A 224,314-nucleotide genomic window follows, 5' to 3' on the forward strand; every position below is an offset into this window, starting at 1 on the left:
AGGTTCACATGGTGCTTCCACGGGTTCGCGCTCGCCGACGAACATCCCTGAACGGGGGGATGCGCGATCGGCAAGCAAGTATTGACGCAACCATAAGTGGCGACCACATCAGCGTGAGCGGCACACGGGAGTCTAGCTCTAGCGTCTTGCCAGCGGCTGGCCAGTCATAGCAGACGCACGTCGGGCCGACCGGATATCGGTCGCGCACGGCGGCCTAGCCGCTACGTGGTCGGGGATCTCTCGAAAAACGCGGAATTCGTCGTGGGAACTTACGCTTCGTCGAGGTGTTCGATACCCTGCTTCGAGACGTTTGCCTCGGTGATCTCCTCGGGCATCCAGTCCGGGCTATTGTCCGGTGCCTCTTCCTCCCACGACCAGCCTTCGTACTTGTGGACCTTGTCCGTCCCCTTTTCACGGAGACGAAGCGTTTCACGAGGAGCTTCCTCCTCGGAAGACGCAGCCTCGAGTCGTCGGGCCGCCTTCAGCGCGGCCTGTCGCGGCGTGCTCCCGGAGAACACGCTGGGCTCCGATCCATCCTCCTCGCGAAGTGCGAAGTTCCGTTTACCATCTTCACGTACCATGGTTTTGACCTCCATGGCAACCCAGCACACAATGTGTTATAAATATATCGGGGAAATGAGCACTGTGTAACCTGTCTTTTATATACGACAACGGCGCTCGCCGGCGATTTTCGGCGGATGTCGACGGAAAACACACCGAATTCGGCTCGGAATCAGGGGGTTACGGCTCGCGCGCGCAACTATCAGCGTGCTAAGCCGTAAACAACACTTATGTACCTCCTCGGGCCAAGTTCGACGCAGACAACCGCGATGGTTCGCAAGAAGAAGCTCAGCCCGAGTGGCGCCAAAGACGAGCACGGCGAGTACCACAACGTCCACGTGAACCTCCACGAGGACGAGCTCGCCGTTGCCGGCATGGAGATCGGCGACGAAGTGTTCGTTCGCGTCCGTGACGGGAAGATCATCATCCAGAAGGCGGATTCCGACCCCGAGGAACTGGAACACGACTTCTGACTCCCTCTCCTTTCGACGACACGAGCCACGCAGAGCGACGGCGACGGCGCCGCCGAGGGTGGCGCCGCCGACAAGGGTCGCGCCCGACGGCGATCCCACAACAACGTGCTCGGCCATGCCGGCGGAAGGCCGGCGGATTCTTGCCGGTTGCCGCCCACTATCTCCCAATGAGCGTCTACGACCTGCTGAAACCGGCGTTGTTCACGCTCCCGCCGGAGACAGCGCACAACGCGACACACCGGCTACTCCGGACCGCACAGGATACACCCATCGAGGACGCGCTCCGTGAGCGGTACACCGTCTCGAACCCGCGGCTGATGACCGAGGCGTTCGATTGTACGTTCCCGAACCCGGTCGGGGTCGCCGCGGGCTTCGACAAGAACGCGGAGGTGCCACGGGCGCTCGGCGCGCTCGGGTTCGGACACGTCGAGGTCGGCGGTGTCACTGCCGAGCGCCAGCCGGGGAACTCGCGCCCGCGAATGTTCCGGCTCCGTGAAGACCGCGCGCTGATCAACCGGATGGGGTTCAACAACGAGGGTGCCGACGCCGTCGGCGACCGCCTCGACCGCGAGCCGCACCCGGACGTGCCGCTCGGGATCAACATCGGGAAGTCGAAGTCGACCCCCTTAGAGGAGGCGGCCGACGACTACCTCTACACGTACGAGCGCGTCGCGAACGCGGGCGACTACTTCGTCGTCAACGTCTCCAGTCCCAACACGCCCGGGCTCCGTGAGCTTCAGAACCGGGAAGCGTTAGAGGAGATTCTCGGAACGCTCGCGGACGCGGGCGCGTCTCCCCTCTTGGTGAAGCTCTCGCCCGACCTCCCCAAGCCGGCCGTCGAGGACGCGCTAGCAGTCGTCGACGACCTCAACCTCGACGGCGTCGTCGCCACCAACACGACGACCGAACGCTCCTCCTCGCTTCGGAGCCCCGAGCGCGTCGAGCGCGGCGGACTCTCCGGGAAGCCGATCGAGTCGACGGCGACCGACCTCGTTCGGTTCGTCGCGGAGCGCACGGACGTGCCCGTGGTCGGGGTGGGAGGCGTCTCGGACGCGAAGGGCGCCTACGAGAAGATCCGTGCGGGCGCGTCAGTCGTCCAGCTGTACACCGGTCTCGTCTACGAGGGGCCGAGCGTCGCCCGCGAGATCAACGAAGGACTGATCGACCTGCTGGAGCGGGACGGATTCGGCTCCGTAGAAGAGGCGGTCGGCGCCGACCTGTAACGGACGATTGTAAAACGGGAGCGAGTCGGTTGGGATTACGCCTCGTTGCGAACGATGACGACCACGTCGTCGGCCTCGAGGAACTCGCCGTCGCCCTCGTACCGCCGCTCACGTTCGATCTCAAACTCCTCGCCCGAGAGCGTGACGCCTGCGACGTGGAGTTCGTCGCCGTCGATCTCGTAGTCCTCCTGCGCGAGCGCACCCTCGATCTCGCCCACCTGGTCGCCGAACTTCGGGCCGACCAGCGAGTAGTCGAGGTCGATACCGCTCACGACCGTCTCGACGGGCGCCTCCACGTCGGGATGGACGGTGAGGTCCGAGACGTGCATCACGCCGGTTACGTCCTCCTCGAAGCCGCGCACGTCGGCGTACACCTCGACCTCGTCGAGGTCGGCGTTGAGCGGGAGCTGGTGGTTGCTCTTGTACCGGCGGAGCGCGCCGACGACGGCGATGGCGGCGGCGCCGCCCTCGTGGTCCGCCTCGACGCCGAGCGGCTCGGGCCACTCCGCGAGGTGGACGGAGTCGGTCGCGTCGCCGGTCGCCTCGTCGGCGTACATGTCGTGCCACAGCTCCTCGGAGACGTGCGCGAGGAACGGGGCGAACAGCTTCACGAACCGGCGGTGAACGACCGCGAGCGTGTACGCCGCGGATGCGTCGTTGCGCTCCTTGGCGATCTCCAGGTAGTCGTCACAGAAGGTGCCCCAGAAGAACGACCGGAGGCCGTCCCGCGCCTTCGAGAACTCGCGGCGCTCAAGCTGGCCGGTGAGCGTCTCGATCTCGCGGTCGAGCTCGGCGAGCATCCAGCGGTCGAGCTCGCGGAGTTTGTCGGGACGCTCGGGATACGGCTCGTCGGTCAGCGACTCGACGAGCTTCGAGGCGTTCCAGAGCTTGCGGATCAGCTTCTCGCCCGCGCGAAGGCCCTTCTCCTGGTACGGGAGGTCGTCGCCGACCGCGGATCCGGCGGCCCAGTAGCGCGCGGCGTCGACCGGGTACTCCTCGAGCACCTCGTCGGGGGCGACGATGTTCCCTTTCGATTTGGACATCTTCTCGCGGTTCTCGTCGAGCACCATCCCGTTGATCATCGTGGAGTCGAACGGCACCTCACCGGTGTGTTCGTAACACTTGATGACGGTGTGGAACAGCCAGAAGGAGATGATGTCGTGGCCCTGCGGGCGCACGTCCATCGGGTAGATCTCCGGGCGCTCCATGGTGAACTCGCCGGCGTCCGCGTCCCAGTCCCAACCCGCGTTGATGAGCGGGGTGAGCGAGGAGGTTGCCCACGTGTCGAACACGTCGTCCTCGGGGACGAACTCGGTGTGCCCACACTCGGGACAGGCGTCAATGGGCGGGTCGTCGGAGAGGGGGTCGACCGGGAGATCCGCCTTCTCGGCCATCACCTCGGCGTCGCACTCCTCGCAGTACCAGACGGGGAACGGGATGCCCGAGGAGCGCTGGCGGGAGATGAGCCAGTCCCACTGGAGCCCCTCGACCCAGTGCTCGTACCGGGTGAACATCTTGTCGGGGAACCACTCCATCTCCCGGCCGGCCTGCAGGTACTCCTCGCGTTTGTCCAGCACCTCGACGTACCACTGCTCGGTGACGAGGAACTCCACGCTCGTGCCACACCGCTCGTGGACGTTCACCGCGTGGGAGATCTCCCAGCGGTCCAGCAGCGCGCCGGCGTCGTCGAGGTCGGCGACGATCGCCTCGCGCGCGTCGCCCGCGTGCATACCTTCGTACTTGTCGGCCACGTCGGTCATGTGTGCGGACTCGTCGATGGCGACCCGAAGGTCGAGGTCGTGGATCTGGTACCACTCGATGTCGTTCTGGTCACCGAACGTACAGCACATCACGATCCCCGAGCCCGTCTCCATGTCGACGCGCTCGTCCGCGATGATGGGGACCTCGTGGCCGAACAGCGGCACCTCGGCGCGCTCCCCAACGAGCGCCGCGTTCTCCTCGTCGTCCGGGTGGACGAAGACGGCGACGCAGGCGGGGAGGAGTTCGGGGCGCGTCGTCGAGATGATGAAGGCGTCCGGCGCGTCGCCGGCGTCGGAGACGTCGTCGTCCGCCGCCTCGTCGGCGGAGTCCGCGACGCCGAACTCGATGTCGTGGAAGTGCGAGTCGCGCTCGTCGTCCTCCGTCTCCACCTGCGAGATGGCGGTCTCACACTCGGGACACCAGATCGCCGGCGCCTCCTCGCGGTACTCGCGACCCTGCTCGTAGAGGTCGATGAAGGAGAGCTGGGAGACGCGCTGGACCTCGGGCGAGATGGTGCGGTAGGTGTTGTTCCAGTCGATGGAGAGCCCGACGCCCTGCATCTTCTCGGTGAACTCGGCCTCGTACTCCTGACAGATTTCCCGGCACTTCTGCTGGAACTCGCGGCGGTCGAAGTCCTGATGGCGGATGTCGAGTTCGCGCTCGGCGAGGCGCTCGGAGGCGATCCCGTTGTCGTCGTAGCCGAACGGGTAGAACACCTCGCCGCCGTTCATCCGCTCGAAGCGCGCGACGACGTCCTGCAGAATGGAACCGTACACGTGGCCCCAGTGGAGGCTCCCCGACACCGTCGGCGGCGGGGTGTCGATGGAGAAGGCGGTGTTCGGGTCGACCGGTTCCTCCGGATAGGCGTACGTCTCCTCGTCGACCCACGTCCGCTGCCAGTGCGGCTCCGCGACGTCCGGGTCGTACTCTCCGCTGGGCATTGTTGCCCGACCGTTCCGGCGGTTGCCCCTTAACCGCCTCGGTTGTGCGGGAACGCCTAGCACCAATCCCCGCCAATGGCGGTGGCGTCGCCGGCGCCTTGCGCCGGCGGGCCGCGGCGGCGAAGCCGACGCGAGGCGCCCGGCAAGCGCCTATAAGGCGCGAGCCGGAGTGCGAGGGAGGCAGGCGCCCGCCGGCGCTGCGGTGCGGTCCGCCGGCGGGCGCTCCGCCGAGGCTGGGGAGGTGTGAGGTGCGGTCGCGGTGCTGTTCGAGGTGGGACTCAAAGGGGTAGTCGGCTCCGGGAAGACGGGCGACGTAAGCACTCAAACGGCCGAGCTGTGCGGAGAGGCCTTTTGAGCGCGTGGTTCGAGAGAGCTGCGCTCTCTCGTCATCACGAAAATTTCCGATTTTCGGACGACAGCGAGCGTCCCGCGAGCGGGGCGAGGGCGACCGGAGGGAGCCCTCGATAGCGAACGGCGAAGCCGTGAGCACTGCGAGCGGGACGACGGACGTCGCAGCCCGCGAGCGTCGTGAGGTGTGACCGGAGGGAGCACCGCAATTCGCGAGCGGCGAAGCCGCGAGCAGCGAGCCGGACCATCTTCCGGAACCCTCGACCGGAGCCGGCTAGGGCTTTGGCGGTCCCGTTCTCCGCGCTTGCCGTCGCACTACCCTCACCAACCGCTTAGAAGCCGTACGTCACACCAACCGGCTCACCAACCGCTTAAAAGCGCTCGACGACCGAGTCGTTCACACCACCTGTTCGCCGTCGTCGTCGTACACCTCGATGGCGTCGACGGGGCAGACCCGCGCGGAGAACTTCGCCTCGAACTCCTCGTCATCGGGCACCTCGACCTCGAACACGTCCTCCGCAACCTCCTCGGCGTCGAGGAGGTCCGCCTTACCGTCGTGTTCGTCCTTCTCGAAGCCGTCCCACTCGGCGACGCACTGGAACATTCCGATGCAGGTGTCGCGGTCGAATCGCACGTACATGCCACGGCGTTCGGCGAGCGGGTACAAAGCCGTGGCGACCCCGACGCGATTCGCGAGCCCGTCTCGGCCGTCAGGCGCCGGCATCCGCCGCCGGACGCCGCCGCCTCCGGTCGGCGCAAACTCCGCTCTCCAAACCGCGACCGCGTCACCGCTCCCGCCGTTACGGCACCACGCCGACCGTCAGCAGCGTCCCCCACGTGCGGTAGCGGTCGACCATCGCCTCGCGGGTCTCCCAGCTGTCGGTGGGGAAGGCGTCGGCCGGCGGGATCTCGATGTCGCGGTCCGGGATCGTGTCCTGTGCGGCGACGTGGAGCCCGGCGTCACGGAACGCCTCCCGATACTGCTCGCGGTTCCACAGCGTCATCTCGACGGCGATGTTCGCCTGCCACCCGTGGGTGTGCTCACTCTCCTCGAAGTAGTTGACCGCACAGTAGAACGTGCCGCCGGGTTTCAGCACCCGTCGCACCTCCTCAAGGGTGTTGTGCGGGTCGGACGCGTAGTAGAACGCCTCCATCGTCACCACGTGGTCCAGCGAGTCGTCCGCGAACGGGAGCGCGTCGAAGTCCCCGACGAGGAAGCCCACGTCCGCGTCGTCGGTGTAGCTGCGCGCGTTGCGCGCCATCTCGGGTGCGCCGTCGAGCCCGTAACCGCGGGCGATCCCGCGCTCGCGGAGCGCGCGCAGCGCGTAGCCCGACCCCGTCCCGAGGTCGAGGACGGCGTCGCCCGCCTCGACCGGCATCCGGGCGAGCACGTGTTTCGCGGTGTGCCAGTGGCGGTCCTCCATCCCGCGGTCCTTCCCCGAGGTGGCCCACGCGTCGAACTCCTCTCTGACGCTCATGGGCGGACCACGGGCGGCCGGGTGAAAACCGGTTCGGAGCGCGGAAACCGGTTCGGAGCGCGGAAACCGGTTCGGAGCGCGAAAGCCGGGTCGGACCACGGAAACCGGGTCGGAGCCTGGGGCCCGTACAGCCCCACCCCACACCCGCGTGTGAAAATCCCCCGCACCGTTAAGTCGGTCCGGCGGCTTCCGTCGGTATGGACTACGCGCTCGCCGTCGAGAACGGACCGGAGACGATTCCCGGGGGCACCGGGCTGCTGCTCGTCCACCCGAGTATCGGCGAGACGGACCGCATCGACACCGACTTTCTGAAGACGGACACGGACGCGTTCCTGGTCGTTTCCACGCGAACCACCGCCCGCGAAGTCGAGCAGAAGCTGGAATACTACGACGTGGACGAGGAGAAGGCGTCCATCCTCGACACCATCTCCGTCGAGCGGGGCTACTCCCGGCGCTCCAGCGAGAAGGTGTACTACGTCTCGGCGCCCGACGACCTCGACGGCGTCGTCGACCGCGTCGAGCGCTTCCTCGCGGAGAACGACGGCAAGCGCCGCGTCTCGGTGGACTCGCTCACGGAGATGGCGTACTACGCCGACGACGACGCAGTGTACGAGGCCGCCGCCGACATCCTCGACCTCCTTGAGAAACACGACGCCGTCGGCATCTTCCACCTCTCCGAGGAGGTCCACGAGGTGGCGACGCTCGACCGCTTCCGTGACCTGTTCGGCGGCGTCATCGAACTCGACGGGGACGGCAACGTGGACGTGTCGGTTGAAAACTCGTAATCGAGGCCGTCCTCACTCGTCCGCCGCCCTCACTCGTCCGCCGCCATCGCCGCAAACGTCTTTTCCGCCCACTTCACCGCGTAGGGAGCGCCGCGCTCGCGGTACGCCGCGGTGTCGAGGGCGTCGAACGGCGCCGGCAGGTCGAGTCCGTGCCGGACCGCCGAGCAGGCGTACTCCGTCGCGGTTGGGAAGTCCGTCTCGCCGCGCGCCACTTCGCCCGTCAGCCCGTCGAGCCGCCCGGTGAGGCGCTCGCCGGCGTCGACCCACGTCTCGTACAGCCGCGGGTGATCGCCCTCCCACTCTGCACACACCTCGCGGGTGTGGAGGCCGACCCAAGCGTCGAACAGGGCGTTCGCCACCTGGAAGGCGTCGTTCGGGCCGTATCCCGTGTCGAGGGTGGCCGCAACGTCGGCACTCTCGTCGTCCGTGGCGGTGTCTGGCGCCGGCGGCGACCGAACCGCCCGGTCGAGGTCGGGATACAGCTCGCCGAAGAAGGGGAGGAACGTCTCGGGGAGCCGGTCCGCAGTGTTCGTGCTCGGCTCCGCGCCGATCTGCACCAGCCCGTCCGCGATCAGGAGCGCGAGGAAGTCGTCCGGCGTCGTCTCCGCACGCTTTTTCACCAGCAGCGTCGGGGGTTCGGTCTGGGTGGTGCGCACGACGGTCCCGCCGCCGGCCAGCCCGATGGTAAAGTCGGGGCCGGCGTACCGGCGGAGGAGCTCCGGCGCGTCATCCGGCAGCCACGAGTCGGGATAGCTCGCCGGCGCGAGCGCGTCGACGAACAGCCCCAGGTCCTCGGCTGCCGCTGGCGGCAGCGTCTCGAAGTCCGCGTCGACGTCGAGCACGGGAGAGTCCGGCGCGTGCCGGTCCCGTACCGCCTCAACGTCGGCGGGAAGCTCTCGGGGCGAGAACATCACCCGAAGACGTACGAGAGGATGATGAGGACGGAGAGGACAGTCGACACGCCGACCGTACCGAGAACGACCTTGGTGGCCTTGCTCATACGTGGGCGTGTGCGCGCCGTTCGCTTAAAACCATCCAGTTCCGGCGAGCAGGCGACGGCCCGACTGCCGCATCGAGGTGCCGACTCCTCCAACCGCGCTCTCCCGACCACGAGTTTAAGTCGTCGGCCGCGGAAAGCGGTCCTATGCGGATCCGTGACGCACTCGAATCGGACGCCGAGGCGCTCGCCCGCCTCGCCGACCGACCGACGGAGGTGATGGCCGATCTCGTCCACGAGCGATCGGTGCGCGTTGCAGTGGCGGAGTCGGCAGCCGGGAGCGGCGAAACCGACGGCGCCGGCGCGGACAGCGATGTCGGTGGGAAGGGTGACGCCAGCGGTGCGGACGGCGCAACCGGCTTTCTCGCCTTCGACGTGCACGCGGACGCCGTCCACGTCACCGACTTCGCCGGCTCGCGGGCGGCGACCGACCGACTGTTCGAGGAGCCACGCCGGTTCGCCGCCCGGGAGGGGATGGTCGTCGAGGCGGTCGTCGCCGACGGCGACGATGAGGGGAGCGCCGCCGTCGAGGCTGCCGGGTTCGAACACGTCGGACCGGGTCCCCGATTCGAAGGCCGGCCAACGTCGCGGTACCGGCTGGATCCTGACGGGAAATCTGACGGCGTCGACGATCACGACTGAACGACGTCGACAAGCGATTGAACGGTGGCCGCAATCGCGACTGAACGGTGGCCTCGACCACCCGCCCCCGAAGTTTATCGGGTATCCGACTTTTAAGCCCTCTGAGACCAAGGTTTCGGTATGGAGATCAACCGCGCGGACGTCGACCGGCGGCTCCGTCGGCTCCGGGACGCCTATCCCGACGCCCACGTGGTGGATGCGCAGCGGACCGTGCCGGGAGATCGGTTCGCCGAGCTCCGCGAGCGAGCGCGGGCGGGGTACGTCGGCACCGCCTCCGTCCGCGTTCGCGACGACCGAGGGAAGACTCCGCGCGTGCTGGTCGTGATGGAGCGCGACGAGCACCGCTGGACGCTGCCAGGCGCTGAGCGCGAATCCTCGGGCACCTTCGAATCGGCCGCAACGCGAGCAACACGCGAGCTGACGGGCGTCGTCCCCGACATCGACGGGTGTTTGCGCGTCGACCGGGTCGTCGTCGATTCCGCAGCCACGACGAATGGGGGCGACGGCCGGAGAGACGACGACCGGATCCACCTCGTGTACGCGGTGTTCGACGCGGTTCGTGACGCCGGCTCGATCGTCATCGACAACGAGCAGCTGGCGGGCGCGGCGTGGGTCGCCGAGCGCCCGGCGCGCACGACGGCGCTGCTGTCGGAGCATGACGCCTGGTTCCCCGCCGGAACCGGTGCGTGACGAAAAAGGAAGGCCCAGTCAGTCGAGCTGCTGTTGGACGATTTCGAGCGCGGCCTCGCGGTCCTCCCAATCGACGAACACGGCGACGCTCGTCGCGCTCGTGATCAGGTCGATGATGTTGATCCCCGCCTCGCCCAGCGGGCCGATCACCTTCTGGATCACGCCCGGCTGGTTGGGGAGCTCGCCGCCGGTGACGCGAATGACCGCGATCGGGTCGTCGACCGTCACCGACGAGAGCGCGTCGTCCGCGACGACCGCGTCGTGAAGCAGCGCCTCAGTCGTTTCCGCGAGGTCGACGTCGACGTAGAACGTCACGGAGTCCATCCCGGAGGCGACCGCGTCCACGTTGATCCCCTCCTCGCGAAGCGGGTTGGAGAGCTCCGAGAGGATTCCCGGCCGGTTGCGGATCGCGCGCCCGGCGACGGTGAGACACGCCAGCGGCTCCTCGCGCATGTCGATCAGGCTCTCGAACTGGCCCTCGATCCGGGTTCCCCCACGGAGTAGGTCGCCGTGCTGGTAGTGGACGACCCGAACGTCGAGGGTACCGTCCTTGTACGACAGCGCCGAGGGAGCGACCACTTCGGCGCCGCGGAACGAGAGGTTTCGGAGCTCGTCGACGGTGATCCGCCCGACGTTTCGCGCCCCCTCGACCACGCGGGGGTCGCCGGTCATCACGCCCTCCACGTCGGTGACGATGACGACCTCGTCGGCGTCCATGTAGTTGCCCAGCATCACGGCAGTGGTGTCGGAGCCGCCGCGACCGAGCGTCGTCACGTTCCCCTCGTGGTCCTCCGCGAGGAACCCGGTGATGACGGGGACCACGCCGTCGAGGTCGGCGGCGACCGCCTTCGCGCGCTTGCGCGTCTCCTCGACGTCGACCTCGCCGCGCTCGTTGGTGATCACCGGCCAGTCGGGGTGGCCGGGTTCGAGAAAGACGGCGTCGATCCCGCGAGCGGCGAGGGCGGCTTTCAGCATCCGGACGCTGGTCCGTTCGCCCATCGAGACGATCTCCGAGCGGTCAGCCTCGTCCGTCTCGAAGGTGATGTCCTCGAGCAGGTCGTCGGTCGTCGACCCCATCGCGCTGGCGACGACGGCGATCTCGTGGCCCGCTTCGACGGCGTTCGCGACCGAGTCGGCCGCACGGTTGATCCGGTCACCGCTGCCGAGGCTCGTCCCGCCGAACTTTGCGACTACGCGCATCCGTGCCCTCCGCGTCGTGCGACGCCGGCCGGTCGAGAGACGTGAGATGATTCGTCCACAAACATGCGACTCCGTAGCGGAGGGAGCCGCATAACTGTGTCCTCTCCGTCAAGGGTCGCCCAGGTACGTGGTGGACCCGGTATATGGGATCCCCCGGGTCCACACATGGAGAGCATTCGGGTGGAGAGCCTTCGGGTGGAGAGCATTCGGGTGTTGTCCCACGGATCGGCAGCATGTGGCGCCAGAAGGAGATCTCCACCGGAAGTGAAGGGGATTCGGATGGCTGGGGAAAGGAGGCGAAGGCGGACTGGCGGCTATTCGTCGTCGGAAGCGCCCCAAGCGTCGGGCATCTCGATGACGTAGCGACCGTCCTCCTGCAACGAGATGATGTACTCCTGTCTGTCGTACAGCTCCATCAGGTTGAGCTCGTACTTTCCGGGACTGACGATCCGAATGCTCTCGAACTGGTCGTTGAGCTCCTCACGGAGATCACCGATGTTGGGCCGATGCTCCTCGCCGTCGGCGTCATCCGACGCCGACTCGCCGGCGGGCTCACGGGCCGCACGGTCGAGTTCGTCGGGACTGACGACATCGGAACGAGCGCTCGCCTGCGCGGTGTCCTCGCCGTCAGCCGCCTCCGCGGATTCCGCCGCACCGCGGCGCCGGTCCGTCGACGGCGCGTCGACGGGCTCGGTGGTTCCCTCGCGAGAGTCCGCCCCCGCCGATTCGGTTCGCCCGTCGTCGGCGTCGGACCCCCCGTTGTTTCGAGTGGATGCGCTCGACGTCGCCGAGCGCTCCGCCGGAGATGGGGCGTCGTCGTGTGGAGTGGGAGCGTCCGGGCTGGAGGAAGCGTCGGGAGGGGAGGAAGCGTCCGGGCTGGAGGGTTCGTCGCCCGTCGCCGGCGCGTCGCTGGTTGCTCCTTTCGGCTGGAACTGGAACTTGTTGCCGCCACAGTCGGGACAGCCTGAGAGCATCTCCTTGGAACCGTCGGCAAACGTCCGGCCACAGGAGGTACACTGATGCGGCATTTACTTGCGGGAGACGAGCGTGCTGATCAAGTTCTCGTCTTTGTGGAGCGTCTCGATCTGGTTAGCGGGTCCGATGACGGTGAGCTTTTTCGTCGACTCCCGGCCCATCAGCTTGTCGAGGAAGCTCTGGTCGGTCGCCTCCGCCTTCGGATACGTCTCGATCTCGATGCCGGTGAAGTCGTCCGGGCTGATCTCCGTCATCGTCACCTCGATGAGCTTTGACTCCTCGTCCGGAGAGAGTCCCTCCTCAAGGATGACAATGTTCCCCTCGCGGACGCCGTCGAGGATGAGCCGGATCTTCTCCATGCTCGTGAGCCCCTCCATCCGGGCGCCGCTTATCATGTCGATGCGAACGCCGTCGTCGCCGTTCTCCTCGTCCACGTCGGGTTTTGCACCCGGCATTATCCGAAGTACTCCGCGATCTTCGAGTACACTTCGTCCATGTTCTCACCCTCCAGCGCCGAGAGCGGAATCGTCTCATGCTGGGGGAAGGCGTTGGCGATACGCTGGACGTTCGACTCGGGTAGGTCCGTCTTGTTCGCGAGGATGAGCACGGGCAGATCCTGTGACTCGATGATCCCGATGAGCATCGTGTTCACCTGCGTGAACGGGTCCGTCGACGAGTCGAGGACGTAGATGACGCCGTCGACGTCCTCGCGGAGCCAGTGCATGGCCTCGGCGACGCCCTCGGTCGCCTCGCGGGAGCGGCGAACGGCATCGTCCTTCTCCATGTCGTGGTCAAGGAACTCCTTGTAGTCGACCTTCGTGGTGACTCCTGGCGTGTCGACGATGTCGATCGTCACCTGTCGGCCGTCGCGCTCGATGACGACGTTCTCCTTGCGCCGGGCGCGGCGCGTTTCGTGTGGAATGTGGCTCTCCGGCCCGACGGCGTCACCCGTCCAGTCGCGTGCAATACGGTTCGCGAGGGTCGTCTTTCCGGCGTTCGGCGGCCCGTAGATGCCGATCCGCTTGGGCTCGTCGTCGGCGAACAGCCCGTCCGTGACCCGTGAAATGCTGTCTTTGAGATTCGTGAGCAGTCCCATCCTAACCTCCGAATGCTGTTGGTTCTCCCGCGTGCGTGCGGGGAATATAGTCGGTTTCTGCGCCCCTCTCACTTAACAACTGCGTCAGACACCCCAAAATACGGAAAGACGCCGGTTTCGGAGGAAACACGTTCGGACGCGAGAAGTCGTCAGGTAAGGTCGTCGAGCTCCGGCGGCCGAAGTGGAACGCCTCGAATTCGGTAGCATCACGGTCGACGAACGACCCACCAAGGGCTCGAAGCAACGGAAGAATGGAGGAACGGAGGAACGAGCGAGGTGGACGGAACCAGACCACGGACTTGAAGCAGGGGTGGGCAAGACCGCCGGCGATCGCCGGCGGTCAGTGAGTGCCCCAGTCGAACCCCATACCAGACTTCGAAGCAACTCGTTGACGGATGATGAGGGACACGTCGGGGGCCTCCCCCACCCCTTCGTTTCGGGTGGAGACGGTTGGTGGTGGGGTGGGGTGGTGGTCGTTCAGCGGGTTCGTGCCGTCCTTTCCACTTCGAACCAGACCACACTAACCCTAAATCTTCTTTCCAATTGGTTTGCGGATACTGTTATTCAGTATGTGTGGTAAAACCACCGGTTCTAACGCCGTCCGTCTGCCCCTCCCCCACCCACCATTTCCGCGTTCCACCCGAAACGAAGGGGTGGGGGGGGTCTATTGGAATCCGTCATATCCCCGTTGGCAGTTGACGTGTCGGTTTGTCTGTTTGAGAAACGATCACAAACCGGTGAAGTCGTTCGTTCCGGAATCCGAGCTCGAACCGTCCTTCCCGTTCCGGTCTAGCCTTTGCGTACCCCCCACCGTTTCGAGTCCCGGAGACCTCGAACGAAGGTTCGTTGACCGTCTCTCACACCCTTCCTTCGTGTGCGCGCATGCGCTTAATCACTATTTGACCCCTTGTTTCACTTCGAACGTCTCCCCATCTCCAACCGGACCGCTCCCCACCCCCAACCGAACGGCTCCCTGCCCCTAGGTCTACGGTGGCTCTCGGTTACGTCACGGATTTTGTGCCAACGACTTTCAGCCCAATTTCCCATGATGTCCCGCGATCTCCCGGTCCGTACAGCCGGCTTGAGTGGCGGCACCTACTCGAACCCTAATTTCGGATCCGCTGCATCCGATGTGGAGAGGAACACTTTTGTGCCACCTGTTCATCTGGTTCGAGTGCATCAATTGGACGCGACTCGGGACTTCTTTGCCGTAGGATGGCCGTGACACGGCCGCAACGGCGACGTATCCGGGTCACGGGTTCGCGTCTCCACTCGAAACAGAGGGGTTCACCATGGACGAAAAAGACACCGATCCACACGAAAGCGACGAGGACAGGGGGGACCGAGCGACGGATTCGACCGGAAATAGGGGGGATGATCCGTCGCCCGGAGAATCGGTCGATGACCCGTCCGCTGGAGACGCCTCTCCATCCGAGGAGCCCGCCGCGCGCACGACTGCCGACGAGGAGCCGATCGAGAGAAGCTTGGCAGACACCGACTCAACCGAATCGGCCGACCCGACCACCGCAACCGACCCGACCACCGCAACCGACCCGACCACCGCAACCGACCCGACCACCGCAACCGACTCGACCCCCTCGACCGAGTCGCCGGCGAGTACTCCGTCGACCGTCGACGTTTCCGGGGGCGGCCGCGACCGCTCCTCGACGGACGTCGACCTCGGCGGCGTCGTGCTCGACGACGAAGACGACAACCAGGGGTTGTTCGACGACCTCCTCTCCGGCGAGCCGATCTTCGAGAACAAGGAGGTGCTGCGCCCCTCCTACACGCCCCACGAGCTCCCCCACCGGAACGACCAGATCAACCAGATGGCGACGATTCTGGTTTCCGCACTCCGGGGCGAGACGCCCTCGAACATCCTGATCTACGGGAAAACGGGTACCGGCAAAACAGCCTCAGCGAAGTTCGTCTCCCAGGAGCTCGAATCCACCTCCCAGAAGTACGACGTGCCGTGTGAAGTCGAGTACATCAACTGCGAGGTGACGGACACGCAGTATCGCGTCCTCGCCCAACTCGCGAACAAGTTCATCGAGAAGAACCAGAACCTCATTTCCGACCAGCTCGAGCGCTGCCGGGAGCTCCGGTCGGAGGCGGTCGACGCCGCGGGCTCGGGCGGCGCCAGCGAGGTCCTTTCCGACACGAAGTTCGCGGATCTGGACGCGCTCGACGAGCGCATCGCCGAGCTCGAGGAGGACGCGGAGGAAATGGAGGAGGTGCCGATGACGGGGTGGCCGACCGACCGGGTGTACTCGACGTTCTTCGACGCCGTCGACTACCACGAGCGGGTCGTCGTCATCATGCTCGACGAGATCGACAAGCTCGTCGAGAAATCGGGCGACGACACGCTGTACAATCTCTCGCGGATGAACTCCGAGCTCGAAAACTCGCGGATCTCGATCATGGGGATCTCCAACGACCTGAAATTCACCGACTTTCTCGACCCTCGCGTCAAATCCTCGCTCGGCGAGGAGGAGATCGTCTTCCCGCCGTACGACGCCAATCAGCTCCGTGACATCCTCCAACATCGTGCGGACATCGCGTTCAAACCCGACGCGCTCACCGACGACGTGATCCCGCTATGTGCGGCGTTCGCGGCCCAGGAACACGGTGACGCCCGGCGGGCGCTCGACCTCCTGCGGACCGCCGGCGAGCTCGCCGAGCGCTCGCAGGCGGAACTGGTCGGTGAGGAACACGTCCGACAGGCCCAGGACAAGATCGAACTCGACCGTGTCGTCGAGGTCGTCCGCACGCTTCCCACTCAGTCCAAGATCGTCCTCTTTGCCGTCATCCTCCTCGAAAAGAACGGCGTCCACAACATCAACACCGGCGAGGTGTTCAACATCTACAAGCGGCTCTGTGAGGAGATCGACGCCGACGTGCTCACTCAACGGCGCGTCACCGACCTGATCAGCGAGCTCGACATGCTCGGCATCGTCAACGCGGTAGTCGTCTCGAAGGGTCGGTACGGCCGGACGAAGGAGATGGGCCTCTCGGTCCCCATCGACGAAACGGAAGCCGTCCTGCTCTCGGATTCGCGGCTCGGCGATATCGAGAACGCCCAACCGTTCGTGCAGGCCCGGTTCGACAACTGACCGTCGGTGCAACGTGGGTCGCCGATTAACCGTCGCTGCCCCGTCGCTGTCCCGTCGCTGTCCTGCCGATTGAGCTGCTCTCCCGGACGGTTTCGTGCGGTCAGCCGGCGACGACTCCGGTGGTTCCAGTCGAAATGCGGGGGTCGAGGAGACCGACGTCGACGAGTCCGGGGTCGCCGACTTCAGCCCCGACATCGACGAGCCCGGTGTCGATCGGGAGAACTGTCGGCAGGATGTCACCGACGCTGGCCTGCCCGGTGACAAGCAGGCGGATGTAGCCGAGGTACGGCACACGGAGGCGTGCGACGCCGGTCACCCACTCCTCTTGGACTGGCTCTGCGAGGCCGTTCACCTGGTCGTACTGGCCGTTGTTGTCGCCGAGCGTGATGAACCCGTCGTGGGGTGCGGGACAGTTCCGCAGGTTCTCACAGTCGTCGGCGTTGTGGTAGCGCTCGTCGGCGCGCTCGTACCAGTCCTCCCCCTCCTCGACGTGGAACATCGCCCGGTGGATGATCGGCGACCCGCGTCTGTCCGGTGGTTGGAAGATGATCACCGAGCCGTAGGAGCTGAACGAGCGGTAGTCCGTCTCCGCACCACGCTCGTGGGTGACCACGCCGATGTCGTTGTCGGCGGCGTCGGGCGCGAACCGGCCGGGTTCGGTGACGAACACGAGGTCGCCGGTGTTCATGTTCGGCTCCATGCTGGCCGACTCGACGGCGACCATCGGCGGCCAGACGCCGCTGAACGCGAAGATCACCAGCCCGATCACGAGCACGATGGCGGCCGACGACAGCATCTCGCGCAGCCACATCAACGGCCCGTCCTGGTCGTGACGGAACCGGTAGAGGAGGCCGCGGTCCTCGTGAATGCCCGGCGTGCCCTGGTCGCCGGCGCCGGCGTCGTCGGGCGCGTCGGCGAGCGAGCCCTCGGACGGTTTCGAGTCCGCGGCCGGCTCACCTTCGGACGACTCACCTTTGGACGACTTACCTTCGGACGACTCACCTTCAGGCGGTTCTCCAGCCGGCGCGGCTTCGGCGGGGGCCGATGTTCCTGACCCCTCGCTGGGTTCGTCCTTGGCCGAATCCTCCGCCGGCGCCCGGTCCGCCGCCCCCGTTTCGTCGGTCGACCCTGGCGCGGTTTGGTCCGCGCCGTCGGGTCGGTCGTCATCTCGGGCCGCGTCGTCGGGCTCGTCCGACGGCGGCCGCTCCCCGGAGTCCATCACCTCGGCGTTCGCGTCATCCACCCATAAGTCCGGGGGTTGGCTCCGGAACCGTTTAGGCGTGGAGTCCCCTCTCCGTTCCTGTGCCGCTGGAGTCGAACGCCCGTCTCGTGAGCGAGCTCGCAAGCCGCGGGTACAACGCCGAGCGCGAGGCAGTCACCCTTCTTGCGGGGGCGCCGGATTCTGCACTCGCGCTGGAGGCCGCCGTCGAGCACGCGCCCGACGACGCGCTTCGGATCACCACGGAGCACGTCCGAGCGGTCCTCGATGTCGACGGGGCGCCGGACGCGCCCACGGATCCGCCCGCGGACGCGGCGACCGCTACATCGAGCAATACATCCGCATCCACGTCAACGACTAACGTTTCGACTCCAGAAGATACTGAGACAAACCACACGAAGGAACGCTCGGACCCAGTCGAAACGAAGGGGTCTACCGGGAGTGAGAGAGACGACAATTCCGCAGGTGACCCCGCTGACGGCGACCCTGCTGGAGACCCCGCCGGCGGCGACAACGCCGTCGACGCCCTCGACCCGGGGGCGGGTTCCGAAGCGGCGGACCACGTGCGCGACCCCGAGCGCCGCGAGCTGGAGATCGGCAACGACATGACCGGCTACAGCACGGGGACCGGCGAGTACGACGACTTCGTGCAGACGTTCCGCGACCGCTACGAGCGGCTCTCAAAAGTGCTTCGCGGTCGAGTGAACCACCGACCGGCCAACTCGCTGGAGTCGATGCCGGGTGGGAGCGACGCCGCGATGATCGGGCTGGTCAACGACGTGCGCTCGACGAAGTCCGGCCACTGGCTCATCGAGCTGGAGGACACCACGGGCACCTTCCCCGCGCTCGTGATGAAGGACAAGGGGCTCGCCGACGTGGTCGACGAGATCCTGATGGACGAGTGTGTCGCCATCGACGGCACGCTTGCGGACGACTCGGGGATCCTGTTTGCGGACTCGCTGCACTTCCCGGATATTCCGCGGACGCACAAGCCGGGGACGGCCGACCGACACGTCCAGGCGGCGCTGATCTCGGACGTTCACGTGGGCAGCGACGAGTTCATGGCCGACGCCTGGTCCCGGTTTACCGACTGGCTCCACACGCCGCAGGCGGCGCCGGTCGAGTACCTGCTGCTTGCCGGCGACATGGTGGAGGGCGTCGGCGTCTATCCGAATCAGGACGACGAGCTCGACATCATCGACATCTACGAGCAGTACGAGGTGTTCGCGGAGTACCTCAAGGAGGTGCCCGCCGACATGGAGATCGTGATGATCCCGGGGAACCACGACGCCGTCCGCCTCGCGGAGCCACAGCCCGGCTTCGACGACGAGCTCCGCGACATCATGGACGTTCACGACGCGCGGATCGTCTCGAACCCCGCGACGGTCAGCGTGGAGGGCGTCGACGTGCTGATGTACCACGGGGTCTCGCTTGACGAGGTGATCGCCGAGCTTCCCGAGGAGAAGGCGAGCTACGACGAGCCACACAAGGCGATGTACCAGCTCCTCAAAAAGCGCCACGTCGCGCCCCAGTTCGGCGGACACACCCGCGTCGCGCCCGAGGAGCGCGACTACCTCGTCATCGACGACGTGCCTGACGTGTTCCACACGGGACACGTCCACAAGCTCGGCTGGGGGAAGTACCACAACGTGCTCGCCGTCAACTCCGGCTGCTGGCAGGCCCAGACCGACTTCCAGAAGTCCGTCAACATCCAGCCCGACGCGGGCTACGCCCCCATTCTCGACCTCGACACGCTGGAGATGACGGTTCGGAAGTTCGCCTGAGCCTTCTCTCGTCGCCGGCCATGCGATTCCTCAGTCCTAGTCTCAGTCCTAGTCTCAGTTCCGGTCTCAGTCCCGGACTCAGTTTCCGTTGTCGAACGCCAGCGTCACGCCGTCATCGTCCACGGTCGCGCCGGCCGCACAGACCGGATGTTCGAGGTCGGCCTCCAGCACTTCGGTCGCCGCGCTCGCGGCGTCCGTCGCGGCGAGTGCGTACGGCTCCGGCGAGTCGTTCTCGTAGGTGGCAACGAGCGTGGGCTCGCTAACTGCCTCCACGATCAGGGCGTCGCGGCGAACGACGCCGATCGTCGCGGCCTCCGCCCCCACAACACCGGCGATCCGGGGGGTGTCGTAGTCGTCCTTCTCGAAGTCGAGCGCGAGCAGCGGCGTCGCCAGCGCGTCGCGGGCGGGGTAGCCCAACTCCAGCTTCTCCGCGATCGGGTCGACGTGCGAGCCGTTGCCGACGACCGCTAGCGACTCGCCGGCGGGCGTTTCGACGGCGCGCGCGCAGTTGTAGGAGATGTAGGGATTGTCCGTCTCGGGTGCGTCCGGCGTCGGTCCGACGGTCAGTGCGCCGTCCCGGTCGACCACCTGCCGGTTCGGGAACGAGCGCGAGGAGACACGGTAGGCACCGATGCCGGGGCCGACGACGACGAAGCGTCCAACGTACATACACGAAGGTGGGGATACACGCAGCTAATAAGTGACGATATACGCACGTTCGGCGCATTCCCGGACGAGGATCCGCCGACGGCGGCCCGCCGGAATCGGGCCGTCGGCACTGCACGCGCTCGGCGACGACCACCGCCGAGCGCGGGGGCCTGCGACGCCGTGACACTCCGGCCCCAACGCGCAACGCTTACAAACACCCACGGAGTACGATGGAATGCGCACAGTCCATTGGGGTAGTGGCCAATCCTGTTGCCTTCTGGGGGCAACGACCCTGGTTCGAATCCAGGATGGACTATTCTTCGATCTTCTCGTCGACGGTGGCACTCACTCTCCGTTGATGCTCTCTGCTGTTCATTCGTCACTGGAATTTCGTTTCATCTGGAAATAAATCGGCGCGTTGTCATGCGATTTCCAGCAGAAGAAAGGGGGTCTTTCGAGGAACACTGGCCGCTCGATGGGATCCATCGACGCGCCCAGCCTTTTGAGGGAACCGCCGTATCCGGTGGTAGGATGCTGTTCAGCACTGACGTGCTCGACGCGGAGGATCCCCGATGAGCGGAGGCGAAGCGGAGGGGGAGAAAGGGATCGAGGAAGCGGCGGAAGAGGCGAAAGAGGCGGAGAAACCGAAGTTTTGTGACGATCTCCGTGACCATTTGAAGGGGCGCTCGACTCGGCCAGCGATGCGGACGGGCGGTTCCACATCCGGCAGGCGCTCCGGTTGGTCGACGCATCCGAACGGACTCGTGAGCAGTAACCGCCGGGACGGGTCTTCGGCGACGGCGGGACGGTCCGACTGAACGCCCGCTACTTCTCCACGTTGAGGAGCGCGACGCGCTCACACACGATGTCTGCGAGGTTGCCGTCGGTCGCCGCGAGCTCCCGGTCGGTCACGTCGAAGAACTCGCGCACGCGCGACTCGTCGTACTGCCCGAGCGTGTCGGCCGGTCGAAGCCGGTTCCGAACCTGTTCGACGGCGGCGTCGAGGTCGGCCCCTTCCAGCGGGTCCCCGTCGCGGGTGGCGTTGGGCACCTCGCCGAAGTCGGTGACCACGACGACCACGGGCGTCGTCCCCTCGTCGACGCCCATCGTCAGCGCGCGGTCGATCTGCCGCCGGCCAGCGGCGTACAACAGCACTTCCACCGCCGGATCGCGAGCCACCGCGTCGCCTCGCGCGACCGCCCGTGCGGCGAGCTCCGTCGCGCGGGTGAGGTGGGTGTCGGAGACGACGATCTCGGCGTCGAACGCCTGCACGACGGCGCCCGTCACCTCGGTGATCGCGCGGATCTCGGCGAGGAACGCGTCGAGATCGTCGATCTCCGCGACGCCTTCGACGAGCCGCAGATCCGGTTCCGGTGTGGTCGGCCGCGTTTCCTCCGAGGCGGCCGCCGTCTCGGCCGGGTCGCTCACGAGAAATCACCCAGATTCGACTGGCCCTGTCCATCGTCGCTGCTCGCGGAGCCTGCGGTCGCTCGCGCGGAGGCGGCGCTGTCGGACCGCACACCCTCCATCGAGGGGTCCTCGCGGCCGGCGTTCTCCAGCACACGCTCGGCGGTTTTCTCCCGGCCGCGGAGCGCGCCGAGGACGACCGACTTGTCGGCCTCCCGCAGGTCCGCGCGGGTCTCGATGCCCGCCTCGAACAGCCGGCGGGCGCGCTTGCGCCCGACGCTTCGGACGCCGGCCAGGTCGAGAAGTTCCTCGCGGACGCCGTACTCCACGCGCTTGCGGGCGGCGCGCACGTCGACGACGGCATCCCCGTCGACCTCCTCTACGTCGCGTGCGAGCGTCTCGGCCGCGCGAAGGAGCCACTCGGCGGTGTCCACCTTGCCGCGGATGTCGCCGGGGCCCACGTCGTAGCGCTCGGCCATCCGGTCCTCGTCGGTCTCGGTGGCCCAGTCCTCCAGCAGGCGGGCGGTTTTGAGCGCGGAGAGCCAGTCCTCGAAGCGCACGTCCTCGTACTCGGAGGGCGTGTCGCCGAGCAGCTCCTCCTCGCGCTCGTAGCAGATCTCCGTGTACGTCTCGCGGTCGCCGGACTTGAGGTAGAGCTGGTACATGTCCGGCGTCCGGCAGACGAGGTGGTAGAGCCCGAGCGGGGAGATGTCGGGGGAATCGGTGGGGCCGGTGGGGGTGTCCGGTTCGTCGGCGTCGCCATCGTCGCCGGCAGTCGCCTCGGCGTCCACCTCTTCGGCGGTTTCCGGGCCGTCGTCCGCCTCATCGTCGTTGCGCTTGCTGAACGTGCCGAATCCGGTGCCCGCCGTTTCAGCCTCGGAAGCATCCGCGCTGGCGTCTGCCGCACCGTCCTCACCGGCGGAGAAGGCGTACTGGCTCGCGGCGGCGTCGTCGTCCGTTTTGTCGTCGGTCGCACACGCCTCGCGGAGGCCGTCGATCATCTCCGCGGCGCTCATCGGGTCGAGGTAGAGTCGGGAGACGGTGTGGCCGATGCCGGTCGCCTGGAGGCTCTCGGTGCCGTTCGTGTACTCGCGCTCGAGGAAGTCGTTGACCGCGAGGTAGTCGAGGACGGTGTCGGTGACGTCGGAGAGCCGCCCCTCGTCGTCGGTCTGGGTGGCGTAGAGGGTGTTGTCCAGGAACTCCAGGAGTCCCTCGCGGGTCGAGGCGAAGCCGGAGGCGACCGTCGCGAGGACGTGCGTGCGGAGCGCGGGCTCGGCGGCGAGCTTCGAGCGGACGGGCTCGGCCTCGGCCCAGATGTAGCGCTCGAACAGCTCGTCCATCGTGTCGGCGTCCTTCGCGAGGAGCACGGCCTCGCCGTAGGGGTCCAGTCCAGGTCGTCCCGCGCGGCCACACATCTGGTGGACCTCCAGCACGTCGAGCGGCTTCATGCCGCCGAACTCCCCGTCGTACCGCCGCCAGTCGCGGACGATCACCCGGCGAGCGGGGGTGTTGACCCCCGCGGCGAGCGTCGGGGTGGCGGAGATGCACTTGATCAGCCGGTCGCGGAACGCGTCTTCGACGAGGCTCCGGTGTTCGGCGGCGAGCCCGGCGTGGTGGAACGCGGAGCCCTCCGCGACCGCGTCCGCGAGGTCCTCGGAGGTGTCGGTGTCGGAGACGTCGCGGATATCGGCGGCGAGCTCCCGGAGTTCGTCGCGCTCGTCGGGGGTCAGTCGGGGGCCAGTCACGTCCGCGAGCTTGCGAGCGGCGGATTCGGCGTTGCGCCGGGAGTTGACGAAAACGAGCGAGGAGCCGCCCTGGCCGTCCTCTTCGGTGTCGAGCGCGTCGGCGACGAGCGCGGCGGTCTGGTCCTCGCCGCTGTCGACGGGAACCTCCCGCTGTGACCCGTCGTCGAAGTTGATCGCGCTGCCGAAGTGGACCCCCATCCGGAGGTCGATGGGCCGCCAGTCGGACTCGACGAGCTCGGCGTCGAGCCAGTCGGCGATGACATTCGCGTTGCCGACGGTCGCCGACAGCGCCACCGTCTGGAGGTTCGGGTTGACGCGCCGGAGCTTTGCGAGGGTGACTTCCAGCGTGGGGCCACGCCCGGCGTCGTCGACGAGGTGCACCTCGTCGCTCACGACACAGGAGAGGTCGTCGATCCACGGGGCGCCGTTGCGAACGAGCGAGTCGACCTTTTCGGAGGTGGCGACGATGATGTCCCGGGAGGCGAGCCACTCGCCGTCGGACTCGTAGTTGCCCGTGGAGACGCCGACGGTGACGCCGAACTCCTCGAACCGCTCGAACTCCGCCTTCTTCTCGCTGGCGAGCGCTCGGAGGGGGACGATGTACAGCGCCTTCCCGCCGCGCTCGACGGCCGAGAGCATGGCGAGCTCCGCGATCAGCGTCTTCCCGGAGGCGGTGGGAACGGCGGCGACGAGGCTCTCGCCGTCGGCCACCCCCGCCTCGACGGCGGCCTCCTGTGGCGGGTAGAACTCGGCGACGCCCTCCGCTTCGAGCGCCTCGCCGACGCCCGCGGGGAGCCCGGAGAGCGAACTCGGTTGCATTGGCGGCTCTTGTCGCCCGACCCGGTTTAAAACGTCGGTCCTTGTGGGGACGTTGCGGTTTAAACGGTGTCGTCGGGCTCGTGTTCCTCGGCCATCCGAGTTGCTTCGGCGGCGAACCGCTCGACTTCGTCGGGGTCGGTCTCCCCGAGTGCGCTGTCGTCCACGTCGCGCGCGGCGGTGATCCCCGGCCCCGTGACGAGCCGCTGCTCGGCGAGCTCCTTCGTGTGGACGCGCTCGCCGTCCGTCGTGGCGTACGTCAGCCGGACGAGCCCCTTCGAGTCGAACTGTCTGTCGACGAGCCAGACCTGCGTCATACGTGGTACGTGGCGTAGGGGGCGCTTAAAAAGGACGGGTGGCGTTCGCCGGCGAGTCCGGACGGTTGTCGGTCCGTGGGAGGTCGCCGCGTCGGGATTTCCGGGAACATCGGCGCGCTTCTTATACGGGTCCCGTGAAGTGGGGGCGACGGTGAACTCCGCAAAGCCCCAGGCGGCGACGACCACCGGAAGACGTTCCTGCTCGCTTCGCTCGCGGGACTCGCGCGGCTTGCTGTGCTCCGCACTCGCTTCGCTCGTTGTGGTGCTTGCTACGCCGGGCTTCGTCCTCGCCGCCTGCCCCTTTGAGTTCCCGCCCCGCACCGCTCCGCACCGCTCCGCATCGCTCCGCACCGCTCCGCATCGCTCCGCATCGCTCCGCATCGCTCCGCACCGCTCCGCACCGCTCCGCACCGCTCCGCACCGCTCCGCACCCGCAGCCTCACGCCTCCCCAGCCTCGGCGGAGAGCGCGCCGGCGGACCGCAACGCAGCGCCGGCGCACTCCCGCCTCCCTCGCGCTCCGTCTCGCGCCCGATGGGCGCTCGCGGGCGCGCCACGTGGTGTGGTTCGGTGAGGTGTTGCGTTGTGTTTCTCGTCTCTCTCCTGCTTCGCTTATAAGCGCTCGGCGAGGTCCTCGGCGAAGTAGGTAAGGATCAGGTCGGCGCCGGCGCGTTTCAGGGAGAGCAGCGACTCGTGGGCGGTTGCTTCGAGGTCGAGCCACCCCTTATCGGCGGCGGCGTGGAGCATCGCGTACTCGCCGGAGACGTTGTAGGCCGCGATCGGGTGGTCGAACTCCTCGCGGAGGTCGCGCACGATGTCGAGGTACGGCAGCCCGGGTTTCACCATCAGCACGTCGGCGCCCTCTTCGGCGTCGATTCGGGCTTCCCGAAGCGCCTCGCGGCGATTCGCGGGGTCCATCTGGTAGTGGCGGCGGTCGCCGAACGCCGGCGCGCCGTCGGCAGCATCGCGGAACGGGCCATAAAAGGCGGACTCGTACTTGACGGCGTAGCTCATCAGCGCGACGTGCTCGAAGCCGGCGTCGTCGAGCGCCTCGCGGATCGCCCGCACCTGCCCGTCGGTCATCGCGGAGGGCGCAACCATGTCGGCGCCGGCCTCGGCCTGCGAGACGGCGGTGCGCGCGAGCAGGTCGAGCGTCTCGTCGTTCTTGACGGTCAGCGTGGGGTCCTCGCGTGCGGTCTCCTCGATGATCCCGCAGTGACCGTGGTCGGTGTACTCGCAGAGGCACACGTCGCCGACGACGTAGGCGTCGGTCTCGGCGGCGATATCGCGGATCGCCCGCTGGACCACGCCATTCTCGGCGTACGCGCGGCTCCCTTCGGGGTCTTTGCTCTCGGGGATGCCGAACACCATGACGGCTTCGACGCCGGTCGAGAGGATCTCCTCGACGCGCGCGACGGCGTCGCTCACGGGCACGCGCTCGTGGCCGGGCATCGTCTCGATCGAGACGCGCTCGTCGGCGGTCGCGTCGACGAAAACGGGCGCGATCAGGTCCGACGCCGAGAGGTCCGTCTCGCTGACCAGCGGTCGAACGCCGTCGGTTCGGAGGCGACGCGGCCGGTCGGTGGGGTGCATGGAGGGCGTTGACGCCGGGCGGCCTTTTAGGGTTCGCTCCGGGCGGGCGGCGACGCCGGACGGGGGTGGCCGAGTCCGGATCGGCGCTCGCGCTACTCCGCGGTGTCCACGTCGATCTGCTCGCGAAGCGCGGCGAGGTCGTCGGACGCAGCGAGGGCGTCCACCTGCTCGCGGAAGTGCTCCTCACAGAGGCCGACCTTGACGCCCGACTTCTCGGCGGCGTACGCGGCCTCGTCGTCACAGTAGTGACACTGCATACTCGAATATGGGGCGTCCCGGCGTTTAACCTTGTTCGTCGCGGGGGGATCAGCGGTCGTGGGTGGCGGGCACCGGCTCGGGCAGTCGCTCGCGGACCGGCGCAAACGCCTCGCGAGTCAGTCCCGTGACCCCAAGGGTCCGCTCGTGGGCGTCCGTGCCGCCGGTCCGAAGCAGGTCCGCCTCCGTGGCGACTTGGTCGACCAACTCGGCATCCGTCTCGACGCCCTCACCGTAGGGGTACCAGCGCTCGACGGCGTCGAGCTCGCGCGCCAGCTCCAGTGCCGCCTCGGGGTCATCGTAGCGGAACGGGTGGGCGAGCCCGACGACCGCACACGCCTCCCGGAGCACCTCGACGCCGCGCTCGACGGTGGTCACCTCGCGGGCGACGAAGCAGGGTCCGTCGTCCCCGATCAGCTCGTCAAAGGCCCCCTCGTAGTCGTACGGTGCATCCGATGCCTCGATCGCCCGCGCGATGTGCGGGCGTCCGAGTCCGGGGCGCGACTCCACGTCGAGCTCGACGCCCAACTCCGCCTCGACACGTTCGAGAATCCGCGCGCCGCGCTGCTGGCGGTCCGTCTGCAGGCGGTCGATCTCCGCGTCGAGCGCGTCGGTGTGCTCGACGCCGTAGCCGAGCAGGTCGACGCGCTCGAAGCCGGCGTCCACCCGAAGCTCGATCCCGCGCACGATCCGGATCCCGTCGCGCTCGACGACGGGGGCGTCAAGCTCCGGATGCACGCGGTCGTGGTCGGTGAGCGCGACCCAGTCGACGTCCGCCACATGGGCAGCGTTGGGCACCTCCGCGAGCGTCAGCGTGCCGTCCGAGACGGTCGTGTGCGCGTGGAGGTCAGCGACGATTGGGGAGGAGGCGTCCGCGTCCATACTCGTCGCTCGCGGCCGTCACACTAAGCGCCGGCGGTCGCGGTCGACGGGTGCAGGTCGGTGATCGCGACGCGGCGACCGACGATCCTGCCGCCGTATGGCGGCGACCGGGAGTCCATCCGTGCGCCCAATTCACACTAAAGGATCATTAAGGACCACCCTCTCCTCCAAGGTCGTACATGGACAATCATTAAGAACTTCCTTCCCATCCCAGTAGGTGATGCGCTTGAACGGCATCGACGACCGACTCGAACGGCACCAGTTCCCCGCCACCTCGGAGGAGATAATCGCGGCTCACGGGAACGCGACTGTAGAGCTCGCCGACGGGTCCGAGCGGCTCGGGGATGTCCTCGAACGGTTCGGCGACCAGACGTTCGACCGACCGGACGAGGTGTTCGCCACCCTTCGAGCCGGCGTCTGCCACCGCGGTGTCGGCCGACGGTTCTACTCGGACCGCGACCCGACCACCGACGCAGAGAAAGGGCCCGATCAGGTCTCCTTCTAACCCGCTGTCGCGACCGCCACACCACCCGTCACCCTTCTCGCGGTCGCGGTTTTCACTCGCCGGCGAGCGACGACTCCGACGACGTACTCGGGCGACGCGCTCCCGCCGTCGCTCCGGAGTCAGTCCACGAACGACATCGCGTCCGTGAGTTCCAGCGGCACCGATCCCTTTCGGTACCCCTCGATCCGGCCGCTCGGCCGGGCGCGGAAGACGACGGCGGGTTTGTGACGCACGTCGGGGCGCTCGTCGCGCACCGCCGCCCAGTCGTCGTCCGGGAACGACGAGCAGTCGACGAACAGCGTGACGCCGCCGGCGTGCGCCTCCAGCTGGCCGCTGGTTTTCGTCTGTGCGGTGTCGCGCACGGCGGCGACCGGATCGCTTGCGGCCCGCCCCGAGACGGGCTGGGGACGAGTTACCTCCACCAGGTTCGCCTCTCCCGTTGCCGGGTTCTCGGCGCGGTAGTCCAGCGAGTGGCCGGTGGTCACTTCGATCTCCGGCGTGATATCGTAGCCGGCGTCAGTGAGGATCTTCGCCGCGGTGAACTCCGCGATCGTCGCGCTCATCCGAACTACGTCCATCGACGCGGAGGTGCCGAGCTTGCCGGCCATCGTCTCCCGATAGTCGTCGAGGATGCCGGGATGGAGGAGCTCCTCGACGTAGCCGGTGCCCGCCTCGCGACTCGCATCGGGGAAGCCGGCGGCGTGGTCGCGGAAGAACGCCCGCGTCGTCTCCGAGCCGTCCTTCGAGCAGAACACGGGAAGGAAGTACCACGAGACGTGCGGGTACTCCGCCAGCCACGGCTCGTCGTCGTGGAGCCCGGCGAGCAGCTCGCGCTGTGCCCACCGGGAGACGGAGTAGGGGACCTCGTCGAAGCCGTACTTGTCCGTTCGCCAGAGGGAGCTCGGCGTCTCCGTGTTGCCGAGCCAGTAGCCGGTGGGGCCGGCGCTGATGCCCTCCGGCGGGTCGTCGTCGTGGTCCGTCCAGCAGAACAACGCCATCGAGCCGTCGTCCATGTCGAAGCGCCGGGCGTCGTAGCCGGGCGGCGGCCGGAACCACGGGTCGCTCGCGGTCGCGCCGAGGTTGTCGTCGAGCGGCTGCTCGATGCGCGAGCGCACCCGCGAGTCGTTCCACTCGCCGGTCGCGCGCCTGAATCGCAGCGGTTGTGCCACGGTCGAGCTAACCTCCCCGCACGGCTAAGGGTTTCCGGTGGCGGCGACTCGCCGCCGACCCGGCAGCGGCCCGATAGCGGCTCACAAACCGGCACTGGTCGCCGTCGAGTACGACGACGGCCGACAGGTTCTACACGATCGTTCGTGTATCCAACCGACATCTATATATCGAATAATTTCCAAGTGTGGGTGTACCATGTCAATGGGTGCCTATGACGAGGACGAGCACGAGCGTCGTGAACAGAAGACGGGCGTCGTCGACGCCGATTTCGATGCGGAACGCGCCGACTACTCCGGCTCGCTCACGTACGATTCCGGAGATTCGGCGGAGGCACTCCTCGACAAGTTCCAGGAGTTGAACGAGAAGTAGCCGGTCCGCGATCGACCGAGCCGAGTTGCGGCGGCGCCGGGACACGCCACCGCGCTCCCCGTAGTATCGTCGTTCAGTTATAAACGCTCCGCGGACCGCTGATTCCGACCGTTTTTGAGCTACTCAGTCTCTCGACCCACTGCGCCGTCGACCGAACCCTAAAAGGCGGAGCAGCCTGTCGGTGACGACCATGGAAGCCGGCGACACCGAACTCGTTCACGGCGCATCCGACCTGTACGTCCACGACACCGGCATGTTCGACACCGACGAGTACGGGTCGGTGTACATCTACGACACGCCGAACCCGGCGCTCATCGACACGGGAACCGGCGCCAATCACGAGCGGATCGCCGACGCCATCGCGTCGATCGGCATCAACCGGGAGGAGCTGGCGTGGATCGTTCCCACACACGCCCACCTTGACCACGCCGGGGGTGCGGGCCACCTCGCCGAGCGCTACCCGAACGCGACCGTGCTCGTCCCCGAGCCCGGCCCTCGCTATCTGGTCGATCCCAGTCGGCTCGTTGCCGGCACGAAAAGCGCCGTCGAGGACCAGTGGCGGCACTACGCGGAGCCGAAACCCGTTCCCGAGGACCGGATCGAGGGGCTGACCGACGGCGACCGGATCGACCTCGGCGACCGCGAGCTCGTCGTCCACGAGGCACCCGGTCACGCCCCCCACCACGCGGTGTACCACGAGCCGAAGGAGAGCGTGGTGTTCACCGCGGACGCCGCCGGTATCTACGTTCCAGAGCAGGATTCCGTCCGACAGACCACGCCCCCGCCGCAGTTCGACCTCGACCAGTGTCTCGCCGACATGCGCACCATCGAAGATCTCGAGCCCGAACTGCTCTGTTTCGCACACTTCGGCCCGCGCTCGTACGACCCGGAACTCCTGGAAGCGGCCAAACGTGCCTACGTCGAGTGGGTGGAAGCGGTCCGCACGAAACGCGCCGAACTCGCCGACGACCAGGCGGTCGTCGAGCACTTCGAGGAGACCAGCCAGGAGAAGGAGTTTTGGAACCCGGAACGCGCCCGCGCCGACGCCAGCCTCAACACGCGCGGCGTGCTCACCTTCCTGGACCGTCGGGCGGACGCCGACGAGGAGTAGCGCCGAGAGTCTCCCCTCGACTCCCGTCCGGCCTCCGTCCGGCGCCCGTACTTCCGACACGTCCTAAACCCCGCGGCGTCTACTCCCATCCAACAGATGGGACTCTTCGACACGATCCGGGCCGTACTCGGCACGAGCGCCGAGACGGACGCCACCCGGGACGCCGACCCCGAGGACCTGTTCGGGATGTCGACGGCGTACATGACGATGCAGGCCGACCTCGGCTACGACCACTGCGGGGAGGCGGCGCTCTGCTTCTCCGGCGTCGACAGTACCCGCTTCGACGACGCCGTGAGCGAGGTGGAGGCGATCCTCGAAGCCGGCGAGATCGAGACGGGGACGGGATTCCACCGGTACCAGGACGACCACGGCTACCGGTGGTTCGTGCTCGAGGACGACGACCCCGAGGACCTCGTCACCAGCATCCACTTCGCGGCCGACCAGTTCGTCGAGGAGGGATTCGGCTCCCGGCTGCTCGCCGCCGTCTTCGGCTTCGAGAAGCCCGAGCACGACGCCTACTGGGTGTACTCCTTCCGGCGGGGCGCCTACTACCCGTTCGTCCCCGACGGCGACCACGAGCGCGACCAGCGCGCGGAGTTCAAACTCCAGTCGGTGCTCGACGGCGAGCTCGGACTCGAAGACGACGAGTCCTACTGGTACCCGCTGTGGCCCGACGCGCCGGGGAACCGGCCGTGGGAGTAGCGGATGGCTGATACCCCTTCCGTCGACGCGGCGGAGTCGACTGGCTCGCCGCCAGCCCCCGACGAGTTCCCGGACCGCGACACGCCGCGGAAGCGCATCCTTCGGGCGGTCGCCGCACAGGCGGCGGTGTTGAGCGCGGCGGTCCACCTGCTGTGGGCGTGGCCGCAGCTCTCCGCGACGGATCCGCGCCCGTACGTGTTCGTGCTGGCCGCGCTGTTCACGGGGCTCATCGCGGCCGCCACGCTGCGGGCCGACGAGTATCGCCGGCTGTACGCGCTCGGCGCCGGCACCCTTGGCGCGTTCCTGGTCGGCTACGTGGGCTGGTACGGAACGTCGCTCCCCATCGCGATCGCTGCGGATCCGCTGGCGGTGGTCGGGAAGATCGCCGAGACGATCGGCGTGGTCGCCTTCGTCGCGCTCTATCGGCTCGCGCCGCCGACGAGCGTCGTGCTGGAGCGCCGGCGATCCGAGGGGAAGGGGGCGCCGCTGTCGGTGCTCGACTCCGACCGGCTGGAGGTCGCGGGCGCTCCCGATTCCGACGACGAGGAGCAGGACGACCGGTGACGGTGTGGTCGCTGTGCACCTCCAGGGCGGCCGAGCGCGCGCCGCGGACGCCGCAGCCTGACCGACACGCCTTATTAGCCGACGGCCGGATCCTCCGACAGTGAGCGACACCTACCTGACGGTCGACGAGCGGGCGACCGCGACGTTCGAGGTGCAGGGGTCGGAGTTCCTGGGCCATGTCGCGCCCGCCGACACCGTCGACGAGGCGGAGGCGTTCATCGAGGAGGTGCGGATGGAGTACGCCGACGCCACACACAACGTCCCCGCCTACCGCGTTCCCGCGGGCGAGGCCTCCGAGCGGACGCCGGGCTCCGACGTGATGCTCCGGGAGTACTCGGACGACGACGGCGAGCCCACCGGATCCGCGGGCAAGCCGGCGCTCAACGTGCTCCAGCAGCGCGACGTGCGCAACGTCGTCGCGGTCGTCACGCGCTATTACGGCGGGACGAACCTCGGCGTCGGCGGGCTGGCGCGGGCGTACTCCCGAGCGGTAAAGGAGGGGATCGACGAGGCGGGCGTCGTCGAGGAGCGACCACACCGGCGGCTGGTCGTCCACACCGAGTACGACGACTCGGGCACGGTCCGGGGCGTGATCGAGTCGTCGGGCGTCGAGTTCGACGCCGACTACGGCGAGACGGTCACCTTCGAGCTGCGGGTGCCCGTCGCTGAGGTGGAGGCGCTCGTCGAGCGACTTAACAGCGCGACGAGCGGACGGGTCGCGGTCGAGTAGGCCGCCGCCTCGCGAAGGCTTTTGTCCTCGGCGGCCACCTCCCGGCGCATGGACGACTACGAGGCCGTCGTGGTGGGTGGCGGGATCGTCGGGTCGTCGGTCGCGTACCACCTCGCACGTGCAGGCGTCGAGACGGTGGTCGTCGACCGCGACGACGAGGGGCGGGCGACCAACGCGGGTGCCGGGATCGTCGCCCCGGCGACCAGCAGCCGAACCGAGTCGACGCGGTGGTTCGAGTTCGCGGTCGACGCAGCCGACTACTATCCGGATCTCGCCGCGGAGCTCGCGGACGCCGGGTACGACCACGGCTACTCGGAGACGGAGCTGGTCGCGATCGCCGTCGACGACTCGGACCGGGCTGCGCTCGATGCCGCCGAGGAGCGGTCAGCCGACCGGACGAAGCGCTACGGGTTCCCCGAACCGGATTCCGTGTCGGTCGTCGCTGGCGAGGAGCTCCGCGAGCTGTTCCCGCCGGTGGTCGACGGTGCCTGCGGGCTCCGATTCGAGAACGCCGGGCGAGTCGACGGCGCCCGATTCGCGTCGGCGCTGCTCGCGGCGGGAACGGACGCGGGACTCACGATTCGGGATGGCGATGTCACCGAAATCCGGACGGGCGGCGGCGCGGTCGCGGGCGTCGACCTTGCCGATGGGACGCGGATCGACGCCCCGAACGTGGTGGTGGCCGGCGGCGCGTGGTCCGGGTCGTTCGGCGCCGCTCTCGGCGTCAAGGTGCCGGTCGAACCCCACCGTGGACAGATCGCGCACCTGGACACGGACCCGATCGGTGGCGTGACCACCGCGGACTGGCCGGTGGTGAAGGGGTTCCGTGGCCACTACATGGTTCCCTGGCCGGACGGCCGGATCGCGGTCGGCGCGACCCGGGAATCGGACGCGGGCTTCGCGCCACACGCGACGCTCGGCGGGATCGCCGAGGTGGCGAACGAAGCGTTACGCGTCGCTCCCGGACTGTCCGAGGCGCGCCACGTGGAGACCAGAGTCGGCCTGCGGCCGGTTTCGGCCGACCGGAATCCCGTGCTCGGTCCCGTGCCGGGCGTCGAGGGGACACACCTCGCCACCGGACACGGCGCGACAGGACTCCAGCTTGGGCCCTACAGCGGGAAGCTCGTCGCGGAAGCGGTTCGCGGCGCGGAGCCTGCTGACCTCGCGGAGTTTGGCGTCGGACGCTTTTGAGTGAGTGTCGCTGTGGCTGGGGATGGTGGCTGGTGTGGTGAAGGTGGTTGGCGAACAGGCGACGGGGGTGGCGTCGGTCGTCCGCGGCGGGGCGTCGCGCTCCCGTCCAGTGCGCCGCGGTCGGCTCGTCAGATCACGGAGGGTCTGGCCGCGGCTTCGCTTATAAGGTGTGGCACGGCGCGGTCGCCGGCGCCTCAGTCTCGCCGACTTCCGGCTCCCGACGCCTTTTGAGGGAGGCGACTGAGGGTGGCGTATGCAGCCCGTCGAAGCGGCCGACTATCACGAGATCGCGAAGCCGGCGGACCCGCGACTGTCCCCGGACGCCTCACGCATCGCCTTCCTCCGACGCGAACCGACCGACGACGAGACCACCGAGTCGACGGTGTACGCCGTTCCGAGGGACGGCTCGGCGGAGCCGCGCCGGCTCACCCTCGCGGAGGGGTCGGACGCGGAGCCGCGCTGGAGCCCCTCCGGCGACCGGCTCGCGTTCACCTCGACGCGCGGTGCGGACGACGACCGTCAACAGCTCTGGGTGTTGCCCACGGACGGCGGCGAGGCCCGGCAGGTGACGGACGTGGTCGGTGGCGTCTCGTCGATCGCCTGGTCGCCCGACGGCGACCGCATCGCCTTCGTCCAGTCGGTGACGCCGGAGGACCGCGAGGAGGAGCGGGATCTGTCGGTGCCCGAGGAGTACGAGCCCGAGGACCACCCTGACCCGCGCGTGATCGACCGAACGGTGTACCGCTCGGGACAGCAGTTTTTCGACGGCCGGCGCTCGGGCGTGTACGTGGTGGACCCGGATGCGACCGTCGACGGTGCCGACGCGGACGAGGCGTCGGGCGTCGAGCGCGTCACCGATGATGACGAGGCGGACTTCGCGGGGCCCGAGTGGGGCGACGCGGAGACGCTGTACTTCACGGAGCAGGTCGGCGAGGACCCCGACGACTCCTACGAGATCGCCATCCACGCACACGACTTCGGTGCGGACGAGACGGAGCGGGTGCACACTACCACCGGTTGGGGGACGGCGCTCGCGGCGACCTCGGACGGGAAAATCGCGTTCGCGTACACGGAGCCGGACCAGGCGTCGATCCAGCAGACGGAGCTTCGTGCGCTCGACCGCGACTCGGGAGAGGTTGCGGACCTCACCGCCGGGATCGACCGCGGGCTCGGCTACGGGGCGGCCCCGCAGTGGGGTCCCGACGAGGAGACGGTGTACTTCACGACGCCCGACGAGGGCCAGACCGCGCTGTGGCACGTTCCCGGTGACGGCTCCGCGACGGCCGAGCGGCTCGTCCGGGAGGGCACCGTTTCGGGTGGAGATGTCGGCGGTGCGTCCGGCGCGGGCCCGGACGAGGTCGTCGTCGCGCTCGCGATGAGCCAGTGGGACCACCCGGGCGACGTGTTCGCGTTTACGGCGGACGACGGCGAGACGACGCGGCTCACCGAACTGAACGCCGACTACCTGTCCGAGCGCCAGGTGCGCGAACCGGAGGAGCTGTGGTTCGAGTCCGAGCAGGGCGAGGTACACGGCTGGGTGCTGACGCCGCCGGAATTGGACGCTGACGACGCCGGCGATCAGGAGTTCCCGCTCGCGGTGGAGATCCACGGCGGCCCGCACGCGATGTGGTCCACGTCGGGGACGATGTGGCACGAGTTCCAGACGCTTGCCGCGCGCGGCTACGTCGTCTTCTGGTCGAACCCCCGGGGGTCGTCGGGCTACGGCGAGGAGTATCTGCAGGCGATCGAGCGCGACTGGGGTGCGGTGACCCTGACGGACGTGATGGCCGGCGTCGAGGAGGTCGCCGCGCGCGACTCCGTCGACGAGTCGAACGCCTTCGTCACCGGCGGCTCCTTCGGCGGGTTCATGACGGCGTGGACGGTCGGGCAGACGGACTACTTCGCGGGCGCCGTCGCCCAGCGGGGCGTCTACGACCTCACCGGCTTCTACGGCTCGACGGACGGCGCGTACAAGCTGCTGGAGGGCGACTTCGACACCGTCCCGTGGGAGGAGCCGGAGTGGCTGTTCGAGCAGTCCCCCGTCGGCCACGCCGACAACGTCTCGACGCCGACGCTGATCCTTCACTCGGAAGACGACACCCGGACGCCGATCTGCACCGCGGAGCTGTACCACCGGTTCCTCCGCAAACACGGCGTCGACACCCGGTTCGTCCGCTATCCGCGTGAGGGCCACGAGCTGTCGCGCTCGGGCGAGCCCGGACACGTCGTCGACCGGATCGAGCGGATCGTCCGCTGGTTCGACGGCTACTCCGACCACCACGACGTGCCGCGCGCACTCGACCGGCCGGACGACGAGGGACTCTCGGCGGGTGAGGAGGACGAAGCGGACGATAAAGGCGGGTCGGAACCCGCCGGCGGCGCGGAGTAAGCCTCGCCCCGCAGCCGCTTATAAGTGTGAGCGGGGAGTGGCGTCGCCTATGGCCAACCCGTACTATGCGCTTCGGCGGATCCGGCGCGCGCGGGCGTCGTTGCCGGCGCCGCCACCGCCGCGATTCGACACGCATCGGTCCGAGTACGAGGCGATCCTCACCGCGGTTCACGACCTCGCGGGCGAGAACGCCGTCGACGACGTCAGTGGCTGGATCATCGTCCAGACCGCCTCCGACGGCGCGCTCCCGCCGCCCGAGGAGGTGCGCCGTCAGGCAGCCGCGTTACTCGAGGTGTACGACATCGAAATTCCGGACGACTCGGTGCTCGCGGTGGCGTAGGACGGAGGAAAAAAGAGGACGCTCTTCCGTAGGAGATTGTTGATACTACCTCCCGTTGTAGACTCCGCTCAGTAGCTGACCGTCAAAACCGCTGCGGCGCAAGTTCTCGATCCGTCTAGCTCTCAATAGAATTGCAGGAGGGCCCTCTATCAACAAGTACTAACAAGAGCGTCTAGAGGAAGCGTTCGACAGATCCGTTTTGTTTCACGAACATGGAGTTTGGCCACAATTTATTTTTGTAGACTGAACGTTCAGTCAGGCGGGACCTGACCCATGACCGACCTCAAAGAAGTTGTCCGCGACCTCCACGAACTTGATGAGAGTACAATCGAGGAAGTACACGCACTTCCCGAGCGTTCTATCGATGAGATCCAACGGCTAGACGAGAGCACTATCGAAGACTTCCACGAACTCGACGCAGAAACGGCCGATTCCGTCCACAGGCTTCGCGTTGAAACCGTTAAGGAAATCCTCTCGCTCGACGAGCACACGATGGAGGATCTCCAGTCGCTCACCGTGGAGGATATTGAGCAGATCCACCGCATGGACGAGTCTACTATCGAGAACCTCCACGAAGTCTCCGAGGAGACTGTCGATCAGCTCCACCGGCTCGACGAGAATACAGTCGATTACCTCCACGAACTCGACCGAGAAACAATAGACGAACTCCATGAACTCGACATCGATACCATCGAAGACCTCCACGAACTAGACGAACAGGTGCTCGAAGACATCGTTTCGACCTAATCGCTCGCAACTTCTTACGAACAATCCAGCGATCCAAGGCTGGGAACCCAATTTTTCTCGCGTGATCATCTTCAAAAGTGAATGTACAGTAGCATCGCAAGAGGGCACTCGATCAACAATGTCCTACACAAGAGCGAAAGAGGAAGAGACCGCCGGCTACTCGACGAGCCGTTCGATCTCGGTGACGAGAATGCCGCTGGCACCCACCTGTTTCAGATCGGAGATGGTGGCGAACACGTCGCGCTCATCGACGACGGCGTGGACGGCGACCATCCCGTTGCCGTTCTCGTCGGCCTCCACGTTCATCACGGTCGGGCCGCCGAGTCCGGGGATCACGTCTTTTACGTCATCGAGTCGCTCTTTCGGCGCGTTCATCATCAGGTAGCGCTGGCCGTCGGCGGCGAGGACGGACTCCAGGGCGGTCCGCACCTGTTCGACTTTCGGGTCGTCGACCACGTCCGGACGGGCGAACAGGCGGACGGAGGAGGCGAGCACGTCGTCGATCACCGCGAGCCGGTTCACTTTCAGGGTTGTTCCCGTCGAGGTGATGTCGACGATCGCGTCGGCCATGTCGACGTGCGGGGTGAGCTCGGTGGCGCCGGTGACGGTGACGATCTCGGCGTCGACGCCGACGCGCGCGAAGTAGTCGCGCGTGACGTTCGGAAACTCCGTGGCGACGGTCTTCCCGGCGAGGTCCTCGACCGACTCGATGTCGCCGTCCTCCGGCGCGGCGAGCACGAGGTCACAGGAGCCGTACTCCAGGTCGAGCAGGTCGACGAGGTCGTCCTCGTCGGCTTCGGCCGCGCTCGCGGCGACGCCGCCGGATTCGCTGGCTTGGTCGAGACCCGTGATCCCGAGGTCGGCGGCGCCGTCGCGGACGTACTCCGGGATGTCGGCGGCGCGCGCGAACAACACGGAGACGTCGGGATCGACGGTGTCGGCGTACAGCTGGCGGTCGGCGGTCTCCTCGACGTGGAGGCCGGCCCGTTCGAGAAGCGACAGCGTCGGCTCGTGGAGACGACCCTTGTTGGGGACGGCGATGTGCATACGACACCGTCGCGCGCCCGGGGTGAAACGCTTTCGACGCGGAACCCTCACGAAGAACCGGGAGACAGCGGGGTTTTTGACCCTCGCCGCCGACGAGCCGGTATGGCCGACCTCGAGATCGACCTCGTCCTCGTTCCCGTCGACGGGAGCGAGGAGTCCCACGAGGCCGTCGACTACGCGATCGCGGTCGCGAGCGAGTACGACGCCGCCGTCCACGCGCTGTACGTGCTCGGCGAGGACCGCGTCCGCGCCATCGAGACCGGCGCGGTCGAAAAGGAGGACGTCGCCGCCGACACCGAGTCGTTCACCGACAGCGTCGCCGAGCGCGCGGACGCCGCCGGCGTCCCCCACAGCAACTCCATCGCGTACGGCTTCTCGACGAAGGTGAAGACCGTCCATCCCGGCAGCGTCGTGCTCGACACCGCCGAGGAGCTCGACGCCGACTTCATCGTCGTCCCCCGCGAACCCGTCTCCGGCGACCCCGGCGAGGTGCTGGAGAAAGCCGCCGAGTACGTGCTTCTGTACGCGAGCCAGCCCGTGTTGTCGGTGTAGCCGGCGTCGCGTTCCCTTCCGTTGTTGATCCCCCGCAAAGACGCTGCTACTCCTCGCTCTCGCCCGCCTCGTGCAGCCGCAACGTCATCTCCAGCTCGAAGCTCTCCGCGTCGGAGGTTTCGAACCCGATCTTCTTGTACAGCGCGACGGCGGCGCGGTTCCAGCGCTCGACGGTGAGCCACACCGTCTCGACGCCGTTCGCTTGGCCGTGGCCAAGCAGCGCGCGAATCAGCCGGGTGCCGATCCCTGCCTCCTGGTAGTCCTGGTGGACGAAGATCGCCAGCTCGAACGTGTCGGTGTCGTCGGGGACGAGCGTCGCGTGGCCCGCGGCGTCCTCGCCGTCCCACGCGATCACGTTCAGACAGTCGCCGGCGAGGATGGTGTCGAGCCACTCGCGGATCCGGTCTTCGCCGCCCGGGGGGATCCCCTGCGCGCGGTCGGCGGGATCGAACGTGTCGTACATCTCGACGAGCGCGTCGCGCTCGGCATCGTCGCCGTCGAACGCGCGGATCTCGATCTCGCGTCCCTCCTTGTCCTCGAACGCGACCGGCGGCGCCTCGAAGTCGTCGGCCGGCTCGTCCGGGAATCGTCGCTCGCTCATCTGACCAGCGTGACCGAGGTGTTGGCGTTCAGCAGGACGAACTCCGCGATCGACCCGATCGTGATCTTCCCCATCGGGCTGGTCTTCCCGCCGCCGAGGACGATCTCCTCGAACCCCTCGCGCTCGGCGATGTCGACCAGCCGGCTGCCGGCGTCGCCCTCCAGACGGCGGATCTCCGCGTCGATGCCGGCGTCCGCGACCGCCTCCTCGGCGTGCTCGACAAGCTCCTCGGGCGACCGTGGCGAATCCGGATTGTCCACGACCGCGATCGTGAGGTCGTCGCCGGCCGCCGCGGCGCGGGCGACCGTTCGCTCCAGCGCGCGCAGCGAGTCGTCGCTACCCCCGATCCCGCAAAGCACCTTCATGGTCCACACGACCACCGCGGGGGTGATAAATGGTCGTTCGACGGCGGCGTCCGATGGCGCCGTCCGCCGGCGTCCGTCGAGGGTCCCACCGGCAACCCTTTTGCCCGGCCGTCGGCATACTTCGTGCATGACCGACCAGTCCGGGCGCGAGTCCGACCCCGAGCCAGCGGACGCCGGCGCGACGGAGGCCACGGATGCGGGCGCCGACGGGGACGCCGGCCCCCCCGAAACGGAGGGCGCCGCAGCCGACGCCGCCGACGCCGCCGACGCCGCCGACGCCGAGAACCAACCGGAGCCCTCCGACGGGACTCCCGATCCCGACGTGCCGGCCGACGTGCGCAAGTACGAGCGGTTCACGAAGATGGACGGCGCCAGCTACGAGCGCGTCAACGAGTTCCTGCGCGACCGCACCTACGTCACCGCCCGCGAGTGGGCGATCGCGCGGCTGTGTGCGGACTTCCGCACCGAGACGGGCGTCGAGATGACGAAGATCGGCGAGAACCTCCCCGAGCTCGTCCCCTTCATGACCGACACGTACACGCCGCAGGCGGTCAATCAGGCGCGCTACTCCTTCGAGGAAAAGGTGACCAAGTCGGGCGCGACGTTCCTCTACGGGGCGATGTCCGGCTTCTTCACGGCCGAGGACCTCGACGAGATGATGTACGAGGTGACGGAGATCGCGAAGTTCCTCCTCGAAGTGGAGGGTGTCGACCTCGCGGTCGCCGACGAGCTGGAGGCCGAAGACCGCATCTCGGAGGTGATGCGCGAGGTGCGAGAGTCCTCGGCCGACCTCCGCGGCGAGGAGGTGCGCTGTCCCGAGTGCGGCCACGTCCACTCCGGCAGCGAGGAGTAACCGGATGGAGTCGTACCACGACATCCTGGAGGCCTCGCCGGACGCCGTCGTGGTGGCTGACACCGACGGGCGGATCCGGTTTGCCAACACGAAGGTCGAGCCCGTGCTCGGCTACGCCCCCGAGGAGCTGGAGGGAGAACCGGTCGAGACCCTCCTCCACGACCCCGACCGTGAGGCGCACGCCGCCGAGCGCGAGGAGTACTACGTCGACCCGTATCCCCGTCCGATGGGCGAGGAGCGCGACCTCTACGCTCGACGGAAGGACGGCACGGAGATCCCGGTCGAGATCAGCCTCGGCCCGTTCACCCACGACGGAGAGACGCTCGTCGTCGCGACGATCGTCGACGTCTCCGAGAAACACGACCGCGAGGCGGCGCTCCGTAACCGGACCGACACGCTGGAGACGCTCCACGAGGCGACACGAACGCTGCTGAAGACGACGGACCGTGAAGCAGCCGCGGAGCTCGCCGTCGAGAGCATCCAGGAGGTACTGGGATTCCCCATCGCCGCGATCTGGCTGTACGACGACGAGGAAGACCGGCTAGAGCCGGCTGCCTGGACCGACCAGTCCGCGGAACTCGTCGACGAGCACCCGACGTACGGTCCCGACGACCCGAGCATCTCGTGGGAGGCGTTCGAACGTGGCCGCGCGGAGTACGTCATGAACACACATGCTGATCCCGACCGATTTAATCCCGATACGCCGATCCGCAGCGAGTTTGTCCTCCCACTGGGCCGGTACGGCGTGTTGAACGTCGGTGCGACGGAGCCAGCCGCGTTCGACTCGACCGATCTGGCGATTTCCCGTCTCTGGGCGTCGACCGTGACGATGGTGTTCGTCCGGATCGAGCGGGAGCGTCAGCTCCGCGGTCGGGAGGACGACATCGCCCGCGAGCGCGACCGGCTGGAGGAGTTCGCGAGCATCGTGAGCCACGACCTGCGGAACCCGCTCACCGTCGCGGCCGGGCACGTCGAACTCGCGCGCGAAGCGCTGGCGTCGGTCGACGCTGACGACGGTTCGGACGACGAACTGGCGGCCGCGATCGAGTCCCTCGAAGCGGTCGAGCGCGCGCTCTCGCGCATGGAGGCGCTCGTCGCCGACCTGCTCCAGTTGGCCCGACAGGACGCGGACGCAACCGAGACGGAGCCGGTGTCGCTCGCCGACCTCGCCACGGAATCCTGGGAGAGCGTCGACACCGCGGACGCCGAACTCGTCGTCAGCGAGGATGCCGTCATCCGCGCCGACCGGAGCCGGCTGGGACAGGCCTTCGAGAACCTGTTCCGGAACGCGGTCGAACACGCTGGCAGCGCGGTTCGCGTCACGGTCGGCGCGCTTGCGGACGGCTTTTTCGTCGCCGACGACGGCCCCGGAATACCCGAAGACCGGCGCGAGGAGGTGTTCGAGCCGGGCGTGACGACGAACCCCGAGGGGACCGGCTTCGGGCTGAACATCGTCGCCGAAATGGCCGAGGCGCACGGCTGGACGGTCGAGCTGACCGAGAGTGAGACGGGCGGCGCGCGCTTCGAGCTTCACGGCGTGACGTTCACCGAAAAGTAGCCGGCGCGCCGGACTGCCCTTTTCAGAGCAGCGCCGCGCCCGATAGCCCGCGTGCCACCGTTCCGTCGTCGGTCACCGCCACCTCGACGTTCGGTCCGCGCTCGACGTCCGGGAGCGTCACCGAGATCCGGGCATTGCCGGTTATCCCGCCGAGCTCGACGGCGGCGACGACGCGGTAGTCGCCGGCAACGGCCGCAAGGCCGGTTATCACGACGGCCTCGCCGGGGTCAAGCTCCCGTGTCGAATCGGAAACCGGCTCGCCGTCGTGCTCGACGTGGAGGTCGATCGCCGCCGTCGCCTCCGCGAAGTTGACCAGCCGAAGGCCGAGCGGCGCCTCCACGGCTTCGTCGTTCGCCGCTTCGTCGCCGTTCTCCACTCCGTCGCCGTTCTCCACTCCGTCGCCGTTCTCCACTCCGTCTCCGTTCTCGTCGGGATCCGGCGTTAGCGGATCCTCGGCGGACTCCCGGGTGACGCTCGCTCGCCGTGTTTCCTCGGCAGTGACGCGATAGGGGACGCGGTCGGAGTACACCTCGCCGACGCTCTCGTTCCCGTCACGCCGACTGTACACGCTGCCGGCGTGGCGTGCCGAGAGGTGGTAGCCGCCGACGGCCTCGTACTCCAGCGCGGCGTCCGCCGAGAGGTTCAGCTCCGTCACGTCTTCCCCGCGAAGGGTGTTGTGGGCCCGCACGGCCTCGTACTCGGCCACGTAGTCGACGACCGACTCCGGGTCGAGCGGGGACGGTCGCTCCGGGGCTTCCCGTTCGGGGACCGTCTCGCTTCCGAACGGTATCCGGGCGGTGCAGCCGGCGAGAACGCCGGCCGCTCCGATCACGCTCGCGAGGAGGCGGCGTCTGTGCATGTGCGTGTGTCCGGTGAAATCCCCCTAAAGGCCGCCGGAGGCACAAACTGTGCTTTGTGTCTCGGTCGCTCGATGGCGGTGGGCGGTCGGCGGTGGTCGACGGCGGTCGGCGGCGGTGGGTGGTCGGCGGCGGTGGGTGGTCGGCGACGGTCGATGGCGGTCGGCGACGGTCGATGGCGGTCGACGGCGGCCGGCGGCGCTCAGTCGTCGGCGACCGCGGGCACGTCGCCCGCCTCGTAGCCGGGGACGGTGCCGTCGTCGTTCCAGCCGCGGAGCTCGTAGTACTCGGAGAGGCCGGCCTCGAAGCCCGGGATCTGGTCCTCGTAGGGGAGCGTGTCGTCGCCGCGGTCGAAGCCGCGGGCGTTGTTGAACGCGCGCTCCAGCTCGACGATCCGCCCGCCGATCGCCAGCAGGTCGTCGTAGTCGGCGTCGAGCAGGGTTGCGAGGTGGTCGTCGGTGACGGTTCCCCGCGAGAACTTGCAGACGACGGCGGAGTCGAGCACCGCGTTGCGGTTCTCCTTTGTCACCAGCAGCGGGGGCTTGCCGTCGAGGCCCGCGGGGTCGAGCGCCTGGTCTTTGTCCACGAGCGGGTACTCGTAGGGGTAGAACTCGCCGTACATGTGGTCGGCGCCGCGGTTCGCCGTGGCGAACCCGAGCCCCTGTCCGTTGAGTTTCCGGCCGTCGTGGCCCGAGAACGGCATTCCCTTGACGGTCCAGTCCTCGGCGCCGAACTCCTCGCTGGCGCGGTGGACACCCTCCGCGAGCTTGTCGCCGACGCCCTCGCGGTAGGCGATCTGCTCGACGACCGAGTGGACGAGGTCGGCGTTGCCGAACTCGTCTTCGCTTTCTAAGAACATCGACACCACGTCGCCACAGGAGATGGTGTCCATCCCGAGCTCGTCACACAGCTCGTTTGCCTGCATCACGTCGACGATGTCGTCGACGCCGGCGTTCGAGCCGAACGCCATCACCGTCTCGAACTCCGGCCCCTCCGTCTCGATCCCGCGCTCCTCGTCGCGGGTCGGGAGCTTGCAGGCGAACGCACACTGCGAGCAGGTGCCCTTCTTGTACTTCTTCTCCTCGACGCGGTCGCCGGAGATCCCCTCGGCGCCCTCGAAGGACTGCTCCGAGAAGTAGTAGGAGGGGAGCGCTCCGACCTCGTTGGCGAGCTCCGTCACGCTCGCCGTGCCCTGGCGTTTCATGATGTCGTCGGCGGTGGCGGCCTCGCGGTGGATCTCGCCGGCGTCGTCGGGCCACTCGATGTCCACGTCGGCGTCCGCGTCGCCGTCGAACGAGAGCGCCTTCACGCCTTTGGCGCCGAGCACGGCGCCGAGCCCGCCACGCCCGAACGCGCGCGTGTCGGAGGTCATGATCGACGCGAACCGCACGCCGTTCTCGCCGGCCGGCCCGATGCAGGCGAGGTTCTCGGCGTCGAGGTCGTGGCTCTCCGCGAATCTGTCGGAGACGGCCGACACCTCCGCCTCAGCGAGGTCGGGCACTTCCTCGAACTCGACGTTCGGCGTGCCGTCCGCGTCCGGCTCGCGGACGTGGACCGCCAGCAGTTCGTCGCTCGCGCCGACGAGCTCGACGACCGCGTACCCCGCGCCGGTGAAGTTCCGCGAGAGGAACCCGCCGGCGTTCGACGACAGCAGGCCGTCCGTCAGCGGCGACACGCCCGTCGCCGACATTCGACCGGTGTACGACGTGGTCGAGTACTGCATCGGCCCCGTCGAGAAGTAGAGGCGGTTCTCCGGCCCGAGCGGGTCGGCGTCGAACGGGATCCGGTCGTACGCCAGCCGGGTGTTGAGCCCGCGCCCGCCAACGAACTCCTCGGCAACCTCGGCGACCGGCTCCGTCGTGGCGGTGCGCTCCGTCAGGTCGACCCGCAACAGCTCCCCTTTCGCGTGTCTCATACGCCACCGATCCGGCGGAAACACGATAAAGGTCCACCCTGATTCGTGTCGGGTTTATAAGTGAGATTTCGGCTAGCAATGCAGCTACGCCCCTTTTGAGTGGCTGTGGCGCGCCCGGCGAGCGCCCGCTGGGCGCTCGGCGGCGCGCGAGGGAGTCGTCGCCGCAGGCGACGACGAGGCTGGGGAGGTGTGAGGTGCGGTGCTGTGCGGAGCGGGGTGGGACTCGAAGGGGCAGCCGGCTCCGGGAAGACGGGCGACGCAAGCACTCAAAAGGCCGGGTGGTGCGGAGAGGCCTTTTGAGCGCGCAGCGAGACCCTCGACCGGAGCAGGCTGGGGCTTCGGAGGTGTTCGACGTCGTTCTCACTCCGTAAACCGCTCAACTCGCTTATAAGGAGTCGACTGGGGCTCTGGCGGCGTCCGCCGTCGTACTCCCCGCACCAACCACGGAAAAAGAGCCGACTGAATCGCCTTCGTCGTTCAGTCGTCGACGTCGCTCCCGTCGGGCGACTCGTAGATCATCTCGATCTCGTCGGCAAACCGCTCCAGGATGTTGCGGCGCTTCTTTTTCATCGTCGGGGTGAGCAGGTCGTTCTCCTCGGAGAACTCCTCGGGAACGAGCCGGAACTGCTTGATCTGCTCGTACGTCTCGAACTCCTCGTTGACGCGGTCGACTTCCTCCTGGAACCGGTCACGGACGCGCTCGTCGCGGCAGATTGCCTGTTCGTCGTCCGGAAGATCGAAGCCGCGCCCCTCGGCCCACTCGGCCACACGGGCGAAGTTCGGGACGATGAGTGCGGAGACGAACTTTCGGGAGTCGCCGAGCACGATGCACTGCTCGACGAACTCGTTGGCCGCGAACCGGTCCTCGATCGGGCCGGGCGCGACGTTCTTGCCGGTCGAGAGCACGAGCAGCTGTTTGGCGCGCTCGCGGAACGCGATGTAGCCGTCCGGCCGAAGCTGGACGATGTCGCCGGTGTGGAACCACGGCTCGTCCGGGTCGCCGCCGCGCTCGGCGGGCGGGGTGCCGGCGGTGACGACGGAGTCCGGAAGCTCGTCGGGCGCGGTGAACGCCTCCTCGGTGGCATCCGGCTTGTTCCAGTAGCCGTCGGTCACCTGCGGGCCGCGCACGAGGAGCTCGCCCACGTCGCCCTCGAGGTCGGCGACCTCCTCGCCGACGACCGCGTCGTCGATCGCGATCTCCGTGTCGACGACCGGCGGGCCGATGGTGCCCACCTGCGGCGCCTCCGGCGGGTTGACGGCGATGACTGGCGAGGTCTCGGTGAGCCCGTACCCCTCCAGAATCGGGAGGTCCATCGCGTGGTAGAGCGCGCACAGCTCGGCGGACAGCGAGCCGCCACCGGAGATGAAAAAGTCGATGTTGCCGCCGATCGCCTCGCGGACGTTCGAGAAGACGAGCTTGTCCGCCAGCGCACGCTTCTTGTCGAGGATGAAGCCCGGATTCTCCGCCTCGTGGTGCTCTTTTCCCACCTCGACTGCCCAGTTGAAGATCGCCTCCGTCACCGGCGACTCGCCGGCCTGCTCACGGATCGCGTCGTACAGCTTCTCGTAGACGCGGGGGACGCTCGTCGTCGTCGTCGGGTTCACCAGTCCGAAGTCCTCCCGGAGCGTGTCCGGGTTCTCGGCGTACGCGACGGTGGCGCCGGCGGCGAACATCATGTAGTGGCCCGCCATGCGCTCGAAGACGTGTGCGAGCGGGAGGAAGGAGAGCGTGGTGGACTCCGCGGAGATGCCCGGTACGTCGGGGTCGCGGTCCGGCCGGTCCGCGAATCGCCGGTAACACTGGGTGACGTTCTCGCGGAAGTTGGAGTGAGTGAGCCGGACCCCCTTCGGCCGCCCGGTCGTCCCCGAGGTGTAGATGAGGCTCGCGAGGTCGTCGACGTCGGTCGCCTCCACCCACGACTCGTAGGCGTCGGCGTCGAACGCCTCGGCGCCGAGTTCGTGGACCTCCCCGAGCGTGTACACGTCGTCGGGGTACTCGCCGGCGGGCAGGTCGTCGATCGAGACGACGGCGTCGAGCTCGTGGTCGAGCTCGTCGCGCACCGCCAGCACCTCGTCGACCAGCTCGCGATGCTCCGCAACGACGACGGTCGCCTCGGGGTCTTCGAGCAGGTACGCCAGCTGCGACCGCGAGGAGGAGGGGTACACCGTCGTGACGACGGCGCCCGCAGCCAGCGCCGCGAAGTCCGTCTGCGCCCACTCCATCCGGGTGTGCGCGTAGATGGCGAGGCGGGTGTCCGCCTCGATGCCGAGCTCGCGCAGCCCCGCCGCGAGGTTCCGGACGATATCGCCCATCTCGGCGTAGGTCGCGTCGGCGTAGTCGCCCGCCGGCGCGGGATCGAGCACGCCGGCCGACACCAGCGACCGGTCGTGGATGCCGCCCTTATACCGCTGGGCGATCCGGTCGGCGTTGCGCTCGACGGTGTGCTCGAACGTTTGCGGGAGCGTCTCCCGCGCCACTGCGGCGTCCTCGAACTCCCGTTCCGCCTCCTGCCAGTCCATGCTCGGTAGTGCCGCCGCACTCCCATAAACGATCGGGCGGTTGTTCGTTTCTTCGCGGTCCTTTTTCAAGCCCCGAACAATGAAGAGTTAGCGACTGGCTGATAGAGCGGCTACAGACGCCCGTATGAGCTTCACCTCCCACACCACCGGTGACGTGAATGACGAGGAGTTCGGACGGGACCTGAAGGTGATCGGCCCGCTCTGGATCGCCCTGTTTTTCGTCTGGACGGGCGCCCTGCTGGCGTACGGCGACAGGATCGCCGCGCTCCTCTTTTGAGGGGCGGGCGGCGCCGGCGGGCGCCGTAGGTGCGGTCACCGCGCACAGCGCGGACTCGCGGCTACGCCGCTCACGGCTTCGCCGTTCGCTTTTCGAGGGCTCCTTCCGGTCGCCCTCGCCACGCTCGTCTTGACGTGGCCTCCCTCCGGTCGGCCACGCACACCGCGGACTCGCGGTTTCACCGCTCGTCTTACCGTGAGCTCCCTTCAGTCGCTCACGCACTCCGAGCCCTTTAGGCCAATAGCGCACCAGGCACGGATGTGGACCCCGACCGGATCCCCGCGGAGTTCCCCGCCCCCGAACACCGCGGCGCTCAGGAACAGGCGCTTGCGGACATTCGCGACGCCTTCGCGGCCGGCAACGACGTCGTGCTCGTGCGCGCACCCACCGGCAGCGGCAAGTCCCTGCTCGCGCGCGCCGTGATGGGCGCCGCCCACCGGGTCGAGGACGCCGCCCCCAGCGAGGCGATCGACGCCTACTACACGACGCCGCAGGTCTCCCAGCTCGACGACGTGGCGACCGACGACCTGCTGGAGGACCTCAACGTGATCCGGGGGAAATCGAACTACGACTGCATCCTCCCCGGCGAACACGACACGCCGGTGAACCGCGCGCCCTGCGTCCGCCAGCGCGGCTTCGACTGCACCGTCAAACACCGCTGCCCGTACTTCTCGGACCGCGCCATCGCCTCCGCGAACCGCTTTGCGGCGATGACGCTGGCGTACTTCATGCAGACCGCCGGCTCGGAGGTGTTCCGCAAGCGGGACGTGGTCGTGATCGACGAGGCACACGGGCTTGCGGAGTGGGCCGAAATGTACGCGACCGTCGAGCTCTCGCCCGAACGCGTCCCCGTCTGGGACGACGTGGGCGTCCCCGACGTACACGCCGACGCCGGCGCCGAGGAGGACCCGATCGACCGCACCGCCCGGTTCGTCGAGACGCTGCAGGGCGTCGCCAAACGGGCGAAAGACGAGCTCGTCGGCCGTCCCGAGCTCGAACCCGAGGAGGTGGCTCGCCGCGACCGGCTGCAGGAGCTGATCTCCGAGCTGAGCTGGTTTCTGGAGGACTACCGCGACCTCGACTCCCCGACCACGTGGGTCGTCGACCAGCCCGGCGGCGAGGGGACTGCGATCACGATCAAGCCGCTCGACCCCGCGCGCTACCTCAAACACACCGTCTGGGACCGTGGCAACAAGTTCGCGCTGCTGTCGGCGACCATCCTCTCGAAGGAGGCGTTCTGTCGCGGCGTCGGGCTCCGCCCGGAGAACGTCGCGCTCGTCGACGTCGAACACACGTTCCCGCTCGAACACCGCCCCCTCTACGACGTGACCCAGGGGTCGATGACGTACGAGCACCGCGACGAGACGGTGCCGAAGATCGCCCGGCTGATCGTCCGGCTGATGGCCGAACACCCCGACGAGAAGGGGCTGATACACGCCCACTCGTACGCGATCGCTGACCGCCTCGTCGAGAAACTGGGCGAGTTCGGCGTCGCCGCCCGCGTCCGCCGGCACACGAAGGAGAGCCGCGACGCGGAGCTGGAGACGTGGAAGGCCACCGACGACCCCGAGGTGTTCGTCTCGGTGAAGATGGAGGAGGCGCTCGACCTGAACGGCGATCTCTGCCGCTGGCAGGTCGTCTGCAAGGCGCCGTACCTCAACACCAACGACTCGCGGGTTGCCCGTCGGCTGGAGGAGGGTCAGTGGCCGTGGTACCACCGCGCCGCGCTCCGCACCGTCATCCAGGCGTGTGGCCGGGTCGTGCGTGCGCCCGACGACTACGGCGCCACCTACCTCGCCGACGACTCCCTGCTCGACCTGTTCGAGCGCGCCAAAGCCGACACCCCGCCGTGGTTCCGTGACCAGATCGAGGCGATGTCGTCGCCCTCGCTTCCCGACTTCGACCCGTCCGCCGCGCTCGCCGGCATCGACGCCGACTCGTCCGGCCCGGGGCGCGCCGGTCGCGCCCGCGGCGCCACAGGGGGATCGTCCTCGCTTGGCTCGTCGGGTGGCGGAAGCGATTCGGGCGGTTCCGGCGCTCACGGTACCTCTTCAAGCGCCGGCGGTTCGGACGGCTCCGGCACCTCCGGCGGCTCGACCCGCACCCGATCGGAGGCTGACGCCGACCGCCGCAAGGACCACCCGCTCTCGGACGTGTGGGGCGACGGCTGACGACATCGCCCCGAACGAGCGCCCACGCTCGGTAGCGCTCCCGCTACGAAGCGCGAGTTTTCCGAGGCGTAACCACGCTTACAGCGCGGTGACGCCCCACGCGACCATGGAACTGACCATGAGGAACGCGAAGAACAGCGCGAAGAACTTCTGTCGGTCCATAATCCATCTGAGCCATCGAACGGTATAATTCCTGCGGGGTGGCATCGTCGGTGGTTCACATACCGAGAAAAATCAGTCTCACCCCCTTGCCTTAATTGGACGTACGCCCAAGGCGTGCTACTTAATAGCATATAAGGTGTATCAGGGCCCTCTAAGAATTGGCAACCTTCATTATCTTCCACGTCGGACGGGTGAGTATGGCAACGAACGGGCTGTCGAGTGCGCTGACGCTGTACGGTGCGCGAACGCTGACGCTGTCCCAGGCCGCGAAACAGGCGGGGCTCAGCGAGGAGGAGTTCATCGAGCAGCTGGAGAAGCGCGGCATCGAGGTCACCGAGTCCGAGCGCGCCGCCGCGCTCGGCGGCGGCCAGCCCGCCCGCGCGGACTGACGGCGCCGGCACCGACACGGACCCGACTCCGACCACACGACCACCGTCCGCCCGTTTTCCGTTCGCTTCTCCCGCCGAGCGGCGCCCTCGTCGGCGAGCGCCTCTCTCTCGCGTCTTCGCCAGTTGCGTCCCGAAATCTCCCGCCGTTAGGCGGCGAGCTCCGCGTCGCCCGCCGGCATCACGTACACGTCGCCGCGGTGTTTGAACGCGAGCACGGTGTCGGCGCCGTCCTCAAAGTAGTCCGGTTTCGGCACCGTCTTGGCCTCGTACGTCTCCGGGTCGAGGATCTGGACCGCGTTCTCGTCCTCCACGGTGACGACCGTCGTCTCGACGGCGTCGTCGCGCGTGCCGAGCCGGTCGGCGTCCGGCGCGTCGCCCTCCTCGAACTCCGAGGTGTACGGCTCGCCGGTCGCCAGCCGGACGCCCTGTAACCGGCCGGAGACGCTCGTGACGAGCACCGGCCCGTCGCCGTCGTTCGGGTCGATCACCTCGTCCGTGGCGTATCGGGGAAGGCGGACCGCGAACGTCACCCGGTACACCTCGTTGCCGTCGCTGTCCTCCGTGGCCAGCGTCGGGTACGACTCGAAGCTCCCGCCGAGCTGTTCGGTGATCCGGGTCGCCACGTTCTGGGCCAGCTTGTTCGAGGAAAGCTTCACGTTCGGGCCGTCGTCGGTCTCCTTGATCTCCGTGATGAACGCCTCACGGTCGCCTTTCCCCTCCTGTTTCGCCACGTACGACTCCGTGATCTCGATTGCCTCCGCGCGCTCCTCGGCGGTGATCGTCCGGTCGTCCGCCCGAACCTGGACGGTCCCGGCGTAGTACCCGCCGGCGATGCGCCCGCATCGGTCGCAGGTGCCGCGTGCCACGCTTACAGGCACCATTACCTCCTGTGACCGGAGGGTGCCGCGCACGACGCCCGAGAATCGGCAGTGCATCCGGATCGAGTTCTCGTCGATCTGCTCGGGCTCGACGCCCCACTCCACGTCGTCGGCGTCGACGTGGACGCCGAGCGTCTCCGCCACCTCGTCGACCGCCACGTCGGTGTAGTCGCGGGCGCCCACGTCGCGCCAGGATTCGCCGCGATGGACGGCGCCACAGCCCGAACACACCAACACCTCGATGCGGTCGGGCGCGTCGACCAGCTCGAAATCCGCAAAGTAGCAGTCGTCACACAACAGCGCGTCCCGCCCCCGGGGCTCGCCCGGCAGCGGCTCGCGCCGCTCGGGGACGGCGTCGCCACAGCGGGGACAGAACTCTCGCGAGTCGCTCATTACGTCACCGATAGACGGTTCGGCGGTTTAAACGGCGCGGAGGAAGGGGCGGACGCCGGCCTGGACGGCTGCGCCGGCGACCCTGAGGTCGCCGGCGACCTACCGCCAGTGCCAGAAGTGGTTGCCGTCGTCCTCGTACGGCTCCGTTTCGGCTTTCAGTGCTTCCACGTCCTCCGCGGTCGGCTCGTGGTCGCCGGGCAGGTTCTCCATGCAGTCGAAACAGAGAAAGAACTCGGAGCCGTCGGCCAGTTCGAGCGTCATCCCCTGCGTCGACTCGAACGCGAAGTTCCAGAGGTCGCCGATACCGCCGGCGATCCGCACCTTCTTTCCACAGACGTGGCAGATCTCCGAGGCCATGGCTCACCCTAGCGGGGCCGGCGTTGTAAGCCGTTCGTGTGGCTCCGTTGAACTGCCCTTTTTGAGAGACACTATTGGTGACCCACGTGATTGACCGAGACTGCTTCGTGATCGAGATCGGGAGTGGGTGTTGTACGTGAGTGGATGAGGCGCTTATAAGCGAGACGTGGATGTTTCCGTCTTCCGTTTATAAAGAGCGTTTGTTGGTGAGTTACTGGTTCTGCGCACGTGAGGACCGCCTGCAAATCCCCAGCCGGCTCCGGTCGAGGGGCTCGCTGCGCGCTCAAAAGGCCTCTCAGCACCGCCCGGCCTTTTGAGTGCTTACGTCGCCCGTCTTCCCGGAGCCGGCTGCCCCTTTGAGTCCCACCCCGCACAGCACGGCAACCGCACCTCACGCCTCCCCAGCCTCGGTCGACGGCGGCCGCGGGACCGCACCGCCGCGGCCGCCGCCGACCTCCCTCGCGCTCCGGCTCACGCCCGCGGGGCACTCGCCGGGCGCGCCACCGCACCGCGCCCCCGTTTATAAAAGAGGCGTCACCGCCACTCTCGACGGTTTATATACCCTACCGCCGGCGACGGATTGCAATACTCACTCCCGATCTCACTCATCGAGGGTCCCGTATAGGCCGGGGCTGGACCAGAACCTGTCTCCGATGGGGTTCAAAAGGGCCGTTCCCGTCGAGAGCGGAGGCCAGTAGTATCGCCGTTAGTCCAGCTGAAGCTGCACGATCTCAATGCGGCCGCTTCTGACGTATATCTCCACGTTCAGGTCGTCCTCTCCCGTCCGCACCGTGTGCGTGTCGCCGTGGCCGTCGTCGGCCTCCGCGGTCAGCTCCCACTCGGCGTCTCGGTTGACCGTTACCTCGTCGCTTGGGGTCGCATCCGGGCCGAATTTGTGTTTCCGCTCGTGTGCGACCTCGTCGTCGGCCGACGCGATCCGGACCGTAACCGTCTCCGACTCCTCGGTCCGGTTGTCGATGACGTACGACAGGTCGTACGTGGGGTCGGGCGTTGGCGTGTCCGGGGTGGGGGTTTCGCCGTCGTTCCCATTGTCGGTCTCCTCTCCGTCCGCTCCGTTCTCGGTCCGGTCGCCACAGCCGGCGACGGCGCCGAGCGTTCCGACGCCGAGGAGGCCGATCAGCGTGCGGCGCTCCATGGACCCTGCTCGACCGCCTCCGGACAAGTGCTTTCTCCCGACTACGCCACCGCGACGACGTGCGCGTCGGCGGGGTCGAAGCGGACGACGACCTCGCCGGCGAGGGGGTCGAGCGTGCGCACCACCAGTTCGCGGCCGCCCCAGTCGAGGTGAACCCGGGTGGTCTCCCCGAGGAACTCCGCGCTCTCGACGGTCGCGGTGAGGGTGTTGGCGGCCGCATTCGCCTGCTCACCCGTTTCACCACCGACAAGGAGATTCTCCGGTCGGACACAGAACGTCAGTTGATCACCGGCGGCGACCTCCCGGTCCGCATCGACGCCCACGTTGAGCGACGCGCCACCGACATCGACGGTCGCAACGACGCCGGGGTCCCCGTCCCCGTGTGACCCGCCACCAACCCCCTTCGTTTCTACTGGAGATCCGCCCCCGCCGGCCTCGTCGGATGCGGCTTCTTCCGACTCACCGGCCCGTGTCGAAACCGAGGTGACGGTGCCCGAGAGCACGTTGTTGTCGCCGACGAACTCGGCCACGAACCGGGAGGCCGGTCGGCGGTACACCTCCCGCGGCGGGGCGACCTGTTCGGGGGCGCCCTGGCGCATCACGGCGACGCGGTCGGAGACGGCGAGCGCCTCCTCCTGGTCGTGGGTGACGTAGATGGTGGTGATCCCCAGCTCCGTTTGAATGGCCTTCACCTGCATCCGGAGGCGCTCGCGGAGCTGGGCGTCGAGCGCGCTCATCGGCTCGTCGAGCAGGAGCACGTCCGGGCCGGGCGCCAGCGCGCGCGCCATCGCCACCCGCTGTTGCTGTCCGCCCGAGAGACTCTCCGGGTCGCGGTCGGCCATCCCGCCGAGGTCGACCAGCTCCAGCAGCTCCGTCACGCGCTCCTCGTCGGTGACGCCGCCGGGCGGGTCCGCGAAGTTGAGCCCGTACCCCACGTTCTCGCCCACGGTCATGTGCGGGAACAGCGCGTAGTTCTGGAAGACGACGCCGACGTTGCGGTCCTCGGGCGGGACGCCCGTCGCGTCCGCGCCGGCGATCCGCACCGTGCCGGCATCCGGTTGCTCGAATCCCGCGACCAGCCGGAGCGTCGTCGTCTTCCCGCAGCCGGAGGGGCCGACGAGCGTGAAGAACTCGCCCTCGCGCACCTGCAGGCTCACGTCGTCGACCGCGGTTGTCCCCCCGTACACCCGGCTCACGCCGTCGAGCTCGACGGCAACCGGCGCGTCCGGGCCGGGGGCGTCGGGACGACCGGTGGTGGGGCGGCCGGCGGAGGGGTCTGGATGGTCGTCGGGAGCATCCGAGCGACCGTCGCCACCCGCGGGCTCCTCAGAGTCCATAGCTCTCTCCTCCGAGGCGGTCGATCACCACGAAACTGACGCTTGTGACGACGAGCAACACCACGCCCATCGCGGTCGCCGGGCCGAGCCGCCGGCCGATGTACCGCTCGATGGCGATCGGCATCGTGTACGCGTCCGCGCCGGTGGCGAGCACGATGGTCGCGGAGAACTCGCCCATCGAGATGGCGACGACGAAGGCGGCGCCGGCGACCACCCCGGGCCAGACGAGCGGGAGCTCCACGTCGGTCAGGACGCGCGCCCGGGAGGCGCCGAGCGCCCGCGCGGACTCCACCAGCGACCGGTCGAGTCCCTCCAGCCCGGGCGCGACGGTGCGGACGACGAACGGGTACGCCGCCACCGCGTGTGCGGCGACGATGGCGAGCGCGCCCGACACCGTGATCCGCCAGCCGGCGATCTCGACGCCGAACACGAGCCCGCGGAGCAGCCCGAGGCCGACGATGATCCCCGACACCGCCAGCGGGGCCATCGCGACCACGTCGACGAGCTTCCGGCCGCGGTAGCGCCGGGTCGTCAACACCGCCACCACGACGCCCATCGGCAGTGCGACCAGCAAGGCGCCGGCGGCAAAGACGAGCGAGTTGCGGACGGCATTCCACGGCTGCACCTGAAACGCGGCGGCCTCCCGCTGTCTGTCGAGGAGGAACCGGTAGTTGTCCAGCGTGAACCCGCCGTCCCCGCCGGTGACGCTGTAGAGGACGAGCGAGACGACGGGGACGACGAAGACGAACAGCGCGACGACGCCGTACGCGGCCAGCCCGACCCGCTCGGCCACCGCCTTCGGTGAGGGAGTCGCGGGAATCAGTCGCTTTCGGGGAAGCGGTCGGACGCCCCGCGAGCGCACGGCGTGACGGGCCTCGTAGCGCAGGTAGCCAAGGAGCACGCCGAGCGTGATCACCAGCTCGATGATGGCGAGTGCGGCCGCCTCCGCGTAGTCGAGGTTGCGGATCAGCCGGTAAACGAACACCTCAACGGTCGCCAGCTGGAACCCGCCGAGTGCGAGCACGATTGGAAAGGTGCCGAACGTGAACACGAAGGTGAGCGCGGCACCCATCAACACCGCCGGGTACACCTGCGGGGCGACCACGTCGCGGAACGCCCGGAACGGGCCGGCGCCGAGGCTCCGGGCGGTCTCGACGGCGCCTGCGTCCACCGACTCCCAGGCCGCCGTCGTCACCCGGGCCACGAGCGGCGCGTTGTAGAAGGCGTGAGCGATGATCACGGCTTCGAGGGTGAACAGCAGCTCCACCGGCCCCAATCCGAACGGCGACAGGACGGCGTTCAGCGTCCCGTTCCGGCCGAAGGTGGCGACGAACCCCACCGCAACCATGATGGAGGGAAGGACAAAGGGGAGGATCGTGAGCGACCGGAGCGTCCGGCGTCCGCGAAACTCGAAACGCGCCAGCAGGTACGCCAGCGGCACGCCGAGCGCGACGCTTGCGAGGGTCGAGAGCGCCGCCTGATACGCCGTGAAGCCGACGATCCCCAGCCTGCGGTCGGCTGAGAGCAGGTCGAGCCCCACGGCGATCGGCGATTCTCCCCGGAACAGCCGGGCAAATTCGCCGAAGTAGAAGGGGTCGCGCAGGATATCCGTGAAGATGGCGAGCGTGAGCACGCCCTCGACGACCACCGACTCGACGAGCACGGTGGCGACCGGGTAGTAGAAGACGACCAGCAGGACGGCGACCGTCGCCGCCGCGAGGATGGGCAGCGCGCGGCGCTCGATGCCCGCACGGAGCGTGCGCGACGTTCGGGCGCTCCGGTCGGACTGGTCGTCGGTGGTCACGAGTTGGTGAACGGTGGTTCAGGAGGGATTTAGCAGTTGGCCACGCGGAGTCGGTGCGCGTCGGTGCGCGTCGGTTTCGAGTCGCCGGGTGGTATGAGCGAGCCGCCGCCGGGTTAGTTGCCGGCGAACTGCCGTTCCCAGTCCTCCACCCACTCGTCGAGGTTCGCCTCCAGCTCCTCGTAGGAGAACGTCACCGCCTCCTCGGGCTCGTGGGCCAGCTCGGCGTAGTCGTCGGGGAGGTCCGCCGTCTCCGTCGCGGGGAACTGGACGTTCAGCTCCGCGATCCGGCCCTGTGCCTCCGGCGTGAGCAGGAACTCGACGAACTCGCGGGCGAGTTCCGGCTCGTCGGCGTCGGCGAACAGCGCCGCTCCCTCGGGGTTGGCGTACGCCTGGCCGTTCACGAAGCGGATCTGGTGCTCCTCGAGGTCGGCACCCTCCATGTTCGCGAACACCTGGTCGGTGGAGTAGGAGACGACCATCGGTGCCTCGCCGCCCTCCCAGGCGGCGTAGGCGTCGTCCCACGAGCCGAGGACGCGCACGTCGTTGTCCTGCAGGTCGGCCCAGTAGTCGAGGTAGTCGTCGTCGCCGTCGTCGCCGAAGGCGTCGATCGTGTGGAGCAGGAACGCCCGGCCGGTGGTGGAGTCGCCGGGGTTCTGGGTGATCAGGTCGCCGGCGTGCTCCTCGTCGAGGAGGCCCTCGAACGTCTCGGGGGCGTCGGTCTCCGTCCCGTCGTACACGAGGCTGATGTAGTTGGTCGCGGTCGGCACCACGCGGTCGTGGGGGTCGAAGTGGAGTCCCTCACGAACGTCCTCGGCGCCCGCAACGTCTGCGAGTCCGCCCGCCTCGAATAGCGGGTCGTCCGTCTCGCCGGCGATCCGCGCGAGGTCGTCGGGGTAGAGGCCGACGTACACGTCCGCGTCGATGTCGACGCCGGCGTTCGCCTGTTCGACGTAGTGGTTGACGCCGTTGTCGGGGGCGGCGAACTCGATTTCGGCGTCGTGCGTCTCCTCGAACGCCTCCTTCAGCCACGGTCCCGGCGGGGAGTCGCCGTCGACGAACGTGCTGTAGGTGGCGACGGTGAGCGTCGGCGTCTCCGGCTCCTCGGTGTCGGCGTCGGCGCCGTTTTCGTCGTCTTCGTCCCCGTCGTCGGGCGCCTCGGTCGGCGTCTCCTCGTCGTCGGTCTGCTCCGCGGTACAGCCGGCGAGCCCGACGGCACCTACGGCTCCGGTTGCCGCGAGGAACCGGCGTCGCGTGCTGTCTTTACCGGGTTCGTCCGTCAAATCGTCCATTACTGGGTTGTTGCACCGAGTTGTTGTTAAGCCCTCCGTATCGGGTGTCGACACCTGCCGGGACCGCCGACACCGATATACCGCGCCGTGGCGTTCGTGGCCACATGCAAGACGAGTCGACCGACGCCGGACCCGTCACGACACGACGCCGCCTGCTGGCGACGAGCGCGGCGGCCGGCACCGTCGCGACCGCCGGCTGTCTCGGCACGCGGGACGGCGCGGTGCCGGGGCCCTCGGTCGTCGACCAGCGGATCGACGACGGCTGGCGGCTGCTGGAGGAGTCCGACGGCGTGGTGTTCGAGGAGTCGTTCGGACCGGTGACGATCCGGGCGCTGGAGCGGACCGACCTCTACGAGTACGTCGACGTGGCCGAGGCGCTCGCCGACGCGTTCGGCGTGGAGGGGTCACCCGTCCTCTTTTTCGCCTCCCGGATCGACATGCGGCCGGCGATCGACCAGCTGCCCGGCGGGATCGGGCGCGGGCGGCTGATGGAGGAGGTCCAGCCGGCCGCGGAGGCCGCGTTCCGCGACCAGCTCCGCGAGAGCGGGCTGGAGAGCGTCGAACTCGAGGAGACCGAGGAGGTGACGGTCGCCAGCGGCCACGAGGCGACCGCCTTCCGCTTCACCGCCCGGTTCCCGCTGGACGGCGAGATGGAGCTGCCGGTCGGGGGCACGGAATCGGTCGAGGGCGTCATCGACCTCGAAGCCCGCCTCGCGGTCTGGCACGACGGCACCGACGTGCTGCTCTCGGGCGGCGCCTACCCGACCGAGCCGATTAGCGACGCCATCGACCGGTCGCTCTCCGACGCCCTCGACGCCGACGACGTGATCGAGGAGACGCTCGACGAGGAGACTGCCGACGTGCTCGCGACGGACCCGGAGACGTTCGCCGAGGCGGTCGACGCGCTGCTCGTCTCGGTCGAGTAGCATCCTGCGGCGGGGAACGCTGCACCCTTTTTAACCTCTCCACGTGGCGCGCCCGGCGAGCGCCAGCGGGCGCTCGCCGGCGCGCGAGGGAGGCAGCGGTCGCCGGCGCGCGAGGGAGGCAGCGGTCGCCGGCGCGCGAGGGAGGCAGCGGTCGCCGGCGGAGCGGTTTCCCGCCGGCGGCCGTCTGCCGAGGCTGGGGAGGTACGAGGTGCGGTGCTGGGCGGTGCGGGGTGGGACTCGCCGGCTGGGGCTTTGGAGGCGTTCGCCGTCGTGCTCACCGTATAAACCGCTCAACTCGCTTATACGGAGCCGGCTGGGGCGTTGGAGGAGTTCGCCGTCGCGCTCCCCGCACCAACTCTTCTACAGAACCGCCCGATCCTTCGGGCCACCCCTTTTAAGCCGTCAGCGCATCCGAACCACAACATGACGAGCAGACGCACCGTAATTGGCGGTCTCACCGTACTGGCGGCGGTTCTCACTGCCGTCCTGCTGTGGGAAGTCGTCGCGACGGTCTTCTTCGCGATGACCGTCGCGTACGTGCTCGGGCCGGTTCGACGGCAGCTCCGCCGCCGAGGACTCTCGGCGCGTGTCGCCGCCGGCGTCACGACGTTCGCGGCGTTCCTCGGGCTCGTCGCCGCGCTGACGCCACTTCTCGTCGTGTTGGTGTTGCGCGTCGACGACGCGTTGGCGTTTCTGGAGACGATCCCGGAGTCGGTGACCGTGCTGGTCGGCCCGTTCGAATACACGCTCGTTACCGCCGAGGTCGCCGAGCTCGCGGGAAGCCTGCTGCTCTCCGCCGGCGGGAGCATCGCCGGCGCCGCGCCGGTGCTCCTCGTGAAGCTCGCGCTGTTCGCGTTCGTCGTCTACGCGGTGCTGTACTACGAGCAGCGGACTCGTCAGGCCGCGCTCGCACTCGTGCCGCCGAGCTACCGCACGCTCGGAGAGACGCTTCATGACCGCGCGCGCCGCACGCTGTACGGGATCTACGTCGTGCAGGCAGCCACCGGGTTCGCGACGTTCCTCATCGCGCTCCCCGTGTTCGTCGCGTTCGGCTACCCCTCGCCGGTCGTCCTGGCGACGCTGGCGGGGATCCTGCAGTTCATCCCCGTCGTCGGGCCGAGCGTGTTGGTGCTCGCGCTCGCCGGCTATCACGTGGTGCTCGGGGACACCGCGGCCGCCGTCGCCATCCTCGTGGTTGGGTGGGCGCTGATCGCCGCCACCCCCGACTTCCTGCTTCGGCCGCGTCTCGCGGCCGAGACGGCGGAGATCCCGGCGACGCTCTACTTCATCGGATTCTTCGGCGGCGTGCTCACCATCGGTCCCATCGGGATCATCGCCGGCCCGCTCGCTGTCGCGGTCGTCGCCGAACTCGCCGCACACCTCTCGACCGAGATGAACGCCGTCAGGGTGCGCGAGGAGCCGTTGGGGGAGTCCGTGGGTCCCACGGATCCGGACGGCGATGTCACGGTCACGGATGCTGAGGCCGTCGAGGATGCCGATACCGTTGAGGACACTGAAATCCACGACGCCGAGGGCGCGACGAAAGACGGCGAGGCGTCCGACGGCGCCGGCGACTAACCCTCCGGGGACGACTATCGACCGGCGTCGCCTGCGCCGAGACTACTCCGTCCGGCCGATCGCTTCGCCATCCACATCATCGGGCGTAGCAGTAGACCCGCCCGCGACACCCGTGGGAGCGTAGTCGACGCGGACGCGCCGAATGCGGGTTGCGGTGGCGTCCGTGACGGTCAACGTCGTCTCGCCGATCTCGACGCGGTCGCCCTCGCCGGCGAGTTGGCCGGTGTGGTGGTGAATGAGGCCGGCGACGGTCTCGAACTCGCCGTCGACCGGGAGGTCGACCCCGAGCGTTTCGTTGAGGTGTGCAACGGTGGTCCAGCCGCGGACGAGGGCGGTATCCTCGTCGACCGGCCGAACGTGTTCGGTTTCATCATGCCCGACGATCTCCCCGACCACCTCCTCGATGGCGTCCTCCAGTGTTGCGAGCCCGACGACCGCGCCGAACTCGTCGACGACGAGCACCATGCGGTGACCGTCCCGCTGCATCTCGTCGAGGAGCTCGTCGACGGGCTTGGTCTCGGGGACGAAGACGGCCTCCCGGAGCACGCTCGCGAGGTCGTCGCCGCGCTCGTCGGCGCGGATCGCGTCGCGTACGTCGACGACGCCCACCACGTCGTCCCGGTTCTCGCCGTAGACGGGGAGGCGCGTCACGTTCTCGGCGGCGGCCAGTGAGACGACCTCGCCGGGCGTGGCGTCCGCCGGAACGGCCACCATGTCGGTTCGGGGGACCATCACCGCGGTGACGCGGGTGGCCTCCAGATCGAGCACGCCGCGGATCATCGCGCCTTCGCCGGTGTCGATGGCGCCGGACTCCTCGCCCGACAAGACGAGCGTCTCGATCTCCTCGCGCGTGAGGTACGACTCGATCTCCCCTTCGCCGCCGGTGAAGCGGTTGACGGCGCCGGAAAGCGCCTCGAACACGTAGAGGACCGGCCGGAGCACGCGCTGGATGACGACCACGGGCCGGGCCACCCGGAGCGCGTGCTTCTCGGCGTGGGCGACGGCGTACGCCTTCGGCGCGATCTCCCCGAACGTGATCACGAACAGGGACGTGATGACCGTCGAGCCCGTGGCGGCCTGGCTCCCCGTGAATCCGGCCTGGACGAGCACGGCGGTGGCGACGGACGCCGCCGCGATGTTGGCGATGTTGTTGCTCACGAGCGCGGTGACGAGGAAGCTGTGCGGATCGTCCCGGAGCGCGGCGAGCGACTCGCTACCGGGGACGCCCTCCGTCGCAAGCGAATCGACGCGATGACGGGCGACCGAGAAGACGGCGAGCTCCGAACTGGAGAAGAAGCCGCTCACGGCCGTCAACACGACGATGGCGGCGGCACCGAGAAGCACGATGGTGAGGTCCATACGTGCGCCACGACCGCCCCCTCAAAGGGTCTGTCCCCCGCGGTGCGTCGTGCTGTCCTCCGCGGTGTGTCGTGCGGTGCGACGCGTGCTGACCGACCGCCGAGTCGCGTCGGAAACGGGATGGCCCACCTCGTCCACCGATCCCGACGAATACCCACGGATAGACAGTTTCCAGTCGAAACGAAGGGGTAGTGTATGCACAATTACGGATCGAGTTGGGTGGCAAATCCACGGGATGAAGAAAGCGTTAACCCCTCGCCGGCGGTGTAAACGGGCATGAAGGTACTCGTGACGGACCCGATCGCGGACGCCGGTCTCGACCGGCTTCGTGAGGAGGGCTACGAGGTGGAGACCGACTACGACGCCGAGGGCGACGAGCTGCTCGATGCCGTCAGTGACGCCAACGCGCTCATCGTTCGCTCGGGGACCGAGGTTTCCCGTGAGGTGTTCGAGGCGGCACCCGACCTCGTCATCGTCGGGCGCGCTGGCATCGGCGTGGACAACATCGACATCGACGCCGCCACCGACCACGGCGTCGTCGTCGCCAACGCCCCCGAGGGGAACGTCCGCGCGGCCGCCGAGCACACCGTCGCGATGACGTTCGCCGTCGCGCGCTCGATCCCGCAGGCGCACGCCCGACTCACCGACGGCGAGTGGGCGAAGGGCGCGTTCCTCGGCACCGAAGTGAACAACAAGACGCTCACCATCGTCGGACTCGGCCGCGTCGGTCAGGAAGTCGCGAAGCGGCTCGACTCGCTCGGGATGGACCTGGTCGTCTACGACCCGTACATCTCCGAGGAGCGCGCCGACCGGCTCGGCGCCGAGCTCGTGGACGACCTCCACGAGGCGCTCGGCCGCGGGGACTTCGCGACGGTCCACACCCCGCTGCTCCCTGAGACCGAGGGAATGATCGGCGAGGAGGAGCTGGCCCAGCTCGAGGGCGGCTACCTCATCAACTGTGCGCGCGGCGGCATCGTCGACGAACCCGCACTCGCCGAGGCGGTCGACGAGGGCGTGCTCGCGGGCGCCGCACTCGACTCCTTCGCTGAGGAGCCGCTCGACCCCGACTCGCCGCTGCTCGATGTCGAGGATATCGTCGTCACCCCGCATCTCGGCGCCTCCACGGAGGCCGCCCAGGACGCGGTCGCCGTCGACACGGCCGAGGCCGTGATTGCCGCGTTCCGTGAGGAGCCGGTGCTCAACGCGCTCAACGCACCGTCCGTCGACGAGACCGCCTTCCCGCGGATCAAGCCGTACCTCGCCGTCGCCGAGACGGCGGGGAAGGTCGCCGCACAGCTGCTCGACGGTCGCGTCTCGGAGATCGAGGTGACCTACGAGGGCGACATCGCCGAGGAGGACGTCGAGCTCGTCACCGCGAGCGCGCTGAAAGGCGTGTTCGAGCCGCTGGAGTGGCAGGTGAACTCCGTCAACGCGCCACAGCTCGCGGAGGACCGCGGCATCGAGGTGACGGAGTCGAAGACGCGGCAGACCGAGGACTTCCAGAGTCTCGTCCGCGTCACCGTCCGCAACGGCGACACGGAGCTCGCCGTCGAGGGGACGCTCTTTGCCGGCGAGGACCCGCGGATCGTCCGGATCGACGGGTTCCGCGTCGATGCCGTCCCGTACGGTCACATGCTCGTCGCGCGCAACTACGACAAGCCCGGCGTCATCGGCCTCATCGGCACCGTGCTCGGTGACCACGACGTCAACATCGCAGGGATGTTCAACGCCCGCGAGACCCACGGCGGCGAGGCGCTCACCGTGTACAACCTCGACCAGGACGTGCCCGACGCCGCCGTCGAAGACCTGCTTGCCGACGACCGCATCGTCTCCGTGACGGAGATCACGCTGGACGCCGCTGACGAGCGCTCGACGGAGTAGCGGAGCCAATAGACGGACGAAGAAGTGAAGCGACGAAGCGACGAAGGGGCGAACCGACGCCTCAGTAGTCGGCAACCGGCACGTCGAACCGCTCGAAATCGTCGACGTTCCGCGTGACGACGGTCGCTCCCTCGACGGACGCGACGGCCGCGATCAGCAGGTCCGCCGCGGCGGCGTCGACCCCTCGTCTCGTCACGTCCTCGTCACGGTGGAGCGCCGCCTCGAACCGGCTCGCCTCGACCGCGTGGTCGATGGTGAACGGCACGACCTCCAGCCAGTCGAACGTCCTCGCGAACGCCGCACGGTCGAACGTGTCGGTGAGCCGGTGGCCCACTGCCACCTCCTTGACGTTCAGCGATGTCGTGTAGAGCGGCTCCTCTTCCGTCGCCTCCAGGTACTCCCGGACGCCGTCGTCGCCGCCGAGATAGTCGATGAGGAACGTCGTATCGAACAGGTGTGTCGTCACGCGTCGGGCTCCTCGTCGCGACGTGCCGCGAGTCGGTCGGCGGCCTCGCTGCCGCGGGCGGCGGCATCCTCCCCGAGGCGGTCGCGGGACGCGAGCGCCGCCTCGCGAACCGCGTTCGTCTCCTCGGGAGACAAGGAGCCGAACCCCTCCCGCCAGTCGCCGCCCGACTCGTCGATCAGCCGGTCGATCACGTCCGTGAAGCTCTCGCCGTCGCGCTTGCGCGCCCGGAGGCGCTCGTACACCTCCTCGCGGATCCCGATCGTCTTCGTTCCCATGTGTTGTGCTTGTGTATGTGTGCACAAAAGACTGCTGACGGCGAGTATTCTCGTCACTACCCGTCGAACCGTGGGAGCGCCCCACAACGACGTGTGACTGCGAAAAAACGTCGGCCGGCGCGACTGGACGAGAGAGCGGAGCCGCAAGCGCAGGTACAGGCGGGTACGGTCGAATTAGTCCTGCAGGAGTTCGACGATCGCCTCCACGTCGTTCGCGACGGGCTCCGGCTTGCGACCCGCCTCGTAGGCGGCGTCAGGGTCCTTCAACAGGTGACCAGTCGTTAGGCAGACGACCTGTTCGTCGTCGTCGACGACGCCCTGATCGCGGAGCTTGCGGAGTCCGGCGACGCTCGCGGCGGAAGCGGGCTCGACGCCGACGCCCTCCTCGGCAAGGTCGCGCTGGGCCTCGGTGATCGCCTCGTCCTCGACGGCGACCGCGGTGCCGCCCGTGTTGCGGATTCCGGGGAGCGCCTTCGGCGCGTTGACCGGATTGCCGATGCGGATCGCGGTCGCGCGCGTTTCGACCTCCTCCCAACGCCGGACCTCGTCGGCCCCGTTTTCGATCGCCTCGACCATCGGCGCGGCGCCGGCGGCCTGCACGCCGGTGATCTTGGGGACCTCCGCGGGGTCCATCGCGCCCGACTGCACCAGCTCGCGGAACGCCTTGTAGATCGCCGAGGTGTTGCCCGCGTTCCCCACCGGTAGCACGATCCGGTCGGGATAGGTGCCGTAGTCGGCCTCGAACGCCTCCAGAATCTCGAAGCCGATCGTCTTCTGCCCTTCCAGGCGGAACGGGTTCAGCGAGTTGAGCAGGTACGCCTCGCCGCGTGCGGCGAGCTCCTGGACGATGTCGAGGCAGGCGTCGAAGTTGCCGTCGACCTCCAGGATCCGCGCGCCGTGGAGGCTCGCCTGGGCGATCTTCCCCGCGGCGACCTTCCCCTCCGGAAGCAGGACGAGCGTCTCCATCCCGCCGCGGCCGCCGTACGCCGCGAGCGCGGCGGAGGTGTTCCCCGTCGAGGCGCAGGCGAGCGCGCCGACGCCGAGCTCCTCGGCGACGCGCACGCCGACGGTCATTCCGCGGTCCTTGAACGACCCCGTCGGGTTCATCCCCTCGTGTTTGATCCGGAGCGTCTCGACGCCCACCGACTCCTCCAGTCGGGGGACCTCGTGCAGCGGGGTGTCGCCCTCCGGGAGCGTCACGCCGAGCTCGAACGGGAGCGCCTCGCGGTAGCGCCAGACGCCACGATCCGGCCCCTCGGTGGACGCGCCGGCGCCGAAGTCGTCGAACGTCGGCGGGTCGTCGTAGCGCACCTCCAGCAGGCCGTCACACTCGTCGCAGGTGTAGCGCACCGCCGAAAACGGGGCGAACGTCTCGTCACATTCGATGCAGGCGAGCCACGTCCCGTCGTCGGCGCAGTCGGGCGCCTCGGGGGCCGGGGTGTCGAGCTCGAGGGTCATGCCCCGACCTCCGTCCGCGCGCCTCTTAAGGCGGGCGGTGGGGACGGAGCTTGCCACGCACGCGAATATCCGAATATTCCACCATCCAGTGCTGTGGCGCGCCCGGCGAGCGCCCAACGGGTGCGAGCCGGAGCGCGAGGGAGGCGGGAGCGCGCCGGCGGGTGGTGCGGTGCCGCCGGCGCGCTCTCCGCCGAGGCTGGGGAGGTGTGAGGTGCGGTCGCGGTGCTGTGCGGGGTGGGACTCAAAGGGGCAGCCGGCTCCGGAAAGATGGGCGACGTAAGCACCGCAGCGGGCGGTGCTGAGAGCGAGGAGCGCAGCGAGCCCCTCGACCGGAGCCGGCTGGGGCTTTGGAGGTGTTTGCCGTCGTGCTCACCGCACAACTCGCTTATAAGGGGTCGGCTGGGGCTTTGGAGGTGGTCGCCGTCGCACTCACCGCGTAAACCGCACAACTCGCTTATAAGCAGCTAGCAGGGTTTCGAGAAGCGTACGTCAAGTACACCACTCACTCGACGTTGTCAGGGTCGAACGCGTCGATGGCGTCGTGAACGCCCTCCACCCACTCGTCGAGCGCGGCGTGGAGCATCGCCTTCGCCTCGGGGACGGGGACGGCGTCGTACTGGTAGACGTAGCCGCCGGAGTCGAGCAGCCGGCGGTGACGCTCGGCGAGGCCCTTCTCGCGGAGCGTGGAAAGCGACCGGTTGATGTTCGAGCGGTCGCGGTCGAGCACGTCGGCGAGCTCGGCGACGGTGCTGCCTGGGTGGTCGAGCAGCGTGAGATAGGTGCGGGACTCGTGGTCCTGGATGCCGAACACGCAGGCGAGGACGTGCTCGAACGAGGGGGACACGTCGCCGACGAGGTCCTCGATGTCGGGATCGCTCGCGTCTGTGTGGCTCATACAGCGTGACACGGTGGCCGTCAAGGAAAAGGCTCCGTCGGCGGCACAGGTTGGTGCACCCCTGCCGTGGCTGCTGACCCTACGTCGTCGTCGACTCGGACCCCCCCTTCTCCTCGGGCGGTTCGACGCCCTCGGCGGCGGCGACGTTGGCGGTCTCCTTTTCGGCTTCGACGTGCCAGCGGTCGACGTGCTCCTCGTACTCGCCGAGGATCCGGCTTACCTCCGTTTTGAGCTCGTCGTCGTTGATGTTCACCTCCAGGACGAACGTCTCGCCGGGCTCGCCGCGGCCGACCTCCTGAATGTTGGCGCTTATCAGGTCGTTGTCGAAGTAGTAGGGCGCGATCTGCGTCATCACCTTCTGATACACCGTATCCTCCACCTTCCGGATCGCCTTCCGGCCGGCGGAGTCGGCGGCGCGCGCGACGTGCTCGATCGACTCGCCCCAGCGCTCCATGGCGCCCTCGGTGTCGTCGTCCTCTACCTTCTCGTACGACTCGGTGAGCTTCTCGCCGGCGGTTTGGAGGTCCTCGCCCGGACTCTTCCCCTCCTTCTCGCCGGCGCCCTCGTTCACCGACGCCTGTTCGGCCGTCTTCTCGGAGACGTCCTCGTCGATGCGCTCGTGGGCCTTGGGCCGCCACTCGTCCCACTCGTAGTAGGCGTCGCCGTCGGCGCCCGCCTCGCGTAACGCCTGGGTGATCCGCTCGCCGTGCTCGACGACGTCTCCCCAGTCTCCGCGCTCTTTGAACCCGGAGATGCTCTCTTCCATCGGATTGCCCGCCGGTACGTGTCGAACGCGTATAAGCTTCCCCGAACCGTCCGCACTCGCCGGCGGTCGTCGGCGGTCGTGGGATTCACCCGCCGACTCTTCGCAACCAGCCCGCCTACCGGCCGTAGGCGATCCGGCGCGCGAGCGCGTCGAGCTCGGCTTTGCGGTCGGCGAGCCACCCTGCGGGCGAAACGCGTCGAACCTCGTCCTCGTCCACCTCGATGCGCGCATCGCCGAACGGGTCGTGGTCGGCGCGCTCGTCGGCGTCGCGGTCGCCGTTCACCGCGTCGACGACCGTCGACATCGAACACCGGCCGCAGGCTTCCGTCCGTCCGCCGCTATTCTCGTCGGACATGGTCTCTGTGTCATGGTACGTCATCTCACGGCTTAAACCCTGTCGCCGCCGTGCGCGGGCCACGGGCGACTGCGAGCGCGGACGACTGCGAGCGCGGACGACTGCGAGCGCGGGCGATGCTGGAGGCACATGGAGTGGCGACGCCCTTATTAGCGCCGTGTGGAATGAGGTGACATGGGATACCGCCTCGTCGAGACGGATGCGGTCGAGCCGGAGTCGGACCGGCCGTGCGACTGCCGGAAGCTGACCGACCCCGCCGACCTCGACAACGTGGCCATCAACCGGTTCCGGGCGGAGCCGGGCGAGCAGGTGCCGCTGGCGTACCACCACCACGAGACGCAGGAGGAGGCCTTTTACGTGCTCTCCGGAACGCTCCGCGTCGAGACCCCCGAGAAGACCTTCGAGGTGCCGGCCGACGGCCTGTTCGCCGTCGACCCCGGAAGCCCGCACCGCGCGTACAACCCGGCGGACGCCGAGGAGGCCGTCGACCTGCTGGCGCTCGGCGCGCCGCCGGTCGCGGGCGACGCCGTCCCCTACGAGACGGACGCGACCGCGCGGAACCCCTCCGAGAATGAGTGACGGCGAGCGCGCGGGGTCGGCGGAAGGGTCGGAACCGGCGGCGTCCGGTACGGAGTCCGGCACCGCACCGAGGCACGATCCCGAGGAGCTGCCGCCGGAGATCCGCGAGAACGTCCCGGACTACGACGACGAGTACCTCGACCGCGTCTCCGACCGGCTGCTGTTCAGCTACGACCTCGACGCCGATCACCGGATCGCCGGCGAGCGCTTCGACCTGTACGGCGAGCTCCGGGTCCGCAACCAGAAGCAGTTCCTCCACCCCGCCCTGAGCTACGCGAACCACGACCAGCAGGAGTTCCTCTTCGCCCGCCGCCAGTCGGCGACCACCGTCGGGGAGCTCGAACGGCTCGTGGCGCTGGCCCACGACCTCGCCGACGAGCGCGTCGAGGCCGACGAGCAGCACTACGAGACGGAGTTCACCGTCGTCCTCGTCGTCGACGACCTCACCGACGCGGTCGCGGAGTTCGTCGACGGCTTCCGCGACCGAACCCTCCTCACGTTCGGCTACCACGGCCACTACGAGGTGAACCTCGTCGTCGTCGCCCCGGACGACGAGCGGCTCGTCGCCAGCGAGGTCGCCGACGTGGCCGAGGCGTTCCGGCTCTGGGACCCCGTCGAGCCGCCGGCGGAGGGGGTCTTCTCGCGATTCGCCAAGCGCTTCTGGCGGTGAGTGGGCGAGCCGCTCCGCTCGGCGAGTCAAAAAACCGGAGGGCAGGGCCGCACGCAGGGAGTGGCTTCAGTCGTCGCCCGTCTCGGCCGCGGGGTGGTCGCCGTTCTTCACCGCGCGCAGATTGGTGATGCCGATGTTCACCAGCGAGAGCGCGAGCCCGATCAGGACGAGCGCGAGCACCATCTGGGCGGTTGCCGACGCCATCGTTCCGAACGTCTCCGCTCCGCCCATCAGCAGGTTGAGATAGAGGTTCTCGTAGATGGCGAGGAACAGCAGTCCCAACACGGTGATCGTCACCATGATCGCCATGGGGACGCCGGTCGAGAGCAGCTGCTTGGAGTCGTCCCAGTTGGCGAGCCAGATCGTTCCCGTCAGCAGCGCGAGCGCGGCGAGGAGCTGGTTCGCGCCGCCGAACAGCCCCCACAGCGTCTCCCACTCGCCGGAGATGACCAGAATGTACGCGGGAATCACCTGTACGACGGGGTTGGTGTAGCGCCCGCGGGCGAGCGAGTCGACGCCGCCCGAGAGCCCCGTTTCGGTCGTTCCGCTCGGAGTGCCGATGATCTCCTCCATCATGTACCGACCGAGGCGCACGGCCGTGTCCATGGAGGTGAGCAGGAAGCTCACGAGCACGAGCGCCATGAAGACGGCGCCGACCGCCTCGGGAATGCCCAGGCTCGTGAGGATGATCCCGCCGCCGGCCGCGAAGTTCGGGAGCGCGCCGCCGACTCCGCCGGCCGCCGCGTCCGCGGCGAAGCCGGCGACCGCGAGCGTCGAGAGCGCGAGCGCGGCGAGCAGTCCCTCGCCGAGCATCCCGCCGTAGCCGATCAGGCGGGCGTCGCTCTCCTTGTTGAGCTGTTTCGAGGTCGTGCCCGAGGAGACCAGCGAGTGGAATCCGCTGATCGTCCCGCAGGCGATGGTGATGAACAGCATGGGGAACAGCGGGAACAGTCCCACCGCCTCGATTCCCCAGAAGCCCTCGAACGCGCCGATCGACGGGTCGACGACGAGCGGCTGCGAGGACGTGGCGAAGATCGTGCCGACGATGATCGCCAGGATCCCGCCACCCACGCCGGTGTACAGCAGGAACGAGGAGAGGTAGTCACGCGGCTGGAGCAGCACCCACACCGGGAGCGCGCTGGCGACGGCGCCGTACACCAGCACCACCGGGAGCCATGCCGCGGTGTTGGCACCGAGCTGTCCGGAGCCGGGCACCCAGTCGCCGGCGCCGAGCCCGAGCGCGTCCGAGAGGACGAACGCGTCGCGGCCGGCCTCGAACAGCGCGAACGGGTACTGGATGCCGACCCAGACGCCGGCGAACACGCCGGCGACGAACAGGACGGTCCCCGGAATGAAGGGGCCGTCGAGCTGGTAGAGGTACACCCCGAAGCCGAACGCGAGCAGGATGTAGACGAAGCTTGCGGTCGTCACCTCGGGGTACGCGTCGAACACGATGGAGACGACCAGCGCGAACACCGCGACGACCAGCAGGATGGTGAGGAACGCGAACCACAACAGGAGGTTCTTCCCCTTCTCACCCACGTACTGGCCGACGATGTAGCCGATCGACTTCCCCTCGTGGCGGATCGAACTCGACAGCGAGATGAAGTCGTGGACCGCGCCCATCAGCGGGTTGCCGATGGCGACCCACAGCAGCGCCGGCACCCAGCCCCAGATGGCGCCGGCCGTGATCGGGCCGACGATCGGTGCCCCGCCCGCGATACTCGAGAAGTGATGCCCCAGTAGCACCGGCTTCTTCGCCGGTACGTACTCCTGTCCGTCCTCGTACTTGTGTGCCGGCGTCTCGCGCTCGTCGTCGAGTTCGACGAACCGCGAGAGATATCGGGAGTACCCCATGTACCCCACGGTGAACGTCGCCAGCACGGCAACTACGATCCAGATTACGCTTGTCATTGATACCCTGCCTCACGGTAGCTATTTACAAAACAATACTTAAACGTTCGCTTCGATCGTGATAATTCCACGAACGGAACAGACGGCGTGGAGACGCGGCGACGATTTCACCATTCATTACAGGTCATATTGGCCAAAAACTGTATCCTCTCGAAACCGAGTTGCCCGCGCGACACCCACGCCGGCGACCGCGCCCATCCGACCGCGTCAGTCGCCCGTCTCGTCGCCGGCGTGCTCCTCCCGGACGCCGGTCGCCACGTCGAGTTCCCCGGCTACGTCCCCGAGGAGGTCGCCGCGCACCTCCTTCGTGCGCGACTCGATGGTGGCGACGAGCGGCGGGTCGAACTGCTCGCGAACCTGCCGGAGCCGGTCGCGCTCGGTGGCGACGCGCTCGCGGAGGAAGGTGCCGCCCCGCCCGGTCTCGTCGTCGTCGGGCTCGGGCGTGAGCTTGTTCGCGACGAGCCCGCGGACCGCGAGGTCCTTCTCGGCGAGCCCCTCGATCGCCCGCTCCGTCTCGTTGACCGACAGCTGGTCCGGGTTCAACACGAGGAAGAAGGCGGCGTCCTCCCGGAGCGCGCCGCCCGCGTACTCGAAGAACTCCTTGCGGCGCTGGAGCCGGTCGAGCACGGGGTCACCCTCCATCACCCGTCGCGGCTCCATGTCGCCGATGGCGGCCTTCTCGAACAGGTCGATCGACTGCCGGCGCTTGTACATCAGCCGGTCGATCCACCCCTCCAGAAACTCCGGAAGCCCGAGCAGCCGCAGCGTCGAGCCCGTCGGCGCCGTGTCGAAGACGATGCGGTCGTAGCGCTCGCCCTCCTCGCGCATCACCTCGACGAACGCGTCGAACAGCGCGGACTCGTAGGCGCCCGGCGTGCCGTGGGCCATCTCCAGCTGGCGGTTGATCTCCGACACCATCGCCGACGACACCTGCTCGGAGAGTCCCTCGCGGATCTCCTGGAGGTGTGCCTGCACCTCCTCCTCGGGGTCGATCTCCATCGCGGAGAGCCCCTCGATCCCCTCGACGGGCTCGGGGTCGTCGCTGAACGACTGGTCGAACACGTCCGAGACGGAGTGGGCCGGGTCGGTGGAGACGACCAGCGTGCGCACGCCGGCGTCCGCACACTTGCGGGCGTACGCACACGAGATGGTGGTCTTGCCGACGCCGCCCTTCCCGCCGAAGAAGACGAACGGCTCGATGGCGTCGTGGTCACCGGTGGGCGTGCTATTGCCGGCGGAGACGTCGTTCCCCGCCATTCAAAAGTGGTACTGCTGGCCCTTCCGCTCGATCAGGCTCTCGCGGTCCCAGAGCCGGCGCTCCCACGCCTCGAATTCGTCTTCGAGGTACGGCAGGAGCTCGGCGGTGTAGTACGAGACGGGCGAGGGGATGCCGAACGCGTCGGGAAAGCAGGCGAGCATGAACGCGTCCTCGAGGTCCTCCGCCTCCTTCTCGATCTTCTCGTAGGCCGGATGGGTGATCATCCCGTGGTACAGCCCGCGGAGCCACTCGTCGAGCACCTCGCGGAACTCGGCGATGCGGTCGGCCAGTGTCATACCTCCACACGACGGGAGGATGCCTAAAAGGTGTCGCGGACGGCGGCAGGATCCGCGGGAACTGTGGTGGAAGCGCGCCGGCCTACGCCGACTCGTCGGCGACTTCGGGTGCGTCCGGCTCGCCGGCGTCGAGCGCCGGCTGGTGGGTGGGGTCGTCCATCGAGATCCACACCATGTACAGCATCCCGACGACCATCAGGACCGTTGCGACCGTTCCGACCACGGCAACCGGGTACACGAGACTCTGCATGTTCGACCACTCCGTGAGGACCACAAATCAACGTGTCGGCTTTCTCCGGCGACCAACGTGCTGGCTTCTTCCGGCGGCCAACTATCGCATTTCCCCGGACGCCGGGTTCAAGGTGTGAGCCGACACAGGTTGGCTCATGAGCGACCGGATCCCGGTGACGATCCTCTCGGGGAGTCTCGGAGCGGGCAAGACCACCCTGTTGAACCACCTGCTTCGGAACGCCGGCGACCGCGACCTCGCGGTCCTCGTCAACGACATGGGCGACGTGAACGTCGACGCCGACCTGATCGCGGAGGGGTCGGAGCTGGATGTCGACGACGGCGTCGCGGAGCTGTCGAACGGCTGCATCTGCTGTGAGCTGCAGGAAGACCTCGAAACCGCCGTCGTCCGGCTCGCACGGGAGCGCGACTTCGACAACCTCGTCGTGGAGTCGTCGGGGATCTCCGAGCCCGCGCCCGTCGCCCGGCTGTTCACCACGGAGTCGCGCGCCGCCGCCCGCTATCGGGTGGACGCGCTCGTCACCGTGCTCGACACGAGGCTGTTCCTCGACTGGTTCGCCGGCGAGGGGACGCCCGAGCGGAAGACTGCCGGCGACGAGGACGAGCGCCCCCTCTCCGACCTGCTGGTCGAGCAGGTGGAGGTGTCGAATCTCGTTCTCCTCAACAAGGCGGACCTCTGCTCGGAGGACGAACTCGCGGAGGCGGAGGAGTTGGTCCGCGCGCTCCAGCCGGACGCCGAGACGGTTCGTGCGGAGTTCTCCGCGGTGGAGCCAGACCGGATCTTCGACCGAAACTTGTTCGACGAGGCCGAGGTCTCGCACCTGCCCGGTTGGAAGCGAGCGCTTGAGGACGGCCACGACCACGACGACCACCACGGCCACCGCCACCCCGACGAGGTGTACGGCGTCACCTCCTTCACCTACCGCGCGCGCCGGCCGTTCCACCCGGAGCGGATCGCCGCCGTGCTCCGGGACCTCCCGGACGGCGTCGTCCGGTCGAAGGGGACGCTGTGGGTGGCCGGCAACGACCGCCGGCAGCAGGTAGGGCAGGCAGGCCCGTCGGTCCGGATCGAGACGCCCGGCCCGTGGATCGCGAGCCTCCCGGAGATCGAACGCGACATGCTCCGCTCGAACCGTCCGGATCTCGACTGGCACGAGGAGCACGGCGACCGCCGGACGGAGTTCGTCGTCATCGGCACCGACATGGACGAGGCCGCGCTCCGATCGCGGCTCGACGACGCGCTCGTGACGGACGCCGAGTGGGACGTGGTTCGGGACGGGGAGGAACTCGACGGTGAGAACCCGTTTCCGACGGCGGACGGCGACGAAACCGTCCTCCGGGAGCCCGGTCTCGCCGCGGGCAAGAACTAAGTCGCCGTCACGCCGGGTACGGGTATGAGCGAACAGCGCGGCGCAGACGGAGAGCGCGCCGGCGAGCGCGAGGGCGACGAGGAACGTGACTCCGCCGGACACGACGCCGACCGGGACGCGGTCACGACGGACGACGAGCCGGATCCGAAGGGAATCCGTGAGGGACTCGCCGACTCCGAGGGCGACCCGAGACTCGTGTTCCTGCTCGGCGTGGCGCTGTCGGCATGGTTCGGCTGGGTCGTCGTCTGGGGGTTCGACCTGTTGGGGCTCGTCGAGTACACGCTGGTGAACGTCCTGACGGCGGCGATACTGGTGTTCGCGGTCACCTACGTGCTCGTGCTGCAGTAGGGGCGCCGGCGGTCACGCGCGGCTTTTGCGGGGCGCCGAACCGACATCGAGGGCTCCCTGCTCGCGGCATCGCCGTTCGAATTCCGAGGCCTGCTTCCGACCTTCTCCCCCGCGAGTAGTACCGGCCTTTTAAGAAGCGTGCGGTCCCCCTTCCCGATAATGACGATCGAAGACCGCGACGACGCGTACCTGATCACCCACGCGCTGGCCAAGGACACCCTCTCGCGGCTCCGCGACGTGGAGACGGAGCAGGTCGCGTTCCGCAAGGGGCTCGTCAAACTGGGTCGCATCTGCGGCTACGAGATCATCGACGGCGCGATGGAGACGGAGTACGTCCCCGTCGAGACGCCCCTAGAGGAGACCACCGGCGAGCGCGTCAAGGGGCTCGACGACGTGGTGATCATCAACGTCCTCCGTGCCGCAACCCCGTTCGTGGAGGGCCTTTTGAAGGCGTTCCCGCGGGCCAAACAGGGCGTCATCTCCGCCGGCCGCGACGAGGAGGCCGGGATGAACGACGACGGCGAGTTCCCGATCACCATCGACTACGTGAAGCTGCCCGAGATCCGCGAGGACGACACCGTCATCGTCGCGGACCCGATGCTTGCAACCGGCTCGACGATGTGTGCCGTCCTCGACCACATCCTCGCGGAGGCCGACGACTACGAGAACCTCTTCGTGCTGTCGGCAGTGTCGGCGCCCGCCGGCCTCGTGCGCGTGGGCGAGGCGTTCGACGACGCCGACCTCCTCACCGTCGCCATCGACGACCGCCTCAACGAGGAGGGGTTCATCGTCCCCGGTCTCGGGGACGCCGGCGACCGCGCGTTCCGAACGACGTAGGGGACGCCGGCGACCGCATCCACCTCCCCGCCACGAGCGCTCGACGCGCCGCGTGCCGCGCGCCACGCCCCGCCAGCGTACTTTTAAGAGCCACCCACGCGAGACACGAGTATGAGCGACGCGGCGACGACCGACCCCTGTGACGCCTGCGGGGAGCCGACGACCGACGCGCTCGCCCGGACGGTCCGGCTCAGCGTCGACCGGGCGAACATCGACACCCAGCGGCTCTGCCCCGAGTGTTTCGCCGACTGGATCCAGCGCTATCAGCAGCGGATGGGCGGCGGCACCGACGACTCGGAAAGCGGCGACTCCGAGATCATCGTCGACTGAGCGCCGGCGCCGAGCGCCGAAAAAACGGGGACACGGGGGTCTCGGGGGTTCCCGGCGAAAACGTTATGTTGGATTCTTCCATCGCCCGACGTGCGGGGTGAGCGCATCCACCGCTGTCTTCACCCCCACTTTCCACGAGTTTCGCCCACCAGCGGCGCCGCCGAGCGTTGCGGTGTCTCGCGCTCGCCGAGCGCGCTCGCCCGCAGTTTCACTTTCGCCGAGCCACCCGACTCCTTTTATCCGGTGGGGGCCAATCCGTCGGTGTGTCAGAGTCGGCGTATCTGGAGTACTTCCCGTACGAGGAGCCCTACCCGAACCAGCGGGAGGCAATGGACCGCGTCTCCAACGCGCTCGCCCGCGGTCAGGACGTGCTGTTCGAGGGGGCGCCCGGAACGGGAAAGACGCTGTCGGCACTCGTCCCGGCGTTGGAGCACGCCCGCGAGCACGACCGGACGGTCGTCATCACGACGAACGTCCACCAGCAGATGCGCCAGTTCGTCGAGGACGCCCGCGCGATCACCCGCACGAAGCCGATCCGCGCGGTCGTGTTCAAGGGAAAGTCCTCGATGTGCCACATCGACGTGGACTATCAGGAGTGTCAGACCCTCCGGGACACCACTCGCTCGATGGTGGAGACGCAGGCGGACAAACGCGAGTTGGAGACCCGCCAGCGCGAGCTGCTCGCGGAGAGCCGCGACGGCGACGCCGGCGCTGCCGAGGCGCGCGAGGCCGTCATGGACGAACTCGACTCGCTGGAGGACGAACTCGACGACTTTGAGTCCACGAACGTCTGTGACCACTATCACAACAACCTCACGCAGGATACTGACGAGTTCTTCGACTGGCTGTTCGACGACGTGCGCACGCCGGACGACGTGTACGAGTACGCCGACGAGCGCGGCCTCTGCGGCTACGAGCTGCTGAAGGAGGGGATGGAGGGCGTCGATCTGGTCGTCTGCAACTACCACCACCTGCTCGACCCCGGGATACGGGAACAGTTCTTCCGGTGGATCGATCGCGACCCCTCGGAGATCATCACCGTCTTCGACGAGGCGCACAACGTCGAGGACGCCGCGCGCGACCACGCCACCCGCACGCTCACGGAGAACACGCTGGACGCGGCGTTGGAGGAGGCGGCGGAGGCCGACGACACCCGCGCCGAAGCGACCGAGAACGTGCTCGGCGCCTTCCGCGACGCGCTCGTGGAGACGTACGACGAGGCGCTCGGCTTCGGCGCCCGCGAGGGCGTCGGCGAGAACTGGGAGGACCTCTCCATCGCCAACGACGACCGTCGGGACGACCTCACGCTGAGCTTCCTCCAGCGGTATGAAGGGCGCGGGATCGACACGGAGGCGGAGCTCGCCGTCCAGCTCGGGCAGGCGCTCGACGAGGAGTACGAGCGCCAGTACAAGGAGGGCGAGACGACGAGCCGCAAGGAGTCGTCTATCCTTGCGGCGGCCCGGTTCGTCGCGACGTGGATGGAGGAGGGCGCCGAGCTCGGCCAGTACCCCGTCGTCTCCGTCCGGCGCGACGGCGGCACCGACGAGGTGTACGGCCGCGCGGAGCTGTACACCTGCATCCCCCGCACGGTCACCGAGCAGCTGTTCGACGAGGTGGCCGCCTCGGTTCTAATGAGCGCGACGCTTCGCCCGTTCGACGTCACCAAGGAGGTGCTCGGACTGGAGAACGTGGCGGCGCTGGCGTACGGGATGGCGTATCCCGCGGCGAACCGCCGAACGTTCGCCGTCGACACGCCGCCGCTGTTCGCCTCCGAGCGGGAGGACCCGGAGACGCAGGAGACGGTCGCGGAGCTGCTCCGGGACGCGATCCGCTTTACGCCCGGCAACACGCTCGCCTTCTTCCCCTCCTACGGGGAGGCTGAGCGCTACTACGAGAAGCTCGGCGGTGGAGACGGGTTGGCGGGCGCCGACCTCGGAACGCTCTACCTCGACGGTCCGGGGGAAGACGAGGAGCGGCTCCGTCAGGAGTTCGTCGACGGCGACAACGGTGCGCTGTTCACCTCGCTGTGGGGCACCCTCGCGGAGGGCGTGAGCTTCGACGGCGACGACGCCCGGACGGTCGTCGTCGTTGGCGTCCCCTATCCGCACCTCTCGGACCGGATGGAGGCGGTCCAAGAGGCCTACAACCGCGCCTTCTCCGACCGTGACCGCTCGCGCGACCCCGGGTGGGCGTACGCCGTCGAGATCCCGACGATCCGCAAGACGCGGCAGGCGATCGGCCGCGTCGTGCGCGGCCCGGAGGACTTCGGCGTCCGCATCCTCGCCGACCGCCGCTACACGAGTGCGGACATGGGGAAGTACTCCGTCCGCGACGCGTTCCCGCCCGAGGAACGCGAGGAGCTACTGGACCTCTCGCCGGAGAAGGCCAAGTTCGCGATGCTCAACTTCTACGCCGACCACGACGCCTACCACGGTCCTCCGCCGGAGCCGTAGGGGATTATGACTCGCCGGCGGTCGCTTCGTCAATGCCGTCCCCATCGTCCACTAGCTCCGGCGTCGTGATGGCGGGGTGGACCCACTCGTCTGCGCCCCGAAGCCGACACCACCCGACGACCGCGAGCGTGCCGGCGACTACCGCCAACAGCCCGAGATAGCCCCCCTCGGGGCCGAACGCCCCGCCGGTCCACGCCGCGGGACCGGTCGATTCGACGGCGAGGACGCTCGTTTCGACGCCGAGTCCGCTCACTCCGTGGCCGAAGACGGCTCCCTGCGCGAGGTTCCAGGTGACGTGGAGTCCGATCGGGATCGCCAGCTCCCCAGTCAGCAGGTAGCCGGCCGCGAGCATGACGCCCGCGAGCGTGATGACGGCGAGCGAGAAGGGGGTGATGCCGGGATTGGCCGCGTGGAGCAGCCCGAACAGGACGGAGGAGGCAACCAGCGCCCCCACAACGGCGGCGCGCTCGCCGGCGAACCGGAGTCCCTCGGCGACGTTCGTGAGCAGCCAGCCGCGGGCGAGCGCCTCCTCGTAGACGCCGACCACAAGAAACAGGGCGAGGAGTCCCGCGAACCCGAGGAGGAAGGAGCCGCCCGCGACGAACGTGTCCGTCACGGTGTACCAACCGGCGGCCCAGCCGACGAGGAAGATGGCGGCCTGAAGGGCGACGCCCAGCGCGAGGCCGAACCCGCAGTCGACCCACCAGTCGCGGTCGAGCCGGAACCCGTAGTCCGCGGGTCGCCGGCGGTCGACGTAGCGGGCGACGGGCACGAGCGCGACCGTCAACACGAGTCCCGAGGCGACGGTCGCGGTTCCCAACACCACTGCGGAGTCGGGGTCCGCGCTGCCGCCGAGCGCGAGCAGGACGAGGAGCTGGGCGCCGACGAGGAGAACGGCGAACGCGATGGCGCCGGCGGTCAGCCGAAGCGGTGCTCGGAGCCGGCGCTCGGCGGGATGAACCGCGGCGTTCCGGAGGGTATCGAGGAGTGACACGGGCAGTGGTTGCGGCCGGACCCACCTAAAAGGGGTCCGTCGATTACGGAGAATCAAGGAGAAAGCCTCGCGCTTTAGCGCGGGGATGAATCCGACAACTCCTCCACAGTCCATCGCTCGAAGGCATCGCTGGATATTCTACGCCCTGTGAATGACCACTGCTAAGTAGGATTGCTGTCATAGGTTACATATGGTAAAACAGGTCGTCACGCGCACCTATACTGCTTCCATTCGGAATCAGCCACGGGTGTCGGACGACCTTGATGCCCTTGGGTTCGCAGCCTCGAAACTCTGGAACGTTGGACGGTGGACATGCAGCCGGATCTGGGACGAAATTGGTCACATCCCAACCCACACCGAACTCACCGCGTACCTCAAGAACCACGAACGCTATGATGACCTGCATTCGCAGTCAAGTCAGCGAGTCCTTCAAGAACTCGCTGAGGCGTTCAGTGGGTGGTACGGGAAACGACGCAACGGAGACGTGAGAGCGAACCCGCCCGGCTACCGCAAACACGGTGACGAACACCCGCGCTCAACGGTCACGTTCAAAGCCGCTGGCTTCAAACTCGACACCCAGTACAACCGCGTCCGACTCTCTCAAGGGTCGAACCTCAAGGAGTATTGGTCGGACTTCATCCTCTGTGAGTTCCAAACTCGTCCCGACGTTGATCTCTCCGCCGTGGAGACCGTCCAACAAGTGAAGGCGGTTTGGACAGGCGATGAGTGGGAACTACACTTCGTGTGTAAGGTTGAGATAGAGGTATCTGAGTCGCCCGGCGAACAGACAGTTGGCATCGACCTCGGTATCAACAACTTCGCCGCACTCGCCTACGAAGAGGGCTACAGTGAGTTGTACCCGCTGAACTGTCTGAAGCAGGACGACTACTACTTCAGCAAGCGGCTCGCTCGGTGCGACGACTCGAACTCTGAACAAGCCACGCGGCTGAACCAGACAAAATCGAGTCGGCGCACGCACTACTTCCACACCCTCTCGAAACACATCGTCCAGCGGTGTGTTGAGGAAGATGTCGGCACGATAGTGATCGGCGACCTCTCTGACATCCGCAAGGACGACGAGACCGGTGAGGCGAAGAACTGGGGCAAGCATGGCAATCTCGACTTGCACTCGTGGGCGTTCGGCCGCTTCACGGAGTTGCTCACCTACAAAGCCGAGATGGAAGGGATCATTGTCGAAGAGGTGTCTGAGCGCGATACGTCGAAGTCGTGTTCATGTTGTGGTCGCAAGCGGGATGCAAATCGTGTCGAGCGCGGACTGTATGTGTGCGACGAGTGCGGGACAACGGCGAACGCAGACGTGAACGGAGCCGAGAACATCCGACAAAAAGTATCTCCGAGTTCACCGAGTTTGTCGGTGGATAGGAGTAACGGCTGGTTGGCACAGCCATCGACGTTCCTGTTTGACAAGGAAGCTGGCGCATTCGCGCCTCAAGAACGGGTAACGTCGTAAACCACAATATCCCAACCCAGCGGCGCGGTGCCGTGGGAATCCTCGCGCTTCAGCGCGGGGAGGATGTCAAGGTCGAGCGACAGTGATCACTCTGGTCGGCTGGCGAGCAGGATCGCGATCCCGCCGAGCACGACGCCGAGCAGGATCGTGACGATGACGTGAACGACCGTCATCGCGGCGACGAGCCGGCGCTCGGCGTCGTAGCTCCACGCGAACATGGCGGCGTCGAGCGCGAGCGCGAGCGGAACGAGCAGCAGCGGGGTGATCTCGAAGGCGCCGCCGACGACGGCGACCACCGCGGGGAGGGGGCCGACGTACAGCGCACGCCGCGGGTCGACGTCGCCGAGGACGTTGCGGGCGGCCAGATGGGCGGTGAGCGAGAGGAACAGCGCCAGAAGCACCGTCGTCCCGAGCACGCTGACGGGCGTGACCGTCTGCAGGAGCATACCGGACGTAGGAGAGCAGCCCTCAAAGGCGTCGTGGAACGTGACGGGACGCCCGGTTCACCCGAGGAGGCCGAGCTCGTCGAGGCGACCGACGATGGCGTCGACGGCCTCCTTGGCGTCGTCGGGCGATTTTCCGCCGGTGACGACGAGCTTGCCGGAGCCGAACAGCAGCGCGACCACGTCGGGCTCGTCCAGCCGGTAGACGAGGCCGGGGAACTGCTCGGGCTCGTACTCGATGTGCTCGAGTCCGAGCCCGATGGCGATGGCGTTGAGGTTGAGGCTCTCGCCGAGGTCCGCGGAGGTGACGATGTTCTGGACGGTGACCTCGGGCTCGTCGTCGACCGGAATCCGGAGCTCACGGAGCTCCTCGAAGACGATGGCGAGGCTCTCGTGGACGGCGTCGACGGATTTGGCTCCGGTACAGACGATCTTGCCGGAACGGAAGATGAGCGCGGCCGATTTCGGGTCCGTCGTCCGGTAGACGAGGCCGGGGAACTGCTCGGGGTCGTAGTCGGCACCTTCCAGGTCCATCGCGACGCTCTGGAGGTCGAGTTCCTGCCCGATCCCGGTGGAAGCGACGACGTTCTCGATCGTTATCGTGTCCTTTGGATCGGCCATTCGTACGTCCCACGTCGTTTTTAAGATTTAAAAAGGTTGGTAGGATGCCGGCCCCGGGGCTCGTGCTGTCGCAGCCCGCTCCCGTCGGGCTCCCGGAACCGCTACCCTCTTTTCGGCGGACCGCGGAGGCCGACGCGTGTACTGGCTCGAACTCGCGGGCGAGGAGGACGCCTTCGCCGCCTACGAGGCGGGATCTGCCGCCACGTCCGTCGAACTGCTCGCGCCCGGCATCGCCAGCGCCGGGAGCGTGAGCGAGACCGCCGACCGGCTGGCATACACCCGCGCCGTCCACGAGGCGGTCGGGCGCACCGACGCCGACGTGGACGCGGCCGCCGCGCTCCTCCGGGCCGCCTCGCTGGACCGCGAGGGGAGCGTTGCCGTCCGGGCGCGCAGCCTCCGCGGCAGCGCCGGCGTCTCCACCGAGCGCGCCGAGCGCGAGCTTGGCTCTGTCCTCGTCGACCGCGGGTTCTCCGTCGACCTCGACGATCCGGACCACGTGCTTCGCGCGCTGTTCGCGACCGGCGAGCGCTCGATCCACGACGCCGTCGCCGGCGCGGACGGTGAGGACGCCGCCGTCTGCGCGCTCGGCTGGACCGTCGTCGAAGGACGCCGCGACTTCTCGCCGAACCCGACCGACCGCCCGTTCTTCCAGCCGGGGAGCATGGCGCCGGCGGACGCCCGGGCGTACGCCACCCTCGCGGGCGCCGGCCCCGGTCGCACCCTCCTCGACCCGATGTGCGGGACCGGCGGGATTCCCCTCGAAGCGGGGCTCGTCGGCAGCGACGTGCTCGCGTGTGACGCCCAGTGGAAGATGGTCCGTGGCACGCAGCAAAACCTGCGCGAGTACGTCGGTGAGGGCGATGGCGGCACGGACGCTGACGGCGGCGACAGCCCCGAATGGCACGTTGCCCGCGCGGACGCGACGGACCTCCCGCTCCCGGACGATGCCGTCGACGGCGTCGCCTTCGACGCCCCCTACGGCCGCCAGTCGAAGATCGCCCGCCACGAGTTGGCCGACCTCGTCGGCGGCGCGCTTGCTGAGGCGGCCCGCGTTGCCCCCCGCGCCGTGCTCGTCGCTGACCGCGACTGGCGCGGCCCGGCCCACGACGCCGGCTGGGAGGTGGCGGCCGCCTTCGAGCGCCCCGTCCATCGGTCGCTCACCCGGCACGTGCTGGTGTTGGAGCGAGCGGAGTAGCGTTCGAGCACACGACGCGGCGAGCCGGCAGTCGCCGCCCGCCGCGTGTTCCGTCGTCGATATTCCCCCTCGAATGGAGCGACGTGATAGTGAAATCCAACGACTCTTTGAGGCCTTCCTTGGCCGTCCTCCCAACCAGTTTCACTTTCACCCGGGATCCGGGGAACCGTTAAGTGGTCGGCCCGAGGTTGTCTCCGTATGAACGGGGACGCCGACGGCGACATGCTCTCGTGGGACGAGTCGGTCTTCCGGGACGAGTCGGTGTTCGAGATCGACTACGTGCCGGAGACGTTCCGCCACCGCGAGAGCCAGCTGGAGAGCCTCAAGTACGCGCTCCGGCCCGCCGTCAGAGGATCCCGCCCGCTGAACACGATGATGCGCGGCCCGCCGGGGACCGGCAAGACGACGGCGGTCCAGAAGCTCTTCGGCGAGCTCCGCGCGCGCACCGACGTGCGCACCGTCCGGGTGAACTGCCAGGTCGACTCCACCCGCTACGCCGTCTTCTCGCGGCTGTTCGAGGGGATCTTCGAGTACGAGCCACCCTCCTCGGGGATCTCCTTCAAGAAGCTGTTCGGGCAGATCACCGACCGGCTGGTCGAGGAGGACGAGGTGCTCGTCGTCGCGCTCGACGACGTCAACTACCTCTTTTACGAGAACGAGGCGTCGGACACGCTCTACTCGCTGCTACGCGCCCACGAGGCGCACTCCGGCGCGAAGATCGGCGTCATCGTCGTCTCCTCGGACCTCTCGCTCGACGCGATCGACGAGCTCGACACCCGCGTCCAGTCGGTGTTCCGGCCCGAGGAGGTGTACTTCCCGGTGTACGACGCCGATGAAATCTACGACATTCTCCACGAGCGCGCCAAACGCGGCTTCCACGAGGGCGTCGTTGAGGACGCGGAGCTGGAACTCGTCGCCGAGAAGACCGCGGAGACCGGCGACCTCCGCGTGGGGATCGACCTTCTCCGCCGGGCCGGGCTCAACGCCGAGATGCGCGCCTCCCGGACCATCGCGGCCGAGGACGTGGAGTCGGCCTACGACAAGTCGAAGTACGTCCACCTCTCGCGGTCGCTCCGCGGACTCTCCGACTCCGAGCGCGCACTCGTCCGCGTCCTCGCGGAGCACGACGGCGAGCGCGCCGGCGACGTGTACGAGGCGTTCCACGAGGACACGGAGCTCGGCTACACCCGCTACTCCGAGATCATCAACAAGCTCGACCAGCTCGGCATCATCGATGCGGAGTACGCGGAGGTCGAAGGACGCGGCCGCTCCCGGGAGCTGACGCTGGCGTACGATGCCGACGCCGTGCTCGATCGACTCGACTGAGGCGGTGCTCGACCGATCCGGCCGAGGTGGCGGACGGGTCACCGTCGCTTTCCGGAGTCACCCGTCGACGGCCGTCGGTCCGTCGTCGGTCAGCCGCCCGACGACGCCCACCAGCAGGACGTCCATGGTCGCCGTCGCGAGTCCGACGACTGCCCCGACCGTCAGCGCGATTACCGTCCCGACGGAGAGCACGAGCGCGAGCAGCGTCCCCACCTCGTACAGGACGGTCGGGTCGGTGACGCCGGTGAGCGAGCTCGGGTCGCCCGCGATCGTGGCGACGACGGTACCGCCGACGAGCGTGACGAAGAAGCCGGCGCCAGTGACCGCCCCCGCCGCGCCGCCGACGGCGACGTAGCGGGGTGCGGAGCGCTCGCCGGTGAGCGTGGCGTCGGCGGCGAGCCCGCCCGCGGCGACGGACCACGGCGGCGTCAGACGGAAGCCCCAGTGGTGGGTCGCCAGCGTGATCGCCCACAGCGCGAGGAACAGCGCGACGCCGACGGTCGTCGACAGCGGTTCGAGGGCGCCGCCGAGCGCCCCCTGCCAGTGGAGCAGGAGGACGGCGAGGACGCCGAGCCCGCCGACGTGCGCGGTGGCGAACGCGAGCGTCGTGAGCCGGTCAGCCACGGGCCATCACCACCGCGAGCGCCGCGAGCAGCGCGACCCAGCCGGCGGTGACGGCGTACCAGCCGCGGACGGACCCCGCCTCGGGCGTGCGGTCGCGGACGACCCCCGTGCGGACGAGGGAGAAGGCGACCAGCAGGAGGACGCCGACGAGCTTCAGGCCGAACAGCTGCCCCCACCGCGTCTCCGGGCCGGGGACCGCGGGCGCCATCGCGCCGGCGTTGCCGACGCCGGTCACGACCACCGCCCCGAGCGCCAGCCAGAAGCCGAGTTCGTAGCGGGCGAGGAGTTCGGGTGGCGTGCGATCCGTCACCGCGAGGAGGGCGGCGCCGCCGAGCATCACCCCGAGCGCGACGAGGTGGACCCAGCGCACCGCGAGCGTGGAGGGGACCATGCGCGTGCGGTTCGGCAACGACCCTCAAAGGTGTTTGGCCGCGCTGGGTCGACCCCACGCGGCTTTTTGAGGGGGGCCGTCCACGGCTCATCCATGAAGACGAGCGGCGGAACGGACGCACAGAAGCGGCGTGCGGGCGAGGCGGCCGCCGAGGAGGTCGCCGACGGCGACGTGGTCGGGCTCGGAACGGGGTCGACCGCGGCCCACGCCACCCGCGCCATCGGCCGGGCCGTCGACGACGGGCTGGACGTGCGCGGCGTGCCCACGTCGTTCGCGTCGCGCGAACTCGCCCGCGAGTGTGGGATCCCGCTGGCGGACCTCGACGAGGTCGTCGGGCCGGACGCGCCGGGGATCGACCTCGCGATCGACGGCGCGGACCAGGTGGCCGACGGCGACCTGATAAAGGGGGGCGGGGCCGCACACGCCCGCGAGAAGCTGGTCGACGCGGCGGCCGAGCGGTTCGTCGTCGTCGCGGACCCCTCGAAGACGGCCGCGACGCTCGACCGGTCGGTTCCCGTCGAGGTGCTGCCGGCGGCGCGGACGGTCGTCGCCGAGGCGGTCCGGTCGACGGGCGGCGAGCCCGAACTCCGCCGGGCCGAGCGCAAGGACGGTCCCGTCGTCACCGACAACGGGAACCTCGTGCTCGACTGCGCGTTCGGCGAGATCCCGGAGCCCGGCGACCTCTCGGCGACGCTCGCGGACACGCCGGGCGTCGTCGAACACGGGCTGTTCGTCGGGCTCGCCGACGAGATTCACGTGGGCACGGCCGACGGCGTCAGCGTGTGGGAGCGGTAAGCGTCGACGCTGCCGGGTTTGGATGAAGCCGCCGCTCGCGGGCGGCAAAATAAAGGAGAACTGAAGATGCGGCCTGGTTACAGGTCGCGAGGCTGGACCGTCTTCCGGTCGTTGGCCTCGGCGCGGCGGGCAGCGTCTTCGAGCAGCTCGTCCACTTCGTCGTCCAGCGCGTCGTAGAAGTCCGAAGCGACGTTCTTGTCGTCCAGCGCTTCCTTGACTGCCGCTTTGACAATGAGGTCTGCCATGCAGTTCCCGGTATCCATCCACACTTAATAAGAGTTCCTGAATTCGACCGCGAGGGACGCCGTGCGGGCGGTTCGCGAGGGTCGCCGACGACCGGCGACAATAAAAGTTGCGGGGTCGTTCGGGGCGGACCGACAGCTTCGAGCGCCTTCGCGGACTTGGCCCCACCATGCGAGACACGCTTGAGGCGCTGGCCGCGGGCGAGATCGGCCCCGAGGAGGCCGAGGCGCGGCTCTCGGGCTACGCCACGACGACGGCCGGCCGGTTCGACGCCGACCGCGAGCGCCGGCGGGGGATTCCGGAGGCGGTGTTGGCGGAGGGAAAGACGCCGGCGGAGACGGCCGCGCTCGCCGTCACCGCGCTGGAGACGACCGGCCGTGCGCTGATCACCCGCACCGACGACGAGACGGCGGCGGGGATCCGCGAGGCCGTCGCGGACGCCGCCCCCGACGCGACGGTGACCCACGACGACCGAACCCGGACGGTGACGGTTCACGCTGCGGATTTCGACCCCCCAGACATCGACGCCGCGGTGGCCGTGGTGACGGCGGGCACCTCGGACGCGCCGGTCGCGGGGGAAGCGGCGCTGGTCGCCCGCGAGATCGGCGCGGACGTGGACCTGATCGAGGACGTGGGCGTCGCCAACATCGACCGCGCGCTCGACCAGGTGGACCGGATCCGGGAGGCGGACGTGGTCGTGGTCGCCGCCGGCCGCGAGGGGGCGCTTCCGACGGTGGTCGCCGGGCTCGTGAACGCGCCCGTCATCGGCCTTCCCGTCTCGACCGGCTACGGCGTCGGCGGCGAGGGCAAAGCGGCGCTGTACGGCACGCTCCAGTCGTGTACCGTGCTCTCGACGGTGAACGTCGACGCCGGGTTCGTCGCCGGCGCGCAGGCGGGGCTCGTCGCCCGCGCGGTCGACGCCGCCCGCGGGGAGTGACGGACTGCGCGGGACGGTGCAGGCCGGTGCGGGAAGCGCCGATATCCCCCGTGGATCCGGGGTTTCGGAAGGGTATTTGTCGCTTGGTCACATACTACGTCCACCGGCAGCGGTGGATGCCGGTCCAACATGCCAAGTTGCGACCACTGCGGGTCACACGTCTCGGACCGCTTCGCTCGCGTGTTCGCCGACGAGCTCGGACACCTCAACGCGTGTCCCGCTTGCGCCGCGAACGCCGGGATCGCTGAAGTGTCACGGGACCGCACCCGCACGCAGGAGTAGCCGGAACCGCACGGGGATCGACCTGCATGCGGCCCCGCACGCGCTCCCCGAAGCCGTCGGGCGACCGGCGGCGGCCGCCGTCGCGCGGTTCGCGAACAGGGCTTCTTTGTCCGTCGCCGTCGTAGCGCCGCCCGTGTCCGACCACCACGTCTACGTGATCGAGTGTGCCGACGGCAGCCTCTACACCGGCTACACCACCGACGTGGAGCGGCGCGTCGCCGAACACGATGCCGGCGCGGGCGCGAAGTACACTCGCGGCCGAACCCCCGTCACGCTGGTCCACGTCGAGTCGTTCGACTCGAAATCGTCGGCGATGTCCCGCGAGTACGCCATCAAGCAGCTCTCGCGGACGGAAAAGGAGCAGCTGGTCGGCATGGACGCGAGGTAGACGGTGTCGTTCGGTGCTCAGTCCCGCAGGCGCTCGGCGTGCTCGGTCACGACGCGGCCGAGCTTCTCGGTTCGCTGCTGGAGCGTCTCGTCCGTCAGGGTTCCGTCGTCGTCGAACGCTCGGGAAGCGCCTTCGATGCCGACCTCGTGGGGGACCGTCCAGCCGTGGACGTTGCGGATGGTGGCGCGCATGTGCTCTAACGTGCCGCCGTAGGAGCCGCCGCCGGCGGTCGCCAACAGCCCGACGGCGGTGGTCTCGTACTCGTCGAAGCCGCAGTAGTCGTGGAAGTTCTTGAACGTCGAGGAGAGCGTGCCGTGATAGACGGGGGTGCCGACCAGCACGCCGTCGGCCTCCCGCACCAGTCGGCAGAGGCGCTCGCTGTCGCCCTGGTCGTCCTTCTCGGGGTCGTACAGCGGGAGGTCGACCCCTGCTAGGTCGATCAGGTGTGTGTCGGCGCCGGCGTCCGCCGCGCCGTCGAGCGCGACCCGGAGTGCGCGTTTGGTGGTGCTGTTCGTGCTTCTACTGCCGGAGATGGCGACGATGCGGGGCATTGCCGGACGTGGGAGAGACAGCAGCAAAAGCGCCACGAGTTCGCCGTCGTGGATGCGAGTCCGCCGTCGCGTTTCTCGCCTGTCGTCGCCGTTATGGTGACGGCGGTCGACACGACGCGTATGGACGCCATCTCCTTCGGGACGGACGGCTGGCGCGCGACGCTCGACACCTTCACCGACGAGCGCCTGCGCTGTGTGGGGCAGGCGGTCGCCGACCACCTGCTGGCGAAGGGGCGTACCGCGCCCGTCGCCGTGGGGTACGACGCCCGCGAGACCAGCGAGGGGTTCGCCGAGAGCCTCGCGGAAGTGCTGGCCGGCAACGGCTTCGACGTACTCCTCCCGGAGCGCGACGTGCCGACGCCGGTCGTCGCCCACGCCATCGTCGACCACGGGCTCGCCGGCGCCTGCATGGTGACGGCCTCGCACAATCCGCCGGAGTACAACGGCGTGAAGTTCATCCCGAGCGACGGCGCCCCCGCGCTCCCCGCGGTGACCGAGGACATCGAGGAGCGGCTCGCCGAACCCGCACCACTCCCGGAGTCGGAGTGGGGCGAGATCCGCCGCGTCGACCTCGTGGCTGCACACGCCGACGCCGTCCGCGACCGGCTCGACGCCGATGCCGACACGCTCGACGGGTTGACGGTCGCGTACGACGCGATGCACGGCAGCGGCCGCGGCGTCACCGACGCTCTGCTGGAGGCCGCCGGCGCCGAGGTGACCCGGCTGCGGTGTGACCGCGACCCGACGTTCGGCGGCACTCCGCCCGAGCCGAGCGCGGAGCACCTCGACGCGCTCGCGGAGCGCGTCACCGCCGGCGAGGCCGACCTCGGGATCGCCAACGACGGCGACGCCGACCGGATCGCCGTCGTCACGCCCGCACGCGGCGTGCTCGACGCCAACCTCTTTTATGCCGCCTGCTACGACCGGCTGTTAGAGGACGACTCGGGGCCGGCGGTCCGCACCGTCTCGACCACCTTCCTCGTCGACCGCATCGCGGAGGCGCACGGCGAGGCGGCGATCGAGGTGCCGGTCGGCTTCAAGTGGGTCGCCGAGGCGATGGCGAACCACGACGCGCTGTTCGGCGGCGAGGAGTCGGGCGGCTTCTCCATCCGCGGCCACGTCCGCGAGAAGGACGGCGTCCTCATGGCGCTGCTCGCGGCCGCCGCCGAGGTCGACGAGCCGTTCGACGACCGCGTCGACCGTCTGCTCGACGAGCACGGCGCGATCGCCGCCGGCAAAACCTCGCTGGACTGCGCGGACGCACGGAAGGCGGCCGTTCTCGAGGAACTGGAGGACCACATTCCCGACGACGTGCTCGGCCACGAGGTCGCGAAGGTGGTGACGCTCGACGGGTTCAAACTGCTGCTCGACGACGGCTCGTGGCTGCTCGTCCGTCCCTCGGGGACGGAGCCGAAGCTCCGGGTGTACGCCGAAGCCGAGACCGACGCCGGCGTCGAGGGGCTGCTGGAGGTGGGGCGGGAACTCGTCGAACCGCTCATATAGGTGGGTGGTGGGGTGAGCGCGCCGGCGACCACCTCCAAAGCCCCAGCCGGCTCCTTATAAGCGAGTTGAGTCGCAAGAACGCCGGCGAACACCTGCAAAGCCCCAGCAGGCTCCGGTCGAGGGTTCCGGAAGACGGTCCGTCTCGCGCTTTTTAAGCGCTCGCCGGCTGCGACTTCCGTCGTCCCGCTCGCAGGCTCGCGGGACCCTTGCTGCGCTCCTCGCTCTCCGCACCACCCGCTGCGGTGCTTGCTACGGCCGTCTTCCCGGAGCCCGCTGCCCTTTTGAGTCCCCACCCGACCGCACAGCACCGCACCTCACGCCTCCCCAGCCTCGGCGGAGAGCACGCCGGCGGACCGCACCACCCGCCGGCGCGCTCCCGCCTCCCTCGCGCGCCGCTCGCGCCCTTATAAGGGCGCTCGCGGGCGCGCCGGCGTGGACTGGCCGGTGTGGGTGGGCCGCGTCCGTTGGCGGGTAGCTGGGTGTACACGGGGATGCACGGGTCATTCTCGCAACGCGTGCGCACGCGCTATTCGGATTGAGTGGCTTTTTAGGGGATACCGACGTAGCCCGCAGTATATGTTCAAGGCCATCGTGGACGCGTCGACGTTTCAGGACGCGCTCGACTCGGTGAGCGTGCTCGTCGACGAGTGTAAGATCCGCCTTCACGAGGAGGAACTCTCCATCACCGCCGTCGATCCCGCCAACGTGGGCATGGTCGACCTCACGCTGGAGGCCGCCGCCTTCGAGTCCTACGAGGCCGACGGCGGCGTCATCGGCGTCAACCTCGCACGGCTGGAGGACATCGCCGGCATGGCGAACGCCGGCGACCTCATCCACCTCGAACTCGACGAGGAGACCCGCAAGCTCCACATCGAGATCGACGGACTCAGCTACACCCTCGCGCTCATCGACCCCGACTCGATCCGCCAGGAGCCGGACATCCCGGACCTCGATCTCCCCGCCGAGATCGTCGTCGAGGGCGCCCAGCTCGACCGCGGCGTGAAAGCCGCCGACATGGTCTCCGACCACATCCGCCTGCGCGTCGACGAGGCCGCCGAGTCGTTCTTCATCGAGGCCGAGGGCGACACCGACGACGTCGACCTCGAGCTCAGCCGCGAGGACCTGATCGCGTTCACCGCCGGCCCCGCGGACTCGCTGTTCAGCCTCGACTACCTCAAGGACATGAACAAGGCGATCCCGTCGGACGCCGAGGTCACCGTCGAGCTCGGCGAGGAGTTCCCCGTCAAGCTCCACTACGGCTTCGGCGAGGGGCTCGGCCACGTGACGTTCATGCTCGCGCCGCGCATCCAGAGCGACTGAGCGACGGCGGACGCGCTCGCACTCCCATCCGCACCCACGCCGACGACCCGCGAACCAGTCGGTGACCACCCTTTTCCCTCCCGGAGCTGAACCGTCAGCCATGCCACCACTCACGCCGGCGGTCGCGACCGCGTTCGGCCCCGCACAGGTGCTCGGCGACGGGCTGCTCGGCTGGGCGATCACCTTCTTCATCCTCGCCGTGATCGCCGGCGTCGCCGGGTTCCGCGGCGTCGCCGGGCTCACGATGGAGATCGCGAAGATCCTCGTCGTGGTGTTTCTGGTGCTGGCCGTGGTCAGTCTGTTGTTGTAGCGGTCTCGACCGGCAGCCGAACGGTAACCGTCGTCCCACGAGGAGTCCGGTCGGCGTACTCGACCGTCGCGCCGAGCGCGTCGGCCGCCCACGCCACCACCCACATTCCGAGCCCGGAGCCGTGCTCTAAGGCCGTTTCCTGCCCCGACTCGACCGCCTCGATCTCGTGGTCGGGAACGCCGGGGCCGTCATCGCTCACGCTGAGCGTCGCCGTACGTCCTTCCGCAGTCTCGTCGACGCCCACCCGAATCCGGACCCACGGCCCGCCGTCCTCCCGTTCGACGCCCTTGCCGTCGTGGTGTTCCAGCGCGTTCTCCACGAGATTCTCGACCATCGCCAGCACCGCGGCTTCACGGAACGAGGCGGTCACGTCCGACTCGGCGTCGACGCGCACGTCCGCGTCCGGATACGCCTCCGCAACGTCGTCGACCGCCCGCTGGACGAGCCCCGCCAGCGACGCGGTCGTCGGCTTCGCCTCGCCGAGCAGATCGTCGACGGTGGCGGCCTTCTCTCCGAGCGACCGGAGTGCGCGCGACCGTCGCTCGACGGCGTCGACCATTGGAGCTAGTTCCGGGTCGTCGACCTGCTCGACGAGCAGTTCGGCGTAGCCGTGGACGACGCCGGCGTCGTTCCGCAGGTTGTGTCGGAGAATGCGGTTGAACACCTCCAGCTGCTGACGGCGGCGCTCCCGTTCGGTCACGTCCGTGAGGACGACCGTGTAGCCGACGTGCGTGTCGTTAGGGTCGGTGAGTCGGGCGGTGGAGACGGCGTACGTCCGGCGTCCCGCGGCCGAGTTCACCGTGAGCTGTGCGTCGACATCCGGCTCGACCGTCACCTCGAGGAACTCGTCGATGGGACGGTCGCGCGCCGTTTGGGCGTCGACGCCGAGCAGGGACTCGGCCGCCGGGTTCAGCCGGACGATCCGCCGGTCGAGCGCCAGCGCGAGCACGGGGTCGGTGAGGTCGTCGATGGCGGTGCGCTCGGCGGCACGGCTGGTCGTCGGATTGCGCTCGAACATCTCCGCACGGCCGAACGCGTACCCGTCGAGCAGCACGTGCGGGACGAACATAAGCGGCGCCAGCTGGAGAGGCGTCGCCGGCCCGACGCCGAGCGCCCACGCGACGAGCGCTAATCCGGGCGGGAGCGGGGAGAGTGCGACGGCGGCGCTCTCGGCGCGATAGAGCGGTCCGTAGCTGAGCAGCGTGTCCACCAGCAGGAACACCGCGCTGGCGACGAGAACGAGCAGGACGGCGATGACGAGATACGCCCATGGGCCGAACGCGTAGCTTCCGACGGGGAGCCCGAAGGCGGACTCGACCGAGAACCCGGTCCAGAACGCGCCGTGAAACGAGTTGGTGAGGAGCACCGCCGTCGAGAGCACGCCGAAGCCGAGCACGGCGTGAAACGTCGTCCCGTGGGCGACATCAGCGCGGCCGGAGTACTCCAGCGCGAACCCGAGGAAGGCGACGCCGGTCCAGATGATGCCGACCCAGACCAGCGTCTCCAGCGCCTCGCTGACGGCAGGGTCGCTGACGAGCAAGCCGACCGCGTACGCCAGACACCACAACGCCTGTGCGCCGAAGACGGCGAAAAACCAATCCACGCCGGGCTTACCTCGATGCTCGCGGAGGAACCACGCGAGCGCGAGCGCACCGATCCCGCCCGCCGCGGACGCGACGACGAACCACGTCGGGAGGGCGTCGGCGATCATTGGGGGAAAATAGGGCGACCGCGCCCTAAAGTTGTCGTGGGCTCAGCGGTGTTGTTCGATCACTCGCTTTGCGGCCTGCCCCTTCTCTTTCCACCCATATCCCTCGTCGTACACGTGGCGCTTCTTCTCGACGAGCTCCTCGGGCGAGGACTCCTCGAAGCCGCCGCGGTCCCACGCGCCCGAGACACGGAGCCACTCGACGACGTTCTCCTTCGTCTCCGCCCACGAGAGGCCCACCATCTCGTACCAGGCGACCATCGCGAAGACAGCGTTGTCGTGACAGCCGGGAACGGAGCCGTGCTCGTACACCGTGCGCATCGGCTCCCGAGTCGGCTCCGAGACGAGCTCCTTGAACTCCGCGGCGGTAAGCAGGCGGACGGCGCCGTCGTCGCGGGTCACGCGCTGGTCGCGTTCGAGCGCGTCGAGCGCGGCCTTGTGGAGGCCACCCCACTCGCCGTGAACCGCCTCGCGGAGCATCGGCTCGGGCATGCCGTCGGGCTCCGCCGAGAGCACCGCCAGCAGGTCCGTGTACGCCTTCTCGATGGCGGGCCAGTTCACGCCCTCGAACTGGCAATCGACGTCGTGGAGGCTGTTGGTCGTGCGGCAGCCCGGACACGGGTAGTGGAACGTCGGCACTACCGACCAGTGTGCGTCCCCCGGAGTTAGGGGTTTCGTCAACGCTCGGCCCAGAGCACGCCGGCGCACGCCCACCACCACTGAACCCAACATAGTTCGACATTCGACGAAACCACACACCGACGAATGAGGGTCTCTACTCCGTATTCCGAAACGTTTACTCGGGATCCGATCCCCGGTTTACGTGGTATGACGAAAGTTAGCGTGGTCGGCGCCGCGGGCACGGTGGGTGCCGCGGCCGGCTACAACCTCGCACTGCGTGACGTAGTTGACGAGCTCGTATTCGTGGACATTCCCGACCAGCGGGAGACGACCATCGGCCAGGCCGCCGACACGAACCACGGCGTCGCCTACGACTCGAACACGACCGTCCGGCAGGGCGAGTACGAGGACACCGCCGGCTCGGACGTGGTCGTCATTACGGCCGGCATCCCGCGCCAGCCCGGTCAGACCCGCATCGACCTCGCCGGCGACAACGCCCCGATTATGGAGGATATCGGCAGCCAACTCGCCGAGCACAACGACGACTTCGTCACGGTCACCACCTCCAACCCGGTCGACCTGCTCAACCGCCACCTCTACGAGGCCGGCGACCGCGACCGGCACAAGGTGGTCGGCTTCGGCGGCCGGCTCGACTCCGCGCGCTTCCGGTACGTCCTCTCGGAGCGCTTCGACGCGCCCGTCAAGAACGTCGAGGCGACGATCCTCGGCGAGCACGGCGACGCGCAGGCGCCCGTCTTCTCGAAGGTCCGCGTGAACGGTCGCGACCCCGCCTTCGACGCCGACGAGCGCGAGGAGATCCTCGGCGACCTCCAAGAATCCGCGATGGACGTCATCGAGCGCAAGGGAGCCACCCAGTGGGGGCCCGCCACCGGCGTCGCCCACACCGTCGAGGCGATCCTCAACGACACCGGCGAGGTGCTCCCCTGCTCCGTCGTGCTTGACGGCGAGTTCGGCTACGACGACACCGCGCTCGGCGTCCCTGCCAAGCTCGGATCGAACGGCGTCGAGGAGATCGTCGAGTGGGACCTCGACGACTACGAGACGGAGCTGCTCGACGAGGCCGCCGAGAAGCTCTCCGAGCAGTACGAGAAGATCGCGTAAGCGCCCGCGCCGCGTTTCACCCGTTCTTTTAAATACGAAGCCGCGGCCAACCCGGAACGTGACGTAGTGTCCACCCCGGAACGGGTGGCGGGTGCGCGGCGGTCGTTCCGGGTCGCGCGGCGCCGCCTGTTAGCACTCAGCTTCCGCTCCTTCTCGGAGCGACGGCTACAGTCGCTCCTGTAGCGTCTCCGCCGTCCGGTCACCGACTCCCTCCACGTCGGTGAGGTCGGACGCCGACGCCGCCCGCACGTTCTCGACGGAGCCGAATCGTCGGAGCAGTCGCTTGCGGGTCTCCGGGCCGACGCCGGGCACGTCGTCGAGCACCGTGCGGACCTCGTCGCGCACCGTCTGGTGGTACTGGACCGCAAAGCGGTGCGCCTCGTCGCGAACCCGCTGGAGGAGGTGGAGCGCCGCGGAATCGTCCGGGAAGCGACGCGTCCCGTCGGGTGTCACGACCAGCTCCTCGGCTTTCGCGAGCCCGACGGCGGGTACGTCCCAGCCCACCGCGTCGAGCGTCTCGCGTGCGGCCGCCAGCTGCCCCTCGCCGCCGTCGATCAGCAGCAGGTCCGGATCGGGCCGGTCGTCTCGTCCGGCGACGGCGCGCTCCGCGCGCCACTGGACCAGCTCCCGCATGTTGGCGTAGTCGTCGTTGCGCTCGGTGAGCTTCTTGCGCCGGTAGTCGCTCGTCTCGGCGCCCCCGCCGACGAAGCAGACGTTGGAGCCGACGACGGCGGTTCCTTGCGCGTGGCTCACGTCGAACCCCTCGATCCGCTCCGGGCGTTCGATCCCGAGGCGGTCGGACAGTTCGCCGCCCGGGTTCTCTCGACCGCCACGCTTGCGGGCGTTCTTCAACGCGAGCTCGACGAGCTTTGCCTCCCGACCGGCGCCGGGCACCCGGACGGCGACGCCCTCGGCCTCCAGCCACTCGACCACGTCCGAGTCCGCCGGACGCTCAGCGAGCAGCACCGCGTCCGGGAACTCCCGCTCGGCGTAGTACTGGGTGAGGAACGCGGACAGCACCGCGGCCGGGGTGAGGTCCTCCGTGCTCGCGGAACCGCCCTCGCTATCGCCCGCTGCCGCCACCTCGGGGGCGTCCAGCCGGTGGCGACTCCGGTCGACGAGCTGTCCACGCTCGCTGTGAAGCCGGGCGACCCGCGCCTCGTCGCCGGCGACGGCGGCCGCGAGCACGTCGACCGTCCGGTCGTCGGAACGGCCAGCAACCGCCTCGCCACCCTCGCCGTGGAACGCCTCGACGGCTTCCAGTCTGTCCCGGAGGTTCGCGGCTCGCTCGAACTCCGCGCGCTCGGCGGCAGCCTCCATCCGCCGGCGGAGCGGGTCCGCGAGAACGCCGGTTTCTCCCTCGAAGAAACGCTTTGCGGCGGCCACGTCCTCGGCGTAGGCGTCCGGGTCGATCTCGCCCGTACACGGTGCCGAGCAGATCCCCATCTCGTAGTCGAGGCAGGGACGCTCTCGGTTGTCGTACTTGTGGTCCGAGCAGCCACGCAGCCGGTACTCGTCGCGAACCGCCTTGATGACGGCCTCGACGCGCCCCTTGCTCGTGTAGGGGCCGTATGCCGTCGCTCCCTCATCGGGGTCACGCGTCACCTCGATCCGCGGGACTAGGTGGTCCGTGAACTGGACCAGCGGGTAGGACTTGTCGTCCTTCAGCCGGACGTTGTACCGGGGCTGGAGCCGCTTGATGAGGTTCGCCTCCAGTAACAACGCCTGCGTCTCGGTGTCGGTGACCGCGAACTCCAGGTCGTCGGCGCGGGCGACCATTCCCCGAATGCGGCCGGATCGAGGATCGGCGTACGATCGCACGCGGTCGCGGAGGTCGACGGCCTTCCCGACGTACAGCGTGATATCGTCGGCACGGAACTGGTAGACGCCCGGCTCCGTGGGGAGGTCGGCGGCGCGCTCACGAACGTCGGCGGCGTCCATCGACCGGAAGTAGCCGCCGAGCGCGTTTGAACGCTGCGACGGCGGATCCAGCGAACACGCTGACCGGAGTGTGCTATCGCTCCACCGTTCATTTCTCCCTCTGGTTATCGATCCTGAATATTGGCCCCTCATCTTTACCCCGAGGCTCGGTCGAGGTTTCGGCAACCATGAGTTCACTTCGCGACCGCGTTCGACGACTGCTCGGCTCGTCCCGTTTCGAGCGATCGGTCACGGACGGCGGGGTGGCCGTCGAGGGCGAGGCGACGCCCGCCGGAGGACCGTCCGGTACGGAGGCCGACGATCACGACGACTCGGACGACGAGGAGTACACCATCACCGACGAGGATGGCGTGAATCGGGCGGAGACGCTCCTGCGTGCCGGCTTCGAGCAGACGTTCAATGCCACGGGTGTTCCGACGTTCGTTCTGGACGCGGACGGAAACGTCGCGGAGTGGAACGAGTCGATCGCTCGGCTTACGGGCGTCGATCGGGAGGATGCCGTCGGCCACGGCCACGTCTCCGAGCTGTTCTACCCCGACGGGCGGCGCGCGGACACGCTCGCTGATAAGGTGCTCACCGCACCCGAGACCGCCGACGAGGAGTTCGGCATCGAGCGACCGGATGCCGTCGTCGACCGCTACCGCGACACGAGCACGATGATCGACAGACACGACGAGGAGAAGCATATCGAGTTCACCGCGACGCCGCTGTGCGACGGGGACGAACTCGTCGGTGTCGTGGAGGTCGTCATCGACCGAACCGAGAACGTTCGCGAGCGCGACGCGACACAGGCGCTGGTCCGTGAAATCGCCGACACCGCCGCCGCGATCGGGGAGGGCGACCTCGACGCTCGCGCGGAGCGGCCGGCGGACCACCGTGCTGACCTGGACGACGATCTCGTCGGTGTCGTGGACGCCGTCAACGGGATGGCCGATGGGCTAGAGGAGCTGACCGCCCGGGTGAACCAGCAGGCGGCCGAGTTGGAGTCGGCCGTCGACGACGCGGGTGCGGCGGCCGACGACATCGCGACCAACGTCCGCGAGCAGAACGAGCTGTTGGAGGAGGGCGTCTCCGAGATGCAGACGTTCTCCGCCGGCATGGAGGAGGTCGCCGCTACGGCCGACCAGGTTGACGCCGCCGCGTCCGCCGCCAGCGAGGCCGCCGAGGAGGGGCTCGACGCCAGCGAGGACGCCCGCGAGGCCACCGAGGACGTCGTCGAGATCGGCGACGAGCTCGTCGACAGCGTCGGCCGGCTCTCCGACCGGATGGACGACATCGAGGAGGTGATCGAGGTCATCTCCGACGTGGCCGAACAGACCAACCTGCTCGCGCTCAACGCCAACATCGAGGCCGCTCGTGCGGGCGACGGGGGCGACGGCTTCGCCGTCGTCGCCGAGGAAGTGAAGAAGCTCGCCGACGAGACCCGCGGCCACACCGAGGACATCACGGAGAGCCTCGCGGAGCTGCAAGCGCAGTCGTCCGAAACCTCGACGGCGGTCGAGCGCTCACACGAGCGGATCGACGACGCAGGCGAGGAGATCGAGACCGTGCTGGGCTCGTTGGAGGAGATCGCCGAGGCGGTCGACGAAGCCGCGGACGGCGTCGCGGAGGTGTCCCGGGCCACGGACGACCAGGCCGCAACCGTCGAGGAGCTCACCGCGACGCTGGAGACGGTCCGCGAGCGGTCGAACCGGACCGAGGACGCCACCGAGCGCATCGTCGACGCGACGGACCGGCAGTCGGTCGCCGTCGACGAGCTGATCGAGCGCGTCAAGCAGCTGGACGGCTCCGCGTAGCGGTCTCCGGGTTCTCTCGTTCGTCGGCAGGCTACAACGGCGACGACTCCGGCGTCGCCGACGGCTACAACTCGATCGTGGCGGCCGTTTCTCGGAAGTCCGGGTCGTACACGTCCAGCGCGTGGACGCGCCACTCAACCGGCTCGATCTTCGTCTCCAGCAGACGCTCGACGGCCTCCGGATCGCCGCCACGCGCGAGCGTGACGTGGGGGACGTAGTCGTCGCCCTCGATCCCCTCGACGGGGTCGAACGTGCCACAGAGCCGTCGGTGAACTCGTTTGAGGGTGCCGCTCTCGACGGCGAGGTAGACGACCGGACCGGGACCCTGTTCGGGCGCCTCGAACGCGTCGATCCCCGTCACTCGCACGTCGAAGGGGTCGGTGCCGGCCAGCAGCGGGCGCAGCTCCTCGCGGAGCGTCGCCAGCGCGACCGGCTTTTCAGGTGTCCCACCGCGGCCGCCGGGCGCACCACCGGCACGGCCGCCACCCGTCACGTCGCCGACGCCGAAGCGCTTGCAGACGAGCGTGTGGCGGTTGCGGAGCCGGTCGAACCCCGCCAGTTTCGGGTGGAGCTCGTCGGCGAGCTGCTCGACTGCCGGCGGGAGCGGGACGTTCAGACTGAACATTAGAGGTTGTCCGTGAGGTAGAGGACGATCAGGACGACGATGGCGATCGCGATGATCGCCGGCAACGCGTTGAACACGGTGGCAGTAATGCTCAACAGCGTGCCGAGGATCTCGAGGAGCAGCCACAGCACGACGAGCGCAAGGACGATCTTCAGCAGATCCTCGACGTCGATGTTGGCACGGGTCATGCACGAGCATGCGGCCGGGAGTTGAAAAAGGGCTGTGGCCCGTCGGCGACCGAGGATGGGTTCGTTCCGGGTCAGAGCCGCTTTTCGAGCGTCGGCACGTCGTAGTCGTGGTCGTCGAGCTCGTACACGGCGACCACCTCGTAGCCGCGCTTCGCGTACATGTCGAGCAGGTACGGGTGGTCGGTGTAGCTCCGCATGCGCACGCGGTCGAACCCCTGCTCGCGGAACCACGCCTCGCCGTGAGAGAGGAGCGCGCTGCCGATCCCCTCCCCTTTGTGCGCCTCGTGGACCGCCAGCCGGCAGAGCTCGGGCACGTCCCACCGCTCCTTCTCGCGGATCCGACAGGCGCCGACGATCTCGCCGGCGTCGTGGTCGGTCAGTCCGCGTTGGCCGGTGATCCCGTCGTTCCCGCAGTCGGGCGCCTGCACCGCGACGGGGAACGCCAGCGACTCGTCGATCCACTCGCGGAGGTCGCCGGCGTCCACGTCGCTGGCGCCCGAGCGGTAGCCCAGCTCGACGATCTCGGCGTACGCGGAGACGTACACCTCGGCGAGCCGCTCCGCGTCGGCGGGCGTTGCCTCGCGGAAGCGGATGCCGTCGGGCGCGTCGGGGATGGTGTGGAGAACCTCGGCGGCGTCAGCGTCGCCGAAACCGTGGGTGGAGGCGTCGGTCATACCTCGGATTCGCCGGCGGACGCCAAAAGCCGCGCGGAGACGGCCGGTCGTTCCGCAATTACCATTGGTGACCGCCCACCCGGCCTTTTAAGCGCCCGCCGCGACGACCGACTACAAGCGATGTTCGACGAGATTCTGGAGAAGTTCGAGGGGTCACCCAGCCAGCAGGCGGTGATCCGGCTCCTCCTGGAGCGCGGATTCTCCGTCAACGAGGAAGGTCGGGTCGTCTCCGGCGGGATCGAGATCCCGTACACGGGAATCGCCCGCGAGCTCGACGTGGACCGGCGGGTCGTCGACTCGACGACCGACGCGATCCTGGCCGACCCGGAGCTGCGCCGGATCTTCGCCAACATCTCCTCCATCCCGAGCCTGATGGACCTCGCGCCCGTCCTCGACCTCACCGTCCTCACCATCGAGGTCGCGTCCGCCGGCGAGTCCGGCATCGTCGCGGAGGTAACCGGCATCCTCGCCGACCACGGCGTCTCGATCCGTCAGGTGATCAGCGAGGACCCCGAGTTCACCGACGACCCCAAGCTGTACGTGATCACCGACGCCGACCTCGACGGCGACCTCCTCGTGGAGATCCGCGACCTCTCCTACGTGCGCCGCGTCGGGTTCTGAGCGGCCGCACGTTTCTCCGTCGCTCCCGTCTCGCCGACCAGTTTCACCCTGGCGTCTACGGCCTCACCGCCCCGAGCCTCTTGTGCGATAGCGCGCCATGTCCGCACGGCCGACCCCGCCGCCATTCCACTTTCACATTGCTGTTAACGAGGGTTTATACCCGAAGCCGAACAAGCCGTTGGTACATGCCCGAAGACGAACTCGAGGACCTTCCCGGAGTCGGCCCGGCAACCGCCGACAAACTCGTCGATTCAGGATTCGAAAGCTACCAGTCGATCGCCGTCGCCAGCCCCGGCGAGCTGTCGAACACGGCGGACATCGGCGAATCGTCCGCGAGCGACATCATCAACGCGGCCCGCGAAGCGGCCGACGTCGGCGGCTTCGAGACGGGCGCCACCGTGCTCGAACGACGCGAGGAGATCGGCAAGCTCTCCTGGCAGATCGACGAGGTCGACGACCTGCTCGGCGGCGGAATGGAGACCCAGTCGATCACCGAGGTGTACGGCGAGTTCGGCGCCGGCAAGTCGCAGGTGACCCACCAGATGGCGGTCAACGTTCAGCTCGAACAGGAGAACGGCGGGCTGGACGGGGGCTGCATCTTCGTCGACTCCGAGGACACGTTCCGCCCCGAGCGGATCGACGACATGGTTCGCGGGCTCGACGACGACATCCTCGCCGACGAGATGGAGCGCCGCGAGATCGAGGGGACGCCCGCCGACGAGGAGGCGATGGAGGAGCTGGTCGCCGCGTTCCTCGACCAGATCCACGTCGCGAAGGCGTTCAACTCCAACCACCAGATCCTCCTGGCCGAGAAGGCCAAGGAGCTCGCCGGCGAGCACGAGGAGACCGACTGGCCCATCCGGATCGTCTGTGTCGACTCGCTGACCGCCCACTTCCGTGCGGAGTACGTTGGCCGTGGCGAGCTCGCCGAGCGCCAGCAGAAGCTCAACAAACACCTCCACGACCTCATGCGGCTCGGTGACCTGTTCAACACCGCCATCCTCGTCACCAATCAGGTTGCCTCCAACCCCGACTCCTACTTCGGCGACCCGACGCAGGCGATCGGCGGCAACATCCTCGGCCACGCCTCCACCTTCCGGATCTACCTCCGCAAGTCGAAAGGCGACAAGCGGATCGTCCGGCTCATCGACGCGCCGAACCTCGCCGACGGTGAGGCCGTGATGCGCGTTCAGGGCGCCGGCCTCAAACCCGAGTAGCGCCGTCTCACGGCGTCGATCGGCCGACGCCACGCTCTCGACGGTTCCCCCTTCCTCGCTTTCCTCCCCCCGCCTCGCTTTTTCCTCCCACGTTCCCCCGTTTTTCCGTCGACTATCGTCCATGAGCGCCGCCGCGGGAATCGTCGCTGGCGGGAGCGCAGCGTCGTGTCCGCATTCCGGTGGACGAACGTCCGCTTTCTTTCTTGCGGACGCGAATCTCCCGTGTGGTCCGAGTTAGCGGGCTGTATCCTCGATTCTCTTCCTTGGAGCCCGCAAACACACCTGGCAAAAGCCGCCGCAACATCCGCGCGCGCCGTCGAACTGCCATGCGCTGACAATTCTTGCGAGTCTTTCAATTAACCAACACTACGCCTGTCCACAACTGTCGCAAATATTGCAACGTCTCTGTCAGGAATACGTCCTTATATTCCTCGAATCGCCTCCAAGGTTGGACGATCATCGTATCTTTCCACGAATTTTGTTTGAATCCGTACTGGTGGGTTTATGTATGGTGTTTCTCGGAAAGCTAGACGTGATTCACGCTACGAACGCAGCGACTACCGGTGAAATGGCACACGAACGTTCATCAGTACTCCCGACTTCGGGGGGTGATGCCCAGTGATGGGACTGTTACTGGAGCTGACGGCGAGCGACGTGGAGGCACTCGTGACGGGGGTCAACCTGACCTGGTGGCTTACGGTCACCTTCCTCATCTTCTTCATGCATGCCGGCTTCGCCATGTTGGAGGCGGGCCAGGTGCGCTCGAAGAACGTCGCCAACCAGCTGACGAAGAACATGCTGACGTGGGCAGTCGGTATCGGCGTCTTCTTCGTGGTCGGTATGGGGATCTCGAACAACGTCGGCTCGCTTCTCGCCGGCGGTGACGCCTCCGCGCTCACGATGTTCGGCGAGAGCGCGGACACGGGGTGGACGCTCTGGCTGTTCAGCGCCGTCTTCGCGATGACGGCCGCGACCATCGTGAGTGGAGCGGTCGCCGGCCGCGCGAAGCTCCGCGCGTACGTCGCGTACACCTTCCTGCTGGCCGCGGTTATCTACCCCGTCGTTGCCGGCATGGTGTGGTACGCGCCCGGCGCCGATGCGCCGATCCTCGCGAGTCTCGGCTTCGCTGACTTCGCGGGTGGGATGGTCGTTCACGGCGTCGGCGGCGTCGCCGGCCTCACCGCCGCGTACGTCCTCGGCGCCCGCATGGACAAGTACGCCGACGACGGCTCCACGAACGTCATTCCCGGTCACTCGATGACGTTTGCCGTGCTCGGCACGCTGATCCTCTGTTTCGGCTGGTTCGGCTTCAACGTCGGCACCGCCGCCGACCCGCTGGGAATGACTGATGCTGGCGGAATCGAACTCGCCGACTTCGCGTACGTCGGCAGCGTCGCGATGGTCACCGCACTCGGCATGGGGCTCGGCGCGATCGGCGCGGCGAGCGTCTCGCTGTACCTCAACGGAAAGGTCGACACCCTGTACGTCGCGAACGGCATGCTCGCCGGGCTCGTCGGCGTCACCGGGCCGACCGACCTGATCACGCCGATGGGCGCCATCGCGATCGGCTTCCTCGCCGGCGCACAGCTCCCGCTCGTCTTCCGCTTCGTCGAGAAGACGCTGAAGATCGACGACGTCTGTGCCGTCTTCCCCGTCCACGGCAGCGCGGGGATGCTCGGGCTGATCCTCTACCCGCTCTGGTCGATCGAGGGGAGCGCGGTCGGCGGCGGGCTGATCGCCGGCGGCATCCTCTCCATCGAGGCTGGCGCGTTCGTCCCGCAGATCGTCGGCGTCGCCGTCATCACGGTGTGGACCGTGCTCGCGACCGCCGCCGTCTGGGGCGCGCTGAAGGCGATGGGCCAGGCCCGCGTCACGCCCGAACACGAGCGTGACGGTCTGGACATCGCCGAACACGGCGTCGACACCTATCCCGAGTTCGGCAAGCCCAACGTGGCAGCCGACGGCGGTATCGTCGACACGACGGACGACTCGCCCCGTGCGGACGGCGGCGAGGACCCCGGCACGGAGATCAAGATGGTCACCGCGGTCATCCGCCCGGACAAACTCGGTGACGTGAAGACTGCGCTCGCGGAGATCGGCGCGCCGTCGCTCACCGTGACGAACGTCTCCGGGCGCGGCTCCCAGCCCGCCAAAACCGGTCAGTGGCGCGGCGAGGAGTTCGTCGTCGACCTCCACCAGAAGGTGAAAGTGGAGATCGTCGTCGCCGACATTCCCGCCGACGAGGTGGCCGAGGCGATCAAGGAGGGCGCAAAAACCGGGGAGCCCGGCGACGGCAAGGTGTTCATCATGCCCGTCGAGGACGCGCTGCAGGTCCGCACCGGCACGACCGGACCGGAGGCCGTCTGAAACGGCGGTTTCAGAGACGACCCGGCGACGCGAACCGACTCGGTAACACCTTTCCTCCGGGCGCACGAAGCCCGGTCCATGAACCACGAGCGCTCGCGCGAACTGTACGACCGCGCGCTGTCCGTCATGCCGGGCGGCGTCAACTCCTCGGTGCGTGCGAACATGCCGCACCCTTTCTTCATCGAGCGCGGCGACGGCGGCCACGTGATCGACGCCGACGGCAACCGCTACATCGACTGGGTGATGGGGTACGGTCCCCTGCTGTACGGCCACGACATGCCCGAACCCGTCGAGGCGGCGGTGCAGTCGCACGCCTCCGCGGGGCCGATGTACGGCGCCCCCACGGGGATCGAGGTGGAGCACGCGGAGTTCGTCGCCCGCCACGTGCCGAGCGTCGAGTCGATCCGGTTCGTCAATAGCGGGACGGAGGCGACGGTGTCGGCGGTCCGGCTCGCCCGCGGCTACACCGGCCGCGACAAGGTCGTCGTGATGCAGGGCGGCTATCACGGCGCCCAGGAGTCGACGCTCGTCGAGGGCGAACCCGGCGATGCCCACCCCTCGACGGCGGGAATCCCGGAGTCGTTCGCCGAGCACACCCTCCCGATCCCGTTCAACGACCCGGAGGCCGCCGCCGAGGTGTTCGAGGAGCACGGCGACGACATCGCCGCCGTGCTCGTCGAGCCGATCCTCGCCAACATGGGGATCGTGATGCCCGTCGACGGCTACCACGAGACGCTGCGGGACCTCTGTGACGACCACGGCTCGCTGCTGATCTTCGACGAGGTGATCACCGGCTTCCGCGTCGGCGGACTCGGCTGTGCCCAGTCGAAGTTCGGCGTCACCCCCGACGTGACGACGTTCGGGAAGATCATCGGCGGCGGCTTCCCCGTCGGCGCGATCGGCGGGCAAGCGGAGATCATCGAGCACTTCACCCCTGCCGGCGACGTGTTCCAGTCCGGCACGTTCTCGGGGCATCCCGTCACGATGGCCGCCGGCCACGAGTACCTGAAGTACGCCGCGGAAAACGACGTGTACGAGCACGTCAACCGGCTCGGCCGCAAGCTCCGGGAGGGGATCACGGAGATCTGCGCCGAGCGCGCGCCGGAGTACACCGTCGTCGGCACCGACTCGATGTTCAAGACGATTTTCACTCGCGACGCGCCTGACGACCCGAGCGAGTGCTGTCCGGCCGGCTGCCGGCAGGATCCTGACTGCGGGCGCTTCGAGACGTGTCCGAAGACGGGTGCCGATGTTGCCGCCGCCGAGACCGACCGCTGGGAGCGCGTGTTCTGGCAGGAGATGACGGACCGCGGCGTCTTCCTCACGGCCAACCAGTTCGAGTGCCAGTTCACCTCCTACGCGCACACCGAGGAGGACGTGGAGCGGACGCTGGAGGCGTATCGGGAGGCCTTATAAGACGACGAGAACTGCGACGGCGACGACGGCGGCTGCTCCGTCCGACTTCCCTCCTGCTACTTCTCGTTTGGAAGCGTGCCGGGGTCGAGGTCCTGTTCACCCTCGTTGGCGACCTCGCGCTCGAAGCCGTAGAGGACGATCCCCGTGTTCGCGGTGACGAGAATGCCCGTCATCGGGACGGGCGCGTAGAGGTACATCCCCGACCCGATCCCGACGGGAACGGCGGCGATGACCGCCCACAGGAGGGGGCGACCGACGTTCGCGCGGTCGGCGTCCCAGCGCACGACGACGAAGGTGACGGCAACCAAGAGGAGCCCGATTGCGGGACCGAGAAGCAGCTCGACGACCATACGCGAGGTCGGGCGGGCGCGGGCAAAAGGGTTCCGTGGCGATCCTGGCCGGGGGTCGACGGTCTACAGCTCGAACCGCTCCACCGTCTCGTACTCCGGTCCTTCGGACGTGAGCGTCGACTCCTTCAGCTGGACCGCCTCGACCTCGAACGTCCCCACCTCCGGGTTGCGGTCGCGGATCACGTCCTGGACCAGCTCCTTCCCGCGGGCGTCGTTCATTCGCCCGAGGGTGACGTGGGGCGTGAACTCGTGTTCCTCCGGGGCGTAGCCGAGGTCCGTCGTCTCCGCCTCCAGCGTCTCGTGGAGTCTCGAGAGCTGGACCGCGCCGCCGTCGACGCCGGTCCACACCACCGTGATGTAGTCGGTCGAGGGGAACACGCCCAGCCCGCCCACCGTACAGTCGAACGGCTCGACGTCGGCGCGCTCGACGGCTCTGCTGCCGGCTTCGAGCACCTCCTCGACCTCGTCTTCGGGCACCTTTCCGAGGAACTTCAGCGTGACGTGCGCCTGCGCGGGATCCGTGAACTCGAGCCCGTCGGCGCCGGAAAGCTCCTCCTGGATCCCGTCGAGCGGTTCCACAAAGTCGTCGGGCAGGTCGACCGCGAAGAACGCGCGCATGGACGACGATACCCGCTCATCGGAGGTAAAAGGGACGGCCGTCAGGCGTCCCGCGGCTCCCGGCCGGACGTCCACAGCGCGGCGGCGCCGCCCGCCACGACCGCAACGAGGACGCCCGGCGGTCCGAACAGGAACGCGCTCCCCGCCACGCCGACGGCAACCGCGAGGAGGCCGCCGTACTTGCGGACGCGAACCGCGGACTCGTCCGCGCCGCCCTGTCTGGCGGCCGTTCCGTCGAGATGCATCGAGTAGCGGGGCGCGGCCGCACAGACGACGCCGTAGGCGGTCACGAGCGCGAACAGCAGTGCGAGGATCGTCGTCTCCACGCTTCCCTTTCGCGCGAGGGGGAATTAACTGGTGCGACAACTGGTGTGACAACTGGTGGGACGCGAGGGTGGCATCCGGCCACACGTAACCCTTACCCCTCGTGACCGCCAAACTCGGTCATATGACTGACGAGCGGGACGAACGCTCCCACGAGTTCTCCTCCGGGCAGGGTGTCGACGCCGACTACGAGGAGTTCACCCTCGACCCGCCGGAGCTGAAGGTCGACCCGACGAAGGTCGACCCCGTCGACTCGCGGGTGCTGACGGACGAGTTGGACCAACGCAACATCGGGACCGACGAGGTCGACGTCGACCAGCTGCTCGACGTTGGGCTCTCCTACATGCAGATCAACCGGTTCGAGGAGGCCACGGAGACGTTCGAGCGCGCCGCGAGCTTCGCGGAGGACGGCACGCTCGAACAGCAGGAAGCGTGGACGAACAAGGGCGTCGCCCACGCGGAGTTGGAGGAGTACGACGAGGCGATCGGCGCCTACAAGGAGGCGCTGCGACACAACGAGGAGTCCGAACACGCCGCGACCGCGGAGACGAACCTGGCGTACGCGCTCCACGAGTTCGGTCGCGAGGAGCAGGCGCTCGAACACGCCGAGCGCGCCGTCGAGATCGACCCCCGATTTGCCCAGGCGTGGTACAATCGCGGCTTCTTCCTGATCGAGCGCGGGCTCGCCGAGGACGCGGTCAACTGCTTCGACAACGCGATCCGCCTCGGCTTCCGCAACGCGGACGTGTTAGAGGAGAAGGCCCGCGCGCTGGAGAAGGCTGGCGACCACGAGCAGGCCGAGGAAGTCGCCGAGCAGGCCGAGGAGATCCGCAAGGAGGCCGAACAGCAGATGGTCGACGAGCAGGCGGGCGGCGCCGGCGGTGGCGCGGGCGCCGGCGGCATGGGCGGCGGTGGAGGCGGCATGGGCGGCGGTGCGGGCGGTGCCGGCGGCGGTCGCCAGCCCCCGGAACGCGAACTGCAGGGCGAGGGTCCCGAGGGCTTCTAAATGCTGCTGCGCGAGCGTGACACGAAGGAGGGGCTGCTCGTCTCCGTCTGTGACCCCGACTGTCTCGGGGAGACGTACGACAACGGTCGCGCCACCATCACCGTCGAGGAGTCCTTTTATGGCGGGCCCGAGGCCGTCGAGGCCACTCACGAGGAGGTCGTCGCCGGCCTCCAGCGCGCGCAGGTCGCGAACATCGTCGGCACGGAGGCGGTCGGCGTCGCGGTCGACGCCGGCCTCGTCGACGAGGAGGCGGTCCTCGAGTTCGAGGGGACCCGTCACGCCCAGCTGCTCTGGCTGTAGGGCGGTGCGACGTTCGGATTTTGCAGGTCGACCAGTCGGGGACAGTGCTGCTCGACGCCGAACCCTCATCGGGAGACCTCGGGAGTACGTGTTTCACGTGGTTGTGTGAGGCGTTTATAAACGAGATGTTGGTGAGGTTGATCTCCATTTATAAGCAGAGTTTGGTCGGGGAGTTGCGAGTGCTGCGCCGGTGAGGACCGCCTGCAAAAGCCCCAGCCGGCTCCGGTCGAGGGGCTCGCTGCGCGCTCAAAAGGGCTCGCGCTGCTCGCCCTTTTGAGTGCTTGCGTCGCCCGTCGTCCCGGAGCCGGCTGCCCCTTTGAGTCCCGCCCCGCACAGCGCCGCAACCGCACCTCAGACCTCCCCAGCCTCGCCGCTCGCTCCGCTCGCGGCGTCCCTCGCGCGCCGCCGAGCGCCCGCTGGGCGCTCGCCGGGCGCGCCACCGCACCGCAACTCCGTTTATAAGTGTAGACGTCACAGCCTCTCGCGGCCATTTATATACCACATCGCCGGCGACGAATTGCAATACTCACTCCCGGGATAGATCACCAAGCGATTCGCATCGACCGGCTGTCCCATACGGGAATGTGTCCGGGTGTGGAGTTTCAACAAAAGGCGGCGAGTCGACGGCTCCGGGGCCGCTCGCGGGGCGGTATCCGGGCTGGTACCGCACCCGCACGGCCTCCGGCCCCCCGACCCCACACCCGTATCTCGCCGAGCCGCTGCCCTGAGGAGGCCGCCGGCGCCCACCGATCATGATCCACGGCACCAGATACCACACTTAAGGGGGTGGAGCACGAATATCCTGCCGTATGTCCACCGAGGAACCGGTATTCGCGGATGTGAGCATCGGCCAGTCGGTGTACGACGCCGACGGAAACGAGCTGGGGTCGGTTCGGGGAGTCGACGACGACGGGTTCTACGTGCGGGCGCCGGCGGGCTCCGACGCGGTGAACCTCACCGAGGCGCGCGACGTGTTCGGGACGGCGTACGTGATGTGGCGGTGCTGGGAGTGCGGCGAGATGGGCGAGATCGGCACGGAGCTTCCCGAGAGCTGCCCGAACTGCGAGGCACCCCGCGAGGAGCTGTACTACTGGGCGGAGGACTGAACGGGACGGCGGTGCAGCGCCGTTCCCCGTCCTCCCGATCACCCACCCACCTTTTCAGGGACGCGGTCGACGGACCACCATGAGGATTCTCGTCTACGGCGCCGGCGCGCTCGGGAGCCTCGTGGGCGGGCTCTGCGCGCGCGAACACGAGGTGACGCTCGTCGGGCGCAACCCGCACATGCGCCGGATCCGGGAGGACGGCCTCCGGATCAGCGGGGCGGTCGAGGCCCACGTCCACCCGGAAGCGGTCACCGACGGCCGCCACCGGTCGGCGGACCTCGCGCTGGTGACGACGAAGGCGTACGACACGGACGCGGCCGCGCGGGCGCTCGCGACCGGGGAGTACCAGGCGGTCTGCTCGCTGGGGAACGGGCTGACGGAAGAGCGGCTCGTCGCGGCGCTCGACGCCCTCGTGCTCGCGGGGACGGCGAGCTACGGCGCTCGACTCGTGGAGCCGGGCCACGTGGAGTGCACCGGCGTCGGCGAGATCGTGGTCGGCGCGCTCCACGGCGGCCCGAACGCCTTCGCGGAGCGGCTGCGCGCGGCGTTCGACGCCGCCGGAATGCGCGCGACCGCGGCCGAGGACATGCCGCGTCGGCGGTTCGAGAAGCTCGCGGTCAACGCGGGGATCAACGGTCCCACGGCGCTCTCGCGGATCGAGAACGGCGCGGTGCTGGACGAGCCGGTGCGCGAGACGGCACGGGAGGCGACCCGCGAGGTGGCACGCGTCGCCCGCGCAGAGGGTCTCTCCCTGTCGGACGACGACGCCGTCGACGCCCTGAAGCGCGTCGCCGCCGACACCGCCGCGAACCACTCCTCGATGCGCGAGGACGTGACGGCGGAGCGGCGGACGGAGGTCGACGACATCTACGGCGCGGTGCTCGACCGCGCGGAGGCAGCGGAAGTCGACGCCCCCACCTGCCGGACGCTGGCGTCGCTGATCCGGGCGTGGGAGGTGGGAGTTGGTGTTCGGGCGGAACCCGAGAATTCCGACCGATAAGGGAAATAGTACGCGACGCTCGAAGCGCGGGTTCTGAAAAGGGGCGCGCCGCGACCCGCTAGCGGCCGCGGGCGAGCAACGCCGGCGGTCGCCGGCTCAACACCACTCCTCGAGGACGGGCGCGTCCGTCTCGTCGACGGAGAGCCACGCGTCCTCGCGGGAGACGTCGGCAATGACGAGCTCGGGTCGCGACCGGGCCTCGTCGACCGACGCCATGACGTCCGGCGACGCCGGGGGCTCTGCCGGCTCCGAGGCCGGCGGCAGCGCCGGCGAGTGACGGTCGGGGTCCGGTTCGTCCCAGGGAGTGGAACTCCGTGACATGGTTGTCAGAAACTGACACGGAGTAATAAACGTATCGAACCAAATCCCAATCATCGACAAGATACTCACGTCCGTGCATTAGAACCGTGGGAAAATCGAACACGAATCCGTCGATTCGACGGTCGTGTCACTGAAAATAATCTTTCGGATGAACACCCGCGGAGCGCGCGCGGTCGTCGAGCGTCGGATTCGTGGATTTCGTCGTGAACGCGGTGCGACGAGCGTCGGCACACCTTCGCAGTTTACAAGAGGCGGCCCGGCGAACGGGGGTGCATGCACGTATCTGACGCGATGACCCCGCGCGAGAAACTCGTCGTCGTGGAGATTCCCGGCTCCCGCGAGGACGCGCTGACGTACATTCAGGACCACGGCTTCTCCTCGGTGCCGGTCGTCAAGGACGTCGACGGCGAGGAGGTGTACCGCGGGCTGGTCTCGCGTGACGACCTGATCGAACAGCCGGACGAGGACCAGCTGGCGCTGTTGATGCGCGAGGTCTCGACGGTCGGTGCCGATGACGACCTGCGGGAGGCCGCCGCCACGATGGTCGCCGAGGGCGCCCGCCGGCTGCCGGTCGTCGACGGCGACGCGCTCGTCGGCATCGTGACCGTGACGGACGTGGTCCGCGCCATCGCCCGCGGCGAGGTGAACGGGTCGCGCACGGTCGACGAGCTCGCAACCCGCGACGTGAACACCACCTACGCTGAGACGCCGCTGCCGGTCGCCGAGCGCGAGATCGGCCTCTCGAACGTCCCGTACGCCGTCGTGCTCGACGACGACGCCGAGATGACCGGCATCCTCACCGAGGTCGACGTGCTCGACGTGGCCCGCATCGTCGAGGGTGAGGAGAACACCGGCAACGGGCTCGCCGAGCAGGACTCCGAGTGGTCCTGGGAGGGGATCAAGGCGACCGGCTCGCGGTACCTCCCGACGCGCAACGTGGAGATCCCCGCCGGCCCGACCCACGAGTTCATGACGAGCGACGTGGTGACGGTGACGGGGACCCGCACCGCCGAGGAGGTCGCCCAGGAGATGATCAGCAACGACGTCGAGCAGATCCCGCTCGTGAGCGGCGCCGATCTCGTCGGCATCGTGCGCGACGTGGACCTGCTGGAGGGGCTCTAACCCATGGCGAGTGCGGACCTGATCGAGCTGGCGAAGCGCCGCGGGTTCTTCTTCGGCTCCAACGGCGCGTACGGCGGCACCGCGGGCTTTTACACCTACGGCCCGCAGGGCGCCGCCCTCAAGAAGAACGTCGAGGACGCCTGGCGCGACCGGTTCACCCTGAAGGAGGGGAACCGCGAGATCGAGGCGCCGACGGTGATGCCCGAGCCCGTCTTCGAGGCGTCGGGTCACCTCGAAGGGTTCGACGACATGCTCGTCGAGTGCGGCGAGTGCGGCGAATCCCACCGTGCGGACCACCTCGTCGAGGGCGCAACCTCCATCGAGGACGCGGAGGCGCTTCCCGGGAGCGAAGTCGAGATGCTGATCCGCGACCACGACATCGTCTGTCCCGCCTGCGGCTCGCCGCTTGCCGGCCAGGACGTCGAGGACTTCAACCTCATGTTCGCGACGAACATCGGTCCCGGCGACTCCCAGCCCGGCTACCTGCGCCCGGAGACCGCCCAGGGGATCTTCGTCGAGTTCCCGCGGCTGAAGGAGTACGCCCGCGGCAACCTCCCGTTCGGCATCACGCAGATCGGCCCGGCGTACCGCAACGAGATCTCGCCGCGCGGCGGGCTCCTCCGGCTGCGGGAGTTCACGCAGGCCGAACTGGAGACGTTCATCGACCCCGAGGAGGACGAGCCCCGGCTGGAGAAGGTCGCGGACGTGGAGGTCGTTCTCTACCCCGTCACCGAACAGGAGACGGAGGACGGCGCCTACGTCGAGACGACGATCGGCCAGGCGGTCGAGGAGGGGATCATCTCCTCGCCGTGGGTCGCCTACTACCTCGGCGTCGCCCAGCAGTGGTACGAGCGGGTCGGGGTCGACATGGACCGGTTCCGCTTCCGTCAGCACCTGCCCGGCGAGCGCGCCCACTACGCGGCCGACTGCTGGGACGCGGAGTCGGAGGTCGACGGCAACTGGATCGAGATCGCCGGCTTCGCCTACCGCGGCGACTACGACCTCTCGAAACACGGCGAGTACAGCGACGACGCGTTCACCGTGTTCAAACGCTACGACGAGCCGAAGACGGTCGAGCGCGCCACCGTCGACCCCGACATGACGACGCTCGGCCCCGAGTTCGGCGGCGACGCCGGCGCGGTCGCCGAGGCGCTGGAGGAGTTGGCCGAACGCGACCCCGACGCCTTCGCGGCCGACGCCGTGAGCGTGGAGGTGGACGGCGAGACGTGCACCCTCGACACGGACGTGGCGAACTTTGCCGTCGAGGAAGTGACGGAGAACGGCGAGCACATCACCCCGCACGTCGTCGAACCCTCGTTCGGCGTCGGTCGGACGGTCCAGACCGTGCTCGCACACGCCTACCGCGTCGACGAGGTGGACGGCGAGGAGCGCACCTACCTCTCGCTGGAGCCCGAAATCGCCCCGCGCGATGCCGCCGTCTTCCCGCTCGTCACGAACGACGAGCGCCTGACCGATCTCTCGCGACGGGTTGCCGACGACCTCCGCGAGGCCGGTCTCTCCGTGGCGTACGACGACTCCGGCTCCATCGGCCGGCGCTACCGCCGACAGGACGAGGTCGGCACGCCGTTCTGTGTCACCGTCGACCGCGACGGCGTGGAGGGTGAGGGCGAAGAGACCGTCACCGTGCGCGAGCGCGACTCCGCGGCACAGGTGCGGATCCCCGTCTCGGCGCTCGCCGACGAGCTCGCCGACCTCCGTGCGGGCGGCGACTTCGCCGACGTGCTCGACCGGTACGAAACGGTCGAGACGACCGTGGAGACCAACTGACGTGACTGACCGCGACTCCGGGGAATCGAACGGTTCCGCACCTGCCGGCGTGGAGGAGTCCGTCCCGCCGGTCGCCCGATCGTGGCGCGAACGCGTGGAGTTCGAGCGCCGGCTGGTTCACGCCGGCGGGAGCCTCTACGTCGCCCCCTACCTGCTGGGCTGGCTCTCGTGGGCGGAGACCGCCGCCTTGGTGGTCGTCGGCGTGGCGATCGTCGGCGCGCTGGAGGCGCTCCGGCTCTCCGACAACGCCGGCCCGCTGGCGCCGCTGTACGCCGCGCTCGTCCGCGAGTACGAGGCCGACGGCGTGGCGGGATACGCCCTGTACCAGATCAGCATGGCAGCCGTCGCGGTGCTGGCGGTGCCGGCCGTCGGCGTCCTCTCGCCGACGTTGGCGATCCCCGCGATGTGGATGCTGTCGCTCGGCGACCCCGTCAGCGGGGCGCTCGGCGACAACGGCCCGACCGAGTTCAAACGACCCGCGGTCTGGGCGGCGATGTTCGTGACGTGTACCGTCATCGCGGCCGTCTTCACGGTGCCGGCGTTCGGCACCACGGCCGGATTCGCCGTCGCGGCGGCGGGCGCTGCGGGCGCAACCATCGCGGACGGCGTCCCGCCCCTTATCAGAGGCGTGCCGGTCGACGACAACCTCACCATCCCGCCGGCGGCCGCGCTCCTGATGGCGGTGGCGCTGTCGCTCGTCGGATAACGGAGCGGGTCGATCCGGCGCGAGACTCCTCAGCGAGCGCCCACAACGACTTTGAGCCTTGTGTCCCAACTACACAGTGCGATGTTGGAGCACGCCATCGTCCTCGGTGCAGGAGTCGTCGCCGCGGCGTCGACGGCGGCGCTCGTTCGGCTCCGCCGGGCGGGTGCGCTCCCGTCGTCCGCGGTCGAACTGGTCCACGAGAATGCGAACCCCTGAAATGCGCGCCGGGGCAGGTGGGTGCCGTGTCTGCGTGACACACTCACCCACATAAGCGTTGCCGGCGCGGAAGCTTTTAGTAGGCCGTACCCAGTACAACTCGCTAATGAGCGCGGTCACTCGTCGCGACGCCGCTCCCCTTCGAGAGCGACGAGTCCCGCGACCGCGACGAGTCGTCCGACCGCGACCGGTTTCCGGCGCGGCGCGACGACCGGCCTCCCAAGGCCACTAACTTCACTTCCCTCGTCGCGTTCGCGCCGTTTTGTCCCTTCGAGTGACCTCTCCGTCCTCGGCGAGCGTCCGCTCCGCCATTTTCTTGTAAAATCTAAACCGCTGAATTTAAGGGTGTAAAGCAGTTCTACTCCAGTAATGACGAAAGCAGCACTCGCGTTCAGTGGGGGACTCGACACGACCGTTTGCGTCCCACTCCTCAAAGAAGAGTACGGCTACGACGAGGTCATCGGCGTCAACGTCGACGTTGGCCAGCCGACCGACGAGTTCGACGAGGCGGAGGAGACCGCCGACGCGCTCGGCCTCGACCTCACGGTCGTCGATGCCAAAGAGGAGTTCGCGGACCTCTGTTTCGACGCGGTGAAAGCCAACGCGACGTATCAGGGCTACCCGCTCGGCACCGCGCTCGCGCGCCCGGTCATCGCGAAGGCGATCCTTGAGGTCGCCGAGGCGGAGGACTGTGACGCCATCGCGCACGGCTGTACGGGGAAGGGCAACGACCAGCTCCGCTTCGAGGCCGTCTGGCGCGGCTCCGACCTCGAGGTGATCGCCCCCGTGCGCGAACTCGGCCTCACCCGCGAGTGGGAGATCGAGTACGCCGCCGAGAAGGACCTCCCCGTCGAAGCCGGCGACGGCGGCGTCTGGTCGATCGACGAGAACATCTGGTCGCGTGCGGTCGAGGGCGGCGAGCTGGAGGACCCGAACTACGAGCCGCCGGCGGACATCTACGAGTGGACCGCCGAGCCCGAGGGCGAGACCACCATCGAGGTCACCTTCGAGGACGGCGTTCCGGTCGCCGTCGACGGCGAGGCGATGGACCCCGTTCCGCTCATCCAGCACCTCAACGAGTACGCCGGCCAGTACGGCGTCGGGCGCACGGACGTGATGGAGGACCGCATGCTCGGGCTGAAGGTGCGCGAGAACTACGAGCACCCGGCCGCGACCGTTCTCCTGACTGCCCACCAGGCGCTTGAGGACCTCGTGCTCACCAAGAACGAGCGCTCGTTCAAGAAGGGGATCGAACAGGAGTGGTCCGAGAAGGCGTATCAGGGCCTCACGTTCGCGCCCGTCGTCGACGCGCTCAACGCGTTCGTCGACGAGACGCAGGACGTGGTCAACGGCACCGCGACGGTGAAGGTGTCCGGCGGCTCCTGCCGCGTCGTCGCCCGCGACTCCGAGTACGCCGTCTACTCCGAGGAGATGGCGTCGTTCAACACCGAGGACGTCGCCGGCATCGCCCAGGAGGACGCCACGGGCGTCGCCAAGTACCACGGCCTTCAGGAGCGTCTGGCCAACGACGTGAAGAAGGGCGTCGAGAAGCCGGAACTCGCCACGGATGGTGGCGCCGGGGCGAACGACGTGACCAACGACGACACAGACGAGAACCAGGAATAACCCCATGAGCGACGACCCTGCCGCCGACACCGCGATCCGCCGCGACCGCTTCAGCGGCGGCCCCGCCCGCGAGTTCCTGTCGAGTCTCGACGCCGACGCGGCGATCTTCGAGGCCGACCTCGCGGTCGACCGCGCGCACGTCGTGATGCTCGCCGAGCAGGGGATCGTCGAGGAGGAGGTCGCCGGCGAGATACTCGCCGCCCTTGCGGACATCGAGGATGCCGGCCACGGCGCGCTGCCCGATGGCGAAGACGTTCACGAGGCGATCGAGACCGCCGTGATCGACCGCGTCGGCGCGGACGGCGGGAAGATGCACACCGCGCGCTCGCGCAACGACGAGGTGGCGACCTGCATCCGCTACCGCCTGCGCGAGGACGTGCTGGCGGCCGTCGAGGCGACGATCACGCTCCGGGGGGCGCTCCAGGAGGTCGCGGCGGCACACACGGAAACGGTCATGCCCGGCTACACCCACCTGCAGCCCGCCCAGCCCACGACGCTGGCCCACTACCTGCTGTCGTACGAGGGCGCGGTCGCCCGCGACACCGAGCGCCTGCTCGACGCGTACGCGCGAGTCAACCGCTCGCCGCTCGGCGCGGCGGCGTTCGCGGGAACGCCGTTCGACGTGGACCGCGAGCGCACCGCAGAGCTGCTCGGATTCGGCGGCACCGTGCGCAACTCGATGGACGCCTCCGCCGGACGCGACTTCCTGGCGGAGACGGCCAACGCGCTCGCGACGCTCGCAACGACGCTGTCGGGGCTCGCGGAGGACCTCATCATCTTCGCCAACAAGGGGTACGTCGAGCTGTCGAACGACTACTCGTCGACCTCCTCGATCATGCCCCAGAAGAAGAACCCGGACACGCTGGAGCTGACCCGCGGCGTCGCGGGCGACGCGGTCGGCGAGGCGACGGGGACGCTGACGCTGCTGAAGGGGCTCCCCCGCGCGTACAACCGCGACCTCCAGCGCGCCCACCCGGGCGTGTTCGAGATCGCCGACGACGTGCGCGAGGCGACGGAGATCGCCGCGGGCGCGGTCGCGACCGCCGACTGGAATGAGGGGACGCTGGCGACGGCCGCCGGCGAGGGATTCTCGACGGCGACCGGCGTCGCGGACCTGCTGGCGATGGCCGGGCTCCCCTTCCGGACGGCCCACGAGGTCGTCGCGGACGCCGCCGAGGCGATCGCGGACGGCGACGACCCGGAAACGGCCGCCGCAAAAGTTGACGAGGCCGCACGAGGCGTATTGGGGGAGTCCCTGTTCGAGTATGTGAGCCGTGCGGACGTGGAACAGGCACTCGACCCGGCCGAAAGCGTCGCTAGCCGCGACTCCGCCGGCGGCCCCGCCCCTGAGGCGGTCCGTGAGGAGCTGTCGACGGCGGACGCCGCGCTCGTGGCCGACGAGACGACGCTTGAGGAGGCGCGCGCGTCGCTCGCGACCGCCGAGGAGACGCTCGCCGCGGAGGTGGCCGACTATGTCTGAGCCGAGTGTGCAGCCGGTCCGATGCGAGCGACGATCGCCGGACAGCGCGGCCCCGCCGCGTTCGCCGGCGGCGATTCGACCGCCGCGACCGGCGCCGAAGCCGCCGTCCCCGTTCGGGGACAACTAATACTCGAAATCTGACATCGGATTTCACACGGCGGTTGAAAACGAGCAAAACACCAGTAGCGCAGCCTGCAGATTGTATAACTAATCCGATAAGTTCGATACGTTTATAGGGTCGTACGCTGTATCCGTGAGTACGACAATGAGCCAAGCCGAATGCGTGGAGTGTGGGGGCGACGTCTCGCTCCACGACGACTTAGAGGCCGGAGAGATCATCGACTGTGCGACCTGCGGCGCCGAGCTGGAGGTCATCGACGTCTCCCCGCCGGTCCTCGATCGAGCCCCGGAGCTCGAAGAGGACTGGGGGGAGTAACATGAACGACGCGAGAACACAGTACTCGCTGGCTCACGCGAACCAGGGGTGGTTCGCGTGAAAATAGGCATCCTCTACTCCCGGATCCGCAAAGACGAGAAGCTCCTCCTCGCGGAGCTCCGCGAGCGCGGTCACGAGGTCACCAAGATCGACGTGCGCAAAGAGCAGTTCGGGCTCCACTCCACGTCGGCCGACGTGGAGGACCTCGACATCGTCGTCGACCGCTGTCTGGCGACGAGCCGCTCGCTGTACGCGACGGAGTTCCTCGACAGCTACGGCGTTCCCGTGGTGAACTCCCCGGACACCGCCGACATCTGCGCGGACAAAGCGAAGAACTCGCTCGCGCTCGCGGAGGCCGGCGTCCCGACGCCGAACACGGAGGTCGCGTTCACGACCGACGCCGCGATGGAGATCATCGAGGAGTTCGGCTACCCCTGCGTGCTCAAGCCCGTGGTCGGCTCGTGGGGTCGCCTGATGGCGAAGATCGACACCGAAAGCGCCGCCGAGGCGATCTTGGAGCACAAGGCGACGCTGGGCCACTACGAGCACAAGGTGTTCTACGTCCAGGAGTTCGTCGACAAGCCCGGTCGCGACATCCGCGTCGTGGCCGTCGACGGCGAGCCGATCGCCGCGATGACGCGCTCGTCGGACCACTGGCTCACCAACGCCGCGAAGGGCGGCGAGACGAAGTCGTTCGACGTCGACGACGAGGCGCTCGAACTCGTGAAGAAGGCCTCCGACGCGGTCGGCGGCGGCCTCCTCGGCATCGACCTGATGGAAGTTGGTGTCGACGAGAACGGCGAGCCCGGGGGCTACACCGTCCACGAGGTGAACCACACCGTCGAGTTCAAGGCGCTCAACGACGCCAGCGACGTGGACGTGCCCGCGGCGGTCGTCGACTGGTTAGAGGAGAAGGCCGAGGCTGCGTCGGGAAACGGCGACTCGGCGGCGACTGACGAGGAGGCTGAGCTACTCGCATGAGCGAGGAGCGCCTCACCGCCAGCGTCGTCGGCGGAACCGGGTTCACCGGCGGAGAGCTGTTGCGACTTCTCTCGGGTCACCCGAACTTCGAGATCGCGCAGGCGACCTCGCGCTCGGCGGCCAACAAGACGGTCGGCCACTCGCACCCGAACCTGCGCGGGCTGGACCTGCGCTTTTCCGACCCCGACGACCTCGAATCCGTCGACGTGCTGTTCTCCGCGACGCCCCACGGCGTCTCGATGGAGCAGGTCGACATCTACTTCGAGGCGGCCGACACGGTCGTCGACCTCTCGGCGGACTTCCGCCTGCCGACCGCTGATCTGTACGACGAGTGGTACGAGGGCCACGTCGCGCCGGAGTACCTGGAGAAAGCCGAGTACGCGCTTCCGGAGCTCAACCGCGAGAACCTGCCGGGCGCCGACCTGATCGCGGGCGGCGGCTGTAACGCCACCGCGACGATCCTCGGCTTGAAACCCCTCGTCGATCAGGGGATCCTCGGTCCCGACACGGGCGAGGTCGTCGTCGACGTGAAGGTGGGCTCCTCGGAGGGCGGCGCCGGCGGCGGCGCGGCCTCCTCACATCCGGAGCGCTCGGGCGTCGTGCGCCCGTACGCGCCGATCAGCCACCGCCACGAGGCGGAGATCGCGGCGTATCTCGGGCTGGACGTGTCCTTCACGGTCCACGCCGTGGACATGGTCCGCGGCGCGAGCGCGACCTGTCACGTGTTCCCGGACGGCCCCGTCTCGAAGGGCGACCTCTGGGGGGCCTACCGCGGCGCCTACGACGAGGAGCCGTTCATGCGGCTGGTCGCGGGCGGCGGCGGCGTCTACCGCTACCCGGAGCCGAAGGCGGTCGCCGGCACCAACCACGGCGAGGTCGGCTTCGAGCTCGACGCGAGCAACGAGCGCGTGGTCGTCTTCTCGGCCATCGACAACATGATGAAAGGGTCGGCCGGACAGGCGGTCCACGCGGCGAACATCGCCTTGGACCTGCCCGAGACGGCCGGCCTGGAGTTCGAGGGGCTCCACCCCGTGGGATCGCCATGAGCGGCGACGGTCATAGCGCCCTCGCGGATGACAGCAGCACCCCCGCCGACGAGCCGCCGGTCGTCGTGAAGATCGGCGGTGCGAAGGCGGTCGACCCGGCGGGCGCGGTGGGCGACGTGGCCCACCTCGTCGCCAACGGCCGGCAGGTCGTCGTCGTCCACGGCGGCTCCACCGTCGTCGACGAGACGATCGAGCGGCTCGGCATGGAGCCGGAGTACGTCGAGTCCGCCTCCGGCGTCACCGGGCGGTTCACGGACGCCGACGCGATGGAGGCGTTCACGATGGCGATGGCGGGCAAGCTCAACACCGAGCTTGTCGCCGGCTTCCGCGAGGCGGGCGTCGACGCCGTGGGGCTCAGCGGCGTCGACGGCGGCCTCCTCTCGGGGCCGCGCAAGTCCACCGTGCGCGTCGTCGAGGACGGGAAAAAGAAGATCAAACGCGGCGAGCACTCGGGGAAGATCGAGTCGGTGAACGCCGACCTGCTCGACTCCCTGCTCGCCGACGGCTACACGCCGGTCGTCTCCCCGCCCATGGAGGGGAAAGAGAGCGACGACGGCGTCACGCCCGTCAATGCCGACGCGGACCGCGCGGCCGCCGCGGTTGCGGGTGCGCTCGGCGCCGAACTCGTCCTGCTGACGGACGTGGCCGGCGTCTACGCCGACCCGGACGACCCCGACACGCTGATCGAGTCGGTAGCAACGCCCGCGGAGCTCGACGCGCTGGAGGACGCCGCGGAGGGATTCATGGGCAAGAAGGTGATGGCGGCGACGGAGGCGCTCTCGGGCGGCTCCCCGACCGTCGTCATCTCGGACGCGAACGTCCGCGACCCGGTGGTCGCCGCGCTCGGCGGCGCCGGGACGACGATCAAACGGTCCGTGCTGGATGCGGACGATGCGAACGATGATGGTGAAGCGAACACGGAGGTGTCCCAATGAGCGGCTTCGTCTTCTCGGAGAAGCCGATCGCGATGGCGTCCGGCGAGGGCGCGTACCTCACCAGCGAGAACGGCACCGACTACCTCGACTTCGGCGCCAGCTACGCCTGCACCCCGCTCGGCCACTCACATCCGGCCGTCACGGAGGCGGTTCAAGAGCAGGCGGCCGAGCTGACCTACGTGCAGGCCTCCTACCCCGTCGCGGAGCGGACGGAGACGTACGAGAAGTTGGCGACGCTCGCGCCCGAGGGGCTGGAGAACGTCTGGCTCTGTAACTCGGGCACGGAGGCCAACGAGGCCGCGATGAAGTTCGCGCGCTCGGCGACCGACTCGACGAAGATCGTCGCCACCAAGCGCGCGTTCCACGGCCGGACGATGGGCGCGCTCGCGCTCACGTGGAAACAGCAGTACAAGGCGCCGTTCGAGCCGCTGGCCGGCGGCGTCGAGTTCGTGGAGTACGGCAACGCCGACGAGCTGGCCGAGGCGGTCGACGACGACACCGCCGCGGTGTTCCTCGAACCCGTGCAGGGGGAGGGCGGGATCCACCCCGCAGCCGTCGACTACCTGCAGTCCGCCCGCGAAGTGACCGAGGCGAACGACGCCGCGCTCGTCTTCGACGAGATCCAGACCGGCATGGGCCGGACGGGAACGCTGTGGGCCTGCGAGCAGGCCGGCGTGGTTCCCGACATCCTCACGACCGCGAAGGGGATCGCGAACGGGCTTCCGATGGGAGCGACGCTGTGTGCCGACTGGATCGCTGAGGATCCCGGCGACCACGGCTCGACGTTCTCGGGCGGTCCGGTCGTCTGTGCGGCGGCGAACGCCACCCTCGACACGCTCGTCGAGGAGGACCTGCCGGCACACGCCGGCGAGGTGGGCGACTACCTCGTCGCGGAGCTGGAGGCCGCCACGGACGAGCACGACCTCCCCGTCCGCGAGGTGCGCGGCGAGGGGCTGATGGTCGGCATCGAGGTGAAACGCGGGGCGAACCGCGTGCTGCGCAACCTCGCCATCGAGCAGGACGTGCTGGCGCTGCCCGCGGGCCGCACCGTCGTGCGGCTGCTCCCGCCGCTGACGATCGACGAGGACCACGTCGACGAGTTCGTCGACGCGTTCGTGGAGGTGCTCGGCGAATGAGCGGGGGCGGAAACTCCGATGACGCCGAGCCGGCGGAGTCGTCCGCAACCGGGACCGACGTGGTCGCCGGCGGGGGGTATCCCGCCGCCTGCGACACGCCGGCCCGCAAGTTGCTGTACGACCTCGTCTCGATCCCCTCGCCGTCGGGCGAGGAGGCGGTCGCCGCCGAGCGCCTCGTCGACTTCTTCGAGGCGAACGGCCGCGAGGCGTGGCTCGACGACGTGGGGAACGTTCGCGCCCCCGCGGACGACGCCGTGCTGCTCACCTCCCACATCGACACCGTGCCGGGCGATATCCCGGTCGAGGTGAAACCCGCGGCAGACGACGACCCGGTCGCGGAGCCCGGCGAGCCCGTGCTGTGGGGTCGCGGGAGCGTGGACGCGACCGGCCCCCTCGTTGCGATGGCGGTCGCCGCCGTGCGGACGGGCGTCTCCTTCGTCGGCGTCGTCGGTGAGGAGACGGACTCCCGGGGCGCCCGCCACCTCGTCGAGGAGCGCGAGACGGAGCCCGACGCCGTCGTCAACGGCGAGCCGTCGGGCTGGGACGGGATCACCCTCGGCTACCGCGGCTTCCTGGCGGGGACATACGTCAACGCCAGCGAGTCGGGCCACTCCTCGCGCCCGGAGCCGAACGCGATCCAGCACGCCATCGACTGGTGGCACGGCGTCGAGGAAACGTTCACGCCCGACGACGGGTCGACGCCCGTCTTCGAGCAGGTGACGACCAAGCCCGTCTCGATGGACGGCGGGCTCACGGAGGACGGCCTCGCGGTGGAGGCGACGATGGACGTGCAGCTCCGGGTGCCGCCCGCCAGGACCGTCGACGAGGTCCACGAGCTGGCGGAAGCGGAGCTGACGACCGGGTCGGTCCAGTGGAAGGAGCCGATCCCGCCGGTGATGGAGAGCCCGCGCACCGACCTCGCGCGGGCGTTCCGGGTCGCGATCCGGGGCGCCGGCGGCGACACCCGCCTCCTTCGCAAAACCGGGACGAGCGACATGAACCTCTTTGCGGCCGCGTGGGACTGCCCGATGGTCACCTACGGCCCGGGCGACTCCGACCTCGACCACGCACCCGACGAGCGCGTCGCGCTCTCGGAGCTGGACCGGGCGACGACCGTGTTGAGCGACGTCTGTCGAGACCGACGGTAGGCGTCGCGGCTCACGCCGCGGCGCCGACGCGTTTTGTGAGGCCCCGATCGCTGACTGACGACGCTCAACACGATGCAGACCACCGACACCACACTCACACCGACCGACGACCGGAACGACTCGACCGATACCACCGACGACCACACCATGACCCTCGCCACCGACGACTTCCTCGACATCGACGACGTGACGCCCGCGGAGCTTGACCGACTGATCGACCGCGCCGCGGCGCTGAAGGCGGGCGAGGACGGCGGCTCGCTCGACGACATGACGCTCGGGATGATCTTCGAGAAGCCGTCGACGCGGACGCGCGTCTCCTTCGAGACGGGGATGACCCAGCTCGGCGGCCACGCGATGTTCCTCGGGCCGGAGGACATCCAGCTCGGTCACGGCGAGCCGCTCCGTGACACCGCCCGCGTGCTCGGCCGCTACGTCGACTGCGTGATGGGCCGGCTGTTCGACCACGCCGACGCCGAGACGCTCGCGGCGTACGCCGACGTGCCCGTGGTCAACGGACTCACCGACGAGGCACACCCCTGCCAGACGCTCGCTGACCTGCTCACGATTCGCGAGACGGTCGGCGAGGACGCCACCGTGGCGTGGGTGGGCGACGGCAACAACGTCGGACAGTCGTTCGTCGTCGGCGCCGCGATGGCCGGCATCGACATCGAGGTGGCGACGCCCGCCGACTACGGGATGGACCCCTCGGTGTTCGAGCGCGCCGCCGCGTTCGGCGCCGACGTGGAGCCGACGACGGACCCCGAAGCCGCCGTCGCGGACGCCGACATCGTCTACACCGACGTGTGGATCTCGATGGGACAGGAAGGACTCCGCGCGGAGAAGCTCGACGCCTTCGACGGCTTCCAGGTGAACGACGAGCTGCTCGCGGACACCGACGCGCAGGTGATGCACTGTCTGCCCGCCCACCGCGGCGAGGAGATCACCGACGAGGTGATGGAGTCCGACCGCGTGCTCGTCTGGGACCAGGCGGAAAACCGCATGCACGCCCAGAAGGCGCTGCTGTTGGAGCTGCTCGGCGAATAAGCCCGGAAAGCCGACGCTGTTGAACCCCCTTCTTCAGGCGCATTCTCGCTCGAAACAGCCGGTCGAGGTGAATTGCTCGTTGAGCGACCTCGGGAGTGAGTTACGCACGACGCGCGTGTGGTTTTATCAGTAGACAAGCACAGTGTACCGGGAGCGTCGCGAGGGCGCTTTGCGCCCAAGTCGACGGCTTCCGGCGATTTTTGGTGGAAATTTTTCACGGAGTGGTCGGCAGGGGCGCCGAAGGCGCCCCGTCCGCCGACCCGACGCAGAAAAAGGTCCACTCCCGATATCGGTCACCAAGCCGTCTCCGTCAACCGGATCGGTCAGTTGATTATGCGTCTGAAAATAGCGTTTCGCTCCTCGGACCGCCACCGACCCGCGTCCGCGTCGAAGGCAGGCGTTGCCGTAACTGACGGTTATAGATGTGTGCAGCTATTATGCACGCTACACATGACACGTGGGTTCAGAACCCGGAGTCTCCACGCCGGGACCGAGCCGGACCCGGCGACCGGCGCACGCGCGACGCCGATCCACCAGACGACGTCGTTCGTGTTCGAGGACGCCGACGAGACCGCGGAGCGGTACGCGCTGCGGGCGGACGGCCACATCTACTCCCGGCTCTCGAACCCGACCGTTTCCGCGTTGGAGCGGCGCATCACCGACCTCGAAGGCGGCTCCGACGCCGTCGCCACCGGGTCGGGAATGGCCGCCATCGACGCGATCGCCACCGTGCTCGCGCGCGCCGGCGACAACGTCGTCGCCGCCTCGGAGATGTACGGCGGCACGTCGGCGTACTTCACCACGATCCTCAACCGCCGGGGCGTGGAGGCCCGGCTCGTGGAGACGCTCGACTACGAGGCGTACGAGGAGGCGATCGACGAGGACACCGCGTTCGTCCACGTCGAGACGATCGCCAACCCCTCGCTCGTGACGCCCGACTTCGAGCGACTCGCCGACATCGCCCACGAGCACGCCGTCCCGCTGGTGGTCGACAACACGTTCGCGACCCCGTACCTCTGTCGCCCGTTCGAGCACGGCGCCGACATCGTCTGGGAGTCCACGACCAAGTGGATCACCGGCAACGGAACCACCGTGGGCGGCATCGTCGTCGACGGCGGACAGTTCCTGTGGGACCATCCCGAAGCCGACTACGACGAGCTCTCGGGCAAATCGCCGGCGTACCCGATCGACTTCGTTGAGCAGTTCGGCGACGCCGCCTTCGCGAACGTCGCGCGCCAGCGCGGGGTGCGCCCGACGGGCGGCCAGCAGTCCCCCTTCGATGCCTGGCAGACGATCCAGGGGCTCAACACCCTCCCGCTCCGGATGGACCGCCACTGTGAGAACGCCCGCGAGGTCGCCGAGTTCCTGCGCGAGGACGACCGCGTCGACTGGGTGACGTACCCTGGCTTCGAGGACCACCCGACCCACGACAACGCCGCGGAGTATCTGGACGGCTACGGCGGGATGGTCACCTTCGGCGTCGACGCCGGCTACGAGGCGGCCAAGACGCTGTGTGAGGCGGTCGAGCTGACGAGCTTCCTCGCGAACGTTGGCGACGCCAAGAGCCTCATCATCCACCCGGCCTCCACCACCCACGCACAGATGAGCGAGACCGAACAGGTCGCCGCCGGCGTCTTCCCGGACATGCTCCGGCTCTCGGTCGGCATCGAGGACCCCGAGGACGTGATCGCCGACCTCGACGCCGGGCTCGACGCCGGCGAACGGGCGGCGACGGACTCGGACGCGTCGGGCGACGCCGTGGAGGAGTGAGCCCGAGATGAGCACGACACCCGCAGACGCCGACGTGGCCACCCTCGGCGAGTTCGTCTTCGAGTGCGGCCAGTCGGTCCCTAATCTGGAGGTCGCTTACGAGACGTACGGCGAGTTCGAAGGCGACAACGCGGTGTTGGTCTGTCACGCGCTCACCGGGAGCCAGAACGTCGCGCGGACGCCTACCCCCGCGGGTGCCGCCGGGGCGGGCGGTGCCACCGGCGACGATGCGGGGCAGGGAGGCAACACGGGGCAGGCTGGACAGGCCCGCGCATGGTGGGACGACGTGGTCGGGCCGGGCAAGGCGATCGACACGACGGAGTACTACGTCGTCTGCGCGAACGTTCCCGGCTCCTGTTACGGCTCCTCCGGCCCGGCGAGCGAGCGCCCCGAGGGGCTCTACGCGGACGCCAAGCGCGAGGCGCCCGACCACGACCGCTGGGGCACCGCGTTCCCGCCCGTGCAGGTCGAAGACTGGACGCGCGCACAGCGCCGGCTGCTCGACCACCTCGGCGTCGGCCGGCTCCGCGCGGTCGTCGGCGGCAGCGTCGGCGGGATGAACGTCTTGGAGTGGGCGAAACGCTACCCCGACGATGTCGACTGCGTCGTCGCAGTCGCGGCGGCCGGTCGGCTCGACCCACAGTGTCTCGCGCTCGACGCCATCGCCCGCCGCGCGATTCGGTCGGACCCCGACTGGAACGAGGGCGACTACTACGGCGAGGACCGCCCCGCTCCCGACAACGGTCTCGCGCTGGCGCGCCAGATCGGCCACGTGATGTACCTCTCGAAGGCGTCGATGGAGCGGAAGTTCGGCCGGCGCTCGGCCGGCCGCGACTCGCTCGGCCGTGAGGAGGGCGGGCTCGGCCTGCCGACGGACCCCGCCGCGTCCTTCTTCCCGTATCGGGAGGTCGAGTCGTATCTCGACTACCAGGCTGACGGTTTCGTCGACCGCTTCGACGCCAACAGCTACCTCTATCTCACGCGGGCGATGGACGAGTACGACCTCGCTGCGGGCTACGGCGACGACGCCGACGCCCTCGCCGCTTTCGCGGGCGAGGCGCTGCTGGTAAGTTTTACCGGCGACTGGCACTTCACTGTCGACCAGTCCGAGACGGTGGCGCGGGCGTTCGACGCCGGCGACACGCCGGTTGCTCACCACGTGGTGGACTCCGACCACGGCCACGACGCGTTCCTCGTCGAGCCCGAACACGTCGGCCCGCCGATTCGCGACTTCATCGCGGACGGCGTCGAGGGCGGCGCGGTCGTCGACGATCTGGAGCGCGATCCGGACGGGGACCCCGCCGAGACGGACGGCGGTCCCCAGCACGCGCCGGTTCACTCCAGCCTGTTTCGCGGGTGACGGCGTCGGCTTCAACGGCGGTGAAAGTCGTCGTCGCCGCCTCCTTATAAGAAGTCTCCCACGAAACCCCGTGTATGGCCCCCGACGACGGCGACGAGAGGGAGCACCGATTCCGCACGCGCAGCGTCCACGCCGGCGCCGAGCCGGATCCGACGACGGGCGCGCGGGCGACGCCCATCCACCAGACCACCTCCTACGTGTTCGACGACGCGGACCACGCGGCGCGGCTGTTCGCGCTGGAGGAGGCCGGCAACGTCTACTCGCGGCTGATGAACCCGACGAACGGCGCCCTCGAAAAGCGGATCGCCTCGCTGGAGGGTGGCGTCGGCGCCGTCGCCACCTCCTCCGGGATGGCGGCGCTCAACCTCGCGACGTTCCTGCTCGCGTCCGCCGGCGACAACATCGTCTCCGCCTCCTCGCTGTACGGCGGCACCTACACCTACCTCACCCACTCGGTCGAGCGCCGCGGGGTGACCACCCGGTTCGTCGACACGCTCGACTACGACGCCTACGAGGCGGCGATCGACGAGGACACCGCGTTCGTCCACTTCGAGACGATCGGCAATCCCGCGCTCGTCACGCCGGACATCGAGCGCGTTGCCGAGATCGCCCACGACAACGGCGTCCTCCTGTTCGTCGACAACACCTTCGCCACGCCGTATCTCTGCCGGCCCCTCGAACACGGCGCCGACCTCGTCTGGGAGTCCACGACGAAGTGGATGACCGGCAACGGCACCACCGTCGGCGGCGTGCTCGTCGACGGCGGCTCCTTCCCGTGGAGCGAGCACGCCGAGACGTTCCCGGAGATCGCCGCGCCGAACCCCGCCTATCACGGCGTCAACTTCGCCGAGCGCTTCGGCGACGCGGCGTTCACGTTCGCGGCGGTCACGCGCGGGCTGCGCGATCTCGGCAACCAGCAGGCGCCGTTCGACGCCTGGAACACGCTCCAGCAGCTGGAGTCGCTCCCGCTGCGAATGGAGCGCCACTGCGAGAACGCGATGCTCGTCGCGGAGGCGCTCGCCGACCATTCCGACGTGGCGTGGGTGAACTACCCGGGACTGGCAGACCACGAGACGCACGAAAACGCCAGCGAGTACCTGGAGGGCGGCTACGGCGGGATGATCACCTTTGGCCTCGCCGACGGCTACGAGGCGGCGAAAGCGACCGTCGAGAACACCGACCTCGCCTCGCTGTTGGCGAACGTCGGGGACGCCAAAACGCTCGTCATTCACCCGGCCTCCACCACCCACCAGCAGTTGGCCGACGACGAGCTGGCGGCCGCCGGCGTCACCGCGGACATGGTCCGGCTTTCGGTTGGGATCGAGGACCCGGCCGACATCGTCGCCGATCTCGAAGCTGCCATCGAGACGGCCGCTGACTGAGGGGAGCCCGGCCGTGGCGTCTTTTGAACCCGCTTAGCGGAGCGCGTCGAGCTCGAACTCGAAGGCCGCGACGGGCACCTCCAGGTCGTGTTCCACGAGCACCGCCGGATGGAGCTCACCGATCACGCCGACCGTCTCGCCGTCGACGACCACGTCCGCGACGCGCCCGTCGATGAAGGAGGGGTGTTCCGTGCGGGGCGTCGACAGCTCGACGCCGAAGTCGTCACACAGCGCCTTGAGGCGCCCCTTTGCGGCCTCGTAGGAGGCGTCACGGCGGGCGACGGCCGCGGTGACGTGGTGGGTCTCCGCGACGTTCGTGTTCTCCGTGTCGTCGCGCTCGGCGACGAAGCCGACCTCGGCGACGTCCTGCGGGTAGCTGTTGTGGGTGTTCCGCTCCAAGAGCATCGTGATGGAGGGGAGCGCCCACGTCCGGAGCTGGGTGTAGTCCTCGCTGTACGGCTCCGTGATCTCGACCGGCTCGCCGGCGCCCACGAGGGGGTCGCCGTCAGGCCCGGTCGCGCCGGGCTCGATCCGCATCCGGTCGTAGTTCTCAGTCCCGCTGATCATGTGGAAGTTCAGCAGGTCCTCGAAGCCGAGGCCGACGAGGCTCGTGCGGACGGCGTCCTCCAGCCGGGAGCGCTCGTGTCGCCCGCCAACGGTTCCCACGTCGGGGTAGCGCGGCTCCAGATTGTCGAAGCCGTAGGCGCGCCCCACGTCGTCGACCAGATCCAGCGGGTGGAGCACGTCGACGCGATACGGCGGGATCTCCACCTCGTAGGTGACCTCCTCGTCGAGCGAGTAGGTCGCGTCCAGTCCGGAGCGCTCGAAGCAGTCGACGACCTCCTCGGGCTCGAACTCGACGCCCAACAGGGTCTCGATCCGTTCGTGGCTCACCTGCTTTTCGTCGGTTTCGAGGTTCGGACGGACGAGGTCTGCGCCGTACTCCGCCGGGTGCTCGGCGCCGTCGGCGTACGCGATCTCGACCTCCTCGATCGTGCCGCCGCGCGCGGAGAGCGCGTAGCAGATGATGTTGCACATCCGGTCGATGGTCCACTGGTCGGTGCCGGTGAGCTCGACGAGCAGGTTGCGCGAGTCGGCGTCGACCTCGGTCCGCTTTCCGTTGATGACGGGCGGGAACGAGAACAGCCCGAGCTCGTCGTAGATCGCCGGGTAGGAGTCGTATTCGCTCACGAGATCGGCGTACTCCCGGCCCGTGGCGTGTTCCTCAAGCACCTCCGCCGGCGTCATCCCGTCGTTCGCGTCCAGCGGGACGAACGAGTCGCCGTCCGGCTCGACCCCGCGGTAGGTGATCGAGTTGTCGGCGCCCTCCTCCAGCGTCTGCCCTTTCACCATCGTCAGGTCGTGGATGCCGATGGCGCCTTTCGCGCGCCCACGGCCCATCGTCGCGTGGAGCTTCTCCTGCAGCTGGATCAGCGAGTCGAGCGCGTCCTCGTCGAGGTCGACGCCGCGGACGATGGCGCCGGAGACGAACGGGCGCTCGTCGGGAACGGACTCGTCCACCTCGATGGTCCACTCCGCGTCGTTCGTCCCGGGGACGTAGACGCCGCGCGCGTCGCCATAGTGGTAGCGCAGCGAGCGGGCGACGCCCTCGACGCTCAGGCGGTCGAGGCGGTCGGGGGCGAACTCGAACTGGAGCTCGCCGTCCTCCGTCTCGCCCTCGAACTCCAAGCCGAGTCCGAACAGGTCCTCCTTGAACTCCGCCGTCTCCTTGTCCTCGTAACCGGTCAACTCGCGCAGCTCGTCGGGGTCGATGTCGACGACGGGCATTAGTAGGTCACCTCCGCGTTCCGCAGGAACTCAATGTCGGCGAGGGTGCCGTGGAGGTCGCGGATGTCCTCCGCGCCCGTGGTGAGCATCGCCAGTCGCTCCAGGGCGAGCCCCCACGCCATCACGTCGCACTCGATGCCGAGCGGGCCCAGCACCTCCTCGCGGAAGATGCCGGAGTTGCCGATCTCGATCAGCTCGCCCGTCTCGGGGTGTTCGCCGAACAGCTCGAAGCTCGGCTCCGTGTAGGGGTTGTAGTGCGGCTTGAACTCGACGCCGGTGATGCCGAACTGGCGGTAGAACTCCTCGAACGTCCCCATCAGGTCGCGCACCGAGAGGTCCTCGGCCATCACCCACCCCTCGATCTGGAAGAACTCCAGCAGGTGCGTCGGGTCGAGCGTGTCGTTGCGGTACACCTTCTCGACGGAGAAGTAGCGCTGTGGCGGGTCGATCTCCGCGCCGGCGATTCCGGAGAGGTACCGCATCGACAGTGAGGTGGTGTGGCCGCGGAGCGCGACCTCGCGGGCGAACTCCTCGGACCACGGCGAGTGGTAGCCGTCGCCGTCGATCCCCCATCCGTCACGGTGGGCGGCCTCGACGCGCTTGATCAGCTCGTCCGGAATCCCCTCCATCGGGTCGACGTCGAGCGCGAACCGGTCCCAGTGGGTCCGTGCCGGATGGTCCTGGGGCATGAACAGACAGTCGTTGATCCAGAAGTCGCTGTCGGCGTGGGGGCCCTCCATCTCCTGGAACCCCATGCCGACCAGCACGTCTTTCACGCGGTCGGCCGTCCCGCGGAGGACGTGTTTGCGGCCGCCAGTGACCGCCGGCGCGTCGGCCTCGACGTTGTACTCCGTGAACTCCACGTCCTCCCACTCGCCGCTGGCGAGCAGCTCGGGGGTCAGCTCCGCGACCGTCTCGGTCGCCTCGACGCCCTCCATCAGCGCGTCGACGCCCGCCTCGGTCAGCGTCACCGACCGGGTCGTGTGCTCGATGACCTCGACGAGTCCGCGGGACTCCAGCTGGTCGATCACCGCGTCGTCCACGTCCGGCACCTCGCCGCGGGCGAGTGCGGCCAGCGCCTCGGCCTCCGGATCGTCGTCGGGGTCAGCGTCGGCGTCGAGCGAGAGCTCGCCGGCGTCGATGGTGCCGAAGCCCTTGCGCGCGAAGTTCGCCAGCGCCACGTCGACCTCGGGACCCGCCAGGCCGGCGTTGCCGATCACCTGCCCCATCGAAACGGGGTCGGCGTGGGCGTCGAGCTCCAGGGCGGCCCAGTAGAGCCGCGCCTCCGGGAGGTCGTCCTCGACGTAGGTTCGCCCCTCCTCGGTGAGTTCGAGGGTCTCTTCGGCGGTTTCGGCGACGCCGACGAGCCCGGCGTCGCGGAGGTCGAAGGCGGCGCCCGTGACGGTCTCGGGTTTCAGCCCGGCCGACGCCGCGATCTCGTCTATCGTCCGTTCGTCGTTCGCGCTCGCGACCTCTAACACCGCGAGTTGTCGTTGCGGAAGTCGCATTCGAGTTGTGTGGATACGTGTGTGGCAGGTTGGTAACGGTTCCGGCACGCGGTCGTCAGGCGCGTCTCGCGCCCGCCGTCGACCGCGTGCTCCTGTACGTTCACGCCGGCGCTCACCGCGCCGGTCGCCGCCGAGTCGCCCGGTTTCACCGCCCCGCCGCGGGACGGATCCGCCGCGCGCGACTCACTTAAAAAAGGGGCCGAACGCGCCGTCGTCGCCCTCGGGAACGGTGCCGTCGGTGGCGTGTTCGGGTGCCATACACACACATGGTCGGCGCCCGCGCTTAGCGGTTACGATTGAGAGGGCAGCGACGCTCGCTTATAAGCGAACGTGCGGTGGCGCGCCGGTGAGCGCCTATAAGGCGCGAACCGCGCGCGAGGGAGGCAGCGGGCGCCGGCGGAGCGGTTTCCCGCCGGCGGCCGTCTGCCGAGGCTGGGGAGGCGTGAGGTGCGGTTGCTGTGCGGTGCGGGGTGGGACTCAAAGGGGCAGCCGGCGAGGACGAAGCACGACGACGCAAGCACTCAAAAGGCCGGGCGGTGCTGAGAGGCCTTTTGAGCGCGCAGCGAGTCGCGCGAGTCGTCGCCAGCTGGGGCTTTGGAGGTGGTCTCCGTCGTTCTCACCACATTAACCGCTCAACTCGCTTATAGGGAGTCGGCTGGGGCTTTGGAGATGGTCGCCGTCGTGCTCACTGCTGCAACCGCACAAACCGCTTATAAGGCGCCGGCTGGGTCATAAGAGGCGTACGCCGGCGTGCTCACCGCACAAACCGCTTAAAAGAGGCCCTCAAAAACCCGCTCGTTCCCGTATCAGGCCGTCTCCATCTCCTTTTCCAGCTCGCGGAGGCGCTCGACGCGCGTCTCCATCGGCGGGTGCGTCGAGGCGAGCTTGCCGATGAGGCCGGAGCGGATCGGGATGATGAAGAACGCGTTCATCTCGGCCTCCTCACGGAGGTCCTCCTTGGGGACGCGGTCCATGCGGCCGTTGATCGTCATGAGCGCGGAGGCGAGCGCGGCGGGCTTGCCGGTGATGAGCGCGGCGCCGCGGTCCGCGGAGTACTCGCGGTAGCGCGAGAGCGCGCGGATCAGCAGGAACGAGATGACCCACACGACCAGCGAGACGGCGATGGCGACCCAGACCGGCGGCGCGTTGCGGTCGTTGCCGGCGAACAGCCAGCCCCACCGGACGATGAAGAAGGCGATAGTCGAGAGGAACGAGGCGATGGTCATCACCATCACGTCGCGGTTTTTCACGTGCGCGAGCTCGTGGGCCATCACGGCTTCGAGCTCGTCCTCGTCCAGCGAGTTCATCAGGCCGGTCGTCGCACAGACGGTGGCGTTCTTCTTGTTGCGCCCGGTGGCGAACGCGTTCGGCACCTGCGTGTCCGCGACCGCGACGGTCGGCTTCGGCAGGTCGGCCTGCTGGCTGAGGCGTTCGACCATCCGGTGTAGTTCGGGTTCCTCCTCGGGCGTGACCTTTCGGGCGCCCATGCTCCGCAGGGCGAGTTTGTCGCTGAAGAAGTACTGCACCAGCGAGAACCCGCCGAGCAGGACGAGGATCGTCATCATTCCGGCGTCGAACATGGTGATCAACACGCCCATGAAGACGAGATAGAGGGCAAACAGCAGGAACATGGTGAACGCCATCCGTCCACGCAGTCCCCAGTCCGTGCTCCATTGCATACTCGGTTCTACCCCTTGTGCGGCTTAAAACCTGCCGGAGCCGAACCACGCCTTCCGGTAGATGGGCGCTTCTCCGAGCGAGGGTCGCCGTGGTCGCCATCGTCGCCGCGGCCGCCGGCGAGGCGCTCCGGCTGATCCGCCGAGCCCTCTGATACCCGCACGTCCCGCGAGCGCCGGCAGCCACAACCCTTTATCGGAAGCCGCTGAAACCGGTGCGTATGAGCGCCATCGAGCTGCGCGGCGTCACGAAGGAGTTCTCGGACACGGTCGCCGTGCGCGACCTCGACTTGACCGTCGAGGAGGGGGAAGTGTTCGGCTTCCTCGGACCGAACGGCGCGGGCAAGTCGACGACGATCAACATGATCCTCGACTTCGTTCGCCCCAGCGCCGGCGACGTGACCGTGCTCGGCCGGGACGCGACCGCCGACAGCGTCGCGGTCCGCGAGCGTACCGGCGTGCTCCCCGAGGGGTTCTCGGTGTACGACCGGCTCAGCGGTCGGGCACACGTCGAGTTCGCCATCGAGTCGAAGGGCGTCGAGGCGGACCCCGACGACGTGTTGGAGCGCGTCGGCCTGCTCGACGACGCCGACCGCAAAGCCGGCGGCTACTCGAAGGGGATGTGCCAGCGGCTCGCGCTCGGCATGGCGCTGGTCGGTCAACCCCAGCTGCTGATCCTCGATGAGCCCTCCTCCGGACTGGACCCGGCGGGTGCAAAGGAGATGCGCGAGATCGTCCTCGCGGAGGCGGACCGCGGTGCCACCGTCTTCTTCTCCTCGCACGTGCTCGGACAGGTTGAGGCCGTTTGTGACCGCGTCGGGATCATGCGCGACGGCGAACTCGTCGCGAAGGACTCCGTCGAGGGGCTCCGCGAGGCGGTCGGCGGCGAGGAGTCGCTGACGATCACGACGCCTGACCCCGTCTCCGAGGACGCGCTCGACGCGGTGCGCCGACTCGACGGCGTCGCGCGCGCCGAACTCGACGACGACGGTGACGTGGTGGTCAACTGCGACAGCGGCGCGAAGACGCGCGTCATCGCCGCACTGGAGGACGAGGGCGTCACCGTCTCCGACTTCTCGACCAGCGAGGCGTCCCTGGAGGACCTGTTCTTGGCGTACACCGAGGGTGAGGCACCCTCCAGTGGCGGTGCAAACGACGACGGGGAGACGCCCGATTCCGCCGGGGCTTCCGAGGAGGTGGCCGAATGAGCCTCGTCGCCGTCGCCAAGAAGGACTTTCAGGACGCGATCCGGTCGCGGTGGCTGATCGCGCTCACGGTGTTGTTCGCGCTGATCCTCTCGACGATCGCGTACCTCGTCCGCCCCGCACCCGGACAGGACGCGCCGGCGACCGCGCTGTTGAGCCCACTTGACCAGTTCGTGGTCGGGACGCTGGTGCCGCTTATCGCGCTCGTCGTCGGCTACAACGCGGTGTGTGGCGAGCGGGAATCCGGCTCCCTGAAGCTGCTCCTCTCGTTGCCCCATTCGCGCGCGGATGTCGTGTTCGGCAAGGTGCTCGGGCGCGCGGCGGCGCTGTCGACCGCCGTCGTCGTCGGCCTCTTCGTCCCCGCGGTCGTGATCGCCGCCGGGCCGTTCGAGTTCGAGCCGCTGGTGTTCCTCGGCTACGTGCTGCTCGTCTGTCTGCTCGCCACCGTCTTCGTCGCGATCGCGGTCGGCCTCTCGGCGTTCACCGGCTCCCGATGGGTGGCGCTCGGCGGCGCCATCGGGCTCTACTTCCTGTTCGTCCCGCTGTGGAACGCGATCCAGATGCCGCTGCAGTTCTGGTTCATGGGTGGCGGCGGCCAGTGGCTCCCGCTCACTCCCGAACAGGTGTTCCAGTTCCTCCAGGTGTTCCGCCCGAACGGCGCGTTTAACACGCTCTCACAGAGCTACCTCGCGGGCGAGTTCCTCACGGGACCGCAGCAGAATCTGCAGATATCCGCGCTCGCGATGCTGGTGTTCTGGACGCTCGCGCCGCCGCTCGTCGGGCTCCTGCGGTTCGAGCGCGCTGACCTGTAGCGCCGCGCAGCTCTTCTCCTCGCACTGTTTTTCCCACTCCCTGCCGTCCACCCGAAGCGACACTTTATCCGTGGTGACGAGCCAACTCCGGGTAATGGCAGCCGCCGGCCCACCCGTACCCGACCTCGCCGACCGTGCCGACGCCTGCGCCGAGCGCCTGCGTGCGGCCGACCGCGTCCTGCTCGCCTCCCACATCGACGCCGACGGGCTCACGAGCGCGGCGATCGCCTCCGCGGCGCTCGCGCGCGCCGGCATCGACCACGAGGTGGTCTTCGAGAAGCAGCTGGACGGCGAGGCAGTGGCGGGGATCGCCGCCCGCGAGTACGACACCGTGCTGTTCACCGACTTCGGCTCGGGACAGCTCGACATCATCGCCGACCACGAGGCGGCCGGCGACTTCACGCCCGTCATTGCCGACCATCACCAGCCCGCCGATGCCGACACCGAGTTCCACCTCAACCCGCTGTTGTTCGGCATCAACGGCGCCAGCGAGCTCTCCGGCGCCGGCGCGAGCTACGTCCTCGCCCGTGCCTTGGAAGGCCCGGACGGGGACAACCGCGACCTCGCCGGTCTCGCGGTCGTCGGTGCCGTCGGCGACATGCAGGACTCCGGCGACGGGCTGGTCGGCGCCAACGAGGGGCTCGTCCACGACGGGGTGGAGGCCGGCGTGCTCGAAACGCGCACCGACCTCGACCTGTACGGTCGACAGACCCGTCCGCTCCCGAAACTGCTGGAGTACGCCTCCGACGTTCGCATCCCGGGCGTCTCAAACGACCAGGCGGGGGCGATCTCGTTCCTCTCGGAGCTCGACCTCGACCTGAAATCGGGGGGCGACTGGCGGCGCTGGGTCGACCTCAACGACGAGGAGCGGCGGACGCTCGTCTCCGCGCTCATGCAGCGGGCGGTCGCCTCCGGCGTCCCCGCCGACCGCATCAACGAGCTGGTCGGCACCTCCTACACGCTCGTCGACGAGGAGCGAGGAACGGAGCTCCGTGACGTGAGCGAGTTCTCCACGCTGCTCAACGCCACCGCGCGCTACGAGCGCGCCGACGTGGGGCTCGCCGTCTGTCTCGGCGACCGCGACGAGGCGCTCGCGGAGGCCCGCAGCCTGCTGCGGAACCACCGCCGGAACCTCTCGGAGGGACTCCAGTGGGTGAAGACGGAGGGCGTCACGACCGAGGAGCACATCCAGTGGTTCGACGCCGGCAGCCGGATCCGCGAGACGATCGTCGGCATCGTCGCCGGGATGGCGGTCGGGTCGCCGGCCGTCGACCGCTCGATGCCCGTGATCGCGTTCGCCGAAAAGAGTGCGACGGAGCTGAAGGTGTCCGCCCGCGGGTCACACACACTGGTCCGACAGGGACTCGACCTCTCGGTCGTGATGCGCGAGGCGAGCCAGGCGGTCGGCGGCGACGGCGGCGGCCACGACGTGGCCGCGGGCGCGACGATCCCCACCGGGGAGCGCGACGCGTTCATCGCGACGGCGGACGCGCTGGTGGGGGAACAAACGTCGTAGAACGGAGCGAGAGGGAGCAGGAGGGGACGAGGCGGGAAGAGACGAGACGGGACGAGACGGGCCGAGACGGAAGGGGACGGAAAGGGACGGAGGTCCGACTACGCTTTTCCGATGTCGCGGAACATCGCGCGGTAGTCGTCCGCCGAGAAGGATTCGCCGAGGTCGTCGATGTCCGCGTCGATGTCGTCGAGCCGGTCGAGCAGGTCGGTGTACGAGTCGTTATCCTCCAGTTGCGTGACGGGCTTTTCCGACTCGAGCACCGCGCGCTTGCTGGCGAGCGACGCCGCTTGCTGAAGCTTGTCGTCGTACTCCGTGCGCGAGAGCAGCGTGTCGAGCGCCGACAGCAGGTTCGCGCGGCTGACGGGCTTGGTGAGGTACAGGTCAAAGCCCATGTCGATGATGTCGAAGTCGGGCTCGACGGCGGTCACCATCGCGACCCGGCAGTCGTACCCCGCCTCGCGGATCCGGTCGAGCACCTCGTCGCCGCTCCCGTCCGGCAGCCGCCGGTCGAGGAGCACGGCGTCGACGTCGGCGTCGACGCGGTCCGTGGCCTCGGCGACCGTCTTTGCCACCCGAACGTCGTACTCGTCCTCGAGAAACCCGGCGTACAGTGCCGCGATATCCGGCTCGTCCTCGACGACGAGCACGGTTGGCTCACTCACCGCCGATCACCGTCCGTTCGACGGGGTGCCCCTGACCGCACATGCTCCGAAGGCGGACGTGTTGAGAAATAAAGCTGTCGCCGTCGATGTCGCGCTCGCACGAGTGGTCTTTTATACGTCACCCACACATACTGAATACGAATGTCTGAACTCGTCTCGACGGGGGTCGAGGGACTCGACTCGATCCTCTCCGGCGGCATCACCGAGCGGTCGACGGTTCTCGTCTCCGGCAACCCCGGTACCGGCAAGAGCATCTTCGGGATCCAGTACCTCCACACCGGCGCGACGGAGTACGACGAGCGCGGCGTCTACGTCTCGTTCGAGGAGGATGCGGAGGATATCCGACAGGCGGCCGAGTCGGTCGGCTTCGAGGAGTTCGGCGACCTCGTCGACGACGGCGATATCGTGATCCTCGACAAGCGCGACATGCTGCGCGACGCCGACTTCTCGCAGGCGGTCGACCGCCTGCTGGACGTGCTGGAGGACGGCGAGTTCGACCGGCTCGTGCTCGACTCGCTGTCGATGTTCCAGCTGTTCTTCGAGGACGAACACGAAAAGCGGACCTACCTCCTGAAGTTCTCGGACATCCTCAAGGCGAACGGCCTCACCTCGCTGCTGATCAACGAGCAGGGCGCCGTCTTCCCGGATACGGAGGTCGGCTTGGAGAACTTCCTCACCGACGGTAACATCTACTTCATCCAGACGCCCACGGAATCGGGCGTCAACCGCTACGTCTGGGTGGCGAAGATGCGAAAACAGGACATCGACACCGACATCTTCCCGATGGAGATCGGCGAGGGCGGGATCACCGTCCACGAGCGCGCCGGCGGCTTCTCGATGATGGGCCGTTCCGACGAGCCGTCCTTTTAAACGGGTGACGTGGCGGCGGGTGTGTTCGGCGGGGTGGTTTTCGGCGGGGTGGTTTTCGGCGGCGACGGTCGAACGGCGGCCGTTGCGCGCCCGGCGGCCGACGCTACCGTTCGGACGAGAGGTTCTCCCACACGTCGTCGAGCCGGTTTTTGACGGCGGAGCGCTCCTCGACCTCGATAGTGACGCCGTCGCGGAAGTCGACCTCGATGCCGTCGACGCGCCGGCGGTACACCTTCACGCGGCGGTGTTCCTCGGAGAGCGGGCGGTCGTGTAGCTCCAGCAGCTCGGCCTCCTCCAGCTCGTTGATGCGGCGGTAGCAGGTCGCGATCGGCACGTCCAGCTGCTCGCTGAGGTCCTGGGCGGACATCGCCTCGCCCGTCGCGCTCAGGATGTCCGTGTTGTACTTGTTGCCTAACACCGTGATGAGGTCCTCGCCCGCCATGTGACGTTATCGGGAATGATTCTCGGGGTGAAAAGGGTGCCGGTGGAAACGCTCCCCGTGGGCCGACCGACTGCACGCCGTTAGCACCCCGATATCGTGCTCGGTGAACGCTCCATGGCTCCGGTGACCGATAATTATCGTTGATTGATAATTATCTCCCTACGCGCTGGGTGCTGCCGGTGCCGGTGTCTTCGATTGCTCACGGGCTCCGGCGTGTCGACCGACGACTTCGACTGCGCTCACGCTCCGCCCGCCTCGGGCGGCCACGCGATCCCCCTGTCCTCCAGTAGCGCCGCGAACTCGTCCTCGTCGAGGACGGGCACCCCCTCGGCGTCCGCGTCGTTCCGCTTCGACGCCCCGGGGTTCTCGCCGGCGACCAGGTAGTCGGTGTTACTGGAGACGCTGGAGGTGGCGTTCGCGCCGTGGGCCTCCACCAGCTCCTGGGCCGTGCTCCGGGTGACGGAGAGGGAGCCGGTGAACACGAAGGTGAGTCCGTCCAGTTCGTCGCCAGTCCCCGTCTCGACGGGTTCGGGGTCGACGCCGCGCTCGCGCAGGGCGCGGATCGCCTCGCGGTTGCGCTCGCCGTCAAGGAACTCGCGGATCGAGCCGGCGACCTCGGGGCCCACGTCGTCGACCTCCCGGAGCGCGTCCTCGTCGGCGTCGAGCAGCGCGTCGAGGTCGCCGAAGTGGCGGGCCAGCGCGCGGGCGGTGGTCGGACCGACCTCGGGGATTCCGAGCCCGGCGAGGAAGTCGTCGAGCGGCGGGTTTCGCGTGGCGTCCAGCTCGGCGACGAGGTTCTCGGCGCTGGTCTCACCCCATCCCTCGAGTGCCGCCAGCTCCTCCACGGTGAGGTCGTAGAGGTCGGGCAGCGACTCGACGAGCCCGGCCTCGCGGAGCTGCTCGACGCGCTCGGGACCGAGCCCTTCCACGTCTAGCGCGTCCCGCCGTGCCCAGTGCTCGACCGCGCGCTCCAGCTGGGCGGGACAGCCGAGCCCACCGGTACAGAACGCCAGCGGCCCGTCGCGCTCGACGGGCGAGCTGCAGACGGGGCACTCCTCGGGGAACGTGTAGGTTCCCTCGGAGCGCTTCTCCACCACGTCCGGAATGTAGGGGATCACGTCGCCGGCGCGGTAGATGCGCACCTCGTCGCCGACGTTCACGCCGAGCTTCTCGATCTCCTCGGGATTGTGCAGCGTCGCCCGCGAGACGGTGACGCCGCCGACCTCGACGGGGTCGAGCATCGCCACGGGCGTGAGACGTCCCGTCCGCCCCACCTGCACGACGATCTCCTCGACGGTCGTCGTCGCCGTGCGCGGCGGGAACTTGTAGGCGAACGCCCACCGTGGCGCCCGGGAGGTGGCGCCGAGCGCCTCGCAGGCCTCGCGGTCGTTCACCTTGATCACGGTGCCGTCGATCTCGTAGTTCAGGTCGTCGCGAACGTCGAGTATCCGGTCGCGGTAGTCGATGGCCTCCTCGATGTCACCGACCAGGTCGACCTCCTCGTTCCGCCGGAGTCCGAGGCGCTCCAGCGCGTCGAGCTCCTGCCAGTGGGTCGGCGGGCGTTCGGGGCCGGCGGTGCTCCCTCCGTCCCCCGCTCCGTTCTCTCCGTCGCCGACCTCCCACCCGAGCACGTCAAAGAAGAACACGTCGAGCGGCCGCTCGGCGACGACCTCGGGATCGAGCTGGCGGAGCGTCCCGGCGGCCGCGTTGCGCGGGTTGGCAAACGGCTCCTCGCCGCGCTCCTGAAGCGCCGTGTTGTACTCGTTGAACGCCTTCAGCGGCATGTACACCTCGCCGCGGACGGCGAGCAGGTCGGGCGCGTCGCCCCGCAGGCGGCCCGGGACGGATCCGATGGTTCGCACCTGCTCGGTGACGTCGTCGCCCTCGTATCCGTCGCCGCGGGTGACCGCGCGGTCGTACTCGCCGTCCTCGTAGACGACCTCGACGGAGAGCCCGTCGAACTTGGGCTCACAGACGTAATCGGCATCGGGGTCGATGCCGGCGTCCGCCAGCCCCGAGTGCACTCGCTCGTCGAAGTCGCGCACGTCCTCGGCCTCGGTGGAACTGTCGATGGAGCGCATGGGCGCGACGTGCTCGACCGTCTCCAGCTCGTCGACGGGTTCGCCTCCCACCCGCTGCGTCGGGGAGTTCTCCGTTGCAAGGCCGAACGCCTCCTCCAGCGCCTCCAGCCGCTCGAACAGCCGGTCGTACTTCGCGTCGGAGATGATGGGGTCCGCCTCCATGTAGTAGCGGTAGTCGTGTTCGCGAACCGCCTCACGGAGCAGCTCGACCTGCTGTTTGGCTTCCGTTTCCGAGAGCGCCTCGACCGGGTCGAAGTCCGTCGGAGGATTCACCACGTAGGGGTTCTCGTCGGGGTCGGCGTAGCGCGACGACGAGTTCGTCATTGTCGAAACGTTGCCCGCCCACCGCTTAAAAGGTGTGAGCTACGCCAGCCGGGCGAGCACCGCGCGCCGCCCGCGCTCGACGGCGTAGCCGACGCCGAGCAGGACGACGCCGACCGCCACCAGCGCGAGCGGTCCCGAGACCACGTCGACGAGGGGGCCGACCAGGAACGCGAACACGCCGAGGACGAACCCGAGCGTCGCCACGTTGACGAGCGTCGGCTCCCCTCGGCCGACGGCGGCCGCGACGAGCGAGAGCAGGACGGCGAGCAGGGCGGCCAGTGCGACGACCGCGACGGCAACGTCGCCGGCGTCGAGGAACACGTCGACCGCCCAGACGACGGCCAGCGCGAGAGGGGTCGTAACCGCGGGCGCGACCGCGTACCGGTCCTCCCGTCCGTCCGCACGCAGGAGGGCGACGCCGGCCGCGAGCGTCGCAGCGACGGCGACGAGCAGCGTTCCCGTGTGCGTCGTCCCCCACGGGACGCCCTCGCGAACGACTGCGACGTCAGCGGTCGCCGCCGCGAGCACGAGCGCGACGGTCGCGAGCGTCCCGCCGAGCCACCGGAGCGTGGCCGCCTGTCGCGGGCGCGGACCGTCGCCTGCCAGATGCCCGGCCGCGTACGCCGCGACACCGTAGAAGCCGACCAGCACGGTCGGGCTCCACGGCGTCAGCGCGGAGACGAGCGTCGCCAGCCCCAACAGGACGCCCAGTCCGGTTGCCGGCCGAGAGTCGAGGTGGCCCGCGACGAGGAGTGCGGCGGCGGTCCAGGCGGCGAGCAGCCACGGCTCCGCGGCGTCGGTTGAGATGGGGCTCGCGAGATCGGCGAGCCCGAACAGCGTGACGCCGGCGAAGACGGCCGCGAGCAGCCAGAGCCCGTGGCCGGTTCGGGGGCGGGCGTCCGCTATTCGGGCGCCGCCCGCAGCCGCACCCAGCGGGAGGGTGAGCAGAACGAGCACGCGCAGGGGGACGGGGATGTCGGTCCACTGCTGGACGAGAAACGCCCCGGCGCCGACGGCGACGAGCGCCCCGCCCATCAGCGCGAGCGCAACGACGAGACGGCGGTCGTCGGCCTCGGGGAGTTCGTGACCCTCGCCAGTGCGGTCCTCACCCTCGCCAGTGCGGTCGTCGGCCGCGACCTCCTCGTGTTCGCGGATCCGGTCTGCGGTGTCCGGGTCTATCAGCCCCTCGTCCGTCCAGCGGTCGAGGGCCTCTTGGAGGGCGTCGGAGTCCATGCCGGGTGGATCGCCGGCGTGGGAGAAAGTCGTTGGGGGCGTCCCCACGATGGCCGAGGGAGGATCCCGGCGCCGCTACAGTCCCGCCACGTCCTCGATCGCGTCCGTGAGCGCGCGGATGCTCTCCACGTCGTGCTCGCCCATGTGGCCGATCCGGAACGTCTTCTCGCCGAGCTGTGAGCCGTAGCCGTTCGAGAACGCCATGTCGTACTCCTCGCTCACCTGCTCGATGGTGGCGGCCACGTCGATCCCCTGCGTGTTCTCGATGCAGGCGACCGTCTGCGACTCGTACCGCGCCTCGGGGAACATCGCGAAGTGCTCGTCGGCCCAGTCGTGGACGTACTCCATCATCTCACGATGGCGCGTGTCGCGGGCCTGGTGGCCCTCGTCGAGCATGTGCTTCATCTGCTTGCGGTACGCGAGCATGACCGGGATTGCGGGCGTGGAGTGGGTCTGTCCCTTCCGGTCGTAGTAGTCGAGCGCGCGCTGGAAGCCGCCGTACCACGACGCGGACTCCTTCTCGACCTCACGCTCGTAGGCGTCGTCGCTGACCACGCAGACGGCGAGTCCAGGGGGCATCGCGAACGCCTTCTGGGTGGAGGCAAAGATCACGTCGATGTCGTGGGCGTCGATGTCGACGAAGTCGCCGCCGAGCGCGGAGACCGCGTCGACGACGAAGTACGTGTCCGGGTAGTCGGCAACCACGTCACCGATCTCCTCGATCGGGTTTCGGACGCCCGTCGAGGACTCGTTCATCACGCAGGCGACCACGTCGTACCCGTCGTCGCTCGCCTCCAGCGCCTCGCGGATGTCCTCGGGTTTCACCGCCTGTCCCCACTCGTACTCCAGCCGGTCGACGTCGCGGCCGAGGCGCTCGGCGACGTTCGCGTGGCGCTCACTGAAGCTCCCGCAGGTGGGCACGAGGAGGCTCCCGTCCTCGTCCACGAGGTTGAGCGTCGACGCCTCCCAGAACTCCGTGCCGGAGGCGGTGAGGATCATCAGGTCGTTTTCAGTGCCGAGGAACTCCTTCGTGTCCTCGACGATGGTGGTGTAGAGGTCGGTCATCCGGTCCATCCGGTGGCCGAACATCGGCTGGGCCATCGCCTCGATCACGTCGTCACGGACCTCGGTGGGCCCGGGGATGTACAGCGTCTTCTCGGGATAGTCGTCGGTGTACTCGCGCTTCTTCGTCATCTGATACCGGATAAGGGTGCGGGAAGGCTTTGGTAGTTGTGAATGGCGCACATCCGGTCGTCGGAACCTGAGCGGGGGCGAGCGCCGCGGCCCGCGGGCTACCAGACGAACCCGAACAGCACGTAGAAGGCGCCGAGCGCGCCGATCGTCGAGACGAGCGGGACGACGTTCTGCATCACGACGACGCGCGCGGTCGTCGTCGGGTTGAACAGGTCGACGGCGTCAGGGATGTCGTCGGGGTCCTCCTCGCCGATCTCGCGCACCTCGTCGCCGGGCTCGTCGGCGGCGAGCGCGCCCACGGACACCGCCGCCTCCTTCTCGCCGCGGATCCCCTCCCCGACGGTCATCGTCCGGGTTGCCCGCCCCCAGCCGAGGCCGACGATCGACATCGTCGCGACGATGACGAACGAGGCCGGAATGCCGATCGCCGACAGCCCGATCACGATCCCGGAGGCGACGACGGCCACGATGATGGCGGCAGTCAGGGGCAGCTCCGTGATGTCGTTGCCGAGCGTGTCGAGCGTCCGGCGGGCGATGGTGAACGCCCCGACCGCGACCGCCGCGCTCCCGAGCACGATCATGGGGTTCATGTCGACGACGCCCGCGCCCACCAGCGGCGCGATGGCGTTCGCGATGTTGGAGGTGCCCGAGGAGAACGCCATCAGACAGCCGATGGCGACGAGCACGACGGCGCCGGTGAGCTCACGCCGGGTGGTTCCCGGTCCGAGTTCGGGTTTGGGGACCGTGCCCGACCGGTCGAACTCCACTAGCGGCCCCTCGCTGGCGTCGATGGCGACCCACTGGTTGATCGTCGGGTAGAGGTACCGGCCGATGACGCCCGACACCCAGAAGCCGACGATCGGGGCGACGATCCACCAGACGGCGATCTCGCCCATCACGGCCCAGTCGAGGCTGTTCGTGGCGACCCCGAGCCCGGCGATCGCGCCGACCGCGGTCATCGACGTGGAGGCGGGCACGCCGTAGTAGTTGCCAATGAACAGTCCCCCGCCGATGAAGAAGAGGACGATGATACTCGTTTCGAGGGTGAACACGCCCGAGCGGGTGATGAGTTCCTCCCCGAGCGTGTCGACGACGCGCCGGCCGAGCGTGCCGGCACCCACGAAGAAGAACACCGACATGAGCGCGGCGGCACCCGCCTTCGAGAGCACGCCGGCGCCGACGGCCGGGCCGAACGCGGGGCCGGTCGTTGCCCCCCCGATGTTGTAGCCGACGAACGCCGCGACCACGAGGCCGACGGCGAGAAGCAGTGCTTCTGACATACTACGAGGTGCGCACTCGCCCGGGTTAAGCCGTCTGGCTTCGCCCCGCGGGCACCAGAGCGCCGCGCTGTTGTTCCACGGCGTCGGTCACGCCGCGGCGCTTATCCCGCGGCGTCGCGGTGCTCACTCCGCCGCGCGCTCCCCGACGACCCACTTGTGCGAGTAGCTCCCGCCGCAGGTACAGTGCGCGTACGCGTGAACAACGTCACCCTCGGCGTAGAGCCCGCCAACCTCCGGATTCTCCGCCTCCGCGAACGCGAACACGAACCGGATGTCGTGGGGGTCGTCGGGGCGCTCGTCGGCGAACGGACAGTCGCCGCCGTCGAGCCCGCGGGTGATCTCTCCTTCGGTCCCCATCGCCTCCTTGGCGAACTCCATCGCGCCCATGCCGGTGCCGGCCTGGAACGCGGAGCGGCCGGTTTCGCCGTCGAGCACCAGCCGGACGCCGCCGGCGGTCTCGGTGCCGACGTTCCACAGTCGGGAGTCGTCGTCGAGATACGCGTCGCTGATGAAGAGAACGACGTCGTCGAGCCGGTCGCCCGCCAGGAACTCGTCGAGTTTGCTCATACCGCCGCGGACGGGCGTGAGCCCTAAAAGGCGACCGTGTTGGGCCGCTGTACGGGGCGGTCGCCGTCGGTCAGCGGCCGCCGGTTGCTGGTCGCCGCCTCCCGACCACGGAGAAGCCCGTGGACCTGTCCGTGGGCGTCCGCCACGTAACCGGCTAGACACCCCATTCCGAGGGTTTCGATCCGACAGGAATCGGAGTAAGGATTAAGATGAACGACGGTGAGCATGTGAACGATGAGCGCACGCATACCGACCGGCGACCACCTGGAGGAGTGGGCCGAGCTGGTCGACGAGGACGTTCCCGAAACCGTTCGGGGCGCCCGCGATGAGGGCGGCGAGTAGTCGACGGAGTGTCGACGAGTAGCCGACGGGGAGCCGGCAGACCCCCGGCGATCGCCGTCGACCGCTTGCGGCCGCGGAGCGACTACTTTCACCGCGCACCCTGAAGCCTTTAGGCCGGTGACGGCTAAGAGTCGCCGATGGCGACCGAGGCCACCGGGCTTGACCACCCCCTGCTCGTCGACGACTTCCTCCAGCGCCGCCGCTACCAGCTGCAGCTGGCCGACGCGGCCCGCAACGCGAACACGCTGGTGTGTCTCCCGACCGGCCTCGGCAAGACGACGGTGAGCCTGCTGGTGACGGCCCACCGACTGCACGAGGCGGGCGGCAAGGCGCTGTTTTTGGCGCCCACGAAACCGCTCGTCCAGCAACACGCCGACTTCTACCGCGAGGCGCTGACGATCCCGGACGACGAGATCGTCGTGTTCACCGGCGACGTGAAACCCGACGACCGCGCCGCGCTCTGGGAGGACGCCCGGATCGTGATCGCGACCCCGCAGGTCGTCGAGAACGACCTCGTCGGCAACCGGGTGTCGCTGCGGAACGTCACCCACCTCACCTTCGACGAGTGTCACCGCGCGACCGGCGACTACGCGTACGTCTACATCGCCGAGCGCTACGCGGACGACGCCGCCGACCCCCTCGTGACGGGGATGTCGGCGTCGCCCGGCGGCGACACCGAGGAGATCGAGACCGTCTGTGAGAACCTCGGGCTGACGAACGTGGAGGTGATGACCGAGGAGGACGCCGACGTGGGCGAGTACACCCACGACACCGACGTGCAGTGGGAGCAGGTCACCCTCCCCGACGAGGTGATCGAGATCCGGGACGCGCTCAACGAGGTGATCACCGACCGTCTGGAGAAGCTCAAACACCTCGGCGTGACGAACACCACCAACCCCGACCTCTCCCAGCGCGACCTCAACGAGATGCGCGGGAAGCTGAAGCAGATGATGGACAACGACCAGTCGGACGGCTACAAAGGGATGTCCACCCACGCCGAGGTGATGAAGCTCCGGCGCGCGACCGAGCTGGTCGAGACGCAGTCGGTCGAGTCGGTGCGGCGCTACTTCGAGCGCCAGCGCAACGCAGCCCAGTCGTCCGGCGCCTCGAAGGCGAGCCAGCGGATGGTCGCCGACCCCAAGGTGCGCGAGGCGATGCGGAAAGCGGAGTCGTTTGACGGGCTCCACCCCAAGTTCTCGAAGGCCCGCATCCTGCTCGCGGAGACGCTCGGCATCAACGAGGGGGAGCGCGCGATCCTCTTTACGGAGTCGCGCGACACCGCCGAGGCGCTCGTCGAGTTCCTCGACGCGAGCTTCGACGTGCGGAAGTTCGTCGGGCAGGGCGACAAGGAGGGCTCCGACGGAATGACCCAGAAGCAGCAGCAGGAGACGCTCCAGGAGTTCAAGGACGGCGGCTTCGAGGTGCTCGTCTCCACCTCCGTCGCCGAGGAGGGGCTGGACGTGCCCGAAGTCGACCTCGTCTGCTTTTACGAGCCCGTCCCGACCGCCATCCGCTCCATCCAGCGGAAGGGGCGGACCGGCCGGCAGGCCGAGGGGAAGGTCGTCGTGTTGATGGCCGAGGACACCCGCGACGAGGCGTTCTTCTGGATCTCGCGCCGGCGCGAGAAGCAGATGGCCTCGGAGCTGGCCGAGCTCAAATCGGCGACCGACGACATCGAGGAGTCCGTCGGCGACGACGGCCAGGCCGGCCTCGACGCCTTTTCAGGGGGGAGCGGCGATGGCGACTCGGCGGGAGCGACGGACGCTGGTGGGTCGGGAGCCGAGGCGGCGACACCCGATGAGCCGGAATCCGAGGACGTGGACTCCGACGACGGCGACGACCCCGCGCTCGTCGACTACGCCGAGGAAGTGCGGGAGGAGGCAGGCGAGGAGGAGAGCGCAGGTGAGGACGACGAGGCGGGCGCGGACGAAGCCGACGACGCGACCGCTGGGGACGACGACGGCGTCGTCGCAACCGCGGGCGAGGGCGCGGCCGGCGGCCCGGAGCCGGAGGGCGTCGAGGTCGTGGTCGACCAGCGCGAGCTCGACTCCGGCATCGCGAAGGACCTCTCGACACGCGACGGCGTCGTCACCCGGCTGGAGACGCTGGCGGTCGGGGACTACGTGCTCTCGGACCGGGTCGCAATCGAGCGCAAGTCGGCGGCCGACTTCGTCGACTCGATGCTCGATTCCGACCGCTCGATGTTCCAGCAGGTGGGCGAGCTCTCGCGGGCGTACGCCCGCCCCGTGATGGTCGTCGAAGGCAGCAGCCTCTACGAGCAGCGCGACCTCAACCCGAACGCGATCCGCGGTGCGCTGGCGTCGCTCGCCGTCGACTTCGACGTGAGCGTGTTGCGGACGGAGGACGCCGGCGACACCGCCGAGCTGCTGGAGACGATCGCCCGCCGTGAACAGGAGACGCGCGACCGCGAGGTGAGCGCTCACGGCGAGAAAACGACGAAGACGCTCGCCGAACAGCAGGAATACGTGGTGTCGTCCATCGCGGATATCGGGCCGGTCACGGCGCGGTCGCTGTTGGAGCACTTCGGCACCGTGGAGGGCGTGATGACGGCTCGGGAGGACGACCTCTTGGAGGTGTCCGGCGTCGGCAGCGTCACCGCCGAGCGCATCCGGGACGTGATCGGCAGCGACTACGAGTAGAACGCTTTTAAGTGGTTGTCCGAGGGGGTGCGCCGGCGTACGCCGCTTACGGCCCAGCACACGGTTTGTAAGCGGTTGGCGTCGTTGCGGGAGTGAGCACGTCGACCACCTCCTCCAAAGCCCCAGCCGGCTCCTTATAAGCGAGTTGAGCGGTTTATGCGGTGAGCATGACGGCAAACACCTCCAAAGCCCCAGCCGGCTCCTTATAAGCGAGTTGAGCGGTTTATGCGGTGAGCATGACGGCAAACACCTCCAAAGCCCCAGCCGGCTCCTTATAAGCGAGTTGAGCGGTTTATGCGGTGAGCATGACGGCAAACACCTCCAAAGCCCCAGCCGGCTCCTTATAAGCGAGTTGAGCGGTTTATGCGGTGAGCATGACGGCAAACACCTCCAAAGCCCCAGCCGGCGACGACTCGCGCGGCTTGCTGCGCGCTCAAAAGGCCTCTCCGCACCGCTCGGCCTTTTGAGTGCTTGCGGCGCCGTGCTTCGCCCTCGCCGGCTGCCCCTTTGAGTCCCGCCCCGCACAGCACGGCACCGCAGCCTCAGCCCTCCCCAACCTCGGCGGAGAGCACGCCGGCGGAACCGCACCGCTCGCCGGCGTGCTCCCACCTCCCTCGCGCGCGTTTCTCGCGCGCGCCACAGCACGTGGTCTTCTTAAAAAGTCGTGTCGCGCTACTCCAGCGCGGCGAGCGTCTCGGCGGCCTCGCGGGCCGCACGGAGGTGCTCGCGGGCACGACGGGGGTCGTCGGTCTGCTCGGCCGCGCGGGAGAACTTCGTCAGCGTTCGGACCAGCGAGGCACGGGCGTCGGCGACACCGGCGACCGGGGATCCGGTGTCGACGGGCGCTTGGTGACCGGATTCGGCGGCTCCCGCCTCCGCGCCGGTTTGCGGCGGTGACTGCCCCGACTGCTCCGACTGCACTGGCTGTGGCGGCTGCCGAGGCGGGGTAGTGCGGTCGTCGGCTCTCGGCGTCTCGGGCTGCTGGCTGGCGGCTCCCGGCCGGCCGCCGGCCTGCGGGTTCACGGCGGTTTCGGCGGGCTGGTCGGTCGGGCCTCCTGCTGGACCGCCGGCGTCCGCCGCCTCGGTCGCCTCGGCCGCCTCGGAGGTACCCGCTCCACCCGCTTTACCGGCGGCCTGCCCGCCCTCCCCGGGGCGGTTACAGGACGGACAGAACTCCTGCCCATCGTGACGGAATATCGGGTCGCCACAGCGGTCACAGTGCTGATCCGTCATCGTCGCCCCTTTTAAGAGGAGCTCCGACATCCGCTGGGTGTGCTCGCGCTTTTCGTCGTCCTCCGCGAACTTCTCGCGGAGCTTCCGGCGTTCAGCCTCCTTGTCGAACTCGTCGGCGTCGCTCATGGGCGGATCAACGGTCGTCGGGAGGAAAAGTGCGACGGGCTCGGCGCCGGCGTCAGTCTTCGGTCTTCGTCCGGTCCACGTCGAGCTCGCCCTCGTGGATCTTCGCGCCGTCCTGGGTCACCTGCCGGCCGAGAACGGCGCACTTCACACGCATCGGCGAGATGTCGACGCCGAGCATCTCCGTGATGTCGTCGGTGTCGAGCTCGTCGAGCTCGTCGAGCGTCATCCCCTGGAGGCGCTCGGAGAGCATGCTTGCGGACGCCATCGAGATGGCACAGCCGTCGCCGGTGAACGCGACGCGTTCGATCGTCTCGTCGTCGTCCGCGAGTTCGACGTCGACGCGGATCGTGTCCCCACAGGAGGGGTTCTCGCCGACGTGCGTGAAGTCCGGGTCCTCGAGTTCCCCGTAGTTGCGCGGGTTCTTGTAGTGGTCGAGGATCTGCTGTCGGTACATGTCCGAGCCCAGTCCCATTGTCGAGCGAACGTAGGCTACTCCGCCTCAAAAGCGTTCCGTCGGTATGCGTGATCTCCCTGCGCTTTAAGGGGGCTGCGGCGAAGTTGTGTGGTATGTCGACACCCTACGGAGAGTGGCCGTCGCCGGTCGCTCCCGAAGACGTCGCGGCCGGCGGCCGCGGCTTTGCGACCGTCACGCTCGACGGCGACCACGTCTACTGGCTGGAACGGCGTCCCTCCGAAGATGGACGCGGCGTCGTCTGCCGCGCGCCGGCGGACGGGAGCGCGGATTCCACCGGACCCGTCGAGGAGCTCGTCCCCGACGACTTCGACGTGCGAACGCTGGTCCACCAGTACGGCGGCGGCGACCTGCTCGTCGCCGACGGCACCCTCCTCGTGGCGAGCATGGACGACCAGCGGCTCTACCGCCTTCCGGCGGACGGGAGCGCGGAGCCGACGCCGATCACACCGGAGCCGCCCGAACCGCTAGCATACCGTTACGCGGACATGCGGCTCGCGCCAGCCGGCGATACCGTCTACGCCGTCCGCGAGCGCCATGTCGGCCCCGGAACCGAGGACGAACCCGTCAACGAGCTGGTGCGGTTCCCCCTGCATCCGGACTCCCGCAACGAGACCGACGGCGTCGTCGACGACCCGACTGTCGACGACCCGACCGTCGTCGCCACGGGCTACGACTTCTACGCCGCGCCACGCCCTGCCCCCGGGGGCGACCGCCTCGCGTATCTGCGATGGAACCACCCGAACATGCCGTGGGACGCCACCGAACTCGTCGTCGCAGAGATCGACGAGGCGGGCGACTTCGCTGCCGAGCGCGTCGTCGCGGGCGGTCCCGACGAGAGCGTCGTCTCCCCGCGCTGGTCGCCCGACGGCGTCCTCCACGCCGCGACCGACCGCACCGGCTGGTGGAACCTCCACCGATTCCCCGGCGCGGGCACGGACGACCCGGAGTCCCCCGAGAACCTCCACCCGACCGAGGCGGAGTTCGGCGTCCCGATGTGGCAGCTCGGCGTCTCGACGTTCGCGTTCCTCGACGACGGCCGGATCGCGACGCTCGTCACGGAGCGCGGCGAGCCGAGCCTCCGCCTGCTCGACCCGGAGACGGGAGCTCTCACGGACCCCGACTTGCCGTACTCCTCGTTCCGACCGGCGTCGATCCGATCGGACGGCGAGCGCGTGGCCTTCGTCGGCCACCAACCGGACGCGCCGACTGCGGTGGTGGAGTGGATGCCGGTGGAAGACGGAGAGTCGCCCCACCACCACCGCGAATCTACGGACGACGCACTCGACCCGGCCTACGTCTCGACGCCGCGCACGCTGACGATCCCGACGGGCGACGCGGTCGGCGCCACGGATGCCGAGACGTACGCCCACTACTACCCGCCGCACAACCCCGACGTGACGGCGCCCGACGACGAGCACCCGCCCCTGCTGGTCACGGTTCACGGCGGCCCAACCAGCCGGTCGGAGGCGGCGCTGTCGTCGTCGACGCAGTTCTGGACGACCCGCGGGGTCGCCGTGCTCGACGTGAACTACCGCGGCTCGACCGGCTACGGCCGGGCGTACCGCGACGCGCTCGACGGCGAGTGGGGGGTTCGGGACACGCTCGACTGCGTCAACGCGGCCCAGTACGCCGCCGCGGAGGGGTTGGCCGACGCCGACCGCCTCGCCATCTCCGGCGGGAGCGCCGGCGGGTATGCGGTTCTCTGTGCGCTCGCGTTCCACGACGCGTTCGACGCCGGCGCGAGCTACTACGGCGTCGCGGACCTGCAGGCGCTCGCGGCCGAGACTCACAAGTTCGAGTCGCGCTACCTCGACGGGCTCGTCGGCCCCCTGCCGGGCGCTGAAGAGGTCTATCGGGAGCGCTCCCCCGTGTACCACGCCGACGGAATCACGGCGCCGCTCCTGATCCTTCAGGGTGGCAAAGACGAGGTGGTGCCGCCCTCGCAAGCGGAGGCGATGGTCGACGCGCTGGTGGGGAACGGAACGCCGTACGCCTACGTCGAGTTCCCAGAGGAGCGTCACGGTTTCCGGAACGCCGACAACGTTGCCCGGGCGCACGCCGCCGAGCTCGCCTTCTACGGGGAGGCGTTCGACTTCGAGCCCGCCGGCGACATCGACGGCGTCGACGTGCTCGTGGGGGAGCACCCGCCGGAGCTTTCGGGTGAAGGGGAGTGAACTGCTGGCGGTGACTCCGAGTTGACGTATGTGGCGCCCGGGCCGGGCGGAGAGAGGGCTGGATGGTCTCGTTTCACCGATTCACGTAACATGTGGATCGACCATTGGGGCTCTTCTTGATTTCGAATCCTGCTCCCCACCTCGTGAAACGTGCCACGTGCGTATCTCACACTTGCTCTCGGTATTGCGAATCGGCGGCCGGAATTCGGTTCAATCATAAATTACTGATCACTGATACGACCTAGGTATTTTTGATTATAATAAGTAATGGCCAATTGGTTTTTATATCTGTCTCTCGTACCAGTAAAGAATCAAAGCTATGACTGCCACGACCCTTTCCGGTGACGACGCCCGGCACAAACTCTACGGCATCATGCGGGGGGAGTCGGCTTTCGAGGAGAAAGCCCAACGTGCGCTCGACCTCGGGAAGCGGTATCTGGATGTGGAGAACGGTCATCTCACGCGAATCGACGAAGGAACCGCTCACTGGGAGGCGGTCGTCAGCACTGACACCCCCGATGGCCAGTTTCCACCGGGGCTCGAACTCGATTTCAGTACCACGTACTGTCGACGAACCATCGAGGCCTCGTCGCCAGTAGCCCTCTCGAACGCCCCGGAACAAGGGTTGGAAGACGACCCAGCGTTTGAGGAACACGGGCTTCATTGTTACCATGGGACCACGCTTACTGTAAATGACGAGCCCTATGGTACGGTCTGTTTCGTGAGCGAGGACCCTCGTGAAGAACAGTTCGGCGAATCCGAAACGATGTTCGCCGAGCTCATCGCGCGGATGCTGGAACGCGAGCTCGAACACGAGCAGCACGAAACCCGACTCACGAGACAATCGAACCTGGCAACGGTACTCAATCGAGTGCTGCGTCACAACATTCGGAACGATATGACCGTGATTCGGGGGTATACACAGCTAATGGCGGAAACGGAGAGCAACGATGGCCATGCGGAGAAGTCGCTCCGAAAAATCGACGAACTGCTGGCGTTGAGCAATAAGGCGCGTGAACTCGACCGAGTCGTGGATTCGACTGCCGAACGAGCCCCGGTAAATATCGGTGCACTCACGGAGGAAGTTGTCGAGGAATTTCGGACGGACTACCCGGAAGCTACGTTTCGACTGGACGTTGACGACGATCCTGAAGCAGCCGTTTTCCCGACGTTCGAACGCGCGATCGAGGAACTCATCGAGAACGCCGTCAAGCACGCTGGCCCATCACCGGTCGTCGAGCTAACTGTCGAACGAGTGCCGAACTCGGTCAAGATTGACATCACCGATAACGGTCCGGGACTTGACGAACAGGAGCAGGCGGTGTTCACCACCGGGAGCGAGACACCGTTGATCCATGGGAGCGGACTGGGGCTCTGGGTCGTTCACTGGATCGTGACGAGCCATGGTGGCAGTTTGGAGGCGTCGGTCAACGAGGAGGGCACCACGATGACGATCACGGTCCCGCATGGGTCCGACGTGGCGTCCGACGATACGGTTTCCGAGCTCCAACGAGCGCGAGATCTGTATGAAGCCGCATTTGAGGAGGCAATGGATGCGATGGTCATTTTAGATGACGATGCGAAGATACTGGACGCAAACGAACGGACGGAGAAAATCTTCGGCCTAGGTCATCAGGAATTGTTGGGGCGGTCAATCCGAGAGTTTCTTTCCGACGAAATCGATTTTGAAACGGGATGGGCTGATTTCCTCGATGATGGTGACATCGACACCGCCGAGTTCATTCGGGCGGATGGCGAGACTCGAGAGGTTGAATACACGGCCAAACCCGACGTCATTCCGGGGCAACATTTCATCATCTATCGAGATATCTCCGAGCGTCTGAAAATCGAGGACGAGTAGCGGGCGTACGGCTACTTGCCAACAGCATTCTGAATGACTGTTCCGATCCGTTGTCCGTCTTTGATCCCCGCGACCGACGGTTCGGGGAGAGGTCAATCCCCCGGGCGGGCCGTTGAGAATCCGGTGAGGTAGACGGCGGGGAACTGGCGGAGTCGACGCGTCGAAACGTCGGTGAGTCGCCCGGTTAGGCGAACAGCTCCTTCGCTTCCCGCACCGCCTCGACCAGCTTGTCGACCTCCTCGACGGTGTTGTACACGTAGAAGGAGGCGCGCGCGGAGGCGGCGATCCCCATCGACTGGTGGAGCGGCTGGGTGCAGTGGTCGCCGGCGCGGATCGCGACGCCGTAGTCGTTGAGGATCGAGGAGAGGTCGTGGGCGTGGACGCCCTCGACGTTGAACGCGACGAGGCCGCCGCGGTCGTGGCCCGGCGGGCCGTAGATCTCCACGCCGCCGAGCGCCTCCAGCTCGTCGTAGGCGTACTCCGCGAGCAGGTCCTCGTGGGCCTGGACGTTCTCCATGCCGAGGTCCTCCATGTACTCGATGGCGGCCGCGAACGCGATCCCCTGCGCGATGGAGGGCGTGCCGGCCTCGAACTTCCACGGGAGGTCCTCCCAGGTGGAGTCCTCGAAGTCGACTCGGCGGATCATCTCGCCGCCGTAGAGGTACGGCTCCATCCGGTCGAGGATCTCCTCACGACCGTACAGCGCGCCGATGCCGGTGGGGCCGCACATCTTGTGACCCGAGAACGCGAGGAAGTCGACGCCGAGCTCGTCCACGTCGACCGGCCGGGTGGGCGCCGACTGGGCGGCGTCCGCGAACATCAACGCGTCGTGGCGGTGCGCCATCGTCGAGAGCTCGCGGATCGGGTTGACGGTGCCGAGCGTGTTCGAGACGTGGACGACCGACACCATGGCGGTGTCGTCGTCGATGCAGGCGGCGGCGTCCTCCAAGTCGAGCACGCCCTCGTCCGTCACCTCGATGTAGCGCACCTCGGCGCCGGTCTTCTTGCCGATCTGCTGCCAGGTGACCAGCGAGGAGTGGTGTTCCATCTGCGTGAGCACGACGTTATCCTCCGGGCCGAGCTCGTTGAGCCCCCAGGCGTACGCGACGAGGTTCATTGCCTCCGTCGTGTTCTTGGTGAAGACGACCTCCTCGCGCCCCTCGGCGCCGATGAAGTCGGCGACCGTGTCGTGGGCCTCCTCGTAGGCGACGGACGCCTCCTGGCTCAGCTGGTGGATGCCGCGGTGGACGTTGGAGTTGTAGCCGCGGTAGTAGTTGGCGATGGCGTCGACGACGGGCTCCGGCGTGTGCGTCGTCGCCGCGTTGTCAAGATAGACGAGCGGCACGTCGTCGGTGGGGTCCTCGCCGACGACCGTCGGATCGCCGCCGACCTTGCGGTCGAGGATCGGGAAGTCGTCGCGGACCGCCTCGACGTCGAACGGATACTGTTCTTGCACTCCCATTGTCCTCTCTAAGGGCATCGAGCACCAACACACCTTCGGTCCGGCACGAATCGCCGGCGTCGCGGACGCCGGGTGCCGGCGGCCGTCGCCTTGCCCCGCTTACGCTCCCTCGACTCGTGCGAACTGTTAACGTTGTCGAACCGTAAGGTCGAGTATGGGAACGCAAGGTCCTCGTTCCGGCGACGTACAAGTCGACTTCGACGACGCCGTCGGATCGGTTCCGGACACGGTCTGGCAGTACCTCGCGCTCGGCGTCGCGCTCATCGTCGGGGTCGCGCTGTTGAGCCAGAGCCTCGTCTACGGAGTCGCCGGGCTCGCGCTGTTGCTCGTCCTCGTGACGATCGTGAGTGCCGTCGAGATCGTCGACGCCTACGACAAGGAGGCGCTGACGGTGTTCGGCGAGTACCGCGGCCTGTTGGAGCCCGGCGTCCACCTCGTCCCGCCGTTCGTCTCGCGCACCTACGCGTTCGACATGCGGACACAGACGATCGACGTGCCGAGCCAGTCGGCGATCACCCGGGACAACTCCCCGGTACAGGCCGACGCGGTCGTCTACATCAAGGTGATGGACGCCAAGAAGGCGTTTCTCGAAGTGGACGACTACAAGAAGGCCGTCTCCAACCTCGCACAGACCACCCTCCGTGCCGTCCTCGGCGACATGGAGCTCGACGACACGCTCTCCCAGCGTGACCGGATCAACGACCGGATCCACGACGAGCTCGACGAGCCGACCGACGAGTGGGGAATCCGCGTCGAGGCGGTCGAGGTCCGCGAGGTGAGCCCCTCACAGGAGGTCCAGCGCGCCATGGAACAGCAGACCGGCGCCGAGCGCCGGCGGCGCGCCATGATCCTCGAAGCACAGGGGGAGCGGCGCTCCGCGGTCGAGCAGGCCGAGGGTGACAAGCAGTCGAACATCATCCGCGCGCAGGGTGAAAAACAGAGCCAGATCCTCGAGGCGCAGGGTGACGCCATCTCCACGGTTCTCCGCGCCCGGTCCGCGGAGTCGATGGGCGAGCGCGCCATCATCGAGCGCGGGATGGAGACCCTCGAAGAGATCGGCAAGGGCGAGTCGACGACCTTCGTCCTCCCGCAGGAGCTCACGAGCCTCGTCGGTCGCTACGGCAAGGCGCTCTCCGGCTCCGACGTGCAGGAGATGGAGGGACTTGAGGGGAAGGAGTTCGACGAGGAGACCGAGAAGCTGCTCGGGTTGGAGGACATCGAGAGCGCCCTCGAACAGCTCGACACGGTTTCCGACGACGACCTCCGGACGGACGAGACGCGGGACGCCGATACGGCCCGCGACGCCGACCTCGAGCGCGAGGGGAACCGCGACATCTCGCTGGAGACCGAAAGCGAGAGCCCGGGGAACTGAGCCGTCGCGAGACGGACCGAATCGGGTGGTGAGATTCGGGAGGGTTCCGGCGGGTTCGCGTTTTCGGATTTTGGATTTTAGGTCCGCTGAAATCTTATAAACGAACGCGCGGTGCGGTGGCGCGCCCGACGAGCGCCCAGCGGGTGCTCGTCGGCGCGCGAGGGAGTCGTCGCCGCAGGCGACGACGAGGCTGGGGAGGCGTGAGGTGCGGTCGCTGTGCGGTTCGGGGTGGGACTCAAAGGGGCAGCCGTTCCCGCCGCAGGCGGGAAACAGCGAGACGGTCCCCCGACCGTCTCGCCCGTGGTCCGGGACGACGGGCGACGTAAGCACTCAAAAGGGCGAGCCGTGCGAGCCCTTTTGAGCGCGCAGCGAGCGTCCCGCGAGCGGTGCGAGCGGGACGACGGAAGTCGCAGCCCGCGAGCGCTTGAAAAGCGCGAGCCGGACCGTCTTCCGGACCCCTCGACCGGAGCCGGCTGGGGCTTCTGAAGGCGGTCCTCGCGTGCGCAGAACCAGCAACTCACCAAACAAACGCTCCTTATAAAGGAGAGACGGAACCATTCACGTCTCGCTTATAAATACCCACCCACTCGCCTGATACATCCACTCCCGATACCACTCACCAACGATCCTGTACTGACCACAGGGGGAACCAAACGTATCAATTTCTAATCACTCCAACAGAGGCGGATTTTGAGATTTTTCGGGTGGCGTTACGACGGCGTCCAGCTTTCGCGGTCAACGCCCCACAGCAGCGCCACCGCGACGCCGCCGCCGAGCAGTCCCGCCACGAGCGTGAAGCCGGGTGCGGGCGACAGGGAGGCGGCGACCAGCAGGACGGCGGCGCCGGCGAGGAGGGCGACGGTGTCGCCTTTTAAAGCTCCGAGCGTGACTGGAGCGACGGCACCGCCGGCGACGGCGCCCGCGACGACGAACAGGTGTGGATCTGGGACGGCCAACTCGCCGATTGCGGCGGGCTCGACGCCCGCGGCGACCGCGATCCCCACGCCGGCGAGCACGCCGACGACCGGCGCCGAGAGGCTGGCGCGCGGCGCGAGCGACCGATTCCCGGCGGCCGCGATGCCCGCCACCGCGAGGACGGCGCCCGCCGCCACCAGCGCCGCGGGCGCGGCCCCCACCACGGATGCGGGCTCCGCCAGGTTCGGGAGCGTTGCTCCCTCGACCGCCGACCAGAGCGCGAGCGGCTGAGTGAACAGGAGCAGCGCGAGTGCACAGAGGAGCACGCCGAGCGCTCGGCGTCGAACGGAGGTCATGCTCGAAGGTACGCTGCCACTGGCCTTAAAAACACCCGACTGCGGCCGGGTCGCTGTCGGATACCCTCACAGCGTGACGGAGGCGCGCTCCCCGCCGAAGGAGACGGTGACACGCTCGACGGTGCCACGGCGGTCGGTCAGCCTGATGAGGAGCGTTTTCACCACCTCGTCGTCGGGGCCGCCGTGGCCGATCTCGTCGACGGCGATCCGCAGCGACTCCCGGCTGGTACGGCTGACGGAGCCGAGCCGGAGCTCGACGGCGGGGGTGGTCACGCGCTGGGCGGCCACCAGCACGCTCCCGCCGCCGTCGTCGAGAAACTCCGTGTCGTCGACGAACGCGGCGGCGGCGTCGTAGTCGTCCGAGTCGGGACTGAGCGCGTCGGTCGCACCCTCGGCGGCGGTGAAGGAGGCGGCGTGGACGCTCGCGGCGCGCCCGGCGATCCCCGTCGACTCGGTGAGCACGTCGCCGTTCAGCGACCGGCTGCGTACGTCCACGTCGCCCGGCGTCGTCGCCGACAGGTCGTGGATGCGGTCGACGCAGCCGGCAAGCAGGCTCACCACCGAACCCCCCGCCGTGAGAACTGCGTGACGCCGTCGCACGTGCGACGGTCCGCGCCGAGGGATAAAAAGCTCGCTGTCGGGTTTCTCGGTGCGTCGTGCGACCATCCCTGTTCGCCGCGTGTTCGCCGCGTGGCTACTCGTCGACCATCGGCGCCGGCACGCCGTCGTCGCGCTCCAGCTCGAACGCCGTCCGCAGCTCCGCGATCCGGTCGCGGATGTCGGCGGCGAGCTCGAACTCCAGGTTGCTCGCCGCCTCGTTCATCCGGTCTTCGAGCGCCTCGATCTGGGCTTCGGCCTCGTCTTCGGACTCCACGTCGCCGACGCTCACGCCGGAAGTGTCGGTCTTCGAGCCGGGGAGGTTCGTCTCGCTCACCGGTTTGTCGATGGTCGTCGCCTCGTAGCCGTGCTCGGCGTTGTACTCCAACTGGATCTCCCGGCGGCGCTGGGTCTCCTCGATGGCGGCCTCCATCGAGTCGGTCATCCGGTCGGCGTAGAGGACGACCTCGCCGTTGACGTTCCGGGCGGCCCGCCCCATCGTTTGGACGAGGGTGGTCGTCGAGCGCAGGAACCCCTCCTGATCAGCGTCGAGAATGGCGACGAGGCTCACCTCCGGGATGTCGAGCCCCTCCCGGAGCAGGTTGATCCCGACGAGCACGTCGATGTTGCCGAGCCGGAGGTCCCGGATGATCTCGTGGCGTTCGAGGGTGTCCGTCTCGTCGTGCATGTACGCCACGTCGACGCCGGCCTCCTCGAAGTACTCCGTGAGGTCCTCGGCCATCCGCTTGGTGAGGGTGGTGACGAGGGTGCGCTCGTCGCGCTCGATCCGCTCGTCGACCCGTTCAAGCAGGTCGTCTACCTGTCCAGTCGCCTCCGTCACCTCCACCTTCGGGTCGACGAGGTGGGTGGGGCGGACGATCTGCTCGACCACCCGGTCGGAGTGCTCGCGCTCGTAGTCGCTCGGCGTTGCCGAGACGTAGAGGGTGCGGTCCGTCTTCTCCTCGAACTCCTCGAAGGTGAGCGGCCGGTTGTCGTAGGCGGTGGGCAGCCGGAAGCCGTTCCCGACGAGCGAGTCCTTCCGGGACTTGTCGCCCTCGTACTGGCCTTTGATCTGGGGGATCGTCTGGTGGGACTCGTCGATGACGGTGAGAAAGTCGTCCGGGAAGTAGTCGAGCAGCGTGTAGGGGGCGTCGCCGGACTCGCGGTCGTCCATGTGGACGGAGTAGTTCTCGATGCCCGAGCAGTAGCCCGCCTCCCGGAGCATCTCGATGTCGAACGTCGTGCGCTCCTCGATGCGCTGGGCGGCGACGAGGTCGCCCTGCCGCTCGAAGTGGCGCACGCGTTTCTCCATGAGGTCCTCGATCTCCGCGATCGCCGTCTCCAGTTTGTCGTCCGGGATCGAGTAGTGCTCGGCCGGGTGGACCATCACGGCGGGCTCGTCGGAGACGACCTCCCCCTGCATCGGATCGACCTTCAGCATGCGGTCGATCTCGTCGCCCCAGAGCTCGACGCGCACGGCGTACCGGCCGTACATCGGGTAGATCTCGACGGTGTCGCCGCGCACGCGGAACGTGCCCTGCGTGAAGTCCACGTCGTTGCGCTCGTAGTTGAGGTCGACGAGCCGCGTGAGCAGCTCCTCGCGACCCACCTGCTCGCCCACCTCCAGCTCCATCGCCATCTCCCGGTAGTTGGCCGGGTCACCCAGCCCGTAGATGGCCGAGACGCTGGCGACGACGATCACGTCGTCGCGAGTGAGCAGCGAGCGCGTCGCCGAGTGGCGCAGGCGGTCGATCTCCTCGTTGATCGACATCTCCTTGTCGATGAACGTGTCCGTCTGTTCGACGTACGCCTCCGGCTGGTAGTAGTCGTAGTAGGAGACGAAGTACTCGACGGCGTTGTCCGGGTAGAGCTCGCGGAACTCCTCGTACAGCTGGGCGGCGAGCGTCTTGTTGTGGGCCAAGACGAGCGTGGGCTGGTTCAGCTCCTCGGCCACCCACGAGACGGTGTTGGTCTTCCCGGAGCCCGTCACCCCGAGCAGCGTCTGGCGCTCGGCGCCCGACTCGAACCCCTCGACGAGCTCCGCGATCGCCTCCGGCTGGTCGCCGGCGGGCTCGAACGGCGCGTCCACCCGGAGGGGTTGGTCGGCCGTCGGGCGGTCCTCGGACAGCGGGGAGTCGGCGTCGCTCACGATACGAGTCGTTGGCGACGCAGACACTTGAGCGGCGCGCCGGCGATACGCTTGGGCACGGACTGTTCACTGGTGGGTCGGTCTGTTTGCGTCGAACGCGCTCTTATAAGGTCGGATGGCTCTGTTGAAATCCCATTCTTTAGACACACTCTCACCTGCAACGGCTGGTTGATGAAGCGTACTTGTTGACCGATATCGGGAGTGGGTGTTGCAGGTCTTCGCCGGCGATGTGATATATAAACGGTCGAGAGTTTCAGCGACGCTTGCTTATAAATGGGTGCGCGGTGCGGTGGCGCGCCCGGCGAGCGCCCAACGGGCGTGAGCCGGCGCGCGAGGGAGGTCGGCGGCGGCCGCGGCGGTGCGGTCCCGCGGCCGCCGTCGACCGAGGCTGGGGAGGTGTGAGGTGCGGTTGCGGAGCGGTGCGGGGTGGGACTCAAAGGGGCAGCTGGCTCCGGGAAGACGGGCGACGTAAGCACTTTTCAGGGCGTCGGGCTGTGCGGAGAGACGCCCTGAAACGCGCGCAGCGAGCCCCTCGACCGGAGCCGGCTGGGGCTTTTGAAGGCGGTCCTCACCAGCGTAGCACCAGCAACTCTCCGGACAAACTCTGCTTATAAGTGGTACACATCACCATCCACGCCCCGCTTATAAACGCCGAACCTGCTCACGTAATACACCTACTCCCGAAGTCGATCAACAAGTGCTCTATACTGACCACAGGGGCAGACAACCTATCACTCTCTAAGGGTTTCAACAGAGCCGGTTGGATAGTCGTCGGGTATGTCTGCACGAAGGCGTCGAAAGCCCTCGCCGTGCTCTCCCCGCCGCGCCTCGCTGCGCTCCTCGCTCTCAACACCGCCCGCTGCGGTGCTTGCTTCGTCGGGGCGGGGAGAGCGCGGCGACCCCTTTCAGTCCCACCCGCCAGCACCGCACCTCGCGCCTCCCCAGCCTCGCCGCCGTCGGCCGCCGCTTCGCTCCGGCCGACGGCGGGCTCCCTCGCGCGCGTTTCTCGCGCGCGCCATCGCAACCGCACTGCGGATCGGCGGTGTGGACGTGGGGTGTCAGCCAGCTATCGACGACGTTTGCGCCGATCGCCTACTTAAAAAACCCCGCAGGTCCAACGGTCGGGTAGATGCGACTCATCGCGTTCGACTTCGACGGCACGCTCTCGGACTCGGAGATGACGGTCCTGCTCGCGGAGCGCGCGGGCGTCGCCGACGAGGTCGCCGAGATCACCGAGCGGGCGATGAACGACGAGCTGAGCTACGCCGAGAGCCTCTACCAGCGCGCGGAGCTGCTGAAGGGGCTCGACGAGGACGAGGTCGAGTTGGCGTTCGACGAGGTGACGCTCCGTCCCGGTGCGGCGCGGCTCATCGAGCGCCTCCAGGCGGAGGGCCATCACGTCGCCGTGCTCACCGGCGGCTTCGAGCGAGGCGTCGCGCGCGCGCTCGAAGCGGAGGGCGTCGAGGCCGACACCATCATCGCCAACCGGCTGCCACTAAGCGGCGGACGGCTCACCGGCGAGGCCGAGGGGCCGCTGATCGAGGGGACGAAAGACGACGCGCTGGCCGAGCTCGCCGACGAGCTCGGCGTGCCGATGGACCGCACGACCGCGGTCGGCGACGGCGCCAACGACCTCCCGATGTTGGAGGTCGCCGGTCTCTCCGTCGGCTTCCTTCCCAAACCTGCGGTCCGCTCGGCATGTGACGCCGTCGTCGCCTCCATGTTCCGGCTCGGCAAGGTGTTCGAGGGGTACCGGCTGCTGCCGAAAGAGCAGTAGGCGGCGTCGTATTCGGATCCCTGCGGTCCCTCCGTGACCCCTTCCCTTCCGGTGGAGGTTGCCGACGACGGTCGCCGAAGTCGCCGCTGGCGTCGCGGTGGTGCTGGTGTCGGTCGACGTGATCGCACCGTAGTTCGACGTGAAATCGGGGTGTTGGGCGCCACCAACGGCAACCGCGGTAGTTCGGTCGCTCGCTCTCAGCCGGGCGTGGACGGCGCACCGACCTTCCCCGCCCAGCACCGCGACCGCACCTCAGCCCTCCCCAGCCTCGGCGGTGAGCGCGCCGGCGGACCGCACCGCCACGCCGGCGCGCTCCCGCCTCCCTCGCGTGCCGGCTCGCGCCCGTTGGGCGCTCGCCGGGCGCGCCGGTTCGAAAATTCGGTGTCGGGTCGCTTTCTCGGCGGCGAATCCGAGTTGCCGCTTATAACGTCCCTTTCGTGCTGGGCGTGTCGCTGCGCCGCTCGTCGTGGCGGGTGGCGTCGTCGAGCGCGCGGGCGAGCGCCTTAAAAAGCGCCTCCACCTCGTGGTGGGCGTTGTCGCCGCGCTCGACGGCGGCGTGAAGCGTGAGGTCGGCGTTCATCGCCAGCGAGAGCGCGAAGTGGTCGGCCATCACGCTGGTGAACTCGCCCACCTGCTCCTGGGAGAACTCGCCGTCGAACTCGTAGTAGGGGCGGCCGGCGACGTCGACGACGACGCTCGCGACGGCCTCGTCGAGGGGGACCCGTCGGTCGGCGTAGCGCCGGATCCCGCGTTTGTCGCCGAGCGCCTCGTCGAACGCCTCACCCAGGCAGATCGCCACGTCCTCGACGGTGTGGTGGTCGTCGATGTGGGTGTCGCCGTCACAGCGGACCGTCAGGTCGAAGAGGCCGTGTTTGGCGAACGCCTCCAGCATGTGGTCGAAGAAGCCGATCCCGGTGTCGACCTCGCCGTCGCCGTCGCCGTCGACCGCGAGGGTGAGGTCGATCTCCGTCTCGCCGGTTCTCCGCGAGACGGCCGCAGTACGGTCGCTCATAGCGGACCCTCGCGGGCGAGCGTTAAGGTGGTTGCGCTCGGGACGCCCTCCGACTCGACCCCGCTCCGGTGTCAGACCGCGTCCGCCCCGTCCGCCGCGTCCTGCGCCTCCCGCAGCGTAAACCGCCCCTCGTACAGCGCCGTGCCGACGACGACTGCGGCGGCGCCGGCCTCCTTTAACGCGACCACGTCATCGACGGTGGCGACGCCGCCGGAGGCGACCACCGGGATCTCCACCGCGTCCACGACGCGCTCGACGGCGCCGCGGTCGATCCCCTCCAGCTGCCCCTCCACGTCCACGTTCGTAAAGAGGATCCCGGCGGCGCCGAGCTCCGCGTAGCGCTCGGCGGCCGCGGCGGGGTCGAGACCGGTCCCCTCGGTCCAGCCCGCGACGACCACCTCACCGTCCTTCGCGTCGAGACTCACGAGCACGCTGTCGGGATGCGTCTCGGAGATCTCCGCGACGATCTCGGGGTTCTCCACGGCGGCCGTCCCGAGGATCACCCGGTCGATTCCGGCGTCGAGGAGCGCGCGGGCGTCCTCAGCCGTCCGGATCCCGCCGCCGAGCTGGAGCCCCACCGCGTCGCCCGCGGCGTCGACGACCGCCTCGATGGCGTCGGCGTTCGCCCGCTCACCCTCGAACGCGCCGTCGAGGTCGACGAGGTGCAGCGTCGAGGCGCCCGCCTCGATCCACCGGTCGGCCGCCTCGACGGGGTCACCGTAGCGCTTGCCTGTGCCGCGCTCGCCGGCGACCAACTGGACGACCTCACCGTCCTGCACGTCGACTGCGGGGATCACCTCGAACGTGGGGAAGTGGGTAGGGGTGGTTTCGGTCATTCCTCGCCGTCGTTGTCTTCGTCTTCGTGGTCGTCGCCGTCCTCTGCCGTCTCCTCATCCTCCTCGTCCGCGACCTGCGCCGCCACGTCCTCGAAGGCCGCGAGGATGACGCGCTTGCACGCCTGGCCCTCGGTGGTCCAGTGGTGGGCGTAATCCAGCATGTCGTCGTAGATGTCCGGCTTGCAGCCGGCCGCCTGCGGGTGGCCGCCACCGTTCACCTTGCCGGCGACCTCGTGGGCGTGCCGGAAGTCCTCGGAGCCGCGGATCGACGCCGAGCCCGCGGGCTTGACGATGACGGCGCCGTCGGCGCCCGCCTCTCGCAGGGTCTCGGCGACCTCGTTCTGCGAACAGCGGCCGTAGGTGACCGCGATGGTCCACTCGCCGATCTCGTGGCTGACCGCGCGGTCGACGGCGGCGTCGATGCGCGCCTGCTTCTCGACGCGCCGGTGTTCGAGGAAGTCGTGAACCGTGTCGGGGAGGTCGGCGCCGTACGCGCCGACGACCGTCGTGTACTCCTCGGCGCCCGTCCAGTAGGAGTAGTCCGCGAGGTCGTCCGAGCGCGGGTCCTCCTTGAGCCAGAGGTCGTGGTCGCGGGTCACCTCGGCGAGTTCGGCCCAGCGCGGCCCGAACTCGTGGTCCAGCGAGCGGAGCGCCACGTCGGCGGTACACTCCTCGTCGGAGTCGCCCACGACGAGGTCGACGCCCGCCTCGCGGACGGCGGCTGCGGTGTCGTCGTCCCACTGGTGGTGGTCGAACCAGCGGACGGCGTCCGCCTTCTCGACGAGCCCCTCCAGCGGCTCCGCGATCCACTCGTAGTCGTCCGGACAGAGGTCACAGACGAACAGGTCGATGCCGTCGTCGGCGTACTCCAGCACCCGTTCGAGCGAGTCGTCGATGGAGTACGGGCCGGCTGCGAGCAGCGCCACCGACGAGCGAGTGTGGGCGTCGTCAGCGTCGGTCTCGTCGTCTTCATTTTCGTCCGTCTCATCCTCGTCCCCCTCGTCCTCGTCGCCCTCCCCGAGTTCCGCGGCCAGCCGGTCGGCGATATCCGCCTCGAAGTCGGCCACGTCGAGCGCGGCGTCGTACGTCTCGCGGACCATCGCGGCGCAGGCGAGCCCGTCGGCGTCGCCGTCGGCGATCACGACCGCCTCCGCGTCCTCGACCGTCTCCTTGGCGCGCTGTTCCGCGCGGTCCTCGTCCAGCGAATCCGGGTAGAAGAAGCCCTTGCCGGGCAGCCGGGTGTATCGCGAGCGGGCCATCCCCGTCTCGTCGATGAGCTCGTCGTCCATACCGGGAGCGCGGGCGGCAGCGGGAAAACTCCGCCGCTCTGCGGTTCGGCGGGGGCCCGCCGGCGACCTCCATTCTCCCCGTTTGCCTTTTAAATCGTCGTCCGCCGCGGGTCCTCGCCGGTCAGCTGGCGGACGGTGAGCACGGGAACCGGGCAGGTGCGGACGACGCGCTCCGCGACGGAGCCGATCAGGAAGCGGTTCTCGCCGTGGCGGCCGCGGGTACCGGTGGCAACCACGTCGGCGTCCACCTCGCGGGCGTACGACCCGATCTCCGCGGCCGGGCGTCCCTCACGGGTCGCCGTGGTCACGTCGAGGTCGGCGTCCGTCTCGGCGGCGGCGTCGACCACCTCTCCGAGGGCCTCGTCCCCCCGGCTGTCGAGCGCGTCTCGCAGGTCCTCGCGAACCTCCTCGGGCGACGACTCCACCTCGCCGGCGTCCACGACGTACAGCGCGTGAACCTCGGCGTCGAAGCGGGCGGCGAGGTCGAGCGACACGTCGACGGCCCGGCGCACGCTGTCGGAGCCGTCGGTGGCGACGACGATGGTGTCGAACATACGCCGCCGTTCGACCGTTGGCGGCTTAAAAGCGGGCGGTCCGTGGGCGGGGCACGTGTGGGATACTTAAAAAAGACGACCGCTCAACAGCGGTCGACGACGGCCCGTACGAGCGCCTCGAAGTCGGCGTCGTCTGGAACCACGTCGACGTCGACGCCGAGTTCCGCGGCGGTCTCGGCGGTCGGCGGGCCGATGGCGCCGACGACGGCGTCGTTCAGTCCGGCGAGCGCGTCCTCGCGGACGCCGTGCTCCTCGGCGGCGTCCAGAAAGTGCTCGACCGTCAGCGACGAGGAGAATGCGACGGCGTCGAGTTCGCCGGCGGCCGCCATCGTGGCGGATTCGCCAGCCCTCTCCGGCCGGGTGAGCTGATACAGGACGGTCTCGTGCACCTTCGCTCCCGCGTCTCGGAGCCCGTCGAGCAGCACGTCGCTGCCGTGATCCGAGCGGGCGACCTCCACGTACACGCCGTCGACTTCGTCGCGGAGCCGGTCGACGAGCCCCGCCGAGGTGTACTCGTCGGGTACTACGTCGACCGTCCAGCCGGCCGCGCGCGCGGCGTCAGCGGTCGCGGGGCCGATGGCGACCAGCGTCGCGCCGCTCGGTTCCCATCCTGCCTCGGCGGCGAGCTCCACGCCCGTCTTGCTGGTGAGCACGACGTAGGGGGCATCAGCCGGGGTCTCGCCGGTCGGCTCGACCTGCAACATCGGGTCGGGCACGGGCTCCGCGCCGAGCGATTCGAGGAGCGCGACCGCGTCGACGATCCGGTCGTCGTCCGGCCGGAACACCGCGACCCGGGGGCGGTCGTCGTCGCCGTTCGTGACGATGGCGGAGGCGGTGCCTTCAGTCATCATCCACCTCCCCGCCGGCGCCCGCTTCCTCCGCTTCGCCGGCCGGCGGCTCGATGGGTGCCGCGTTCGCGTTCTCCAGGAAGCCGACGACGCGCTCGCGGGTCGCGGCCACCTCGCCGATCACGGTGATCGCCGGCGGCTCGATGTCGGCCTCGTCGCGGGCTTCGACGATCGTGTCGAGGGTTCCCGTGGCCACTTTCATCGCGGGCCAGGTGGCGCGCTCGACGAGCGCGACCGGTGTCTCCGGGTCCATCCCCGCCTCCCGGAGCGCCGCGGTGTAGTCCGGGAGCTTGCCGACGCCCATCAGGACGACGATGGTGCCCCCCGTCGCCGCGAGCGCCTCCCAGTTGACGGCGGACTCCGCTTTTGTCGGGTCCTCGTGGCCCGTGACGAACGAGACCGAGGAGGCGTGGTCGCGGTGGGTGACGGGGATCCCCGCTACGCCCGCACCGCCGATCGCCGAGGTGACGCCCGGCACGACCTCGAAGGGGACGCCGTGCTCGGCGAGGTGCTCGGCCTCCTCGCCGCCGCGTCCGAAGACGAAGGGGTCGCCACCCTTCAGGCGGACGACGGACTTGCCCGCCGCGGCCAGCTCCACCAGTCGGCGGTTGGTGTACTCCTGGGGCGTCCAGTCGCCGCCGGCGCGCTTGCCAACGTCCTCGCGTTTCGCCTCGGGGATCCGACCGAGGATCTCCGGGCCGGGAAGCTTGTCGTGGAGCACCACGTCCGCCTCGTCGATCAGCCGCGCGGCCTTCACCGTGAGCAGCTCCGGGTCGCCCGGGCCGGAGCCGACGAGGTACACCTTCCCGACCGTCTCGTGGTCGATCTCGGGCAGCGAGGCGTCCTCCGGCATCGGCACGTCGCCGCGGGCGCGAACGCCGTCCTCGTTCACAGGCGGTCCCCCGCCCGAGCCGTCGCTTCCAGGGTCGTCGACCTCCTCAGGCATCGTCCGCCTCCTCGCGCGCCTGCTCGACGAGCTCGGCGGCGCCGCGCTCGGCGAGGTCCGCCGCGAACGCTTCCGCCGCCTTCGCGTGGGTCGTCACCGGCAGGTCGCGAGTGTCCGCCACCTCCTCCGTTCCGTCCGTCGAGAGCACGCGGGCGGCGACGTGGACGTGTTCGCCCTGCACCATCGCATTGACGCCGATGGGGGCGATACAGCCGCCGTTGAGTCCCGCGAGCACCGTCCGCTCGACGGTCGTCTCCACGCGGCTTCGGGGATGGTCGACCGCCTTCCGCACCGTCTCCACCACGTCGGGATCCGTCGCCGTGACCGCCATGGCGCCCTGTCCGGCCGCGGGGACGTACTCGTCGCGCGGGAGCCGGGTGGTGCCGACCCGGTGATAGAGGTCCGAACGCCGAAGGCCGGCCTCCGCGAGCACGAGCGCGTCGTAGGTCGTCTCGACCTCCCGTTCCATGGCGCCGCGTTCGAGCTCCGACAGCGAGTCGAACCACTCCTCGACGCTCAGGTCGAACTCGTCGTCGTCATCGTCATCAGCTTCGTCCTCCTCATCCTCGCGGTCGCCGGCGTCCAGCACCTTCTCGCCGGCGGGGAGCGTCTCCGCGATCTCGCTGCGCTCGGCGGTTGCCGCGCTGGCCTCGCCCGAAGCGATGAGCCGCTCCTCGTGTTCCGCCTGCAGGCCGGGCGCGAGCAGCTTCTCGATCCGGGTGTCGACGTTGCCGCGGATCGGCTCGACCTCCAGGTCGGGCCGGGCCGCTTTGATCTGGGCCGTCCGGCGGAGTGAGGCGGTGCCGACCACGGAGCCCGGCGGCAGGTCCTCGATGCCGAGGCCGTCGGGATGGACGACCACGTCGCCGGCGGGCGCCCGCTCGGGGACGCCGGCGATGACGAGGTCGCCCATCTCCTCCGTAGGCACGTCCTTCAGCGAGTGGACGGCCAGGTCGGCGTCGCCGTCGAGCACCTCCTCGTCGAGCGCGCGCACGAACGCTCCCGTTCGACCGAGCCGGTGGATCAGCTCGTCGGGGATCTGGTCGCCGCGGGTCTCGACCTCGCGGATCTCCACATCGCGGCGGCGACTCGTCAGCGCGTCGCGAACCGTCTCCGCCTGGCGGCGTGCCAGCGCGGAGCCGCGGGTGACGAGTCGAAGGGTGTCGGTCATATCAAGAGGGAGGCCCCCCGGATTCAAAAGCGCACCAGTTCCGCACTCGCGTCGCGGTGCCGCGGCGCCCGAACTCACCGGTTTTCCCCAGTTTCACCAGTTGGTGTCGGAAGGAAAGAACCATACCGGAGTCCAACGATGGCCGTGAGTATGGAGAGGCTGGGGCGGGGTTCGGGAATCGTCGGCGTCGCAGCCGTCGGGTTTCTGCTCTCGGTGATCCACGCGACCCGGCTGCTGTCAGCGCCACCGTCCCCCGAAATCGCCGTCGAAGCCGGCGGACCGCTTCTGCTGTCGGCGTTTCTGGTTCCTGCAGCGGTCTGGCTCAATCGACACGGGTTCGACGCGACCGAGCTCGGCCGCGTCTGGGCGTGGATCGCCGTCGGCGTCGTCGCGATGGGGGTCATCACGGCGTGGACCGTCGGGGTGGGTGTGTCCCTCACGTCCGGCGCCCCGTTCGTCCTCCTCAGCAACGTCACCGCCGGGGTCGCGCTCGGCGTCGTTCTCGGCGCCTACGACGTCACCACCCGCCGGCGCGAGCACGCGTACGGCGAGGCGCGCGAGACGCTCCAGCGCGAGCGCGACCGGCTGGCCGCGCTGTTCGAGAGCGTGCCGAACCCCACCGTCTACTACGAGCACGTCGACGGGGACCCGATCGTCCGCGACGTAAACCCCGCGTTCGAGGACGTGTTCGGCTACGCCGAAAGCGAGGTTCGGGGGAGCTCCATCGACGCGTACATCGTTCCACCCGACGCCCGATCGGAGGCGAACCGGCTCAACGACCGCCTGATGAACGAGGACCTGCAGGCGTCCGTCACCCGGACCACGGCCGAGGGCGAGCGCGAGTTCCTGTTGTACACCGTGATGCTCCCGGACGACCCTCATCGCGGGTTCGCCACCTACGTCGACATCACCGACCAGCGCCGGAGCGAGCAGCGCCTCCAGGTGCTCAACCGTGTGCTCAGACACGACCTCCGAAACGCGATGAACGTCATTGTGGGCCACGCCGACAACATTGCCGCCGGTCGCGAGGGCGTCACCGACCGGGAGGCCGCCGAGACGATCCGCGCCCGGGCGGAGGATCTCCTCTCGAAGAGTCGAAAGGCTCGCGAGGTCGAACGGCTCCTGAACGCCGACGACACACCGTGCCGGACCGTCAACGTGGCCGCCGTCGCCGCGGCACGCGTGGAGCTCGCCGAGCGCGTCTATCCCGAGCTGACGGTCACGCTTTCGTGTCCCGAGGGGTCGGTGTGGGCCAGCGTCAACGAGCAGTTCCGGGTCGCGATCGACAACCTGCTGGAGAACGCGGCAGTCCACGGCGGCGGCGACGCGACGCTGCACGTTGAGGACGGGGACCCCGTCCGTCTCATACTTCGCGACCGCGGTCCGGGAATCCCCGATGCCGAAATCGAGCCGCTAACCCGCGAGGAGGAGACCAAACTCGAACACACCAGCGGGCTCGGCCTCTGGATCGTCACGTGGGTCGTCCGCGACGCCGACGGTGACGTTTCGGTGAGCAATCACGAGGACGGCGCGGAGGTGCTCCTCGAACTCCCCGGCGCCGATCCCCCTGAGAGCGTCGAAGGGGACGAGTAGCCCGATCGTACCGGAACGCGCCTGACCGTGCACGGTTTTCCCGCTCTGTCGAACTCTTCTTCAGGTAAGCGGTTGTGGCCCATCCTCGGCCTACACAGACACCTCAATGAGCGACTGCGGGAGTAAGTAGCGCAGATCGGTTGTGATGTTGTTTATAAGTGAGTAAATGGTGTTGCTGACGGCTGTTTATAAGTGACCGACGATACTGCGGTGACCGCCTGCAAAGCCCCAGCCGGCTCCGGTCGAGGGTTCCGGAAGACGTTCCGGCTCGCTACGCTCGCGGGCTGCGACTTCCGTCGTCCCGCTCACAGGTTCGCGGGACGCTCGCTGCGCGCTCAAAAGGGCTCGCATGGCTCGCCCTTTTGAGTGCTTACGTCGCCCGTCTTCCCGGAGCCGGCTGCCCCTTTGGGTCCCGCCCCGCACCGCTCCGCGACCGCACCTCACACCTCCCCAACCTCGTCGGCGGCTCCCTGCGGTCGCCGCCGACTCCCTCGCGCTCCGGCTCGCGCCCGCTGGGCGCTCGCCGGGCGCGCCACCGCACCGCATACCCGTTTATAAGGAACCCGTTGCCATCTCTCTCGACCGTTTATATACTGCATCGCCGGCGGCGAACTGCAACACCCACTCCCGGTATTACTCACCGGAAGTTCTGTCTAGACCGAGTCCGGGTCAGAATACCCACCGGATGAGGTTTCAACGGAGGCAAATCGGCCCTCTTCACATGAAGTCCGCAATGCCCGACTGTTTGTTGGTGTCGTCCTCGAACACGGATTCGAGGGCGTTCTCTAACACGTAGAGGCGCTGTTTGGTGTAGTCGCGGCAGTCGAAGCGCTCGGCGACCTCGATGGCGGTGTCCATGTACTTGTTCACGGACCCCTCGTGGACCGTGAGGTTGACGCGGCCGCCGCACTCCCGGCAGTCGCCGGTCAGCGGCATCCGGCGGTACTTCTCGCCACAGTCGAGACACCGCGTCTCCTGTCTGGAGAACGCCCGCAGGTTCCCGATCAGGTCCGGCAGGAAGTGGTACTCGATGACGCGCTCGGCGACGTCGGTCTCGTCGACCGCCCGGAGCTTCCGGGAGATCTCCAGCTGGGCGTCCATCTTGTCCATCATCGACCCCAGCGTCTTGTACGCCGACAGGTCCGGCCCCATCGCGATGTCCGTCGTGTCGTGGGTGTGGTCGAACCCGCGATACTCGTCGTCCGTCCCCAGCGTGTCCTCGCCGAGCTGGATCAGGTCCTCGACCGACTCGGGGTCGGCCATCTCCAGCGTCGCCTCGTAGAACTCCCGGGGGTACTGCCGGACGATGTCCATGTTGTGCGCCTCGTCGTCGATCTCCGAGGGGTCGATCCGCGAGGACATCACGAGCGGGGCGTCCATCTGACCACCTCGCTTATCCGGTAAGAAAGACTTCGAGAAGTTGAGAAGTCCGTCCATGAGAAGCATCACGCAATCCTCGTCACCGTCACACTGATCGACCGAGAGGTCGTTCGCGACCAGTGAGTGAGTGTCGTCGACGGTGAGACAGTAGACGTGATCAACGTCGCTTTCGACGACTTCGACCTCGTCGACGGGGTCGAGAACGTACCCGTCGGATCCGCCATCCGACAAACTGGTCGCATACGGCTCGATCGCCGAGGCCTGTTGCGCCAGTCGATCCGCCTTCCGTGAGAGGTGAAAGCCAGCGAGTTCCGAGAAACGAACTGCATCCTGTGACGAGACGCTGATAACGTAGGTTTGCGCGGTGAGACGCATATCCTCCTCGTCGTAGAAGTCGGGGAACTTCTCGTGGAGTCGAACGCGCTTCGGACGGGCGACCGATGCATGGATACCGAGCCGCCTGAGTAGAGCCAGCAGATCCTCGCGAAGTTCATTGCTGACGGTCGTCGCCGTGATTCGGAGCGATCCTTCGTCAACGCTACCGTCTCCGCTGAAATATCCCTCAAGATACGCACCGACGATCCGGTCCGATGCATTGAATATCGGGTCAGGGACACGTTTTGTGTGCGCAAGCACGCCCGCGTCGAGAATCGAGTCGAAGAATGCCCGAAGGAGCCGGCCGGAGGTAGTCACTTTTGCGTGATTCTCCTCATACGGGTCGGCGCCGAACTCCTCACGAAGGACATCGAGGAAGAATTCTCTCGCTTCCGTTTCGGTGCCGCAGATCGTTGTCTGGTGGATCGTTCCCTTCGGGGTTTCCTGCTCCCGAGCGAATCCCTCGGCAGCGTAATACCCGAGCAGCGTCGAGACCCGTTCGTTGAGTTCGACGAATCGGTCGACTTCGGTGCGGTCACGCTTGATCCCGAGCGTCACGTCTTCCGGAACGAACTGGAGCAGTTCATCGAGCGAGGAGAAACACTGTCGAAGATACGATGCGGGGAAACTCTCCCGGTACAAGTAGTTGCTAAGCGTCTTCTTGTTGGTTCCGAAGACCTCGGTCATGCTCTGGAGCGGATAAAACGGCCCGTCCCAATCGTCGGCGAACGCGTCTTCGAACAGCTCGTATAGCTCGTCCTTGTCCAGCCCCTTGATCATGAGGCGATCAGTCGGCACTGCGTCGGATCTGACATATTCCGCAAGTAGGTCGAACCGTTTCGGACTCCGACCGCCTGCACCGCCCCCGATCGAATCGGGTACGACCAGTTCGTTCGTGTCGTCGATGTCCCGTGCTTCCGTTCCAACGATCTCGTCACGTTCAGCGTCGTACACGTGCACGCCGTGATCCGGAGTGGTGGTTATCGACCGTCCGGAGGCTGTGCGGATCCGCAGCATGTGGTCGGGAGCGGGATGCTTGCTAACGGCCTCGATCGGTCGAGACACGGTTTTCCCGTCGGAGGTCAGCGATGGAGCGCGTAACTCCCCGTTGACGCCCTCCAGCTTCCCGACTGCGGTTCCGAAGTCGTCGAACTCGACCTCGGAGCGTTCGAGATACGTCTCGACGAACTCGTCGATCTTCGCGTGCCGTGACTCACCGGCCTCGTTCTCGTACCAGATCTTCGTCTCCGGGTGGAAGCAGTTCCGGCGCTTCGCGGCGTGGAAGTACGGGTGTGCGTACCCCACCGCCGCGGAGGTGAACCCGACCACGCGCCCGACAGTTGCGGCGCTCGTGTGTGGCGCCATGCCGAACACGAGCTCGCCGACGAGGTCGTCGCGCTCGTTCACCTCGTAGAAGCGGTCGAGGTCGTAGTACTGCTCTAAGAGGTCGTCGACGAAGTCGGCCGTCTTCAGCATGTGCTCGGCGGCGCCGTCCGAGAGCACGATGTCCTGCACGTTCAGCTCGACCAGCTGGTCGTCGTGTCTGAGGGGGTCGCCGTCGATGTCGGTCTCGTAGCCGAGCTCGCGGAAGTGGCCCGCGGTGACGTCGAGCTCCTCGGGGCGCACGGCGGTGACCGGGAGGTCGGTCATGTCGTAGCGGACCGTCCCGTCCTTGAACGCGGTGACGCCGTTTTTCGCCCGGAGGATCCCCTTCTCGATGGGCTCGGGCGTCTTGTTCGTGGAGGTGAGCCCCTGCACGCCCTTGATGATCTCGAAGACGGACTCGCGCTCGCCGACCGTCTCCAGTGCGGACCGGTAGGCGTCGTTGAGGTCGACCTCCTGCCAGGTGGCGGCGGTCACCTCCCACTCGCAGCGGTCACAGATGACGCGGCCGGACTCGTCGGGTTCGCACTCCCGACCGCAGTCGCCACACTCGTAGTAGGGCTCGGTGTGGGTCTCACAGTCGGGACACTCCGTCCGGTAGGTGTGGGTGTCACAGGCCGGGCACTCCCGTTCGGACACCTCGATTTCGTGGACACCGCGACGCCCCTGGTCGTCCATCGTGCGCGAGGCGTCCGCGAGGTTGCGCTGTGGCCCGCCCGCCTCGTTGATCGGGAACAGGGTGTGGACCGCCGGCGAGAGGTCCCGGCTCTCCGATTTCTCGGGGCGGCCCATCCGGTTGCCGATCCGGGTCGGCGCGCGCTCGCGCACCTCGAAGGGGGCGACCGCATTGACCGCCTTCACGGCGTTGTCGCCTCCGGCCCACTCGCGGGCCTCGCGCGGTAGGTCGTCGGGCTCCCATATTCGCCGGAGCCCGTCGTCGACCCCCAGCGATCGGGCGAGCGGGCGCCACGTCGGGATCCGCACCGAATCGGGCGTCGTCGAATGTTCAACGAGCAACGACTCCAGCGTGCTCCGGACGGTCTCGGTGCGTTCGACGGCGAGGACGCCCTCGACGACTTCCCCATCACTCACAGCCGCGGCGAGCGTCTCGAACGCATCGACCGACACGTCGTGCCAGAGGTAGGTGTACTCCGGATGGAGCGGACAGTCGTACTCCGTCGCCCACGCCAGCGCGTCCTCGACGGGCGGGTGTTCGAGGTCGACGTTGGGGTCGTCGCGGAGCGCCTGCACGTCCGCGCCAGCGTCCTCGAACTCCTGGATCCACCACTCGAACGCGTAGGAGGCGGGCGCGAGCGCGTGGTTGTTCTCGACGAACTCCCCGAAGTTGACGAGGTACTCGCCAAGGTCGAGCACCTTCTCGACGCCGTTGCGGATCGCCTTCGCCTCCTCCGGGTCGTCGATCCGGCGCACGTCGCCGTTCGCCAGCCGAACCGTCGGTCCCTCGATGGAGTCGACGGGGACGACGCCGGCGGCCTTCCCGGGCCGCTCCGTTTTGATCTGCGTCCCCGTCGCGAGGAAGTCGTCGACGAGGTGCATCGTCGCCGGGTGGACGCCGGCGGTCGCGAACCCGTGGTTGCGCGACCGGCCGTACCGGAGGCGGAACCCTCCGGATTCGGAGGGGTGCGAGAAGACCGGGCGCCCCGCGATCAGGTCCCGGAGGAACTTCATCGAGGGGTCGACGCGGAGCGGCCCGTCCGGTTCAGCGTGTGCGTCCTCGCCTTCCCCGCCGGCCTCCTCGGCGTCTCCGGCCTCCTCGCGGTCGGGTTCCTCGTCGTCTTCCGCGTCCGCGCCGTCGCCCCCCGCGTCCTCGCCGTCCTCCCCGATGGTGCCGTCGATCAGGTCCTGGAGCCACGGCCAGTCGACCTCGTCGAGGTCGCGGGTGTACCGCTGGATCTTCGGCGCCTTCAGCGCGATCCCCTCGGCGGCGACCAGGCACATCCCGCCGCGCGCGGAGTTGGTGTCGACGCGTTCCAGATCGCGGAACCCGGAGACCTCCTCGTCGCCGGTCGCCTCCCCGTCCAGCATGATCGGCATGTGCCGGGCGATGAACTTCGACTCCTTGTCCTTCGGCGTGTACTGGAGGCCCGTCTCCTTGTCGTAGAGGGCGATCTCCTCGGCGTAGCGCTCGATCTCGTCGGAGCGGGGCTTGTACTCGTCGATGCCCAGAAGCGACCGGGCGTAGTCGGCGACCAGCACGGAGAGCGCCTGTGCCGTCCCACCCGCAGAGCGAATCGGACCGGCGTAGTAGACGTTGACGAACTCCGTGCCGTCGTCGTTCTCCAGCAGTTCGACACGGTCGATCCCCTCGATCGGGGCGGCGACGACGCCCTCGGTGAGCAGCGCGACCGCCGTGCGCACCGCGCCCTCGATCTTGCCCGCGCGGGAGTCGTAGCTGCCGACGGTCCCCTCGACGAAGTCGGTGACGAGCTCCAGGGCTGCCTCCTCGCGGGACATCTCTCCTTCGAGTTCGCGGACGCGCTCGGCGACGCCTTCGATGCCGAGGATGTTCTCCACGCGGTCGGCCATGTCGCGGGCGACCGGAATCTCGATCTCCGGTTTGGGGTCGCCGCCGCGCTCCTTGGCGGTCTCGGCCACGTCCCACGCCTCGTCCAGCCGCTCCTCGAGCCGGGCGAAGTAGCGCTCGTCGTCCGGTCTCATCGACGGCCTCCGCCCATCAGAGCCAGAGGTCGAGGTCGGTTGTGGAGTCGTGTTCACGCTCCAGCGGCTCGGCGAACGCCGTCAGGTGGCACTCGCCGGCCCACACCGTCGCGGAGTCGAGGTGCCCGGCGAGCGCCTGTCCGCTCGGCCGGGACAACACCGCGTGCGTGTGCGCGAAGACCTCTCCCTCCAACAGCGAGATGTTGCCCATACACGCCGCTACCTCCAGCGGCTCGTCGAAGGTGACCGACTGGTACTCGCAGTCCTCCTGGTCGTAGAACCACACGTCAGCGTCCTGTACCGCACCCAGCGCGGTGAACCAGCCCGCCTCCACGTCCTCCTCGCGGGCGAGATCCTCGATCTCCTCGCGCCAGTCGGCGCCCGTCTCGAACCGCGCGACGTACTCCGCCGTCGGTTCGACTTCCCGGTAGTTCATGGCCGTCAGTGGCGCGCGCCGAGCAAAAAGCGTTCCCGTCGCCCCAGCACTCGGCATCGGTTGTGGATCCGGTACGCACTCAATTCTATATTGCGCTATATGATTTATGACTTCTAATCTTGGAGAATCCCATGTTACACAGAACTCCGCCGAGAGAGCCGCACTCGCTTGCTCACGCCGGTGTGAGCGGTGATCGGCGCGCTCCCGAACCGAGTTCGATGTCAAAAACGCCCGCGAACGCCGGCGCTGCCGCTCATGAGCCTGAAAATCGGGAAAGAGAGAACCAGGTTAGAACGGCGCCTGCGGGCCTTCGTCCTCCTCGCCGTCGTCCGTCGTCTCGCCGGGGAACGACGGGGCGGAGCCGCCGGAGCTGGTGCCGCCGAGGTCGCCGTCGGCGCCGGAGTCCATGCCGGTGTCGGCGTGGACCTTCTCGATCTCCGGGATCTCCTTGACCATCCGGGACTTGATCGCCTGGATCGTCATGGGGGAGATACCGCAGCCGGAACAGGCGCCGCCGAGCTCGATGTGGACCTCGCCCGTCTCGTGGTCGAGGTGGCTGATCGCCGCGCTCCCGCCGTGCATCTGGATCTGCGGGAAGTTGCGCCGCAGGAAGTTCGTGATGCGCTCGCGGAGGTCGTTGTCCGCGTCCGCGTCGCTGGTTTCCGTGCTCATACGTTCGGATTGGCGGCCGGTCGGCTTATGCCTTTGGTTGCCGCAGCTATTCCGGGCGTTCGGCGCCCAGCGTCCGGTAGAGCTCGTCCTCGATGCGGTCGACGTACTCGTCGAGCACTTCCTCGAACGTCTCGTCGTCGACGAGCACGCCGGTGAGACGCTCGCGGGGGTTTTCGGGGAGCTCGACGGCGAACTCGCCGTCATCGTAGACGGGCTCGGACTCGTTGAGCACCATCTGGTCGATGCCGTGGATCAGCTCGGAATCGTGCCGCTCGTTCATGTAGTTGAACGCGTTCTTGTACGCGCGCTGGAGCTCCGCGAAGTAGTGGACGTACTTCTCCTCGAACTTCTCGGGGTCGAAGTCGGTCATGCGCGGGTCTCCGTCGTCGGTCGGGAAAAGCCGGCCGATTCGGTGTCGGCGGAAACGTTTGATATAGCGATATGCGATATTCATCCCGCGGTAACACGTCCTTATAAAACCACGAATGGTGAGTATGGGACTCATCACGGCTGTTTTCGCCCCCTGTGGTACTGTCGAGTGGTGAACTCCCGTGTTCGCGGGCTAGTGACGGAGAGACGCTTATAGCCCCCTCGGATGCCGAGTAGCAGCGTCTCCGCGGGGGTGCCACCCGGGGGAGCTGCCGGGCGCCGGCGCGCTCCGGGTTCCGGTCTCGATCCGGTACCGGTTGCCCGGCCGCCGTCGCGTGCGTTGTGTTCTCCCCTTCGCCGGTGCCCCCGGTCGCGGTCATCGTCGCGGTCCGCCGGCTTGCCGTTTATAAGCTACCGCTGGGTTCGACACGAGAACTCCCGGTATGGGTCGTCACGCCGGCGTTCAGCACAGGAGGGGGAGTTCGGCGGGTCCTCCTCATCTTAAATTGTATTGTGCTATATGGAATCGGTCTGCTACCGCCCGGCTGCCGTTGTGGGGCGCTCGGCGGATGAGTGGTCGACACCGGCGCTCGCCGGCGGTTCGGGCTACACGTCGCTAGCCTGCAGTGTCACGAGCACGGCGCCGTGGCTCACCGGCGTGGAAAACGGTGCGCTCGCGGGCGCCTCAAAAGGCCGTCCACTCGGTCGGCTGGCCGACCCGATTACGGACGCGGAACTGTCGCTCGTCACCCTCGACGCGGGTTTCGACAACCGCCTCGAACGGCTCGTGGAGGGTGTGAAGCACCTGCTCGTCGTGCATCGTCGAGCCGACGACGCCGACGAGCGGCCAGCCCTCCCCGGAGGCTTGGGAGGCGAGCACGCGGGTAAACTGGTAGATGCGCTCGGGGTCCCAGTACATCAACAGCTGGGACAGCGAGTAGACGCCGACCGCGCGGTCGACGCCGGCGGACGCCTCCACCACGTTGGTGAACTTGATGCCGATGTCGGTGAGGTTGCCGGCGCTGGCGACGTACTTCGTCGTCGCGGTGTCCTCCGCGTCGCCGCCCTGCTCGCGGGTGACACAGTCGATGACGACAACGTCCTCACCCGGATGGTCGGTGAGCCGTTCGTGGTCCTCGCGGACCTTCTCGGCGGTACGCCCGGTCGAGATGATGATCGGGGCGTCGGTCCACCCGTTCAGCAGGCGATGAAACAGGTTGTACTTCCCGCTCATCGGGGGACCGGTGATGAGGACGCTGTCGGCGCGGCAGACAGCGTCGGGAAGCACGCTCATATCGAGGTTGTGGGGGCGACCGGGGTAAAACCCTTCCGAGGTTTTACTTCCGGAGGAAGGGGGGTAGCTCCAACGCGGAGGGCGGGCCCTCGTCGGATTTCGAGACGAGTGTCAGTTCACGGAGAGCCCCCGGCATCGCGGCGGGGATCGGCGGCGCCTGCGGGGCTCCCACGTCGTCAACGAGCTCCCGCCATATCGCGTCGTCGTTCTCCCGCGTCGACGCGAGCGCCTTCGTGCGCCCCTCGTCGTAAGCGAGTTCGACGAGACTTCGGTCGTAGCCGCTGGGAAGCCCCTCGACCACGCGCTCCAGCTCCTCCGGTTGCGGGTCGTCGATCGCGGCGGCGACGCCGAGCGCGAACGCGCGGTCGATCGCCTCACGCCGGGTTAGCGTCTCCCAGTCGTCGTCGAAGATGCGGTGGTACATCAGCGGCTCACCGTGGTCGCGGAGCCGACCCGGATTCCGCCGTCGCCGAACTCGACCTGCTGGATGTCGGTGTCCACGTCGGTCCCCCGCATCTTCAGCACCTGCGCGCCACGCTGCATTCCGTCGTCCTCCAGATAGTTGTGCATGAAGACGACGCCGTGTGCGAGATAATGCTCCTGGGAGTAGGCGCTCGGGTCCGTCATCTCGGAGATGAGCAGCGTCGTCGCGTCACACCGCTTCAGCGAGGAGAGGAACTGGACGATCGTGTCCTCCTCGTCGTCGAGCAGGTAGCGGAGCAGCATCGTGGAGTCGAAGACGACGCGGTCGATGTCCCGCGAGCTGATGAAGCCGGTGAGACGGTTGGTGACGCCGGAGCGGTCCCGGCGGTCGCCGGGCGGCCCGAAAAAGCGGCGCCCGTCCGAGGAGAACGCGTCGAGAAACGTCACGCGGTCGGTGTCGAGCGCGCGGTCGAAGCCGAAGTCGTACCCGCCCATGTCACGGCGGATTCCCTCCTTGGTCTCGTGCATGCTGACGTACAACACGTTGTCGCCGTTGCGGGCGCCTTCGGCGGCGAACTGCGAGCAGAAGGTCGTCTTGCCGCTTCCGGGCGGACCGCTCACCACGTACAGTCTGTTGGACGGGAAGCCTCCGTCGATGATGTCGTCGAATCCCGGAACCCCACTGGAGATGCGCATACCTGTACCCACGTCATCAGCCGAATAAGAGTTCGCCCCCGATTTTCAGGCCTGAGAACCGTTCGGACGGCGGGCGCGGGGTTACGCCTCGGCGGCGCCGGCGTCCTCGCCGGCCGCGTCCGGGACGACCCAGACGACAAAGCGCTCGTCGGACTTCACGATGCCGTGGACGCCCTCGTCGTCGACCGTGCTCGTTCGGTCCACGTCCTCGGGCTCGACGTCGCGGACCTGGAACACCTCGTCGACCATCCAGCCGACGGTGCCGCTCTCGCCGACGCGCTCGTCGTCGAAGACGACGATCCGCTCGCGAGGCCCGGTCTCGTCGATCCCGAACACGGTTTTCGGATCGACGATGGTCGTCGTGCGCCCACGGAGGTCCATCACGCCCTCGACGTGGGCGGGCGAGTTGGGGATCCGCGTGAGTTCGCCGGCGTCGACGATCTCGTCGATCACGCCGATGTCCAGACAGTACGTGTCGTCGCCGAGGCCGAACTCCAGCACCTTCGTGGATTCGGCATCCGCCTCGATGGCTGCCATGGGGAGATCTGTATGAATCTCCTTCATAACCGTGTCCCCTGAATTATCACGCGTGATTCCCGGGTCCGTGGGTTTATGGCCGGTTCCGCCGGCGATACGTGTATGAGTAGGACGACGGATCGGCGTGGCGGCGGCGACGACTTCCTGCAGGCGGTCGTCGTCGACGACTCGCCGTTCATGCGCGGGTTGATCGCCGACCTGCTGACGGACGCCGGCGTGGCGGTCGTCGGCGAGGCGGGGGACGGCGAGGAAGCGCTCGACGTGGTCGACGACGAGCGCCCCGACGTGGTGACCATGGACGTCGAGATGCCGGGCATGGGCGGACTGGAGGCCGTCGAACGGCTGATGGCCGAGACCCCGACACCCGTGTTGATGCTGTCGGCACACACCGACGAGGGTGCGGAAGTCACCTTCGAGGCGCTGGAACGGGGCGCCGTCGACTTCTTCGCGAAGCCGGGCGGCGAGGTGTCGTCGGGCGTCTCACGACAGGCCGACCGGCTGGTCGAGGCGGTTCGCTCGGTGGCCGGCGCGGACCTCGACGCGGCAACCCGCGAGAGCGCCGACCGGGCGGAATCCGGAGGAGACCCCGCGAACGCCGTCGAGTTCGACGGACCGCTAACGGTCGTCATCGGCGCCTCCACCGGCGGGCCGAACGCCGTCGAGCGCGTGATGGCGGCGCTGCCGACCGGCGACTGCCGCGTGCTCGTGGTCCAGCACATGCCGGAGGCGTTCACCTCCAGATTCGCCGACCGACTGGACGCCGTCTCCGCGTACGACGTGCAAGAAGCGACCGATGGCGCCCGGATCGGCGCCGGCGAGGCGCTCGTCGCGCGCGGCGGCTCCCACACCCGCGTGGACAGCTACCGGGCCGGGCGGCTTCGTGTCAAGCTCGACGACGACGACAGTCTGCCCGTCGCGCCCGCGGTCGACGTGACGATGCGCACGGCCGCGGAAACGGTCGACGGACCGCTGGTTGGCGTCATTCTCACGGGAATGGGGTCGGACGGCTCGGAGGGGATTCGGGCGATGGCGGACGCCGGCGCCCGCACGCTGGCCCAGAGCGAGGACACCTGCGTCGTCTACGGCATGCCGAAACGGGCCGTCGCGACGGGCGCCGTCGACGAGGTGCACGACCTGGATGCGGTCGCCGACGCCATCGTCGGGGGTGAGGCCTGATGGACTCCCACCGCGCGGCGTTCGTCGCCGAGGCCGAGGACGGGATCACCGACCTCAACAACGCCCTGCTGGCGCTGGAGGCCGATCCGGACGACGGCGAGGCGATGGACGACGTGTTCCGCGTCGCTCACACCCTGAAGGGGAACGCGGCAGCGATGGGGTTCGAGGACGTGTCCTCGTTCGGCCACGCGCTGGAGGACTTGCTCGATGCGGTTCGACAGGGCGACCGCGAGGTGACGCCGGAGCTGATGGACCTCCTCTTCGAGGGCGTCGACACCGTCGAGGCGATGGTCGCCGAGATCGCCGACGACGGCGCGGTGTCCACCGACCCGACCGACCTCGCCGAGCGCCTCCGGCTGATGGAGGAGTACGGCACGACCGACCCGGACGGCGGGGACGGTGGAGCTGGAGGAGACGCTGACGACGGCGCGGACACAACGGGCGAGGCCGACGACGGCGGGGTGACGGTCCCGCCGCTCCCGGAGGCGGCGGACGCCCTCGACGGCGACCTCGTGTACGCGCGTGTCACGATCGGTGAGACCTCGATGGCGGGCGTCGACGCGACGTTCGTCGTGCAGGGACTCGAGAAAGCGTTCGACGACCACGTCACGGACCCCGCCCCCGAGACGCTGGAGGAAGGGGAGTACGACGAGGGGTTCGACGCCTTCGTCGTCGCGACCGACCCGGAGGCGGTTGCCGACGGGATCGGGTCGCTCACGCAGGTCGAGTCGGTGGCAACGGCCCCGGTTGACGCGGGCGCCGCGGCCGCCGACACTGACGCGGATACGGAGGCCGACACCGGAGGCGACGCGGAGTCGCTCGCCACCGAGGATGGGACGGAATCGGAGCCGGAGCCGGCAGCCGAAGAGACGCCGGACTCCGAACCGGAACCGTCCGCCGACGAGGAGGCAGAGACGAACGCGGAATCCGAGCCCGACGCCGACTCGGAGCCCGACGACGCCGGCGACCGCGACGAGATCAAGTCGATCCGGGTCGATGTCGACCAGGTCGACGAGCTGTACGGGCTGGTCGAACAGCTGGTCACCAGCCGGATCAAGCTGCGACGCGAGCTGGAGGAGGCCGACGCCGACTCCGACGCGCTCGACGAGCTCGACAAACTCGCATCCAGCCTGCAGGACACGGCGATGGACATGCGGCTCATCCCGTTCTCGCAGGTCTCCGACTCCTTCCCGCGACTGGTGCGGGACGTGGCCCGAAGCGTCGACAAACAGGTGCAGTTCGACATCGAGGGTGACGACGTGGAGCTCGACCGCACCATCCTCACCGAGATGCGCGACCCCCTGGTCCACGTGCTCCGAAACGCCGTCGACCACGGCATCGAGCCGCCAGCCGAGCGTGAGGCCGCCGGTAAGGAGCCGACGGGCCACGTGGAACTGGTTGCCGAGCGCGACCGCGACCACGTCGTGATCGAGGTGCGCGACGACGGCGCGGGGCTCGACCCCGACCGCCTCCGCGCCAAGGCGGCCGAGGAGGGCGTCGACAGCCGGGAGGCGCTCGACGCGATGGACGACGACGAAGTGTACGACCTTGTGTTCCATCCCGGCCTCTCGACGGCCGAGGAGGTGACCGACGTCTCCGGCCGCGGAGTCGGGATGGACGTGGTCCGCACCACCGCACGCGACCTCGACGGGTCCGTGAGCGTCTCCAGCGAACCCGGCGAGGGGACGACCGTGCGGTTCCGGCTCCCCGTCACCGTCGCCATCGTGAAGGTGATGTTCGTCGACGTGGGCGGCACGGAGTACGGCATTCCGATCAAGGCGATCGCGGAGGTCGCCCGTGCCGACGACGTAGAGGAGGTCCACGGCGACGAGGTGGTCCGCCACGAGGACGAACTCTATCCGGTAGTCCGCCTGCGCGAACGGCTGGACACGGGCGCCGATTCGATGCTCGATGCGTCCGAGACTGGAGCTGCTCCTGCGGCGACCGACGGGGGAGCGGATGGGCCTCCGGCTGCGTCCGATACCGCCCTCGACGCGAGCGCGGACGCCGGCGACGGGATGCTGGTCCGGATCCGCGAGGAGACCAGACAGGTCGCACTCCACTGTGACGCCGTGCTTGACCAGGAGGAGGTCGTCGTGAAACCGCTCGACGGCCCCCTTTCCGGAACGCCCGGGTTCAGCGGTACCGCCGTCCTCGGCGACGGGGACGTGGTGGCCGTGCTCGACGTGGTGAGCCTATGAGCGACGCCGCCTTCGAGGGCGTCCTCCGGCAGATCGACGACACCGTCCCGTTCGAGCCGGGGTACTACAACGAGTCGTACCTCGACCGGCGGATCACCGCCCGGATGCGCCGGCGCGGCACGGAGACACACGGCGAGTACGAACGCCTGCTCCGCGAGGAGGCCGACGAGCGCGAGGCGCTGATGGACGCGCTCACGATCAACGTCACCGAGTTCTTCCGCAACCCGAAGATGTGGGAGGTTCTTCGCGAGGAACTCCGTCGGCTTACCGACGAACAGCGTCGGGTTCGAGTGTGGTCGGCGCCGTGTGCCGACGGCCGCGAGCCCTACTCGCTGGCAATGCTCGCGTGCGACGACGACCGGATCGACGAGAGCCGGATCGAGATCGTCGCCTCCGACATCAGCGAGGAGGCGCTTGACCACGCGAGAGACGGCGTCTATCACACTACCCGAACGACGGACATCGCCGAGGAACTCGACCTCCTCGACGACCCCCAACAGTTCGTGGAGCGCGACGAGGACAGCTTTCGAGTCCGGTCGGCGCCGCGCCGGCTGGTCTCCTTCGAGACGCACGACCTGATCCGCGACGGCGCCCGCGGCCCGTTCCACGTGGTGTTGTGTCGCAACCTGCTCATCTACATCGACGCGGACCACAAAGGGGCGCTGTTCGACACGCTGGGTGCGTCGCTCGTCGAGGACGGCGTGCTGGTCGTCGGGATGACCGAGAGCGTGCCGCCGAGCCGCACCGACGCCTACGACCCGATCGACAAGCGCCGGCGGGTGTTCCGGAGGAGCTAATGTCGCTGTACGGCTACGCCCGTGAGGGAAACGTCGAACGCCTGCGTGACGCCGCCGGGAGCGACAGCCCGGCCGTTCGCAAGCGCGCGGTGGAGTTCCTCGGTGAACTCGCCGACGAGGAGGACCAGGGAACGATCGACGTGCTGCTCCGGGCTGCGACAACGGATGAGGACGAACAGGTTCGTGGCGCCGCCGTCGACGCGCTCGACGAGGTGGGACAGGCGGCGGTCGAACAGCTGCTCTCGGAGCTGACCGGCGGGAGCAGTCAGGAGGCTGGCTGGGTAACCGCCCGGAAGTTCGCGCGGGCGCTGGAGTCCCAGCGACCGGAGCTTCGGATGGCCGCGGCCAACGCGCTGGGTCGGCTCGGCGAGCCCAGCACGCTGCCGGCACTGGTCGAAGCGCTCTCGGACCCCGACCCACGGGTTCGACTGCGCGCGTGTCACGCCTGCGGCACCTTCGCCGATCCGCGGACGGTCGGTCCGCTCGTGGACCGCCTCGACGATGCTCCGCGAGTTCGGCGTGCCGCCGCCAACGCGCTCGGCGGCATCGCCACGGACCAGTCGCTCGCCCCGCTGATCGACCTGCTCGACGACTCCGACGAGTCGCTCCGCCGGATCGCCGCCAGCGCGCTCGGGAAGGCCAACAATCCGCAGCCGGTCGAACCGCTCGCCCGCGCGCTCAGCGACGAGAGCGCCACGGTGCGCAACGCTGCCGTCTACTCCGTCATCGAGCTGCTCTCGAACGTGCCGACGAAACACAGCCACGCCGTGCGCGACCAGGTGGTTTCGGAGCTGAAGGCGGCCGACGACGCCACCGTCGTCGACCCGCTGGTCCAGATCCTCACGGAGGGCCAGCAGCGCCGCCAGCGCCGGAACGCGGCGTGGATCCTCGGCCGGGTCGCCGACCGGAACAACGACGAAGCCGTCGAGGCGCTCGCCGACGCGCTCGGCGACGACGACACCCAAACCGCCCAGTTCGCGGCGACGAGTCTCAAGACGCTCGGCGGCCCGGGCGTCGAGACGGTCCTGCTCGACCGACTCGACACGGACCGCCCCGACGAAGCACGGGCGAAGGCGGTGTTCGTGCTGGGACAGATCGGTGGCACGGAGACGTTGAACAAACTCGAGGAGCTCACCGACGACGAGAGTCCCGCCGTCCGAAAGCGGGCGTTCTCGGCCGTCTCAAAGCTTCGTGCTGGAGGGATGTAGATGGGAGAAAGCGAATATAAGATCGCCGACACGCAAGCGAAGTTCGCGGTCGCCGTCCGCGAGGGCCGCACGGTAAACGATGTCGCCTGGACCCCCGGGCGTGCGTTGCTGTCGAACCGCCGGCTGATTCTGGCGGGCAACGACGGCAGGCGGACGATCCCGCTCTCGAAACTCGAGGGGCTCGGCGGGCGCCACGACGCCAATCAGGCGGTGGCCCGGGTCTCCGGCTACATCAGCTTCGACCTCGACGACCAGGTGTTGTTGGTGGCGGCGGCCGACCACGACGCCTTCGAGCGCGACGTCTACCGGGCGCTGTTGGACCAGCGGACGCTGCTGGCGAAACACCCCGCCGTCGAGGGTGGCGTCGTCACCGACGCCGGCTGGGAGCAGGCTCGCGTGAAGCTCGACGAGAACGGCCTGAACGCGGCGATGGAGAGCGGCGCGTTCGTGAAGTTCGACCTCGACGACATCAGCGGGCTAGAAGCGACCCAGCGGACGGTTCAGGGCGAGAAGCAGCCGGTCATCGAGGTGTCACACACGGACGCCGACGGCACCAGCATCGAGACGCACATCGCCGGCGAGTCGGAACGGGTGACGTTCGTTGAGGCGTGGCTCCGCAAGGGCGAAGAGCGGAGTACGACGAACGTCGACCTCGACAGTCGGGACCGGGAGGTGCTGATGGCGCTCTACTCGGGCGTGTCCCCCTTCGAGATCCCGTCGTTCCTCGGAATGGACGTGGACGTAGTCGAGGAGACGTTCGAACGGCTGATCGAGGTGGAGGTCGTCGAGGAGGTGCGGGTGCGCCGTGAGGTGTCGCTCAACTCGCGCGGCCGCAACATCGCCAGTCAGGCGATGAACGAGCAGTAGGCGGGGTTGCCGATTTCTCTCCCCGGTTGAGCAGTCGCTCCTTGGTGTGGGGCTGACAGCCGGCGGAACCGTCGTTTCGCTCCCGGTCGGGTCGCCGGACGCCCGTCCCGCCCGATCCGGGGCCGTGGTCAGCGCATGGACGGCGTTGGCCCCGGCTCGGTACTTGAACTGTGGGGTGAAACGGGACCGACAACACTCAGTCGTCGTCAGGTGTTCGATGTCGGGGAATCGGCCGCTTGCCCCGACCGGCTTACTCCCGATTCCAGGGCGCCTCGTCGAAGTCGACGACGCGCTCGGTTCGGTCGAGCGCGTCGATCCGGGCGATGTCCTCGGCGTCGAGCACGATGTCACGGGCGTCCCAGTTCTGCTCGACGTGGTCGAACGAGGCGGCTTTGGGGATGGGGGCGACGCGCTCTTTCGAGAGCAGCCACGCGAGGCTCACCTGTGCGGGCGTCGCGTCGTGTTTGGCAGTCACGTCGCGGAGCACGTCGACGTCCGCGACGCGGTTGCGCGCGATGGGGGAGTAGGCGACAAGCCAGTGGTCGTGGTCGACGGCGTACTCCCGGAGCGTCTCCTGTTGACAGAGCGGGTGACACTCCACCTGATGGGCGAACACGTCGTGGTCGAGGGCGTCGATCGCCTCGTCGAGCTGGTCCGGCTCGAAGTTCGAGAGGCCAATGCGGTCGATGACCCCTTCGTCGACCAGCTCGTCGAGCGCGGGGAGCGTCTCGGTTGGGTCGTAGGTGTTGATCGGCCAGTGGACGTACAGCAGGTCGATGCTGTCGACGCCCAGCTTCTCGCGGCTCTCCTCGGCGGTCTCGATGACGTCGTCGTAGCCGAGGTTCTCGGTGGCGAGCTTGGTGGCGACGAACAGCTCGTCGCGGCCGACGGGCGACCGGTCGATGCCATCGGCGACGTACTCCTCGTTGTCGTACCCCTGTGCGGTGTCGATGTGACGATAGCCCGTCTCGACGGCGTGTGCGACGCCATCGGCGCACTCCTGCGAGTCATCCAGCTTGTACGTGCCGTAGCCGAGCCGGTCGAAGGTGGCTGCCATACTGACGGTTCGGCAGAGATGGGGATAAAACGGGGGCGACAGGGCGCCGCCGGCGACCGCGTGGGTGGCCGTGAGTGCCCGGGGACGTAAGGGGGTGCGGCTCCTTCTTGAGATGTGACCCTCCTCATCTACGGCGCGTACGGGTTCACCGGTGAGCTGGTCGCCCGCGAGGCCGTTGACCGCGGGCTCGACCCGATTCTCGCGGGCCGGGACGGCGACGCGCTCCGAGAACTGGGACGGGAGCTGCGGTGTTCAGTCCGGGAGTTCGACCTGCAGTTCCCGGAGACGGTGACGGAGTCGGTGCGGGATGTCGACGCCGTCCTCAACTGCGCGGGACCGTTCGCGGCGACGGCGACCCAGCTGGCGGATGCCTGCCTCGAAACCCGGACCCACTATCTCGACGTCACCGGCGAGATCGACGTGTTCGAGGCGCTCGACGAGTGGGATACACCCGCCGCGGACGCCGGCGTCACGCTCCTGCCGGGCGTCGGGTTCGACGTGGTTCCCACCGATTGCGTGGCAGCGCGGCTGGCCGAGGCGCTTCCCGAGGCGACCCACCTCGAACTCGCGTTCGCGACGGGTGGTGGGGGCGGGGTCTCGCGGGGAACTGCCCGGACCGCCATCCGCGGGCTCGGTGAGGGCTCCGTAGTGCGCGAGGATGGCGACATACGGCAGATTCCCCTCGGCTCGCGGTCGAGACGTGTGGCGTTCGGGTCGGGCGACGGCGAGGGCGCCGGCGGCGGGAGCGAGAGTAACGGCGACACCCGCGAGTACGACACTGTGGCGGTTCCGTGGGGTGACGTGTCGACCGCCTACCACACGACTGGCATCCCGAACGTGACGGTGTACGCGGCGGTTCCCCCTCGCGCGCGGCGGCTGATTCGGCTCGCACGGCCACTCTCGCCGGTGCTCCGTACGCGACCGGTTCGGTGGCTCCTCGACCGGATCGTTCGGTCGCGGGTGGACGGGCCGTCGCCCGCCGAGCGCGCGGACGCCGAGGTGCTGGTGTGGGGCGAGGCGCGGAACGCGGCGACCGGCGAGACGGTGACGGCGCGGCTCCGCACCGGCGACCCGTACGAGTTCACCGCGGCCTCGGCGGTCACGGCCGCCGAGCGCGTGCTGGCCGGGGAGGGGCCGAACGGCGTGGCGGTGCCCGACGGGTTCACCACGCCCGCGGGCGCGTTCGGATGGCGGTTCGTGGAGACGGTCGACGGGGTCAAGTGGCGTACGGTGCCGTGAGCCGGGAGCGCACCATCGGATGTCGGATCTGACCGACGAGGTTGACACGCGTTCACACCCGTTGGTCGCTCCGAAACCGTTTTGCCGGAGTCTGACGGACGGACAGTATGCCGACGGATCCCGATACGGGGTATGACCCTTCGCTGGGTCGGAAGTTCGTTTTCGTCACCGGTGGCGTCATGTCCGGGCTCGGCAAGGGGATTACGGCCGCCAGCACCGGCCGCCTCCTTGCGAACGCGGGCTTCGACGTGACCGCGGTGAAGGTGGACCCGTACCTCAACGTTGACGCCGGAACGATGAACCCGTACGAGCACGGCGAAGTGTACGTGCTGAAGGACGGCGGGGAGGTCGACCTCGACCTGGGGAACTACGAGCGGTTCCTCGGGACGGACATGACCTTCGACCACAACGTCACCACGGGGAAGACGTACCAGCACGTCATCCAGAAGGAGCGCGCCGGCGACTATCTGGGCAAGACGGTCCAGATCATTCCGCACGTCACCGACGACATCAAGCGGCGCATCCGGGAGGCCGCCGAGGGGAGCGATGTCTGTCTGATCGAGATCGGCGGGACGGTCGGCGACATCGAGTCGATGCCGTATCTGGAGGCACTCCGGCAGTTCGCTAGTGAGGAGGACCCCGAGGACATCCTCTTTACGCACGTGACGCTCGTCCCGTACTCGAAAAACGGCGAGCAGAAGACCAAACCCACCCAACACTCCGTCAAGGAGCTCCGATCGATCGGCCTCCAGCCCGACATCCTCGTCGGGCGGTGTGAGGACCGGCTGGAGCCCGACGTCAAAGAGAAGATCGCGCTGTTCTGTGACGTCTCGACGGATGCCGTCTTCTCGAACCCGGACGTGGAGGACATCTACCACGTCCCGCTGATGGTGGAGGACGAGGGATTAGACGAGTACGTGATGGAGCGGCTCGGCATCGCCGACGAGGCGCTCCCGAAGGCGGAGCGCTCCACGGAGTGGCGCGAGCTGGTCACCCGCGACCGGACCAAGGAGATCGACGTCGCGCTCGTCGGCAAGTACGCCCTGGAGGACGCGTACATGTCGATCCACGAGGCGCTGAAACACGCCGGCATCCACACGGAGACGGAGGTGAACGTCCAGTGGGTCGACGCCGACGAGACCGACGAGCGCCACCTCGACCGGCTGGAGTCAGCGGACGCGGTCGTCGTTCCCGGCGGCTTCGGCTCCCGCGGCACGGAGGGGAAGATCGAGGCCGTCCGCCACGCCCGCGAGAACGACGTGCCGTTCCTCGGGCTCTGTCTGGGCTTCCAGATGGCGGTCGTCGAGCACGCGCGCAACGTGCTGGGACTCGACGGCGCCCACTCCGCGGAGCTCGACGAGGAGACGCCACACCCCGTTATCGACCTGCTGCCCGAGCAGTACGAGACGGAGGACATGGGCGGGACGATGCGGCTCGGCGCCCACGAGACCGCCATCGAGCCGGACTCGCTGGCGTACGAGGTGTACGGCGACGACTCCTGTACGGAGCGTCACCGCCACCGCTACGAGGTGAATCCGAACTACATCGAGGAGCTGGAGACGGAGGGACTCCGGTTTTCGGGGCGGGCCGACAACCGGATGGAGATCCTCGAACGCGAGGACCACCCGTTCTTTTTCGGCACGCAGGCGCACCCCGAGTTCCGGTCGCGGCCGGATCGGGCGAGCCCGCCGTTCGTGGCGCTCGTCGAGGCGGCGCTGGAATCGACGGACACAACAGAACGAAACCCGGACGTTACCCTATAATGGTCAACACCGAGGAGTTCATCGAGGAGGCGGTGGCGGAGATACGCGAGGCGATCGGCGACGCCAACGCGGTGATCGCGCTGTCGGGCGGCGTCGACTCGTCCGTCGCGGCGACGCTCGCGTACGAGGCGGTCGGCGACCAGCTCACGCCCGTCTACGTGGACACGGGGCTGATGCGGAAAGGCGAGACCGACGAGATCCGCGAGACGTTCTCCTTCATGGAGTCGCTGCGGGTCGTCGACGGCGCCGACCGGTTCTTCGACCGGCTGGAGGGTGTCACCGACCCCGAGGAGAAACGCCACGTTATCGGCGACCAGTTCATCAAGGAGTTCGAGCGCGAGGCGAAGGAGGTCGACGCCGACTACCTCGTGCAGGGCACCATCTACCCCGACCGGATCGAGTCGGAGGGGAACATCAAGTCACACCACAACGTCGGCGGACTCCCCGAGGTCGTCGACTTCGAGGGGATCGTCGAACCCGTCCGTGACCTCTACAAGGACGAGGTGCGCGAGGTCGCACGCGCGCTCGACCTGGAGGAGATAATCTCCGAGCGGATGCCGTTCCCCGGACCGGGGCTCGCCGTACGCGTCGTTGGCGAGGTGACGCCCGAGAAGGCCGACGTGGCCCGCGAGGCGTGTCACGTCGTCGAGGAGGAGCTGGAGGAACATGACCCGTGGCAGGCGTTCGGCGCCGTCATCGGCAAGGGGACGGGCGTGAAAGGCGACAACCGGGTTCACGGCTGGATCGTCGCCGTGCGCTCCGTCGAGAGCCGTGACGGGATGACCGCCCGTGCTCAGGAGATCGACTGGAACACGCTCCAGCGGATCCAGAGCCGGATCACCGGCGAGAACGACAACGTCGCGCGCGTCGTCTACGACGTGACCCACAAACCGCCCGCGACGATCGAGTACGAATAATGGCGGGGAAACGCGCCATCGTCGCCGGCCCCGACGAGCACGGCCTCGGCGAGGAGCTCGCCGCGCTCGGCGTCGAGATCACCCGGATCGACGACGTGGTCACGGGCGAGAAGCTGAAGGACGCCGGCGTCTCCGACGCCAACTATCTCGTCTTGACGGACGTGGAGGAGGCAACCGGCATCCCGGTCGCCAAGGAGCTGAACCCCGAGATCGTCGCCGTCACCTACGCGGATCGCTCGCTCCCGGAGTTCGTCGCCGCGGTCGCCGACCTCGCGGTCGACCCCAACCTGCTCGGCCCGGACGCCGTCGCCGAGGAGCTCGTCGGCGCATCCGACGAGTAGTACCGGGAGCACGCACGCTGTCCGCCGTTTTCTCCCACTCCACCCCATCCCGTCCGGCAGTGTCGACTCCACGCACCAGAACGGTCGCGGTGGCGCGCCCGGCGAGCGCCCAGCGGGCGCTCGTCGGCGCGCGAGGGAGTCGTCGCCGCAGGCGACGACGAGGCTGGGGAGGCGTGAGGTGCGGGTGCGGCGCGGTGCGGGGTGGGACTCAAAGGGGCAGCCGGCTCCGGGAAGACGGCCGACGCAAGCACTCAAAAGGCCGGGCTGTGCTGAGCGGCCTTTTGAGCGCACAGCGAGGGTCCCGTGAGCATCGCGAGCGGGACGACGGACGTCGCAGCCGGCGAGCGCAGCAAGGTGTGACCGACGGGAGCACCGCAAGACGCGAGCGGCGAAGCCGCGAGCAGCGAGCCGGACCGTCTTCCGGAACCCTCGACCGGAGCCTGCTGGGGCTTTGGAGGTGTCTGCCGGCGTCCTCACCGCACCAACCGCTTAAGAGGCGCCGGCTGGGGTGTTGGAGGCATTCACCATCGTGATCCTCGCTAAAACCGCTCAAACCGCTTATAAAGAGTTGGCTGGGGACTTGGAGCTGTTCGCCGGCGTCCTCACCGCACAAACCACTTATAAACGAACTGGACCTCCGCCTCCGCTCACGGCCACACTCACCCAAAAACCCACACCCACTCGAAAGGCACCATCAACCGCGTCGTCTCACCCGTTCACCGACTCCATGTAGGAGCTGACGACCATCTGGCCCTTGCGAGTGAGGACGGTCCCCTCGTCGCCGTCGACGACGAGCTCCTGTTCGCGCAGCGAGTCGAGCACCATGTTCGTGCGGGCGGCCTCGCCGGTGACGATATCGGAAATACTCGCCTCGCCGCCGGCGGAGTAGATGGAGACGAGGATCTCCAGCTGTTCGTTGGTTGGGTCGAGCTCCTCGACTTCGGCAAGCACCTCGCCGTACTCCAGTTTGATGTAGCGGCCGAGCACGTTGAGCGTGCGCTTGTCGGGAACGGTGGCGATCGACGTGAGCGCCTGCGTGCGCGGGACGTGCCGGAACACGAGCGCCGGGCGAGATTGCCCGCCGAGCGTGCGGGTCGTCCGGTTGTAGTCGGTGACCGTCGAGAGGTCGACGGTGAACGGCTCCGGGCAGTCGACGAACCCGATCTCGCCGGGAGCGAGCCGGATCGCTGCGGTCCCCTCGGGTGCGTCGGTGACGCGCCCGCCGACCTTCGCCGGGTGGCGGACGGTGACGGAGACGTTTCGCAACAGCGCCTTGAACAACACGGTGGTGAATCGCTCCATGTGGTCGCTCTCGCCCTCAACGACCGCGGTTCGACGGCCGCGGCCGTCGTCGTACGCGATCGTGACGGTGTCGCTGAAAAACGAGGTGAGGCCGCTCGGCACGGTGCCGACGGCGATGTCAAACACCTTCGCGAGCGGGACCGTCGTGCGGTCGTCGTTGGTCGCGAGCACCAGCCGTCGCTGGCTCAACAACACCCGCCCCGAGACGGGCTCGGCGGTGCCGATATCGGGCGTGTGGATCCGGCCGACGAAGTCGGCCACGACGGACTCCTCCATTGCAACGTGCTGTGAGCCGTCGACTCTTTACTGTTACCCGCACCGTATCACCGCTGATAACGTTTGGTGGGTGGCTAGCGTGCAACTGGGGGGTCGTCGCCGAGTCGTCGGCGGGGGCGTCTGCGGGCAGGCGCTCACGCGGGGGTCTCGGCACGGGGAACAGCAAAGCCTAATGAGGAGGGCGATGAATCTGCGCCTGATGCCCACGGTAGAATACCTCAACTACGAAGTGCTCGACGACCACGGCTGGTCGATGGACGATGATGACCTCTTCGCGGAGGCCGCGGACGCCGGCCTCGACGACGAGGACTACGGGTCCCTCGAGGTGAACCAGGGCGAGTATATCCTGGAAGCCGCCGAGGCGCAGGGCTTCGACTGGCCCTTCTCGTGCCGCGCCGGCGCCTGTGCAAACTGTGCTGCCATCGTGAAGGAAGGCGACATCGAGATGGACATGCAGCAGATCCTCTCGGACGAGGAAGTCGAAGAGAAGAACGTGCGCCTGACCTGCATCGGCAGCCCGGCCGCCGACGAGGTCCGGATCGTCTACAACGCGAAACACCTCGACTACCTGCAGAACCGCGTCATCTAACGCGGCCGCGGCTTCCGTTCCGTTTTTCCCCGCCCGCGGGCGTTGCCGTCGCCGGGCGGTGGGTTCTCACCCTCGTGAGCGCCGGCAGTCGCCGGCGCCGGCGTGCTCGCGGTCGCCACGCGCTCTTCGACGGACGTGCTGGTTCGCCGACGCTACCGACCGCTCACCACGCGGACCACGCCGTCAGCGTCTCGTCGCGCGCGTAGACCCGTTTCACGTCCTTGGCGTAGGCCATATCGCCGTCGTGGTCGAGTTTGTCGTGGCGGTACGCGGGAGCGTCGTCGCGGATCTGGACGCCCTCGATCGTGAACTCCTCGTCGCCGAACTCGACGGTTTCGCCCACGGTGAACTCGTAGTCTCCGGGGACGTTGACGCGCAGCGCCCGGGTTTCGTCGGCGTCGCCGTCCTTCGGGTGCATCGTCACGTCGACGCCGACGTTGTCGACCGCGCGGGTCCACAGCGTGTCGACGTCCTCGACGTCGGCCTCCTCGACGCGCCGTTCCGGGCCGACTTCGATGCCGGTGATCCGGACCTGCATGAGCGCGTCGGGCGTGTCGACGACGAACTCGTCGGTCTCCGCGACGTAGGTGTCCGCGGGCACCGCCATCTCCGTGGTGAACGACTCGCCGTCCTGCGAGACGACGATCTTCAGCGGAACGGTCTCCTCCTCGGGAATTTCGGTTTTGTGGGTGTGGTCGCATTCGGTACACCGGACGGTGGACTGGCCGCCGGCTTTCAGCACTTCGTGGATGGTCGGCTCGCTGCCACCACAGGAGGGGCAGTCGAGGCCGACACGGTCTCCGGTTTCGGTCATTACGCCGGCGTAGCCGCCCCGCGCGTAAATATCCGCCCCTGTGGGCGTCGTGTGCGCCGCGGTGGCGCGGGGCGTCGTCGGACGCATGGGTGGGTCCGTTTGCCGGCATTCGCCTGCGCCCGCTGTCGACGTGCACCGTCGGCGTTCGCGCTCGCCGGCGCGAGTATCAGCGCTGAGCGTCGAACCCAAACCCCTAATTCCCCTCCGCGCCGGCTTGGGAGTATGTTCGCGACGGCCCCCGACCTCCTGCGGCTGCTCATCGTCCCCGTCTTCGCGTGGGCCGCGCTGCGGGACGTTCGGACGCGACGGCTCCCCAACCGGATGTGGCCGCCGCTGTACCTGTTCGGGCTCCTGCTGATCGCGTGGGAGGCGGTCGCTCTCCGGCCGTTCGGCGGCTTCGAGGGGCGGCTGTTTCTGGTGCAGGTCGCGGTGAGTCTGCTGTTCGTCGCGCCGCTGGGCTACGCCTTCTGGTATCTCGGGGCGTTCGGCGGCGCCGACGCCAAGGCGCTCATCGCCATCGCGCTGCTGTTCCCCACGTTTCCGACGTACTACCTGTCGAACGCCGTGCTCCCGCTCGTGCTCACGGATCTGGGCGTGTTCTCGCTCACGGTGCTCACCAACACGGTGCTGATCGGGTTGGCGTATCCGGTCGCGCTCGGCGCCGCGAACCTCGCGCGCGGCGACCGCTCGCCGTGGATGTTCCTCGCGCGACCCGTCGACACGTCGACGCTCCCGGAGCGTCACGGCCGGCTGTTCGAGGACGACGAGGGATTCACCCGGAGCGGGCTCGACCTCGACGCGCTCCGGATGTATCTGCGCTGGCGCGGCAAGACGCTCGCCGACGTGCGCGAGAATCCCGACTATCTGCGTGATCCACAAAGCGTCGTGGAGACGCACGACCCGACCGACGGCGGGACGCACGTGGGGCCGGTGCCGGATGGGGGGTCTCGCGCGGGGGACGACACGGGGGATGCGGGAGACGAGGACGCACTGCCGGCGACCGCCAACGACTCTCTGGGTCCGGACCCCGACGACCTCTCCGACCACGTCGCCGCGGACCCGTGGGCCGCCGAGCGCTTCCTCGACGAGCTGGAGGGGACCGCCTACGGCACCGACGCCGAGACGCTGCGTGGCGGACTGGAGCTCGTCGCCGCCCGCGACCGGGTGTGGGTGTCGCCGGGGCTCCCGTTCGTCGTCCCGATGTTCCTCGGGCTGGTCGTCGCGCTCGTCTTTGGCGACCTGCTGTTCGCGGCGATGGGTGCGGTGGGCCTCGTCTGAGCCGGTCCACCCGGATCGCCGCGGGATCGCCGGCCGATGCCGGACGCTGCTACTCCGCTTCCTCGTCCGCTCCCTCGACGTTCTCGTTCTCGCTCGGCATCGGAACGGTGACGACGGGGACGGGGGAGATGCGAACGACCTTCTCGGTGACGGAGCCGAGCAGGACGCGCGAGAGCCCCTTGCGGGTGTGGCTCGGCATGACGACGATGTCGGCACCGGTCTCCTCGATGGCGTCCTCGATCGCGTCGAGGGGCTCGCCGCGGACGACGTGTCCCTCGACGTCGACGCCGGCCTCGGACAGCCGCTCGGTGAGCTCGTCGACGCGATCCTGGGCGGCGGACTCGACGCGCTCGGCGAGCGACCCGATGCGTGGACCGCTAAGCGTGTGCTCGATCGTGTCGGCGGCCGAGACGACGTGGACCGTGGCGTCGTAGCGCTCGGCGAGACTCTCGGCGTGCGGCACCGCGGCGTTGGCCTTCCCCTCGGGCGCGACCGGCAGCAGAATGTCGTCGTACATGCTCGGATGTCGAGGCGGACGGTGCAAAACGGTGGCGGCCGGGACGGTGGCGGTCGGGGCGGTGGCGGTTGGGGCGCCGGCGGGGTCCGGAATCCGGTCGCCGGGTTATAAGCCCACGGCGTCGAGCAGGTCGAAGCCGGCGCCGGTGTACGTGACGAGCTTGAAACCGAGGTAGATGCCGACGATCGCCATCACGCCGGGCAGCTCCGGCGGCGCCGGGATCGGGACGCGGAGGAAGGCGAACAGCGCGCCGACGAGGACGCCGACGACCGTCGCCACGACGGTCAGGGTAAACGTGGAGCTCATGGGGTCGTCGTCGGCGGCGCCCGTTCAAAAGGACGACGTTCGACGGCGGGCGCGCGGCGACGGCATGCGGTGCCGTTCGTGCGGGTCGGGCGGCGTGCGGACGGATGACGGCGACGCCGTGGATGCGGCGCGGGCGGCGCCCGCGTACGGGATGGGCAGCGTTTTCCGGAGGCGTGCCCTGTACCCGCCCATGGCACGCGAGGTTTCCAATCCCGACAATCCGCAGGTGACGCTCCAGACCAACCACGGCGACATCACGATCGAGCTGTTCGCCGACCGCGCCCCCAAGACGGTCGAGAACTTCCTCGGACTGGCCCGTCACGACCCCGCGGCGGACGCCGAGCCCGCCCGCGACACGAACACGTGGGAGGATCCCGAAACCGGCGAAGTCCGCGGCGACTCGCTGTACGAGGGCATCGTGTTCCACCGCGTTATCGAGGACTTCATGATCCAGGGCGGCGACCCGATGGAGAACGGTCGCGGCGGCCCCGGCTACGAGTTCGACGACGAGTTCCACGACGACCTCACCCACGACGGCCCCGGCATCCTCTCGATGGCGAACTCCGGTCCCAACACCAACGGCTCGCAGTTCTTCATCACGCTGGACGCCACGCCGCACCTCGACGGCAAGCACGCCGTCTTCGGCCAGGTTATCGACGGGATGGACGTCGTCGAGGAGATCGGCGGCGTGCCAACCGACCGCCGCGACGAGCCGCGCGAGGCCGTCGAGATCGAGCAGGTCGCCGTCGACGAGTAACCTCTCGGCCGTTTCTTTCGTTTTTCTGCATCGGATCTGTCGAAGCCCCCTTCTTCAGACACGGTCGATTCCGAAACAGCTGGTTGATAGCAACTGCCGGCCGATCGACATCGGGAGTGGGTGTTGCAATTCTTCGCCGGCGAGGTGGTATATAAAGTGCCAAGAGTGGCAGCGACAGCTGCTTATAAACCAACATGCGGTGCGGTGGCGCGCCCGGCGAGCGCCCGCCGGGCGCTCGTCGGCGCGCGAGGGAGTCGTCGCCGCAGGCGACGACGAGGCTGGGGAGGCGTGAGGTGCGGGTGCGGTGCGGGGCGGGACTCAAAGGGGCAGCCGGCTCCGGGACGACGGGCGACGTAAGCACTCAAAAGGCCGGGCGGTGCGGAGAGGACTTTTGAGCGCGCAGCGAGCCCCTCGACTGGAGCCGGCTGGGGCTTTGCAGGTGGTGCTCACCAGCGCAGCATCAGCAACTCACCGAACAAACGCCCCTTATAAACGCGAGACAGAACCATCCACTCCCCGCTTATAAACGCCACACCCGCTCACGTACAACACCTACTCCCGGCATCGATCAACAAGCACTCCGTATAAACCGCCGTCGGGTCAGAATGTGTCTCTCGCTGAGGATTCCAACAGAACCCCCCGCTTCAGCCTACTCGCTCACGGTCGTTTTCACGATGCTGACGGGCGCCGGCGACATCCGCGAGACGCGCTCGGTGACGGAGCCGAGCAGCCGGCGGTAGTCGCCCGAACGGTGCTTCGACCCCATGACGGTGAGGTCGATCGCCTCGTCGTCGATGTAGTTGAGGATCTCCTCGTGGGGGACGCCGTGGACGACCTCGGTCTCGACGTCGACGCCGGCGGCCTCCGCGCGCTCGGCGACCGCGCTGACGGCGTCGAGGCCGGCATCCTCCAGCGTCTGCTCGGCGCCCTCGAACTCGTGGACGTACTCGTCGCCGGAGTAGGCGTTGACCACGTCGCTGTCGACGACGTACACCACGTGGAGGGTGGCGCCGTAGCGCTCGGCGGCGTCGATCGCGTGCTCGACCGCGCGGTCGACACCTTCGCTTCCGTCCGTCGGCAGCAGAATTCGGTCGTACATGGTCGGAACCTCGCCCGGCGCGCTGTTAAAAACACCGGCGGGGCGACGGCGCGTCGGCTGCGGTCGCACACCACGCCGTCCAGCGGACGCCGTGACGTTCCATGTTAAACGGTGACAATGCACGTCCGTATAAGCGTTCCCGACAACGCTTATATGTGGCCGTGTCAGAGAGTACCATGCACAGAATGTTCGAGCGATTCTCAAGCGGCTACTATCTGGGGGAACTGTACGTGGAGCCCCACGACGGCGACCGAGCCGTCATTCAGCGGGCGGACCACGAGCGCGTCAACGAGCAGCTGTACGCGGACGGCGAGGGGCTCGAACGACTCGACGCCCCGCTCGTGATGAAGGTCGACGCGGGGCACATCCCGGTCGGCGGCGACGAGGGGGTCCCGTCCGGCACGCTCGCCGTCCCCCGGGCGCTCGCCGACGACTCCCTGCCGGCGACGCGCAACGTCCTGCTGGCGGACGCCGACCGCGCGGAGACGCTGCTCCGGTTCGAGGGCTGGACGCCACAGAACCCGCAGGACCCGTTCGTCGACGCGTAGTCGGGTCCAATATGCGGACGCCCCCGCCGGCGACCGCCGAGGACACCTTTTAAGCGGGCGCGCGCCGGCGATCCGGTATGATCGACAGGCTGCTCGGCCGCGCCGAGTTGAAGGAGCGTATCGAGGAGCTGGAAGAGGAGAAGCGTCACCTCGAACGCCGCGCCGAGGCCGAGGAGGAGCGACGGGCGGACGCGGTCGCCGACCGCCAGCGCGCCGAGGAACGGGTCAACCGGCTGGAGGACAAACTGGAGTCGCTGGAGGACCGGCTGGACCGGGCCGAAACCGACGAGGAAACCGCGGAGTTCCGGCAGATGACCGACGCCTCCGGCGAGACACTCGACGACGTGCTCGGCCGCCTGCGCGGCGTCGAGAGCCGCGATCCGGAGGGGCTGTTCACCGGCTTCGTCCCCGACGGCGACGCCCTTCCGGAGGTGGTTGCCGACGCGTTCGGCGACCGTGCCGGGCTGATTCGCCGGGCCGCGCCCGCGGTCGTCTGCACCGACGACGCCGGCATCGTGAGCGCCGCGCTCCGCCCGCCGCTTCCGCCCGAGCGCGCCTTCGCGAACTGGGGGGACGACTTCCGGCTGGAAGAGCAGTGGTTCCGGCCGACCGGCCGGCTCGCCTTCGCCCTGGTGCGCTCGGACGTGTTCGCCGTCGGGACCTACGAGGACGGCGAGCGCGTCGCCTTCGAGGGGATCGAGTCGGAGGTGAAGGAGACCCACTCGAAGGGCGGCTTCTCACAGGGGCGCTTCGAGCGACGGCGCGAGGGGCAGATCGACGACCACCTGAAAAAGGTCCGGGCGGCGCTGGAGTCGACCGTCGACGACGCCGACCGCGTCGTCGTCGTGGGCGAGCGCAGCGTCCTCGGCGAGGTACGGGATCTCGCGGACCACACCGACGTTTCCGACGCCACCGGCAAGCCGAAGCCGGCGCTACAGGACGCCTTCCGCGACTTCTGGACGACTCGCGTGTACGCGATATGACGGAGACGGACGACGTGCATAGAAGGCGGTTCGCATTGCCCCTGCGGTACCGCCATCGGTTGCTCGCTGCCATCACCCACCGCGTCGGCACTCGCCCCGGTCCTAGCCTCGGCGCCGCACGCGACACCGATAAACCGTCACTCGTCCTCCATCCGGTATGACTGCCGGACCGGCCGACCGACCCGTCTCGCTGCGAACCGCCCTCGTGGTGGCCTGTTTCGCGGCCGTCGCGCTCGGCGGCGTCGCGCTCGTTGGGGCGGGAGACGCCGGAGCTGCCGACGCCACCGTGGCCGCCGGCGGCGACGCCGTCGTGGCCTCCGTTGCCGCCGACGACCCGGACACGATCCGCCAGGAGCACGCCCTCTCGCTGTCGGAGACGCCCGGCGAAGTGGGGGTGCTGGCGACGTTCACGATACCGGACCGGGTCACCGAGTTGACGGTGACGCTGCAGAGCGCCGGCGACGGGCCGGTGGAGACGGACGGCTTCGAGCACGCCGGCACCGACACCTACGAGTGGGACGGCACGACGGCGTCGCCGTCGCTCTCGTACGCGATGCCGGTGAACGAGACGACCGAGGGTGCGGGACCGCTAGCGGGCGAAGGGAGCTACCGGTTCGTCGACGCCGGTGACTGGGCGCTCGTTCGGCCGCCCCGCACGGACGTGACGGGGAGCTACGTCGGCCCCGGGCAGGTCCGGATCGAGCGTGAGCACGTCGTCGACGGTGAGGGCGCAACCTCCGACGCGATGGCGTTTCTCGGCCCCCACGAGACCCACGCGCGCGCGAGGTGAACGGCGAGCGCTTCCGCCTCGTCGTGCCCGAGGCGGCCGACCTCGATCCGGCGCCCGACGAGATCTTCGACGCGTTCGCGCACGCGAGCGAGGCGCTGCCGGTCGGCGCCCGGAACCCGGAGACGTTCGCCGTCGCGGCGCCCACCGGCGAGATCGGGTGGAGCGCTCGCGGCATCCAGACGGGCGACGCCAGCCTCTGGGTCCGCGACGACGAGCCGGCCGCGGGCGCCGACAACGTGTGGACCCACGAGTACGTCCATACCAGACAGGGATACCGCGCGGAGGCGAGCGCCCGGTGGTTCACGGAGGCGACCGCCACCTACTACGCCGCACTGCTCGCCGTCGAGCGCGGTGACGCCGACTTCGACGAGTTCGAGCGCGTGCTCGCGCGCGGCGAGCGTGATCCGGATGCGAGCACGGTTCTTGCCGATCCGGACACGTGGGGTGACGCCCCCGCTGACTACACCAAGGGCGCGCTCGTCGCCGGCGAGGTGGACCGCCAGATCCGGCTGGCGACCGACGGGCGAGCCTCGCTGACGCCCGTCTTCCGCGACCTCAACGCGGCACCGGATCCGATCACGGCCGACACCTTCCTCGACGCGGTCGAATCAGCGGTCCGCGATGCGGACGGCGGCGACGAGGCTGCCGACGAAGTCCGCGCGCTCGCCGAGCGCTACACTGCCACCGAGGACGTACCCACGACGTGGGACCGCGAGGCCCACGAGGTGGCGTTCGGCGGCACACCCGCCCGCGTCGGCTACGGACTGGCCGAGGACGGCGTGCGCGCCACCGGCGAGTACCGCGACCGTCCCGTCGAGCGAAATCCCGTCACGCTCGTCACCGGGGAGTCGCTCGCGCTCGACGTGGCCGTCCGCAACACGGGTGGCGACGCCGGCACATACACCCTCGAACTCGTCGTCGACGGTGAGACGGTCGAGACGCGAACCGGCGAGGTCGACGGCGGCGCGGAGACGACGGAGACGTTCGAACACCGATTCGACGAGCCAGGAGAGCACGAGGTCCGTATTGCTGGCGAAACCGTCGACGTGACCGTAACGGAGCCTGCCGGCGTCTCGGTGACGGATCTGTCTGTCGACGCCACGGATCCCGCCGTCGGTGACGAGGGGACCGCGACGGCGACCGTCCGAAACGACGCCCCCATCCCCGCCGACGAACCCGTGACGCTGACGGTCGCCGGCGAGCGCGTCGCCGAGGAGCGCGTTGCCCTCGACGCCGGCGACGAGACGACCGTCGCGTTTACCGTTCAGCTGGAGACGAGCGGCGATGTTGAACTCGTCGCCGTCGGAAGCGAGGGGGAGGCGTCCGTGACGCTCTCCGTCGCGGACGAGGGGCTCTTTGATGGTGGGACGGACGGAGCCACCGACGACGACACGCCCGGCTTCGGCGTCGGCGTTGCGCTCGTCGGGCTGTTCGCGACGCTGGCGATGCTCGCGTTCTCCGCGGTGCGGTCGTCCCCGCGCTCCGACGACGGAGGTTAGAAGGGCGCGTCCGGTCCTTCGTCCGGTTCGGCTGTGGGGGCGGCGTCCCCGCTTTTGCCGGCGTCGCCGTCGCCGGCGCTCTCGGCGGTTACCAGTTCGTGGTCGCGCTGCCACTCGTCGAGCCCGCCGTGGAGGCTCTCGATGCGGGCGTCGGCGGTTCCCTCGTAGCTCGCGAGCAGCTGGGCGGCCTGCTTGCTGGAGATGCCGTGCGGGCAGACGGTGACGATCCGGTCGGCGCCGTCGAGCTCGGCGACGCGCGTGGTGAGCTTCGGAAACGGAATGCAGACGCTGCCGGGGATGTGGCCTCGCCGGAACGAGCGTTCTCCTCGGATGTCGACGATATGGAGGTCGTCGTTCTCCTCGTCCACGGACTCGCCGCCCCCGTCGCTCTCCGCCAGCAGTTCGGCCAGCTCAGCGACGCTGATCTCCCCGTCCATCAGGGAAGCGGACAGAGGCTCGCCGTAAAGACGGCGGGCTCGGCGGTGTCGTTTCGCGCGCCGTGGAGCTGCCCGCGTTCGTGGAGCACGACGGCGGGCGCGTCGAGCACGGACTCCGTGTCGTCCTGCACGATGGTCGGCTGGCCCTCCAGCACGTGGAAGACGTTCGTCGACTCGGGATGGTCGTGTGCGTCCAGTTCGGCCCCTGGGCCGAGCGCGAACGCCTTCACCAGCACGTCGTCGGTGACGACGAGCTCCGCGGTCAGAACTTCACCCTCGTCGGGGTCGAGATCGTCGACGGCGTCGGCGTACCGGTCGAGTGTCATGGGCGACGGTTCGTCGCGCCCACACTAAAAGTGGTCGGCAGGCGTCGGCAGGTGGTTAGCAGGCGTCGGCAGGTGGTCAGCAGGCGTCCATCGGAGCGGTTCGACGCTCCACCACACGACGCGTGCGGCGGAGCGGGCGAGACCGCCGTCGTCGCGGATCCCCGCGACCCGGCGGTCGGGTGCCTCGTGTGCCTCGTGGTCCGCGGAGCGTGCAGCGCACACTCCCCACGTTCCCCAATTCCCAGGTCGAAACCCGACCCAGCCCTAACCCCGGTGTCGCGGTCGTCACGGCGACTGACGACCGGCCACTGACGACCGACGACACCCACGGGGGAACGCGAAGGCGGCTTACTCGTAGCTGACTTCGATCCCCTCGGCCACCGGCCGGAGGACGTACGTTTCAGTTTGCCCACGGCGAACCGGCGCGAAGTCGGCGGTGAACGACGTGGTGGTGTCCTCGCGGATCTCGAACTCCCGGTTGAACATGAGCGGCGCGTTGCCGGGGAGCTCGATCTCCGCCTCGCCGCCGTCGACGAGGATCCCCTCGGTTTCGCTCACGTTCAACTGGAGGAAGCCGTACGTCGCCAGCTCCAGCTCGCGCTCGTCGATCAGCTGGGTGGAATCGTCCTGTAACTCCACCAGATCGGCCTCCTGAGGCTCGTCGAACTCGATGTACTCGCGGCCGTTCGCGCCGTTCTCCTCATCCTCGTCGCCGTCCATCTCGTCCTCTTCGCCGTCCATCTCGTCGTCTTCCCCGTCGTCGGCATCAGCGTCCTCGTCGTTGTCCTCATCTTCCTCATCGTCGTCGCGGACGGGGCCGAGCCACATGCCCTCGATCGTGACGACGAGCGACTCGAAGTCCTCGATGTCGGCCGGCTGGTCGGTGACGTGCGTGGCGAGCGTGCCGGTGGCTCGTCCCGCACAGCCGGCGAGCGCGGCAGTCCCGAGCGCGGCGGCGCCGGTCGCCTGCAGATACGTGCGGCGGTCGAGCGCGTCGAACTCGTCGAGTCGAGTCATCTAACGCTCACCCCCGGCGATATCGCTGACGGTATCACCGACGTCGTCGACGGCGCCGGAGAGGAAGCCGGAGATCGAATCGAGAATCTCACTCACGAACTCCGGAACCGGATCCGGGAGGTCGCTCGGCGGTCCGGCGTCGTCGCTCGCCTCCTCGCCCGGCTGGGCGGCGACCGTTCCGACGGCCGCGCCCATCCCGACTAGCACAACTGCCGCGAGGGTCACGGCCAACATCGTTCGTGTTCCGTTCATCGTGTCTTCCACTCGGGGCCCGATTGACTTCAGTACCGCAAGCCGTTGGCCCGGTTAACCCCGATTTAAGTCGGATTAATCGTCTGCGAGAGGTCTCAATGCCCGAGAAACGTGTCTGGGTCGGCTTGTTTATAAAGGGTGTGCGGCGAGGCGATCGTCGAGCGCTTGCAGGCGGTCGACGCAACGACCAAACCCGGCTCCGTCGGCGATGGTCGCGCCAGCGTTCGCCTGCGCTCGCCGACGGGTCGTGTGCATCGCGTTGCTGTCGCTTCGGAGTCGTTGAAACGGGGGAGAGAGTTGAAGGGCTGCGAGAGGGACTTTTAAGGCTCCAGGCGGTTCGGGTCGCGCGGGAAGAGGATCGCCTCCTTGATGTTGTCGAGGTCGGCGACCTGCTGGACGAGTCGGTCGATGCCGAGCCCGTAGCCGCCGTGGGGCGGCGTGCCGTAGCTGAGTCCTTCGAGGTAGAACTCGAAGTTGGACTCCTCGACGCCCTCCTCGGCCATCACCTCACGCATGACCTCCACGTCGTGCTGGCGCTGGCCGCCCGAGGAGAGCTCCTGACCCTTGTAGATCAGGTCGAACTTCCGGGAGGCGATGTCGTCGCCCTCGACGTCCTGCATGTAGTAGAACTTCTCGTCGGGGTAGCCGACGACGAAGAAGGCGGGGTGGCCCTGCTCCTCGAAGTGCTCACCGAGCAGCTTCTCGCCTTTCGTGTCGAGGTCGGTCGGATCATCCGGGAAGTGGCCGAACTCCGTCTCCAGAATGTCGAGCGCCTCGTCGAACGTGATCCGCGGGAAGTCCTCCTCGGGGACGTCGAGGTCCACGTCGAGCACGTCGAGTTCGCGCTCGGCGTCCTCGACGACGGCCTGGAGGGCGTGGCGGAGCGACTCCTCCTGGACGTCCATCACGTCGTGGTGGTCGTCGATGTACGCCAGCTCCACGTCGAACATCGCGATCTCGGAGACGTGCCGGGAGGTCGCGAAGTTCTCCGCGCGGAACGCGGTGCCCGTCTCGTAGACGGCCTCGTAGCCCGCCGCCATCAGGATCTGCTTGTACAGCTGGGGGCTCTGTGAGAGGAACGCGTCCTGGTTGTAGTAGAGGATGGGGAACAGCTCGGCGCCGCCCTCCGCGCCACCCTTCGAGATCAGCGGCGTCTTGATGTCGACGTAGCCGTTGTCGTCGAACCAGTCTTCCATCGCGCTCATCAGGACGGAGCGGAGCTGGAAGACGGCCGAGACCTCCGGCTTGCGGAGGTCGAGTGCGCGCTGGTCGAGACGGGTCGAGAGGTCGACGTCGACGTCCTTGGAGATCTCCAGCGGGAGGGGGGCGTCGGCCTCGTCGATGACTTCGTACTCGTGGGGGACGAGCTCGACGCCGCCGGGCGCCTGGTCGCTTTCGACGGGCTCGCCGGCGATACGGACGACGTCCTCCGAGCCAACGTCCTGGACGGCCTCGAACAGCTCCGGCTCGCGCTCCTCCTTGAAGACGGCCTGAATGAGCCCTTCTCGGTCCCGGACGATGACGAAGACGAGCCCGCCGAGGTCGCGGACCTCGTGGACGTGCCCCGCGATGGCGACTTCGTCTGCATCGGCACCGACTTCGGTAGTGTGGATTCTGTCTATCATGGGGTGTGTGCTTGCGTTCAACTGGCCGGGCGTCCGCCATATGTGTGTCGTCTCGGGGGCGACACGCCGGGAGGATGGCCGGGAGGACGGTTCAGGCGTCGGACGCCGGGCGCCGGCGTCCTCGCGGTCGCCGTGGTCGCCGTCGGTGACGCCGCCGCGTGGGCGAGCACGACACGCGGCCACCAGTGGTAAACCGCCCCCCGTCGAATCGGCGGGTACATGACCGACGATGAGACGGCGTCACGTACCCGGCCCCTCCCCGACGCATGGACCGAGCTGGAATCGCCCGACGAGATCGTCACCAAATACAGCCCCCGCGAGCCCGCACTCTTCGAGCGCGAGGATCGCGAGCGTGCGGTCCATATCCGACCGGACGAGCCGGACCTCCCCCATGCGGATCGGCGGGAGTGGGCGGTCGGGCTGGTTCGGGGCACCGCCGACGAGTTCCACGACGCCGACCGTATCGCGACCGTCCACGGCCGCGACGACGCCTACCACGTCGCGAAGACGTTCATGGCGGCGTACGAGGAGGCCGTCCCCGACGCCGGCGACGACGCCGCCGCGCTCGCGTACGCGATGGAGCAGGCCGAAGCCGAGGCTGACCGGGTTGAAAAAACGGAAAACGAGTAGTTCGATCCGGCCGTGATCGGGCACCACGGTGGCGCCCGGCGACCGCCGTCCGTGTCGTTTGTCGGAACGCGTTACGTCGGGTGACCGACGCTTTTCAGCTGCTCCTTGTAGCGGTTGCGGATGGTGACGACGGTGACGTCGGCGACCTCCGCGACATCTTCCTGGGTCCGCTTGTCGTTACAGAGCATGCCGGCGAGGTACACCGCCGCGCCGGCGAAGCCGGTCGGCGACTTCCCCGCGTGGAGCCCTTCCGAGGTGGTCTCGTCAAGGATCTCCTCGGCTTTTCGCTGGGTCCGTGGCTCGATCTCGAGGTCCGAGGCGAACCGGGGGAGGTACTGCTGGGGGTCGACGGGCTGGAGCTCCAGCCCGAGCTCGCCGGAGATGTAGCGGTATGCCCGCCCGATCTCCCGGCGCTCGACCCGTGAGACCCGCGTGATCTCGTCGAGGCTTCGGGGGATCCCCTCCTGCCGACAGGCGGCGTGGAGCGCGGCCGTCGAGACGCCCTCGATCGAGCGCCCGCGAATGAGGTCCTCGTCGAGCGCCCGCCGGTAGATGACGGCGGCGACCTCGCGTACGGAGTCGGGAACGCCCGACGCCGACGCCATGCGGTCGATCTCCGAGAGGGCGAGTTTGAGGTTGCGCTCGCCGGCGTCCTGCGACCGGATCCGCTCCTGCCAGGTCCGGAGCCGCTCCATCTGGCTCCGACGCTCGGCCGAGAGCTGGTTGCCCCGGGCGTCCTTGTCCTGCCAGTCGATGTTCGTCGTCAGCCCCTTGTCGTGCATCGTCTGGGTCATCGGCGACCCGACGCGGGACTTCGACTGGCGCTCGGAGTGGTCGAACGCACGCCACTCGGGCCCGTGGTCGATCTGGTCCTCCTCGACGATGAGGCCGGTCTCCTCGTGAATGAGCTCGCCCTCGGCGGTCCGCGTGAGCTCGTCGGCGTCGAGGTCGTCCGGCTGTAGTTCCTCGTCGTCCGCCGATTCGTCCGTGGACTGCTCAGTTCGCTGCCGCTCGTCCGACTGCTGTCGCTGTCGGCCCTCGGGCGGGCGCCGTGATGCCGTCACGGTTAGCGCCCCACGCTACCGGAGCGAACGTCCGGTGTAAACGGGTCCAGTCCACCAGAATTTTTTTTGCATTCCGACATTCCGCCTCGATATTTGCGTTTATCAGGGAAAATCCTTATGGCAGTTCTCTTCGCGCGAGCGCGATTGGGTCGTAGTCTTTTGATACTCGGTAACAATACTCGCGGAGATTTATGATGATCGCCCGAAAATGAGCCGTTGACGGCGGTCTCACCGCCGCAGAACCTCCATGACCCGCACCACCACACTCGCGCTCGCCGGCTCCGCCAGCGACGCGCTTATGGGGTGGTACGGGTCCGTAATTCCGATCGGACGGTCCGTCCACCCGACCGCGTAACGCGCGGCGGCTGGGGAGATTCCCCGTGGGACGGACCACCCCCTTCTCCACCAGCCGTCGCCGTATCGGTCTCGACCGTCTTCGCCTCCGCGACCCGAGACGCCGCGTGCGTCCGGGCCGAGGACCGGCCGACGCCACCCGGCGACGACCGCGCCGCGTTCGACTCGCGGCGGGGGTCTGTATGGCAGCAGCAACCCACAAGCTGACGGCGGAAGCCGCCGTCACCGTTCGCGTCTCCCAGGCCGCCCCCGGCGACCTGGCGAGCGGCGCACGCGCACAGCTCGAACGCGTCGACGGCGTCCGCGTCGACGACCTGACCATCGCCGGGCTCACCCCCGGTCTCAACGACACGACCGTCGAGGCGACGGCGACCCTGTTCGTCGAGGCGGATGACGGCCACGCCGGCGCGGATGGGGCGGACGACCCCGCCGAGCGGGTCGCCGCCCGGCTCGCCGACGGCTTCGGCGTCGACCCCGAGCGCGTCGATCTGGTCGATCCCCCCGATTGACCGCCCGCGGGTCGACGCGGGCGCCCCCTGAACCGCTGAGTCGGCGGAAATCTCCGGAAACGCTGCTCGATCGCAAACATCGAGTGGTGACGGATCCTGCACGGCTGCAGTCCGCACCGACTCCTCGATGAGTGACATCGGGAGTGGGTGTATCAGATCGCCGCCGGCGACGTGGTATATAAACGGTCGAGAATGGAAGTGACGCTCTCTTTATAAGGGGGCGCGGTGCGGTGGCGCGCCCGGCGAGCGCCCAGTGGGCGCGAGCCGGCGCGCGAGGGAGGTCGGCGGCGGCCGCGGCGTTGCGGTCCCGCGGCCGCCGCCGACCGAGGCTGGGGAGGTGTGAGGTGCGGTCGCTGTGCGGTGCGGGGTGGGACTCAAAGGGGCAGCCGGCTCCGGGAAGACGGGCGACGTAAGCACTCAAAAGGCCGGGCGGTGCCGAGAGGCCTTTTGAGCGCGCAGCGAGCGTCCCGCGAGCATTGCGAGGGCGACCACAGGGAGCCCTCGATAGCGAACGGCGAAGCCGTGAGCAGCGAGCGGGACGACGGAAGTCGCAGCCCGCGAGCGCAGCGAGCCGGACCGTCTTCCGGAACCCTCGACCGGAGCCGGCTGGGGCTTTTGAAGGCGGTCCTCACGTGAGCAAAGCCTGCGACTCACCGGACAAACTCTGCTTATAAATGGCGAGCAGCCCCACCAACGTCCCGCTTATAAACGTCACATCCACTCACGTAATACAACTACTCCCGCTGTCACTCATTGATGCTCCTGTGACTGCTGGGAGAGACAAACGGCCCACAAACGACTGCTTATAAGCGTCACCCGAAAACGGCCGCGCTCACGAAACCGACGCCGTCCGCCGGCGTCCCGGTCGCCGCCGGACGCTGCTTTTCCGCCCCACTGTGCCCGTTCCGACTGGCCGATCCGCGGACGCCGGCCTAGAGGTAGGTGAACCACTCGTCGTGGTCGTCCGTACGGCGCTCGACGAGGTCGAAGAAGGCCTGCTGGAGCTCCTCGGTGACGGGACCACGGGTGCCCGAGCCGATCTCCGTGTCGTCCACGGAGCGGATCGGCGTCACCTCGGCGGCGGAGCCGGTGAAGAACAGCTCGTCGGCCGTGTACAGCTGGCCGCGGGAGATGACCGCCTCGTCGTGGACGGTGTAGCCGCGCTCGCGGGCGAGCTGGATGAGGGTGTCGCGGGTGATCCCCTCGAGGATCGACTGGGCGAGGCCGGTCGTGTAGATCTCGCCGTCGTTCACCATGAAGATGTTCTCACCGGGGCCCTCGGCGACGTTCCCCTCCTTGTTCAGGACGATCGCCTCGACGTAGCCGTTCCGGCGCGCCTCCTCGCCGGCGAGCATCGAGTTGACGTAGAGGCCGGTGGTCTTCACGTTCGTCGGCACCTGCGAGGAGGCGTGTTTCCGCCAGGAGGAGACCATCACGTCGACGCCGTCGGTGAGCGCCTCCTCGCCGAGGTACGTGCCCCACGGCCAGGCGGCGAGCACGAGGTCGGTCGGGCAGTCCCGCGGCGAGACGCCGAGCGTGTCGTAGCCGTAGTAGGCGATCGGCCGGATGTAACAGGACTCCAGATCCTGTCGCTGAAGCAGCTCCAACGTTGCCTCGGTGATCTCCTCGCGGGAGTGTTCGATCTCCATGTCGTACACCTTCGCCGACTCGAACAGCCGATCCAGATGCTCCTCCCAGCGGAAGATCGCAGGCCCCTTTTCGGTGTCATAACAGCGGACGCCCTCGAACACGCCGCTCCCGTAGTGGAGCGCGTGGGTCAGAACGTGGGTCGTCGCGTCCTCCCAGTCGAGGAACTCCCCGTTCTTCCAGATCGTGTCGACATCCATCTCGTCGAATCCCATGGCTGAGGGTTGCGGTGAGCGGGCTTAAAATTATGAGATACGTGCGGCCGCACCGACGGTGCCGCCGGCGTTCGCGGCAAAGCGATGCATGGAGCCCTACCGCAGCGCCTCGACGAGCGCGCTCCCCTCGACGTAGGGGATCCCGCGGCGCTCGGCGTAGGCGGCGGCGTCGGCGGGTGCGAGCGCGTCGCTCGTCTCGTCGTCGAGCATCTCGCAGACGACGGCGGCGGGGGCGGCGTCGACGGCTTCGGCAAGCGCGAGTCCGAGTTCGGTGTGGCCCACTCGGTCGTCGAGCCCGCCCGCGGCGCCCCGGAGCACGTGGACGTGGCCGGGCGCGCGGAACTCCGCGGCGAACTCCTCGGGACCGTAGGCGCCGGGGTCGGCGGCGACGGCGGCGGCCGCCTCCGCGAGCTCCGTAATCGTCAGTGCGCGGTCGGCGTCGGTGATCCCGGTGAAGGTGTCGCGGTGGTTGACGGGGAGCGAGAATGACGAGCGGTCGTCGTACTCCGGGTTGTCGTCGACCGCGGGGTGGTCGAGTACGTCCGCGAGAAACGGCAGCTCGAACGCGTCGCCTACCTGGTCATCGACGGCGACGCAGATCAGCCCGCCGGCGTCGTTGCGCATGTGGGCGACTGCGTCGGGGTCGACCGCCTCCGCGGGGTAGATGATGTCCGTCTCTCCCTCGCGGTCGGCAAAGTCGTGGACGCAGACCGGGTCGCCGGTGGCGAACGCGGCGAGCGCGGCGTCGACGGCGGCTCCCCGAACGCCCTCCGTGCCGCGCTCCTCGTTCGAGCCGGAACTCCCGGCGTCGGCGTCGAGGCGGGTCACGCCGCCCCCGCGTCGACGTGCTCGGTCGCGTCACGCCGTTCGGATTCGTCGTCGGTCGTTCCGGCGGCCTCGACGCGGATCTCGATGTCGTCGCCGTCATCGAGGTCGAGCTCGTCACGGAGCTTGTCGGGGGCGATCAGCTCCAGCTGGTCGTCGTCGTGGTGGGTACGGTCGGGGACGATGGCGTGGGCGTTCTCGTAGCGTTCTTCATTCGCCAGCAGGGTGACCGCGTAACAGGTGGCGGCGCCGTAGGTCCGGTCGTCGTCCTCCCAGGCGTCGATGGGGACGGCGTCGACGCCGGCCATCTCCCCGCGCCGGCGGACGCTCTCCTCGTCGAGGTCGACGTTCAGCGTTCCCGGGAACGGCTCGTATCCGAGGCGGGTGCGGAACTGCTCCATGTAGCCCGGCAGGGTAATGTAGTGGCGACCCTCTCCCATCCCGCCGGTGACGGTGCCCGACAACGCGAGCTCCACGTCCGACTCGAACAGCCGGCGGTAGTCGGCGTACTCGGCTCGGAGCGCGGCCTCGCCGTCGTCGGTGACGCGGACCCACTGGCCGTCGCCGACGACCTCGCGGTCGATCAGCCCCGCCGATTCGAGCGACTGGAGTCGCCGGGAAGCCGTCTGCGTGGAGGCGTTGAGTCGCTCGCCGAGCGCCGCACAGGACACCTTCGTCTCGTGTAACCCGCCGGCCAGCGCCACGTGCTTGAGCGCGGCGAGGTCCGCGGGATCCGCTGAAGCCGCCGTCGCCGATTCTGCCATACTCGGTGTTGGTGACTCGTGCGTAAAAGCGTACCGAATACGTTACGCGTCTCAAAACTGTTATGGTCTATCCCGATGTCGTGATGTACACCGTCCGCGAGAAGCGTCGTACTCGAACCCGTGGGCGGACGGCACCTAAGCCCGTCGGTCGTGACGGTTCCCGCCGCGGCCTGTGACGGAGCGGGCCGCCGGCGCAGCGCGCCGGGCGGTCGTTGGAACACGCGCGGTTACTCTCGTTCGACGACCGTCCCGTCGCCGCCGACCGCGACGTCGACGAGCTCCTCGTTCACGTCGAAGAACGTGTCGTCGCCGTAGGTGACGCCTTGAAGGTCGCCGCCGACCGGCGTCTCCTGCTCCTCCCAGCCGTCGTCGGTGCGCTCGTAGATGACGCCCTCGCCGGCGGCAGCCATCACGCTGCCGCCATCGGCCTCGCCCCTCCGGTCGATGGCGAGGAGGTCGCGCTCGCCGACGTCGACCGGCGTCCAGTTGTTGCAATCACAGTCGTACCGGTAGATGACTCCGCCGCCCGCGGCAACGAAGACGACGTCGCTGTGGGCGACGAGGTCGTTGAACGCCTCGGCGGCGTCGTATATTCCCTCTTCCTCCCACGTCTCGTTGTAGTCGTCGGAGGAGAACACTTCCTGTGACGTGTCGACGCCGAACGCGAGCTCGGGGTCATCGTCGGCGAACTCGACCTCGGGGATGGTGGCGCCGCCGGCGGGCTCGGTGACCTCGCCCCACTCCATGCAGTCGGCGTCGTTGTCCGCTTCGCGTTCCGCGTCGTAGTCGCCCTCGAACGTCTCGCCCGAGCCGTTGGAGTTGATGACCCACTCGTCACCCTTCTCGCCGGAGACGGCGATCCCCTCCCAGGTGGAGGTTTTCTCCTCGGGTGCCGTGTAGTCGTACTTGACACCGTCGAGGACGTCGTACGCGCCGAGCGCACCGGAGCCGCCATTGAAGTAGATGCGCTCGCCGTCGTCGGTGACATCGACGGAGTTGAGCGGGTTCTCGGCGACGTTCGGGCCGTTCTCGACGACGATCTCCCACTCGCCGCCGTTCCGCGTCATGACGACGCCGCCCTCGCCGACGGCGTAGGGCCCGTCCGCGGTCTGAACGACATCGTTCAGGCCGGCGTCGGTCGGCGTCTCGACTTCGTCCCACTCGGTGTCGGCGGCGACCCCGGTGTTCATCAGGGCGCCGCCGCCGATCCCGGCGGCGACCGTGACGCCGGCTGCTTTGAGCACGTTGCGTCGAGTCGCTCCGCTATCGGAATCGGTCATTGCGACTGGACGTAGGGCAAGATACACTGTTAAAATCGATGGCCAAAAAGCCGTTATAACCGTCTAACAGCCCTGATTACGTCCTTTCGGCCACCATTATTAAGTAAGGGCATCCTCGGGGATGTGGACGTGGTGAGATTCCCACTTATAAATTCACTGGCCATTAAATCCCATTTCAAAAAATGAATATAAGAATATTTCTGTAATGAACTGTATAGATATTTTATAATCCCGTCCGAACACTATCGCGCGCGCTCGGCGACCGCACGCTGGCCACCCGTCGGCTCGTGGCGGTTCGGAAGGGCCTTTTAGGCGGACGCTCGAATCACCCGTATGTTCAGACAGTTCCGGTCGGAGGTGGAGACGGCGCTCGCCGACGCGCTGGCGAGTCTCGACCTCCCGGCCGACGACCTCGGCATCGAACGCCCGCCCGACGACATGGACGCGACGCTCGCCTCCAGCGTCGCGTTTCGGCTCGCGGGCGTCGTCGGCGACGCGCCGCCGAACGTTGCGAGCGAGGTGGCCGACGCGGTCGACGACGAGCTCGCGGACGGCGAATTCGACTATCTCGTCGGCGTCGACACCGCCGGTCCCTACGTGAACTTCCACGCGGGCGCGCGCTACCTCGCGGACACCCTCTCTGCCGCCGCCGGCGACGGCGGCTACGGCGCGCTCCCCGACCGCGACACCTCCGTGGTCGTCGAGCACACCAGCGCGAACCCCACGGGGCCCGTCCACGTCGGGCGCGCTCGCAACCCCATCGTGGGCGACGCGGTCGCGAACCTCATGGAGTACGCCGGCTACGACGTCGACCGCCACTACTACGTCAACGACGCGGGTCGCCAGATGGCCGTGTTCACATGGGCGTACGAGACGTTCGACGAGGAGGATCTCGACGCCGAGCCCGCCCGCGACCGGATCGAGTACGACCTCGTCCGCTACTACCGCAAAGGGAACGCGTATCTGGAGAACGCCGATCCCGAGGACGTCGAGGCGGCGGAAGCGGAGATCTCCGGGATCCTGCAGGGACTTGAGGCGGGCGACGAGGAGACGTACGAGCGCGTGCAGGCGGTCGTCGACCAGGTGCTCGGCGGGATGAAGGAGTGTCTCGCGCGCCTGCCCGCGGAGTTCGACGAGTTCGTCAAGGAGACGCGGTTCATGCGCGACGGCTCCACCGACGAGATCGCCGAGCGCCTCAAGGAGACCGAGCAGGCCGTCTACGAGGAGGACGCCTGGCAGCTGGAGCTCGACGACTGGGGGATCGACAAGAACCTCGTGTTCCTCCGGTCGGACGGAACCAGCCTCTACACCACCCGCGACCTGGCCCACCACGAGTGGAAGTTCGACAACTACGACCAGGCGGTCACCGTGCTCGGCGAGGACCACAAGCTGCAGGCCGACCAGCTCGACGCCGCGCTCGAACTGCTCGGCAACGACGTCGACCAGCTCGGCCACGTCATCTACTCGTACGTCAACCTCCCCGAGGGGAAGATGTCCACTCGTCGAGGCACCGGCGTGATGCTCGACGACCTGCTCGACGAGGCGATCGACCGCGCCCGCGAGGAGGTCGAAAAGCGGCTCGACGACCGCATCCGCGACGACGACCTCGCCGACGAGGACGTCGAGCGCATCGCCCGACAGGTCGGCGTCGGCGCCGTCCGCTACGACATCGTCTCCAAACAGCCCGCGAAGGCGATCACCTTCGAGTGGGAGGACGCCCTCGACTTCGAGGCCCAGTCCGCCCCGTACGTCCAGTACGTCCACGCCCGCTGTTGTGGCATCCTCGACGAAGCCGCAAACGCGGGCATCGAGGTCGCCGGCGTGACCGCCGAGGGCGAGGTTCCCGATATCGACGCCGGCGCGCTCGAAACCCCCGAGGCCGAGACGCTCGTCCGGGAGGTCGCCCGTTTCCCCGCGGTCATCGAGGCCGCCGCGGACGACCTCGAACCGCACACTGTCGCCACGTTCACCCGCGAGTTCGCGGAGGCGTACAACGCCTTCTACCGCGAGTGCCCCGTCCTGACCGCCGACGACCCCGCGGTCCGCGACGCCCGGATCGCGCTCGTCGCCGCCGCGCGCCACACGATGGCGAACGCCCTCGACGTGCTGGGCGTCGAGGCCCCGGACTCGATGTAAGCAGGACCTTTTTCGCCGGGGGTTCGCGGAACCGGCAGAGCCGGTTCCGCTCAACCCCGGCCAAAAATCTCCACCAAAAAGCCGCGAGACGCGACTCGGGCGCCGTAGGCGCCACTCGTCGCGCTCGCGGTACAACACGCTGATCACGTTCCCTAACCACGCTCTGCACACGTTTTCCAACCCCACGCAGTCGACCGACGCATCGCTTGTGGGGGCCGTCCCGAACCCCGCTTAAAGGGCGTCACGGCCCGATTTCGGAAATGCAGGCTCTGCCCCTCGATGAGTGATTTCGGGAGTACGTGTATCAGATCGCCGCTGACGACGTAGTATATAAATGGACGAGACTCACAGTAACGACTCTCTTATAAATGGGAGTGCGGTGCGGTGGCGCGCCCGGCGAGCGCCCAGCGGGTGCTCGCCGGCGCGCGAGGGAGTCGGCGGCCGAGTGGCACGAGGCCGCCGACGAGGCTGGGGAGGCGTGAGGTGCTGTGCGGGTGCGGTTGGGTGGGGCTCAAAGGAGCAGCCGGTTCCGGGAAGACGGGCGACGTAAGCACCGCAGCGGGTGGTGCCGAGAGCGAGGAGCGCAGCGAGCGTCCCGCGAGTCTACGAGCGGGACGACGGAAGTCGCAGCCCGCGAGCGAAGCGAGCCGGACCGTCTTCCGGAACCCTCGACCGGAGCCGGCTGGGGCTTTGGAGGTGTTCGCCGTCGTGCTCACCTCAGCAGCCGCTTATAAACGATCCACAACCCCACCCATTCTCCGCTTATAAACGCCACATCCATCCACCTGACACACCTACTCCCGGTGTCTATCGCGAGACGGCGCGTGTTTCGCCGCGAATCGGGGTTTATAACGTAGCAACGGCGACTATCGGCCGAACAGTCGGCTGAAGAACCCGCCCTTCTCGTCGTCGTCCGTCTTCGACTCCTCCGTGTCCTCTTTCTCCTCGTCTTCGGCCTCCTCGATGGTCGACTGCATCGCCGTCCCCGTGTCGTCGTCGCGGAACGGGACGCTGCCGGCGAGCTCGTCGTCGGGATCGCGGTCCGGCTCCGCCTCCGGAACCGTGTCGTCGTGCTCCGGCTCCGATTCCGGTACTTCCTCTGATTCCGGTTCCAACTCGGACTCCGGCTCCGTTTCTGGTTCCGGCTCCGACTCCAGTTCCTCGGCGGCGGCATCGTCGGATGTCACGCCGCCGGTTTCGTCGGCTTCTGCTTCCTCGTCGGTGAGTTCGTCACCAGCTTCGTCGGGGGAGTCCGCCGGCTCCTCGGCGGCCGCATCGTCGGGTGCCACTCCGCCTGTTTCGTCAGCTTCGGTCTCCTCGTCAGTGAGCTCGTCGTCGCTGTCGTCAGCCGTCCCTGTCTGCTCCTCGGCGGCTGCGTCGTCGGGTGTCACCCCGCCTGTTTCGTCGGCTTCGGCCTCCTCTTCGTCGTCCTCGACGGCCTCCGTTTCGGCGACGATGATGTCCTCGTCGTCGCCCTCCTCGGTCACGCCGGCGGGCTCGGGGTCGGCCACGAGGATGTCGTCGGTGGACTCCTCCTCGGTTGCGTCCTCGTCCGCCGCTTCTGCGCCCGACTCGTCCTCATCGGGGGTCTCCGCAGTCCCCGACTCGGGTGCGTCCGCGTCGCCCTCGTCATCGACCAGCTCCGCATCGTCCGCGGTGGGATCGGCGGCAGTGCCGCCGGCGGCTCCGGCTGCGGATGCCGTCTCCTCGATCACCTCACCGTCGTCGGTTTCGGGGTGTTCGTTCTCGTCGATGCGGGGGATGGTGTGGCCGGTGAGCGCGTGTGTGAGGTCCCTGTAGGCCCGCGTGGCAGGGGTGGTTGGCGAGTGGAGAACCAGCGGTTCGCCGGCGGCGCCCGCCGCGGGGACGGCCGGGTCCTCGGGGATCCGCCCGATCACCGTCGTGTCGAGCAGGTCGTCGACCAGCGGGGACGCGGGCGCGTCCGGGTCGACGCGGGTGAGCGCCGCGCCCGCGACGGTGCCGCCGAGCCGCTCCGTGAGCTCCCGGGTCTTTTCAGTGTCGCCGAGCGCGCCGCGCTCGGCCGTCGTGATGAGCAGCGTCTCGTCCGCGAGCGCGAGCGGGAGCGTGGAGTCGTGTGAGAGCCCCGCGCCCGCGTCGAGGAACACGTAGTCGGCGTCGTCGAAGGCGGCGACCACGTCGCGGATGCCAGCCGGATCGGCCTCCGCATACGCGTCGAGGTCCGTCTCACCCGGGAGCACCCGGAGACCGGCGGGGCCATCGTGGACGGCCTCGTCCGGCTCGGCGCGCCCGGCGAGCACGTCGTGGACGGTCGTTTCACCGACCTCGACGCCGAGCGCGCCCGCGAGGTTCGCCATCCCGATGTCGGCGTCCACCGCGACCACGTCGGCGCCGGCCTCCGCGAGAAGCGTAGCCAGCGCCGCCGTCGTGGTGGTCTTTCCGACGCCACCCTTCGCCGACGCGACCGCATACACCGTTGCCATACCGTCAGGGTCCGGCGACTGGTACTTAAAGGTACGCGGGGTAGTGCCGTCGGTGGCCGTCTCTGGGGAGTCACGGCCCGATTCTCCCCCGTCTTGTTCGGCGGAGCGCCGGCGAGGGTACGGTGCTGTGCGAACCGTTCGCACAATATTCGGGGTTCTCACGGCCTCACGCCCACGCGCTTTCGCAAACACCTTATACGTCGCTCGTGCAGTTTCGGACGATTAGAGAGTATGCCGAGACCAGAGGTGCTCACCCGGATCAAGGAGGCCGAGGAGGAGGCGGACGAGATCATCGCGGAGGCGGAAGCCGACGCCGACGAGCGCCTCGCTGAGGCTCGCAAGGAGGCGGAGGAACTCCGCCAGCAGGCGGAGGAGGAGGCCGCCGACGAGGCGGAGCAGCGCCTCTCCGACGCCCGCGACGAGATCGAGCGACGGAAAGAGGAGATCCTGGCGGAGGGTCGCTCCGACCGCGAACAGCTCGAGAGCGAGGCTCGCGAGCGCGTCGACGAGGTGGTCGACTACGCGATCGAACAGTTCGAGGAGGCGGTGAATGCTCAGGCCTGAGCGGATGAGCAAGGTGTCGGTGACGGGTTCGAAGCGCGTCATCGACGACGTCATCGAGACGGCCTATGAGCATCATTCGCTCCACGTGACGGAGTACGACGAGTCCTACGAGGGATTCGATCCCGGATCCTCGCTCGAAGGCGCCGAGGAGGTCAACGAGCGACTCGTGACGGTTCGCTCGCTGGAGAGCATCCTCGACGTCGAGAACGCGGACGTCGAAAGCGGTCCCGCCATCGAGGACGAGGAGCTCGCCGCCGAGCTCGAAGACACTCGCGAGAAGGTCAACGAGCTCAACGACCGTCGTGACGAGATCCGCGACCAGATCCGCGAGCTCGACGACGAGATCTCGCGGATGGAGCCGTTCGCGGATCTCGGCATCGAGCTGGACCTGCTTTCCGGCTACGACTCGCTGGAGGTCGTCGTTGGCGAGGCCAAGCAGTCGGAAGTCGAGGACGCGGTCGCCGTCGGCGACGGCATCGAGGCGTACGAAGTGTTCGGCGAGAAGGGCGTCGTTGCGGTGTTCGCACAGCCGGCCGACGCGGTCGACGACGGCGTCCTGCAGGACGCGCTCGTCGGCGTCGACATCACCTTCTTGGAGGTTCCCGACGCGGAGACGAGTCCCGGCGAGTACGTCGCCGATCTCGAGGCCGAGCGTGCGGAGCTCGAAGGGAAACTCGAGGGCGTCGACGAGGAGATCGCGGCGCTCAAAGAGGAGGCCGCGACGTTCCTGTTGCGCGCCGAAGAGCAGCTGACCATCGAGGCCCAGAAGAAGGAGGCCCCCCTCTCGTTCGCGACGACCGAGAACGCGTTCGTCGCTGAAGGGTGGATCCCCACCGACACGTACCCGGACTTTGCGGCGTCGCTCACCGAGGCGGTCGGTGACCACGCCGACGTCGAGGAGGTCGAGCGCGCGGAGTTCGCGCCCGACGGCGACGTGCACACGGAGACGGTCCACGAGGGCGAACGGGAGGCTGCCACCGACGGCGGCCACCAAACCCGGAACGACGACCCGCCGGTCGTCCAGGACAACGGCAAGCTGGCCGGTCCGTTCGAGCTGCTCGTGCAGGGCTTCGGTCGGCCGAAGTACTCGGAGTTCGACCCGACCCTGCTCGTGTTCCTCACGTTCCCGCTGATGTTCGGGTTCATGATCGGGGACATCGGCTACGGGATCCTGTACGCCGCCATCGGCTGGTTCCTCTACTCGAACTACGAGGGGGCGATGCGGGAGATGGGTGCGGTGTCCATCTGGGCCGGGCTCTTCACGATACTGTTCGGCATCTACTACGGCATCGACATCTTTGGCTACCACGCGTACCCGTGGCTCGGCATCGAGTCGTGGGAGGTCTCGAAGGGGCTCTCGCCGGGCGCCGGTGAGTGGGCGCTGGCGTGGCTCGTGGTGAGCGTCATCTTCGGCATCTTCCACCTCAACGTGGGATACGCGCTCTCCTTCGTCACCCAGTACAAGTACCACGACCTCAAGCACGCGGTGTTCGAGAGCTTCTCGTGGATCCTGCTGCTCAACGGCATCTGGATCTGGGTGTTCAGCCAGCAGGCGGCCGGCGTGAAACCCGACTTCCTGTTCGACTCGATCGGCCTGCTCACGTACGGGTTCATCGAGTTCGCCGGCTTCCCGGTTGAGGTCGGCTGGCTCGCGGTCGGGATGATCCTCGTCGGGCTCGCGCTGATCATCATCGAGGCGCCCGCCGAGGCGCTCGAAGCGCTGGAGCCGCTGGTGAACGTCATCTCCTACGCCCGGATCATGGCGGTGCTGATCGCGAAGGGCGGGATGGCGCTGGCGGTGAACCTGCTGGCGTTCGGTGCCTACGTCGACCAGGGCGGTGAGGGGAGCTTCAACTTCATCTTCACCCCCAGCAACCTCGCGGTCGCCCAGGAGCGGGCGGCCGCGGGCGAGGTCGACTTGGTGTTCGCCGGCATCTCGACGGCGTTTGAGCCGAGCGTGATCGGCATCATCGCGGTCGTCGGCGCGGTGGCCGTGGCGGTCATCGGCCACATCGTCGTCCTGCTGCTCGGCATTACGGCCGCCGGCATTCAGGGAATCCGCCTCGAGTACGTCGAGTTCTTCGGCAAGTTCTACGAGGGCGGCGGCGACCCCTACGAGCCGTTCGGCTACGACCGGCAGTACACGACGGACGAGTAGCGTCCGTACGTAGCCGCTGCCGCCATCACGCGGTAGTTTCTTTATTTTCACGAGCGGCGGATTCACCGTTCACTCACCGTGCGAATAGACCCCATAGACGAGGGAGAGAGGCTTCCTCCCGGTGATTCTCGTCGTTCGTTTTGGGAAGCTTTATGTCCACTGTGGAGGCAAATACGAACTGTTCGGAGACGAGCAACCGCAACTACTACCAATGCTTGAAGCTACCAACGAACTCGGGAACGTCGTACTGCAGGAAGGAGAAGTGCTCATCGAGGCCGACACGGCTGCCGCTCTCGCCGTCGGTCTCGCGGCGCTCGCCGCCGGGTACGCCGAGCGCGGTATCGGCGCTGCCGCCGTCGGCGCGATGGCCGAGGACAAAGACCTCTTCGTCAACGGCCTCATCCTGACGGTCCTTCCCGAGACGATCGTCATCCTCGCGCTGGTGGTCGTCTTCATCGTCGCGTAACCACTCTCTCCCCTTTTACAATGAGTTTGGAAACCGTCGTTGAGGACATTCGAGACGAAGCCCGCGCGCGTGCGGAGGACATCCGCGAACAGGCTGAGGCCGACGCCGAGGAGGTCGTCTCCGAGGCGGAGGCGGACGCCGAGCGCATCCGCGAGGAGCGGCTGGACGAGGTGGAGCGTCAGATCGAACAGGAGCGTGAACAGGCGCTCTCCTCGGCCAAGCTCGAAGCCAAACAGGAGCGGCTCTCCGCCCGGCGTGACGTCCTCGAGGACGTTCGTGAGGGCGTCGAAGAGCGGATCGCCGGGATCGACGGAGACCGTCGCCGCGACCTGACCGAGACCCTGCTGGACGCGACCCTCGCGGAGTTCGACGACGAGGACGTCGCCGTCTACACTCGGCCGGAGGACGTCGACCTGCTCGAGGAGCTGTGTGACGACCGTGACGGCGTCGAGGTCGACGGCGAAGTCGACTGTCTCGGCGGCGTCATCGGTGAGAGCGACACCTCCCGCGTTCGCGTGAACAACACGTTCGACTCCGTCTTAGAGTCCGTCTGGGACGACGAGTTGAGAAACCTCTCGGAGCGACTGTTCGACAAATGAGCCTCGTCGGCAGCTCGAACCCGGAGTACGTCGTGGCCAGGGTTCGCGCCCGCCGCGGCAACCTGTACAGCACCGAGGAGTATCGCAAGATCACCCGGATGTCCCCCGCGGAGATCGCCCGTTTCATGGAGGAGTCGACCTACGAGACGGAGATCAACGCGCTGGGGAGCAAACACGGCGGCGTCGACCTGATCGAGTACGCGCTCAACGCCAACCTCGCCAAGCAGTTCGAGCAGGTGCTCGACTGGAGCGAGGGGAACCTGTACGATCTGGTTGCCCGCTACCTGCGCAAGTTCGACGCGTGGAACGTGAAGACGGTGATCCGCGGCATCTACACCGACGCCGGCCGCGACGCGGTCGAACAGGACCTCATCCGCGCCGGCGAGTTCGACGACCGGCTGATCCGCCGGCTGCTCGAAGCCGAGTCGATCGAGGCGGTCGTCGAGATCCTCGAGGAGACGATCTACGGCGAGCCGCTCGCGGCCGCCTTCGAGGAGTACGAGGAGACCGGCGTGCTCGTGCCGCTGGAGAACGCCGTCGACCGCGCGTTCTACGAGCACCTGCTCGGGAACCTGCCGCGTGGCGAGCCCGTTCGCCAGTACGAGGCGTTTCTCAAAGTGGAGGTCGACTTCCGGAACGCGGACAACGCGCTCCGGCTCGCCCGTTCAGGTGCGGACATCGACCCCGCCGAGTACTTCATCGAGGGGGGCGACCTCTTCGACCGGGAGACGCTGTCGCGGCTGGCACGCGACCTCGACGAGCTCGTCGACTACATCGCCGACAGCGACTACGGCGACGAGCTCGGTCCGGCGCTGCGCGAACTCGAGGAGGCGGACAGCCTCATCGCGTTCGAGCACGCCACCGACGCCGCGCTGTTGAAATACGGCGACCGGTTGGGAACGCTCCACCCGGTTTCCGTCACGCCGGTCATCTCGTACATCCTCGCCAAGGAGCGCGAGGTCGAGAACATTCGCGCCATCGCGCGCGGGAAGGAGGCCGGCCTCTCGACCGATGAGATCGAATCCGAGCTGGTGATAACATGAGCCAGGAGATCGCCGTTGTCGGCAGCCCGGAGTTCACGACCGGATTCCGGCTCGCCGGCGTCCGCAA

At 68.3% G+C, this 224,314-nt stretch carries 212 protein-coding genes and 1 tRNA gene (1 of these 213 cut by a window edge); 105 read left to right on the top strand and 108 right to left on the bottom strand.

The annotated features are described in order from the left end of the window. Positions 1-269: 269 nt before the first annotated feature. Positions 270-581 carry a non-histone chromosomal MC1 family protein gene (locus ACYQ07_RS09050; RefSeq protein ID WP_459880332.1) on the bottom strand — a complete coding sequence of 104 codons (312 nt, stop codon included), beginning with the start codon at positions 579-581 and terminating at the stop codon, positions 270-272. 249 nt (positions 582-830) lie between these two features. Between ACYQ07_RS09050 and ACYQ07_RS09055 the strand changes: the two genes are divergently transcribed. Then, a complete protein-coding gene (locus ACYQ07_RS09055) occupies positions 831-1,034 on the top strand; it encodes a hypothetical protein (protein ID WP_459883038.1) in 204 nt (67 codons plus the stop codon). A gap of 167 nt (positions 1,035-1,201) precedes the next feature. Then, complete coding sequence (locus ACYQ07_RS09060; protein WP_459880335.1) at positions 1,202-2,257, top strand: quinone-dependent dihydroorotate dehydrogenase; 1,056 nt, start codon at positions 1,202-1,204, stop codon at positions 2,255-2,257. Between the two features lie 35 nt (positions 2,258-2,292). On the opposite strand, the gene ACYQ07_RS09065 is transcribed toward ACYQ07_RS09060, so the two are convergent. From ACYQ07_RS09065 to ACYQ07_RS09075, 3 genes are all read right to left on the bottom strand, one after another. Continuing rightward, positions 2,293-4,959, bottom strand: a complete 2,667-nt coding sequence (locus ACYQ07_RS09065; RefSeq protein WP_459880338.1) for a valine--tRNA ligase — start codon at positions 4,957-4,959, stop codon at positions 2,293-2,295. A 745-nt stretch (positions 4,960-5,704) separates the two neighbouring features. Further along, the gene (locus ACYQ07_RS09070) at positions 5,705-5,947 is read right to left on the bottom strand and encodes a ferredoxin (RefSeq protein WP_459880341.1); all 243 of its coding nucleotides are present in this window, start codon (positions 5,945-5,947) and stop codon (positions 5,705-5,707) included. Positions 5,948-6,107: 160 nt separating this feature from the next. Further along, a complete protein-coding gene (locus tag ACYQ07_RS09075) occupies positions 6,108-6,785 on the bottom strand; it encodes a class I SAM-dependent methyltransferase (protein ID WP_459880344.1) in 678 nt (225 codons plus the stop codon). A 197-nt stretch (positions 6,786-6,982) separates the two neighbouring features. Here ACYQ07_RS09075 and ACYQ07_RS09080 point away from each other — a divergent pair, with 197 nt between their 5' ends. After that, complete coding sequence (locus ACYQ07_RS09080; RefSeq protein WP_459880347.1) at positions 6,983-7,570, top strand: DUF7090 family protein; 588 nt, start codon at positions 6,983-6,985, stop codon at positions 7,568-7,570. 29 nt (positions 7,571-7,599) lie between these two features. On the opposite strand, the gene ACYQ07_RS09085 is transcribed toward ACYQ07_RS09080, so the two are convergent. Both ACYQ07_RS09085 and ACYQ07_RS09090 read right to left on the bottom strand, forming a co-directional pair. Continuing rightward, complete coding sequence (locus tag ACYQ07_RS09085) at positions 7,600-8,481, bottom strand: DUF7089 family protein (RefSeq protein WP_459880350.1); 882 nt, start codon at positions 8,479-8,481, stop codon at positions 7,600-7,602. After that, positions 8,481-8,570, bottom strand: coding sequence for a hypothetical protein (locus ACYQ07_RS09090; RefSeq protein ID WP_459880353.1), 90 nt, complete (start codon positions 8,568-8,570; stop codon positions 8,481-8,483). The genes ACYQ07_RS09085 and ACYQ07_RS09090 overlap by 1 nt, the downstream gene beginning before the upstream one ends. 144 nt (positions 8,571-8,714) lie before the next feature. Between ACYQ07_RS09090 and ACYQ07_RS09095 the strand changes: the two genes are divergently transcribed. Further along, positions 8,715-9,209, top strand: coding sequence for a hypothetical protein (locus ACYQ07_RS09095; protein ID WP_459880355.1), 495 nt, complete (start codon positions 8,715-8,717; stop codon positions 9,207-9,209). A 120-nt stretch (positions 9,210-9,329) separates the two neighbouring features. After that, positions 9,330-9,899 carry an NUDIX domain-containing protein gene (locus ACYQ07_RS09100; protein ID WP_459880358.1) on the top strand — a complete coding sequence of 190 codons (570 nt, stop codon included), beginning with the start codon at positions 9,330-9,332 and terminating at the stop codon, positions 9,897-9,899. Positions 9,900-9,917: 18 nt separating this feature from the next. Here ACYQ07_RS09100 and ACYQ07_RS09105 read toward each other — a convergent pair whose 3' ends face one another. The 4 genes from ACYQ07_RS09105 to ACYQ07_RS09120 form a co-directional block, all read right to left on the bottom strand. Beyond that, complete coding sequence (locus ACYQ07_RS09105) at positions 9,918-11,099, bottom strand: aspartate kinase (RefSeq protein ID WP_459880360.1); 1,182 nt, start codon at positions 11,097-11,099, stop codon at positions 9,918-9,920. 314 nt (positions 11,100-11,413) lie between these two features. Next, positions 11,414-12,127 carry an OapC/ArvC family zinc-ribbon domain-containing protein gene (locus ACYQ07_RS09110; protein ID WP_459880363.1) on the bottom strand — a complete coding sequence of 238 codons (714 nt, stop codon included), beginning with the start codon at positions 12,125-12,127 and terminating at the stop codon, positions 11,414-11,416. Beyond that, positions 12,128-12,529: a DUF2073 domain-containing protein gene (locus ACYQ07_RS09115; RefSeq protein ID WP_459880366.1), complete on the bottom strand. Its 402-nt coding sequence runs from the start codon at positions 12,527-12,529 to the stop codon at positions 12,128-12,130. Next, a complete protein-coding gene (locus ACYQ07_RS09120) occupies positions 12,529-13,170 on the bottom strand; it encodes an Era-like GTP-binding protein (protein ID WP_459880368.1) in 642 nt (213 codons plus the stop codon). The genes ACYQ07_RS09115 and ACYQ07_RS09120 overlap by 1 nt, the downstream gene beginning before the upstream one ends. Before the next feature lie 1,292 nt (positions 13,171-14,462). Here ACYQ07_RS09120 and ACYQ07_RS09125 point away from each other — a divergent pair. Next, the gene (locus tag ACYQ07_RS09125; RefSeq protein ID WP_459880370.1) at positions 14,463-16,283 is read left to right on the top strand and encodes a Cdc6/Cdc18 family protein; all 1,821 of its coding nucleotides are present in this window, start codon (positions 14,463-14,465) and stop codon (positions 16,281-16,283) included. Between the two features lie 100 nt (positions 16,284-16,383). On the opposite strand, the gene ACYQ07_RS09130 is transcribed toward ACYQ07_RS09125, so the two are convergent. Continuing rightward, on the bottom strand, positions 16,384-17,526 hold the full coding sequence (locus ACYQ07_RS09130; RefSeq protein ID WP_459880373.1) for a S24/S26 family peptidase: 1,143 nt from the start codon (positions 17,524-17,526) through the stop codon (positions 16,384-16,386). Between the two features lie 59 nt (positions 17,527-17,585). On the opposite strand from ACYQ07_RS09130, the gene ACYQ07_RS09135 reads away from it, so the two are divergent. Continuing rightward, complete coding sequence (locus tag ACYQ07_RS09135) at positions 17,586-19,286, top strand: DNA-directed DNA polymerase II small subunit (RefSeq protein WP_459880376.1); 1,701 nt, start codon at positions 17,586-17,588, stop codon at positions 19,284-19,286. 78 nt (positions 19,287-19,364) lie between these two features. Here ACYQ07_RS09135 and ACYQ07_RS09140 read toward each other — a convergent pair whose 3' ends face one another. Further along, positions 19,365-19,955 carry an IMP cyclohydrolase gene (locus tag ACYQ07_RS09140; RefSeq protein ID WP_459880379.1) on the bottom strand — a complete coding sequence of 197 codons (591 nt, stop codon included), beginning with the start codon at positions 19,953-19,955 and terminating at the stop codon, positions 19,365-19,367. A 222-nt stretch (positions 19,956-20,177) separates the two neighbouring features. Here ACYQ07_RS09140 and ACYQ07_RS09145 point away from each other — a divergent pair. Further along, positions 20,178-20,250: transfer RNA gene (locus ACYQ07_RS09145), tRNA-Gln, on the top strand. Between the two features lie 509 nt (positions 20,251-20,759). Here ACYQ07_RS09145 and cgi121 read toward each other — a convergent pair. The 6 genes from cgi121 to ACYQ07_RS09175 all read right to left on the bottom strand — a co-directional run bounded on the left by cgi121 (position 20,760) and on the right by ACYQ07_RS09175 (position 26,947). Continuing rightward, positions 20,760-21,362, bottom strand: coding sequence for a KEOPS complex subunit Cgi121 (gene cgi121, locus ACYQ07_RS09150; protein ID WP_459880382.1), 603 nt, complete (start codon positions 21,360-21,362; stop codon positions 20,760-20,762). Next, positions 21,359-23,905, bottom strand: coding sequence for an ATP-dependent DNA helicase (locus tag ACYQ07_RS09155; protein WP_459880385.1), 2,547 nt, complete (start codon positions 23,903-23,905; stop codon positions 21,359-21,361). The genes cgi121 and ACYQ07_RS09155 overlap by 4 nt, the downstream gene beginning before the upstream one ends. Before the next feature lie 59 nt (positions 23,906-23,964). After that, positions 23,965-24,219: a DUF7967 family protein gene (locus ACYQ07_RS09160; protein ID WP_459880388.1), complete on the bottom strand. Its 255-nt coding sequence runs from the start codon at positions 24,217-24,219 to the stop codon at positions 23,965-23,967. 610 nt (positions 24,220-24,829) lie between these two features. Beyond that, the gene (gene hemB, locus ACYQ07_RS09165; RefSeq protein WP_459880391.1) at positions 24,830-25,810 is read right to left on the bottom strand and encodes a porphobilinogen synthase; all 981 of its coding nucleotides are present in this window, start codon (positions 25,808-25,810) and stop codon (positions 24,830-24,832) included. Positions 25,811-25,902: 92 nt separating this feature from the next. Continuing rightward, positions 25,903-26,067: a DUF6757 family protein gene (locus tag ACYQ07_RS09170; RefSeq protein ID WP_459880394.1), complete on the bottom strand. Its 165-nt coding sequence runs from the start codon at positions 26,065-26,067 to the stop codon at positions 25,903-25,905. Positions 26,068-26,116: 49 nt separating this feature from the next. Next, positions 26,117-26,947 carry a PHP domain-containing protein gene (locus ACYQ07_RS09175; RefSeq protein WP_459880397.1) on the bottom strand — a complete coding sequence of 277 codons (831 nt, stop codon included), beginning with the start codon at positions 26,945-26,947 and terminating at the stop codon, positions 26,117-26,119. Positions 26,948-27,167: 220 nt separating this feature from the next. Between ACYQ07_RS09175 and ACYQ07_RS09180 the strand changes: the two genes are divergently transcribed. Further along, a complete protein-coding gene (locus ACYQ07_RS09180) occupies positions 27,168-27,452 on the top strand; it encodes a DUF5789 family protein (protein WP_459880400.1) in 285 nt (94 codons plus the stop codon). Positions 27,453-27,571: 119 nt separating this feature from the next. Here ACYQ07_RS09180 and ACYQ07_RS09185 read toward each other — a convergent pair whose 3' ends face one another. Next, a complete protein-coding gene (locus ACYQ07_RS09185; protein WP_459880403.1) occupies positions 27,572-28,621 on the bottom strand; it encodes a DUF5784 family protein in 1,050 nt (349 codons plus the stop codon). 202 nt (positions 28,622-28,823) lie between these two features. Here ACYQ07_RS09185 and ACYQ07_RS09190 point away from each other — a divergent pair, with 202 nt between their 5' ends. From ACYQ07_RS09190 to ACYQ07_RS09230, 9 genes are all read left to right on the top strand, one after another. Next, positions 28,824-28,991, top strand: a complete 168-nt coding sequence (locus tag ACYQ07_RS09190; protein ID WP_459880405.1) for a DUF5786 family protein — start codon at positions 28,824-28,826, stop codon at positions 28,989-28,991. A 190-nt stretch (positions 28,992-29,181) separates the two neighbouring features. Beyond that, positions 29,182-30,102 (top strand): MBL fold metallo-hydrolase, encoded by a 921-nt coding sequence (locus tag ACYQ07_RS09195; RefSeq protein ID WP_459880408.1) that lies wholly within the window; start codon positions 29,182-29,184, stop codon positions 30,100-30,102. Between the two features lie 96 nt (positions 30,103-30,198). Further along, entirely contained in the window at positions 30,199-30,804 is a 606-nt protein-coding gene (gene pspAB / locus ACYQ07_RS09200; RefSeq protein WP_459880410.1) for a PspA-associated protein PspAB, read from the top strand. Between the two features lie 3 nt (positions 30,805-30,807). Next, positions 30,808-31,368 (top strand): hypothetical protein, encoded by a 561-nt coding sequence (locus tag ACYQ07_RS09205; protein WP_459880412.1) that lies wholly within the window; start codon positions 30,808-30,810, stop codon positions 31,366-31,368. A gap of 100 nt (positions 31,369-31,468) precedes the next feature. Further along, positions 31,469-32,098: an IMPACT family protein gene (locus tag ACYQ07_RS09210; RefSeq protein ID WP_459880415.1), complete on the top strand. Its 630-nt coding sequence runs from the start codon at positions 31,469-31,471 to the stop codon at positions 32,096-32,098. A gap of 48 nt (positions 32,099-32,146) precedes the next feature. After that, positions 32,147-33,289, top strand: coding sequence for an NAD(P)/FAD-dependent oxidoreductase (locus ACYQ07_RS09215; RefSeq protein ID WP_459880418.1), 1,143 nt, complete (start codon positions 32,147-32,149; stop codon positions 33,287-33,289). Between the two features lie 253 nt (positions 33,290-33,542). After that, positions 33,543-35,678, top strand: a complete 2,136-nt coding sequence (locus ACYQ07_RS09220) for a S9 family peptidase (RefSeq protein ID WP_459880421.1) — start codon at positions 33,543-33,545, stop codon at positions 35,676-35,678. A gap of 49 nt (positions 35,679-35,727) precedes the next feature. Then, positions 35,728-36,018 (top strand): hypothetical protein, encoded by a 291-nt coding sequence (locus ACYQ07_RS09225; RefSeq protein ID WP_459880424.1) that lies wholly within the window; start codon positions 35,728-35,730, stop codon positions 36,016-36,018. A gap of 273 nt (positions 36,019-36,291) precedes the next feature. Next, positions 36,292-36,765, top strand: coding sequence for a hypothetical protein (locus ACYQ07_RS09230; protein ID WP_459880427.1), 474 nt, complete (start codon positions 36,292-36,294; stop codon positions 36,763-36,765). A gap of 156 nt (positions 36,766-36,921) precedes the next feature. On the opposite strand, the gene hisG is transcribed toward ACYQ07_RS09230, so the two are convergent. After that, complete coding sequence (gene hisG, locus ACYQ07_RS09235; RefSeq protein ID WP_459880430.1) at positions 36,922-37,812, bottom strand: ATP phosphoribosyltransferase; 891 nt, start codon at positions 37,810-37,812, stop codon at positions 36,922-36,924. A 102-nt stretch (positions 37,813-37,914) separates the two neighbouring features. Between hisG and ACYQ07_RS09240 the strand changes: the two genes are divergently transcribed. Next, positions 37,915-38,364, top strand: coding sequence for a universal stress protein (locus ACYQ07_RS09240; protein ID WP_459880433.1), 450 nt, complete (start codon positions 37,915-37,917; stop codon positions 38,362-38,364). A 46-nt stretch (positions 38,365-38,410) separates the two neighbouring features. Here the strand turns inward: ACYQ07_RS09240 and ACYQ07_RS09245 are convergent, their stop codons facing one another. Together ACYQ07_RS09245 and ACYQ07_RS09250 are read right to left on the bottom strand one after the other, a co-directional pair. After that, positions 38,411-38,965 (bottom strand): GNAT family N-acetyltransferase, encoded by a 555-nt coding sequence (locus ACYQ07_RS09245; RefSeq protein WP_459880436.1) that lies wholly within the window; start codon positions 38,963-38,965, stop codon positions 38,411-38,413. Then, a complete protein-coding gene (locus tag ACYQ07_RS09250; protein WP_459880438.1) occupies positions 38,962-39,330 on the bottom strand; it encodes a universal stress protein in 369 nt (122 codons plus the stop codon). The genes ACYQ07_RS09245 and ACYQ07_RS09250 overlap by 4 nt, the downstream gene beginning before the upstream one ends. 127 nt (positions 39,331-39,457) lie before the next feature. Here ACYQ07_RS09250 and ACYQ07_RS09255 point away from each other — a divergent pair, with 127 nt between their 5' ends. Both ACYQ07_RS09255 and ACYQ07_RS09260 read left to right on the top strand, forming a co-directional pair. Next, positions 39,458-40,183 carry a DUF5806 family protein gene (locus ACYQ07_RS09255; protein ID WP_459880441.1) on the top strand — a complete coding sequence of 242 codons (726 nt, stop codon included), beginning with the start codon at positions 39,458-39,460 and terminating at the stop codon, positions 40,181-40,183. Positions 40,184-40,187: 4 nt separating this feature from the next. Continuing rightward, the gene (locus tag ACYQ07_RS09260; RefSeq protein ID WP_459880444.1) at positions 40,188-41,741 is read left to right on the top strand and encodes a sensor histidine kinase; all 1,554 of its coding nucleotides are present in this window, start codon (positions 40,188-40,190) and stop codon (positions 41,739-41,741) included. A 22-nt stretch (positions 41,742-41,763) separates the two neighbouring features. Here the strand turns inward: ACYQ07_RS09260 and ACYQ07_RS09265 are convergent, their stop codons facing one another. The 3 genes from ACYQ07_RS09265 to ACYQ07_RS09275 form a co-directional block, all read right to left on the bottom strand. Next, a complete protein-coding gene (locus tag ACYQ07_RS09265; RefSeq protein WP_459880447.1) occupies positions 41,764-42,600 on the bottom strand; it encodes a hypothetical protein in 837 nt (278 codons plus the stop codon). Positions 42,601-42,800: 200 nt separating this feature from the next. Beyond that, complete coding sequence (locus tag ACYQ07_RS09270; RefSeq protein WP_459880450.1) at positions 42,801-44,513, bottom strand: aldehyde ferredoxin oxidoreductase family protein; 1,713 nt, start codon at positions 44,511-44,513, stop codon at positions 42,801-42,803. Positions 44,514-44,990: 477 nt separating this feature from the next. Then, positions 44,991-47,033, bottom strand: a complete 2,043-nt coding sequence (locus ACYQ07_RS09275) for an AMP-dependent synthetase/ligase (RefSeq protein ID WP_459880453.1) — start codon at positions 47,031-47,033, stop codon at positions 44,991-44,993. 124 nt (positions 47,034-47,157) lie between these two features. On the opposite strand from ACYQ07_RS09275, the gene ACYQ07_RS09280 reads away from it, so the two are divergent. The 3 genes from ACYQ07_RS09280 to ACYQ07_RS09290 all read left to right on the top strand — a co-directional run bounded on the left by ACYQ07_RS09280 (position 47,158) and on the right by ACYQ07_RS09290 (position 50,032). After that, a complete protein-coding gene (locus ACYQ07_RS09280; RefSeq protein WP_459880456.1) occupies positions 47,158-47,310 on the top strand; it encodes a hypothetical protein in 153 nt (50 codons plus the stop codon). A 260-nt stretch (positions 47,311-47,570) separates the two neighbouring features. Then, positions 47,571-49,481, top strand: a complete 1,911-nt coding sequence (locus tag ACYQ07_RS09285) for a helicase C-terminal domain-containing protein (RefSeq protein WP_459880459.1) — start codon at positions 47,571-47,573, stop codon at positions 49,479-49,481. Positions 49,482-49,840: 359 nt separating this feature from the next. Further along, on the top strand, positions 49,841-50,032 hold the full coding sequence (locus ACYQ07_RS09290; protein ID WP_459880461.1) for a DUF7317 family protein: 192 nt from the start codon (positions 49,841-49,843) through the stop codon (positions 50,030-50,032). Between the two features lie 146 nt (positions 50,033-50,178). Here ACYQ07_RS09290 and ACYQ07_RS09295 read toward each other — a convergent pair whose 3' ends face one another. The 6 genes from ACYQ07_RS09295 to ACYQ07_RS09320 form a co-directional block, all read right to left on the bottom strand. Next, a complete protein-coding gene (locus tag ACYQ07_RS09295; protein WP_459880464.1) occupies positions 50,179-51,303 on the bottom strand; it encodes a 60S ribosomal export protein NMD3 in 1,125 nt (374 codons plus the stop codon). Positions 51,304-51,402: 99 nt separating this feature from the next. Beyond that, positions 51,403-51,660 (bottom strand): DUF7561 family protein, encoded by a 258-nt coding sequence (locus ACYQ07_RS09300; RefSeq protein ID WP_459880466.1) that lies wholly within the window; start codon positions 51,658-51,660, stop codon positions 51,403-51,405. A 706-nt stretch (positions 51,661-52,366) separates the two neighbouring features. Continuing rightward, complete coding sequence (locus ACYQ07_RS09305; RefSeq protein WP_459880469.1) at positions 52,367-52,816, bottom strand: Ig-like domain-containing protein; 450 nt, start codon at positions 52,814-52,816, stop codon at positions 52,367-52,369. A 41-nt stretch (positions 52,817-52,857) separates the two neighbouring features. Continuing rightward, positions 52,858-54,153: an ABC transporter ATP-binding protein gene (locus ACYQ07_RS09310; protein WP_459880472.1), complete on the bottom strand. Its 1,296-nt coding sequence runs from the start codon at positions 54,151-54,153 to the stop codon at positions 52,858-52,860. After that, the gene (locus tag ACYQ07_RS09315) at positions 54,143-55,957 is read right to left on the bottom strand and encodes an ABC transporter permease (protein ID WP_459880475.1); all 1,815 of its coding nucleotides are present in this window, start codon (positions 55,955-55,957) and stop codon (positions 54,143-54,145) included. The genes ACYQ07_RS09310 and ACYQ07_RS09315 overlap by 11 nt, the downstream gene beginning before the upstream one ends. A 113-nt stretch (positions 55,958-56,070) precedes the next feature. After that, positions 56,071-57,246, bottom strand: a complete 1,176-nt coding sequence (locus ACYQ07_RS09320; protein WP_459880478.1) for a thiamine ABC transporter substrate-binding protein — start codon at positions 57,244-57,246, stop codon at positions 56,071-56,073. 104 nt (positions 57,247-57,350) lie between these two features. Here ACYQ07_RS09320 and ACYQ07_RS09325 point away from each other — a divergent pair, with 104 nt between their 5' ends. Both ACYQ07_RS09325 and ACYQ07_RS09330 read left to right on the top strand, forming a co-directional pair. Beyond that, positions 57,351-58,172 (top strand): DUF6517 family protein, encoded by an 822-nt coding sequence (locus ACYQ07_RS09325; protein WP_459880481.1) that lies wholly within the window; start codon positions 57,351-57,353, stop codon positions 58,170-58,172. A 423-nt stretch (positions 58,173-58,595) separates the two neighbouring features. Then, positions 58,596-59,750: an AI-2E family transporter gene (locus ACYQ07_RS09330; RefSeq protein WP_459880484.1), complete on the top strand. Its 1,155-nt coding sequence runs from the start codon at positions 58,596-58,598 to the stop codon at positions 59,748-59,750. A gap of 42 nt (positions 59,751-59,792) precedes the next feature. Here ACYQ07_RS09330 and ACYQ07_RS09335 read toward each other — a convergent pair whose 3' ends face one another. Continuing rightward, positions 59,793-61,109: a hemolysin family protein gene (locus tag ACYQ07_RS09335; protein ID WP_459880486.1), complete on the bottom strand. Its 1,317-nt coding sequence runs from the start codon at positions 61,107-61,109 to the stop codon at positions 59,793-59,795. A 276-nt stretch (positions 61,110-61,385) separates the two neighbouring features. On the opposite strand from ACYQ07_RS09335, the gene serA reads away from it, so the two are divergent. Continuing rightward, entirely contained in the window at positions 61,386-62,990 is a 1,605-nt protein-coding gene (serA, locus tag ACYQ07_RS09340) for a phosphoglycerate dehydrogenase (protein WP_459880489.1), read from the top strand. Positions 62,991-63,051: 61 nt separating this feature from the next. Here serA and ACYQ07_RS09345 read toward each other — a convergent pair whose 3' ends face one another. The 6 genes from ACYQ07_RS09345 to ACYQ07_RS09370 form a co-directional block, all read right to left on the bottom strand. After that, positions 63,052-63,456, bottom strand: coding sequence for a PIN domain-containing protein (locus ACYQ07_RS09345; protein ID WP_459880492.1), 405 nt, complete (start codon positions 63,454-63,456; stop codon positions 63,052-63,054). Further along, positions 63,453-63,731: an antitoxin VapB family protein gene (locus ACYQ07_RS09350; RefSeq protein ID WP_459880495.1), complete on the bottom strand. Its 279-nt coding sequence runs from the start codon at positions 63,729-63,731 to the stop codon at positions 63,453-63,455. Before ACYQ07_RS09350 ends, ACYQ07_RS09345 begins: the two co-directional genes overlap by 4 nt. Before the next feature lie 174 nt (positions 63,732-63,905). Next, the gene (gene thrC / locus ACYQ07_RS09355; RefSeq protein WP_459880498.1) at positions 63,906-65,189 is read right to left on the bottom strand and encodes a threonine synthase; all 1,284 of its coding nucleotides are present in this window, start codon (positions 65,187-65,189) and stop codon (positions 63,906-63,908) included. A gap of 502 nt (positions 65,190-65,691) precedes the next feature. Continuing rightward, positions 65,692-66,084, bottom strand: coding sequence for a helix-turn-helix domain-containing protein (locus ACYQ07_RS09360; RefSeq protein ID WP_459880500.1), 393 nt, complete (start codon positions 66,082-66,084; stop codon positions 65,692-65,694). A 79-nt stretch (positions 66,085-66,163) separates the two neighbouring features. After that, the gene (locus tag ACYQ07_RS09365; protein WP_459880503.1) at positions 66,164-66,850 is read right to left on the bottom strand and encodes a DUF5828 family protein; all 687 of its coding nucleotides are present in this window, start codon (positions 66,848-66,850) and stop codon (positions 66,164-66,166) included. 115 nt (positions 66,851-66,965) lie between these two features. After that, positions 66,966-67,229, bottom strand: a complete 264-nt coding sequence (locus ACYQ07_RS09370; protein ID WP_459880506.1) for a DUF8007 family protein — start codon at positions 67,227-67,229, stop codon at positions 66,966-66,968. Positions 67,230-67,379: 150 nt separating this feature from the next. Between ACYQ07_RS09370 and ACYQ07_RS09375 the strand changes: the two genes are divergently transcribed. Continuing rightward, on the top strand, positions 67,380-67,784 hold the full coding sequence (locus tag ACYQ07_RS09375; protein ID WP_459880509.1) for a cupin domain-containing protein: 405 nt from the start codon (positions 67,380-67,382) through the stop codon (positions 67,782-67,784). Next, positions 67,777-68,454 (top strand): DUF8052 family protein, encoded by a 678-nt coding sequence (locus ACYQ07_RS09380; protein WP_459880512.1) that lies wholly within the window; start codon positions 67,777-67,779, stop codon positions 68,452-68,454. Before ACYQ07_RS09375 ends, ACYQ07_RS09380 begins: the two co-directional genes overlap by 8 nt. A 66-nt stretch (positions 68,455-68,520) precedes the next feature. Here ACYQ07_RS09380 and ACYQ07_RS09385 read toward each other — a convergent pair whose 3' ends face one another. From ACYQ07_RS09385 to ACYQ07_RS09400, 4 genes are all read right to left on the bottom strand, one after another. Beyond that, positions 68,521-70,368 (bottom strand): carbon starvation CstA family protein, encoded by a 1,848-nt coding sequence (locus ACYQ07_RS09385; protein WP_459880514.1) that lies wholly within the window; start codon positions 70,366-70,368, stop codon positions 68,521-68,523. 207 nt (positions 70,369-70,575) lie between these two features. Further along, positions 70,576-71,568: an ArsA family ATPase gene (locus ACYQ07_RS09390; RefSeq protein WP_459883040.1), complete on the bottom strand. Its 993-nt coding sequence runs from the start codon at positions 71,566-71,568 to the stop codon at positions 70,576-70,578. Between the two features lie 57 nt (positions 71,569-71,625). Then, positions 71,626-71,922, bottom strand: coding sequence for a DUF7990 family protein (locus ACYQ07_RS09395; protein WP_459880517.1), 297 nt, complete (start codon positions 71,920-71,922; stop codon positions 71,626-71,628). An 82-nt stretch (positions 71,923-72,004) separates the two neighbouring features. Further along, positions 72,005-72,172, bottom strand: coding sequence for a hypothetical protein (locus tag ACYQ07_RS09400; protein WP_459880520.1), 168 nt, complete (start codon positions 72,170-72,172; stop codon positions 72,005-72,007). A gap of 136 nt (positions 72,173-72,308) precedes the next feature. On the opposite strand from ACYQ07_RS09400, the gene ACYQ07_RS09405 reads away from it, so the two are divergent. The 5 genes from ACYQ07_RS09405 (at position 72,309) to ACYQ07_RS09425 (ending at position 77,509) form a co-directional block, all read left to right on the top strand. Further along, positions 72,309-73,541, top strand: coding sequence for a CobW family GTP-binding protein (locus ACYQ07_RS09405; protein ID WP_459880523.1), 1,233 nt, complete (start codon positions 72,309-72,311; stop codon positions 73,539-73,541). Between the two features lie 24 nt (positions 73,542-73,565). After that, entirely contained in the window at positions 73,566-73,889 is a 324-nt protein-coding gene (locus tag ACYQ07_RS09410) for a DUF8107 family protein (protein ID WP_459880526.1), read from the top strand. A 159-nt stretch (positions 73,890-74,048) separates the two neighbouring features. Continuing rightward, entirely contained in the window at positions 74,049-74,726 is a 678-nt protein-coding gene (gene upp / locus ACYQ07_RS09415; RefSeq protein ID WP_459880529.1) for a uracil phosphoribosyltransferase, read from the top strand. 111 nt (positions 74,727-74,837) lie between these two features. Next, positions 74,838-75,056, top strand: a complete 219-nt coding sequence (locus ACYQ07_RS09420) for a DUF7569 family protein (RefSeq protein ID WP_459880532.1) — start codon at positions 74,838-74,840, stop codon at positions 75,054-75,056. A 263-nt stretch (positions 75,057-75,319) separates the two neighbouring features. Continuing rightward, positions 75,320-77,509, top strand: coding sequence for an ATP-dependent DNA helicase (locus ACYQ07_RS09425; protein ID WP_459880535.1), 2,190 nt, complete (start codon positions 75,320-75,322; stop codon positions 77,507-77,509). Positions 77,510-77,513: 4 nt separating this feature from the next. Here ACYQ07_RS09425 and ACYQ07_RS09430 read toward each other — a convergent pair whose 3' ends face one another. Beyond that, positions 77,514-78,503, bottom strand: a complete 990-nt coding sequence (locus tag ACYQ07_RS09430) for a CPBP family intramembrane glutamic endopeptidase (RefSeq protein WP_459880538.1) — start codon at positions 78,501-78,503, stop codon at positions 77,514-77,516. A gap of 190 nt (positions 78,504-78,693) precedes the next feature. On the opposite strand from ACYQ07_RS09430, the gene ACYQ07_RS09435 reads away from it, so the two are divergent. Next, positions 78,694-79,974: an RNA-guided endonuclease InsQ/TnpB family protein gene (locus ACYQ07_RS09435; RefSeq protein WP_459880541.1), complete on the top strand. Its 1,281-nt coding sequence runs from the start codon at positions 78,694-78,696 to the stop codon at positions 79,972-79,974. 86 nt (positions 79,975-80,060) lie between these two features. Here ACYQ07_RS09435 and ACYQ07_RS09440 read toward each other — a convergent pair whose 3' ends face one another. Continuing rightward, positions 80,061-80,420 carry a DUF7473 family protein gene (locus ACYQ07_RS09440; protein ID WP_459880544.1) on the bottom strand — a complete coding sequence of 120 codons (360 nt, stop codon included), beginning with the start codon at positions 80,418-80,420 and terminating at the stop codon, positions 80,061-80,063. Between the two features lie 57 nt (positions 80,421-80,477). Next, positions 80,478-81,038, bottom strand: a complete 561-nt coding sequence (locus ACYQ07_RS09445) for a TATA-box-binding protein (RefSeq protein WP_459880546.1) — start codon at positions 81,036-81,038, stop codon at positions 80,478-80,480. Positions 81,039-81,174: 136 nt separating this feature from the next. On the opposite strand from ACYQ07_RS09445, the gene ACYQ07_RS09450 reads away from it, so the two are divergent. Both ACYQ07_RS09450 and ACYQ07_RS09455 read left to right on the top strand, forming a co-directional pair. Further along, complete coding sequence (locus ACYQ07_RS09450; protein WP_459880549.1) at positions 81,175-82,233, top strand: TIGR01177 family methyltransferase; 1,059 nt, start codon at positions 81,175-81,177, stop codon at positions 82,231-82,233. 198 nt (positions 82,234-82,431) lie between these two features. Then, entirely contained in the window at positions 82,432-83,559 is a 1,128-nt protein-coding gene (locus ACYQ07_RS09455) for an ORC1-type DNA replication protein (protein ID WP_459880552.1), read from the top strand. Between the two features lie 57 nt (positions 83,560-83,616). Here ACYQ07_RS09455 and ACYQ07_RS09460 read toward each other — a convergent pair whose 3' ends face one another. Both ACYQ07_RS09460 and ACYQ07_RS09465 read right to left on the bottom strand, forming a co-directional pair. Beyond that, positions 83,617-84,183 (bottom strand): DUF7965 family protein, encoded by a 567-nt coding sequence (locus ACYQ07_RS09460; protein WP_459880555.1) that lies wholly within the window; start codon positions 84,181-84,183, stop codon positions 83,617-83,619. After that, positions 84,176-84,574: a CopD family protein gene (locus tag ACYQ07_RS09465; protein ID WP_459880558.1), complete on the bottom strand. Its 399-nt coding sequence runs from the start codon at positions 84,572-84,574 to the stop codon at positions 84,176-84,178. The genes ACYQ07_RS09460 and ACYQ07_RS09465 overlap by 8 nt, the downstream gene beginning before the upstream one ends. A gap of 93 nt (positions 84,575-84,667) precedes the next feature. Between ACYQ07_RS09465 and rpiA the strand changes: the two genes are divergently transcribed. Beyond that, a complete protein-coding gene (rpiA, locus tag ACYQ07_RS09470; protein ID WP_459880561.1) occupies positions 84,668-85,369 on the top strand; it encodes a ribose-5-phosphate isomerase RpiA in 702 nt (233 codons plus the stop codon). A 77-nt stretch (positions 85,370-85,446) separates the two neighbouring features. Here the strand turns inward: rpiA and ACYQ07_RS09475 are convergent, their stop codons facing one another. Further along, positions 85,447-85,614, bottom strand: a complete 168-nt coding sequence (locus ACYQ07_RS09475; protein ID WP_004047560.1) for a DUF1931 family protein — start codon at positions 85,612-85,614, stop codon at positions 85,447-85,449. Positions 85,615-85,781: 167 nt separating this feature from the next. On the opposite strand from ACYQ07_RS09475, the gene larB reads away from it, so the two are divergent. The 3 genes from larB (at position 85,782) to ACYQ07_RS09490 (ending at position 87,219) form a co-directional block, all read left to right on the top strand. Next, entirely contained in the window at positions 85,782-86,549 is a 768-nt protein-coding gene (gene larB / locus ACYQ07_RS09480; RefSeq protein WP_459880564.1) for a nickel pincer cofactor biosynthesis protein LarB, read from the top strand. Between the two features lie 129 nt (positions 86,550-86,678). Beyond that, positions 86,679-86,831 carry a DUF7563 family protein gene (locus ACYQ07_RS09485; RefSeq protein ID WP_459880567.1) on the top strand — a complete coding sequence of 51 codons (153 nt, stop codon included), beginning with the start codon at positions 86,679-86,681 and terminating at the stop codon, positions 86,829-86,831. A gap of 133 nt (positions 86,832-86,964) precedes the next feature. Then, positions 86,965-87,219 (top strand): GIY-YIG nuclease family protein, encoded by a 255-nt coding sequence (locus ACYQ07_RS09490; RefSeq protein WP_459880570.1) that lies wholly within the window; start codon positions 86,965-86,967, stop codon positions 87,217-87,219. 17 nt (positions 87,220-87,236) lie between these two features. Here ACYQ07_RS09490 and ACYQ07_RS09495 read toward each other — a convergent pair whose 3' ends face one another. Further along, entirely contained in the window at positions 87,237-87,770 is a 534-nt protein-coding gene (locus ACYQ07_RS09495; protein WP_459880573.1) for an NADPH-dependent FMN reductase, read from the bottom strand. Between the two features lie 120 nt (positions 87,771-87,890). Here ACYQ07_RS09495 and ACYQ07_RS09500 point away from each other — a divergent pair, with 120 nt between their 5' ends. The 3 genes from ACYQ07_RS09500 to ACYQ07_RS09510 all read left to right on the top strand — a co-directional run bounded on the left by ACYQ07_RS09500 (position 87,891) and on the right by ACYQ07_RS09510 (position 90,903). Beyond that, positions 87,891-89,273, top strand: coding sequence for a phosphoglucomutase/phosphomannomutase family protein (locus ACYQ07_RS09500; protein WP_459880576.1), 1,383 nt, complete (start codon positions 87,891-87,893; stop codon positions 89,271-89,273). A 576-nt stretch (positions 89,274-89,849) separates the two neighbouring features. After that, positions 89,850-90,593, top strand: a complete 744-nt coding sequence (locus ACYQ07_RS09505; protein ID WP_459880578.1) for a DNA polymerase sliding clamp — start codon at positions 89,850-89,852, stop codon at positions 90,591-90,593. A gap of 100 nt (positions 90,594-90,693) precedes the next feature. Continuing rightward, positions 90,694-90,903 (top strand): DUF1328 domain-containing protein, encoded by a 210-nt coding sequence (locus tag ACYQ07_RS09510; RefSeq protein ID WP_459880581.1) that lies wholly within the window; start codon positions 90,694-90,696, stop codon positions 90,901-90,903. Here ACYQ07_RS09510 and ACYQ07_RS09515 read toward each other — a convergent pair. Both ACYQ07_RS09515 and ACYQ07_RS09520 read right to left on the bottom strand, forming a co-directional pair. Continuing rightward, a complete protein-coding gene (locus ACYQ07_RS09515) occupies positions 90,887-92,614 on the bottom strand; it encodes a histidine kinase N-terminal 7TM domain-containing protein (RefSeq protein WP_459880584.1) in 1,728 nt (575 codons plus the stop codon). The two genes, ACYQ07_RS09510 and ACYQ07_RS09515, sit on opposite strands and share 17 nt — an antisense overlap. Before the next feature lie 42 nt (positions 92,615-92,656). Next, on the bottom strand, positions 92,657-93,250 hold the full coding sequence (locus tag ACYQ07_RS09520) for a DUF7474 family protein (RefSeq protein WP_459880587.1): 594 nt from the start codon (positions 93,248-93,250) through the stop codon (positions 92,657-92,659). Between the two features lie 189 nt (positions 93,251-93,439). Here ACYQ07_RS09520 and mdh point away from each other — a divergent pair, with 189 nt between their 5' ends. Next, on the top strand, positions 93,440-94,354 hold the full coding sequence (mdh, locus tag ACYQ07_RS09525; protein WP_459880590.1) for a malate dehydrogenase: 915 nt from the start codon (positions 93,440-93,442) through the stop codon (positions 94,352-94,354). Positions 94,355-94,519: 165 nt separating this feature from the next. Here the strand turns inward: mdh and ACYQ07_RS09530 are convergent, their stop codons facing one another. Next, complete coding sequence (locus tag ACYQ07_RS09530) at positions 94,520-96,295, bottom strand: excinuclease ABC subunit C (protein WP_459880593.1); 1,776 nt, start codon at positions 96,293-96,295, stop codon at positions 94,520-94,522. Between the two features lie 167 nt (positions 96,296-96,462). Between ACYQ07_RS09530 and ACYQ07_RS09535 the strand changes: the two genes are divergently transcribed. Further along, entirely contained in the window at positions 96,463-98,091 is a 1,629-nt protein-coding gene (locus ACYQ07_RS09535) for a methyl-accepting chemotaxis protein (RefSeq protein WP_459880596.1), read from the top strand. Between the two features lie 64 nt (positions 98,092-98,155). Here ACYQ07_RS09535 and ACYQ07_RS09540 read toward each other — a convergent pair whose 3' ends face one another. The 3 genes from ACYQ07_RS09540 to ACYQ07_RS09550 form a co-directional block, all read right to left on the bottom strand. Continuing rightward, positions 98,156-98,716, bottom strand: coding sequence for a 2'-5' RNA ligase family protein (locus ACYQ07_RS09540; RefSeq protein WP_459880599.1), 561 nt, complete (start codon positions 98,714-98,716; stop codon positions 98,156-98,158). Beyond that, positions 98,716-98,904, bottom strand: coding sequence for a DUF7554 family protein (locus ACYQ07_RS09545; protein WP_459880602.1), 189 nt, complete (start codon positions 98,902-98,904; stop codon positions 98,716-98,718). The genes ACYQ07_RS09540 and ACYQ07_RS09545 overlap by 1 nt, the downstream gene beginning before the upstream one ends. Before the next feature lie 71 nt (positions 98,905-98,975). Beyond that, entirely contained in the window at positions 98,976-99,578 is a 603-nt protein-coding gene (locus ACYQ07_RS09550; RefSeq protein WP_459880605.1) for a GNAT family N-acetyltransferase, read from the bottom strand. 120 nt (positions 99,579-99,698) lie between these two features. Between ACYQ07_RS09550 and trpY the strand changes: the two genes are divergently transcribed. From trpY to hemL, 4 genes are all read left to right on the top strand, one after another. Beyond that, the gene (gene trpY, locus ACYQ07_RS09555) at positions 99,699-100,199 is read left to right on the top strand and encodes a TrpY family transcription regulator (RefSeq protein WP_459880607.1); all 501 of its coding nucleotides are present in this window, start codon (positions 99,699-99,701) and stop codon (positions 100,197-100,199) included. 185 nt (positions 100,200-100,384) lie between these two features. Beyond that, positions 100,385-101,416, top strand: a complete 1,032-nt coding sequence (radA, locus tag ACYQ07_RS09560; RefSeq protein ID WP_459880610.1) for a DNA repair and recombination protein RadA — start codon at positions 100,385-100,387, stop codon at positions 101,414-101,416. A 621-nt stretch (positions 101,417-102,037) separates the two neighbouring features. After that, positions 102,038-103,783: an ammonium transporter gene (locus tag ACYQ07_RS09565; protein ID WP_459880613.1), complete on the top strand. Its 1,746-nt coding sequence runs from the start codon at positions 102,038-102,040 to the stop codon at positions 103,781-103,783. Positions 103,784-103,861: 78 nt separating this feature from the next. Further along, positions 103,862-105,199: a glutamate-1-semialdehyde 2,1-aminomutase gene (hemL, locus tag ACYQ07_RS09570; protein ID WP_459880616.1), complete on the top strand. Its 1,338-nt coding sequence runs from the start codon at positions 103,862-103,864 to the stop codon at positions 105,197-105,199. Between the two features lie 56 nt (positions 105,200-105,255). On the opposite strand, the gene ACYQ07_RS09575 is transcribed toward hemL, so the two are convergent. From ACYQ07_RS09575 to ACYQ07_RS09585, 3 genes are all read right to left on the bottom strand, one after another. After that, the gene (locus tag ACYQ07_RS09575) at positions 105,256-105,549 is read right to left on the bottom strand and encodes a hypothetical protein (RefSeq protein ID WP_459880620.1); all 294 of its coding nucleotides are present in this window, start codon (positions 105,547-105,549) and stop codon (positions 105,256-105,258) included. Between the two features lie 63 nt (positions 105,550-105,612). Next, complete coding sequence (thpR, locus tag ACYQ07_RS09580) at positions 105,613-106,167, bottom strand: RNA 2',3'-cyclic phosphodiesterase (protein ID WP_459880623.1); 555 nt, start codon at positions 106,165-106,167, stop codon at positions 105,613-105,615. Positions 106,168-106,208: 41 nt separating this feature from the next. Next, entirely contained in the window at positions 106,209-106,493 is a 285-nt protein-coding gene (locus ACYQ07_RS09585) for a hypothetical protein (RefSeq protein WP_459880626.1), read from the bottom strand. A 122-nt stretch (positions 106,494-106,615) separates the two neighbouring features. Between ACYQ07_RS09585 and ACYQ07_RS09590 the strand changes: the two genes are divergently transcribed. From ACYQ07_RS09590 to ACYQ07_RS09605, 4 genes are all read left to right on the top strand, one after another. After that, the gene (locus tag ACYQ07_RS09590) at positions 106,616-107,497 is read left to right on the top strand and encodes a tetratricopeptide repeat protein (protein ID WP_459880629.1); all 882 of its coding nucleotides are present in this window, start codon (positions 106,616-106,618) and stop codon (positions 107,495-107,497) included. Further along, positions 107,498-107,797 carry a DUF424 domain-containing protein gene (locus ACYQ07_RS09595; RefSeq protein ID WP_459880631.1) on the top strand — a complete coding sequence of 100 codons (300 nt, stop codon included), beginning with the start codon at positions 107,498-107,500 and terminating at the stop codon, positions 107,795-107,797. A gap of 809 nt (positions 107,798-108,606) precedes the next feature. After that, entirely contained in the window at positions 108,607-108,903 is a 297-nt protein-coding gene (locus ACYQ07_RS09600; RefSeq protein ID WP_459880634.1) for a DUF7130 family rubredoxin-like protein, read from the top strand. A 79-nt stretch (positions 108,904-108,982) separates the two neighbouring features. Beyond that, positions 108,983-109,903 (top strand): ketopantoate reductase family protein, encoded by a 921-nt coding sequence (locus tag ACYQ07_RS09605; RefSeq protein ID WP_459880637.1) that lies wholly within the window; start codon positions 108,983-108,985, stop codon positions 109,901-109,903. 96 nt (positions 109,904-109,999) lie between these two features. Here ACYQ07_RS09605 and ACYQ07_RS09610 read toward each other — a convergent pair whose 3' ends face one another. Then, complete coding sequence (locus ACYQ07_RS09610; protein WP_459880640.1) at positions 110,000-110,224, bottom strand: DUF7556 family protein; 225 nt, start codon at positions 110,222-110,224, stop codon at positions 110,000-110,002. 273 nt (positions 110,225-110,497) lie between these two features. Between ACYQ07_RS09610 and ACYQ07_RS09615 the strand changes: the two genes are divergently transcribed. From ACYQ07_RS09615 to ACYQ07_RS09690, 16 genes are all read left to right on the top strand, one after another. Then, a complete protein-coding gene (locus tag ACYQ07_RS09615; protein WP_459880642.1) occupies positions 110,498-111,346 on the top strand; it encodes a CBS domain-containing protein in 849 nt (282 codons plus the stop codon). Between the two features lie 3 nt (positions 111,347-111,349). Then, positions 111,350-113,134: a glycine--tRNA ligase gene (gene glyS, locus ACYQ07_RS09620; protein ID WP_459880645.1), complete on the top strand. Its 1,785-nt coding sequence runs from the start codon at positions 111,350-111,352 to the stop codon at positions 113,132-113,134. A gap of 94 nt (positions 113,135-113,228) precedes the next feature. Next, complete coding sequence (locus tag ACYQ07_RS09625; RefSeq protein ID WP_459883042.1) at positions 113,229-113,840, top strand: dolichol kinase; 612 nt, start codon at positions 113,229-113,231, stop codon at positions 113,838-113,840. Between the two features lie 81 nt (positions 113,841-113,921). Continuing rightward, positions 113,922-114,056 carry a hypothetical protein gene (locus tag ACYQ07_RS09630; protein ID WP_459880648.1) on the top strand — a complete coding sequence of 45 codons (135 nt, stop codon included), beginning with the start codon at positions 113,922-113,924 and terminating at the stop codon, positions 114,054-114,056. A 369-nt stretch (positions 114,057-114,425) separates the two neighbouring features. Then, positions 114,426-115,682 carry an argininosuccinate synthase gene (locus tag ACYQ07_RS09635; protein WP_459880651.1) on the top strand — a complete coding sequence of 419 codons (1,257 nt, stop codon included), beginning with the start codon at positions 114,426-114,428 and terminating at the stop codon, positions 115,680-115,682. A gap of 4 nt (positions 115,683-115,686) precedes the next feature. Then, entirely contained in the window at positions 115,687-117,162 is a 1,476-nt protein-coding gene (gene argH, locus ACYQ07_RS09640; RefSeq protein WP_459880654.1) for an argininosuccinate lyase, read from the top strand. Positions 117,163-117,427: 265 nt separating this feature from the next. Then, positions 117,428-117,598: a lysine biosynthesis protein LysW gene (gene lysW, locus ACYQ07_RS09645; protein WP_459880657.1), complete on the top strand. Its 171-nt coding sequence runs from the start codon at positions 117,428-117,430 to the stop codon at positions 117,596-117,598. Between the two features lie 57 nt (positions 117,599-117,655). After that, positions 117,656-118,579: a lysine biosynthesis protein LysX gene (lysX, locus tag ACYQ07_RS09650; protein ID WP_459880660.1), complete on the top strand. Its 924-nt coding sequence runs from the start codon at positions 117,656-117,658 to the stop codon at positions 118,577-118,579. Beyond that, positions 118,576-119,625, top strand: a complete 1,050-nt coding sequence (gene argC, locus ACYQ07_RS09655; protein WP_459880663.1) for an N-acetyl-gamma-glutamyl-phosphate reductase — start codon at positions 118,576-118,578, stop codon at positions 119,623-119,625. Before lysX ends, argC begins: the two co-directional genes overlap by 4 nt. After that, a complete protein-coding gene (locus tag ACYQ07_RS09660) occupies positions 119,622-120,560 on the top strand; it encodes an acetylglutamate/acetylaminoadipate kinase (protein WP_459880666.1) in 939 nt (312 codons plus the stop codon). The genes argC and ACYQ07_RS09660 overlap by 4 nt, the downstream gene beginning before the upstream one ends. Beyond that, a complete protein-coding gene (locus ACYQ07_RS09665; protein ID WP_459880668.1) occupies positions 120,557-121,696 on the top strand; it encodes an aspartate aminotransferase family protein in 1,140 nt (379 codons plus the stop codon). Before ACYQ07_RS09660 ends, ACYQ07_RS09665 begins: the two co-directional genes overlap by 4 nt. After that, positions 121,693-122,844 (top strand): [LysW]-lysine hydrolase, encoded by a 1,152-nt coding sequence (locus tag ACYQ07_RS09670; RefSeq protein ID WP_459880671.1) that lies wholly within the window; start codon positions 121,693-121,695, stop codon positions 122,842-122,844. Before ACYQ07_RS09665 ends, ACYQ07_RS09670 begins: the two co-directional genes overlap by 4 nt. A gap of 147 nt (positions 122,845-122,991) precedes the next feature. Beyond that, on the top strand, positions 122,992-123,888 hold the full coding sequence (gene argF, locus ACYQ07_RS09675) for an ornithine carbamoyltransferase (RefSeq protein WP_459883044.1): 897 nt from the start codon (positions 122,992-122,994) through the stop codon (positions 123,886-123,888). 450 nt (positions 123,889-124,338) lie between these two features. Continuing rightward, positions 124,339-125,658, top strand: a complete 1,320-nt coding sequence (locus ACYQ07_RS09680) for an O-acetylhomoserine aminocarboxypropyltransferase/cysteine synthase family protein (RefSeq protein WP_459880674.1) — start codon at positions 124,339-124,341, stop codon at positions 125,656-125,658. 7 nt (positions 125,659-125,665) lie between these two features. Beyond that, positions 125,666-127,018 (top strand): homoserine O-acetyltransferase MetX, encoded by a 1,353-nt coding sequence (gene metX / locus ACYQ07_RS09685; RefSeq protein ID WP_459880676.1) that lies wholly within the window; start codon positions 125,666-125,668, stop codon positions 127,016-127,018. A gap of 74 nt (positions 127,019-127,092) precedes the next feature. Further along, positions 127,093-128,400, top strand: a complete 1,308-nt coding sequence (locus tag ACYQ07_RS09690) for an O-acetylhomoserine aminocarboxypropyltransferase/cysteine synthase family protein (protein ID WP_459880678.1) — start codon at positions 127,093-127,095, stop codon at positions 128,398-128,400. A 33-nt stretch (positions 128,401-128,433) separates the two neighbouring features. Here the strand turns inward: ACYQ07_RS09690 and pheT are convergent, their stop codons facing one another. The 3 genes from pheT to htpX form a co-directional block, all read right to left on the bottom strand. Then, positions 128,434-130,188, bottom strand: coding sequence for a phenylalanine--tRNA ligase subunit beta (gene pheT / locus ACYQ07_RS09695; RefSeq protein WP_459880681.1), 1,755 nt, complete (start codon positions 130,186-130,188; stop codon positions 128,434-128,436). Next, the gene (gene pheS / locus ACYQ07_RS09700) at positions 130,188-131,696 is read right to left on the bottom strand and encodes a phenylalanine--tRNA ligase subunit alpha (RefSeq protein ID WP_459880684.1); all 1,509 of its coding nucleotides are present in this window, start codon (positions 131,694-131,696) and stop codon (positions 130,188-130,190) included. Before pheS ends, pheT begins: the two co-directional genes overlap by 1 nt. Before the next feature lie 806 nt (positions 131,697-132,502). After that, the gene (gene htpX / locus ACYQ07_RS09705; RefSeq protein WP_459880687.1) at positions 132,503-133,375 is read right to left on the bottom strand and encodes a zinc metalloprotease HtpX; all 873 of its coding nucleotides are present in this window, start codon (positions 133,373-133,375) and stop codon (positions 132,503-132,505) included. Positions 133,376-133,593: 218 nt separating this feature from the next. Here htpX and ACYQ07_RS09710 point away from each other — a divergent pair, with 218 nt between their 5' ends. The 3 genes from ACYQ07_RS09710 (at position 133,594) to recJ (ending at position 136,905) form a co-directional block, all read left to right on the top strand. Beyond that, positions 133,594-134,580 (top strand): ABC transporter ATP-binding protein, encoded by a 987-nt coding sequence (locus ACYQ07_RS09710; protein WP_459880690.1) that lies wholly within the window; start codon positions 133,594-133,596, stop codon positions 134,578-134,580. Then, positions 134,577-135,389, top strand: coding sequence for a DUF2705 family protein (locus ACYQ07_RS09715; protein WP_459880693.1), 813 nt, complete (start codon positions 134,577-134,579; stop codon positions 135,387-135,389). Before ACYQ07_RS09710 ends, ACYQ07_RS09715 begins: the two co-directional genes overlap by 4 nt. 94 nt (positions 135,390-135,483) lie before the next feature. Beyond that, a complete protein-coding gene (recJ, locus tag ACYQ07_RS09720) occupies positions 135,484-136,905 on the top strand; it encodes a RecJ family nuclease (protein ID WP_459880696.1) in 1,422 nt (473 codons plus the stop codon). Positions 136,906-137,003: 98 nt separating this feature from the next. On the opposite strand, the gene ACYQ07_RS09725 is transcribed toward recJ, so the two are convergent. Then, complete coding sequence (locus ACYQ07_RS09725; protein WP_459880699.1) at positions 137,004-137,567, bottom strand: HalX domain-containing protein; 564 nt, start codon at positions 137,565-137,567, stop codon at positions 137,004-137,006. 141 nt (positions 137,568-137,708) lie between these two features. On the opposite strand from ACYQ07_RS09725, the gene ACYQ07_RS09730 reads away from it, so the two are divergent. Continuing rightward, positions 137,709-138,437, top strand: a complete 729-nt coding sequence (locus tag ACYQ07_RS09730) for an RAD55 family ATPase (RefSeq protein ID WP_459880702.1) — start codon at positions 137,709-137,711, stop codon at positions 138,435-138,437. 103 nt (positions 138,438-138,540) lie between these two features. Here ACYQ07_RS09730 and ACYQ07_RS09735 read toward each other — a convergent pair whose 3' ends face one another. The 6 genes from ACYQ07_RS09735 to ACYQ07_RS09760 form a co-directional block, all read right to left on the bottom strand. Beyond that, positions 138,541-138,879: a helix-turn-helix domain-containing protein gene (locus ACYQ07_RS09735; protein WP_459880705.1), complete on the bottom strand. Its 339-nt coding sequence runs from the start codon at positions 138,877-138,879 to the stop codon at positions 138,541-138,543. A gap of 239 nt (positions 138,880-139,118) precedes the next feature. After that, the gene (gene ligA, locus ACYQ07_RS09740; RefSeq protein WP_459880708.1) at positions 139,119-141,284 is read right to left on the bottom strand and encodes an NAD-dependent DNA ligase LigA; all 2,166 of its coding nucleotides are present in this window, start codon (positions 141,282-141,284) and stop codon (positions 139,119-139,121) included. Between the two features lie 39 nt (positions 141,285-141,323). Continuing rightward, on the bottom strand, positions 141,324-142,517 hold the full coding sequence (locus ACYQ07_RS09745; protein ID WP_459880711.1) for a DUF2157 domain-containing protein: 1,194 nt from the start codon (positions 142,515-142,517) through the stop codon (positions 141,324-141,326). Between the two features lie 75 nt (positions 142,518-142,592). Continuing rightward, positions 142,593-143,711 (bottom strand): pyridoxal-phosphate-dependent aminotransferase family protein, encoded by a 1,119-nt coding sequence (locus tag ACYQ07_RS09750; protein WP_459880714.1) that lies wholly within the window; start codon positions 143,709-143,711, stop codon positions 142,593-142,595. A gap of 98 nt (positions 143,712-143,809) precedes the next feature. Next, positions 143,810-144,991 carry an inorganic phosphate transporter gene (locus tag ACYQ07_RS09755; RefSeq protein WP_459880717.1) on the bottom strand — a complete coding sequence of 394 codons (1,182 nt, stop codon included), beginning with the start codon at positions 144,989-144,991 and terminating at the stop codon, positions 143,810-143,812. 123 nt (positions 144,992-145,114) lie between these two features. After that, entirely contained in the window at positions 145,115-145,558 is a 444-nt protein-coding gene (locus ACYQ07_RS09760) for a DUF5807 family protein (RefSeq protein ID WP_459880720.1), read from the bottom strand. A 479-nt stretch (positions 145,559-146,037) separates the two neighbouring features. Between ACYQ07_RS09760 and ACYQ07_RS09765 the strand changes: the two genes are divergently transcribed. Further along, positions 146,038-148,560: a DEAD/DEAH box helicase gene (locus ACYQ07_RS09765; RefSeq protein ID WP_459880722.1), complete on the top strand. Its 2,523-nt coding sequence runs from the start codon at positions 146,038-146,040 to the stop codon at positions 148,558-148,560. A 672-nt stretch (positions 148,561-149,232) separates the two neighbouring features. Here ACYQ07_RS09765 and ACYQ07_RS09770 read toward each other — a convergent pair. Next, a complete protein-coding gene (locus tag ACYQ07_RS09770; RefSeq protein WP_459880725.1) occupies positions 149,233-149,919 on the bottom strand; it encodes an Sjogren's syndrome/scleroderma autoantigen 1 family protein in 687 nt (228 codons plus the stop codon). Between the two features lie 52 nt (positions 149,920-149,971). Next, positions 149,972-150,391: a Fe-S cluster assembly sulfur transfer protein SufU gene (sufU, locus tag ACYQ07_RS09775; protein WP_459880728.1), complete on the bottom strand. Its 420-nt coding sequence runs from the start codon at positions 150,389-150,391 to the stop codon at positions 149,972-149,974. A 95-nt stretch (positions 150,392-150,486) separates the two neighbouring features. On the opposite strand from sufU, the gene ACYQ07_RS09780 reads away from it, so the two are divergent. Both ACYQ07_RS09780 and ACYQ07_RS09785 read left to right on the top strand, forming a co-directional pair. Then, positions 150,487-152,568, top strand: a complete 2,082-nt coding sequence (locus ACYQ07_RS09780; RefSeq protein ID WP_459880730.1) for a S9 family peptidase — start codon at positions 150,487-150,489, stop codon at positions 152,566-152,568. 319 nt (positions 152,569-152,887) lie between these two features. Then, complete coding sequence (locus ACYQ07_RS09785) at positions 152,888-154,429, top strand: GAF domain-containing sensor histidine kinase (RefSeq protein WP_459880733.1); 1,542 nt, start codon at positions 152,888-152,890, stop codon at positions 154,427-154,429. A 184-nt stretch (positions 154,430-154,613) separates the two neighbouring features. Here the strand turns inward: ACYQ07_RS09785 and ACYQ07_RS09790 are convergent, their stop codons facing one another. Continuing rightward, positions 154,614-155,885, bottom strand: coding sequence for an aminotransferase class V-fold PLP-dependent enzyme (locus tag ACYQ07_RS09790; protein ID WP_459883046.1), 1,272 nt, complete (start codon positions 155,883-155,885; stop codon positions 154,614-154,616). 160 nt (positions 155,886-156,045) lie between these two features. On the opposite strand from ACYQ07_RS09790, the gene ACYQ07_RS09795 reads away from it, so the two are divergent. Further along, positions 156,046-157,263, top strand: coding sequence for an SPFH domain-containing protein (locus tag ACYQ07_RS09795; RefSeq protein ID WP_459880736.1), 1,218 nt, complete (start codon positions 156,046-156,048; stop codon positions 157,261-157,263). 710 nt (positions 157,264-157,973) lie between these two features. Here ACYQ07_RS09795 and ACYQ07_RS09800 read toward each other — a convergent pair. From ACYQ07_RS09800 to uvrB, 3 genes are all read right to left on the bottom strand, one after another. Continuing rightward, the gene (locus ACYQ07_RS09800; RefSeq protein WP_459880738.1) at positions 157,974-158,534 is read right to left on the bottom strand and encodes a hypothetical protein; all 561 of its coding nucleotides are present in this window, start codon (positions 158,532-158,534) and stop codon (positions 157,974-157,976) included. Between the two features lie 66 nt (positions 158,535-158,600). Then, on the bottom strand, positions 158,601-159,134 hold the full coding sequence (locus ACYQ07_RS09805) for a hypothetical protein (RefSeq protein WP_459880741.1): 534 nt from the start codon (positions 159,132-159,134) through the stop codon (positions 158,601-158,603). A 94-nt stretch (positions 159,135-159,228) separates the two neighbouring features. Further along, positions 159,229-161,280, bottom strand: a complete 2,052-nt coding sequence (gene uvrB, locus ACYQ07_RS09810) for an excinuclease ABC subunit UvrB (protein WP_459880744.1) — start codon at positions 161,278-161,280, stop codon at positions 159,229-159,231. Positions 161,281-162,409: 1,129 nt separating this feature from the next. Here uvrB and serB point away from each other — a divergent pair. Beyond that, on the top strand, positions 162,410-163,057 hold the full coding sequence (gene serB, locus ACYQ07_RS09815) for a phosphoserine phosphatase SerB (protein ID WP_459880747.1): 648 nt from the start codon (positions 162,410-162,412) through the stop codon (positions 163,055-163,057). Between the two features lie 421 nt (positions 163,058-163,478). Here serB and hisB read toward each other — a convergent pair whose 3' ends face one another. The 7 genes from hisB to hemC form a co-directional block, all read right to left on the bottom strand. Further along, the gene (hisB, locus tag ACYQ07_RS09820) at positions 163,479-164,069 is read right to left on the bottom strand and encodes an imidazoleglycerol-phosphate dehydratase HisB (protein ID WP_459880750.1); all 591 of its coding nucleotides are present in this window, start codon (positions 164,067-164,069) and stop codon (positions 163,479-163,481) included. A gap of 71 nt (positions 164,070-164,140) precedes the next feature. Further along, positions 164,141-164,905, bottom strand: a complete 765-nt coding sequence (hisA, locus tag ACYQ07_RS09825; RefSeq protein ID WP_459880753.1) for a 1-(5-phosphoribosyl)-5-[(5-phosphoribosylamino)methylideneamino]imidazole-4-carboxamide isomerase — start codon at positions 164,903-164,905, stop codon at positions 164,141-164,143. Then, positions 164,902-166,194 (bottom strand): DHH family phosphoesterase, encoded by a 1,293-nt coding sequence (locus tag ACYQ07_RS09830; RefSeq protein ID WP_459880756.1) that lies wholly within the window; start codon positions 166,192-166,194, stop codon positions 164,902-164,904. The genes hisA and ACYQ07_RS09830 overlap by 4 nt, the downstream gene beginning before the upstream one ends. An 89-nt stretch (positions 166,195-166,283) precedes the next feature. Beyond that, the gene (locus ACYQ07_RS09835) at positions 166,284-166,748 is read right to left on the bottom strand and encodes a universal stress protein (protein WP_459880759.1); all 465 of its coding nucleotides are present in this window, start codon (positions 166,746-166,748) and stop codon (positions 166,284-166,286) included. A gap of 83 nt (positions 166,749-166,831) precedes the next feature. After that, entirely contained in the window at positions 166,832-167,596 is a 765-nt protein-coding gene (locus ACYQ07_RS09840) for a uroporphyrinogen-III synthase (RefSeq protein ID WP_459880762.1), read from the bottom strand. Beyond that, entirely contained in the window at positions 167,589-168,449 is an 861-nt protein-coding gene (gene cobA, locus ACYQ07_RS09845) for a uroporphyrinogen-III C-methyltransferase (RefSeq protein ID WP_459883048.1), read from the bottom strand. Before cobA ends, ACYQ07_RS09840 begins: the two co-directional genes overlap by 8 nt. 85 nt (positions 168,450-168,534) lie before the next feature. Continuing rightward, positions 168,535-169,713 (bottom strand): hydroxymethylbilane synthase, encoded by a 1,179-nt coding sequence (hemC, locus tag ACYQ07_RS09850; RefSeq protein WP_459880765.1) that lies wholly within the window; start codon positions 169,711-169,713, stop codon positions 168,535-168,537. A 150-nt stretch (positions 169,714-169,863) separates the two neighbouring features. Here hemC and ACYQ07_RS09855 point away from each other — a divergent pair, with 150 nt between their 5' ends. After that, positions 169,864-171,306, top strand: coding sequence for an ATP-binding protein (locus tag ACYQ07_RS09855; protein ID WP_459880768.1), 1,443 nt, complete (start codon positions 169,864-169,866; stop codon positions 171,304-171,306). Between the two features lie 717 nt (positions 171,307-172,023). On the opposite strand, the gene ACYQ07_RS09860 is transcribed toward ACYQ07_RS09855, so the two are convergent. From ACYQ07_RS09860 to ACYQ07_RS09895, 8 genes are all read right to left on the bottom strand, one after another. Then, a complete protein-coding gene (locus tag ACYQ07_RS09860; protein WP_459880771.1) occupies positions 172,024-177,123 on the bottom strand; it encodes a DNA polymerase II large subunit in 5,100 nt (1,699 codons plus the stop codon). A 16-nt stretch (positions 177,124-177,139) separates the two neighbouring features. Beyond that, a complete protein-coding gene (locus ACYQ07_RS09865; RefSeq protein WP_459880774.1) occupies positions 177,140-177,559 on the bottom strand; it encodes a PPC domain-containing DNA-binding protein in 420 nt (139 codons plus the stop codon). Between the two features lie 288 nt (positions 177,560-177,847). Then, positions 177,848-178,231, bottom strand: coding sequence for a NifU family protein (locus ACYQ07_RS09870; RefSeq protein WP_459880776.1), 384 nt, complete (start codon positions 178,229-178,231; stop codon positions 177,848-177,850). 46 nt (positions 178,232-178,277) lie between these two features. After that, positions 178,278-178,601, bottom strand: coding sequence for a DUF5783 family protein (locus ACYQ07_RS09875; protein ID WP_459880779.1), 324 nt, complete (start codon positions 178,599-178,601; stop codon positions 178,278-178,280). A gap of 684 nt (positions 178,602-179,285) precedes the next feature. Further along, positions 179,286-179,894, bottom strand: coding sequence for a DUF7504 family protein (locus ACYQ07_RS09880; RefSeq protein ID WP_459880782.1), 609 nt, complete (start codon positions 179,892-179,894; stop codon positions 179,286-179,288). A gap of 43 nt (positions 179,895-179,937) precedes the next feature. After that, on the bottom strand, positions 179,938-180,318 hold the full coding sequence (locus tag ACYQ07_RS09885; RefSeq protein ID WP_459880785.1) for a DUF8057 family protein: 381 nt from the start codon (positions 180,316-180,318) through the stop codon (positions 179,938-179,940). Further along, complete coding sequence (locus ACYQ07_RS09890) at positions 180,318-181,013, bottom strand: RAD55 family ATPase (RefSeq protein WP_459880788.1); 696 nt, start codon at positions 181,011-181,013, stop codon at positions 180,318-180,320. The genes ACYQ07_RS09885 and ACYQ07_RS09890 overlap by 1 nt, the downstream gene beginning before the upstream one ends. An 81-nt stretch (positions 181,014-181,094) precedes the next feature. Continuing rightward, the gene (locus tag ACYQ07_RS09895) at positions 181,095-181,550 is read right to left on the bottom strand and encodes a chemotaxis protein CheW (protein ID WP_459880790.1); all 456 of its coding nucleotides are present in this window, start codon (positions 181,548-181,550) and stop codon (positions 181,095-181,097) included. A 102-nt stretch (positions 181,551-181,652) separates the two neighbouring features. Here ACYQ07_RS09895 and cheB point away from each other — a divergent pair, with 102 nt between their 5' ends. From cheB to ACYQ07_RS09920, 5 genes are read left to right on the top strand one after another with little or no spacing between them, the layout of a single operon-like run. After that, entirely contained in the window at positions 181,653-182,726 is a 1,074-nt protein-coding gene (gene cheB / locus ACYQ07_RS09900; protein ID WP_459880793.1) for a chemotaxis-specific protein-glutamate methyltransferase CheB, read from the top strand. Beyond that, a complete protein-coding gene (locus ACYQ07_RS09905; protein ID WP_459880796.1) occupies positions 182,726-184,927 on the top strand; it encodes an ATP-binding protein in 2,202 nt (733 codons plus the stop codon). Before cheB ends, ACYQ07_RS09905 begins: the two co-directional genes overlap by 1 nt. Beyond that, the gene (locus ACYQ07_RS09910; protein ID WP_459880798.1) at positions 184,924-185,724 is read left to right on the top strand and encodes a CheR family methyltransferase; all 801 of its coding nucleotides are present in this window, start codon (positions 184,924-184,926) and stop codon (positions 185,722-185,724) included. The genes ACYQ07_RS09905 and ACYQ07_RS09910 overlap by 4 nt, the downstream gene beginning before the upstream one ends. Continuing rightward, positions 185,724-186,932 (top strand): HEAT repeat domain-containing protein, encoded by a 1,209-nt coding sequence (locus ACYQ07_RS09915; protein WP_459880801.1) that lies wholly within the window; start codon positions 185,724-185,726, stop codon positions 186,930-186,932. Before ACYQ07_RS09910 ends, ACYQ07_RS09915 begins: the two co-directional genes overlap by 1 nt. Then, entirely contained in the window at positions 186,933-187,799 is an 867-nt protein-coding gene (locus ACYQ07_RS09920; protein WP_459880804.1) for a CheF family chemotaxis protein, read from the top strand. Positions 187,800-188,049: 250 nt separating this feature from the next. Here the strand turns inward: ACYQ07_RS09920 and ACYQ07_RS09925 are convergent, their stop codons facing one another. Further along, on the bottom strand, positions 188,050-188,856 hold the full coding sequence (locus tag ACYQ07_RS09925; protein ID WP_459880807.1) for an aldo/keto reductase: 807 nt from the start codon (positions 188,854-188,856) through the stop codon (positions 188,050-188,052). Positions 188,857-188,970: 114 nt separating this feature from the next. Between ACYQ07_RS09925 and ACYQ07_RS09930 the strand changes: the two genes are divergently transcribed. The 4 genes from ACYQ07_RS09930 (at position 188,971) to ACYQ07_RS09945 (ending at position 193,116) form a co-directional block, all read left to right on the top strand. Next, positions 188,971-190,095 carry a saccharopine dehydrogenase family protein gene (locus tag ACYQ07_RS09930; RefSeq protein WP_459880810.1) on the top strand — a complete coding sequence of 375 codons (1,125 nt, stop codon included), beginning with the start codon at positions 188,971-188,973 and terminating at the stop codon, positions 190,093-190,095. Positions 190,096-190,202: 107 nt separating this feature from the next. Then, positions 190,203-191,858: a CTP synthase gene (gene pyrG / locus ACYQ07_RS09935; RefSeq protein WP_459880813.1), complete on the top strand. Its 1,656-nt coding sequence runs from the start codon at positions 190,203-190,205 to the stop codon at positions 191,856-191,858. Next, complete coding sequence (guaA, locus tag ACYQ07_RS09940; protein WP_459880816.1) at positions 191,858-192,775, top strand: glutamine-hydrolyzing GMP synthase; 918 nt, start codon at positions 191,858-191,860, stop codon at positions 192,773-192,775. The genes pyrG and guaA overlap by 1 nt, the downstream gene beginning before the upstream one ends. Beyond that, positions 192,775-193,116 (top strand): DUF7126 family protein, encoded by a 342-nt coding sequence (locus tag ACYQ07_RS09945; protein ID WP_459880818.1) that lies wholly within the window; start codon positions 192,775-192,777, stop codon positions 193,114-193,116. The genes guaA and ACYQ07_RS09945 overlap by 1 nt, the downstream gene beginning before the upstream one ends. Positions 193,117-193,824: 708 nt before the next feature. Here the strand turns inward: ACYQ07_RS09945 and ACYQ07_RS09950 are convergent. Further along, the gene (locus tag ACYQ07_RS09950; RefSeq protein ID WP_459880821.1) at positions 193,825-194,694 is read right to left on the bottom strand and encodes a CheF family chemotaxis protein; all 870 of its coding nucleotides are present in this window, start codon (positions 194,692-194,694) and stop codon (positions 193,825-193,827) included. 199 nt (positions 194,695-194,893) lie between these two features. On the opposite strand from ACYQ07_RS09950, the gene fer reads away from it, so the two are divergent. Beyond that, a complete protein-coding gene (fer, locus tag ACYQ07_RS09955) occupies positions 194,894-195,283 on the top strand; it encodes a ferredoxin Fer (protein WP_459880824.1) in 390 nt (129 codons plus the stop codon). Positions 195,284-195,446: 163 nt separating this feature from the next. Here fer and ACYQ07_RS09960 read toward each other — a convergent pair whose 3' ends face one another. After that, complete coding sequence (locus ACYQ07_RS09960) at positions 195,447-196,097, bottom strand: HVO_0476 family zinc finger protein (RefSeq protein WP_459880827.1); 651 nt, start codon at positions 196,095-196,097, stop codon at positions 195,447-195,449. A gap of 222 nt (positions 196,098-196,319) precedes the next feature. On the opposite strand from ACYQ07_RS09960, the gene ACYQ07_RS09965 reads away from it, so the two are divergent. After that, complete coding sequence (locus ACYQ07_RS09965; protein WP_459880830.1) at positions 196,320-197,375, top strand: A24 family peptidase; 1,056 nt, start codon at positions 196,320-196,322, stop codon at positions 197,373-197,375. Between the two features lie 49 nt (positions 197,376-197,424). Here the strand turns inward: ACYQ07_RS09965 and ACYQ07_RS09970 are convergent, their stop codons facing one another. Both ACYQ07_RS09970 and ACYQ07_RS09975 read right to left on the bottom strand, forming a co-directional pair. Continuing rightward, positions 197,425-197,892: a universal stress protein gene (locus tag ACYQ07_RS09970; RefSeq protein WP_459880833.1), complete on the bottom strand. Its 468-nt coding sequence runs from the start codon at positions 197,890-197,892 to the stop codon at positions 197,425-197,427. A 105-nt stretch (positions 197,893-197,997) separates the two neighbouring features. After that, positions 197,998-198,198, bottom strand: coding sequence for a XapX domain-containing protein (locus ACYQ07_RS09975; protein WP_459880836.1), 201 nt, complete (start codon positions 198,196-198,198; stop codon positions 197,998-198,000). Positions 198,199-198,388: 190 nt separating this feature from the next. On the opposite strand from ACYQ07_RS09975, the gene ACYQ07_RS09980 reads away from it, so the two are divergent. Beyond that, positions 198,389-198,955: a peptidylprolyl isomerase gene (locus tag ACYQ07_RS09980; RefSeq protein ID WP_459880839.1), complete on the top strand. Its 567-nt coding sequence runs from the start codon at positions 198,389-198,391 to the stop codon at positions 198,953-198,955. Positions 198,956-199,604: 649 nt separating this feature from the next. Here ACYQ07_RS09980 and ACYQ07_RS09985 read toward each other — a convergent pair. Then, the gene (locus ACYQ07_RS09985) at positions 199,605-200,054 is read right to left on the bottom strand and encodes a universal stress protein (protein WP_459880841.1); all 450 of its coding nucleotides are present in this window, start codon (positions 200,052-200,054) and stop codon (positions 199,605-199,607) included. Between the two features lie 185 nt (positions 200,055-200,239). On the opposite strand from ACYQ07_RS09985, the gene ACYQ07_RS09990 reads away from it, so the two are divergent. The 4 genes from ACYQ07_RS09990 (at position 200,240) to ACYQ07_RS10005 (ending at position 203,874) form a co-directional block, all read left to right on the top strand. Continuing rightward, positions 200,240-200,602: a DUF5802 family protein gene (locus ACYQ07_RS09990; protein ID WP_459883050.1), complete on the top strand. Its 363-nt coding sequence runs from the start codon at positions 200,240-200,242 to the stop codon at positions 200,600-200,602. Between the two features lie 77 nt (positions 200,603-200,679). Beyond that, entirely contained in the window at positions 200,680-201,585 is a 906-nt protein-coding gene (locus ACYQ07_RS09995; protein ID WP_459880844.1) for a Vms1/Ankzf1 family peptidyl-tRNA hydrolase, read from the top strand. A gap of 157 nt (positions 201,586-201,742) precedes the next feature. Then, on the top strand, positions 201,743-202,375 hold the full coding sequence (locus ACYQ07_RS10000) for a hypothetical protein (protein ID WP_459880847.1): 633 nt from the start codon (positions 201,743-201,745) through the stop codon (positions 202,373-202,375). Continuing rightward, positions 202,372-203,874, top strand: a complete 1,503-nt coding sequence (locus ACYQ07_RS10005) for a CARDB domain-containing protein (RefSeq protein WP_459880850.1) — start codon at positions 202,372-202,374, stop codon at positions 203,872-203,874. Before ACYQ07_RS10000 ends, ACYQ07_RS10005 begins: the two co-directional genes overlap by 4 nt. Here the strand turns inward: ACYQ07_RS10005 and ACYQ07_RS10010 are convergent. From ACYQ07_RS10010 to aspS, 6 genes are all read right to left on the bottom strand, one after another. Further along, positions 203,871-204,311, bottom strand: coding sequence for a rhodanese-like domain-containing protein (locus ACYQ07_RS10010; protein WP_459880853.1), 441 nt, complete (start codon positions 204,309-204,311; stop codon positions 203,871-203,873). The two genes, ACYQ07_RS10005 and ACYQ07_RS10010, sit on opposite strands and share 4 nt — an antisense overlap. Continuing rightward, positions 204,311-204,637 carry a cupin domain-containing protein gene (locus tag ACYQ07_RS10015; protein ID WP_459880856.1) on the bottom strand — a complete coding sequence of 109 codons (327 nt, stop codon included), beginning with the start codon at positions 204,635-204,637 and terminating at the stop codon, positions 204,311-204,313. Before ACYQ07_RS10015 ends, ACYQ07_RS10010 begins: the two co-directional genes overlap by 1 nt. Before the next feature lie 24 nt (positions 204,638-204,661). Next, positions 204,662-204,859: a hypothetical protein gene (locus tag ACYQ07_RS10020; RefSeq protein WP_459880859.1), complete on the bottom strand. Its 198-nt coding sequence runs from the start codon at positions 204,857-204,859 to the stop codon at positions 204,662-204,664. Positions 204,860-204,985: 126 nt separating this feature from the next. Further along, positions 204,986-205,654: a DUF4382 domain-containing protein gene (locus ACYQ07_RS10025; RefSeq protein WP_459880862.1), complete on the bottom strand. Its 669-nt coding sequence runs from the start codon at positions 205,652-205,654 to the stop codon at positions 204,986-204,988. Next, a complete protein-coding gene (locus tag ACYQ07_RS10030) occupies positions 205,655-205,906 on the bottom strand; it encodes a hypothetical protein (RefSeq protein WP_459880865.1) in 252 nt (83 codons plus the stop codon). A gap of 320 nt (positions 205,907-206,226) precedes the next feature. After that, positions 206,227-207,531 (bottom strand): aspartate--tRNA(Asn) ligase, encoded by a 1,305-nt coding sequence (gene aspS / locus ACYQ07_RS10035; protein WP_459880867.1) that lies wholly within the window; start codon positions 207,529-207,531, stop codon positions 206,227-206,229. Between the two features lie 219 nt (positions 207,532-207,750). On the opposite strand from aspS, the gene ACYQ07_RS10040 reads away from it, so the two are divergent. Then, positions 207,751-208,161, top strand: coding sequence for a hypothetical protein (locus ACYQ07_RS10040; RefSeq protein WP_459880870.1), 411 nt, complete (start codon positions 207,751-207,753; stop codon positions 208,159-208,161). 71 nt (positions 208,162-208,232) lie between these two features. Here ACYQ07_RS10040 and ACYQ07_RS10045 read toward each other — a convergent pair whose 3' ends face one another. Then, a complete protein-coding gene (locus ACYQ07_RS10045; protein WP_459880872.1) occupies positions 208,233-209,225 on the bottom strand; it encodes a transcription initiation factor IIB in 993 nt (330 codons plus the stop codon). A 536-nt stretch (positions 209,226-209,761) separates the two neighbouring features. Between ACYQ07_RS10045 and ACYQ07_RS10050 the strand changes: the two genes are divergently transcribed. Further along, positions 209,762-210,088, top strand: a complete 327-nt coding sequence (locus ACYQ07_RS10050; protein ID WP_459880875.1) for a hypothetical protein — start codon at positions 209,762-209,764, stop codon at positions 210,086-210,088. Between the two features lie 932 nt (positions 210,089-211,020). Here the strand turns inward: ACYQ07_RS10050 and ACYQ07_RS10055 are convergent. The 4 genes from ACYQ07_RS10055 to ACYQ07_RS10070 all read right to left on the bottom strand — a co-directional run bounded on the left by ACYQ07_RS10055 (position 211,021) and on the right by ACYQ07_RS10070 (position 214,819). Further along, positions 211,021-211,950, bottom strand: a complete 930-nt coding sequence (locus ACYQ07_RS10055; RefSeq protein WP_459880878.1) for a branched-chain amino acid transaminase — start codon at positions 211,948-211,950, stop codon at positions 211,021-211,023. A 96-nt stretch (positions 211,951-212,046) separates the two neighbouring features. Next, complete coding sequence (gene ribB / locus ACYQ07_RS10060) at positions 212,047-212,778, bottom strand: 3,4-dihydroxy-2-butanone-4-phosphate synthase (RefSeq protein ID WP_459880881.1); 732 nt, start codon at positions 212,776-212,778, stop codon at positions 212,047-212,049. Continuing rightward, a complete protein-coding gene (locus tag ACYQ07_RS10065; protein WP_459880884.1) occupies positions 212,775-213,539 on the bottom strand; it encodes a DUF120 domain-containing protein in 765 nt (254 codons plus the stop codon). The genes ribB and ACYQ07_RS10065 overlap by 4 nt, the downstream gene beginning before the upstream one ends. Before the next feature lie 227 nt (positions 213,540-213,766). Next, a complete protein-coding gene (locus ACYQ07_RS10070) occupies positions 213,767-214,819 on the bottom strand; it encodes a WD40/YVTN/BNR-like repeat-containing protein (RefSeq protein WP_459880886.1) in 1,053 nt (350 codons plus the stop codon). Between the two features lie 333 nt (positions 214,820-215,152). On the opposite strand from ACYQ07_RS10070, the gene argS reads away from it, so the two are divergent. Continuing rightward, complete coding sequence (gene argS, locus ACYQ07_RS10075) at positions 215,153-216,955, top strand: arginine--tRNA ligase (RefSeq protein ID WP_459880889.1); 1,803 nt, start codon at positions 215,153-215,155, stop codon at positions 216,953-216,955. A gap of 866 nt (positions 216,956-217,821) precedes the next feature. Here the strand turns inward: argS and ACYQ07_RS10080 are convergent. Further along, positions 217,822-219,417: a nucleotide-binding protein gene (locus ACYQ07_RS10080; protein ID WP_459880891.1), complete on the bottom strand. Its 1,596-nt coding sequence runs from the start codon at positions 219,415-219,417 to the stop codon at positions 217,822-217,824. Between the two features lie 231 nt (positions 219,418-219,648). Here ACYQ07_RS10080 and ahaH point away from each other — a divergent pair, with 231 nt between their 5' ends. The 6 genes from ahaH to ACYQ07_RS10110 all read left to right on the top strand — a co-directional run. Continuing rightward, positions 219,649-219,981 (top strand): ATP synthase archaeal subunit H, encoded by a 333-nt coding sequence (ahaH, locus tag ACYQ07_RS10085; RefSeq protein WP_459880894.1) that lies wholly within the window; start codon positions 219,649-219,651, stop codon positions 219,979-219,981. Beyond that, the gene (locus ACYQ07_RS10090; protein ID WP_459880897.1) at positions 219,968-222,139 is read left to right on the top strand and encodes a V-type ATP synthase subunit I; all 2,172 of its coding nucleotides are present in this window, start codon (positions 219,968-219,970) and stop codon (positions 222,137-222,139) included. The genes ahaH and ACYQ07_RS10090 overlap by 14 nt, the downstream gene beginning before the upstream one ends. A 211-nt stretch (positions 222,140-222,350) precedes the next feature. After that, positions 222,351-222,605, top strand: a complete 255-nt coding sequence (locus ACYQ07_RS10095; protein ID WP_459880899.1) for a hypothetical protein — start codon at positions 222,351-222,353, stop codon at positions 222,603-222,605. A 20-nt stretch (positions 222,606-222,625) separates the two neighbouring features. Continuing rightward, positions 222,626-223,204 (top strand): V-type ATP synthase subunit E, encoded by a 579-nt coding sequence (locus tag ACYQ07_RS10100; RefSeq protein WP_459880902.1) that lies wholly within the window; start codon positions 222,626-222,628, stop codon positions 223,202-223,204. Then, positions 223,201-224,247 carry a V-type ATP synthase subunit C gene (locus ACYQ07_RS10105; protein WP_459880904.1) on the top strand — a complete coding sequence of 349 codons (1,047 nt, stop codon included), beginning with the start codon at positions 223,201-223,203 and terminating at the stop codon, positions 224,245-224,247. The genes ACYQ07_RS10100 and ACYQ07_RS10105 overlap by 4 nt, the downstream gene beginning before the upstream one ends. After that, a protein-coding gene (locus ACYQ07_RS10110; RefSeq protein ID WP_459880907.1) for a V-type ATP synthase subunit F crosses the window boundary here: on the top strand, positions 224,244-224,314 show its beginning. Its footprint extends 262 nt past the window's final position; only the first 71 of its 333 coding nucleotides appear in the window; it begins with the start codon at positions 224,244-224,246; its stop codon lies off the right edge, out of view. Before ACYQ07_RS10105 ends, ACYQ07_RS10110 begins: the two co-directional genes overlap by 4 nt.

It is taken from the genome of Halorubrum gandharaense, assembly GCF_054654575.1.

What these genes read in the sequence shown, in the direction of transcription:
- ACYQ07_RS09990 (WP_459883050.1), top strand. Translation starts at nt 200,240, where the DNA reads ATGTTCGAGCGATTCTCAAGCGGCTACTATCTGGGGGAACTGTACGTG.
- ACYQ07_RS10025 (WP_459880862.1), bottom strand. Translation starts at nt 205,654, where the DNA reads ATGACTCGACTCGACGAGTTCGACGCGCTCGACCGCCGCACGTATCTG.
- ACYQ07_RS09875 (WP_459880779.1), bottom strand. Translation starts at nt 178,601, where the DNA reads ATGACCGACTTCGACCCCGAGAAGTTCGAGGAGAAGTACGTCCACTAC.
- lysW (WP_459880657.1), top strand. Translation starts at nt 117,428, where the DNA reads ATGAGCCAAGCCGAATGCGTGGAGTGTGGGGGCGACGTCTCGCTCCAC.
- ACYQ07_RS09180 (WP_459880400.1), top strand. Translation starts at nt 27,168, where the DNA reads ATGCGCTTGAACGGCATCGACGACCGACTCGAACGGCACCAGTTCCCC.
- ACYQ07_RS10055 (WP_459880878.1), bottom strand. Translation starts at nt 211,950, where the DNA reads ATGGGATTCGACGAGATGGATGTCGACACGATCTGGAAGAACGGGGAG.
- pspAB (WP_459880410.1), top strand. Translation starts at nt 30,199, where the DNA reads ATGGGACTCTTCGACACGATCCGGGCCGTACTCGGCACGAGCGCCGAG.
- ACYQ07_RS10095 (WP_459880899.1), top strand. Translation starts at nt 222,351, where the DNA reads ATGCTTGAAGCTACCAACGAACTCGGGAACGTCGTACTGCAGGAAGGA.
- ACYQ07_RS09375 (WP_459880509.1), top strand. Translation starts at nt 67,380, where the DNA reads ATGGGATACCGCCTCGTCGAGACGGATGCGGTCGAGCCGGAGTCGGAC.
- ACYQ07_RS09265 (WP_459880447.1), bottom strand. Translation starts at nt 42,600, where the DNA reads ATGCACAGACGCCGCCTCCTCGCGAGCGTGATCGGAGCGGCCGGCGTT.
- ACYQ07_RS09120 (WP_459880368.1), bottom strand. Translation starts at nt 13,170, where the DNA reads ATGGGACTGCTCACGAATCTCAAAGACAGCATTTCACGGGTCACGGAC.
- ACYQ07_RS09660 (WP_459880666.1), top strand. Translation starts at nt 119,622, where the DNA reads ATGAGCGGCGACGGTCATAGCGCCCTCGCGGATGACAGCAGCACCCCC.
- ACYQ07_RS09835 (WP_459880759.1), bottom strand. Translation starts at nt 166,748, where the DNA reads ATGTTCGACACCATCGTCGTCGCCACCGACGGCTCCGACAGCGTGCGC.
- ACYQ07_RS09995 (WP_459880844.1), top strand. Translation starts at nt 200,680, where the DNA reads ATGATCGACAGGCTGCTCGGCCGCGCCGAGTTGAAGGAGCGTATCGAG.
- ACYQ07_RS09275 (WP_459880453.1), bottom strand. Translation starts at nt 47,033, where the DNA reads ATGGACTGGCAGGAGGCGGAACGGGAGTTCGAGGACGCCGCAGTGGCG.
- ACYQ07_RS09350 (WP_459880495.1), bottom strand. Translation starts at nt 63,731, where the DNA reads ATGGGAACGAAGACGATCGGGATCCGCGAGGAGGTGTACGAGCGCCTC.
- aspS (WP_459880867.1), bottom strand. Translation starts at nt 207,531, where the DNA reads ATGATAGACAGAATCCACACTACCGAAGTCGGTGCCGATGCAGACGAA.
- ACYQ07_RS09800 (WP_459880738.1), bottom strand. Translation starts at nt 158,534, where the DNA reads ATGACCTCCGTTCGACGCCGAGCGCTCGGCGTGCTCCTCTGTGCACTC.
- cheB (WP_459880793.1), top strand. Translation starts at nt 181,653, where the DNA reads ATGAGTAGGACGACGGATCGGCGTGGCGGCGGCGACGACTTCCTGCAG.
- ACYQ07_RS09535 (WP_459880596.1), top strand. Translation starts at nt 96,463, where the DNA reads ATGAGTTCACTTCGCGACCGCGTTCGACGACTGCTCGGCTCGTCCCGT.
- ahaH (WP_459880894.1), top strand. Translation starts at nt 219,649, where the DNA reads ATGCCGAGACCAGAGGTGCTCACCCGGATCAAGGAGGCCGAGGAGGAG.
- ACYQ07_RS09830 (WP_459880756.1), bottom strand. Translation starts at nt 166,194, where the DNA reads ATGGACGACGAGCTCATCGACGAGACGGGGATGGCCCGCTCGCGATAC.
- ACYQ07_RS09945 (WP_459880818.1), top strand. Translation starts at nt 192,775, where the DNA reads ATGGCGGGGAAACGCGCCATCGTCGCCGGCCCCGACGAGCACGGCCTC.
- ACYQ07_RS10090 (WP_459880897.1), top strand. Translation starts at nt 219,968, where the DNA reads ATGCTCAGGCCTGAGCGGATGAGCAAGGTGTCGGTGACGGGTTCGAAG.
- ACYQ07_RS09715 (WP_459880693.1), top strand. Translation starts at nt 134,577, where the DNA reads ATGAGCCTCGTCGCCGTCGCCAAGAAGGACTTTCAGGACGCGATCCGG.
- ACYQ07_RS09735 (WP_459880705.1), bottom strand. Translation starts at nt 138,879, where the DNA reads ATGGCGGGCGAGGACCTCATCACGGTGTTAGGCAACAAGTACAACACG.
- ACYQ07_RS09795 (WP_459880736.1), top strand. Translation starts at nt 156,046, where the DNA reads ATGGGAACGCAAGGTCCTCGTTCCGGCGACGTACAAGTCGACTTCGAC.
- ACYQ07_RS09325 (WP_459880481.1), top strand. Translation starts at nt 57,351, where the DNA reads ATGCAAGACGAGTCGACCGACGCCGGACCCGTCACGACACGACGCCGC.
- pheS (WP_459880684.1), bottom strand. Translation starts at nt 131,696, where the DNA reads ATGCGACTTCCGCAACGACAACTCGCGGTGTTAGAGGTCGCGAGCGCG.
- htpX (WP_459880687.1), bottom strand. Translation starts at nt 133,375, where the DNA reads ATGCAATGGAGCACGGACTGGGGACTGCGTGGACGGATGGCGTTCACC.
- ACYQ07_RS09855 (WP_459880768.1), top strand. Translation starts at nt 169,864, where the DNA reads ATGGAGAGGCTGGGGCGGGGTTCGGGAATCGTCGGCGTCGCAGCCGTC.
- ACYQ07_RS09305 (WP_459880469.1), bottom strand. Translation starts at nt 52,816, where the DNA reads ATGGAGCGCCGCACGCTGATCGGCCTCCTCGGCGTCGGAACGCTCGGC.
- guaA (WP_459880816.1), top strand. Translation starts at nt 191,858, where the DNA reads ATGGTCAACACCGAGGAGTTCATCGAGGAGGCGGTGGCGGAGATACGC.
- ACYQ07_RS09665 (WP_459880668.1), top strand. Translation starts at nt 120,557, where the DNA reads ATGAGCGGCTTCGTCTTCTCGGAGAAGCCGATCGCGATGGCGTCCGGC.
- ACYQ07_RS09550 (WP_459880605.1), bottom strand. Translation starts at nt 99,578, where the DNA reads ATGACCGACGCCTCCACCCACGGTTTCGGCGACGCTGACGCCGCCGAG.
- ACYQ07_RS09920 (WP_459880804.1), top strand. Translation starts at nt 186,933, where the DNA reads ATGGGAGAAAGCGAATATAAGATCGCCGACACGCAAGCGAAGTTCGCG.
- glyS (WP_459880645.1), top strand. Translation starts at nt 111,350, where the DNA reads ATGGCGAGTGCGGACCTGATCGAGCTGGCGAAGCGCCGCGGGTTCTTC.
- ACYQ07_RS10080 (WP_459880891.1), bottom strand. Translation starts at nt 219,417, where the DNA reads ATGGCAACGGTGTATGCGGTCGCGTCGGCGAAGGGTGGCGTCGGAAAG.
- ACYQ07_RS09750 (WP_459880714.1), bottom strand. Translation starts at nt 143,711, where the DNA reads ATGACGAAGAAGCGCGAGTACACCGACGACTATCCCGAGAAGACGCTG.
- ACYQ07_RS09590 (WP_459880629.1), top strand. Translation starts at nt 106,616, where the DNA reads ATGACTGACGAGCGGGACGAACGCTCCCACGAGTTCTCCTCCGGGCAG.
- fer (WP_459880824.1), top strand. Translation starts at nt 194,894, where the DNA reads ATGCCCACGGTAGAATACCTCAACTACGAAGTGCTCGACGACCACGGC.
- ACYQ07_RS09780 (WP_459880730.1), top strand. Translation starts at nt 150,487, where the DNA reads ATGTCGACACCCTACGGAGAGTGGCCGTCGCCGGTCGCTCCCGAAGAC.
- ACYQ07_RS09500 (WP_459880576.1), top strand. Translation starts at nt 87,891, where the DNA reads ATGGACGCCATCTCCTTCGGGACGGACGGCTGGCGCGCGACGCTCGAC.
- ACYQ07_RS10100 (WP_459880902.1), top strand. Translation starts at nt 222,626, where the DNA reads ATGAGTTTGGAAACCGTCGTTGAGGACATTCGAGACGAAGCCCGCGCG.
- sufU (WP_459880728.1), bottom strand. Translation starts at nt 150,391, where the DNA reads ATGGGACTGGGCTCGGACATGTACCGACAGCAGATCCTCGACCACTAC.
- ACYQ07_RS09880 (WP_459880782.1), bottom strand. Translation starts at nt 179,894, where the DNA reads ATGAGCGTGCTTCCCGACGCTGTCTGCCGCGCCGACAGCGTCCTCATC.
- ACYQ07_RS09085 (WP_459880350.1), bottom strand. Translation starts at nt 8,481, where the DNA reads ATGTTCTCGCCCCGAGAGCTTCCCGCCGACGTTGAGGCGGTACGGGAC.
- ACYQ07_RS09745 (WP_459880711.1), bottom strand. Translation starts at nt 142,517, where the DNA reads ATGGACTCCGACGCCCTCCAAGAGGCCCTCGACCGCTGGACGGACGAG.
- ACYQ07_RS09895 (WP_459880790.1), bottom strand. Translation starts at nt 181,550, where the DNA reads ATGGCAGCCATCGAGGCGGATGCCGAATCCACGAAGGTGCTGGAGTTC.
- ACYQ07_RS09115 (WP_459880366.1), bottom strand. Translation starts at nt 12,529, where the DNA reads ATGCCGGGTGCAAAACCCGACGTGGACGAGGAGAACGGCGACGACGGC.
- ACYQ07_RS09885 (WP_459880785.1), bottom strand. Translation starts at nt 180,318, where the DNA reads ATGTACCACCGCATCTTCGACGACGACTGGGAGACGCTAACCCGGCGT.
- ACYQ07_RS09260 (WP_459880444.1), top strand. Translation starts at nt 40,188, where the DNA reads ATGGAGTCGTACCACGACATCCTGGAGGCCTCGCCGGACGCCGTCGTG.
- pyrG (WP_459880813.1), top strand. Translation starts at nt 190,203, where the DNA reads ATGCCGACGGATCCCGATACGGGGTATGACCCTTCGCTGGGTCGGAAG.
- cobA (WP_459883048.1), bottom strand. Translation starts at nt 168,449, where the DNA reads ATGCCGGAGGACGCCTCGCTGCCCGAGATCGACCACGAGACGGTCGGG.
- ACYQ07_RS09445 (WP_459880546.1), bottom strand. Translation starts at nt 81,038, where the DNA reads ATGGCCGATCCAAAGGACACGATAACGATCGAGAACGTCGTCGCTTCC.
- ACYQ07_RS09080 (WP_459880347.1), top strand. Translation starts at nt 6,983, where the DNA reads ATGGACTACGCGCTCGCCGTCGAGAACGGACCGGAGACGATTCCCGGG.
- radA (WP_459880610.1), top strand. Translation starts at nt 100,385, where the DNA reads ATGCCCGAAGACGAACTCGAGGACCTTCCCGGAGTCGGCCCGGCAACC.
- ACYQ07_RS09785 (WP_459880733.1), top strand. Translation starts at nt 152,888, where the DNA reads ATGACTGCCACGACCCTTTCCGGTGACGACGCCCGGCACAAACTCTAC.
- ACYQ07_RS09565 (WP_459880613.1), top strand. Translation starts at nt 102,038, where the DNA reads ATGGGACTGTTACTGGAGCTGACGGCGAGCGACGTGGAGGCACTCGTG.
- ACYQ07_RS10050 (WP_459880875.1), top strand. Translation starts at nt 209,762, where the DNA reads ATGGCAGCAGCAACCCACAAGCTGACGGCGGAAGCCGCCGTCACCGTT.
- ACYQ07_RS09310 (WP_459880472.1), bottom strand. Translation starts at nt 54,153, where the DNA reads ATGGACTCTGAGGAGCCCGCGGGTGGCGACGGTCGCTCGGATGCTCCC.
- ACYQ07_RS09140 (WP_459880379.1), bottom strand. Translation starts at nt 19,955, where the DNA reads ATGTACGTTGGACGCTTCGTCGTCGTCGGCCCCGGCATCGGTGCCTAC.
- ACYQ07_RS10065 (WP_459880884.1), bottom strand. Translation starts at nt 213,539, where the DNA reads ATGGCAGAATCGGCGACGGCGGCTTCAGCGGATCCCGCGGACCTCGCC.
- hisA (WP_459880753.1), bottom strand. Translation starts at nt 164,905, where the DNA reads ATGACCGAAACCACCCCTACCCACTTCCCCACGTTCGAGGTGATCCCC.
- ACYQ07_RS09230 (WP_459880427.1), top strand. Translation starts at nt 36,292, where the DNA reads ATGACCGACCTCAAAGAAGTTGTCCGCGACCTCCACGAACTTGATGAG.
- ACYQ07_RS10010 (WP_459880853.1), bottom strand. Translation starts at nt 204,311, where the DNA reads ATGGACGGGGAGATCAGCGTCGCTGAGCTGGCCGAACTGCTGGCGGAG.
- ACYQ07_RS09465 (WP_459880558.1), bottom strand. Translation starts at nt 84,574, where the DNA reads ATGGTCCCCTCCACGCTCGCGGTGCGCTGGGTCCACCTCGTCGCGCTC.
- ACYQ07_RS09100 (WP_459880358.1), top strand. Translation starts at nt 9,330, where the DNA reads ATGGAGATCAACCGCGCGGACGTCGACCGGCGGCTCCGTCGGCTCCGG.
- ACYQ07_RS09065 (WP_459880338.1), bottom strand. Translation starts at nt 4,959, where the DNA reads ATGCCCAGCGGAGAGTACGACCCGGACGTCGCGGAGCCGCACTGGCAG.
- ACYQ07_RS09840 (WP_459880762.1), bottom strand. Translation starts at nt 167,596, where the DNA reads ATGACTGAAGGCACCGCCTCCGCCATCGTCACGAACGGCGACGACGAC.
- ACYQ07_RS09670 (WP_459880671.1), top strand. Translation starts at nt 121,693, where the DNA reads ATGAGCGGGGGCGGAAACTCCGATGACGCCGAGCCGGCGGAGTCGTCC.
- ACYQ07_RS09250 (WP_459880438.1), bottom strand. Translation starts at nt 39,330, where the DNA reads ATGAAGGTGCTTTGCGGGATCGGGGGTAGCGACGACTCGCTGCGCGCG.
- ACYQ07_RS09440 (WP_459880544.1), bottom strand. Translation starts at nt 80,420, where the DNA reads ATGCTCCTGCAGACGGTCACGCCCGTCAGCGTGCTCGGGACGACGGTG.
- ACYQ07_RS09255 (WP_459880441.1), top strand. Translation starts at nt 39,458, where the DNA reads ATGACCGACCAGTCCGGGCGCGAGTCCGACCCCGAGCCAGCGGACGCC.
- ACYQ07_RS09915 (WP_459880801.1), top strand. Translation starts at nt 185,724, where the DNA reads ATGTCGCTGTACGGCTACGCCCGTGAGGGAAACGTCGAACGCCTGCGT.
- ACYQ07_RS09505 (WP_459880578.1), top strand. Translation starts at nt 89,850, where the DNA reads ATGTTCAAGGCCATCGTGGACGCGTCGACGTTTCAGGACGCGCTCGAC.
- hemB (WP_459880391.1), bottom strand. Translation starts at nt 25,810, where the DNA reads ATGCACCCCACCGACCGGCCGCGTCGCCTCCGAACCGACGGCGTTCGA.
- ACYQ07_RS09870 (WP_459880776.1), bottom strand. Translation starts at nt 178,231, where the DNA reads ATGAGCACGGAAACCAGCGACGCGGACGCGGACAACGACCTCCGCGAG.
- ACYQ07_RS09610 (WP_459880640.1), bottom strand. Translation starts at nt 110,224, where the DNA reads ATGTCACGGAGTTCCACTCCCTGGGACGAACCGGACCCCGACCGTCAC.
- ACYQ07_RS09170 (WP_459880394.1), bottom strand. Translation starts at nt 26,067, where the DNA reads ATGCAGTGTCACTACTGTGACGACGAGGCCGCGTACGCCGCCGAGAAG.
- ACYQ07_RS09335 (WP_459880486.1), bottom strand. Translation starts at nt 61,109, where the DNA reads ATGGACCTCACCATCGTGCTTCTCGGTGCCGCCGCCATCGTCGTGTTG.
- ACYQ07_RS09295 (WP_459880464.1), bottom strand. Translation starts at nt 51,303, where the DNA reads ATGAGCGACTCGCGAGAGTTCTGTCCCCGCTGTGGCGACGCCGTCCCC.
- ACYQ07_RS09760 (WP_459880720.1), bottom strand. Translation starts at nt 145,558, where the DNA reads ATGAGCAAACTCGACGAGTTCCTGGCGGGCGACCGGCTCGACGACGTC.
- ACYQ07_RS09680 (WP_459880674.1), top strand. Translation starts at nt 124,339, where the DNA reads ATGACACGTGGGTTCAGAACCCGGAGTCTCCACGCCGGGACCGAGCCG.
- ACYQ07_RS09395 (WP_459880517.1), bottom strand. Translation starts at nt 71,922, where the DNA reads ATGACACTGGCCGACCGCATCGCCGAGTTCCGCGAGGTGCTCGACGAG.
- serB (WP_459880747.1), top strand. Translation starts at nt 162,410, where the DNA reads ATGCGACTCATCGCGTTCGACTTCGACGGCACGCTCTCGGACTCGGAG.
- rpiA (WP_459880561.1), top strand. Translation starts at nt 84,668, where the DNA reads ATGAAGACGAGCGGCGGAACGGACGCACAGAAGCGGCGTGCGGGCGAG.
- ACYQ07_RS09475 (WP_004047560.1), bottom strand. Translation starts at nt 85,614, where the DNA reads ATGGCAGACCTCATTGTCAAAGCGGCAGTCAAGGAAGCGCTGGACGAC.
- ACYQ07_RS09710 (WP_459880690.1), top strand. Translation starts at nt 133,594, where the DNA reads ATGAGCGCCATCGAGCTGCGCGGCGTCACGAAGGAGTTCTCGGACACG.
- upp (WP_459880529.1), top strand. Translation starts at nt 74,049, where the DNA reads ATGACGATCGAAGACCGCGACGACGCGTACCTGATCACCCACGCGCTG.
- ACYQ07_RS09330 (WP_459880484.1), top strand. Translation starts at nt 58,596, where the DNA reads ATGACGAGCAGACGCACCGTAATTGGCGGTCTCACCGTACTGGCGGCG.
- ACYQ07_RS09495 (WP_459880573.1), bottom strand. Translation starts at nt 87,770, where the DNA reads ATGCCCCGCATCGTCGCCATCTCCGGCAGTAGAAGCACGAACAGCACC.
- hisB (WP_459880750.1), bottom strand. Translation starts at nt 164,069, where the DNA reads ATGAGCGACCGTACTGCGGCCGTCTCGCGGAGAACCGGCGAGACGGAG.
- ACYQ07_RS09190 (WP_459880405.1), top strand. Translation starts at nt 28,824, where the DNA reads ATGGGTGCCTATGACGAGGACGAGCACGAGCGTCGTGAACAGAAGACG.
- ACYQ07_RS09245 (WP_459880436.1), bottom strand. Translation starts at nt 38,965, where the DNA reads ATGAGCGAGCGACGATTCCCGGACGAGCCGGCCGACGACTTCGAGGCG.
- ACYQ07_RS09110 (WP_459880363.1), bottom strand. Translation starts at nt 12,127, where the DNA reads ATGCCGCATCAGTGTACCTCCTGTGGCCGGACGTTTGCCGACGGTTCC.
- ACYQ07_RS09980 (WP_459880839.1), top strand. Translation starts at nt 198,389, where the DNA reads ATGGCACGCGAGGTTTCCAATCCCGACAATCCGCAGGTGACGCTCCAG.
- ACYQ07_RS09400 (WP_459880520.1), bottom strand. Translation starts at nt 72,172, where the DNA reads ATGCAGAGTCTCGTGTACCCGGTTGCCGTGGTCGGAACGGTCGCAACG.
- ACYQ07_RS09615 (WP_459880642.1), top strand. Translation starts at nt 110,498, where the DNA reads ATGCACGTATCTGACGCGATGACCCCGCGCGAGAAACTCGTCGTCGTG.
- ACYQ07_RS09485 (WP_459880567.1), top strand. Translation starts at nt 86,679, where the DNA reads ATGCCAAGTTGCGACCACTGCGGGTCACACGTCTCGGACCGCTTCGCT.
- ACYQ07_RS09545 (WP_459880602.1), bottom strand. Translation starts at nt 98,904, where the DNA reads ATGACCCGTGCCAACATCGACGTCGAGGATCTGCTGAAGATCGTCCTT.
- recJ (WP_459880696.1), top strand. Translation starts at nt 135,484, where the DNA reads ATGGCAGCCGCCGGCCCACCCGTACCCGACCTCGCCGACCGTGCCGAC.
- argS (WP_459880889.1), top strand. Translation starts at nt 215,153, where the DNA reads ATGTTCAGACAGTTCCGGTCGGAGGTGGAGACGGCGCTCGCCGACGCG.
- ligA (WP_459880708.1), bottom strand. Translation starts at nt 141,284, where the DNA reads ATGACGAACTCGTCGTCGCGCTACGCCGACCCCGACGAGAACCCCTAC.
- ACYQ07_RS10070 (WP_459880886.1), bottom strand. Translation starts at nt 214,819, where the DNA reads ATGACCGATTCCGATAGCGGAGCGACTCGACGCAACGTGCTCAAAGCA.
- ACYQ07_RS10000 (WP_459880847.1), top strand. Translation starts at nt 201,743, where the DNA reads ATGACTGCCGGACCGGCCGACCGACCCGTCTCGCTGCGAACCGCCCTC.
- ACYQ07_RS10030 (WP_459880865.1), bottom strand. Translation starts at nt 205,906, where the DNA reads ATGAACGGAACACGAACGATGTTGGCCGTGACCCTCGCGGCAGTTGTG.
- ACYQ07_RS09755 (WP_459880717.1), bottom strand. Translation starts at nt 144,991, where the DNA reads ATGTCAGAAGCACTGCTTCTCGCCGTCGGCCTCGTGGTCGCGGCGTTC.
- mdh (WP_459880590.1), top strand. Translation starts at nt 93,440, where the DNA reads ATGACGAAAGTTAGCGTGGTCGGCGCCGCGGGCACGGTGGGTGCCGCG.
- ACYQ07_RS09090 (WP_459880353.1), bottom strand. Translation starts at nt 8,570, where the DNA reads ATGAGCAAGGCCACCAAGGTCGTTCTCGGTACGGTCGGCGTGTCGACT.
- ACYQ07_RS10105 (WP_459880904.1), top strand. Translation starts at nt 223,201, where the DNA reads ATGAGCCTCGTCGGCAGCTCGAACCCGGAGTACGTCGTGGCCAGGGTT.
- ACYQ07_RS09605 (WP_459880637.1), top strand. Translation starts at nt 108,983, where the DNA reads ATGAGGATTCTCGTCTACGGCGCCGGCGCGCTCGGGAGCCTCGTGGGC.
- ACYQ07_RS09770 (WP_459880725.1), bottom strand. Translation starts at nt 149,919, where the DNA reads ATGAGCGACGCCGACGAGTTCGACAAGGAGGCTGAACGCCGGAAGCTC.
- thrC (WP_459880498.1), bottom strand. Translation starts at nt 65,189, where the DNA reads ATGACCCTCGAGCTCGACACCCCGGCCCCCGAGGCGCCCGACTGCGCC.
- ACYQ07_RS09540 (WP_459880599.1), bottom strand. Translation starts at nt 98,716, where the DNA reads ATGTTCAGTCTGAACGTCCCGCTCCCGCCGGCAGTCGAGCAGCTCGCC.
- ACYQ07_RS09925 (WP_459880807.1), bottom strand. Translation starts at nt 188,856, where the DNA reads ATGGCAGCCACCTTCGACCGGCTCGGCTACGGCACGTACAAGCTGGAT.
- argC (WP_459880663.1), top strand. Translation starts at nt 118,576, where the DNA reads ATGAGCGAGGAGCGCCTCACCGCCAGCGTCGTCGGCGGAACCGGGTTC.
- argH (WP_459880654.1), top strand. Translation starts at nt 115,687, where the DNA reads ATGAGCGACGACCCTGCCGCCGACACCGCGATCCGCCGCGACCGCTTC.
- ACYQ07_RS09595 (WP_459880631.1), top strand. Translation starts at nt 107,498, where the DNA reads ATGCTGCTGCGCGAGCGTGACACGAAGGAGGGGCTGCTCGTCTCCGTC.
- ACYQ07_RS09300 (WP_459880466.1), bottom strand. Translation starts at nt 51,660, where the DNA reads ATGGCCTCGGAGATCTGCCACGTCTGTGGAAAGAAGGTGCGGATCGCC.
- ACYQ07_RS09765 (WP_459880722.1), top strand. Translation starts at nt 146,038, where the DNA reads ATGGCGACCGAGGCCACCGGGCTTGACCACCCCCTGCTCGTCGACGAC.
- larB (WP_459880564.1), top strand. Translation starts at nt 85,782, where the DNA reads ATGCGAGACACGCTTGAGGCGCTGGCCGCGGGCGAGATCGGCCCCGAG.
- ACYQ07_RS09690 (WP_459880678.1), top strand. Translation starts at nt 127,093, where the DNA reads ATGGCCCCCGACGACGGCGACGAGAGGGAGCACCGATTCCGCACGCGC.
- ACYQ07_RS09060 (WP_459880335.1), top strand. Translation starts at nt 1,202, where the DNA reads ATGAGCGTCTACGACCTGCTGAAACCGGCGTTGTTCACGCTCCCGCCG.
- ACYQ07_RS09095 (WP_459880355.1), top strand. Translation starts at nt 8,715, where the DNA reads ATGCGGATCCGTGACGCACTCGAATCGGACGCCGAGGCGCTCGCCCGC.
- ACYQ07_RS09380 (WP_459880512.1), top strand. Translation starts at nt 67,777, where the DNA reads ATGAGTGACGGCGAGCGCGCGGGGTCGGCGGAAGGGTCGGAACCGGCG.
- ACYQ07_RS09435 (WP_459880541.1), top strand. Translation starts at nt 78,694, where the DNA reads ATGGTAAAACAGGTCGTCACGCGCACCTATACTGCTTCCATTCGGAAT.
- ACYQ07_RS09175 (WP_459880397.1), bottom strand. Translation starts at nt 26,947, where the DNA reads ATGGACGCGGACGCCTCCTCCCCAATCGTCGCTGACCTCCACGCGCAC.
- ACYQ07_RS09370 (WP_459880506.1), bottom strand. Translation starts at nt 67,229, where the DNA reads ATGACGTACCATGACACAGAGACCATGTCCGACGAGAATAGCGGCGGA.
- hemC (WP_459880765.1), bottom strand. Translation starts at nt 169,713, where the DNA reads ATGACCGACACCCTTCGACTCGTCACCCGCGGCTCCGCGCTGGCACGC.
- ACYQ07_RS09050 (WP_459880332.1), bottom strand. Translation starts at nt 581, where the DNA reads ATGGTACGTGAAGATGGTAAACGGAACTTCGCACTTCGCGAGGAGGAT.
- ACYQ07_RS09865 (WP_459880774.1), bottom strand. Translation starts at nt 177,559, where the DNA reads ATGAACTACCGGGAAGTCGAACCGACGGCGGAGTACGTCGCGCGGTTC.
- hisG (WP_459880430.1), bottom strand. Translation starts at nt 37,812, where the DNA reads ATGCACATCGCCGTCCCCAACAAGGGTCGTCTCCACGAGCCGACGCTG.
- ACYQ07_RS09220 (WP_459880421.1), top strand. Translation starts at nt 33,543, where the DNA reads ATGCAGCCCGTCGAAGCGGCCGACTATCACGAGATCGCGAAGCCGGCG.
- ACYQ07_RS09515 (WP_459880584.1), bottom strand. Translation starts at nt 92,614, where the DNA reads ATGATCGCCGACGCCCTCCCGACGTGGTTCGTCGTCGCGTCCGCGGCG.
- thpR (WP_459880623.1), bottom strand. Translation starts at nt 106,167, where the DNA reads ATGCGCGCGTTCTTCGCGGTCGACCTGCCCGACGACTTTGTGGAACCG.
- ACYQ07_RS09975 (WP_459880836.1), bottom strand. Translation starts at nt 198,198, where the DNA reads ATGAGCTCCACGTTTACCCTGACCGTCGTGGCGACGGTCGTCGGCGTC.
- ACYQ07_RS10015 (WP_459880856.1), bottom strand. Translation starts at nt 204,637, where the DNA reads ATGACACTCGACCGGTACGCCGACGCCGTCGACGATCTCGACCCCGAC.
- ACYQ07_RS09860 (WP_459880771.1), bottom strand. Translation starts at nt 177,123, where the DNA reads ATGAGACCGGACGACGAGCGCTACTTCGCCCGGCTCGAGGAGCGGCTG.
- ACYQ07_RS09730 (WP_459880702.1), top strand. Translation starts at nt 137,709, where the DNA reads ATGTCTGAACTCGTCTCGACGGGGGTCGAGGGACTCGACTCGATCCTC.
- metX (WP_459880676.1), top strand. Translation starts at nt 125,666, where the DNA reads ATGAGCACGACACCCGCAGACGCCGACGTGGCCACCCTCGGCGAGTTC.
- ACYQ07_RS09290 (WP_459880461.1), top strand. Translation starts at nt 49,841, where the DNA reads ATGGCAACGAACGGGCTGTCGAGTGCGCTGACGCTGTACGGTGCGCGA.
- ACYQ07_RS09360 (WP_459880500.1), bottom strand. Translation starts at nt 66,084, where the DNA reads ATGAGCCACACAGACGCGAGCGATCCCGACATCGAGGACCTCGTCGGC.
- ACYQ07_RS09205 (WP_459880412.1), top strand. Translation starts at nt 30,808, where the DNA reads ATGGCTGATACCCCTTCCGTCGACGCGGCGGAGTCGACTGGCTCGCCG.
- ACYQ07_RS09055 (WP_459883038.1), top strand. Translation starts at nt 831, where the DNA reads ATGGTTCGCAAGAAGAAGCTCAGCCCGAGTGGCGCCAAAGACGAGCAC.
- ACYQ07_RS09910 (WP_459880798.1), top strand. Translation starts at nt 184,924, where the DNA reads ATGAGCGACGCCGCCTTCGAGGGCGTCCTCCGGCAGATCGACGACACC.
- ACYQ07_RS09070 (WP_459880341.1), bottom strand. Translation starts at nt 5,947, where the DNA reads ATGTACGTGCGATTCGACCGCGACACCTGCATCGGAATGTTCCAGTGC.
- ACYQ07_RS09905 (WP_459880796.1), top strand. Translation starts at nt 182,726, where the DNA reads ATGGACTCCCACCGCGCGGCGTTCGTCGCCGAGGCCGAGGACGGGATC.
- ACYQ07_RS09420 (WP_459880532.1), top strand. Translation starts at nt 74,838, where the DNA reads ATGAGCGACGCGGCGACGACCGACCCCTGTGACGCCTGCGGGGAGCCG.
- serA (WP_459880489.1), top strand. Translation starts at nt 61,386, where the DNA reads ATGAAGGTACTCGTGACGGACCCGATCGCGGACGCCGGTCTCGACCGG.
- ACYQ07_RS09985 (WP_459880841.1), bottom strand. Translation starts at nt 200,054, where the DNA reads ATGTACGACCGAATTCTGCTGCCGACGGACGGAAGCGAAGGTGTCGAC.
- ACYQ07_RS09575 (WP_459880620.1), bottom strand. Translation starts at nt 105,549, where the DNA reads ATGGTCGTCGAGCTGCTTCTCGGTCCCGCAATCGGGCTCCTCTTGGTT.
- ACYQ07_RS09960 (WP_459880827.1), bottom strand. Translation starts at nt 196,097, where the DNA reads ATGACCGAAACCGGAGACCGTGTCGGCCTCGACTGCCCCTCCTGTGGT.
- ACYQ07_RS09405 (WP_459880523.1), top strand. Translation starts at nt 72,309, where the DNA reads ATGAGCGACCGGATCCCGGTGACGATCCTCTCGGGGAGTCTCGGAGCG.
- ACYQ07_RS09365 (WP_459880503.1), bottom strand. Translation starts at nt 66,850, where the DNA reads ATGGAAGAGAGCATCTCCGGGTTCAAAGAGCGCGGAGACTGGGGAGAC.
- ACYQ07_RS09965 (WP_459880830.1), top strand. Translation starts at nt 196,320, where the DNA reads ATGTTCGCGACGGCCCCCGACCTCCTGCGGCTGCTCATCGTCCCCGTC.
- ACYQ07_RS09635 (WP_459880651.1), top strand. Translation starts at nt 114,426, where the DNA reads ATGACGAAAGCAGCACTCGCGTTCAGTGGGGGACTCGACACGACCGTT.
- ACYQ07_RS09075 (WP_459880344.1), bottom strand. Translation starts at nt 6,785, where the DNA reads ATGAGCGTCAGAGAGGAGTTCGACGCGTGGGCCACCTCGGGGAAGGAC.
- ACYQ07_RS09600 (WP_459880634.1), top strand. Translation starts at nt 108,607, where the DNA reads ATGTCCACCGAGGAACCGGTATTCGCGGATGTGAGCATCGGCCAGTCG.
- ACYQ07_RS09455 (WP_459880552.1), top strand. Translation starts at nt 82,432, where the DNA reads ATGAACGGGGACGCCGACGGCGACATGCTCTCGTGGGACGAGTCGGTC.
- ACYQ07_RS09270 (WP_459880450.1), bottom strand. Translation starts at nt 44,513, where the DNA reads ATGAGACACGCGAAAGGGGAGCTGTTGCGGGTCGACCTGACGGAGCGC.
- ACYQ07_RS09240 (WP_459880433.1), top strand. Translation starts at nt 37,915, where the DNA reads ATGGCCGACCTCGAGATCGACCTCGTCCTCGTTCCCGTCGACGGGAGC.
- ACYQ07_RS09890 (WP_459880788.1), bottom strand. Translation starts at nt 181,013, where the DNA reads ATGCGCATCTCCAGTGGGGTTCCGGGATTCGACGACATCATCGACGGA.
- trpY (WP_459880607.1), top strand. Translation starts at nt 99,699, where the DNA reads ATGTTCGACGAGATTCTGGAGAAGTTCGAGGGGTCACCCAGCCAGCAG.
- ACYQ07_RS09155 (WP_459880385.1), bottom strand. Translation starts at nt 23,905, where the DNA reads ATGCAACCGAGTTCGCTCTCCGGGCTCCCCGCGGGCGTCGGCGAGGCG.
- ACYQ07_RS09385 (WP_459880514.1), bottom strand. Translation starts at nt 70,368, where the DNA reads ATGACAAGCGTAATCTGGATCGTAGTTGCCGTGCTGGCGACGTTCACC.
- ACYQ07_RS09105 (WP_459880360.1), bottom strand. Translation starts at nt 11,099, where the DNA reads ATGCGCGTAGTCGCAAAGTTCGGCGGGACGAGCCTCGGCAGCGGTGAC.
- ACYQ07_RS09280 (WP_459880456.1), top strand. Translation starts at nt 47,158, where the DNA reads ATGAGCTTCACCTCCCACACCACCGGTGACGTGAATGACGAGGAGTTC.
- ACYQ07_RS09215 (WP_459880418.1), top strand. Translation starts at nt 32,147, where the DNA reads ATGGACGACTACGAGGCCGTCGTGGTGGGTGGCGGGATCGTCGGGTCG.
- ACYQ07_RS09225 (WP_459880424.1), top strand. Translation starts at nt 35,728, where the DNA reads ATGGCCAACCCGTACTATGCGCTTCGGCGGATCCGGCGCGCGCGGGCG.
- ACYQ07_RS09195 (WP_459880408.1), top strand. Translation starts at nt 29,182, where the DNA reads ATGGAAGCCGGCGACACCGAACTCGTTCACGGCGCATCCGACCTGTAC.
- argF (WP_459883044.1), top strand. Translation starts at nt 122,992, where the DNA reads ATGACCCTCGCCACCGACGACTTCCTCGACATCGACGACGTGACGCCC.
- ACYQ07_RS09125 (WP_459880370.1), top strand. Translation starts at nt 14,463, where the DNA reads ATGGACGAAAAAGACACCGATCCACACGAAAGCGACGAGGACAGGGGG.
- ACYQ07_RS10040 (WP_459880870.1), top strand. Translation starts at nt 207,751, where the DNA reads ATGACCGACGATGAGACGGCGTCACGTACCCGGCCCCTCCCCGACGCA.
- ACYQ07_RS09320 (WP_459880478.1), bottom strand. Translation starts at nt 57,246, where the DNA reads ATGGACGATTTGACGGACGAACCCGGTAAAGACAGCACGCGACGCCGG.
- ACYQ07_RS09510 (WP_459880581.1), top strand. Translation starts at nt 90,694, where the DNA reads ATGCCACCACTCACGCCGGCGGTCGCGACCGCGTTCGGCCCCGCACAG.
- pheT (WP_459880681.1), bottom strand. Translation starts at nt 130,188, where the DNA reads ATGCCCGTCGTCGACATCGACCCCGACGAGCTGCGCGAGTTGACCGGT.
- ACYQ07_RS09530 (WP_459880593.1), bottom strand. Translation starts at nt 96,295, where the DNA reads ATGGACGCCGCCGACGTTCGTGAGCGCGCCGCCGACCTCCCCACGGAG.
- ACYQ07_RS09950 (WP_459880821.1), bottom strand. Translation starts at nt 194,694, where the DNA reads ATGGAGGAGTCCGTCGTGGCCGACTTCGTCGGCCGGATCCACACGCCC.
- hemL (WP_459880616.1), top strand. Translation starts at nt 103,862, where the DNA reads ATGAACCACGAGCGCTCGCGCGAACTGTACGACCGCGCGCTGTCCGTC.
- ACYQ07_RS09970 (WP_459880833.1), bottom strand. Translation starts at nt 197,892, where the DNA reads ATGTACGACGACATTCTGCTGCCGGTCGCGCCCGAGGGGAAGGCCAAC.
- ACYQ07_RS09410 (WP_459880526.1), top strand. Translation starts at nt 73,566, where the DNA reads ATGAGCGAACAGCGCGGCGCAGACGGAGAGCGCGCCGGCGAGCGCGAG.
- ACYQ07_RS09160 (WP_459880388.1), bottom strand. Translation starts at nt 24,219, where the DNA reads ATGACGCAGGTCTGGCTCGTCGACAGACAGTTCGACTCGAAGGGGCTC.
- ACYQ07_RS09630 (WP_459880648.1), top strand. Translation starts at nt 113,922, where the DNA reads ATGTTGGAGCACGCCATCGTCCTCGGTGCAGGAGTCGTCGCCGCGGCG.